General features: G+C 68.2%; 206 protein-coding genes, 2 tRNA genes, 1 other RNA gene and 11 pseudogenes (2 of these 220 running past the window's edge). 114 read left to right on the forward strand and 106 right to left on the reverse strand.

From position 1 onward, the window contains the following. Positions 1-579, forward strand: partial view of a VIT1/CCC1 transporter family protein gene (locus I7X18_RS10760; protein WP_193047251.1) — the 3' portion only. 156 nt of this gene lie to the left of the window's left edge; only the last 579 of its 735 coding nucleotides appear in the window; its start codon lies beyond the left edge, outside the window; its stop codon occupies positions 577-579. Positions 580-833: 254 nt separating this feature from the next. On the opposite strand, the gene I7X18_RS10765 is transcribed toward I7X18_RS10760, so the two are convergent. Continuing rightward, positions 834-1,397 carry a TetR/AcrR family transcriptional regulator gene (locus tag I7X18_RS10765; protein WP_193047252.1) on the reverse strand — a complete coding sequence of 188 codons (564 nt, stop codon included), beginning with the start codon at positions 1,395-1,397 and terminating at the stop codon, positions 834-836. Between the two features lie 119 nt (positions 1,398-1,516). On the opposite strand from I7X18_RS10765, the gene I7X18_RS10770 reads away from it, so the two are divergent. Further along, positions 1,517-2,467 (forward strand): oxygenase MpaB family protein, encoded by a 951-nt coding sequence (locus tag I7X18_RS10770; protein ID WP_226863900.1) that lies wholly within the window; start codon positions 1,517-1,519, stop codon positions 2,465-2,467. Positions 2,468-2,642: 175 nt separating this feature from the next. Here the strand turns inward: I7X18_RS10770 and I7X18_RS10775 are convergent, their stop codons facing one another. Next, positions 2,643-3,110 (reverse strand): MarR family winged helix-turn-helix transcriptional regulator, encoded by a 468-nt coding sequence (locus tag I7X18_RS10775; RefSeq protein ID WP_193047253.1) that lies wholly within the window; start codon positions 3,108-3,110, stop codon positions 2,643-2,645. Positions 3,111-3,959: 849 nt separating this feature from the next. On the opposite strand from I7X18_RS10775, the pseudogene I7X18_RS30095 reads away from it, so the two are divergent. From I7X18_RS30095 to I7X18_RS10810, 8 genes and pseudogenes are all read left to right on the forward strand, one after another. Further along, positions 3,960-4,286 (forward strand): annotated as a pseudogene (locus tag I7X18_RS30095) (ATP-binding cassette domain-containing protein); the annotation flags it as partial. Positions 4,287-4,289: 3 nt separating this feature from the next. Beyond that, positions 4,290-5,240 carry an ATP-binding cassette domain-containing protein gene (locus tag I7X18_RS30100; protein ID WP_404822835.1) on the forward strand — a complete coding sequence of 317 codons (951 nt, stop codon included), beginning with the start codon at positions 4,290-4,292 and terminating at the stop codon, positions 5,238-5,240. Beyond that, positions 5,237-6,079, forward strand: a complete 843-nt coding sequence (locus I7X18_RS10785; protein WP_193047255.1) for a CbiQ family ECF transporter T component — start codon at positions 5,237-5,239, stop codon at positions 6,077-6,079. The genes I7X18_RS30100 and I7X18_RS10785 overlap by 4 nt, the downstream gene beginning before the upstream one ends. A gap of 37 nt (positions 6,080-6,116) precedes the next feature. Next, positions 6,117-7,634: a TldD/PmbA family protein gene (locus I7X18_RS10790; protein ID WP_193047256.1), complete on the forward strand. Its 1,518-nt coding sequence runs from the start codon at positions 6,117-6,119 to the stop codon at positions 7,632-7,634. Next, positions 7,631-9,000, forward strand: a pseudogene (locus I7X18_RS10795) (metallopeptidase TldD-related protein). Before I7X18_RS10790 ends, I7X18_RS10795 begins: the two are co-directional and overlap by 4 nt. Positions 9,001-9,031: 31 nt before the next feature. Further along, positions 9,032-9,865, forward strand: coding sequence for a carboxymuconolactone decarboxylase family protein (locus I7X18_RS10800; protein WP_193047299.1), 834 nt, complete (start codon positions 9,032-9,034; stop codon positions 9,863-9,865). After that, positions 9,862-10,569: a YwaF family protein gene (locus I7X18_RS10805; RefSeq protein WP_193047257.1), complete on the forward strand. Its 708-nt coding sequence runs from the start codon at positions 9,862-9,864 to the stop codon at positions 10,567-10,569. Before I7X18_RS10800 ends, I7X18_RS10805 begins: the two co-directional genes overlap by 4 nt. 56 nt (positions 10,570-10,625) lie before the next feature. Then, positions 10,626-10,699, forward strand: a tRNA-Ile gene (locus I7X18_RS10810). 47 nt (positions 10,700-10,746) lie between these two features. On the opposite strand, the gene I7X18_RS10815 is transcribed toward I7X18_RS10810, so the two are convergent. Both I7X18_RS10815 and I7X18_RS10820 read right to left on the reverse strand, forming a co-directional pair. Further along, entirely contained in the window at positions 10,747-11,520 is a 774-nt protein-coding gene (locus tag I7X18_RS10815) for a nucleotidyl transferase AbiEii/AbiGii toxin family protein (RefSeq protein WP_226863902.1), read from the reverse strand. Further along, on the reverse strand, positions 11,510-12,163 hold the full coding sequence (locus I7X18_RS10820) for a type IV toxin-antitoxin system AbiEi family antitoxin domain-containing protein (RefSeq protein ID WP_193047258.1): 654 nt from the start codon (positions 12,161-12,163) through the stop codon (positions 11,510-11,512). Before I7X18_RS10820 ends, I7X18_RS10815 begins: the two co-directional genes overlap by 11 nt. 373 nt (positions 12,164-12,536) lie before the next feature. On the opposite strand from I7X18_RS10820, the gene I7X18_RS10825 reads away from it, so the two are divergent. Further along, the gene (locus I7X18_RS10825) at positions 12,537-12,731 is read left to right on the forward strand and encodes a hypothetical protein (RefSeq protein WP_193047259.1); all 195 of its coding nucleotides are present in this window, start codon (positions 12,537-12,539) and stop codon (positions 12,729-12,731) included. A 50-nt stretch (positions 12,732-12,781) separates the two neighbouring features. Then, complete coding sequence (locus tag I7X18_RS10830) at positions 12,782-13,348, forward strand: GNAT family N-acetyltransferase (RefSeq protein WP_332522614.1); 567 nt, start codon at positions 12,782-12,784, stop codon at positions 13,346-13,348. 107 nt (positions 13,349-13,455) lie between these two features. Here the strand turns inward: I7X18_RS10830 and I7X18_RS10835 are convergent, their stop codons facing one another. From I7X18_RS10835 to I7X18_RS10845, 3 genes are all read right to left on the reverse strand, one after another. Beyond that, the gene (locus I7X18_RS10835) at positions 13,456-14,871 is read right to left on the reverse strand and encodes a cation:dicarboxylate symporter family transporter (protein ID WP_193047261.1); all 1,416 of its coding nucleotides are present in this window, start codon (positions 14,869-14,871) and stop codon (positions 13,456-13,458) included. Between the two features lie 466 nt (positions 14,872-15,337). Beyond that, complete coding sequence (locus I7X18_RS10840) at positions 15,338-16,006, reverse strand: HAD-IA family hydrolase (RefSeq protein WP_198730540.1); 669 nt, start codon at positions 16,004-16,006, stop codon at positions 15,338-15,340. 140 nt (positions 16,007-16,146) lie between these two features. Continuing rightward, positions 16,147-17,274, reverse strand: a complete 1,128-nt coding sequence (locus I7X18_RS10845) for an alanine racemase (protein WP_198730541.1) — start codon at positions 17,272-17,274, stop codon at positions 16,147-16,149. A gap of 264 nt (positions 17,275-17,538) precedes the next feature. Between I7X18_RS10845 and I7X18_RS10850 the strand changes: the two genes are divergently transcribed. Further along, entirely contained in the window at positions 17,539-18,195 is a 657-nt protein-coding gene (locus I7X18_RS10850) for a helix-turn-helix transcriptional regulator (RefSeq protein ID WP_193047264.1), read from the forward strand. Further along, the gene (locus tag I7X18_RS10855; protein WP_193047265.1) at positions 18,192-18,566 is read left to right on the forward strand and encodes a RidA family protein; all 375 of its coding nucleotides are present in this window, start codon (positions 18,192-18,194) and stop codon (positions 18,564-18,566) included. Before I7X18_RS10850 ends, I7X18_RS10855 begins: the two co-directional genes overlap by 4 nt. A 1,294-nt stretch (positions 18,567-19,860) precedes the next feature. Here the strand turns inward: I7X18_RS10855 and I7X18_RS29555 are convergent. The 3 genes from I7X18_RS29555 to I7X18_RS10865 are packed head-to-tail and all read right to left on the reverse strand — an operon-like array spanning position 19,861 to position 21,332. Continuing rightward, a complete protein-coding gene (locus tag I7X18_RS29555; RefSeq protein WP_226864048.1) occupies positions 19,861-20,382 on the reverse strand; it encodes a site-specific integrase in 522 nt (173 codons plus the stop codon). Beyond that, positions 20,264-21,088, reverse strand: coding sequence for a hypothetical protein (locus I7X18_RS29560; protein WP_226864050.1), 825 nt, complete (start codon positions 21,086-21,088; stop codon positions 20,264-20,266). The genes I7X18_RS29555 and I7X18_RS29560 overlap by 119 nt, the downstream gene beginning before the upstream one ends. Before the next feature lie 40 nt (positions 21,089-21,128). Beyond that, positions 21,129-21,332, reverse strand: a complete 204-nt coding sequence (locus I7X18_RS10865) for a helix-turn-helix transcriptional regulator (RefSeq protein ID WP_193047266.1) — start codon at positions 21,330-21,332, stop codon at positions 21,129-21,131. Between the two features lie 333 nt (positions 21,333-21,665). Between I7X18_RS10865 and mobF the strand changes: the two are divergent. Both mobF and I7X18_RS10875 read left to right on the forward strand, forming a co-directional pair. Next, positions 21,666-24,136, forward strand: a pseudogene (gene mobF / locus I7X18_RS10870) (MobF family relaxase); the annotation flags it as partial. A gap of 986 nt (positions 24,137-25,122) precedes the next feature. Further along, complete coding sequence (locus I7X18_RS10875) at positions 25,123-25,818, forward strand: hypothetical protein (protein WP_193047267.1); 696 nt, start codon at positions 25,123-25,125, stop codon at positions 25,816-25,818. A gap of 393 nt (positions 25,819-26,211) precedes the next feature. On the opposite strand, the gene I7X18_RS10880 is transcribed toward I7X18_RS10875, so the two are convergent. The 10 genes and pseudogenes from I7X18_RS10880 to I7X18_RS10925 form a co-directional block, all read right to left on the reverse strand. Beyond that, on the reverse strand, positions 26,212-27,183 hold the full coding sequence (locus I7X18_RS10880) for an IS481 family transposase (RefSeq protein ID WP_193048679.1): 972 nt from the start codon (positions 27,181-27,183) through the stop codon (positions 26,212-26,214). Positions 27,184-27,283: 100 nt separating this feature from the next. Beyond that, positions 27,284-28,945: a UvrD-helicase domain-containing protein gene (locus I7X18_RS10885; protein WP_193048448.1), complete on the reverse strand. Its 1,662-nt coding sequence runs from the start codon at positions 28,943-28,945 to the stop codon at positions 27,284-27,286. Further along, on the reverse strand, positions 28,942-30,822 hold the full coding sequence (locus tag I7X18_RS10890; RefSeq protein WP_193048449.1) for a hypothetical protein: 1,881 nt from the start codon (positions 30,820-30,822) through the stop codon (positions 28,942-28,944). The genes I7X18_RS10885 and I7X18_RS10890 overlap by 4 nt, the downstream gene beginning before the upstream one ends. 977 nt (positions 30,823-31,799) lie before the next feature. Then, positions 31,800-32,171 (reverse strand): annotated as a pseudogene (locus tag I7X18_RS30105) (hypothetical protein); the annotation flags it as partial. 3 nt (positions 32,172-32,174) lie between these two features. Beyond that, positions 32,175-32,990 carry a TIGR02391 family protein gene (locus tag I7X18_RS10905; RefSeq protein ID WP_193048450.1) on the reverse strand — a complete coding sequence of 272 codons (816 nt, stop codon included), beginning with the start codon at positions 32,988-32,990 and terminating at the stop codon, positions 32,175-32,177. Between the two features lie 1,234 nt (positions 32,991-34,224). After that, positions 34,225-34,590 carry a nucleotidyl transferase AbiEii/AbiGii toxin family protein gene (locus I7X18_RS29830; protein WP_264296022.1) on the reverse strand — a complete coding sequence of 122 codons (366 nt, stop codon included), beginning with the start codon at positions 34,588-34,590 and terminating at the stop codon, positions 34,225-34,227. Further along, positions 34,574-34,816 carry a hypothetical protein gene (locus tag I7X18_RS29835; RefSeq protein ID WP_319018006.1) on the reverse strand — a complete coding sequence of 81 codons (243 nt, stop codon included), beginning with the start codon at positions 34,814-34,816 and terminating at the stop codon, positions 34,574-34,576. The genes I7X18_RS29830 and I7X18_RS29835 overlap by 17 nt, the downstream gene beginning before the upstream one ends. Positions 34,817-34,879: 63 nt before the next feature. Next, positions 34,880-35,533 carry a type IV toxin-antitoxin system AbiEi family antitoxin domain-containing protein gene (locus I7X18_RS10915; RefSeq protein WP_193048451.1) on the reverse strand — a complete coding sequence of 218 codons (654 nt, stop codon included), beginning with the start codon at positions 35,531-35,533 and terminating at the stop codon, positions 34,880-34,882. Positions 35,534-35,934: 401 nt separating this feature from the next. Next, positions 35,935-37,473 carry an MFS transporter gene (locus I7X18_RS10920; RefSeq protein ID WP_232375453.1) on the reverse strand — a complete coding sequence of 513 codons (1,539 nt, stop codon included), beginning with the start codon at positions 37,471-37,473 and terminating at the stop codon, positions 35,935-35,937. Between the two features lie 180 nt (positions 37,474-37,653). Further along, complete coding sequence (locus tag I7X18_RS10925) at positions 37,654-38,142, reverse strand: DUF4188 domain-containing protein (protein ID WP_193048452.1); 489 nt, start codon at positions 38,140-38,142, stop codon at positions 37,654-37,656. 19 nt (positions 38,143-38,161) lie between these two features. Here I7X18_RS10925 and I7X18_RS10930 point away from each other — a divergent pair, with 19 nt between their 5' ends. Continuing rightward, positions 38,162-38,902 carry a TetR/AcrR family transcriptional regulator gene (locus tag I7X18_RS10930; RefSeq protein ID WP_193048453.1) on the forward strand — a complete coding sequence of 247 codons (741 nt, stop codon included), beginning with the start codon at positions 38,162-38,164 and terminating at the stop codon, positions 38,900-38,902. A 306-nt stretch (positions 38,903-39,208) separates the two neighbouring features. Here the strand turns inward: I7X18_RS10930 and I7X18_RS29575 are convergent, their stop codons facing one another. Next, positions 39,209-39,505: an ANTAR domain-containing protein gene (locus I7X18_RS29575; protein ID WP_232375495.1), complete on the reverse strand. Its 297-nt coding sequence runs from the start codon at positions 39,503-39,505 to the stop codon at positions 39,209-39,211. Beyond that, positions 39,485-40,330, reverse strand: a pseudogene (locus tag I7X18_RS10935) (alpha/beta fold hydrolase); the annotation flags it as partial. The gene I7X18_RS29575 and the pseudogene I7X18_RS10935, both read right to left, overlap by 21 nt. A 623-nt stretch (positions 40,331-40,953) precedes the next feature. Between I7X18_RS10935 and I7X18_RS10940 the strand changes: the two are divergent. Together I7X18_RS10940 and I7X18_RS10945 are read left to right on the forward strand one after the other, a co-directional pair. Continuing rightward, positions 40,954-41,664, forward strand: coding sequence for a GAF domain-containing protein (locus tag I7X18_RS10940; protein ID WP_193048455.1), 711 nt, complete (start codon positions 40,954-40,956; stop codon positions 41,662-41,664). Between the two features lie 64 nt (positions 41,665-41,728). Further along, complete coding sequence (locus tag I7X18_RS10945; RefSeq protein WP_193048518.1) at positions 41,729-42,481, forward strand: GAF and ANTAR domain-containing protein; 753 nt, start codon at positions 41,729-41,731, stop codon at positions 42,479-42,481. Between the two features lie 57 nt (positions 42,482-42,538). On the opposite strand, the gene I7X18_RS10950 is transcribed toward I7X18_RS10945, so the two are convergent. The 3 genes from I7X18_RS10950 to I7X18_RS10960 form a co-directional block, all read right to left on the reverse strand. After that, on the reverse strand, positions 42,539-43,237 hold the full coding sequence (locus I7X18_RS10950; protein WP_193048456.1) for a GAF and ANTAR domain-containing protein: 699 nt from the start codon (positions 43,235-43,237) through the stop codon (positions 42,539-42,541). A 276-nt stretch (positions 43,238-43,513) separates the two neighbouring features. Then, positions 43,514-44,560, reverse strand: coding sequence for a cation diffusion facilitator family transporter (locus tag I7X18_RS10955; RefSeq protein WP_193048457.1), 1,047 nt, complete (start codon positions 44,558-44,560; stop codon positions 43,514-43,516). Then, positions 44,557-44,970: an ArsR/SmtB family transcription factor gene (locus I7X18_RS10960; protein ID WP_193048458.1), complete on the reverse strand. Its 414-nt coding sequence runs from the start codon at positions 44,968-44,970 to the stop codon at positions 44,557-44,559. The genes I7X18_RS10955 and I7X18_RS10960 overlap by 4 nt, the downstream gene beginning before the upstream one ends. 253 nt (positions 44,971-45,223) lie before the next feature. Between I7X18_RS10960 and I7X18_RS10965 the strand changes: the two genes are divergently transcribed. The 4 genes from I7X18_RS10965 to I7X18_RS10980 all read left to right on the forward strand — a co-directional run bounded on the left by I7X18_RS10965 (position 45,224) and on the right by I7X18_RS10980 (position 49,757). Beyond that, entirely contained in the window at positions 45,224-46,438 is a 1,215-nt protein-coding gene (locus tag I7X18_RS10965) for a hypothetical protein (RefSeq protein WP_193048459.1), read from the forward strand. Next, positions 46,431-47,246, forward strand: a complete 816-nt coding sequence (locus I7X18_RS10970) for an inositol monophosphatase family protein (RefSeq protein ID WP_193048460.1) — start codon at positions 46,431-46,433, stop codon at positions 47,244-47,246. The genes I7X18_RS10965 and I7X18_RS10970 overlap by 8 nt, the downstream gene beginning before the upstream one ends. 167 nt (positions 47,247-47,413) lie before the next feature. Continuing rightward, positions 47,414-48,886: a mannitol dehydrogenase family protein gene (locus tag I7X18_RS10975; RefSeq protein ID WP_193048519.1), complete on the forward strand. Its 1,473-nt coding sequence runs from the start codon at positions 47,414-47,416 to the stop codon at positions 48,884-48,886. A gap of 10 nt (positions 48,887-48,896) precedes the next feature. Then, a complete protein-coding gene (locus I7X18_RS10980; protein ID WP_193048461.1) occupies positions 48,897-49,757 on the forward strand; it encodes an HAD family hydrolase in 861 nt (286 codons plus the stop codon). A 67-nt stretch (positions 49,758-49,824) separates the two neighbouring features. Here the strand turns inward: I7X18_RS10980 and I7X18_RS10985 are convergent, their stop codons facing one another. From I7X18_RS10985 to I7X18_RS29585, 3 genes and pseudogenes are all read right to left on the reverse strand, one after another. Then, entirely contained in the window at positions 49,825-50,208 is a 384-nt protein-coding gene (locus I7X18_RS10985; protein WP_232375454.1) for a VOC family protein, read from the reverse strand. Positions 50,209-50,426: 218 nt separating this feature from the next. Continuing rightward, positions 50,427-51,140 carry a DUF1460 domain-containing protein gene (locus I7X18_RS29580; RefSeq protein ID WP_226864457.1) on the reverse strand — a complete coding sequence of 238 codons (714 nt, stop codon included), beginning with the start codon at positions 51,138-51,140 and terminating at the stop codon, positions 50,427-50,429. A gap of 18 nt (positions 51,141-51,158) precedes the next feature. Then, a pseudogene (locus tag I7X18_RS29585) lies at positions 51,159-52,067 on the reverse strand (transglycosylase SLT domain-containing protein); the annotation flags it as partial. A gap of 494 nt (positions 52,068-52,561) precedes the next feature. Here I7X18_RS29585 and I7X18_RS10995 point away from each other — a divergent pair. Both I7X18_RS10995 and I7X18_RS11000 read left to right on the forward strand, forming a co-directional pair. Continuing rightward, positions 52,562-53,182 carry an Rv1733c family protein gene (locus I7X18_RS10995; protein WP_193048463.1) on the forward strand — a complete coding sequence of 207 codons (621 nt, stop codon included), beginning with the start codon at positions 52,562-52,564 and terminating at the stop codon, positions 53,180-53,182. Positions 53,183-53,242: 60 nt separating this feature from the next. After that, a complete protein-coding gene (locus tag I7X18_RS11000; protein ID WP_193048464.1) occupies positions 53,243-55,576 on the forward strand; it encodes a Tex family protein in 2,334 nt (777 codons plus the stop codon). A gap of 70 nt (positions 55,577-55,646) precedes the next feature. Here the strand turns inward: I7X18_RS11000 and I7X18_RS11005 are convergent, their stop codons facing one another. Next, entirely contained in the window at positions 55,647-58,526 is a 2,880-nt protein-coding gene (locus tag I7X18_RS11005) for an MMPL/RND family transporter (protein WP_226864458.1), read from the reverse strand. 198 nt (positions 58,527-58,724) lie between these two features. Here I7X18_RS11005 and I7X18_RS11010 point away from each other — a divergent pair, with 198 nt between their 5' ends. After that, the gene (locus I7X18_RS11010; protein WP_193048466.1) at positions 58,725-60,287 is read left to right on the forward strand and encodes a serine/threonine-protein kinase; all 1,563 of its coding nucleotides are present in this window, start codon (positions 58,725-58,727) and stop codon (positions 60,285-60,287) included. On the opposite strand, the gene I7X18_RS11015 is transcribed toward I7X18_RS11010, so the two are convergent. Together I7X18_RS11015 and I7X18_RS11020 are read right to left on the reverse strand one after the other, a co-directional pair. Continuing rightward, positions 60,284-60,961, reverse strand: coding sequence for an IF2 family translation initiation factor (locus tag I7X18_RS11015; RefSeq protein WP_193048467.1), 678 nt, complete (start codon positions 60,959-60,961; stop codon positions 60,284-60,286). The two genes, I7X18_RS11010 and I7X18_RS11015, sit on opposite strands and share 4 nt — an antisense overlap. An 18-nt stretch (positions 60,962-60,979) precedes the next feature. After that, positions 60,980-61,546 (reverse strand): CsbD family protein, encoded by a 567-nt coding sequence (locus I7X18_RS11020; RefSeq protein WP_193048468.1) that lies wholly within the window; start codon positions 61,544-61,546, stop codon positions 60,980-60,982. Between the two features lie 185 nt (positions 61,547-61,731). Between I7X18_RS11020 and I7X18_RS11025 the strand changes: the two genes are divergently transcribed. Together I7X18_RS11025 and I7X18_RS11030 are read left to right on the forward strand one after the other, a co-directional pair. After that, positions 61,732-62,043, forward strand: a complete 312-nt coding sequence (locus I7X18_RS11025) for a hypothetical protein (protein WP_232375455.1) — start codon at positions 61,732-61,734, stop codon at positions 62,041-62,043. Between the two features lie 202 nt (positions 62,044-62,245). Beyond that, on the forward strand, positions 62,246-63,562 hold the full coding sequence (locus I7X18_RS11030; protein WP_193048469.1) for a glycoside hydrolase family 183 protein: 1,317 nt from the start codon (positions 62,246-62,248) through the stop codon (positions 63,560-63,562). Here the strand turns inward: I7X18_RS11030 and I7X18_RS11035 are convergent. From I7X18_RS11035 to I7X18_RS11060, 6 genes are read right to left on the reverse strand one after another with little or no spacing between them, the layout of a single operon-like run. Then, complete coding sequence (locus I7X18_RS11035) at positions 63,559-63,912, reverse strand: hypothetical protein (protein WP_198730542.1); 354 nt, start codon at positions 63,910-63,912, stop codon at positions 63,559-63,561. The genes I7X18_RS11030 and I7X18_RS11035 overlap by 4 nt on opposite strands. After that, a complete protein-coding gene (locus I7X18_RS11040; protein ID WP_193048470.1) occupies positions 63,909-64,649 on the reverse strand; it encodes an SDR family NAD(P)-dependent oxidoreductase in 741 nt (246 codons plus the stop codon). The genes I7X18_RS11035 and I7X18_RS11040 overlap by 4 nt, the downstream gene beginning before the upstream one ends. 13 nt (positions 64,650-64,662) lie before the next feature. After that, entirely contained in the window at positions 64,663-66,276 is a 1,614-nt protein-coding gene (locus tag I7X18_RS11045; protein ID WP_193048471.1) for a dipeptide ABC transporter ATP-binding protein, read from the reverse strand. Next, positions 66,273-67,163: an ABC transporter permease gene (locus tag I7X18_RS11050; protein WP_193048472.1), complete on the reverse strand. Its 891-nt coding sequence runs from the start codon at positions 67,161-67,163 to the stop codon at positions 66,273-66,275. The genes I7X18_RS11045 and I7X18_RS11050 overlap by 4 nt, the downstream gene beginning before the upstream one ends. Next, positions 67,160-68,128: an ABC transporter permease gene (locus tag I7X18_RS11055; RefSeq protein ID WP_193048473.1), complete on the reverse strand. Its 969-nt coding sequence runs from the start codon at positions 68,126-68,128 to the stop codon at positions 67,160-67,162. The genes I7X18_RS11050 and I7X18_RS11055 overlap by 4 nt, the downstream gene beginning before the upstream one ends. Then, the gene (locus I7X18_RS11060; protein WP_193048522.1) at positions 68,125-69,663 is read right to left on the reverse strand and encodes an ABC transporter substrate-binding protein; all 1,539 of its coding nucleotides are present in this window, start codon (positions 69,661-69,663) and stop codon (positions 68,125-68,127) included. Before I7X18_RS11060 ends, I7X18_RS11055 begins: the two co-directional genes overlap by 4 nt. 119 nt (positions 69,664-69,782) lie before the next feature. On the opposite strand from I7X18_RS11060, the gene I7X18_RS11065 reads away from it, so the two are divergent. Next, the gene (locus tag I7X18_RS11065) at positions 69,783-70,316 is read left to right on the forward strand and encodes a hypothetical protein (protein ID WP_193048474.1); all 534 of its coding nucleotides are present in this window, start codon (positions 69,783-69,785) and stop codon (positions 70,314-70,316) included. 13 nt (positions 70,317-70,329) lie between these two features. After that, positions 70,330-71,055 carry a potassium channel family protein gene (locus tag I7X18_RS11070; RefSeq protein ID WP_193048475.1) on the forward strand — a complete coding sequence of 242 codons (726 nt, stop codon included), beginning with the start codon at positions 70,330-70,332 and terminating at the stop codon, positions 71,053-71,055. On the opposite strand, the gene I7X18_RS11075 is transcribed toward I7X18_RS11070, so the two are convergent. Continuing rightward, positions 71,052-71,807: a 3-oxoacyl-ACP reductase family protein gene (locus tag I7X18_RS11075; RefSeq protein WP_193048476.1), complete on the reverse strand. Its 756-nt coding sequence runs from the start codon at positions 71,805-71,807 to the stop codon at positions 71,052-71,054. The genes I7X18_RS11070 and I7X18_RS11075 overlap by 4 nt on opposite strands. A 68-nt stretch (positions 71,808-71,875) precedes the next feature. On the opposite strand from I7X18_RS11075, the gene I7X18_RS11080 reads away from it, so the two are divergent. Together I7X18_RS11080 and I7X18_RS11085 are read left to right on the forward strand one after the other, a co-directional pair. Next, entirely contained in the window at positions 71,876-72,949 is a 1,074-nt protein-coding gene (locus I7X18_RS11080) for an NAD(P)H-dependent amine dehydrogenase family protein (RefSeq protein ID WP_193048477.1), read from the forward strand. Then, complete coding sequence (locus tag I7X18_RS11085; protein WP_193048478.1) at positions 72,949-74,676, forward strand: Hsp70 family protein; 1,728 nt, start codon at positions 72,949-72,951, stop codon at positions 74,674-74,676. The genes I7X18_RS11080 and I7X18_RS11085 overlap by 1 nt, the downstream gene beginning before the upstream one ends. Here the strand turns inward: I7X18_RS11085 and I7X18_RS11090 are convergent, their stop codons facing one another. Together I7X18_RS11090 and I7X18_RS11095 are read right to left on the reverse strand one after the other, a co-directional pair. After that, positions 74,677-74,988 (reverse strand): hypothetical protein, encoded by a 312-nt coding sequence (locus I7X18_RS11090; RefSeq protein ID WP_193048523.1) that lies wholly within the window; start codon positions 74,986-74,988, stop codon positions 74,677-74,679. Further along, positions 74,988-75,644 (reverse strand): DJ-1/PfpI family protein, encoded by a 657-nt coding sequence (locus I7X18_RS11095; protein WP_193048479.1) that lies wholly within the window; start codon positions 75,642-75,644, stop codon positions 74,988-74,990. Before I7X18_RS11095 ends, I7X18_RS11090 begins: the two co-directional genes overlap by 1 nt. 93 nt (positions 75,645-75,737) lie before the next feature. Here I7X18_RS11095 and I7X18_RS11100 point away from each other — a divergent pair, with 93 nt between their 5' ends. Then, positions 75,738-76,700, forward strand: a complete 963-nt coding sequence (locus tag I7X18_RS11100) for a GlxA family transcriptional regulator (protein ID WP_193048480.1) — start codon at positions 75,738-75,740, stop codon at positions 76,698-76,700. On the opposite strand, the gene I7X18_RS11105 is transcribed toward I7X18_RS11100, so the two are convergent. The 4 genes and pseudogenes from I7X18_RS11105 to I7X18_RS11120 form a co-directional block, all read right to left on the reverse strand. After that, positions 76,701-77,789, reverse strand: a complete 1,089-nt coding sequence (locus I7X18_RS11105) for a class I SAM-dependent methyltransferase (RefSeq protein ID WP_193048481.1) — start codon at positions 77,787-77,789, stop codon at positions 76,701-76,703. It abuts the gene before it with no gap. Between the two features lie 104 nt (positions 77,790-77,893). Then, positions 77,894-78,535 (reverse strand): annotated as a pseudogene (locus tag I7X18_RS11110) (amidohydrolase family protein); the annotation flags it as partial. A 32-nt stretch (positions 78,536-78,567) separates the two neighbouring features. Beyond that, on the reverse strand, positions 78,568-79,197 hold the full coding sequence (locus I7X18_RS11115; protein ID WP_193048482.1) for an MBL fold metallo-hydrolase: 630 nt from the start codon (positions 79,195-79,197) through the stop codon (positions 78,568-78,570). Further along, complete coding sequence (locus I7X18_RS11120; RefSeq protein WP_193048483.1) at positions 79,194-80,279, reverse strand: S-(hydroxymethyl)mycothiol dehydrogenase; 1,086 nt, start codon at positions 80,277-80,279, stop codon at positions 79,194-79,196. Before I7X18_RS11120 ends, I7X18_RS11115 begins: the two co-directional genes overlap by 4 nt. Positions 80,280-80,417: 138 nt before the next feature. Here I7X18_RS11120 and I7X18_RS11125 point away from each other — a divergent pair, with 138 nt between their 5' ends. The 3 genes from I7X18_RS11125 to I7X18_RS11135 all read left to right on the forward strand — a co-directional run bounded on the left by I7X18_RS11125 (position 80,418) and on the right by I7X18_RS11135 (position 82,928). After that, complete coding sequence (locus tag I7X18_RS11125; protein ID WP_193048484.1) at positions 80,418-81,473, forward strand: class I SAM-dependent methyltransferase; 1,056 nt, start codon at positions 80,418-80,420, stop codon at positions 81,471-81,473. A gap of 10 nt (positions 81,474-81,483) precedes the next feature. Then, a complete protein-coding gene (locus I7X18_RS11130; RefSeq protein WP_193048485.1) occupies positions 81,484-82,308 on the forward strand; it encodes a serine hydrolase domain-containing protein in 825 nt (274 codons plus the stop codon). 107 nt (positions 82,309-82,415) lie between these two features. Continuing rightward, on the forward strand, positions 82,416-82,928 hold the full coding sequence (locus tag I7X18_RS11135) for a DUF3145 domain-containing protein (protein ID WP_193048486.1): 513 nt from the start codon (positions 82,416-82,418) through the stop codon (positions 82,926-82,928). Between the two features lie 13 nt (positions 82,929-82,941). Here the strand turns inward: I7X18_RS11135 and I7X18_RS11140 are convergent, their stop codons facing one another. Next, complete coding sequence (locus I7X18_RS11140) at positions 82,942-83,850, reverse strand: diacylglycerol kinase (RefSeq protein WP_193048487.1); 909 nt, start codon at positions 83,848-83,850, stop codon at positions 82,942-82,944. Next, entirely contained in the window at positions 83,847-85,463 is a 1,617-nt protein-coding gene (locus I7X18_RS11145) for an FAD-binding oxidoreductase (protein ID WP_193048524.1), read from the reverse strand. Before I7X18_RS11145 ends, I7X18_RS11140 begins: the two co-directional genes overlap by 4 nt. Before the next feature lie 59 nt (positions 85,464-85,522). Here I7X18_RS11145 and I7X18_RS11150 point away from each other — a divergent pair, with 59 nt between their 5' ends. From I7X18_RS11150 to I7X18_RS11165, 4 genes are read left to right on the forward strand one after another with little or no spacing between them, the layout of a single operon-like run. Continuing rightward, positions 85,523-86,104 carry a TetR/AcrR family transcriptional regulator gene (locus I7X18_RS11150; protein WP_193048488.1) on the forward strand — a complete coding sequence of 194 codons (582 nt, stop codon included), beginning with the start codon at positions 85,523-85,525 and terminating at the stop codon, positions 86,102-86,104. Then, the gene (locus I7X18_RS11155; RefSeq protein WP_193048489.1) at positions 86,101-87,642 is read left to right on the forward strand and encodes a glycerol-3-phosphate dehydrogenase/oxidase; all 1,542 of its coding nucleotides are present in this window, start codon (positions 86,101-86,103) and stop codon (positions 87,640-87,642) included. Before I7X18_RS11150 ends, I7X18_RS11155 begins: the two co-directional genes overlap by 4 nt. A gap of 29 nt (positions 87,643-87,671) precedes the next feature. Further along, positions 87,672-89,492 (forward strand): amino acid permease, encoded by a 1,821-nt coding sequence (locus I7X18_RS11160; RefSeq protein WP_193048490.1) that lies wholly within the window; start codon positions 87,672-87,674, stop codon positions 89,490-89,492. Beyond that, a complete protein-coding gene (locus tag I7X18_RS11165; RefSeq protein WP_193048491.1) occupies positions 89,489-90,367 on the forward strand; it encodes a universal stress protein in 879 nt (292 codons plus the stop codon). The genes I7X18_RS11160 and I7X18_RS11165 overlap by 4 nt, the downstream gene beginning before the upstream one ends. A gap of 9 nt (positions 90,368-90,376) precedes the next feature. On the opposite strand, the gene I7X18_RS11170 is transcribed toward I7X18_RS11165, so the two are convergent. The 8 genes from I7X18_RS11170 to aceE all read right to left on the reverse strand — a co-directional run bounded on the left by I7X18_RS11170 (position 90,377) and on the right by aceE (position 100,865). Continuing rightward, positions 90,377-91,201 carry an EamA family transporter gene (locus I7X18_RS11170; RefSeq protein WP_193048492.1) on the reverse strand — a complete coding sequence of 275 codons (825 nt, stop codon included), beginning with the start codon at positions 91,199-91,201 and terminating at the stop codon, positions 90,377-90,379. A 34-nt stretch (positions 91,202-91,235) separates the two neighbouring features. Beyond that, complete coding sequence (locus tag I7X18_RS11175) at positions 91,236-92,657, reverse strand: acyl-CoA carboxylase subunit beta (protein ID WP_193048493.1); 1,422 nt, start codon at positions 92,655-92,657, stop codon at positions 91,236-91,238. A gap of 56 nt (positions 92,658-92,713) precedes the next feature. Beyond that, positions 92,714-93,967 carry a 3-oxoacyl-ACP synthase KasB gene (kasB, locus tag I7X18_RS11180; protein ID WP_193048494.1) on the reverse strand — a complete coding sequence of 418 codons (1,254 nt, stop codon included), beginning with the start codon at positions 93,965-93,967 and terminating at the stop codon, positions 92,714-92,716. Positions 93,968-94,005: 38 nt separating this feature from the next. Continuing rightward, positions 94,006-95,256 carry a 3-oxoacyl-ACP synthase KasA gene (kasA, locus tag I7X18_RS11185; RefSeq protein ID WP_193048495.1) on the reverse strand — a complete coding sequence of 417 codons (1,251 nt, stop codon included), beginning with the start codon at positions 95,254-95,256 and terminating at the stop codon, positions 94,006-94,008. After that, positions 95,253-95,546, reverse strand: a complete 294-nt coding sequence (acpM, locus tag I7X18_RS11190) for a meromycolate extension acyl carrier protein AcpM (RefSeq protein ID WP_193048496.1) — start codon at positions 95,544-95,546, stop codon at positions 95,253-95,255. Before acpM ends, kasA begins: the two co-directional genes overlap by 4 nt. A 91-nt stretch (positions 95,547-95,637) precedes the next feature. Further along, positions 95,638-96,588: an ACP S-malonyltransferase gene (locus tag I7X18_RS11195; protein WP_193048497.1), complete on the reverse strand. Its 951-nt coding sequence runs from the start codon at positions 96,586-96,588 to the stop codon at positions 95,638-95,640. A gap of 128 nt (positions 96,589-96,716) precedes the next feature. Then, a complete protein-coding gene (locus tag I7X18_RS11200; protein ID WP_193048498.1) occupies positions 96,717-98,003 on the reverse strand; it encodes a PucR family transcriptional regulator in 1,287 nt (428 codons plus the stop codon). A 72-nt stretch (positions 98,004-98,075) separates the two neighbouring features. Continuing rightward, a complete protein-coding gene (gene aceE, locus I7X18_RS11205; RefSeq protein ID WP_193048499.1) occupies positions 98,076-100,865 on the reverse strand; it encodes a pyruvate dehydrogenase (acetyl-transferring), homodimeric type in 2,790 nt (929 codons plus the stop codon). 223 nt (positions 100,866-101,088) lie between these two features. Here aceE and I7X18_RS11210 point away from each other — a divergent pair, with 223 nt between their 5' ends. The 6 genes from I7X18_RS11210 (at position 101,089) to I7X18_RS11235 (ending at position 106,034) form a co-directional block, all read left to right on the forward strand. After that, positions 101,089-101,616: an Rv2240c family protein gene (locus I7X18_RS11210; RefSeq protein WP_193048500.1), complete on the forward strand. Its 528-nt coding sequence runs from the start codon at positions 101,089-101,091 to the stop codon at positions 101,614-101,616. A 113-nt stretch (positions 101,617-101,729) separates the two neighbouring features. Continuing rightward, positions 101,730-102,155: a DUF3052 domain-containing protein gene (locus I7X18_RS11215; protein ID WP_232375456.1), complete on the forward strand. Its 426-nt coding sequence runs from the start codon at positions 101,730-101,732 to the stop codon at positions 102,153-102,155. A 2-nt stretch (positions 102,156-102,157) separates the two neighbouring features. Further along, positions 102,158-102,622, forward strand: a complete 465-nt coding sequence (locus I7X18_RS11220; RefSeq protein WP_193048501.1) for a peroxiredoxin — start codon at positions 102,158-102,160, stop codon at positions 102,620-102,622. 46 nt (positions 102,623-102,668) lie between these two features. Further along, positions 102,669-102,743 (forward strand) — tRNA-Val (locus I7X18_RS11225). Between the two features lie 278 nt (positions 102,744-103,021). After that, on the forward strand, positions 103,022-105,142 hold the full coding sequence (locus I7X18_RS11230; protein WP_193048502.1) for a DNA/RNA non-specific endonuclease: 2,121 nt from the start codon (positions 103,022-103,024) through the stop codon (positions 105,140-105,142). A gap of 274 nt (positions 105,143-105,416) precedes the next feature. Next, positions 105,417-106,034, forward strand: coding sequence for a sigma-70 family RNA polymerase sigma factor (locus I7X18_RS11235; RefSeq protein WP_193048503.1), 618 nt, complete (start codon positions 105,417-105,419; stop codon positions 106,032-106,034). A gap of 31 nt (positions 106,035-106,065) precedes the next feature. Here I7X18_RS11235 and I7X18_RS11240 read toward each other — a convergent pair whose 3' ends face one another. The 5 genes from I7X18_RS11240 to I7X18_RS11260 form a co-directional block, all read right to left on the reverse strand. Next, positions 106,066-107,067 carry an aldo/keto reductase gene (locus I7X18_RS11240; protein ID WP_193048504.1) on the reverse strand — a complete coding sequence of 334 codons (1,002 nt, stop codon included), beginning with the start codon at positions 107,065-107,067 and terminating at the stop codon, positions 106,066-106,068. Next, positions 107,067-107,861 (reverse strand): type 1 glutamine amidotransferase domain-containing protein, encoded by a 795-nt coding sequence (locus I7X18_RS11245; RefSeq protein WP_232375457.1) that lies wholly within the window; start codon positions 107,859-107,861, stop codon positions 107,067-107,069. Before I7X18_RS11245 ends, I7X18_RS11240 begins: the two co-directional genes overlap by 1 nt. Before the next feature lie 93 nt (positions 107,862-107,954). After that, positions 107,955-110,684: an ATP-binding protein gene (locus tag I7X18_RS11250; RefSeq protein ID WP_193048506.1), complete on the reverse strand. Its 2,730-nt coding sequence runs from the start codon at positions 110,682-110,684 to the stop codon at positions 107,955-107,957. 271 nt (positions 110,685-110,955) lie between these two features. Continuing rightward, entirely contained in the window at positions 110,956-111,351 is a 396-nt protein-coding gene (locus tag I7X18_RS11255; RefSeq protein ID WP_193048507.1) for a nuclear transport factor 2 family protein, read from the reverse strand. A 175-nt stretch (positions 111,352-111,526) separates the two neighbouring features. After that, the gene (locus I7X18_RS11260) at positions 111,527-111,925 is read right to left on the reverse strand and encodes a VOC family protein (protein WP_193048508.1); all 399 of its coding nucleotides are present in this window, start codon (positions 111,923-111,925) and stop codon (positions 111,527-111,529) included. Between the two features lie 64 nt (positions 111,926-111,989). On the opposite strand from I7X18_RS11260, the gene I7X18_RS11265 reads away from it, so the two are divergent. Continuing rightward, on the forward strand, positions 111,990-113,027 hold the full coding sequence (locus tag I7X18_RS11265; protein ID WP_193048509.1) for a cobalamin biosynthesis protein: 1,038 nt from the start codon (positions 111,990-111,992) through the stop codon (positions 113,025-113,027). Here the strand turns inward: I7X18_RS11265 and I7X18_RS11270 are convergent. Genes I7X18_RS11270 through I7X18_RS11280 form a run of 3 tightly spaced genes read right to left on the reverse strand, consistent with a single transcriptional unit; the run spans position 112,918 to position 114,900 of the window. Then, positions 112,918-113,730, reverse strand: coding sequence for an SURF1 family cytochrome oxidase biogenesis protein (locus tag I7X18_RS11270; protein WP_193048510.1), 813 nt, complete (start codon positions 113,728-113,730; stop codon positions 112,918-112,920). The two genes, I7X18_RS11265 and I7X18_RS11270, sit on opposite strands and share 110 nt — an antisense overlap. Then, positions 113,730-114,230: a low molecular weight protein-tyrosine-phosphatase gene (locus tag I7X18_RS11275; protein ID WP_193048511.1), complete on the reverse strand. Its 501-nt coding sequence runs from the start codon at positions 114,228-114,230 to the stop codon at positions 113,730-113,732. The genes I7X18_RS11270 and I7X18_RS11275 overlap by 1 nt, the downstream gene beginning before the upstream one ends. Then, a complete protein-coding gene (locus I7X18_RS11280) occupies positions 114,223-114,900 on the reverse strand; it encodes an HAD-IA family hydrolase (protein ID WP_193048512.1) in 678 nt (225 codons plus the stop codon). Before I7X18_RS11280 ends, I7X18_RS11275 begins: the two co-directional genes overlap by 8 nt. A gap of 69 nt (positions 114,901-114,969) precedes the next feature. Here I7X18_RS11280 and I7X18_RS29840 point away from each other — a divergent pair, with 69 nt between their 5' ends. The 5 genes and pseudogenes from I7X18_RS29840 (at position 114,970) to I7X18_RS11300 (ending at position 119,281) form a co-directional block, all read left to right on the forward strand. Then, positions 114,970-115,092, forward strand: a complete 123-nt coding sequence (locus I7X18_RS29840; protein WP_264296023.1) for a hypothetical protein — start codon at positions 114,970-114,972, stop codon at positions 115,090-115,092. Next, positions 115,089-116,228 carry a Nif3-like dinuclear metal center hexameric protein gene (locus I7X18_RS11285; RefSeq protein WP_193048513.1) on the forward strand — a complete coding sequence of 380 codons (1,140 nt, stop codon included), beginning with the start codon at positions 115,089-115,091 and terminating at the stop codon, positions 116,226-116,228. Before I7X18_RS29840 ends, I7X18_RS11285 begins: the two co-directional genes overlap by 4 nt. Beyond that, positions 116,218-116,955 carry a zinc ribbon domain-containing protein gene (locus I7X18_RS11290; RefSeq protein WP_193048514.1) on the forward strand — a complete coding sequence of 246 codons (738 nt, stop codon included), beginning with the start codon at positions 116,218-116,220 and terminating at the stop codon, positions 116,953-116,955. The genes I7X18_RS11285 and I7X18_RS11290 overlap by 11 nt, the downstream gene beginning before the upstream one ends. Positions 116,956-116,965: 10 nt before the next feature. Further along, positions 116,966-118,063 carry a bifunctional RNase H/acid phosphatase gene (locus I7X18_RS11295; protein WP_193048515.1) on the forward strand — a complete coding sequence of 366 codons (1,098 nt, stop codon included), beginning with the start codon at positions 116,966-116,968 and terminating at the stop codon, positions 118,061-118,063. A 124-nt stretch (positions 118,064-118,187) separates the two neighbouring features. Further along, positions 118,188-119,281 (forward strand): annotated as a pseudogene (locus I7X18_RS11300) (IS110 family RNA-guided transposase). Positions 119,282-119,564: 283 nt separating this feature from the next. On the opposite strand, the gene I7X18_RS11305 reads toward I7X18_RS11300, so the two are convergent. Further along, positions 119,565-120,146, reverse strand: coding sequence for a type II toxin-antitoxin system RelB family anti-toxin (locus I7X18_RS11305; protein ID WP_193047300.1), 582 nt, complete (start codon positions 120,144-120,146; stop codon positions 119,565-119,567). Positions 120,147-120,193: 47 nt separating this feature from the next. On the opposite strand from I7X18_RS11305, the gene I7X18_RS11310 reads away from it, so the two are divergent. Together I7X18_RS11310 and I7X18_RS11315 are read left to right on the forward strand one after the other, a co-directional pair. Further along, positions 120,194-121,135 carry an NAD(P)/FAD-dependent oxidoreductase gene (locus I7X18_RS11310; RefSeq protein WP_193047301.1) on the forward strand — a complete coding sequence of 314 codons (942 nt, stop codon included), beginning with the start codon at positions 120,194-120,196 and terminating at the stop codon, positions 121,133-121,135. After that, complete coding sequence (locus I7X18_RS11315; protein ID WP_193047302.1) at positions 121,128-121,745, forward strand: class I SAM-dependent methyltransferase; 618 nt, start codon at positions 121,128-121,130, stop codon at positions 121,743-121,745. Before I7X18_RS11310 ends, I7X18_RS11315 begins: the two co-directional genes overlap by 8 nt. Positions 121,746-121,756: 11 nt before the next feature. On the opposite strand, the gene I7X18_RS11320 is transcribed toward I7X18_RS11315, so the two are convergent. The 5 genes and pseudogenes from I7X18_RS11320 to I7X18_RS11340 form a co-directional block, all read right to left on the reverse strand. Next, on the reverse strand, positions 121,757-123,751 hold the full coding sequence (locus I7X18_RS11320) for an MFS transporter (RefSeq protein ID WP_193047303.1): 1,995 nt from the start codon (positions 123,749-123,751) through the stop codon (positions 121,757-121,759). A gap of 49 nt (positions 123,752-123,800) precedes the next feature. Then, positions 123,801-124,559 (reverse strand): CPBP family glutamic-type intramembrane protease, encoded by a 759-nt coding sequence (locus I7X18_RS11325; protein ID WP_232375458.1) that lies wholly within the window; start codon positions 124,557-124,559, stop codon positions 123,801-123,803. 136 nt (positions 124,560-124,695) lie between these two features. Next, positions 124,696-125,337: a dihydrofolate reductase family protein gene (locus I7X18_RS11330; RefSeq protein ID WP_193047305.1), complete on the reverse strand. Its 642-nt coding sequence runs from the start codon at positions 125,335-125,337 to the stop codon at positions 124,696-124,698. Positions 125,338-125,658: 321 nt separating this feature from the next. Further along, positions 125,659-126,087 (reverse strand): VOC family protein, encoded by a 429-nt coding sequence (locus I7X18_RS11335; RefSeq protein WP_193047306.1) that lies wholly within the window; start codon positions 126,085-126,087, stop codon positions 125,659-125,661. Between the two features lie 10 nt (positions 126,088-126,097). Then, positions 126,098-126,420: pseudogene (locus tag I7X18_RS11340) on the reverse strand (AraC family transcriptional regulator). A 29-nt stretch (positions 126,421-126,449) separates the two neighbouring features. On the opposite strand from I7X18_RS11340, the gene rnpB reads away from it, so the two are divergent. Continuing rightward, positions 126,450-126,853: RNase P RNA component class A (gene rnpB / locus I7X18_RS11345), an RNA gene on the forward strand. 4 nt (positions 126,854-126,857) lie between these two features. Here the strand turns inward: rnpB and I7X18_RS11350 are convergent. Beyond that, positions 126,858-128,375, reverse strand: a complete 1,518-nt coding sequence (locus I7X18_RS11350; protein ID WP_193047307.1) for a CYTH and CHAD domain-containing protein — start codon at positions 128,373-128,375, stop codon at positions 126,858-126,860. A gap of 88 nt (positions 128,376-128,463) precedes the next feature. Here I7X18_RS11350 and I7X18_RS11355 point away from each other — a divergent pair, with 88 nt between their 5' ends. After that, positions 128,464-129,243: an enoyl-CoA hydratase/isomerase family protein gene (locus tag I7X18_RS11355; protein WP_193047308.1), complete on the forward strand. Its 780-nt coding sequence runs from the start codon at positions 128,464-128,466 to the stop codon at positions 129,241-129,243. Between the two features lie 9 nt (positions 129,244-129,252). Here the strand turns inward: I7X18_RS11355 and panB are convergent, their stop codons facing one another. Further along, the gene (gene panB / locus I7X18_RS11360) at positions 129,253-130,101 is read right to left on the reverse strand and encodes a 3-methyl-2-oxobutanoate hydroxymethyltransferase (RefSeq protein WP_193047309.1); all 849 of its coding nucleotides are present in this window, start codon (positions 130,099-130,101) and stop codon (positions 129,253-129,255) included. 155 nt (positions 130,102-130,256) lie between these two features. Between panB and I7X18_RS11365 the strand changes: the two genes are divergently transcribed. From I7X18_RS11365 to I7X18_RS11395, 7 genes are all read left to right on the forward strand, one after another. Further along, positions 130,257-131,648, forward strand: coding sequence for a WS/DGAT/MGAT family O-acyltransferase (locus tag I7X18_RS11365; protein WP_193047310.1), 1,392 nt, complete (start codon positions 130,257-130,259; stop codon positions 131,646-131,648). Positions 131,649-131,694: 46 nt separating this feature from the next. Further along, complete coding sequence (locus I7X18_RS11370; protein WP_193047311.1) at positions 131,695-133,212, forward strand: alpha/beta hydrolase; 1,518 nt, start codon at positions 131,695-131,697, stop codon at positions 133,210-133,212. A gap of 82 nt (positions 133,213-133,294) precedes the next feature. Next, positions 133,295-134,842, forward strand: a complete 1,548-nt coding sequence (locus I7X18_RS11375) for an alpha/beta hydrolase (RefSeq protein ID WP_193047594.1) — start codon at positions 133,295-133,297, stop codon at positions 134,840-134,842. A 52-nt stretch (positions 134,843-134,894) separates the two neighbouring features. Continuing rightward, positions 134,895-136,235 carry a glutamine synthetase family protein gene (locus I7X18_RS11380; RefSeq protein WP_193047312.1) on the forward strand — a complete coding sequence of 447 codons (1,341 nt, stop codon included), beginning with the start codon at positions 134,895-134,897 and terminating at the stop codon, positions 136,233-136,235. Positions 136,236-136,259: 24 nt separating this feature from the next. Beyond that, a complete protein-coding gene (locus I7X18_RS11385) occupies positions 136,260-139,223 on the forward strand; it encodes a bifunctional [glutamine synthetase] adenylyltransferase/[glutamine synthetase]-adenylyl-L-tyrosine phosphorylase (protein WP_193047313.1) in 2,964 nt (987 codons plus the stop codon). After that, positions 139,216-139,866 carry a PaaI family thioesterase gene (locus I7X18_RS11390; RefSeq protein WP_232375459.1) on the forward strand — a complete coding sequence of 217 codons (651 nt, stop codon included), beginning with the start codon at positions 139,216-139,218 and terminating at the stop codon, positions 139,864-139,866. The genes I7X18_RS11385 and I7X18_RS11390 overlap by 8 nt, the downstream gene beginning before the upstream one ends. Beyond that, positions 139,863-140,723 carry a TIGR03619 family F420-dependent LLM class oxidoreductase gene (locus I7X18_RS11395; protein ID WP_193047314.1) on the forward strand — a complete coding sequence of 287 codons (861 nt, stop codon included), beginning with the start codon at positions 139,863-139,865 and terminating at the stop codon, positions 140,721-140,723. The genes I7X18_RS11390 and I7X18_RS11395 overlap by 4 nt, the downstream gene beginning before the upstream one ends. On the opposite strand, the gene I7X18_RS11400 is transcribed toward I7X18_RS11395, so the two are convergent. Genes I7X18_RS11400 through I7X18_RS11415 form a run of 4 tightly spaced genes read right to left on the reverse strand, consistent with a single transcriptional unit; the run spans position 140,717 to position 143,335 of the window. After that, a complete protein-coding gene (locus tag I7X18_RS11400; protein ID WP_193047315.1) occupies positions 140,717-141,259 on the reverse strand; it encodes a DoxX family protein in 543 nt (180 codons plus the stop codon). The genes I7X18_RS11395 and I7X18_RS11400 overlap by 7 nt on opposite strands. Positions 141,260-141,291: 32 nt before the next feature. Then, positions 141,292-141,723, reverse strand: coding sequence for a D-aminoacyl-tRNA deacylase (gene dtd / locus I7X18_RS11405; protein WP_193047316.1), 432 nt, complete (start codon positions 141,721-141,723; stop codon positions 141,292-141,294). Positions 141,724-141,767: 44 nt separating this feature from the next. Beyond that, positions 141,768-142,517 (reverse strand): SDR family NAD(P)-dependent oxidoreductase, encoded by a 750-nt coding sequence (locus I7X18_RS11410; protein WP_193047596.1) that lies wholly within the window; start codon positions 142,515-142,517, stop codon positions 141,768-141,770. A 2-nt stretch (positions 142,518-142,519) separates the two neighbouring features. Beyond that, positions 142,520-143,335, reverse strand: coding sequence for an LLM class F420-dependent oxidoreductase (locus I7X18_RS11415; RefSeq protein ID WP_193047317.1), 816 nt, complete (start codon positions 143,333-143,335; stop codon positions 142,520-142,522). A gap of 143 nt (positions 143,336-143,478) precedes the next feature. On the opposite strand from I7X18_RS11415, the gene I7X18_RS11420 reads away from it, so the two are divergent. Further along, positions 143,479-144,387 carry a LysR family transcriptional regulator gene (locus I7X18_RS11420; RefSeq protein ID WP_193047318.1) on the forward strand — a complete coding sequence of 303 codons (909 nt, stop codon included), beginning with the start codon at positions 143,479-143,481 and terminating at the stop codon, positions 144,385-144,387. Positions 144,388-144,454: 67 nt separating this feature from the next. On the opposite strand, the gene glnA is transcribed toward I7X18_RS11420, so the two are convergent. Continuing rightward, entirely contained in the window at positions 144,455-145,891 is a 1,437-nt protein-coding gene (gene glnA, locus I7X18_RS11425; protein WP_193047319.1) for a type I glutamate--ammonia ligase, read from the reverse strand. A 146-nt stretch (positions 145,892-146,037) separates the two neighbouring features. Between glnA and I7X18_RS11430 the strand changes: the two genes are divergently transcribed. Beyond that, the gene (locus I7X18_RS11430) at positions 146,038-146,517 is read left to right on the forward strand and encodes an RDD family protein (protein ID WP_193047320.1); all 480 of its coding nucleotides are present in this window, start codon (positions 146,038-146,040) and stop codon (positions 146,515-146,517) included. 55 nt (positions 146,518-146,572) lie between these two features. Here the strand turns inward: I7X18_RS11430 and I7X18_RS11435 are convergent, their stop codons facing one another. The 7 genes and pseudogenes from I7X18_RS11435 to sucB all read right to left on the reverse strand — a co-directional run bounded on the left by I7X18_RS11435 (position 146,573) and on the right by sucB (position 154,289). Beyond that, positions 146,573-147,436 (reverse strand): endonuclease domain-containing protein, encoded by an 864-nt coding sequence (locus I7X18_RS11435; protein WP_193047321.1) that lies wholly within the window; start codon positions 147,434-147,436, stop codon positions 146,573-146,575. A 103-nt stretch (positions 147,437-147,539) separates the two neighbouring features. Further along, positions 147,540-149,094 (reverse strand): annotated as a pseudogene (locus tag I7X18_RS11440) (amidohydrolase). A gap of 48 nt (positions 149,095-149,142) precedes the next feature. Beyond that, the gene (locus I7X18_RS11445; RefSeq protein ID WP_193047322.1) at positions 149,143-149,895 is read right to left on the reverse strand and encodes a DUF4191 domain-containing protein; all 753 of its coding nucleotides are present in this window, start codon (positions 149,893-149,895) and stop codon (positions 149,143-149,145) included. A gap of 5 nt (positions 149,896-149,900) precedes the next feature. Continuing rightward, a complete protein-coding gene (gene lipA / locus I7X18_RS11450; RefSeq protein ID WP_193047323.1) occupies positions 149,901-150,848 on the reverse strand; it encodes a lipoyl synthase in 948 nt (315 codons plus the stop codon). Next, the gene (lipB, locus tag I7X18_RS11455; RefSeq protein WP_193047324.1) at positions 150,845-151,543 is read right to left on the reverse strand and encodes a lipoyl(octanoyl) transferase LipB; all 699 of its coding nucleotides are present in this window, start codon (positions 151,541-151,543) and stop codon (positions 150,845-150,847) included. Before lipB ends, lipA begins: the two co-directional genes overlap by 4 nt. A gap of 17 nt (positions 151,544-151,560) precedes the next feature. Continuing rightward, positions 151,561-152,469 (reverse strand): TIGR01777 family oxidoreductase, encoded by a 909-nt coding sequence (locus I7X18_RS11460; protein WP_193047325.1) that lies wholly within the window; start codon positions 152,467-152,469, stop codon positions 151,561-151,563. 5 nt (positions 152,470-152,474) lie between these two features. Next, complete coding sequence (gene sucB / locus I7X18_RS11465) at positions 152,475-154,289, reverse strand: 2-oxoglutarate dehydrogenase, E2 component, dihydrolipoamide succinyltransferase (protein ID WP_193047326.1); 1,815 nt, start codon at positions 154,287-154,289, stop codon at positions 152,475-152,477. A 149-nt stretch (positions 154,290-154,438) separates the two neighbouring features. Here sucB and I7X18_RS11470 point away from each other — a divergent pair, with 149 nt between their 5' ends. Together I7X18_RS11470 and I7X18_RS11475 are read left to right on the forward strand one after the other, a co-directional pair. After that, positions 154,439-154,789: an oxidoreductase gene (locus tag I7X18_RS11470; protein ID WP_193047327.1), complete on the forward strand. Its 351-nt coding sequence runs from the start codon at positions 154,439-154,441 to the stop codon at positions 154,787-154,789. A 5-nt stretch (positions 154,790-154,794) separates the two neighbouring features. Further along, the gene (locus I7X18_RS11475; protein WP_193047328.1) at positions 154,795-156,561 is read left to right on the forward strand and encodes an SDR family oxidoreductase; all 1,767 of its coding nucleotides are present in this window, start codon (positions 154,795-154,797) and stop codon (positions 156,559-156,561) included. On the opposite strand, the gene I7X18_RS11480 is transcribed toward I7X18_RS11475, so the two are convergent. Further along, the gene (locus I7X18_RS11480) at positions 156,558-158,084 is read right to left on the reverse strand and encodes a leucyl aminopeptidase (RefSeq protein ID WP_193047329.1); all 1,527 of its coding nucleotides are present in this window, start codon (positions 158,082-158,084) and stop codon (positions 156,558-156,560) included. The genes I7X18_RS11475 and I7X18_RS11480 overlap by 4 nt on opposite strands. 25 nt (positions 158,085-158,109) lie before the next feature. Between I7X18_RS11480 and gcvT the strand changes: the two genes are divergently transcribed. Beyond that, positions 158,110-159,204 carry a glycine cleavage system aminomethyltransferase GcvT gene (gcvT, locus tag I7X18_RS11485; protein ID WP_193047330.1) on the forward strand — a complete coding sequence of 365 codons (1,095 nt, stop codon included), beginning with the start codon at positions 158,110-158,112 and terminating at the stop codon, positions 159,202-159,204. Between the two features lie 23 nt (positions 159,205-159,227). Next, positions 159,228-160,334 carry a branched-chain amino acid aminotransferase gene (locus tag I7X18_RS11490; protein ID WP_193047331.1) on the forward strand — a complete coding sequence of 369 codons (1,107 nt, stop codon included), beginning with the start codon at positions 159,228-159,230 and terminating at the stop codon, positions 160,332-160,334. Between the two features lie 26 nt (positions 160,335-160,360). Here I7X18_RS11490 and I7X18_RS11495 read toward each other — a convergent pair whose 3' ends face one another. Genes I7X18_RS11495 through I7X18_RS11510 form a run of 4 tightly spaced genes read right to left on the reverse strand, consistent with a single transcriptional unit; the run spans position 160,361 to position 163,384 of the window. Continuing rightward, positions 160,361-161,107, reverse strand: a complete 747-nt coding sequence (locus I7X18_RS11495; protein WP_193047332.1) for an adenosylcobinamide-GDP ribazoletransferase — start codon at positions 161,105-161,107, stop codon at positions 160,361-160,363. After that, complete coding sequence (cobT, locus tag I7X18_RS11500) at positions 161,104-162,171, reverse strand: nicotinate-nucleotide--dimethylbenzimidazole phosphoribosyltransferase (RefSeq protein ID WP_404822836.1); 1,068 nt, start codon at positions 162,169-162,171, stop codon at positions 161,104-161,106. Before cobT ends, I7X18_RS11495 begins: the two co-directional genes overlap by 4 nt. Continuing rightward, complete coding sequence (locus tag I7X18_RS11505) at positions 162,168-162,692, reverse strand: bifunctional adenosylcobinamide kinase/adenosylcobinamide-phosphate guanylyltransferase (protein WP_193047333.1); 525 nt, start codon at positions 162,690-162,692, stop codon at positions 162,168-162,170. Before I7X18_RS11505 ends, cobT begins: the two co-directional genes overlap by 4 nt. Positions 162,693-162,706: 14 nt before the next feature. Then, positions 162,707-163,384: a DUF3043 domain-containing protein gene (locus tag I7X18_RS11510; protein ID WP_193047334.1), complete on the reverse strand. Its 678-nt coding sequence runs from the start codon at positions 163,382-163,384 to the stop codon at positions 162,707-162,709. A 155-nt stretch (positions 163,385-163,539) separates the two neighbouring features. Between I7X18_RS11510 and I7X18_RS11515 the strand changes: the two genes are divergently transcribed. After that, on the forward strand, positions 163,540-163,902 hold the full coding sequence (locus I7X18_RS11515; RefSeq protein WP_193047335.1) for a HesB/IscA family protein: 363 nt from the start codon (positions 163,540-163,542) through the stop codon (positions 163,900-163,902). Positions 163,903-163,918: 16 nt separating this feature from the next. On the opposite strand, the gene I7X18_RS11520 is transcribed toward I7X18_RS11515, so the two are convergent. Continuing rightward, positions 163,919-164,557 carry an Rv0361 family membrane protein gene (locus tag I7X18_RS11520; RefSeq protein ID WP_193047336.1) on the reverse strand — a complete coding sequence of 213 codons (639 nt, stop codon included), beginning with the start codon at positions 164,555-164,557 and terminating at the stop codon, positions 163,919-163,921. A gap of 172 nt (positions 164,558-164,729) precedes the next feature. Here I7X18_RS11520 and I7X18_RS11525 point away from each other — a divergent pair, with 172 nt between their 5' ends. Continuing rightward, complete coding sequence (locus I7X18_RS11525; RefSeq protein ID WP_193047337.1) at positions 164,730-165,701, forward strand: carbohydrate kinase family protein; 972 nt, start codon at positions 164,730-164,732, stop codon at positions 165,699-165,701. Here I7X18_RS11525 and asnB read toward each other — a convergent pair. Continuing rightward, a complete protein-coding gene (gene asnB / locus I7X18_RS11530) occupies positions 165,696-167,639 on the reverse strand; it encodes an asparagine synthase (glutamine-hydrolyzing) (RefSeq protein WP_193047338.1) in 1,944 nt (647 codons plus the stop codon). The two genes, I7X18_RS11525 and asnB, sit on opposite strands and share 6 nt — an antisense overlap. Positions 167,640-167,766: 127 nt before the next feature. Here asnB and ctaC point away from each other — a divergent pair, with 127 nt between their 5' ends. The 4 genes from ctaC (at position 167,767) to I7X18_RS11550 (ending at position 170,935) form a co-directional block, all read left to right on the forward strand. Beyond that, positions 167,767-168,825 (forward strand): aa3-type cytochrome oxidase subunit II, encoded by a 1,059-nt coding sequence (gene ctaC, locus I7X18_RS11535; RefSeq protein WP_193047339.1) that lies wholly within the window; start codon positions 167,767-167,769, stop codon positions 168,823-168,825. Between the two features lie 9 nt (positions 168,826-168,834). Beyond that, the gene (locus tag I7X18_RS11540) at positions 168,835-169,254 is read left to right on the forward strand and encodes a cytochrome c oxidase subunit 4 (protein ID WP_193047340.1); all 420 of its coding nucleotides are present in this window, start codon (positions 168,835-168,837) and stop codon (positions 169,252-169,254) included. Between the two features lie 167 nt (positions 169,255-169,421). Further along, complete coding sequence (locus I7X18_RS11545; RefSeq protein WP_193047341.1) at positions 169,422-170,312, forward strand: MmpS family transport accessory protein; 891 nt, start codon at positions 169,422-169,424, stop codon at positions 170,310-170,312. Beyond that, on the forward strand, positions 170,312-170,935 hold the full coding sequence (locus I7X18_RS11550; protein WP_193047342.1) for a DUF2561 family protein: 624 nt from the start codon (positions 170,312-170,314) through the stop codon (positions 170,933-170,935). Before I7X18_RS11545 ends, I7X18_RS11550 begins: the two co-directional genes overlap by 1 nt. Before the next feature lie 411 nt (positions 170,936-171,346). Here I7X18_RS11550 and qcrB read toward each other — a convergent pair whose 3' ends face one another. From qcrB to ctaE, 4 genes are read right to left on the reverse strand one after another with little or no spacing between them, the layout of a single operon-like run. Beyond that, entirely contained in the window at positions 171,347-173,017 is a 1,671-nt protein-coding gene (gene qcrB, locus I7X18_RS11555; protein ID WP_193047343.1) for a cytochrome bc1 complex cytochrome b subunit, read from the reverse strand. Beyond that, positions 173,014-174,246, reverse strand: coding sequence for a cytochrome bc1 complex Rieske iron-sulfur subunit (gene qcrA, locus I7X18_RS11560; protein ID WP_193047344.1), 1,233 nt, complete (start codon positions 174,244-174,246; stop codon positions 173,014-173,016). The genes qcrB and qcrA overlap by 4 nt, the downstream gene beginning before the upstream one ends. Further along, positions 174,243-175,046 carry a cytochrome bc1 complex diheme cytochrome c subunit gene (gene qcrC, locus I7X18_RS11565; protein ID WP_193047345.1) on the reverse strand — a complete coding sequence of 268 codons (804 nt, stop codon included), beginning with the start codon at positions 175,044-175,046 and terminating at the stop codon, positions 174,243-174,245. The genes qcrA and qcrC overlap by 4 nt, the downstream gene beginning before the upstream one ends. A gap of 47 nt (positions 175,047-175,093) precedes the next feature. Next, the gene (gene ctaE, locus I7X18_RS11570) at positions 175,094-175,705 is read right to left on the reverse strand and encodes an aa3-type cytochrome oxidase subunit III (RefSeq protein WP_193047346.1); all 612 of its coding nucleotides are present in this window, start codon (positions 175,703-175,705) and stop codon (positions 175,094-175,096) included. An 87-nt stretch (positions 175,706-175,792) separates the two neighbouring features. Between ctaE and trpD the strand changes: the two genes are divergently transcribed. Then, on the forward strand, positions 175,793-176,881 hold the full coding sequence (gene trpD, locus I7X18_RS11575) for an anthranilate phosphoribosyltransferase (RefSeq protein WP_226864058.1): 1,089 nt from the start codon (positions 175,793-175,795) through the stop codon (positions 176,879-176,881). Here the strand turns inward: trpD and I7X18_RS11580 are convergent. Then, a pseudogene (locus I7X18_RS11580) lies at positions 176,819-178,621 on the reverse strand (DEDD exonuclease domain-containing protein); the annotation flags it as partial. The gene trpD and the pseudogene I7X18_RS11580 overlap by 63 nt on opposite strands. 258 nt (positions 178,622-178,879) lie before the next feature. Here I7X18_RS11580 and I7X18_RS11585 point away from each other — a divergent pair. From I7X18_RS11585 to I7X18_RS11600, 4 genes are all read left to right on the forward strand, one after another. Next, entirely contained in the window at positions 178,880-179,071 is a 192-nt protein-coding gene (locus I7X18_RS11585; protein ID WP_193047598.1) for a hypothetical protein, read from the forward strand. 163 nt (positions 179,072-179,234) lie between these two features. Further along, positions 179,235-180,356: a peptidoglycan hydrolase RipC gene (gene ripC, locus I7X18_RS11590; RefSeq protein ID WP_193047348.1), complete on the forward strand. Its 1,122-nt coding sequence runs from the start codon at positions 179,235-179,237 to the stop codon at positions 180,354-180,356. 130 nt (positions 180,357-180,486) lie between these two features. Next, positions 180,487-181,233 (forward strand): peptidase, encoded by a 747-nt coding sequence (locus I7X18_RS11595; RefSeq protein WP_226864124.1) that lies wholly within the window; start codon positions 180,487-180,489, stop codon positions 181,231-181,233. Between the two features lie 11 nt (positions 181,234-181,244). After that, positions 181,245-182,372 (forward strand): glycosyltransferase family 4 protein, encoded by a 1,128-nt coding sequence (locus I7X18_RS11600; RefSeq protein WP_193047349.1) that lies wholly within the window; start codon positions 181,245-181,247, stop codon positions 182,370-182,372. Positions 182,373-182,374: 2 nt separating this feature from the next. On the opposite strand, the gene I7X18_RS11605 is transcribed toward I7X18_RS11600, so the two are convergent. Further along, positions 182,375-183,898 (reverse strand): PucR family transcriptional regulator, encoded by a 1,524-nt coding sequence (locus tag I7X18_RS11605; RefSeq protein ID WP_193047350.1) that lies wholly within the window; start codon positions 183,896-183,898, stop codon positions 182,375-182,377. 94 nt (positions 183,899-183,992) lie between these two features. Between I7X18_RS11605 and I7X18_RS11610 the strand changes: the two genes are divergently transcribed. Continuing rightward, positions 183,993-185,348, forward strand: coding sequence for an MFS transporter (locus I7X18_RS11610; protein WP_193047351.1), 1,356 nt, complete (start codon positions 183,993-183,995; stop codon positions 185,346-185,348). Further along, on the forward strand, positions 185,345-186,310 hold the full coding sequence (gene speB, locus I7X18_RS11615; protein ID WP_193047352.1) for an agmatinase: 966 nt from the start codon (positions 185,345-185,347) through the stop codon (positions 186,308-186,310). Before I7X18_RS11610 ends, speB begins: the two co-directional genes overlap by 4 nt. Here speB and I7X18_RS11620 read toward each other — a convergent pair. Next, positions 186,298-188,124 (reverse strand): AMP-dependent synthetase/ligase, encoded by a 1,827-nt coding sequence (locus I7X18_RS11620; RefSeq protein ID WP_193047353.1) that lies wholly within the window; start codon positions 188,122-188,124, stop codon positions 186,298-186,300. The genes speB and I7X18_RS11620 overlap by 13 nt on opposite strands. Positions 188,125-188,186: 62 nt before the next feature. Between I7X18_RS11620 and I7X18_RS11625 the strand changes: the two genes are divergently transcribed. From I7X18_RS11625 to I7X18_RS11645, 5 genes are all read left to right on the forward strand, one after another. Then, positions 188,187-188,576, forward strand: coding sequence for a polyketide cyclase / dehydrase and lipid transport (locus tag I7X18_RS11625; protein WP_193047354.1), 390 nt, complete (start codon positions 188,187-188,189; stop codon positions 188,574-188,576). Positions 188,577-188,631: 55 nt separating this feature from the next. Continuing rightward, complete coding sequence (locus I7X18_RS11630) at positions 188,632-189,069, forward strand: SRPBCC family protein (RefSeq protein WP_193047355.1); 438 nt, start codon at positions 188,632-188,634, stop codon at positions 189,067-189,069. Beyond that, the gene (locus tag I7X18_RS11635) at positions 189,066-190,331 is read left to right on the forward strand and encodes an ArsA family ATPase (RefSeq protein WP_193047356.1); all 1,266 of its coding nucleotides are present in this window, start codon (positions 189,066-189,068) and stop codon (positions 190,329-190,331) included. Before I7X18_RS11630 ends, I7X18_RS11635 begins: the two co-directional genes overlap by 4 nt. Beyond that, complete coding sequence (locus tag I7X18_RS11640; protein ID WP_193047357.1) at positions 190,328-190,699, forward strand: hypothetical protein; 372 nt, start codon at positions 190,328-190,330, stop codon at positions 190,697-190,699. Before I7X18_RS11635 ends, I7X18_RS11640 begins: the two co-directional genes overlap by 4 nt. Before the next feature lie 81 nt (positions 190,700-190,780). Continuing rightward, positions 190,781-191,500 (forward strand): lysophospholipid acyltransferase family protein, encoded by a 720-nt coding sequence (locus I7X18_RS11645; protein WP_193047358.1) that lies wholly within the window; start codon positions 190,781-190,783, stop codon positions 191,498-191,500. Here the strand turns inward: I7X18_RS11645 and I7X18_RS11650 are convergent. Then, positions 191,461-192,717, reverse strand: coding sequence for a glycosyltransferase 87 family protein (locus I7X18_RS11650; RefSeq protein WP_193047359.1), 1,257 nt, complete (start codon positions 192,715-192,717; stop codon positions 191,461-191,463). The two genes, I7X18_RS11645 and I7X18_RS11650, sit on opposite strands and share 40 nt — an antisense overlap. 84 nt (positions 192,718-192,801) lie before the next feature. Between I7X18_RS11650 and I7X18_RS11655 the strand changes: the two genes are divergently transcribed. From I7X18_RS11655 to I7X18_RS11665, 3 genes are read left to right on the forward strand one after another with little or no spacing between them, the layout of a single operon-like run. Beyond that, positions 192,802-193,713 (forward strand): hypothetical protein, encoded by a 912-nt coding sequence (locus I7X18_RS11655; RefSeq protein ID WP_193047360.1) that lies wholly within the window; start codon positions 192,802-192,804, stop codon positions 193,711-193,713. Continuing rightward, entirely contained in the window at positions 193,713-194,216 is a 504-nt protein-coding gene (locus I7X18_RS11660) for a polyadenylate-specific 3'-exoribonuclease AS (RefSeq protein ID WP_193047361.1), read from the forward strand. The genes I7X18_RS11655 and I7X18_RS11660 overlap by 1 nt, the downstream gene beginning before the upstream one ends. Positions 194,217-194,267: 51 nt before the next feature. Next, positions 194,268-195,665, forward strand: coding sequence for a class II 3-deoxy-7-phosphoheptulonate synthase (locus I7X18_RS11665; RefSeq protein ID WP_193047362.1), 1,398 nt, complete (start codon positions 194,268-194,270; stop codon positions 195,663-195,665). Positions 195,666-195,742: 77 nt separating this feature from the next. Here I7X18_RS11665 and I7X18_RS11670 read toward each other — a convergent pair whose 3' ends face one another. Next, on the reverse strand, positions 195,743-196,939 hold the full coding sequence (locus I7X18_RS11670; protein WP_193047363.1) for a protein kinase domain-containing protein: 1,197 nt from the start codon (positions 196,937-196,939) through the stop codon (positions 195,743-195,745). Positions 196,940-196,975: 36 nt separating this feature from the next. Between I7X18_RS11670 and I7X18_RS11675 the strand changes: the two genes are divergently transcribed. Continuing rightward, positions 196,976-197,380 carry an Rv2175c family DNA-binding protein gene (locus I7X18_RS11675; RefSeq protein WP_193047364.1) on the forward strand — a complete coding sequence of 135 codons (405 nt, stop codon included), beginning with the start codon at positions 196,976-196,978 and terminating at the stop codon, positions 197,378-197,380. Here I7X18_RS11675 and I7X18_RS11680 read toward each other — a convergent pair. The 4 genes from I7X18_RS11680 to I7X18_RS11695 all read right to left on the reverse strand — a co-directional run bounded on the left by I7X18_RS11680 (position 197,374) and on the right by I7X18_RS11695 (position 201,357). Further along, positions 197,374-198,927 (reverse strand): alpha-(1->6)-mannopyranosyltransferase A, encoded by a 1,554-nt coding sequence (locus I7X18_RS11680; RefSeq protein ID WP_226864062.1) that lies wholly within the window; start codon positions 198,925-198,927, stop codon positions 197,374-197,376. The genes I7X18_RS11675 and I7X18_RS11680 overlap by 7 nt on opposite strands. A gap of 2 nt (positions 198,928-198,929) precedes the next feature. Further along, positions 198,930-200,009, reverse strand: coding sequence for a bifunctional (2E,6E)-farnesyl/geranyl diphosphate synthase (gene idsA2 / locus I7X18_RS11685; protein ID WP_193047365.1), 1,080 nt, complete (start codon positions 200,007-200,009; stop codon positions 198,930-198,932). A gap of 43 nt (positions 200,010-200,052) precedes the next feature. Beyond that, positions 200,053-200,685, reverse strand: coding sequence for an LppM family (lipo)protein (locus tag I7X18_RS11690; RefSeq protein ID WP_193047600.1), 633 nt, complete (start codon positions 200,683-200,685; stop codon positions 200,053-200,055). A gap of 78 nt (positions 200,686-200,763) precedes the next feature. Further along, complete coding sequence (locus I7X18_RS11695; protein ID WP_193047366.1) at positions 200,764-201,357, reverse strand: GNAT family N-acetyltransferase; 594 nt, start codon at positions 201,355-201,357, stop codon at positions 200,764-200,766. Between the two features lie 224 nt (positions 201,358-201,581). Between I7X18_RS11695 and I7X18_RS11700 the strand changes: the two genes are divergently transcribed. From I7X18_RS11700 to I7X18_RS11795, 20 genes are all read left to right on the forward strand, one after another. After that, on the forward strand, positions 201,582-201,986 hold the full coding sequence (locus I7X18_RS11700; protein WP_193047367.1) for an SCO2097 family morphological protein: 405 nt from the start codon (positions 201,582-201,584) through the stop codon (positions 201,984-201,986). Positions 201,987-202,284: 298 nt separating this feature from the next. After that, complete coding sequence (mraZ, locus tag I7X18_RS11705) at positions 202,285-202,716, forward strand: division/cell wall cluster transcriptional repressor MraZ (RefSeq protein WP_011560648.1); 432 nt, start codon at positions 202,285-202,287, stop codon at positions 202,714-202,716. Further along, complete coding sequence (gene rsmH / locus I7X18_RS11710) at positions 202,691-203,812, forward strand: 16S rRNA (cytosine(1402)-N(4))-methyltransferase RsmH (RefSeq protein ID WP_404822837.1); 1,122 nt, start codon at positions 202,691-202,693, stop codon at positions 203,810-203,812. The genes mraZ and rsmH overlap by 26 nt, the downstream gene beginning before the upstream one ends. Further along, positions 203,809-204,810: a cell division protein FtsL gene (locus tag I7X18_RS11715; protein WP_193047369.1), complete on the forward strand. Its 1,002-nt coding sequence runs from the start codon at positions 203,809-203,811 to the stop codon at positions 204,808-204,810. Before rsmH ends, I7X18_RS11715 begins: the two co-directional genes overlap by 4 nt. Beyond that, positions 204,807-206,735, forward strand: coding sequence for a peptidoglycan D,D-transpeptidase FtsI family protein (locus I7X18_RS11720; protein ID WP_193047370.1), 1,929 nt, complete (start codon positions 204,807-204,809; stop codon positions 206,733-206,735). The genes I7X18_RS11715 and I7X18_RS11720 overlap by 4 nt, the downstream gene beginning before the upstream one ends. A gap of 43 nt (positions 206,736-206,778) precedes the next feature. Then, positions 206,779-208,302 carry a UDP-N-acetylmuramoyl-L-alanyl-D-glutamate--2,6-diaminopimelate ligase gene (locus I7X18_RS11725; RefSeq protein WP_193047371.1) on the forward strand — a complete coding sequence of 508 codons (1,524 nt, stop codon included), beginning with the start codon at positions 206,779-206,781 and terminating at the stop codon, positions 208,300-208,302. Further along, positions 208,299-209,798: a UDP-N-acetylmuramoyl-tripeptide--D-alanyl-D-alanine ligase gene (locus I7X18_RS11730; protein WP_193047372.1), complete on the forward strand. Its 1,500-nt coding sequence runs from the start codon at positions 208,299-208,301 to the stop codon at positions 209,796-209,798. Before I7X18_RS11725 ends, I7X18_RS11730 begins: the two co-directional genes overlap by 4 nt. Beyond that, positions 209,795-210,874: a phospho-N-acetylmuramoyl-pentapeptide-transferase gene (mraY, locus tag I7X18_RS11735; RefSeq protein ID WP_193047373.1), complete on the forward strand. Its 1,080-nt coding sequence runs from the start codon at positions 209,795-209,797 to the stop codon at positions 210,872-210,874. The genes I7X18_RS11730 and mraY overlap by 4 nt, the downstream gene beginning before the upstream one ends. A gap of 1 nt (position 210,875) precedes the next feature. Next, complete coding sequence (murD, locus tag I7X18_RS11740; RefSeq protein WP_193047374.1) at positions 210,876-212,339, forward strand: UDP-N-acetylmuramoyl-L-alanine--D-glutamate ligase; 1,464 nt, start codon at positions 210,876-210,878, stop codon at positions 212,337-212,339. 5 nt (positions 212,340-212,344) lie between these two features. After that, on the forward strand, positions 212,345-213,925 hold the full coding sequence (ftsW, locus tag I7X18_RS11745; protein WP_193047375.1) for a putative lipid II flippase FtsW: 1,581 nt from the start codon (positions 212,345-212,347) through the stop codon (positions 213,923-213,925). After that, positions 213,922-215,034: an undecaprenyldiphospho-muramoylpentapeptide beta-N-acetylglucosaminyltransferase gene (gene murG, locus I7X18_RS11750; protein WP_193047376.1), complete on the forward strand. Its 1,113-nt coding sequence runs from the start codon at positions 213,922-213,924 to the stop codon at positions 215,032-215,034. The genes ftsW and murG overlap by 4 nt, the downstream gene beginning before the upstream one ends. Next, positions 215,031-216,482 (forward strand): UDP-N-acetylmuramate--L-alanine ligase, encoded by a 1,452-nt coding sequence (gene murC / locus I7X18_RS11755; RefSeq protein WP_193047377.1) that lies wholly within the window; start codon positions 215,031-215,033, stop codon positions 216,480-216,482. The genes murG and murC overlap by 4 nt, the downstream gene beginning before the upstream one ends. Beyond that, on the forward strand, positions 216,479-217,411 hold the full coding sequence (locus I7X18_RS11760) for a cell division protein FtsQ/DivIB (RefSeq protein ID WP_193047378.1): 933 nt from the start codon (positions 216,479-216,481) through the stop codon (positions 217,409-217,411). The genes murC and I7X18_RS11760 overlap by 4 nt, the downstream gene beginning before the upstream one ends. Positions 217,412-217,609: 198 nt before the next feature. Further along, positions 217,610-218,767: a cell division protein FtsZ gene (gene ftsZ / locus I7X18_RS11765; protein ID WP_193047379.1), complete on the forward strand. Its 1,158-nt coding sequence runs from the start codon at positions 217,610-217,612 to the stop codon at positions 218,765-218,767. A gap of 20 nt (positions 218,768-218,787) precedes the next feature. Further along, positions 218,788-219,492 (forward strand): peptidoglycan editing factor PgeF, encoded by a 705-nt coding sequence (gene pgeF, locus I7X18_RS11770; protein WP_193047380.1) that lies wholly within the window; start codon positions 218,788-218,790, stop codon positions 219,490-219,492. Continuing rightward, a complete protein-coding gene (locus tag I7X18_RS11775; RefSeq protein WP_193047601.1) occupies positions 219,489-220,238 on the forward strand; it encodes a YggS family pyridoxal phosphate-dependent enzyme in 750 nt (249 codons plus the stop codon). The genes pgeF and I7X18_RS11775 overlap by 4 nt, the downstream gene beginning before the upstream one ends. A gap of 65 nt (positions 220,239-220,303) precedes the next feature. After that, the gene (locus I7X18_RS11780; RefSeq protein ID WP_193047381.1) at positions 220,304-220,969 is read left to right on the forward strand and encodes a cell division protein SepF; all 666 of its coding nucleotides are present in this window, start codon (positions 220,304-220,306) and stop codon (positions 220,967-220,969) included. Between the two features lie 117 nt (positions 220,970-221,086). After that, entirely contained in the window at positions 221,087-221,377 is a 291-nt protein-coding gene (locus I7X18_RS11785) for a YggT family protein (RefSeq protein WP_193047382.1), read from the forward strand. A 204-nt stretch (positions 221,378-221,581) separates the two neighbouring features. Continuing rightward, positions 221,582-222,400: a DivIVA-like cell division protein Wag31 gene (gene wag31 / locus I7X18_RS11790; RefSeq protein WP_193047383.1), complete on the forward strand. Its 819-nt coding sequence runs from the start codon at positions 221,582-221,584 to the stop codon at positions 222,398-222,400. Between the two features lie 17 nt (positions 222,401-222,417). Beyond that, positions 222,418-222,804 carry a phage holin family protein gene (locus I7X18_RS11795; protein ID WP_193047384.1) on the forward strand — a complete coding sequence of 129 codons (387 nt, stop codon included), beginning with the start codon at positions 222,418-222,420 and terminating at the stop codon, positions 222,802-222,804. On the opposite strand, the gene I7X18_RS11800 is transcribed toward I7X18_RS11795, so the two are convergent. Next, complete coding sequence (locus tag I7X18_RS11800; protein ID WP_193047385.1) at positions 222,801-223,478, reverse strand: phosphoribosyltransferase; 678 nt, start codon at positions 223,476-223,478, stop codon at positions 222,801-222,803. The genes I7X18_RS11795 and I7X18_RS11800 overlap by 4 nt on opposite strands. Before the next feature lie 90 nt (positions 223,479-223,568). On the opposite strand from I7X18_RS11800, the gene I7X18_RS11805 reads away from it, so the two are divergent. Further along, positions 223,569-224,936: a TIGR01777 family oxidoreductase gene (locus tag I7X18_RS11805; protein ID WP_193047386.1), complete on the forward strand. Its 1,368-nt coding sequence runs from the start codon at positions 223,569-223,571 to the stop codon at positions 224,934-224,936. Here I7X18_RS11805 and I7X18_RS11810 read toward each other — a convergent pair. Continuing rightward, positions 224,906-225,628: a type 1 glutamine amidotransferase gene (locus I7X18_RS11810; protein ID WP_193047387.1), complete on the reverse strand. Its 723-nt coding sequence runs from the start codon at positions 225,626-225,628 to the stop codon at positions 224,906-224,908. The two genes, I7X18_RS11805 and I7X18_RS11810, sit on opposite strands and share 31 nt — an antisense overlap. A gap of 256 nt (positions 225,629-225,884) precedes the next feature. On the opposite strand from I7X18_RS11810, the gene I7X18_RS11815 reads away from it, so the two are divergent. Beyond that, positions 225,885-227,471, forward strand: a complete 1,587-nt coding sequence (locus I7X18_RS11815; protein WP_193047388.1) for a phospholipase D family protein — start codon at positions 225,885-225,887, stop codon at positions 227,469-227,471. Between the two features lie 98 nt (positions 227,472-227,569). Then, the gene (locus tag I7X18_RS11820; RefSeq protein ID WP_198730543.1) at positions 227,570-229,141 is read left to right on the forward strand and encodes an HNH endonuclease signature motif containing protein; all 1,572 of its coding nucleotides are present in this window, start codon (positions 227,570-227,572) and stop codon (positions 229,139-229,141) included. Positions 229,142-229,148: 7 nt separating this feature from the next. Here the strand turns inward: I7X18_RS11820 and I7X18_RS11825 are convergent, their stop codons facing one another. Beyond that, a complete protein-coding gene (locus tag I7X18_RS11825) occupies positions 229,149-229,808 on the reverse strand; it encodes a response regulator (protein ID WP_193047389.1) in 660 nt (219 codons plus the stop codon). Further along, positions 229,801-230,686, reverse strand: the 3' portion of a protein-coding gene (locus tag I7X18_RS11830) for a sensor histidine kinase (protein WP_193047390.1). It continues 713 nt past the right edge of the window; the window shows 886 of its 1,599 coding nt (coding positions 714-1,599); its start codon lies off the right edge, out of view; its stop codon occupies positions 229,801-229,803. The genes I7X18_RS11825 and I7X18_RS11830 overlap by 8 nt, the downstream gene beginning before the upstream one ends.

Here is a 230,686-nt window from a genome sequence, read left to right on the forward strand (position 1 = left end):
GCGGCGGCGGACGCGCACGCGGTGATCGTCGGTGGATTCGCGGGATTGGTGGCCGGGGCGTTCTCGATGGCGCTCGGGGAGTACACCTCGGTGCGCACCGCGAACGAGCAGATCGAGTCCGAGGTGCTCGTCGAGCGGCGCGCGTTCCGGAGGCATCCGCAGGCCGAGAAGGCCGAACTGGTCGACATGCTGGTCGACATGGGCATGACGCGCCCGACCGCCACACAGGCCACCGAGGAGATCCACCGTGACGAGAACCGCGCGGTGAACTTCCACCTCGTACAGGAGATCGGCGTCGACCCCCGGGAGAAGCCGTCGCCCTACGTGGCGGCGATCTCGTCGTTCCTGATGTTCGCGCTCGGCGCCCTGACCCCGCTGATCCCGTTCCTCTTCGGGCTGGAATCGCTGTGGTTGGGTCTGGCGTGCGGGGGCCTCGGATTGATGGTGGCCGGTGGGGTCGCGTCGCGGTTCACCCGCAAACCGCTGTGGTTCGCCTCGGCGCGCCAGTTGGTGCTCGGTGCGGTGGCGATCGCCGCCACCTACCTGGTGGGAACGCTGGTCGGCACCGTCGTCACCTGAGGGCGGGCGCGTCGGCGGAGTATCTCTTTGGCCTGTCCGGCGTCACCGCATACTGCGATCGCCCAGAGCATTTCATCGGTGACATGATCGGCGATGATGCCGTCGGCTGCCGCGCCCGCCGTGCCGAGCAAGACTCGGTTGAACGCCCCGATCAGGATCGGCAAATCGAGCCCGCCCAGCCACGGTGGCCGACCTCGAGGTCGACAAGGCGGTCATGGCAGAGCTGTCATGAAGCGGCTGTCATGAAGTGGCTGTCATGACAGCGACGTTGCGGTGAAGGTGGTGATCAGCCGGGTCAGTGCGTCGATGAAGTCCTCACGGGCGATCGACGGCCGGTCGAGCACATAGCGAATCGTGATCTGCTGCAACGCCTGAACCGCCATCCAGACCATCGCCGGGCGGTGCGCGTTCCCGGCGTCCTGGGTGATCCCGGCGAGATAACCTGACGCCAGGTCGTTGGCGCGCCGCTCGATCGTCTTGATCTCGGTGGAGCCACCCAGTCGTGGCATCTGCTCGACGAGCACGCGCACCAGTTCGCGGTTGCGTTCGGTTGCGTCGAGGACCGCGGCTACCACATGCCGGACCTGATCGGTACCGTAACCGCGGTCGACATCCTCGAACGCCTCGACGAGTTCGGCGCCGATCTGCTCGATCATCCGCTCGACGGTGGCGGCCACGATCGTGTCCTTGTTCGCGAAGTACTGGTACAGGCTGCCCGGGCTGATGCCGGCTTCCGCCGCGATCCGATGGGTGGAGGCACCGTCATAGCCGGACACGACGAGAATACGAGCGGCTGCGTCCAGAATGCGCTCGACCATCTGCCGTGATCGCCTTTGCCGCGGGATCTTACGTGGTGGTTGCTGTGACACTGCGACCTCCGATGCCGGCGAGAAACACGACTATTAAGCGACTGAGTAGTCGCATTATCGTCCATTTCATGGTGACGATAGCCAATCGGGAGCAGCTCACGGTCTCGGACCGGGTGATGGACACGATGTTCGAGCCGATCCGCCGGCAGTTCTTCAAGAACGTGCAGTTCGCCGAACCCGCCGGCGACCCCGGCTGGTTCGGACCCGGCAGTGCGGTCTGGTACGTCCACTCCCACCTGCCGACGTTTCAGATCGGGCTGTCCGCGGCGGCGATGATGGAGACGCTGCATCCCACCATGGCCTGGATGGGTTACGAGCACACCCGCGCGATCGAGCGAAGGAACGGCGTGCCGACCGGCAACTTCGACGACAAGGGGATGTCATCGCGCACGGGGCATTCCGTCGCATTCTTCCTCGGGGTGACGATGGGCCCCACGGCGGTCGCCGAGCAGGTCTGCCGCACCGTCGTTGCCATGCACGACAAGATCGAGGGTGTCCGACCCGACGGCCACGCCTACCGCGCCAGCGATCCGGAACTGCTGACGTGGAACTACGCCACGCAGGCGTGGGGATTGGCCGCCGCGCACACCGCGTGGCATCCCCGCCCACTACGGGGTGAGCGGCTCGAACAGTTCTTCAGGGAGTACGCCACCATGGGGGAGGCGCTCGGCGCGGTCGACCCGCCGCGAACGCAGGCGGGCGTGATGCAACTGCTCGAGGATTGGGCGCCCTACATGGGCGTCACCATTCCCACCGTGCGGTACCTGAACCCGTTGGCGCCGTGGCGGTATCCGGTCTACCAGCGGCCGTTGTACGCGCTCGTGTCCTGGGCGGTGCAGGATCTGCACCCGCAGTGGGCCAAACAGCTGATGAACACCCCGCAGTACACACCGGCCGGCCGGGCGGCCCGCCGGAGGGCGATGAAGGCGCTGCTCAACAGCATGGGCACCGGCCAGATTCGTGAGGTTCGGCAGGCGTGGGCGCGGACGGCCGGAAAACCTGCCGCAGTAGCGGTCTGATACTGCTGCCGGACGGGCGAATCGTTCGCAGGGGGAAGTACCGGTAACCGCTTGCCGTTTCAACAGCATGGCGCCTGGCTGGCAAACTCTCACCGTGCTTTCGTATTTGCTGCTCGGCGGCGTGTGCTCCGGCAAAACGCCTCTTCGCGAGCGATATCTGCCTCTTTGGTCCGCGTCAGCTGTCGGGTTGAGCGAGCAACCGCTTGATGACGTCGACGGCGGCGGCGAGCGTCTCTCGGTCTTCGGGCGAGAGCTGCTCCAGCCGCGGGTTGATCGCGGCGGCGCGGTCGATTCGGGCCTGGGCCAGCACCGTTCTGCCCTTGTCGGTGATGCGGATGAGGACGGCCCGAGCATCGATCGGATCGGTGGTCCGCGTGACCAGTCCGGCGTCTTCGAGACGGCGCACCTGGGTGGTCATCGTGGGCTGTGAACAATGGTCGAGGGCGGCGAGGTCGGAGATGCGGGCCTCACCCTGGTCCTCGATCGTCGACAGCAGCCGGGCTTGCGCCCAGGGCAGCGGCAGCCGCGTGCGCTGGGTGGCCAACCGGTTGAGCCGGGCGACGACGGCGAGCAGGTCGCCGCCGAGATGCTCGTCGACGGCCGCAGTGGAGTCCTGAGGCGCGGGAGGGGACATGGGGTCCATAATACATAGGGACGCTATGTAGTCGAGCGCTTGCCGCAGCGGGCGCGTAAACCCCTCGGAGTCGACTGGCAGAATCGGGTGATGACCGCAACCCGGACGCCGAGCCAGCCTCGACGCGCCGGATCGCTGCAACCCGGGGAACTCGCGCAGGCCTCGGTGATGGCCGCTTTGTGCGCGGCCACCGCGATCATCGCCGTCGTCGTACCGTTCGCTGCCGCATTGTCGCTGCTGGGGACCGTCCCGATGGGGCTGCTGGCTTACCGCTACCGCCTGCGCGTGCTGGTCGCCGCCACGGTTGCCGGCGCGACGATCGCGTTCCTCATCGCCGGGATGGGCGGCATGATGTCGGTGATCGACTGCGCCTACATCGGCGGCCTCACCGGCATCGTCAAACGGCGCGGCCGCGGCACGCCCACCGTATTCGTCGCCGCGCTGATCGCCGGAACCGCGTTCGGCGCGGCGGCCGTCGTCGCGCTGACGGTGCTCTCGCGGCTGCGCAACCTGATCTTCGATTCGCTGACCGCCAACATCAACGGCGTCGCCGCGGTCCTGTCGCGCATCCCCGGCATGGAGCACATGGCCGGCCAGCTCAAACGCGATTTCGCGACGGCGCTGGAGTACTGGCCGCTGGTCATCGGCGGGTCCGGGATCCTCAGCATCACCATGGTGACGCTGATCGGGTGGTGGGCACTGTCGCGGGTGCTGGGCCGGCTGGTGAGCATTCCCGACGTGCACAAACTCGAGGCCTCCGCCGAGAATGGCCCGGTCGCGCCGGTCCCGACCGAACTGCGCGACGTGCGGTTCCGCTACCCCGGCACCGAGCAGGACGCGCTCGGCCCGGTCTCACTGTCCGTCGAACCGGGCGAACACGTCGCGATCACCGGCGCGAACGGTTCGGGCAAGACGACGTTGATGCTCGTGCTGGCCGGCCGTGAACCGACCGCGGGCACCGTCGAGCGGCCCGGCGCCGTGGGGCTGGGCCGGCTCGGTGGGACGGCAGTGGTCATGCAGCATCCGGAAAGCCAGGTGCTGGGCACCCGCGTCGCCGATGACGTCGTCTGGGGTCTGCCGCCGGGTACGCAGACCGATGTGCCCACGCTGCTGTCGGAGGTGGGCCTCGACGGGATGGCCGAGCGTGACACCGGCGGGCTCTCGGGCGGTGAGCTCCAGCGGCTCGCCGTGGCGGCCGCACTGGCCCGCGAACCGGCGCTGCTCATCGCCGACGAGGTCACCAGCATGGTCGACCAGCAGGGCCGCGAGGGCGTGATCCAGGTGCTGTCCGGGCTCACGGGCCACCACGACATGTCGCTGGTGCACATCACGCACTACAACGACGAGGCCAACGTCGCCGACCGCACCATCAACCTCACCGGAAACGGGGGGGCGGCCGACAACGCCGACATGGTCGAGACCGCCGAGGCGCCCACCGGCACCACGCCCGTCGCCGACACCAGCGGCGCACCGGTCCTCGAACTGGTCGGCGTCGGTCACGAATACGGCAGCGGCACGCCGTGGGCCAAGACCGCACTCCAGGACATCTCCTTCTCGGTGCCCGAAGGTGACGGCCTGCTGATCCACGGGCTCAACGGCTCAGGGAAGTCGACACTGGCCTGGATCATGGCGGGGCTGACCGTGCCCACGACCGGTAGCTGCCTGCTCGACGGTGAACCCGTCTCCGATCAGGTCGGCGCTGTCGCGATCTCATTCCAGGCAGCCCGCCTGCAGCTGATGCGCAGCCACATCGACCGGGAGATCGCCTCGGTGGCGGGCTTCTCGCACCACGACCACGACCGCGTCCTGCAGGCGCTCGCGACGGTCGGCCTGGACCCGACGATGGCCTCGCGGCGCATCGACCAGCTCAGCGGCGGCCAGATGCGCCGTGTCGTGCTGGCCGGTCTGCTGGCCCGGTCGCCGCGCGCGCTGATCCTCGACGAACCGCTGGCGGGGCTGGACGCGGCCAGTCAGCGCGGACTGCTGCGGCTGATCACCGATCTGCGGCGCAACGCCGGGCTCACGGTCGTCGTCATCTCCCACGACTTCTCCGGACTCGAAGAGCTGTGCCCGCGCACGCTGCATCTGCGCGACGGCGTGCTCGCCCCCGCCTCGGCCACCGCGGGCGGTGTGTCGTGACCACCCCGACGCGCAAGCCGCGCCGGCCGGTGGTGCTGTTGCGTCCGGTCCCAGGACGCTCGGTCATCCACGATCTGTGGGCGGGCACCAAACTGATCGCGGTCGCCGCGATCGGGGTGCTGCTCACGTTCTATCCGGGCTGGGTGCCGATTGCGGGGGTCGCCGTGCTGGTGCTGGTGGCGGCGCGGCTGGCGCACATCCCGCGCGGTGCGCTCCCGTCGATCCCGGCCTGGCTGTGGGGCCTGTTGTTCCTGGGCGGGCTGACGGCCACCTTCGGCGGCGGGGATCCCATCGTGACGTTGGGCTCGGTGCAGGTCGGGCTCGGCGGGCTGTTCAACTTCCTGCGTATCACCGCGCTGTCGGTCGTATTGCTCGGTCTCGGCGCGATGGTGTCGTGGACCACCAACGTCGCCGAGATCGCGCCCGCGGTCGCCAAGATGGGCCGCCCCCTGCGGGCGGTCCGGATCCCGATCGACGACTGGGCGGTGGCGATCGCGCTGGCGCTGCGGGCCTTCCCGATGCTCATCGACGAATTCGCGACGCTGTACGCGGCGCGCCGGCTGCGCCCCAAACAGCACCTGTCCCGACGCAGGGACCGGCGCAGGCGGTGGCTGATCGAGATCGTCGACCTGCTCGCCGCGGCCGTGACGGTGGCCTTGCGCCGCGCCGACGAGATGGGCGATGCGATCACCGCCCGCGGCGGCACCGGGCAGATCTCGGCGGCGCCGTCGGGCCCGAAGGCCCGGGACTGGATCACCCTGGCCGTCATCGTCGTGGTGTGCGGCGCGGCGCTCGCGGTGGAACTGACTGTGCTGCCCACCAGTTCGGCGCCCACCTGATCGGTGCACCCGCTCGACCGCCGCTACGGTGGATGCCGTGACAGCGCCCCGACCGGTTGACGCAGACTTCCTCGCCCTGCCACGAGAGCAACTGGCCGACGCCGCGTTGTCGGCTGCGCTGGCGGCCGGCGCCACCTATTCCGACCTGAGGATCCACGCGATCACCAGTGAACTGGTCCAATTGCGCGACGGTGAGCTCGAGACCGCGGTCATCGACCGGGAGATCGGTCTGGCGGTGCGGGTGATCGTCGACGGCACTTGGGGGTTCGCCTCACACGCCGAACTCGACCCGACGGTGGCCGCGGACACCGCGCGACGGGCGGTGCGGGTCGCCACCACGTTGGCCCCGTTGAACGCCGAGCGCATCGAGCTCGCGCCCGAACCGGTCTACCGCGATGTCACGTGGGTGTCGGACTACCGCGTGGATCCGTTCACGGTGCCCGCCGGGGAGAAGATCGCTGTGCTGGGCGAGTACTCCGGCCGGCTGCTGGCCGCCGACGGCGTCGACCACGTCTCGGCCGGACTGCACACCGCCAAAGAGCAGACGTTCTACGCCGACTCGTTCGGTTCGTCGATCACCCAGCAGCGGGTGCGCGTCCTGCCGACGCTCGAGGCGGTCTCCGTCGACACCGGCGCGGGCACCTTCGAGACCATGCGCACGCTGGCTCCACCCACGGGGCGCGGCTGGGAGGCTGTCGCCGGCGACGACGTGTGGGACTGGACCGGCGAATTGGCGGAGCTGCCGTCGTTACTCGCCGAGAAGACCAAGGCTCCCAGCGTGGTCGCCGGACCCACGGATCTGGTGATCGATCCCTCCAACCTGTGGTTGACGATCCACGAATCGATCGGTCACGCCACCGAATACGACCGGGCCATCGGTTACGAGGCCGCCTACGCCGGCACGTCGTTCGCCACTCCTGACAAACTCGGCACCATGCGGTACGGCTCACCGGTGATGAACGTGACCGCCGACCGGACCGTCGAACATGGTTTGGCGTCAATCGGTTTCGACGACGAAGGCGTGCGCGCGCAGAGTTGGGATCTGGTGCGTGACGGTGTCTTCGTGGGATACCAGCTCGACCGGGTGTTCGCCCCGCGGCTGGGGGTAGCCCGGTCCAATGGCTGTTCATACGCCGACTCCCCGCACCACGTGCCGATCCAGCGGATGGCCAACGTGTCGCTGCAGCCGGCGGCCGAGGAGGTCAGCACCGACGACCTCATCGCGCGCGTCGAGGACGGTCTCTACATCGTGGGTGACAAGAGTTGGTCGATTGACATGCAGCGCTACAACTTTCAGTTCACCGGCCAGCGGTTCTTCCGGATCCGCGACGGCCGCCTCGACGGCCAGGTCCGGGATGTGGCGTACCAGGCGACAACGACGGAGTTCTGGGGTGCACTCGAAGCGGTCGGCGGTCCGTCGACGTGGCGGCTCGGCGGGGCGTTCAACTGCGGCAAGGCGCAGCCCGGGCAGGTCGCGGCGGTGAGTCACGGCAGCCCGTCGGCGCTGTTCCGGGGCGTCAACGTGCTCAACACCCGTGAGGAGGCGCACCGGTGATCGGGCCCCAGGAGGTGGTCGACGCGGTGCTCGCAGAAGCCGCGCGCCGAGGCCGGGCCGACGAGACGATCGTGCTCGTCACCGACCGGGCCGATGCGTCGTTGCGGTGGGCCGGTAACTCGATGACCACCAACGGAGAGTCGGTCAGCCGCAGCACGACGGTGATTTCGATTGTGCGCAAGGGCGATAGCGCTCAGGTCGGTTCGGTGCGATCCAGTGAGGTGGAACCGGCCGCGATCGCCACGCTGGTCGCCGCGTCGCAGGACGCCGCCGTGGCCGCACCGGAGGCCCGCGACAGCGCACCGCCGCTGCCGGCGAGCGAGACGCCGGGGGACTGGGAGTTGCCGGTGCCGGCGACCGGTGCGGAGGTGTTCGCCTCGGTGGCAGGCAGTCTGGCGCGCGGGTTCCGTGGTGAGGACGCGCTCTACGGATTCGCCCGGCATGTCCTGGAGACGACGTTCGTCGCGACGTCGACGGGTCTGCGCCGGCGCTACACCGAGCCGACCGGGTCGGTGGAGATCAACGCCAAGCGCGGCGACGCGAGCGCATGGACGGGTATCAGCACACCCGACTTCGTGGACGTGCCAACGGATTCCATGCTCGCCGACCTGTCGATGCGGTTGGGGTGGCGCAACGCACCGTCGACCTTCCTGCGGGGCGCTACGAGACCATCATGCCGCCGTCGACCGTCGCGGACATGATGATCTACCTGACGTGGACGATGGACGGCCGCGGCGCACAGGAGGGTCGCACCGCGTTGTCGGCGCCCGGTGGCACACGGGTCGGGGAGAAGCTCAGCGACCTGCCGCTGACGCTGTACTCCGATCCGGCGGCGCCCGGGCTGGCGTGCACGCCGTTCGTGGCGGCCGCAACGTCCTCAGAGCGGGTGTCGGTGTTCGACAACGGTATGGACATCGGCCGGGTGGACTGGCTGCGCGACGGCGCGGTCAACGCGTTGGCGTATCCGCGGGCGGCCGCCGCGGAGTTCGGGCAACCGGTCGCGGTGCCAGCCGGAAATCTGTTGATGACGGGTGGGACGGCGGAACTCGCCGACATGATCGCGAGCACAGAGCGGGGGCTGTTGCTGACCACACTGTGGTACATCCGCGAAGTCGACCCGACGGTCCTGCTGCTGACCGGGTTGACGCGCGACGGGGTGTACCTCATCGAGGACGGTGAGGTGACCGCGGCGGTGAACAACTTCCGGTTCAACGAGAGTCCCCTGGATCTGCTGCGGCGCGCCACTGAAGCCGGAGTGAGTGAGGTGACCCTGCCGCGTGAGTGGGGTGACTGGGCGACGCGTGCGTCGATGCCGACACTGCGGATTCCCGACTTTCACATGTCCTCGGTGAGCCAGGCGCAATAATCCAGGAGTGTCCACAGATCCTGTCGATGACGTGTTCGGTCAGCTGTCTGCACTTGTCGCGATGTCGTCGGGGGATCAACGCCTCGACGCGGTGATCCGGTTGACGTGTGGACGGGCGTTGCAGCTGCCTCCGCTGCCCGTCGAGGTCGACCTGTTCGACGAGAAGGCGGACGAAGAATCGGTCGTGGCGGCGTTCGCCGAACAATTCGCCACGGATGTGTCGGAGGTCGGGGACAACCAGCGCGCACGGTTCACAACAGTGTTGGACGACAAGGCGTTTCGAGTGGCCGCCGCGGTGTTCGTCGCGGACTTCGTGCCGCGGGTGCGGGCGGGCTTCGAGGCCCTCGGCCTCGGTCACCCGGTCGGCGATGCGGTGGACTGGGATCACGAGACCGACCCGGCGCAGGTGTTGATTGCCGAGTTCGTGCCCGCGGTCGCCCGGTTGCACTCGCTCGATCCGCTGACGACCGAGGTGGTGCGGTTGCGCGGGGCGATCGCCCACAACTGCCGGCTGTGCAAGTCGCTGCGGGAGGGGCACGCCCTCGATGCCGGGGGTTCGGAACCGTTGTACGCCGAGATTCAGGATTACGAATACTCCGAGCAGTTGAGTGCAGCGCACAAGGTGGCGCTGCGATACGTGGACGCACTGGTGTGGACACCATCGGCGATTCCGGTCGAGGTGGCGCGGGGTGTGCGGAAGTGCTTCTCCGAGAATCAGTCCGTCGAGTTGACGCTCGACGTCATGCGCAACGCCACCAACAAGATCGCCGTCGCGCTCGGCGCCGACGCGCCCAGGGTGGCGTCGGGCACCGAGCGGTACATGGTGAACGAGGACGGGCAGACGGTGTTCGCCGAGACGGCGTGACGGTTGCCGTGCAGCGACAGTTCGCGGCGTACGGGCCGTCATACTGGGGCGCCATCGCAGTGTTCGTGCTCGGCGCGGCGTTCCTGGTGTGGTTGGGGCGCAGGCAAACTGAGGTGCAGTCCCGGTGGTTCGGGCGGATCCTCGGCGCCCTGACCGCAGCGATCTACGCGTCGGTGCTGATCTACTCGCTCGTCCCGCTGACGGTCGAGCGGTCGGTGCCGCTGAGGTTGACCGACCTCGCGACGGTGGCCGCGGCCTGTGCGCTGTGGTCGCAGCGCCACTGGGCGTTCGCGCTGACGTACTACTGGGGCCTGGTGCTCAGTGCGCAGGCGTTGATTTCGCCGGTGCTCGTCGGCCCGGACTTCCCGCACTACACATTCCTGGCGTTCTGGGCGATTCACCTGCTGGTGGTGTGGGCGGCGATCTACCTGACGTGGGGGCGTGGAATGCGGCCGAACTGGCGTAGCTTGCGCCTCGTCGTAGTCGTGACCGCCGGGTGGGCCGTTGTCACGTTCGTGTTCAACCGGATCGCCGGTACCAATTACGGGTTCCTCAACGGCAAGCCGGCGACCGCGAGTCTGCTGGATGCGCTGGGGCCATGGCCGCTGTACATCCTGTCGGCGACGGCATTGGTCATCGTGACGTGGGTGTTGATGACGCTGCCGTGGGTGCGTTCTCGTGGTCTGCGTACCGACGGGCGGTGAGGGCTGTTCGCCCGGGCCGCGGCCGCATGCGACGATGGTGCCGCGCTTGTCGCGCCGGGGCGGTAGCTCAGTCGGTTAGAGCCGTGGACTCATAATCCATTGGTCGCGGGTTCGAGCCCCGCCCGCCCCACGTCAGAGGGTGTTTTTCAAGATCGATTCTTGGAACTCATCGTTTATTCACCGTTTATGACGGTCTTCGCAGGTCGTACGGCCTGCCGCCATGCCTCGCGCACGGCGGCGAGCGCTTCGGCTGCCGTGACGGTGAGGCGGGTCTGTCCGGCCAGCTGGGCCTGCCACTCGGCATCCGTCGGAGCCCGGTCGAACATGCGCTGCGTCGGCACCTTGTTGGTCGGTCCGTATCGCCGAAACAGTGCGGCTGCGTCCGGGTCGATGGGCGCCGAGTCGGCTCAGCGCCCACAGGTCCCAGAGGTCGCGGGCGGCGTGCCGGTCCGTCCACGTGGCCGTCTTCGACGCCGCGAATGCGGGGAGAATCGGTACAAGCAGTTCAGCAGCGGGTGCGTCCGCATAGCGCTGAAACAGGTCGCGCCGTTCCGTCGGCCAGACGACCCGGTCGCGCGCGGAGAGCAATTGGAGGCGAACCGGGCGTCCGTCCGACGGGCGCAACAGCACCGGCAGGGTGTCTGCAGTACCGCTGAGGGCGGGTTCGACGGTCAGCCAGCCGTGGGTGCGCGCGACAGCGCGGGGGAGGGTGGCGTCGAGCTCGGTGGCCACCTCTTTGCGGCTGCCGATGGCGATGAGGTCGATGTCTTCACTCAGCCGTCCGTCGGGGAGGTGGGTGCGGGCCAGGGCGGTGCCGCCGATGAAGTGGACGCGGTCACCGAACTCGCGGCTGAGGAACGCGAGGATGTGGGAGATGAGGTGGTCGCGCTCGACTTGTTCGGCGGACACGCTGAACTGCGTTGCGACCGAGTCGCGTTCGTCAGGATCCATGATCGACCCCCGCCCAGTCTTCCGCCCGGCGCAGGGAGGCCAAGCGGCGTTGTTCGGTGGCGAGCTGGCGCAAACGGTCTGGATCCGCTCGTGCGTGGAGGGCTTTGACGGCGGCGGGGACGTCGGTTGCGCTGTCGCCGAGGGTGGGGCGGTGCGCGAGGTCGAGGATGGTTTGTTCGGGTGTCGTCGCCAGTGTGGGGCCCAGGTCAGTGCGGACGCGTTCGGCGTCGAGTTCTGCGGTGTTGCGTTTGACGAACCGTACGACGGCCGGCCGGTCGGTGAGTGTGATGGGGCGGTGTTGGCGCGGTACCGCCACGATGGCGGTTGCCAGAGCGCGGGGGATTGCGCCGTGCAGGCGCGCGGCGCTGAGTCCCATGACGACGATGTCGTCATGGCCGAAGATCGTGGTGGCGATTCCGGCGGCGGCGGCTTCCAGATCGGGAATCCATCTGCGGCCCAGCATTTCTTGTGGGATGACGACGTAGTAACCGTGGGCGAGGCGATGGAGCAGGCCGTGTTCGTAGAGCCGTGCGATTTCGGGGCCCGGGTACGCGTAGGTGGCATCGGCCTGCCCGGTGCGAAAGGTGCGCAGTGGGCGCGCGGCGAGGCCGGCGGGGACCGCCGTGCTGTGTTGCCTTGCCATAATCCACCCTCCAGTATGCGAATCATAGGCTATTGACCTACAAAATGCATACTCATAAGTTTCATTGACCGTCGGGCTCTTTAACCGCGCGTGTGGCTTCTCAAAATTAATGTCCGTTTCTCAAACTGAATGTCCACACGATGTCCAATTGGACATCAAAGTGAGAATCCGCAGCCCGGCGAGACGTTCCGGAGGGTGCAGCTGGCTTGAGAAACTGGTTGATGCCGCGGTGAGTGCGCGCGGATGCTGTGGTGGTGGGGGATCGTCGAGCAGTGGCCGTCGCTGCGTGATCAGGTGGTCCTGGCGGAGCCGGTTGTTTGGCCCGTCTGGGCGGCGCAAGGTCGGCGAATGGGTCGCCGCACAGGATGGTTTCGTGGGAGACGGCGACTTCGCCAGGACATTCTCCGATCACGTTCACCTGCCCGGTATCGCGTCCTTGGACTACGCGCACCGACATATCCGTACGCCGCGCGGCGACCTGCTGGGTGGGATCAGGTTCTACTCGCGAAACGTCGCTCGCCCGTTCGTCGACGTCTTGGCCCATAGCTTCGACGACTCGACTCCCTAGCCGCGTGCGTACTGGCTGAATGGTCGCCGTTCAACGTGCGCTACTTGCGTGTGCAGACCCGGCCCCACCGGCTGGCCGATTGGACCGACGCTCTGCTCGACAAGAGCACTCACGCCGCCAGATGCCGCGACATGGCGCCCTGCGATGGCCGCGTCACTCTACAACGGCTCGATACCCCCGAAGTCGCCCTCGGCGTGGTCGCCGAACGCTATGCCCAGCTCGCCGCGACAGACCCCGCACTGTCGAACAACATGTCCCTGGCCGCACCCGACGATCTGCGGTACTGGCATGCGCACCAACAACTGTGGGCCATCACCCGGGGCGCAGACACCATCGGTGCCTTTGCAGTGGTGCCCGGAGCGCTCGGCTGGATCACCGGCCAAGAGATCAACGAGCAGGCTCGCCGTCAAGCCGGGCCAGGACTGGTCATCAGCGCGCCCCACACGGGACAGCGTTACGCCACCTCGACGCAGTGCGCGTGGGCGCACCGGTGGGCTGCTGACACCACCGACCTGCTCATCGGAACCATCGACCGCCACAACTACGCCTCACGCGCTACCGCGCTGCGCGCCGGGCGACCCCGCGTACTCGACAACGTCTTCATCAGCCTCGACTGACAAGCCCATGGCATCGTGATCTGGTCGCCGGCTGACACTCCGAACCGGCCGTCCTGGCTCAGACCTAGAGAATGTGAACGGCTCAGTCCTTTACCAGCGCAGAGTCGCTATGTCCGTTCCAGCGCAACAGATCGTGGCAGGGGTGAAGGTTGTGGCGTCGGGAGCATTTCCTGGGTGATGGCATCTCGCACGGTTGCGGGGTTGTCGAGGGCTCGCTGGAAGGCGTCGTCGTCACGTTCCCCTGCGAGCTTGGCGATGATCATGGTTCCGGCGGCGACGCCGACAACGCTGGTGAGTGCTTTGCCTTCGCTCATGACGCGGTCGATGCCGATGACAAGGGCGATTCCGACAGCGAGAGTGGACGGCGGGAAGAATTCGGTTCCGAATGCTTGCAGCGTTGCGGCGAGTGTCACGACGCTCGCGCCACTGACTCCTGCCGCGCCTTTACTGGTGATCAGCATCAGGCCGAGTAGGGCCAACTGCGCACCTAGCGAAAGGTCGGTTCCGCCTGCCTGCGCGATGAACAGGGCAGCCATGGCCATGTAGATGGCTGTTCCGTCGAGATTGAACGAGTATCCAGTAGGGACGGTCAACGACACCACGCGGCGTGAGGCTCCGGCTGCCTCGAGTTTGGCAAGGAAGCGGGGTAGTACGGTTTCCGAGGAGGAGGTGCCGAGGACGATCAGCAACTCGTCTTTGATCATGCGCACGAACTTGAAGATGTTGAACCCGCTCCAAGCTGCGATCGCGCCGAGGATGACAAACACGAACATGATGCATGTCAGCCAGAACGCCAGCATCAAGAGACCTAGAGAGCCCAGGCTCTGACTTCCGAATTGTCCTGTGGTGTAAGCGATGCCACCGAACGCGCCCAGTGGCGCGGTGAACATGACGATGCGGATGATACCGAAGACGACCTTGTTGACTGTCTCGAATGTGCGGACGACGCTCTCGCGCAGAGTGGGCGTAAGCACCGAGACCGCGCAGGCGACGACGATGGCCAGCACCACCACTTGGAGTATCGCGTTCTCGACGAAGGGTTGTACGAAGCTGCTGGGCAGGATGTCGTGTCGAATGAAGCCGACGATCCCCTCGCTGTCGCTAGCTTGAGCGAGGTCTTCTTGTGCTTTTTCGAGTGCAGTGGCCCCAGGGTCGCCTTCGAAGCCGGCTCCGGGTTTGACGAGGTTGGCGACCACCATTCCCAGTGCCAGGCACAGTGTGGTCATCGCGAAGAAGTAGCCCAACGCGATGCTGCCGAGCTTGCCCACTTTGCGCAGATCGCCGAGAGAGGCGATACCGACGACGATGGAACAGAAGATAATCGGTGGTGCGACCACGCGTATCAACTGAATGAAGGTGTCGGCCAGCCATTTCATCTGAACTGCCACAGTGGGCGCAGTCAGGCCGAGAACGATACCTGCGGCGATCGCAACGATGATCCAGAACCACAACTTGGTGATGATTCTCCATCGGCCGGCCGGCTGAGGCCGCGTCGATGCGGCGGTTGATCCATCGATGACCATGTTGCGCTCCTTGTTCTTTGGGTGACCACGGCGTCGAGTTGTTCTTTGGGTGACCACGGCGTCGAGCTAGTTGGGCCGGGGTCAGGTCTCCCCGCGACTGCGGGCGGTGACGGGGGGATGGGATGGAGGTAGTCGACCGGACTGGCTTCTCAGCTCGGTACGACATCGTCCGGTACGTCCTCAGCCTGTCCACGCGGCGAGCACGCCGGCAGACTGGCCCGGTGATCCGCCAGGGACGGTTCCGGTGATCAGGTGCATCACGGCAGGGCATCGAATCGGGTCATTGCCCGGCGGGGGCTCGGGAATGTACTTGATGCCTGAATTGCGGTTACGACAGAGGCAGATTGACAACTTGTCGCTGCGAGTTAGGAGGGGCTCTGGGTTTCCGCATGAGCGAGCCTCGCTACGGCTGTCCTGTTTGTCGACGGAGTACCGCCGGGATCAGCGCTCCGACCCGGTACTTGACCTACGGACCGCACGAGATTGGCCCGACTGTGTCGCGGAGGAGCGGCGCCAGGCTGTCGTGTTCGGCGAGCGGAGCTGGAAGGTCGCCCCGGTCCATGTTGATGCGGTTGTGCCACCACACGGGCATTCCGAGGCCGCCGGCGCCGGGTATGTCGTAGCGAGATCCCGCAACGAAAAGGATTCGATCCGCGGGAAGCGCGAGTCGCTCGATGGCAAGGGCGTACGGTTCCGGTCGCGGCTTGTATGCACCTGCGACCTCGGCGGTGACCATCACGTCCAGGGGAACACGCAGTTGATCCGCGGCAATTTTACCGAGTTTTTCGGAGCAGTTGGTGACGACACCTATCTTGAGTCCGTTCGATGAGAGTTCACGCAACACGCCCGGTGCTTCGTCCCAGGGTTGGATCGTGTTCCACCGGGCTGACAGGCGATCGGCATAGGAGCGGTCCAGTCCCTGGGCCTCAGCTGCTTCTGCTACGAGGGTTTCGTAAGGGCGGTACGCGCCTTCGCCATAGGTAATCTTCAAGTACTCATCGCGCCAGCGTCGGCCGACGGCAGGATCGCCCGCAACGTCGGCCCACACTGTCCACGAGTCCAGAAGTGCTGTGAGCAGGTCGAATAGAACGGCGTCATACTGTCGGGCCGATGCTTCGCAAGGGGGGGTATCCATGTGCATTCTCTTTCGTTCGTGGTGGCGGTGTTAACAGTTCTGTCGTGTGTTCCGGTGTGGGTGTGTGGGTAGACAAGCTGGGCGTCGACGTGGGTTCTCGTCTGCGTACGGTCGACCGGTGGGGTGCTGCAAAGCCGGGTTTACCAGCCCTGCGCCCGCTCCCAAGTATTGACAATGACGGGTGACGAGCCCTGCACGACGGAATACTTCGAATGTTGGATTCCCATGGCGCACGCATGGTTAGGCAAAATCCGCAATCTGGTTCCGATGGGGAGTGCCGGCAGTTCTGCGCCGCTGCCGGGCCGCACAGACAAGACGCCGTGCTCTTGGCTCGCGCCGCTCATCAGCACGTCGGGGAGTAGTTCGCCGTAAATGTCAGCGACCAGTCCGTACCCTTGGTCGACGGCTTGGACTGCGGTTCCTCGATCACGTGAGGTTGCTGTCCACCCGCCGTCAGTCAGAATCCAACCCCTGTCGGGTCGGTGTCCGATGACACTGACCACGGCTGAGAGGGCGAGATCGTCGAGCGCGCAGACGCCAATGCCCGCCATGACCAAGTCGAAGAAGACGAAGTTCCCAGCTCGTACCTCGGTGACACCGGTCAGGTCGCGGACGGCGTGCGCGGTAGGAGTGGACCCGACGCTGACGATGGGCGCGGGGTGGCCCGCCGCGCGCAAGGTTTCGGCAACAGCAACGGCTGTTCTTCGTTCGGTTTCTGCGGCGGCGGCGCGCTCGTGTGGTGAGTAACTGAAGTAGGACTCGCCGGCGTGCGTCAACACTCCCCTCAACTCTGCACCGCCGACATTCAGAATCTCCGCGATCGTGATCGCTGCGGGATCCCCGGGGAGTACGCCTCCGCGGTGACCGTCGCAGTCGACTTCGAGGAGAGCTGGTATAGGTACACCGTAGGTCGACGACGCGTCCGCGACGGCTTGCGCTTGTTCGATGCTGTCGAGAAGCACGGTGAGGTCGACGCCCGCACGTCGCAGGTCCACTACGCGCTGCAGCTTGTCTGGCGCAATCCCCACCGCATACAGGATGTCGGTGAAACCATCCGCGGCGAAGACTTCACCTTCGGCCAAGGTGGACACCGTGATCGGACCAGTTCGTCCGGCCCATATCTTTCGCGTGATAACCGTCGACTTCGATGTTTTCACATGGGGCCTGAGAGGGACATCGAAGCGTTCGAGGTGTGCCTGCAACCGGTCTATATTGCGGTCAATCTTCGTCTCGTCCGCCAGCAGGAACGGGGTCTGAGGGTCGAGCAAGGTCGTACGGTTCGGAGGTGTCGTCACTACGAGGCTCTCTCTATCGAGTGGTATCGGGATCCTGTCGTGGGAATGCGACCTGCGTTACATTCTGTCTAACCGACAACTGTTTGTAAAGAGCAGTGTGGACTTTGAGTAAAATCTTCGACAGAATGAAAGGTGCCGCCCCCGGGCGCAGCCTGCCGGACCCGTCGGGGGCCGATCCAGGCCCGGACGGGCCAGTAACGGCCCGGCGGTGCACCACACCACCGAGCTGGAGAATGAATGACACCGTCGGAAACCGAGCACCTCCTGTCTGAACTCGACAAGATCGCCACCGCTGTCGGACGAACATTTCCCGGCCTGTGTGAGGTCGTCCTCCATGACTTGAGAGACTCCCTGCACACGATTCGCACCATCGAAAACAACATGTCGGGGCGCCAGCCAGGAGACTCGGCAACAGAACTCGGACTCGCCCGCATCCAGGACCCGAGCTTCCCTGCCGTGCTTCAGAACTACGCGAACAACTTCCCCGACGGCCGGGCATCGAAAAGCACCTCGATCGGCATCAAGGACAGCGACGGCAACTACATCGCCGCGCTGTGCTTGAACGTGGACGTGTCATTGCTCAGTACTCTCAACCACCAGCTCGCTGCCCTGACCCGCATCGACGAACAGGGCACGCGAGTTCAGGAAAGCCTGCGGCCGAAGAGCCTCCAGGAGATACGCGACTTCATTGCCCGATACGCAGCCGAGCGAGGTCAGACCCCCCAGGCCTTGGATGCCGGAGCAACTCGGGCGCTCACACGCCAACTACGTGATGAGGGATACATGGACATCAAGAAGTCCGTCCCGACAGTCAGCGAGGCCATCGGCGTCTCTCGGGCGACCGTCTACAACTACCTCAAAGAGTCCACGCCCAACGAAAGCGCTACGACATGAAGCAGATCAACGCTGCCGGTCTCGTCCCCCCACTGGGCAGATACAGCCACGTCACGATTGTCGGCGGAATCGCCTACATCTCCGGCCAGCTACCCATCGACACTCACGGCGAGCCGCTCACCACCAGATCCTTCAGCGGACAGGTGAAACAAGTCCTTGCCAACGTCGATGCCTGCCTGGCCTCTGCAGGCCTGACCCGCGAAGATCTCGTGCAGGTCCGCGTGTATGTCACGAACATCGCTGACTGGGCAACCTTCGATGGCATCTACGGCGAATGGATCGGAAGCCATCGCCCCGCCCGAGCCGTTGCCGGCGTCAAAGAACTGCACTACGGGTCAGCAGTCGAAGTAGAAGCGGTCGCCCGGGCGTAACCGCCTGCAGCGCTTGAGCATCTATGCCGCCCAGCTGTCGCAGCGATGCCAGAGCCCTCAAGGCCTACCCAGGATCCGCCCGATCACCAGGGCATCCGGTCGCTTCATCTCCATCACCTGCCGCCGCATCAAAACGACCGGTTTGCCGCCGCCGGCTGGATCTCGGCCTTCGCCGCAGCAGCACACTGCGAGTCAGCCCGTGACCACTACAGGCGCCCGAGAGAGCTGGGTGATCGACCGCCCCCCAGCAGACCCAGGCCATTCCGCAGCGACCTTCGCCGACATCGCTGCCTCCGTCCCGGATGGGATTGCCGAGCGAAGGATCGCCTGGCGCACGTTACGGCGGCGTGATCGCCAAGTATGAGTTGCCGGGAGGGGTGCCGAAGGGATGGGATGTCGTGTGCCCGCACTGGGGCATGGAGATGCCGCTGTCAACCGACCAAGCAATCTGGCTGCGTGACGCCGTCAGCTACGTCCTAGACGAGAGCAGGATCAATCGGCCAATATCACAACCAAAGCCGCTCTCCGAGTAAGTTTTCCGACTGGCCCGCTGTCGGCGTCATCGCTGCCGCAAGCCTCCCCTTTAGTCAACACAGACCGTCGGAAACCGAACAGGCAACATGTTGGCCGCCCTGGCCACCATCAGAGTATGTCTCGCGGGTGTTGACGTTCTCTGCGCAGATGGTGTCGATCCAGCACAGTGACGAAAAGGCCACTTGCGAGGGTGTCGCACCATCCAGTTTGAAAGTGAGTATCCGCAGGGCGGACATTGCGTGAGAACGCTGCAGTCGTCGGTCGTCAGCGGAAGGGGCGGCCATGAAGTCTGAAAGCCACACGGGCGCGAGGCGCGGCGGGGGACTGACCTGGTGTCGGGCGCCAGTTGTGGTCCGCACAACGGTGACGCAGTTGGAGGAACTTCGTGCTCGGGCGGTCGCCCCTGCGCAGCCTGCCAACGTTTTGGACGTCCGTGCACAACCCCGGTCAAGTTGGGGGTGACGGCGTCCGCACGCTCGATTGCTTCCGGCACTGCCCGCACTTGAAGTAGTCCACGTCTCCTTCGATCACCTGCCGATAGACGCAGGCGCGGAAAACGTTGTTACAGGGCCCGTTTTCGGTGGGACGCGGCCAATCCTGATCGGAAGCGTTGTTGCGGTCACAGTGACGAGAAGGGGGCCAGTGCGCGGATGTCGTCGCATGCCGACTTGGCGCTCATCTCCGCATTCATTTCGAAGTGGACATGAAAGTGAGAATCCGAAAGGTGGACATCGACTGAGAATGCCGATGATGCCGCAGTTCAGGGAGCCGGGTGTGGACAAGAAGTTTTAGAAGCCACAGCGCGGTCGAGCAGATCGGCAACCTGTGTGTGGATCCGGCCGCGGCTCATGTAGCGGTCTTGAGTCATGCTCACGTGACTGTGCCCGAGGTGATCCGCGCCGATTCGGGCAGACAAACCTTCGTCGTCGATCAGTGTCGCGACAGTCTTGCGGAAACTGTGAGTGGTGGCGTCCCCGAGGCCGAGTTCGTCACGTGCCGTGCGCCATTCCTTGGCGAAATTGTTGGGGTCGCGCAGCGTGCCGGCGGTGGACGGGAAGATGACCTCTTGTTCTCCGAGGTACGGCAGATGTCTACGCTTCTGCAGCATCTCGATCGCGAACTTCGGTAGCGGAAGAGTCCGCCGTCCTGCGGTCGACTTGGTCTCATCGACGCGCATCAGCCCCTGTCCGGTCACGCGGATGACCTTCCCGGTGACGGCAAGCATGCCGGCCTTCTCGTCGAAGTCCGCCCACCTCAGGCCCAGGAGCTCGGAGCGGCGCAGCCCTGTGGCGACGAGCAGGGTGATCGGATCGATGAGGTCGTGCTTCTCGCAGTAGGAGGATGTCTGAATCTTGACCAGGAGGGTCCCGCAGCTGGTCCGCGGTGAGCGCGACCGCGCCCTTGGGCTGACTCTTCGATCCCAGAGGCTGGACGTCGCGCACAGGGTTGGCGCTGAGCACGCTCGACATGACGGCCAGTTGCAGTGCGCCGCGCAGCATCGTTTTGGACTGGCGGGCCATTGTGGCGCCGTGGGCGTTTCGCATGGAGCGCAGTGCGGCGTCGATGCGCGCAGGAGAGGATTCGCTGACGCGGAGGCCGCCGATGAACTTCTTGAGCTTCGTCGTGGTGAATCGGTACGTCGACATGGTGACCGGTGACCGGCCGTCCTCAGCAAGCCGTGCGAGGTGCCGCTCGACGAGATCGCTCACTTTCGTGTGCGGTCCGATCTCTCCGTATTCGGCGAATCGCTGGCGCTCCGCGAGTGCGGCGATCAGTGCGTCCTCGGCCAGCTTGCCGTGCTGGTCGTATTCGTCCACAGGGCCGAGCTTCTGCACAAGGCGCGTGACGCCGTCGGCATCTCGGTAGCGGCACCGTGCCAGCCACACGCCGCCGCCCTTGTAAACGCGTTGGATCTTTCCGTGCGTGCCGATCCGCAGTTGAGGCCTACCGGCCATGGGGCTTCCCCTCCCCGTGCCTGCCGCCGCCATTTTGGCCGGCGATGATCAGGCGCCTACCGGATCATGTTACTCAGGCGGAGTGACGCTTCGACGGGGCGAATTGATCCTCTTCCCAATCAATTACGTCGCTGAGTCGGTAACGCACGTGTCGTCCGAACTTCGCGTACCCGGGGCCAGTGCCCTTCGAGGCCCACTCGGCCGGTGTCTTCACCGGCAGTCCGTATCGGTCAGCGAGCTCGCGCCGGGTAAGCCATTTATCGCTGGTGTCATCCATGGTGGTCACTTCCTGTCGGCCGCCACTTCAGCGGCATTACACCACTGTAAGACCGCCCGATGACGTTCATATGCTCAAAATTTCGCGTGCACATCGACGACGTCTCCAATCCTCCAATCTTACCCCGCAACCCATCTCAATCTGTCCCATCACATCCCCTATCACCACTCCTCCCTTCCCGCACCTTCCCCAAAACCCCTACACCCCTTAATATTACGGATATCCGCACCACCCAAACCCTCAGAGAAACTGCATGGCACATTTGCACAGCGGTGCGAGAATGGTTGTGGCGCAGCAAGTGCCGCCGTCGCTGATCCCGGGTGGATGATTCTGATGTTGACGATCGCCAAGCTGAAGCGGTGGTCGATCAACTACTACATCGACACCGCCCAGGCCGCCGAGCGCGCCACCAAGGATCGCGCCCGCGCCGGAGGCGGACTGGGGGAGTACTACTGCGAGCACGAGACCCGGACACCGGTATGGCTACTGGCCGGTGACACCCATACGACCGCCAGACTCGTCGGGCTCACCGATCACCAGCGGGCGGGCGGTGAGGCCGACGCGGAGGTGGTGGCGCGCTGGCTCGATGACGGCGTCGGACCCAACGGTGCGCACGGGCGCACCTTCGGCGTGCGCGGTGTGCACGGTTTCGATCTGACGTTCTGCGCACCGAAGAGTGTGTCGTTGATACGCGCGCTGAAAACCGACGACGTGATCGCCAAAGCGATCGCCGACGCGCACACCACCGCACTCGCCGAGGCGATGGAGTATCTGAGCACGCACGCCGGCTACACCCGGGTACACAACCCGGTCACGGGAGAGAAGGATTTGGTGCGGCTGCCGGGATTGGTGGCGATCGCCTATCAGCACGAGACCTCCCGGTGCGGAGATCCGCACCTGCACACCCATGTCATCGTGCCCAACCGCCAGGCGCGCGGCGACGGGCAGTTCGTCTCCATCGATGGGACGTCGCTGTATCACGAGGCCCGCGCTGCCGGAGTGATCTATCAGGCCACGCTGCGTCGCGAACTACACCGCTCCCTGGCTTTCGAGTGGGAGCCCGTGGACCCGGCGACGGGAATGGCGGAGCTGGCCGGGGTCGACCGGGACTCCATTACCGCGTGGTCGCGGCGCTCGACCGCGCTGCGCGAGTGGGCCGCCGGAAACCTCACCGTGGTGGACGGGCAGGTGTCGGCGGCGCAGCTGGCGGCCGCGCAAAAAGCCACCCGCCCATCGAAGCCGGAAGAGTTGTCCTGGGGGCAACTGCAGGAGCAGTGGGCCGCGGATGCGCGGGGGCTGCGCCTGGACCGCGCATCCTTCGACGCGGCGCGTGCGGCGCGCACTGCGCGGCGCACATCGGGGCGCGCGCTGTTCGATCGGGAGGACCTGGCCGAGGCGGCGGCCAATATTGAGAAGGCGGCGTTCACTCGCGCCGACTTGGTGGAGATCGTGGGCGCACAGCTGCCGGTGGACACCGCACAGTCACCGCGCGCGCTGGTCGAGGACGCGGTCGACGCGGTCGCGGTGCGCCTCACCGGGGTGCGCGCCGCACATCAGCGGGAGGGCCATGAGCGATTCACCCTGGATCAGATCCTGAATGAAGAAAAGGCGGTGCTCGATCTGGTCGATGCGCAAGAGCCGCGCTCCATGCTGTGGATCAAGCCCGAAGACACCGCCGGCCTGTCGGAGGATCAGCGCCGCGCCGTCGAGAACATCGGGCGCTCCCCATGGTTGGTGCAGCCACTGTCCGCACCTGCCGGGGCGGGCAAGACCACCACCATGCGCGCCCTCATGCCCGCGGTGCACCGCCGCTTCAACGGTCACGTCCTGGTCCTGGCCCCGACGGGGAAGGCAGTCGATGTCGCGATGCGGGAGGGGGCCGGCGACACCGGCCACACCGTCGCCAAAGCCCTACAGATGCTGCGCGACAACCAACTCGACCTGAGTCCGGCAACGATGGTCGTCATCGACGAAGCCGCGATGGTGGGCACCGACGACCTGCGCCAACTCCTCACCGCCACCACCGCCGCCGGAGCGAAGACCGTTCTGGTGGGGGATGAGCACCAGCTCGCCCCGGTCAAAGCCCGCGGCGGCATGTTCGCCCAACTCTGCACCGACCTGCCCTGGACCCAGAAGCTCTCCGAGGTGTGGCGGATGCGCGACCCAGACGAACGCACCGCGTCACTTGCGTTGCGCGACGGCAATCCCGCCGACGTCGCCCGCGCCGTCACTTGGTATCGCACCCATGACCGTCTTCACTGCGGAGACGCCGTCACCATGGCACACGACGCCCCCGCCGCCTACCAGACCGATCTCACCAAAGGTCATGACGCACTACTCATTTGCGACACCACCGAAATGGCCCGCGCACTCAACCAACGACTCCACGAGCAACGCATAGGACGCGACCAACCCACCCTCACTGTCGCGAATGGAGAGCAGATCGGGTTGGGGGATCTGATCGTCAGCCGCCGCAACGACCCCAACGTCATCGTCATCGACAATCCACAAGCCACCGAGTCCGCCCCGATGGTCCGCAACGGAAACCGCTGGCGAGTCGCAGCGATCGATCCGGAGAATCACCGGATTGCTGCAGTCCGCCTCGACGATGGCGCTGGCGCAGTGTTCAGCGGCGACTATCTGCGCGAGCACATCAACCTCGGCTACGCCGTCACCGTGCACTCCGCCCAAGGCGTCACCGCCGACACCAGCCACGCCATCCCGGCGACAACGCCACCCGAAACCTGGTCTACGTCGCGATGACTCGCGGCCGCCACACCAACACTGCACGCTTTTATGAACGCTACATCGAGGACGACCAGCCCGCGCAAGGACAGATTTCGCTGGATCGTGGAAGCTCAACCCAGGCAGCACAAGTTGTGGGGATGCTACTTGCCCGCGACAACGCTCCGCAGACCGCGTACGGAGTCGCGTCCGAGGCGGACCCCGCCACAATCCCGCGGATTGTCGAGGGATTCCTCAAGCGCCGCGCAGACGCAGCCAGATCTAGGAGGCACGGCTTCTGTGCGTGGCAGGCTGCACCGCTCGACAAGCTCATGAACTCAGTGATTCTCGCGAGCGAAGCGTTAGCTTCCGGCGTGAGTCTGAGTACAGCTTGGACCTTTGACTCACCTGGAACAGATCAGTGCTCCACTTATTGCGCGGCCGCAATCCACTCACGACCAAGGAGAAGCTGGACGCACCCGTCCCCGTCGAGGATGGCTGGCACCATTTCACAACCGTAGGCCTGCGTGAACTGGCCAATCCGTACATCCTGCGCGGCAATAGCACCCGTCCGACGGAAGATCGCCAGTCGGTACCTGTCCACGCTATGCGCATCCAGATCGTCTGCCGCGCAATTCTGTGACTACCTTGTCGGTTCCGGAGCAGGCTGCTCAGGATTCGACCGGAGCTGACACTACCTCCCAAATTTCTCACTCCGGCGCACTCAAGGCCGTTCGGAAGTGCTGGGAGCGGCAGCTATATCAAGGCAGAGGATCGCAAACAAATATCCGGGGAGAAAGATCTACCGGGCCGCAAGAGCTGAAGGGGACTGCTAACGGGTGCAGCTGAGCGTCAACGTGATCGAAGCTGCTGCCCCCAGATCGCTGGCTAGCGCCATTGATGCTAAGAAGCGGGGGAACATCTTCGTTGTGGCGGTCCCCCGGGAAAGGTCCTGAGCCGGGATCGCTCGGCAGTGCGGGCAGGGCCTTTATGGAGGTCTCTATAGTTGCTCGCGCACCAGGCTGCCTGCAACAGTTTGTCCATCCGCTGGTGTATAGATATTGCCGTGAACTGGGGAGATCTATCGACGCGACCCTTCCTCGCAGAGGTGTGGGGGGATGTTGCGACGTGGGTCGGTGCTGTGATGACGGGTGCAGCCGCTCTCATTGCAGCGATTGCGTACGCAGTCGGTAGGCGGGCTGAGAAGTGGGCTCAAGCCTCGCTCATCTACTTCGAACCCGGGGCCGGTGGAAGGTACGAGGTTCATAACCGCTCGGATAAGCCAATCGTCGGAGTCCGCGTCTTACCGAAGCGTCGGTCTCTCTGGTCTGCGGTTCGCGCGGGCAACTACACCGAAGCGGTGATCTTCGGCGAGCCGTCGATCTTCGAGTCGCCTTCCTACGAGCTGTACCAATCGGTGAAGAGAGCTCACTCGAAGAAGGCTCCGAATCGAGATTGCGGAAGCCACATGTTCGCCGCCAAGATTGAACCCGATCACCAGGGTCACTTCGGGGCTGAGTGGATCCAGATTAACGGATACAAGGCCTACATTGAGTTCCGTGATGTCCATGGCCGCGACTGGCGTTACGACGTCGAGGAAGAGAAGCTGAAGTCAATTAAGCGCCGTCCGACACCTTTGAAGATGAAGACCAACAGCAGGTGGGCGATGCGTTGGATTGTGCAGAACGAGGCGATCTATCTGTGGCGGAATTATCTGTACCACCCAGAGGGCAAGCCGATCAGTCGCAAAAATTCTTCGTAGACAATTACTTCGAGGGATCTGGGCAGCTGGTCGCTTTTATCACGTCCTACGGCTCAATGTGGTAACGACGTACTCCCGCAAGTCCTTTCGGGCGGATTCAGGAAGCGATCAAGAAGGGCATCGCGCCAGGGAAGGCCGAGACGTCATGCGGGCATCCGCAACGAATCCAGTCTGTGCCGAGATGATCGCCCAGACGGAGAGTGTCAACGCGTATCGGTCGGGCTGTGAACTTCGGGCTGGGGAGGGCGTATCAACCGTTTGGCCAGTTTCAGAGATTTAGATCGATGTCAGAAGGTGACATCATTTCTTCGGGTGGTTGTTCGGACGGCTCGCGCGGGACTCGACCACCGTCGGCGACACCGGGTCTAGCTGTCGTGACCTGACACGTTGTTGTCAGGCGGCGAGCCGGCTGATGGGTGGTTTTCCGCCGAGGGCGGAGTGGCCTCGTTGAGTGTTGTAGCGGCGTAGGAATCGGTCAAGGCCTTGTGTGCGCAGACTGTTGGATGACCAGGGGCGCGCGTAGGCCCATTCGGTGAGCAGGGTCCGGTTGAATCGCTCAGCTTTGCCGTTGGTCCAGGGGCAACCTGGTCGGATGAATCGGCGTTTGAGTTGCCATGCCGAGCACACCCAGCCCCAGTTCGTGCCGCGCCGGTAGACCAGGGCGTTGTCGGTGAGTAGACGCCGCACACGCACACCGTGGTCGGCGAACCAGGCCAACGCCCGGTGCAGGAATCCGGCGCAGGTCAGGTCCTTCTCGTCGGGCAGCACTTCGCTGTAGGCCAGCCGGGTGTAGTCATCGATGGCGGTGTGGACGTAGTCGTAGCCGATCCTGGTCTTCTTGTGTCTGTGGGCAACTGAGACCGCAGCGTCGCGCCCGTGCAGCCGCCACCCGCCCCCTGCAGGGATGCGGCCGAGCTTTTTGACATCGACATGGACTAGTGATCCGGGTGTGCGGTGTTCGTAGCGGTTGGCGCTGCGCCGCGATGACCGCACCGCCTCTCCCGTGATCGGGTCGATCGCAGACAGATGGGGCACTTCGTGGCGTGCCAGGATCCGTCCGACCGTCGACGGATTGAGACCGAGTTCGGCGGCGAGCACCACCGCGCCCCGCTTGCGGCGTCGCCGAGCTGCCAGCACTTTCTGTTCGACCCGCCTACTGGTGCGCTGGGGCATCCGGATCGGCCGCGAGGACCGGTCGGCCAGCGCCGCGTCGCCGCCCTGGGCGTGCCGGCGTAGCCACTTGTACACCGTTGACCGCGAAACACCCAGCTGTTCAGCCACATGCGCGGGCGGCCAACCAGCAGCGACACGCTCAACGATCAGGCGACGAGCGAACAGGTTGGTACGGGCGTTAGCGTGAGACACGAGGACCTCCTACGGGTGAATGCCAGACACATCCACTCCGTCAGGAGGTCCTCCCAATTTCAAGCAGGCACGCCGTCAACAACCTCCCGGGTCACGACATCTAGCCGGCAGGCGTCATCACCTCGACCACCCGATCGTAGGTGTCGACGAGCGGCGACCACAGCGGGTGCACTCGGTCGGGAACCACGATGTATGCGCGTCGACGCGCCCGGGTAAGGACGACGTAAAGCAGCCGCGACAGCGTCGGGTACGGGGGACCCTCGTTACCATGGTATTCGTCGTCCTGCAGTAGCAGGATCGTCACGTCGGCCTCCCTCCCCTTGGTTTGGTGCAGGTTCATGACCTGCACCGGGTGCGGTCGCAGTCCTGCGTCGCCCACCAGCGCGGCGTGGCGTGACCGCTCCAGTTCCGCTTCGACCCTGCTAAAGGGCTCGCCACCGCGGAGGTGCCGCAGCGCCGATCGCATCCGACGGGCGGCAAGCGTCCATGTCTCCTGGCCGCGGTGCGTCCCTAGACGCGCGTAGGCGCCCGCGACGACATCGGCGAGCCCGTCGACGTCCAATGGGTTTGATGCCGCGAGAAGATCGCCGGTCACGTCCAACAGAGCGCGTTCGAATGCGGGATTCGTCCTCTGCACGATCTGCTGGACCAACGGGGTGTGCGCCCGGTAATTCGCAGCGACGTACACCGCGAAGGCCGATCGGCCGGGGACGCCGTGGAGTGCGTAGCGGAGCATGGCTGCCTGTGCGTTCAGTGCCTCTCCGTAGGCCTCGGACAGCCCGACCTGCTCGTGCCGCACGCCGTTCTCGGTCAACGCATCCGACAGTTCCGTCGTCGCGGCGTTGGTGTGGGTGAACACACTTACCGTGTGCCGCGCCGAACGTTCGGTCGCGATGATTTCCATCGCGGTCTCGTACCGGGACCCCGCCCCGATCCGGGTGACGACGAGCCGCCGGTCAGTCACGGCACCGATCAACGCCACGTCGTGGAACCGGCGTTCGCGCGCCGCGTCGGCTGCCGCCGGCAGCACGCCCGTCGGATCGCGATGGCTGGCGACCGGCAGGTCTATGCGGACCGCGTTGGGAAGCCGTAGGGCCTCCGTTACCCGCAGTTCCGGGTCAATCCGCTTCATCTCAGCGTAGATGCACTGGTTGACGTCGCCGAGCAGGATCCGGCGCGAGGTCGGCGCGACGGCTTGCGTGAACCGCCATTCCTCATCGCTGGTGTCCTGGAACTCATCGCAGATCACCAGGGCGTAGCGGCGCCGGTAGTACGCGGACACCGTGTCGTTACCGAGGATGTCGAGTGCGAGCGGAATGAGCTGCGCGTATCGCAGACTGTCGGTGACGGGGCCCCGCACCCGGTACTCCGCCTCGGACTGGATGCGCAGCGGCGGATGATAGCCGTACGCCGGGCCCCAGTCGGTGACGACGCGCCACGCGAATCCGTGGAAGGTGACGATGTCCATGCGGTTGAGCAGCGGCCCCACCACGGGCCCCGCCCGCTCGACGACCTGAGCCACCGCGGTCCGTGAAAAGGACAGGAGGAGCACCCTCGCCCGCGGCGGCAACGGTGACACCGTCTTCTCGATCAGCATCCTGCGACGCAGCACGTCGCGCGACGCGTCGTCGGCGCGGATGAGGGCCGCGGCCGCCGCAGCGGCCGTCGTCGTCTTACCCGTACCGGCTCCCCCGAGCACGACCGTCACCGCCGCCGTCGACTTGATCACGTCGATCTGCGTTCCGACCGGGGTGTAGGTCACGGCGACGCTCCCACATCCCTTGCTGCGGGCGGAAGCATGTCGACACGACGCGGCCCTCCGTACGCGGCGGACGCAACACGGCTCACGGTCGCGAGAGCCTCCTCGATGACCGGAGGCAGGGCGCCCAAACTCTCGACCAGGGCGTCGAGGAACTGCTCGTGCAGACCCTTCTTGTGAAGAACAGGGGACACGGCCTTCGACAGATTGTCGTCGGATGTGCCCACGGACGGATCGGGGATCCCGTACGCCGGCAGCACCCCCGCGGCGGCGCGGACGTGAACGGCGTCGACACCGGACTGCAGCGCCTCCTCGATCGCGGTCTTGGGAGGGAGTCGGACGACCACGTCGCACGCGGCCTCGATATCGGCCAGCACCGTCGCCGAGGTCTTTTCCGGATCGCGGTCAATGAGCGCGACGACGCGAAAACCCAGTGCCCGAGCGAGATCCGCCACTCTCGGGATCTGACCGGTTCCGCCGCCGGAACCGTTGTCTGCCGATACGAGGCGGACACCGACCGCTGCGAGAGTCGAGCGCGCGGTTCCGGGGTGCCGGTCGGCCGCGGTGAATGTCGTCAGGTCGTGCGGGCCCTCCACGATCGCGACTATCGGCGCCGTGAGGGCGGGCAGCAGCTGAGTGTGGACGAGGCGCCGCACCGCGATCTCCTTCCGGTCGCTCGGCGTCGAAAGACGGTGGTGGCTCCGGGCTCCCCCGAGGCGCGCGAGCCGCACCAGTTCGGCGGGAGCGAAGGCGCGTGCCACTTCCGGGCGCCGCGTGGATAGCCAAATCTGTGCGGCGGCGACGCGCAGCGACGCGGCCAGGTGTTCGGAGGTAGCAGCGTCCAGCCCATCGCCGAAGTCGTCGCCGAGTACGACCGCGCGATCGGTGGTGGTCGCGAGCAGCAGCGCCTCAGCCGCAGCGAGGACAGCCGATGTCGTCGATCCGTGGTTGGACAGGCCCAGCAATCCCGCATCGTCGAGTTCGAGCGCTGGCTGAACGGTGCGCAGCAGAGCTGACAGCGAGCCGTCCTCCGGCTGAAACCGCACCGCGTCGGCCATCATTGGATTCCCGGTCAGATGGTGAGAGAGATTCCCCACCTGCAGGACATCGCCGACGATCGCCGAGATCGTGGGATGCGCCGCGAGTGCATCCGTCGCGGTGGCCACCGATTGTTCGAGCGCGCGGAACGCCTCGGACGCGCCCTCGGCGTCCCGCTCATCGACCAACCTTCGCAGCGCACCCTCGGCTCTCAATTGCAGTGGGCGATGCGCCGAGAGGACGATAACGGGAAGCGCTCGCCGGGTCGCACCAGGGACCCGCGCGTACTGCGCCCCCGCGGGGTCGCTGCGAGCCGGGTAGTACACGACGTGCTCGAGAACGTCGGCGATCGGATCGTAGGTGACGCGATAGCAGATCCGCACCCCGAGTTTCGCGTCGAACGCCGCGTTGCCGCTGTCGTCGATCTGGTCGTCGACATCGAGTGGTTCGAGGAACCCGTCGCACGACTGTTCCAGCTCCGCGTCGAGGTCGACCAGGGTCGCCTCGACTTCGGCGTACGGCGCCAGGCCCGGTTCGTTCACGGCGGTTCCGCCGACTGGTCGGGCTGCCAGCGTGTCCTCGCGCGGCTTGGCTGGTGCACCGGAATCGTCACGTGTCGACGCGGCATCGTCGGGTGTCGAGGCGCCGCTCCGTTGCCGCCGTATGTCGGTGAGCGACGGCTGCACGCGGATGTACGCGGGATCTAGCAATCGCGCGAGCGCGGTGATCACGTCGCTGCGACCCGATCTGGGCACGCCCGCGAGCACCACGTGACCCTCGGGACGAAGATCCAGCTGCGACCAACCGCGGAAGTCCTTTAGCCGCAGGCGCGAGATGCGCACATCACCCTCCCTCGGCTGCGTCCGGGTGCAGCTGCAGCGACGCTAGCATCCCCGATGATTACGGGCCGATTGCCGAACGTGGGCACGGCGTCGGGCATCTCACGAGCTCTTGCGCTGCTCTGCGCGGCGAAGTGGTCGGCCCCGAAATCGCGTTCGTCGGCTTCACCGGGAATGGTCTTGCACTCGGACACGGGGTTCGCTCCCGGTTAGTTTCGGCGCCCCGTAAGTCGTCCTGGGGCTCCCGCCACACCCTGGAACTGCGCATCGTGAGGTACCTGACGATTTCGGAACACCCCGGTGTATTCGCCGCCGTCGGCGCGGGGTGTTCGGTTCCGCTGCGCTTCTCTGCGAGCCGAGAACTGGTTAACGCAGTTTCAGCGCGGGAGCGACTCCGTTGCTCTTCGGTGCATCGATTGGGGGAGCGCCTGTGACCGTCGACGACGGTCACAGGCGAACGAGCCGGCGCAGGATTCAGGCCGCCGACAGCAGCCGTGGGCGGGCTATGGCTCATGCGCGTCGTAGTCTTCGTACGCTTCTTCCATCTCAGATGCTGCCTGCGCCATCGCCGCATCGTCCCAAGGCAGGTCCACTAACTCACGTTCGGGGGCGGCAAACTGAGAAGTAACGGTCTCGGAGGACGCAATCATATCTGCGACAAACGACTCTGCCGCTCGCACGAGGCGGTCGTCGTCGCAGACGAATCCTGTCTCAAGGTGGTAGCTCGATGCCTGCGTCCAGTTCGCTGAACCGAACCAGACCCGCTGCGGTTCAAAGCGAAAATATTCTTCGGTACCGTAGGGGGTGTCGTACTGGCGCCAACCAATTTCCCCGAGCACAAGTAGCTTGGCATGCGGTAGTGGGGGCTGACTAGTGGGCCGGCCATCCTTCCGCCACCCGAGCACTCGAATCGGGTCGATAACGTACGCGAGGTCCTCACGAGATGTGTACGGACCGATAATCTTTGGGTAGTCCGAGCTGTCGGCAGGAACAACATCCTCCAGGCGAAGGATCGCCCTATTGGGAAGTCCCTTCCCGCTGTTGATCAGCTCTGGCCGCGCCATCGCGCGGTGCCCGACTGGCAGCTTGTCAACGACGATGCAGAAGGTGTCGAGTCTGAGCAGACGTGAAGCGACAGCGCGACTCGTCAACCAGGGAACGCAGCCAATGGCGGCCGGGTACAGCTCACGGCCGGAACGTGGGGCGGCGAGATGTTCGTCAAGGACGTCGCAGAGACCATCGACTACCCGACCGCCGAACCAGGCGCGCCAGCCGCTGTCCGCCGGACCCCATTCAAGCGGATTCCCTGACCATCGACGGAAATCCTCATAATCGCCAAGTGGCCTGTTCATGGTCTACTTCAACCTTCGTCGCCCGTAACTCGTCAAGCCAGGAGGGATCGGTGACTTCAAATCGCCGCGCATGAGTCGCTGTTCCTGTCCGGCTTTCCTTAACTCGGCACGATCCAACGAGCGCATCAACATGCTTGTCGTCGCCAGCATTTCCATTGCCTCGTGCTCGGTGATCTGCAAATTCGGGCCATGCCCACGCGGGTTACGCAGAACCTGCGCGACACCCATGAATAAGTACTTGAAACCCTCACGCTCGTCGGCCTTTTGGGCTTCGCTCGCGCCGTCGGAGGTTATGTCCAGCAGCGCCGCTTGCTCGTCAAAGATCTTTCCCATTAACCCCTTGCCGCTGAGTGCAACGCCTTTGGCGTTCTTCGGGTATCCCGTCAACGCCTGCGCCCTGTCCTCAACGGCCTTGCACGCGTTGAACACAGCGTCGCCGTAGTGCCGGCTCGCGATCTGCGACCCGCTTGCCGCCGAGATCAACGGATGCAAGCCGGGCAGACTGACGGGCATCGGCTGCCGCAGCACCGTGCTACCGGACACCACCTCATACTTCGCGCCGGTGTGGTCCAAGTTCTTGCTTGCTCCGGGAAATGGCATCTCACGTACCTGCACTTCCCGCAATTTCATCGTCTTGGTCTTGCCATTCGGCAACGTGTCAGTGACCTCGTCCCCATCCTCAACGTCAGCATCTACGGCAAACGTTATGCCGTGTTCGTGGCCGAGGTCTTGAGCCTGGATGTCGAACTCTGTCACCGTGCCGTCGCCCGCGACTCGGCGCAGCTTCATGGTCTTGCCGGGGATTCCGTGCGGAAGCATTCCCCGATTCTCCCAGGTCGGACCAACAGAACTCGGCGTGTCGAGGCGTGCGTGTCGCAGTATCCCCGGAGAGTCCGTACCTGGACCGAACCTACGCGTTCTGCGGGCGAGTCGGTCCGACGTTCGAGCGAGCGCCGCAGCACCTACCTGTCTTGCACAAGCATGCCGTGTGATAGATAACCGCTTTGATTCGCCACGCGCCTGGTCCGCACCGGAGCGACATATGCTGTGGCATCTGAACGCTCGTGATGTCCACGGGTTCGATCCTGAAGCCTTGAGTGGTCGAAAAGCCGCAGGCACCAGTAGAAGTGGAGCCAAGGGGATTCGAACCCCTTTCGCCCACTCGCTGCGTGGCGGCGGGGCCTAGCAAACGGCCGGTCATTCGTTTTGACGATAGGCGTCGATTCGTCGGGGGAGACGCTGGTGGTTATGGAAATGTGTAGAACTACCATCTGGGTTGAGCACGACCAGTTGCCATTTTCGGCAAGCGGCTCGTATGCACCATCGGTGGCCCAGTGACAGCCAAATGTGAACGAATTTGTGAATGAAACTTCGTGAAACGGGCGAGACGCGGCGTGACTCGAAGTTGGTAGCCAAACCGCAGATATGGCCTGAGCTGCGTATATGCAGCCAGAAGAATGGCGAGAAATCTCGATACTCTGTCGCATAACCCGGCGGTCATGTCAGCCGAAACGCAGTGGGCGACGGCTCTCGTCCCTTGAGGAGATCGGTCGATCGCAGCCCGCCTTGCCTGCTGGCGACGGCAGCCTCGAGGTCGTGGAGAAGACTCCCCGTGTGGTCGTGCCGCCAGGACCTCGCGTTCACCGTGCTTGGTCCTTCATTGACGCCGAGGCGAGGCAGATCGCACTAGGCCACCTCGACGCCCCGATCGCTCGGCGCCGAGAGGCTGTGGCGTCGCGACCGTCCGAGCGCAGAACACGGCTGGCGCACTGGCCGGAACCTAGCGACTTGGTCCCAATTTGCGGGTTATGTCCAGACACATTTCACCATCGAATATTCACCGATAATGATCGAGAATCGCCCCGAATCGGCCAGAATCGCTCGGTCTCGACGAAGTTCGTAGAAGCCGGAAAGCCTATGTGCCGCTGGGAGATAACCGGATTAGCCTGCGTGCTCCGAGAACGGCCAAAAACGAATCCATTGGTCGCGGGTTCGAGCCCCGCCCGCCCCACTTCAGTGGCATTTTTCAAGATCGAGATTATGAACTCAACGGTTATTCATCGTTTGTCAGGGTTGGTGCGGGTCGCGTGGCCTGTCGCCAGGCCTCGCGTACCACTTTGAGCGCTTCGGTCGCGGAGACGGTGAGACGGGTCTGGCCGGCCAGTTGCGCCTGCCACTGGGCGTTCGACGGTGCACGGTTGAACAGGTAGAGCCCTGGTGCTCTTCTAGTGGGTCCGTATCGCCGGTACAGCGCGGCCGCGTCCGCGCCGATGGCGCCGAGCTCGCCCAGCGCCCAGAGGTCCCAGAGATCGCGGGGCGCGAGCCGGTCCGCCCATGTCGCCGTCTTCGACGCCGCGAACGCAGGCAGCGTGGGCACGATCAGTTCGGCGGCGGGGGAGTCGCTATAGCGCTGGACCAAGGCGCGCCGCTCGGTCGGCCAGATCGTCCGATCCCGGGCTGACAGCAGCTGAAGCCGGACCGGCCGTCCGTCTGCAGGTCGCAATAAGGACGGGCAGGGTGTCCGGGGTGGCGCTCAGTGCGGGTTCGACAGTCAGCCTGCCGTGGGTGCGCGCCACGGCGCGAGGGAGCGCGGCGTCGAGGTCACCTGCGACGTCTTTCCGGCTGCCGACGGCGATGAGGTCGATGTCCTCGCTGAGCCGCCCGTCCGGGAGGTGGGTGCGGGCGAGGGCGGTGCCGCGTCGCGTTCGTCAGGATCCATCATCAATCCCGGCCCAGTCTTCGGCACGACGCAGGGACGCCAGCCGGCGCTGTTCGGCCGCGAGGCCCTGCAGGCGCTTCTTGTCGCTGCGCGCGTAGAGGGCCGCGACGGCAGCCGGGACGCCAGCTTCGTTGTCGCCGAGGCTCGGGCGGTGAGCCAGATCGAGGACGGTCTGTTCGGGTGTGGTCACCAATACCGGCCCGAGCTCGGTGCGAATGCGTTCGGCGTCCAGGTTGCCGGTGTCGCGCTTGACGAAACGCACGACCGCCGGCCGGTCGGTCAGCGCTATGGGGCGGTGCTGGCTCGGCACCGCGACGATTGCGGTTGTCAGGGCGCGGGGGATGACGCCGTGCAGGCGTGCGGCACTGAGCCCCATGACGACGATGTCGCCATGGTTGCAAATCGTTGTGGCGATTCCGGCGGCGGCCGCCTCCAGGTCTGGAATCCATCTGCGCCCCACCATGTCTTGGGGAACGACGACGTAGTAGCCGTCGGCGAGACGGTGAAGGAGTCCCCGTTCGGCCAGTCGGACCAGCTGGGTTCGGGGATGGGCGTAAACAGCTGCGGCATCGCGCGGCCGGATCGTCTTCAGCGGGGCCTGTGCCAGGGCGGCTGGGATCGGAGTGCTGTGCTTCAGTGCCACTTTCACTCCTTGAGTACGCAAATCGTACTTCTACAGAGTACGAAATGCATACTCAACAGCGCAACCTTCATTCCGAGCGCGGCTCGTCGCGCTCGCTGACGGCGCAGTCGAGCAGATCGACAACTTGGGTGTGGATGCGACCACGACTCATGTAGCGCCTTGCGTCATGCTGACGTGGCTGTGACCGAGGTGATCGGCGCCGATGCGGGCGGAGAGTCCTTCATCGTCGTGTGGCAACGAGGTTTCGGTGGTTCGGCCGCTGGGCTGGGTCGTCGACGTGCGGTCAAGCGCAACCGTGCCCAGGACACAATATGGAGCTGTAAGGGGGCTATTGAAATTAGGGTCGCTTCAGCATCTTTCGCACCGTCATTGACGTCATGACACCGTCGACGGTCTCCACGTCACCTCGTGTCCACCGTGGCGTCGCGGCGGTCCGATGCACCGTTCGACTCCAGGTCAGCCGAGTCGGGATGTGCTGGCAGGTAGATCAGCGTGAGGACGGCCGCGACCGCGGTCACCACGGCTGCCACGACGCAACCGGTGGTGAACCCGTCGACGAAACTGGTGCGGGCGAGATCCGTTAGTTGAGCGGCGGCGCGGGCGCCGGCGTCACCGAGGGACGCCGCGGCGTGTTGCGAGGCAGCGAGCGCAGCACCGACGGAGTCACGCGCGGGGTCCATCAATTGCTCGGGCAACGGTGCACCGTGAAGGCCGTCCCGATAGACCGACAGTGCGACCGACCCTATGACCGCGACGCCGAGGGTTCCGCCGATTTCTCGGGTCGCATCGTTGACGGCAGATCCCATGCCTGCCTTCTCCGGCGAGACGACCCCCATGATCGCCTCAGTCGCAGGGGTGTTCGTAAGACCGAGGCCCGCACCCAGGAACAGCATCTGGCCGACGATCTCGGGGTAGCTCGTGCCGACGTCCACGGTCGAGGCCCAGCCGAAGGCGACGCTCAGCGACACCAGCCCGAATGCGACTACGAGCTTCGAACCGATCACCACGGCGAGGCGAGTCCCGATCAGGGACGCGACAGCGATCGAACCCGCGACGGGAAGCATGCGTATGCCCGTCTCGAATGCGCCGTATCCGCGAACGGATTGGAAATACTGTGTGACGAGGAAGATGAAGCCGAACAGTGCGAAGAATGCGCTCGTCACAGCTCCGCTTGCGGCCGTGAAACGCAGGTTGGTGAACAGCCGGACGTCGAGCATCGGGTGCGCGACGCGTGCCTCCTGCACCACGAAGACGCCAAGAATCACTGCTGCTGAGACGAATCCGAGGATCGTCGGCTTGGATGACCACCCTCGATCGGGTGCCTCGATGATCGTGTATACCAAAGCGCCGAGAGCGAGGGTGGATAGAGCGAGACCGACGAAGTCCAGAGGAGGTGTGGCCGGGTCCTTGGAGTTCGGGACGAAGCGCAGTGTGAGAACCACTGTGAGTGCGGCTGCGGCACCGTTGAACACCAGGATTGAACCCCACCAGAAGGATTCGACGAGTGCTCCGCCGACGACCGGGCCTACAGCGACCGATATGCCGGTGGCCGCGCCCCAAATGCTGATCGCCTTGACCCGTTCGGACCGCTCAGTGAAGACGTTGGTCAGGATCGACAACGTCACCGGATACACCACCGCCGCCGCGGCGCCGGCCACTGCGCGCCAAGCGATCAGGACGCCGGAGCTCTGACTCCAGGCGCCGGCGAGTGAGGCGATCAGGAACACGACCAGGCCCAGCACAAGAAAGGGCTTGCGACCGAATCTGTCGCTGAGCGAACCGCCCGCCAAGACCAGAGCGGCGAATGCGAGGTTGAAGGCGTCGACGATCCACAACAGGTGGCGCGTAGTGGCCCCCAGTTCTCCGACAAGTGTTGGCAGGGCGATGTTCACGATCGTTGTCGAGACGTTCACCACGAACACCGCGAAGCACAGGGCCACCAGCGTGGCACCCTTATTCGGGCGGTCCCCACGCAGCCTTTTTCTCAGTGGCACAACGAGTCCGCTCCCGCTGCCGTCGGGGCCGTCTCGAGGGCTCCGCTCAGCTGCAGGCCGGCGAAGGGCGCGGGGGCGCGCATCGAGCGCGGGTTGACCGGACAGACCGTCGACGGTGGCAGCGAGTCAGTGAGCATCGGTGTCGCCGAGTCGGTCGCGCATCGTGGACGTGCTCCGCAAGGTGCGGTACTGGCCTGCCGCGGCCAAGCCCATCCGCGGCATGTTGGCGTAGATCGCCTCGAACTGGCCGGCCTGGACGCGGAAGGTCTCGTGCCAGACCCCCACGTGGCCGTTGTAGGCGGTTCGGCGGAAGAATTCCCGTTGAGCCGGGCGATGTCTGCGGTCCTCGTTATTGGCCCAAGTCTCGAGTTCCTCCATCGAGCGCCAGTACTGGATGAACATCGGTACCCGCCAGTCGGTGACCGTCAGCATCGTCCGCGATTCCAGCAGCGGCGAATCGGGGAGCTCTTTGAGCTCTCTGGTCATGGCGAACGCCGCGCGCATCACGGGCACCCATTCGTTCACCCGCCGAAGGTGATTGACGCGCATTCCGATGAAGAAGACGACGAAGTCGTCCGGGAAGTTGGCGGTGTATCGGCCCGCTTCGACATCCATTGATCTCCCCGCTTTATGGGTGGAGCGGCGGAAGCCGCCGCCCGCACAGCGTAAGACGGACACTGTGTACTTACAAGTTGTCTGTGACTATTCTTGGCGTGGCGCTAAGGTGGCGCGCGTGTCGGTCCTGGACAAGCGCAGTCGAGACGACCCGCGCCGCCAAGCCACGGAGCAGGCGTTCCTCGACGCGACGAAGTCGCTCCTCGACGACGGGGCGCCGTTCGCCGACCTCAATGTCAGTCGCATCGCCGAGCGCGCCGGCCGGACGCGCACCGCGTTCTATACGCACTTCTCGGATCGACGCGAGTTGCTTTTGGCACTTCTGCGCGACGCCGGTGGAGACGCAATTGCGGCACTCGGACCGTTCCTGGCTGGTGAAGGTCAGATCGCCCATAGCGAGATCACGACGGCGACCCGGGCGCTGCTCGAGAACTTCCATAAGCACGCGACGCTCGTGCGAGCGGTCATCGAAGCGGCAAGCTACGACGAGCAGATCGGTACCCAGTGGTCGACGATCGTGAGACGCATCATCGACGATGCCGGTCTCCGATTGCAGACCGCTGGACTGAGCAGAGACGCAGCCGCCCCCATCGCTACCGCGTTGGTCTGGATGACCGAGCGCACCTGCTACCAGCAAGCGGTCCGCAACGACACCGACCTCGATGACGAGCAGATGATCCTGGGCATCAGCAATGTCTGGTGGAACACGATTCGTGGCGCCGCTGAGTCCGGTCGGCCCAGTGCCGGGGAACATCGCTGATTCGGAGTCTTCTCTCCTCAGCCCTCCGAGTGCGGACGCCGCACCGTCCGTGACTGACCGAGGTAACGGCGCGAGGTCGAGGTGTTCGAGATGGTTGCGCGACGGTCCAGCGGGAGGTCGTGGCACGGCTCACGACGGTACTTCCCGCAGTTCCGCAGATTCAGAGGAACACCATGAGTCGGAAGCGACCGGATCGGGTGCCGCTCGTCTGTATCGGTTGAGTGCTGGAAACTATTGTGTGCCAAGAGCATCGAGCGGAATGTGGCAGCCTCGAGATCGGCCCGTCTCAAATCCACTGGTCGCTGATCAGCACCGTGTCGAGTTGCGGACGGCAGCAGTGATGTAGCGCTGCGCGGCTTCGTCTATCGTGATGTTTTCTTCCTGGCTCAGGAGTCGAAGCTGGGCGAAGGCATCCTGAGCGCTGAGGCCGGCGTGCCTGCCGACACCAATGGCTCGATCGATGAGCGTCCGGCGATCTAGCAGCTCCTTTAGTTGTGCGGCTGCGCCTTTCGCCGGATGGCGCTCGCTGCAACTGCCTGACAGCTCGGTTGCCGCCCTGTCGGGTACGGGCTTCGCGGTCTGGGCGACGAAATCGCTGATGATGCCGGCGACTTCAGCCGGCGCCTCGATCTGGGGAAAATGCCCAACGGCGGGAAGAATCTCGAGCCGACTTCCTGACCTTGCTGCCTGCGCCGCGTACCCGTGCTCGACTGGAATGATTTTGTCTGCACCGCCCCAGATCAGCAGCGTGGGCGCGTCAGCGCGGATATGCAACCGGTTGAGCGCGCTCACCGTTTGGCCGCGGTAGTCGACCACCGAGCGCAGGGTGCGTAAGAACGCTTGTCGGGTAGGAGGCTCGGCGAACGAGGAGTAGGTCTTCCATATTTCAGCGCCCAGCACCGAGTCCACTCCCATTGCTCCCAGCCACCTGCGCACCGTACGCCCGATGCCGAGCACGGGTCTCGGTGCAATGAAGGGAAGCACAAGCTCTGCGCCCGGCGCGGCCAGTAACCGCAAGATCAGGCCCACGTCTGGACCGAGGCCGCCGCTGCTGATCAAGATCAGCCGCTGGCAGTACTCGGGATGCTGGTATATGAACTGCATCGCTACGCCGCCGCCGAGCGAATGACCGACAACGGTCACCTCGTCGATACCCAATTCGTCGAGCAAATCTCGCAACCCTGCTGCGAAGGCACCCAGCGAATAGTCGCTCCGTGGTTTGGCGGACAGTCCGTGACCCAGCAGGTCCGGTGCCACAACACGATAACTGTCCGCCAACAAGGAAAACACCGGACTCCATGATTCCGAAGTGCCCCCCATCCCGTGAAGCAGTAGCAACACCTCGCCGCTACCCGCCTGTCGATAAGCGATGCGATCTCCATGCAGGTCCACGTAGCGAACCTCGCTTTGATTTGCGTCGTTGCCCATCGAACTCCTGTTTCCATTCACCGTGCTGTCGCCCCATCCATGCGTTCACCGGTATCTCCTGCGGGCCAATCGACTTCGCCGTCGGAGACATCGCAGGTGGCTATCGCGTCCGCTGTCTTAGCTGCGTTGGGGGTACGTCACCCGCGAACCCTGCCGCGATTCGTTTGTGTCTTCGGGGCCCTCGGGTGAGGATCGTGGTCTGGGGCCCTGCGTCGATCTATCGCGCTGCACGAGGTCGATGCGATGCGGCGTCGATTCCCTGCGGCTCAGGGACGACCGGCGACTGCTCCGAGATACCCGGCGCGGGGCCCTCCAAACGTCGGTCAGTCGTCGTGGGGGAGGCCCTATTCGTGCTTGGGCAACATCCGTTTGGGCCGTGTGACACCGGGTACGGGTCGCTGAGAGCACCAATGGAAGAGATCACCATGCGCGCAATGGATATCGGACACCCTATGAACTGCGGGCCGACGAGATGGTCATGCCGTCCCTAGCACACCCTGACGCCATTCTTCGTGTGCAGGCGGCGGTCTGCGGACCGCACCAGCACCTCTACCACCGCAAGAGCGCGTCGCCTTCGTTGAAAGTCTTCCTTCGTTCGCGATCTCACAGTCTGGGTCTCGCGAATGCAGGATTTTGAACGTCGTCTGCTCGAGGCGGTCGGCGACGCCCGCGGTCTCAAGGCGGCCGACCGGTTGTGCGAGGCATGCGTCGGTTTACTCGACGTCGACGCGGCAGCGGTATCCATCGTGTTCGACGGCGCCAACATGGGCACCTACGGCGCCAGCGGTCCACAAGCCCGCAAGTACGACGAGCTGCAGTTCATTGTCGGTGAAGGGCCGTGCCTCGATTCCGTGGCCAACCGCGCACCGGTGATGGTTGCCGACCTGGCCGACCCTGAAGAAAATCGCTGGCCCGCCTACGGGCCCGTGATGATCGACTACCGGATCCGCGGTGTGTACGCAATTCCCGTGGTAGTTGCCGGTGCCTACATGGGTGCCTTGGACTTCTTCCGCGCGATCCCAGACAGCCTGGCCACTGAGCAGATCGCGGGAATGGTGATCGCCGCTGAGCTGGCTCAACTGCCGCTGCTGGATCTGCTGAAGGGCGATTTGCAGACTGCGGTCGCCGATCCTGGCAGCGACGCCTGGGCAGAGCTGAACGAATTCTCGCGGACCGAAGTCAGTCAAGCCACCGGCATGCTGATGGCTCAGCTCAACATCGGCGCTGCCTCAGCCCTTGCGCGATTACGAGCCCGCGCCTACGCGAGTGGGCGCACCGCCAGCGCCGTTGCCCGCGACATCATCGACCGGCGACTCCAGATGGAGGCAGACTGATGTGTAGGACCTCATCTGTCCGGCTGCTAGGGAAGCCGTCTCCGGCGCCAAGCGGAAGTAGGCACTGATGGATACATCGCGGGAATCGCGCGTTCTGGGCGCAGTCGTGACCTTGGTCGACAGCCTTCTGGATGACTTCGACGTGGTCGAGCTGCTCACCGATCTGACCGAGCAATGCGCCCAGCTTCTCGACGTCGGAGCTGCCGGGCTGTTGCTGGCGGGTCCCCGCCAGGGCCTTCATCTGATGGCTGCAACCTCACAAAAGTCGCATGAGCTCGAGGTATTCCAACTCCAGGCCGACGAGGGCCCCTGCCTGGACTGCTTCGCCACGGGCAAACCGGTCACGGCACCGGACCTCAGCACTCAGCACTCTCGTTGGCCTCGATTCGCTGCCGCTGCCGCCGATGCAGGGTATGTCTCTGTGCACGCGGTGCCCCTGCGCGCCGCTGGCACCGTATTAGGAGCGCTCGGGCTTTTCGGTGCGCGCGTAGGGGTGCTGAACGAAGCCGACCTTCTGGTGGCACACACGTTGGCGCATGTGGCGAGCGTCGCACTCCTTCAAGAACATGCGCCGACATCCGACTCCATCGCAACGCCTCTTCGGGCGGCATTGACAGACCGTGTGGTCGTAGACCAGGCCACCGGGTTCGTCAGCCAACGCCTCGACGTCCCCATCGAGGACGCCTTCGATCTGCTGCGCCGTTACGCACGGACCCATGCTGAGCACTTGACCGACGCGGCACGGCTGCTGACAACCCCATCTGAGCAACGCCAGGGGATTCTTGAGGCGTTAACAGTCCTTGTGGTTCAGCCGTAGGCACAGGGTTTGGTCGTGGGCGGTGTTCAGAACCCTCTATCGCACCCAGCGCTCCGCTCAGGCGCGGTTGAGTCTCGCGGCGTGTTGGTCGATCAACCAGCGGGCGAGCTCGACAAGCTTGATGTTCGATCGCTGCGACGTCTGCACCATCAGGGCGAATGCCTCTACATCTGTGAGGTTTTCGCGGTGCATCAGAAGGCCTTTGGCTTGGCCGATGGCATCTCTGCTGGACAGCGCATCGCGGAATTGAGACTCAGCGGCGGCGCCTATGAGTGCGACGGAAGCGTGCTGGGCGAGCAGTTCGCCCACGAAAAGCGACTCCTCATCAAAGACGCCGGGTTGGCTTCCGTACAGGTTGAGCGCCCCCAGATTCTCTGAGTGAACGAAGAGCTGAAACGAAAGGAGGCTTCCGATGCCGCGCGCTGCAGCGGTTTTGGAGAAGCGCGGCCAGCGAGACTCCAGCGCCATGTCTTCGATGTGGACCGTCCGGTGCTCGCGCAGGGCGCTCACGCACGGCCCCTCATCGAGCGACGATTGAAGCTCGTCGAGTTCGACGACCAGTGGATCGCTGGGCACACGGGCCTTCACCCGACGCCCCTCGATCAAAGAGATTCCTGCCCACTGTGCGCCGGGCACTATCGCGATCGCGCCGTCAACGATCGAATGCAACGTCGATTCGGCGTCAGTTTGGTCCTGCATCTCAACAGCGAGATCGCCCAAGACTTGCGCCAAATCAACCCGTGACAGCCCGGTCATGCCAAAGGGTATATCCGATTTTGACGTCGACGACACACGTCGACCGGCGCACTGGTGGCCGGTCCTGCCTGCGGGCGCGCACCCAGCAACCCATTTGCTTGAGGCCACGGGAGCGGCGACGTAGGAGTTACGGGTGGAGTTGCGGATCATGACCAGCGGAAACGCCAGTGGGATGGGGGTCAGCGTCGAACTCGTCGAAAGCGGTCGCCTTGTCGCTGTATGCGTCGAGCGAACCGGAAGTCCATTGCTCACAGGTTCGAGCCTCTCCCGCCCCGCTCACTTCCCCGTGGCGGCAGGGTAGGCGTGGACGAGTGCGGTGGACAGCTTGGGCACCGCGTGGGTGAGGATGTGTTCGGCGTTGTGTGCGATGCGGTGGGCGTCCGCAAGTGTGATGGCGGGGTCGATGTCGAGTTCGGCTTCGGCGTGCAACCGGTGTCCGATCCAGCGCATCCGCACGCTGCGCACGTCGGCGACGCCGGGTTGGGCTGCCAGCGCGGCTTCGGCGGAATCGACGAAGGTGGGGTCGACGCCGTCCATGAGCCGGCGGAAGACATCACGAACAACGGTGCGCAAGACGGCGAGAATGGCCACGGTGATGAGCAGACCGATGATGGGATCGGCCATCGGAACGCCGAGCGCCACGCCACCTGCGCCGAACAGCACGGCCAGCGAGGTGAATCCGTCTGTGCGAGCGTGCAACCCATCGGCAACGAGTGCGGCAGATCCGATTCGGCGTCCCACGCGAATGCGGTAGACGGCGACCAGTTCGTTGCCGATGAAGCCGACGAGCCCGGCTGCGGCGACCCAGCCGACGTGCTCGATCGGGACAGGGTTGATGAGGCGGCGGATCGATTCCACGCCGGCGACGATGGCGGAGAGTGCGATCATCGCGACGACGAAGAGTCCGGCGATGTCCTCGGCGCGGCCGAATCCGTAGGTGTAGCGCCGCGTGGCGGCCTTGGTACCGAGCGCGAACGCGATCCACAACGGAACAGCCGTCAACGCGTCGGAGAAGTTGTGGATGGTGTCGGCGAGCAATGCCACGGAGCCGGAAAGCAGCACGATGACCAGCTGGGCCACCGTGGTGACGCCCAAAACCAACAGGCTGATCTTCACCGCCCGAATGCCGGCGACGCTGGACTCCAGCGCATCGTCGATGCTGTCGGAGGCGTCGTGGCTGTGCGGGGCGAACACCTCGCGCAGGGCTGCGCGGAATGTGCAGAAAAGGCCTGTGGCGCTGGGATGGTGGTGCCCATGGTGGTCGTGAGGGTGCCCATGGTCATGACCGTGTCGGTGCACCGCCTCCGCTGGGTCGTGGCTCATGCGCGACGTTCAGTCGCGGAGGTCCGCGCGGGGTCGTCGCTGTGCAACATCGCCAGCTCGGTGGCGTCGCGGTGATGACCGGGAATCCCCGGTCCCGCGTGTTCGGCGTTGAACACCGCGTCGGTCACCAGCTGCCTCACATGGTCGTTGTCGAGGCTGTAGAAAACGCTGGTGCCTTCCCGTCGGGTGCGTACCAATCGCGCCATTCGGAGTTTCGCCAGATGCTGCGACACCGACGGCGGCGCCTTGCTGACATGGGTAGCGAGGTCGTTGACCGACATCTCGCGGCTTGCCAGCGCCCACAGGATCTGCACGCGGGTGGCGTCGGCGAGCATCCGGAACACCTCCACGACCAGGTCGACCTGATCGGCGGGTAGCGGACGTCGACATTGTCGACTACCTGCATTCATAAGCAGATAATAGGAAAGGCAAGAACGCGTCGCAAGCTACTGGGGCGCGTCCGCCTCCCTTGCGCCGCCGACGAAGAATGTCATGCGCGGGGACGGCTCATGTGTAAGTCGACCGCGCTGATCTGCATCGTTTGTCCGACGCGGATTGGGGAACATGGCGGAGATGATTTCGCCCGAGCTGACGAGAGCTAGACAGGCGCCCGCGGTCGAAAAGTCGGACACTCGCGCGCGAAGTCTGGTGAGTTACCTGGTGATGCCGAGGCCGAAGGACCTCGTCAAAGGCCTTCTCATTCCCGTCACCTACGGGCTGGGACTACTCAGCGTCGGTGCCGCCACCGGCGAGTCGGTGCTGCGGGCAGTGGTGGTCCTGCTGGCTGTCGAGTTGCTGGTGTACCCGGCTCGATACCAGTGGAACGACGTCCGCGGATTCGTCGCCGACCAGCAGCACCCGTCGAGCAGCAGCCGCGGTCGGCTGCCCGGACCGCTGAGCTGCGCGCGTTCCCGCATCCTCACCAGCTGCAGCGTCGCGGCGGCGAAGTTGGTGGCCGCCGCTGCGTTGATCGTCCTCCTGCCCGGCCTGGATCTTGCCGGCATCCTGACATTCGCGATCGTCGGCGTGTTCGCCGTCGCGATCGTCTACGAGTTGCTGCGATCCGTCAGCACCGGTCGACGCAGTGAGATGCCTGCACCGGTCACGGCCGGCATCGTCGGGCTCTGGGTCACCGTCGGCGCCGGCTACGTCGTGCGCGGGATCACCGGGCTGGCGTTGGCCGTCAACCTGTCCGAGCGGCCGACTCTGGCGGCGGCGGCCGCGGTCACTCTGTGGGCGTACGGCATAGCGTTCGTCACCAGCCGATGGGCTTTGGAGGCAACGGCATTCGCATCCGTCGACGACGGTCGGGTGACATGGAGAGCGGCGGCAGGCCAGGCGCGAGAACATCTTCTCGCGCTTGCCCGGTGGTTACCCCTGAGGTTGGAACCTGCCTCGTCGCTTCGAGATTGGGCGCCTCTGGCGGGACGGACGCCGGCCACCGCGCCGTGGAATGTGGCGATGGTGCTGGCAGGCACTGCAGCCGGGCTCACCGGGCGGCTTCTCTGCGGCCCATGCTCGCCGATCGAGGGCGGTATCGCGGCGGTCGCCGGTGGGATTCTGACGAGTGTGGCGATCGCCGCGGCGCCATGGCGCAAGAGTGCTGTCGCCCTCGGGGCGGCGGTCCTTTTCGCGGCGATGGTGCTGATGGGCTCGCCCAAGCCGCTGCTGGGAATCTCTCCGTGGCTCTTGGTGCTGGGCGCCTATCTGTTCTTCAGTACCCGCACACTGCGCAAGCTGGGGCAACGCAGTCCGGCCGCCCACGCCGTGGGCGCCGCCGTGGCGCCGTTCGGACGCCTGGTCCTCGGGCGTGCGACCTGGGAGGCGATTCAGACCCACCACGACGTACTGCCTACCGCAGGTGCCAGGCGTGCATGAGAGCGCTGAGTCGGAGCAACTGTTGGAGGTTGCCCGGCTCGCGGCGGAGGCCGGCGCAGCGGTCGCGTTGGAGTGGCAGGGACGCGCTTCGTCGCTGGACATCGAACAGAAGACCGGGCCGCGTGATCTCGTCTCCCGGGCCGACCGGGAGGCGGAGGACTCGATCCGATCGGTGCTGGGGCGCCTGCGGCCCGACGACGGCGTGCTCGGCGAGGAAGGCGGGACCACTCCTGGCGTCAGCGACGTCCAGTGGGCCGTCGACCCGATCGACGGCACCACCAACTATCTCTACGGTCGATCGGACTGGGCGGTCAGCGTGGCCGCTGTGCGCCGGTCCGACCGCCGGATCCTGGCCGGTGCGGTCGCCGAACCGATGCTCGGCAGGCTCACCATGGCCCGCGCAGGGGGCGGGGTGTCCGGTACGCACATCCCGACGGCGGCGCAGGCCGAGTCGGCATCGCTTCACCAAGCGTTGATCGAGGTGAACTTCGGGCGGGAAGATCAGAAAGATCGCGCCGGACCGATGGTGAACGCCCTGGTGCCCAACGTGCGCGATGTGCGCCGCGGCGGCAGCGCCGCCTGTGCACTGGCCCAGGTCGCCACGGGACGAGTCGACGCCGTGTGGGCCCCCGGCCTGCAACCATGGGATTGCGCCGCGGGAGTTCTGCTCGTCCTGGAAGCCGGCGGGACGGTGGGTGACCTTTCCGGGCCGACGCCGGGCACCTGGCCCGAAAGTGGCGACGTCCTGGCCGCCGATCCGGCTCTCTGGGCGTCGCTACGTGAGATTTTGGCGGCGATTTACGAATAGACCGTTTGGCACGGGCCCGCGGTGGTATTACGCGCTGCGAGCGTTCAGAACAAGCGCCTTACTCGACGGGGCGCCGAGTCGCGCCCCCCGACAAGTTCATAGGGGGAAGCGCTGTGTCCAATGTATTTCGACTACGCCCGAATGTGGGGATCCCTCTCAACGAGGAGATGCTTCCGCTGCATGCGAAGGCGCTCACACTGCCCACCTACGACCGGTCCACCATCACTCCGGGAATCGTCCACATCGGTGTCGGCGGTTTCCACCGCGCTCACCAGGCCGTCTACCTCGACGATCTCGCAGCGAAAGGTGTGTCGAGCAGTTGGGGTGTGGTCGGTGTCGGGATGCACAATCGCCAGATGAAGGACGCGCTGCTCGCCCAGGACTGCCTCTACACCGTGGTCGAGCGCAGCGCCGATCGCGAGATCGGCCGCGTCATCGGCTCGATGTGCCATTACCTTTTCGCACCCGAAGAGAGTCGGCAGGTGGTCGCGGCTCTGGCCGATGAGCGCACCCGTATCGTCAGCCTGACCATCACCGGGGACGGGTATCACCTGCGCTCCGACACCAAAGAGTTCGATGATCAAGCTCCCGAGGTGACCGCGGACCTCGCCGGCAGCAACCAGAGCTTCTCGACCGTGTGGGCGTATCTGGCCGAGGCGCTCGATCAGCGCCGTCGAGAGGGCAGGCCACCGTTCTCGGTGATGTCCTGTGACAACGTCGCGGACAACGGGCGTGCCGCGCGTACGGCATTGGTGTCGTTCGCGGCGCTGCGGGACGCGTCACTGGCCCGGTGGATCGAACAGAACGTCGCCTTCCCTGCGACGATGGTCGACAGGATCACGCCGAAGACCACCGCGCACGACCGAAACGGCATCGAACAAGCCTTCGGAGTGGCCGACCGTTGGCCGGTGGTGACCGAGTCCTTCAGCCAATGGGTCATGGAGGACACGTTCTGCGCCGGGCGCCCCGCGTTGGAGGAGGTCGGCGTGGAACTCGTGTCCGACGTGGCTCCGCACAAACTCGTGAAGAGTCGACTGCTCAATGGAAGTCATTGCGCGCTAGGCTATCTCGGCCTTCTCGCCGGCTATCAGAAGTCGCAACAGGCGATGCGTGACCCGGTCATCTATCAATACGTCGAGCAACTCATGCGCGAGGAGGTGGCGGCGCTTCTCCCCGCGATCGCGGGGCTCGACGTCCAGCAGTACCAGGAAACGCTTCTCGAAAGACTGGCCAATCCGCATGTCAGCGACCAACTCTCGCGCTTGGCCGCCCGAGGATCGACGAAGATGCCGTCCTACCTGCTGCCGTCGCTCGTGGAGGCGCGTGCCCAAGGCCGTCCGCACGCGCTGCTGACCCTGGCGCTCGCCGCCTGGATGCGTTACCTACGCGGATACGACTTCACCGGTCGCCCCCTGCGCATCGAAGACCCGCGCGCGCAGCAGCTGACGACGATCGCGAAAGTGGCGCAGAACAATCCGCAACCGCTGCTGGACGGTTTTGACATATTCGCCGAGCTCCGCGGCGACCGTCAGTTCGCCGAAAGTCTCGGGAGGTCGATGCGCGACCTTGACCGTCTCGGGGTGAAGGGTGCACTGGGCCGCGCTCTCTCCGGCGCGGATACCACGACGGCAACCGGTTAAGGAGCCACTTTTGCAGCAGTTCAGCCATATCGATGCCGGCGCCGTCCGAGTCCTGCTGTGCGACGCGGACGGGAACCTGTTCCCGTCGGAGGAGCCGGCTTTCGACGCATCGGTGGGGGTGACGAACCGATTCCTGCAGCGCTTCGGCCTGCCCGGGAACCGCACCGCGGATCAACTCCGCAAGGAAACCACCGGCAAGAATTTCCGGACGACGGCGGTGGAACTCGCGGTGGCCGGCGGTGTGCCCCTGGAAGCGCCGCTGGCGGTGGGTCGTCCGGGTGCGGTCGTCGCATCACAGGACGAGGTCGACAGCGGCGCGGCGCTCACCGGCCGGGAGCTCGAGCAGTGGGTGCGGGAGGAGAAAGACGTCGTCACCGCCCACCTCGGTGCCACCCTGGTTCCCGACCCGGACGTGCTCGGCCCCCTCGAGAGCCTGAGCCGGCATTTCGCGCTGGCGGCCGTGAGTTCGAGCGCCTCGCCGCGGTTGGATGCGTCCTTCCGCGCCACGGGGCTGGCCTCGCTCATACCGGCGGATGTGCGGTTCAGCGCGGAAGATTCGCTGCCCGTTCCCACCAGCAAGCCCGACCCGGCCGTGTACCTGTTCGCCGCCGACGCGCTGGGCATCGGGAAGAGCCAAGGCCTGGCGATCGAGGATGCCGTCGCCGGAGCGCAGTCCGCGGTAGCGGCGGGTTTCGTCACCGTCGGCAACGTGATGTTCGTGCCGCCCGAGGAGCGAGTCGACCGATCGATCGAGTTGCGTCAGGCGGGGGTCTCTGCCGTCATCGATTCATGGCGTGACCTGTGCGACGTCCTCATTCCCGCCGCCCCTGTGACGGCCGGGAAGAGGGTCGCGGCCGAACCCTCCCGATAGGGACTCCGGGGCGTTACCGCTACCGCCCGCGCATTACCTGCGGGCACCCCGTGTGGGCTGACGGGCTTCAGTTCATCGCGATGAGTTCGAGCTGGATGTTGTCGGGGTCCCGGAACACCACGGTCGAGTAGGAGATCGGCTGAGTCTCATCGACGACGCCCGTGTGGGGAACGCCGAGTTCGTCGAGCCACTCGGTCCAGGCCAGCAGTGCCGCGCGGCCCGCCACTCCGAATGACACATGATCCAACCCCGTCCGCGCCTCGTCGAACGGCTCGCCGCCGTTGCCGATGTTGGTGTGCAGCCCGAAGATCAGGCCCGACCGAGGCTCCGGCAGCAGCACGGCGTAACCCGTCTCTTCCCGCCCGTAGTGCGGGATGGTGATGTCCAACCGCTCCGTTCGGAACACCCGCTGATACCACGCGATGCTCGCCTCGAGGTCGGTCACCGTCAACGAAACATGATGGACGCCACTGAAACTCGCGTCGATGAACTCGCTCAACGAAAATCCCCTCACCCGGTGGCGCGGATGCGTCATCGCGCCGAACCCGGCCAACCACCGGTGATACCGCCACGTCCAGCGCTTCCACAGTATGCGCCTCCACACCGGCGCGGGCTCTTCAATGCAGGCCGTGACCAACGCAGGCTCGCGCCGATGACGCAAACCCCACCTCACTGCGTCGGACGCAGCACCACGATCCCCGGAATGGTACGGACATAGTCGAACAACGGTTCATCGACCACCTTGTTGTTCGCCCGCAGCGACGAGGCGTTCCGGATGACCGGCCCGTCGGGGGTGTCGACGAAGATACCGACGTGGGTGACGTCGAGGCCGCCGTCGTCGGCATACGCCCCGATGTAGTCACCGGTGCGCAGGGCCTCCACGACGGTGTCGTCGACGTCCGCACCCGGAATGAAGGCGACCTGGCGTGACACCTCGGGAAGGCCGGGCAGGTACATCCCGCCGGAGTCCTTCCGGTTCAGATGTTTCGTCACCGCAACCGATTTCGCGCTGAGCTCGGCGGTCACGTCCGTTGCGATCGCCGGCGTCGCCGCGGACCAGTCGGTGAAGAAGTGCTTCCGGTTCCGGAATCCGACGACACCGTCCTTGTACCGGACCTCGATCAGGCTGTCGATGAACTGCTCACGATCATCGGAGCGTTTCAGCGCCTCGACGTAGTCGGCGTAGGTGAAACAGTCCACCCCCTCCAGTTCGACGACGAGCTCCTCGGGGTGTTCCGCGGACCCGATGAGGGTGTTCGCCCGGTACTGCACTCCGAGGAACTGCCGCGACACCGCTTCCGATCTCGTCGAAAGCTCTTCGCCCGCCGCGGAATTCCGAGCGCTCAGCAACTTCTGGAGAATCTCGTCGCTGCGCCCGGCCATCCGCACGACCGGCGGTATGCGCGGGTGGTCGGCCAGGTAGTCGGTGACCGAAATCGGTGCGGTCGCCGAGTACCCGATCGGCAGCACCACCTCACCGGCCGTCGTGTTGTAGTAGACGTCCCAGCGGTAGTACCCGTCGAACGCTGCGGGATCCCGCGCGAGCACCGCGGCGTAGTCACTGACCGCCCGCACGTACTCATTCGAGTTGTTGTACCGCCACAGCGCATGATCCGGGTTGCTCGCGAAGCCGTTGGCGGCCAGGTAGCGGCCCGCGGCCATGATGCTGTCGTGCGGCGAGCGGATGTCGCCGCCCCCGCCGTAGGCAGCGAACGTCGCAGGCATGAACTGCATGGGGCCCTGTGCGCCGGCGGTGCTCACTCCCGCGACGCGCCCGAACGCGGTCTCGACCAGATTGATCGCCGCAAGATAGTTCCACCCGACACCGGAGGCGGATTCCGCCTTGCGGTAGTAGCTCAGCAGCTCCTCGGCGGGCCGTGGTTCGACGATGCGCCATGCCGGCAGTGTCGCTTGCGCATCGCCCGTGCTCAGCGCGGTCAACTGTCGCCGCGCGCCCACATTGTGGTCGTAGATCTCGACAAGTGACTGCGGGATCCGTGGCCGTACCACCGCGTCCCACTCGGGATGGTGTCCGATGGCGCGGTAGGCCAGCTGCTGACGCCGCGCCGCCGCGCGCCTCATGTCCTCCGACGACGACGTGTCCCGCAGGGCCTGTTCGTCGGCGACCAGATCGTCGCCGATCTGCGCGGGGTGAGACGCCAGCCGCAGCTTCACCGGGTCCGCACGTGGTGGGGCAGGCGACGGCGCGGTCGCCGCGGGCGGAGCCGTCGAGGACGGCGGCTCGGTCGACGCCGAACAGCCGACGGCCAACGCGAAGGCGACGAGCAGCGGCGGCGCGGCTCGCCGGATCGCTCGGATGTGGTGGTGCTGTCTCACTTCGTTCACTTCCCGCGGTTCCCTGTTCGATAGGGCTCGTTTGGCCGAACCCACCCTCGACGGTCGCACACTCAACGCGACGCCCGCCGCTTCGGGCGCCGACGTCCTCGGTCCGATCAGAGGCGACGATAGGCAGATATCGGTCCGTGGAATCGCGATCAATGCCTCTCTGTCACTCATCTTTAACTCCAGTCACAAATTTCACGTTTATCACAGGAGTATCACGGCAAGTCGGCGCCGTGCGGCAACCCCTGCCGCGGTGCCCGCGCAACCGGTGGAACACCGCGAATCCGTCCGGCAGTGAGTTCTTCGGTGGTCCGCATTTCGCCGACACAGCGAATTGCGCCACCGGCCTGTGGGAACCGGACAAATCGCCGCCGTGACCTTGTCGAGTTGCGGCTAGCCGTGCGGTGAGCATCTCCTCCACGATGGAACCAACCGATCACATCGAGTGGAGGAGGTGGGGGATGACAGCTGCGCCTCCCACCGAGGAGACCTTCGAGATCCGCCTGCCCCGGTGGCCGCTTCTGCTACGCCTGTTCAACAGGGCGCCTCTGGTCCGCCCCACCGACCGGATCGAGGCCCTCGTGGTGGGGCTGGCCGTCGTGGTGGCGTTGCTCGCCCTGCCCGTCGCCGCCGCCATCGGCACCGCCGTGTACGACTCCCGCAGCCACCACTATGCGGAGCAGACGCTGACCAGCCACAGCGTGACCGCGACGATCACCGAGGTGCCCGACTCCCCACCGCTGTCCCGCACCGGGCTGATCGCGGTCCCGGTGCAGTGGTGGGACGCGGGCACGCGGCACACCGGTATCGCCCAGGCGCCGGCGTCCGTCGCCGTGGGCGACCCCGTGGACCTCTGGGTCGACGCCGACGGTGTGCGGGCCTTCGCGCCGACCCCGACCACCCGCGCGGCCGTCGAGGGGGTCGCGGCCGCCGTCGGCATCTGGGTCAGCGTGGCCGCCGGCGCAGCGATCGTGGCCACCATCGTCCAGCTGGCCTGTGACCGCATCCGGTTCACGGCGTGGCAGGACGACCTCGACAGCCTGGTCGGCAACGACGGGGGCCACACCACGCGCCGCTCCTGACCGGACGCGCCACGCTGACCGCTACCGCGACTTGTCAGCGGCCTTCGGTAGGGTCTCGGCGTGACTTCGAGCCCGACCGTCAGATCTGTAAACGCCCGTCTCGCTGAGGAACTCGCAGTCAGCGAGGGGCGGGTGGCTGCCGCCGTCCGTTTGCTCGACGAAGGCGCCACCGTGCCGTTCATCGCGCGCTACCGCAAGGAGGTCACCGGCAGCCTCGACGACGCCCAGCTGCGCACCCTCGAGGAACGCCTGACCTACCTGCGTGAACTCGACGATCGGCGCGCCGCGGTGCTGGCCTCCATCGACGAACAGGGCAAGCTCACCGACGACCTGCGTGCCGCGCTGCTGACCGCCGACACCAAGTCGCGGGTGGAGGACATCTACCTGCCGTTCAAACCCAAACGGCGCACCAAAGCGCAGATCGCCCGGGAAGCCGGGCTCGAACCCCTCGCGGACCGCCTGCTGGCCGATCCGACGCAGGTTCCCGAGCAGCTGGCGGCGCAGTTCCTCGCCGACGGGGTGCCCGACGCCGCCGCCGCGCTCGACGGGGCACGGCACATCCTCATCGAACGCGCGGCCGAGGACGCCGACCTCGTCGGCGCCGTTCGCGAGAAGTTCTGGACCGGCGGGGCGCTGCGCACCTCACCCCGGTCCGACGACGTCGCGAAGTCCCCGGCAGGGCAGAAGTTCCGCGACTACTTCGAGTTCTCCGAACCGCTGGAGAACATGCCGTCACACCGCGTGCTGGCCGTCATGCGTGGTGAGAAGGAAGAGGTGCTCTCGCTGAACTTCGACGGCGGGGACGACGACGCCTACCTCGCGATGGTGGCGCAGACGCTGGGCGTCGGCATGACATCGGCGGCCCCGGCCACACCGTGGCTGGCCACCACCGTGCGGTTGGCGTGGCGCGTCAAGCTGATGGTGTCCGCCGCCGTCGCCGCGCGCGTACGCCTGCGGCAGCGTGCCGAGGACGATGCCGTCGCGGTGTTCGCCCGCAACCTCAAAGACCTCCTCCTCGCCGCACCGGCGGGCACCCGCACCACCCTCGGGCTCGACCCCGGCTTCCGCACCGGTGTCAAGGTGGCGGTCGTCGACGGCACCGGCAAGGTCGTCGACACCTGTGCGATCTTCCCGCACCCACCGCAGAAGCAGTGGGATCAGGCCAAGGCGACGCTGGCCGCGCTGGTCGCACGCCACGGGGTCGAGCTGATCGCCGTCGGCAACGGCACTGCGTCGCGTGAAACCGACGCACTGGCGGGCGAACTGATCGCCGACATCCAGGCCGCCGGGGCCAAGGCGCCGGTGAAGGCGATGGTCAGCGAAGCGGGCGCGTCGGTGTACTCCGCCTCGGCCTACGCCGCGCACGAACTGCCGAGCCTCGACGTCACGTTGCGAGGTGCGGTGTCCATCGCCCGCCGGTTGCAGGATCCGCTCGCCGAGCTGGTGAAGATCGAGCCGAAGTCCATCGGTGTCGGCCAGTACCAGCACGACGTGACGCCGGGGACGCTTGCGCGCAGCCTCAACGCCGTGGTGGAGGACGCGGTCAACGCCGTCGGTGTCGACCTGAACACGGCCTCGGTGCCGCTGCTGTCGCGGGTGTCCGGGGTCACCGACACCCTCGCCGAGGCGATCGTCGCCCACCGCGAGAAGACGGGTCCGTTCCGCAACCGCACATCGCTGCTCGACGTTCCCAGGCTCGGCCCCAAGGCTTTCGAGCAGTGCGCCGGCTTCCTACGGATCACCGGCGGCGAAGATCCGCTCGACGCGTCCGGTGTACACCCCGAGGCCTACCCGGTGGTGCGGCGCATCCTGGACCGTTCGGGCGTCACGCTGGCCGAGATCATCGGCAACGAACGGCAACTGCGGTCGCTCAAACCGGCCGAGTTCGCCGACGACCGGTTCGGCATCCCGACGGTCAGCGACATCCTCGCCGAACTCGAGAAGCCGGGGCGCGATCCGCGGCCGGCGTTCTCGACGGCGACCTTCGCCGCCGGGGTGGAGAAGGTCGCCGATCTGAAGGCGGGCATGGTCCTCGAAGGGGTGGTCACCAACGTCGCCGCGTTTGGCGCGTTCGTGGACGTGGGGGTGCACCAGGACGGGCTCGTCCACGTCTCCGCGATGGCCGACCGCTTCGTGTCCGACCCGCACGAGGTGGTGCGGTCCGGGCAGGTGGTGCGGGTCAAGGTCGTCGACGTGGATGTGGACCGCCAGCGGATCGGGCTGAGTCTGCGCCTGAACGACGCACCGCAGCGAGACAAGGCCGCGCCGCGCCGCGATGCGGGCCCCCAGCGTCCACAGCCGAAGCGAAATCCCAAGCGCGACAACGACCGTCGCGAGAAGGCACCTTCGGGGGCGCTGGCGCAGGCCCTGCGCGACGCCGGCTTCGGGCGGTAGACGCCGAGACTGCGGTGAGATCGCCCCTGTCGCCCGGAGCGTGATCTCACCGCAGTCTCGGCGGGAGTGCCTAGCGCCGGACCAGCGATCCCGACGTCGCGGGCCGCTGGCGCACCCGTTGCGGCCACCAGAACCAGCTGCCCAGCAGCGCCGCGATCGACGGTGTCATGAACGCCCGGATCACCAGCGTGTCGAAGATCAGGCCGAGGCCGATGGTCGTGCCGATCTGCGCGGCCACGGTCAGCTCGCTGACCACCATCGACATCATCGTGAACGCGAACACCAGACCAGCGGCGGTCACCACCGAACCGGTGCCGCCCATCGCGCGGATGATCCCGGTGTTGATGCCCGCGCCGATCTCCTCCTTCAAGCGCGCCACCAGTAGCAGGTTGTAGTCCGCGCCGACCGCCAGCAGGATGATGACGGCCATCGCCATCACCATGAAGTGCAGTTCGATGCCGACGAGGTGCTGCCACACCAGCACCGACAATCCGAACGACGCGCCGAGCGAGAGCACCACGGTGCCCACGATCACCGCAGCCGCGACCAGGCTGCGGGTCAGGATCAGCATGATGATGAAAATCAGTGACAGCGCGGCGATTCCGGCGATCAGCAGATCCCAGTTGTTGCCTTCCTGCATGTCTTTGAACGCCGCGGCGGTGCCGCCGATGTAGATCCGCGACCCCTCCAGGGGCGTGCCCTTGACGGCCTCCTTGGCCGCCGTCTTGATGGCGTCGATGCGGTCGATGCCCTCCACCGTCAGCGGGTCGCCCTCATGGGAGACGATGAACCGGATCGCTCGGCCGTTGGGGGAGATGAAGCTCTCCATACCGCGCTTGAAGTCCTCGTTCTCGAAGATGTCCGGCGGCAGATAGAAGGTGTCGTCGTTCATCGCCTCGTTGAACGCGTCGGCCATCGCCGTCGAGTTCACGTCCATCGCGGCCTGCTGTTCCAACAGGCCCGACTGGGTGGAGTGCATCGACAGGATCATCGAGCGCGAGGTCTCCAAGGTCTGGACCGTCTGCGGCATGAGCTCGAGGAGCTGCGGCAGCAGCGCGTCGAGCCGTTCCAGATTCGGGATGATGGCCTGGAAATCGTCGGTCATGGTGTTGACGCCGTCCAGAGCGTCGAAGACCGATCGCATCGACCAGCACAGCGGGATGTTGTAGCAGTGCGGTTCCCAGTACAAGTAGTTGCGGACCGGGCGGAAGAAATCGTCGAAATTGGAGATGCTGTCCCGCAATTCGGCGATCTTGACGGACAGCTCCTTGGACTTGCCGACCAGGTCGTGCGTCGTCGCGCTCATCTCCTTCATCAACCCGATCATCTCGGTCATCGTGTCGATGGACTTCTGCGTCTCGCCGGCCTGCGTCAGCATGGTCTCCGCCATTCCCTGCAGGTACGGCCGGGTCATCGTCTGCATCACCCCGCCGAGGCTCATCTGTGCCGGAATGGTGGTGTTCTCCAGCGGTTTGCCCTGGGGGCGGGTGATCGCCTGGACGCTGCCGACCCCCTCCACGCGGAAGATCGCCTTCGCGATCTTGTCGATGACGAGGAAGTCGGCCGGGTTGCGCACGTCGTGGTCTGTCTCAACGAGCAACAGTTCCGGATTCATCGTGGCGACCGAGAAGTGCCGCTCGGCGGCCGCAAAACCCTCCATTGCGGGCAGGTCGCCGGGCAGGTAATTGCGGTCGTTGTAGTTGGTCTTGTAGCCGGGCAGGGTGAGCAGCCCGATCAGCGACAGCGCGATCGTCAGCAGCAGGATGGGGCCGGGCCAGCGGACCACCGCGGTGCCGAGGCGGCGCCAGCCGCGGATCCGCATCGCGCGCTTGGGTTCCAGCAACCCGAACCGGGTGGCCACCGTGACCATCGCCGGCCCGAGCGTGAGGGCGACCAACACCGCGACGGTCATGCCGACGGCCAGCGGGATGCCCAGCGACTGGAAGTAGGGCAGCCGGGTGAAGGTCAGGCAGAACGTCGCACCCGCGATCGTCATCCCGGAGCCGAGCACCACGTGGGCGGTGCCCCGGAACATCGTGTAGTACGCCGACTCTCGGTCCTCACCGTCGGTGCGCGCCTCCTGGTAGCGGCCGATCAGGAAGATCGCGTAGTCGGTGGCCGCCGCGATTGCCAGCGCGACCAGCAGGGTGGTCGCGAACGTCGACAGCCCGATCAGGTCGTGGTAGCCCAGGAATGCGACCACACCGCGCGCCGAGGTCAACCCGAGAAGCACCATGCCCAGTACGAGCAACACCGTGGCGATGGACCGGTAGACGATCAGCAGCACCACGATGATGACCGCGAACGTGACCATCTCGATGACGCGGACACTGCGGTCACCGGCGATCTGCTGATCGGCGGCCAGCGCCGACCCGCCGGTGACGTACACATCCACACCGGGCGGGGGAGACAGACCGGTGACCACGTTCTGTACGGCTTTCACCGATTCGTTCGCCAGCGCCTCACCCTGGTTCCCGGCGAGGTACAGCTGGACGTAGGCGGCCTTGCCGTCACTGCTCAGGGCGCCCGCTTCGGTCAGCGGGTCCCCCCAGAAGTCCTGGATGTGTTCGACGTGAACGGTGTCGGCCTCGAGCCGGTCGACCATGTCGTTGTAGAAGCGGTGCGCGTCGTCGCCGAGCCGTTGCTCGCCCTCCAGCACGATCATGACCGAGCTGTCGGACTCGAACTCCTCGAAGACCTCACCGGCCCGGGTCATCGCGATGACCGACGGCGCCTCCGCCGGCGACATCGACACCGACCGCATCTGGCTGACCACCTCGAGCTGCGGCACCGTGAACGACAACGCCGCAACCAGCAAAATCCAGCCGATGATGATCGGGACCGCGAGACGCCGGATCCACTTCGCGGGACCGGTGCGCGGGGCACGTTTCACCGTGGGTTCTGAAGGCGGACCGAGGCGGCGCCCAGCCTCAACGTGCGAGTTGGGCAACTTCTTGGAATCCTCCATGCGACGTGGTGTCGTCAGTAGTGATAGCAGATCGCTCGGCTTTTCAGTGGCCTCCCTTCCCGCCCGCCTGTGGGATGTCCCACGAATCCGGCCCGAGGTATCCGGGAACACTGGTGTCACCGGTCTTCTGATGTGTGCGTGGGCCGGTACGGTCGGGACGGACTGAAAGGATCTCTTCTGATGGCCAGCCCGCACGGCGGCTCGCGTCTCGGTACCCGGTTCGGCCCGTACGAACTTCGGTCCCTGATCGGAGTCGGGGGGATGGGCGAGGTGTACCGCGCCTACGACACGGTCAAGGGCCGGACGGTCGCGCTGAAACTGCTGCGCGCCGAGATGGCGGCCGACCCGAGTTTCCAGGAACGCTTCCGCCGCGAGTCACGGATGGCGGCGCGCCTGCAGGAACCGCACGTCATCCCCGTCCACGACTTCGGCGACATCGGCGGCGTCCTCTACATCGACATGCGTCTGGTCGAGGGCGCAAGCCTCAAGGACGTCCTTTCCGCCAACGGCCCACTCGATGCGAAACGGGCGGCGTCGATCATCGCCCAGGTCGGGGCGGCGCTCGACGCCGCGCACGCCGACGGGCTGGTGCACCGCGACGTCAAACCCGAGAACGTCCTGCTCAACCCTGACGACTTCGCCTACCTCGTCGACTTCGGGATCGCCCACACCGGCGGGGACCCCGGCGTCACGTCGACCGGGATGATCGTCGGATCGTCGGCGTACATGGCACCGGAGAGGTTCAGCGGCGTACCGGTCGGCCCGCCGGCCGACGTCTACTCGCTGACCTGCCTGCTCTACGAATGCCTCACCGCTAGACCGCCCTTCGAAGCCACCGACCTGGGCCAGCTCATGAGCGCCCACATGTTCGCCCCGCCGCCACGGCCGAGCATCATGCGACGCGGGATCAGCCGCGCGTTCGACGACGTCATCGCCCGCGGGATGGCCAAGCAGCCGGGGGACAGGTTTCCCACGGCTGGTGAGCTGGCCAAGGCGGCGACCGCGGCGGCGATGGTGCCCGCCGCACCCGCCGGCGCGGTGAGCGCGCCGCAGCCGGGCGGCACCCGGCAGTTCTCGTCGGTGTATCCGAACCCGGCGGCCACCGGTTTCACGCCGTACCCGCCGCCCGCGCCGCGGCCCGCGGCCCGGCCCGTGGCCAAAGCGCCGGCCAAGAAGAACACCGCGCAGGTGGTGCTGATCGCCTCGATCATCGTGCTGTTCGGGGTGGCCGCCGTACTGGCCGCCATCCTGGCCTTCGGCAACCAGGACACCGCGCCGACCGCCCGCACGACGTTGACGCCCACCACCGCGCCGTATGACGAGAGCGTCCCGACCACGACACGCTCGACCACGCCGTCCACCACGACGACGCCTTCGACCACGACGACCACACCCTCTACCTCGTCGACCGCCCCGGTGGGTGTGTCCGGCGCCGACGGGCAGGGTTTCGTCGGCCATTACGCCCGCTGCGATTCGGGCGGCTCTCCGGCGGCGATGGTGCGCACCGCGCATTCGCTGGCGATCGTGTGCCGTAACGACGACGACGGCTACTACTACCGCGGTGAGCGGCTCAGCGACGGCGCCACGATCCAGCTGGAGGACGCGACTCCGGCCGGCGGTGGCTACGACGTGGTGGATCCGTCCGGGGGATCCCGTTACGAAGTTCGGCCCGACCGGCTCACCATCGTGAGCAACGGCCGGGCCGATACTTCAGAACGCGTTCTGGAGTACTACGCGGGCTAGTTCTTCGCCGCGCGCTCCTGCTGACGCTTTTCCTTCTCCGTCTGCGCGAGATCTTCGATGCGATCGGCCTGCGACCGCTTGGCGGCAGCCGCACCGGCCTTGTCGGCGGCGTCGTCGAGTTTGGTCTGGGCGATCTTCTCGACGCTCTTCTCGGTCGCCTTGATCACGGCCTCTTCCTGACGCCGCGCGGTCTCGGCGGCCTTGACGCGCTGCGCAGCGACCTGATCGGCATGCTCCTTGGCGTCGGCGGCCCGCTTCTGCGCGTTCTGCGCGGCGTTCTGCTTACGCTCGGAGGCCGTCTGACGCGCCTCCTTGATCTCTCGCTGCCGGTCCTGCTCGGCCTGCTGCTGGTCGCGCGCGGCCTGCTCACGGGTGGACTCGAGATCCGCGTCGGCCGCCTCGCGGACCGTCTCCGCGGTTGCGTCGAGCTGAGCCGCTCGGCGCAGAGCCTCACTGCGCTCGATCAGCGCGGCGCCGCGCTGCTCGACCTCGGGCGCGCAGAGCGCGTTGCCCACTGCGAGGTCGAGCATGCCGAGCGAGCGCTCGTACATCAGCCGGGCCGGGGCCTCGTCATCGAGACGGGCGACAACCCGCTCCTCGATCACCTGCAACGGGAACCGGGCGATCTGGTACTGGAATCGCAGTACCGCGAATGGGACGTCGGTGATCTTCATCGATTACTCCTGGATCTTCTATCGCTGGTCGGGGATGTCGGCGTCGGCGGCCAGTTCATCGGCCTCCCGACGGATGCGCTCGGCTTCCGCCTTCGCACTCGCGGCGGTCTGGATGGCGTCACTACGCTCGGAGACGGCCTCGGCGACCTCCGCGGCAGCGTCCACCTTCTCCGCGCTCGCCTCGGCTTCGGCCTGCTCGACGCGGCGCTGGGCTTCGACCTCCGCCTGCGAGGCGTCGCGAGCCGCGCGTTGCGCCGCGGCCTGCTCGGCCTGGCGCTTCTGCGCGGCCTGATCCGCGCGTGCCTCGCTCTCGGCGGCCGCGGTCTCGGCGTTCACGGCGATGCGCTCCTGTGCACCCTCGCGCCTCGCCTCGGCGACCTCCTGGCGCGCCTGCTCGGCCTCGGCGTCGGCGACTGCCTCTACCGCGTTGGCTTCTTTGCGCTCCTTGGCCTGTGTCTGGTCCAGCTGGCCCTCGGCAGTCAGCGAATCGTTGCCGGTCACGGCGCCGACGACTTCTTTCGCCTTGCCCTTGACCGAGTCGATGAGACCCTTGCGAGCCTGGTCGGCCTTGTTGTTCTCAGTCATCTAGTCCCCTCAGTAGGTATCGGGGGCAGCATTCCCGGCTCAAGGCCGATCAACACGTCAGTGTGGCCTGGACCACTTTCCGAATCCGAGCGACTGCGCGGCGCGTGAACAGAACAGCGCGATTGAGAAATTGCAAAGCGGGGTAAGATGGGGGACGAAGCTGTGAACAGCCTAAACAGCTTGGCGTGCGGAGGACAGCGAACATGTATACCAATGAATTTCCTGAGGAAACCCTTCGAAACAACTTTGAATTCTGGTTGTGTGAAGCGATCCGCACCGGTGCTCGCAGCGCGCATCTGCAGCCCCTCACGCCGCTGACCGCACAGACCTGGCAGGCGATCGACGAGGTGGCCGACGCCGCTGCCGCGGTGGGAGGCCAGTCCGCGCACGTCGCGCGCCTGCAGAATGTGGTGCTCGCCGCCCGCGATCAGTTCGCTCATCAGCTCGACGGCACCCACCGTGCACCCCAGCCGCTCCTCGGCCGGGTGGCCAGCTAGCCCGCGCCCTGCGCTAAACAACGGGTGACGGCGACGATGAGCCGTCCCCTTTGTAGACGCCTGCGTCAGCACCTTCCGGCAAACCGTCTCGGGTCGATCACGAAGCCGTTGCGGTTCCCTCGCTGATACGGCTGGCATTACCCATGGGTCACTACTGTCACAGTGGTATCTCGCCGCGTGCGACGGGCCCGAAAGGTGTGACATGCCGGCCATTCGACGACTGGCGGCGCTGACCGTGGCGTCGACGACCGCGGTGTCGCTGGTCCTGTCGATCGTGACCAGCCCTCCCGCCGCCGCAGATCCGTGTTCTGCTCCGGTCGCGGCGCCGTCGGCGCGTGGCGCGAATCCCGGCATCGCGTCGCCGAAGTTCCCCGTCCTGCACGTGCCGATCGGCCGCAAACCGGCGCCGCAGACCACCGCTGCGGAGGCCGCGCAGTCCGACGCCGCCGTCGCACCCGAAACCGCGGCGAGGGCGGCGGCCGCTCCCGCAGCGTCCGGCGCGAGCGTCGTCGACACGATCGTCGGCCCGGACTCCGACTCGTACAAGCGGTTCGGCATCTCCGGTGCCGACCTCGGCATCCTCTGGGACAACGGGCATTCCGGCGCGCAGCGCCAGGTCCTGATCGCGTTCGGCGACACGTTCGGCAACTGCACCCTGCCCGACCAGGAATGGCGGAAGAACACCCTGTTCCGCAGTTCGACCAAGGCACCGTCGAACGGGCTCGACGTCGCGAGCCCCGTACCCGGCGACCGGTTCGGCGGTTCGCCGGCCACCGCCGACCGGCCGAACTTCTCACGCCAGGTGATCCAGAGCCTCAAACTGGCGGCCACGGAGGTCACCGTCATCCCCACCGCCGGAATCTCCGTCGGCACAAGGCAGTACGTCAACTTCATGTCGGTCAGCCAGTGGGGCGCGCCGGGGCAGTGGTCCACGAACTTCTCGGCCGTGGCGGTGTCCGACGACAACGGCGAGACGTGGACCGTGCCGCGCACCAGCATCCGCCCCAGTTGGTTCAACACCGTACCGGGCGTGCAGTTCGTGTGGGGTGACCAGAACTTCCAGATGGGCGCCTACCTACGCCACAACGGTTACGTCTACGCCTACGGGACCGGCGCCGGGCGCGGCGGCATGCCGTTCCTGTCCCGCGTCAGCGAGAGCGCGGTCGCCGACAAATCCGCCTACGAGTACTACACGCCGTTCGGCTGGCTGAAGGGCTTCCCATTCCTCGCCATCCAGGTGGTGTGGGCCCCGGGCAGTGAGATGTCGGTGGCGTGGAACGACTACGTGAAGAAATTCGTGATGCTGTACACCAACACGGCGAGCAACGTCGTGATGCGGACCGCCGACAAGCCCGAGGGCCCGTGGAGTTCAGCCAAGACGATCGCGACCTCGGCTGCGGTGCCCGGCGGCATCTACGCCCCCTATATCCACCCGTGGTCGACGGGCAGTGACTTGTACTTCACGCTGTCGCGCTGGTCGGACTACAGCACGCTGCTCATGCACACCTCGCTGGGTTAGACGTGCACGTCCCGCACACCGACCGCGTTGCGCAGCCCTGAGCAGTTGTAACAGCCAACGCAGCCAACACAATTCGAGCAGTTCGCGCAGCCGATACATGCCAGGCACCTGGTGCACGCGAAGCAGCCCACACATGCCAGGCACGCGCTCATCGCGAACGACAATGCGACGAGGGCACTTCCGGCGATCGCTGCACTGTTGACGGTGGCCATCGAGCCGGTCACCCCGGCACTGTTCACGGTGCCCATCGAGCCCGACACGCCGGCGCTGGTCACCGTGGCCAACGAACCGGCCACTCCCGCGCTGGACCGCGTCGCCTTCGACCTGACCACACCCCGCGACCGCTTCATCCCGCCGTCTTCCCGTTGTCCACCACGTACACCGCGCCGTGCACCGCCGCGGCGTCATCGCTGGCCAGGAACGCGATGGTCTTGGCGACGTCGGCGACATCCATCATGCCCCGGGGTGCGGCGATGCGCATGATGAGGTTCCAGTCCGCCTCCTCCGGCGCGGCGAACTCCGTCGTCTGCGGGGTGACCATCCCGCCGGGGCAGACGGCGTTGACCCGCAACCGATCCGCGGTGAACTCGATGGCCAGCGCGCGGGTCAGCCCGACCAGGCCGTGCTTGGCGGCGCAGTAGCCCGCCGAGTACACCTCACCCTCGATACCCGCGATGGATGCCACGTTGACGATGCTGCCGCCGGAGGAGAGCAGATGCGGCAGCGCCGCGCGGCACAGGTAGAACGGGCCGTTGAGGTTGACCGCGAGATCCTGGTCCCAGTCCGTGTCGGACATCGTCGGCGTATGCCGCATCTGGTGGTAACCGGCCACATTGGCCAGCACGTCGAGGCGGCCGAACTTCTCGACACAGTCGTCGACCGCCTGGCGGCAGGCCTGCGGTGAGATGATGTCGACGGAGGAGTACGCGCCGCCGGGCACATCGGCGAACACCGACGCCATCCGCTCGGCATCGCGCGAGATGCCGAATACGGTGGCGCCGCGCTCGGCGAACAGCTTCGCCGTCGCCGCACCCAGTCCGGACGACGCGCCGGTCACCAAAGCCACCTTGCCGCTGAGCTGTGTCATGGCAACGACTGTCTCACGCGGAGGTTCGGGGCCGGGCGGGCGGCACGGCCGCGAGCAGGTCCCTGGTGTAGGGCTGTTCGGGTGCGGCGAACAACTCGGCCGCCGGACGGTACTCGACCGCCACACCGTCGCGCATCACCAGCACGTCGTGACTCATCCGCTGGATGACCGCGAGGTCGTGACCGATGAACAGATAGGTCAGCCCGAGATCACGCTGCAGGCGGGTGAGCAGGTCGAGCACCTTCGACTGCACCGAGACATCAAGCGAGGCAGTCGATTCGTCGAGGATCAGCAAATCCGGTTCGGTGGCCAGGGCGCGGGCGATGCTCACTCGCTGGCGCTGACCGCCGGAGAGTTCGTGCGGATAGCGCGAGGCGAATTCCGCGGGCAGGCCGACGAGGTCGAGCAGTTCGGCGACCCGCGCCCCCCGGCCGGCCCGACCGTCTGCCAGCTTGTGCACCGCCAGCGGTTCGCCGATCGCGGCGCCCACGCGCATCCGGGAGTTCAGCGAGGAGAACGGATCCTGGAACACCAGGCTGATCCGCCGCCGCAACTTCTTCTCGTCGGCGCCGCGAACCCCGAACACGTCGACGCCGTCGAGGGTCGCCGACCCGGCGTCCGGGCTCACCAGGCCGGTGAGCGCCGCGGCGACCGTCGACTTCCCGGAGCCGGACTCGCCGACCAGTCCGAGCGTGCTGCCGCGGCGAAGGCTGAATGAAAGATCCTGCACCGCATGCACGGTCGACCGGCCGGTGGGGCCGGACACGTCGAATCGGACGTCGAGGCCCTCGACCTGCAGCAGTACCGGGGCGGCCGGATCGGCCGGCGGGGGACCGTCGCCGCCGACGAGTGGACGCGCCGCCAGCAGTTCCCGGGTGTACGCGTGCTGCGGACGGTCGAACACGTCGAGCACCGCCGCCTGCTCCACCGCGGCGCCGTTCTGGAGGACGGTGACATCATCGGCGACCTGCCCGATCACCCCGAGATCGTGGCTGATCCACACGACCGCGGTACCGAAGTCGCGCTGCAGATCCCGCACCAACTCGATGATCTGCGCCTGCGTGGTGACGTCGAGCGCAGTGGTCGGTTCGTCGGCGATCACCAGTTCCGGATCGCACGCCAGCGCGATCGCGATCATCACGCGCTGGCGCTGACCGCCCGACAACTGGTGCGGATAGGAGTCCAGCCGGCGCTGCGCCTCGGGCAGGCCGACCGCGGTGAGCAGTTCCAGGGCCCGTTCGCGCGCCTGTCGGCGCGTCATGTTCCTGTGCGCCTCGAGGGATTCGGTGATCTGGCGTTCCAGCGTCAGCAGCGGATTGAGCGACGTGCCGGGATCCTGGAACACGAAACCGATGCGCCCGCCGTGCACGGCGCGAAGGGTGCGGGCCGACGCGCCGACCAACTGTGTCGTCGACTGCCCACCGAGCAGGCTGGACCCACTGACCGTCGCCCCCGGTGCGTCCAGCAGGCCCGTCGCGGCCAGCACGGTCATCGACTTCCCCGAGCCGGATTCACCGACGATGCCCAGCGTCTTCTCCCGTTCGACGGAGAACGAGATGCCGCGCACGATGTCGCGCCGGCCGATCCGCACCGCGAGATCGGCGACGTCGAGGACAGGTCCGCTCATTGCTTTCTCCGCGCCTCGATCATGGTGCGCTGCTTGGGGTCCAGCACGTCGCGCAATCCGTCGCCGAGCAGGTTGAACGCCAGCACGATGACGAAGATCGCCGCCCCGGGGAACACCGCCATCCACCACGCGAGGGTGACGAAACCCTGGGAATCGAAGATCATCCGTCCCAGCGAGGGCTGCGGCGGCTGGATGCCGAGACCCAGGAACGACAGCGCGGCCTCCGACAGGATCGCGAACGCCAGCGAGATCGAGGTCTGCACGATCAGCGGCCCCGAGATGTTGGGCAGCACATGGCGGGTGAGGATGTAGAAGTGGCCGGTGCCCATCGTGCGCGACACCGCCACATACGGTTCCACGCGCACCGACAGCGTGCTCGCCCGCGACACCCGGGCGAAGATCGGCGTGTAGACGATGCCGATCGCCAGGATCGTCGTCGTCACCCCGGGCCCGAGGATCGCCACCACCGCCAGCGCGAGCAGCAGCACCGGGAACGCGAACATCACGTCGACGATCCGCATGAACACGGTGTCGAGCCACCCGCCGCGGTACCCCGCGAGCACCCCGATCGTCACGCCGACCACGACCGCGAACGCCACACTGACGACGGCCACCCGCATGGACGCCTGGATCGCGACGAGCACGCGGGAGAACACGTCACGGCCGAGTTCGTCGGTGCCGAACCAGTGTGCGCCGCTGGGGGACTGCAGGGCGTTCGGCACATCGATGTCGTTGATGCCGTACGGGATCAACCAGTGGGCGAACAACGCGATCACGACGACCACGGTGAGGATCACCGCGCTGACGACCGTGACGGGGTTGCCGAGCAGCAGCCGCCACCCCGCAATTCGAGTCGCGGTTCCCGTCCCTTCGGCCGGGGCGGTCATGACAGCCGGATCCGCGGGTCGACGACCGCGTACAGCACGTCCACGATCAGGTTGATGAGCAGGAACAGCGCGGCCATCAACAGCACCGCGCCCTGGATGACGGGATAGTCACGGGCGGCGACGGCGTTGTAGACCAGTCTGCCCAGCCCCGGCCAGGCGAAGACGACCTCGACCACGATGACGCCGCCCAGGATCGTGGCGAGTTGGATGCCGGTGATGGTGAGCACCGGGATCAGCGCGTTGCGCACCGTGTGGCGCAGGGTGACCACCTTCGGCGGCAGCCCCTTGGACCGGGCGGTGCGCACGTATCCCATCGACGCCACCTCGAGCACCGCCGACCGGATATAGCGGGTCATGATCGCCGCCGCCACCAACCCCACGGTCAACCCGGGCAGGATGACGTGGCGCACCCATCCGGTCGGATCGTCGAACAGCGGCCGGTACCCCGACGTCGGCAGCCATCCGAGTGTCGACGAGAAGAGCGCGATCAGCAGGATGCCCAGCCAGAAGTCCGGGACCGAGACGCCGAATTGACTGGTGATCCGCACGATCGCATCGCTGGCGCGGCCCTCGCGCAGCGCCGCCCAGATCCCGGCGGGTACCGCGATGATCATGGCGAACACGATGCCGACCAGACCGAGCGACACCGTCGCCGGCAATCGGTCGAGCAGGGTGGCGGTGACCGGGTCACCGTTGCGGAAGCTCACGCCGAGGTTCCCGGTCAGCGCGTTGCCCAGGTAACTGAAGAACTGCACGATCAGCGGGCGGTCCAGACCGCTGGCCGACCGCAGGGCCTCGTAGGCCTCCGGGGTGTAGCGGGTGCCCAGCGCGATACGGACCGGGTCGCCGGGCACCAATTGCACGAGCGCGAAGACCACGATCACCACACCGATCAGCACCACCAGCGAGTAGGCGACGCGGCGGGCGAGGAAGCGCGCGACGGGGTGGGACACCAGGGTGCTCACGAGGACTCGTCCTCACCGAGCACCGCGTCGCGGAATCGGACCGCACCGTCGCGGCGCGCCTCGTACCCGGACAGCGCGGGCGTCCACGCCTGGATGACCGACGGGTTGTAGAGATAGATGTAGCTGACCTCGTCGGCGATCCGCGTGGCGGCCTTCGCGTAGACGTCGTGGCGCGCGTCGCGGTCGGTCTCGACCCGCCCGGCGTCGAGCAACCGGTCGACCTCGGGATCGGAGAACTTCTGCGCATTGCTGGTGCCGTTGGTGTGGTGCTGGGCGTAGTAGAAGTCGTCGGGGTCGATGTTGCCGAGCCAGCCCATCATCAGCATGTCGAAGTTGCCGTTGTTCTGTTCGTCGAGCCAGGTGGCGAAGTCGACGGTGCGGATGTCGACGTCGACGCCCAGCGGGGCGAGGTTGTCGGCGATGATCTGTGCGGCGGTGACGGTCTCCGGGTACTCGCTGGTGACCAGCATGTCGAGCTTGTCGGGTGTCGCATTCGCCTCGGCCAGCAGGCTTCTGGACTTGTCGAGGTCATAGGAGTAGGTCCCGTACGGGGTGAACCAGGGATTGCCGTCGGGGATGGCGAGTTGGTTCTCGGCGGCGGTGCCGTAGCTCGTCGCGGCGACGATCGCGTCCCGGTCGATCCCGTAGGCGATCGCCTGGCGGACGCGCACGTCGTTCCACGGCGGGCGGGCCTCGTTGAGCGCCAGATACCAGTAGTCGTTGCTCGGCGTGACCGCCAGACGCAGAGACTCATCGCCGCGCAACTGGGAAACACGCTGCGGGGGAATCGAATCCGTCCAGTCGACCTCGCCGGCCTGCAGTGCCGACAGCGACGTCGACGGTTCGGAGATGAACCGGAACGTCACCCCTGAGATGCGGGGCGGTCCGCCCCAGTACGACGGGTTGGCGCGCAACGTGATCGAGTCACCGCTGGTGGCGCCCGCGAACGAGAACGGACCGGTGCCGACGGGATGCGTGGTGATCTGCCCGCTTTCGACGTTGGCCCGCGACACGATCGCCATACCCTTGAAGCCACCGAGGTTCGTGAGCAGATTCGGGGTGGGTTTGTCGACGGTGATGCGCACGGTGGCCGGGTCGACCGCGGTGATGTCGGTGACCGCGCTGAACTTGTCGACGTTGGTCAGCTGCTCGTCGATGATGCGGCGGTAGGAGTACACGACGTCCTCGGCGGCGAACGGCGTGCCGTCGTGGAACGTGACCCCGCGCCGCAGGTGGAATGTCCACACCCGCTGATCGGGGCTGACCTCCCACGATTCGGCCAGTGCCGGACGCATCTCGAGGTCGGCGTCGGGTTCGACGAGGGTGTCGAAGACGTTCTCGAGCACCTCGAACGAGAAATACGCCGAGGTCTTGTGCGGGTCGAGCTGGTCGGGTTCCCCGGCGATCGCGGCGACCAGATTGTCCGATGCGGCGTCACCGAGATCGACCCGTTCACCGGTGGAGCAGCCCGCCACCGCCAGCAGCAGGGCCACAGTGAGCGCCAGGCCGGCAGCCCGTACCGCTCCACGCCGCATCACGACCACCTCAAGATCACCGGGCACCTGCAGGCTTCTTACCCCCTGCGGTCGGGATCGCAAACGCCGGAGCCCTGAACCGGTGACGATCCGGCAGGCGGACTGCCATACTGACCCCGATGACGATCCTCACTCGAGTGATAGCCGCCGTGGTCCTGGCACTCGGCGCGGCGGTGGGCGCGGCCGGCCCGGCGCAGGCCGAGCAGAAGGTGCTGGAGGGCGTCTACACCTATACCCAAGCCGACGGCCTGAGCGGGGATCTGACGATCTACCCGTCCTGCGTGCCCACCGTGGGCGATCTGCGCGAATCGCTGTACCTTCCGGTCGCCTGCCGTCTCTGGGTGCAGGCCTTCACCGGGGTTCAGGGCGGCCAGGCCCGGCTCGCCAACGGCGTGTGGGCGTACACGACGCCAGTCAACGAAGGCTTCAAATGCGCGGACGGCAGCTTCGCGCCGATCGCCGAGACCTACGAGTTCAACACCGACACCATGAGCGGGACCCGCACCACCACCAACGTCCCGGCGTGCAACGGAACCGTGCCGGCCAACATGGTGAAGACACCCTTCACGCTGGCGTTCAAACAACCGCTCCCGATCCCCGTCGACCAGTACCCGTTGATCTGCGAGCCGGGCGGATTGCGGCGCTGCTTCTAGGGCGCTTCGCCGGATGGTAGATGGCACGCGCTTGGAGCGCTATGAGCTGCGGTCCGAATGGCCGCTGGCAGGCGTTGCGCTGCTCTTCCTTGCGGTGTTCTCGGTCGACGTGTTGCTACAGCCTCGCGGGACGGCCGACACCGTCGTCGAAATCGCTCTGAAAGTCACCTATTTCGTTTTTGTGCTCGATTATCTGACCCGGCTGTACCTCGCCCGACCCCGCGGCCGTTGGTTCGTTCGTCACCTGTTCGATCTGGCGATCGTGGCGCTGCCGTTCCTGCGTCCCCTGCGGTTGCTCAGCTTGGCGGTCGTGGTCAAGGTGCTTCAGCGAGCCGTCGGCCAGAGCATCCGCGGTCGCGTGATCGTCTACACCGTCTGCGGCGCCACGGTGATCATCTATGCCGCAGCGCTGGCGATCCTCGAAGTCGAGCGCGGGCAGCCGGAAGCGAAGATCGGGAACTTCGGCGACGCGGTGTGGTGGGCGATCACCACGGTCACGACTGTCGGTTACGGCGACTTCTCTCCGGTGACGTTCCAGGGACGCATGGTGGCGGTGGCGCTCATGATCGGAGGCATCAGCCTCGTCGGTGTGGTGACCGCGACCCTGGCGTCCTGGATCATCCAGCGCGTCGCCGAAGAGGATACCGCCAGTCAGGCCGCGACCGTCGCGCATGTGGAACAGCTGCGAGACGAGGTCCGCCAACTCCGAGAAGCGCTCGAAGGGCGCCTCCGACGCTAGGCGATGAACCCGCCGTCGACGTTCCAGTTGGCCCCGGTGACGTAGCCGGCGTTTGGTCCCGCGAGATAGCTCACCACGCCTGCCACGTCGGCGGTGTGCCCGTAGTGCCCGACGGCGATGAGTTGCCTTGCCGCGTCGGCGAATTCGCCGTCCGCAGGGTTCATATCCGTCGCGATCGGGCCCGGCTGGACGTTGTTGACCGTGATCCCGCGTGGCCCCAGTTCGCGGGCCAGGCCGCGGGTCAGACCCGCCACCGCGGCCTTCGTCATCGCATACACCGACAGGCCGGCCGAGGGGACCCGGTCGGCGTTGATGCTGCCGATGTTGATGATGCGCCCGCCGTCACCGAGATGCGGGACCGCGGACTGGATCGCCACGAACACCCCGCGCACGTTGACCGCGACCAGACGGTCGAACTCGGCGAGCGGGAACGAGTCGACCGGCGCGAGGTGCGCCACCCCTGCGTTGTTCACCAGGATGTCGAGCCCGCCCAGGCGGGTGACCGTCTCGTCGACCGCCGAGGCGATCTGCCCGGCATCCGAACTGTCCGCGCGGATCGGCAGCACCCGTCCACCGCCGCGGGACACGTCGACCACCACCTTGTCCGCCTCGGTCACCGACGAGCCGTACGTGAAGGCCACCGCGGCCCCGTCGAAGGCAAGTCGCCGCACGATCTCCGCACCGATCCCGCGCGACCCGCCGGTCACCAGCGCCCGTCTCCCCGCCAGCGGGCCGCCCTCCGCAGCCGTCATGACGCCTGAATCTAGCCGCCGCGGCCGTCGCGCACCCTATGGTTGACGCAGTCGACGGAAGGCAGCGCATGTCCAAACGGATCGTCGTGTGGGGCACCGGTTTCGTCGGCAAGATGGTGGTCGCCGAAATCGACCGGCACCCGCTGTTCGAACTGGTCGGCGTCGGGGTGAGCGACCCGGGCAAGGTGGGCCGTGACGCGGGGGAGATCTGCGGGCTCGGCCACTCGCTCGGCGTGACCGCCACCGACGACGTCGACGCGCTCATCGCGCTCCGGCCAGATGCCCTGGTGCACTTCGGGCCCACTGCCGCACACGCCGACGCCAACGTCGCGCTCATCACCCGATTCCTGCGCGCGGGCATCGACGTGTGCTCGACGGCGATGACGCCGTGGGTATGGCCGACCATGCACCTCAACCCGCCCGAGTGGATCATCCCGGTGACCGAGGCCTGCGAACTGGGCGAGTCGTCGTGTTTCACCACCGGCATCGACCCCGGCTTCGCCAACGACCTGTTCCCGATGACGCTCATGGGCGTCTGCGCGGAGGTCAAGCGTGTCCGCGCCGCCGAACTGCTCGACTACACCAACTACACCGGCGACTACGAGAACGAGATGGGCATCGGCAGGCCGCCGGAGCACAAGGCACTGCTCGAAACATCCGATATCCTCGTCTTTGCCTGGGGCGCAACGGTTCCCATGATCGCCCACGCGGCGGGCATCATGCTCGACGAGATCACCACCACCTACGACAAGTGGGTGACGCCGACGGATCGCAAGAGCGCCAAGGGCGTCATCGAAGCGGGCAACGTCGCCGCCGTCCGGTTCACCATCAACGGTGTGTACCGCGGTGAGACCCGCATCCAGCTCGAACACGTCAACCGGATCGGCAACGACGCCGCGCCGGACTGGCCCTGCGGCACCGAGAGCGACGTCTACCGCGTCGAGATCGACGGCACGCCCAGCATCGTGCAGGAGACGGCGTTCCGGTTCACCGACGGGTCCGGACGTGACGCCGCCGCGGCGGGTTGTCTGGCCACCGGGATGCGGGCGCTCAACGCGGTGCCCGCGGTCAACGACCTGCGGCCGGGCTGGGTCACGGCCCTGGACTTACCGCTGATCGCCGGAGCAGGCACAATTCGCTGATGCCAGACGGGATAGGACTGTCGCTCGGCGCGACCACGCTGTCGGCCGTGGTCGTCGGCCGCGCCGCGGTGCGCCGCACACCGGTACTGACGCTGTTCGCCCACCGGCCGCCCGAGGTCGGCGTCCCCAGCGAGAACCCGCGGCTCGACGAGCGCGGCCTGGTCATCACCGATTTCGTCGATCGGGTCGGCGACCCGGTCGCCATCCTCGCCTCAGACGGCACCAGCCACCGCGGAGAAGCGCTGACGGCAGACGCGCTGCGGGCCCTGCTCTACGCGCTGACCCGCGGCCGCACCCCGGTCGACCCGATCGCGGTGACCCATCCCGCCCACTGGCACCCCGGCGCCGTCGACGCGCTTCGCGCCGCGCTCGCCGAGGTACCCGAGTTCGGGCCGTCGGCGCAGGTCCTGCCCGATGCGACCGCGGCACTGACCGCATTGCAGGCCGATCCGGGGTTGCCCGCCAACGGCGTCGTCGCGCTGTGCGACTTCGGCGGCTCCGGCACCAGCATCACGTTGGTCGACGCGGACGGACTGCGGCCGATCGCCCCCACGGTCCGCCATCTCGACCTGTCCGGAGATGTGCTCGACCAGGCGCTGCTCAGCCACGTCGTCGGTGGCCTGAACGCCGCCGGGGCGGTGGACCTTTCGGGCACCTCGGCCATCGGTTCGCTGGCCCGGTTGCGGAGTGCCTGCCGCGGCGCCAAGGAACGGCTGTCCACCGAGACCGTGACGGCGCTGACCGCCGAACTGCCCGGACACAGCGGCGAGGTCCGGCTGACGCGTGCCGAACTCGACGACGTGGTGCGCCGACCGCTCGGCGACTTCGTGGCCGTCCTGCACAGCACCCTGGAGCGCGCCGGGGTGCAACCGGCCGACCTGGTCGCGGTCGCCACCGCGGGGGGCGGCGCGCGTATCCCGATCATCACCACGACTCTCTCGGAGAACTTCCGCGTCCCGGTCGTCACGACCCCGCGGCCCGAACTGTCGGCAGCGGTAGGCGCCGGGCTGGCGGCGATCCGCGGTCCCGGTGATGACGACCGGACGGCGCTCGCCGCGGTCGCGCCGGCGACGGCCGCCGCGCCGGTCGTCGACGACACCGCCGAGTCCAGTACGTTCCGCGCGCTGGCGTGGTCGGATGCCGACGACATCCCCGATATCGCGCCCGCCGCGTACGGCGCCGACCCGGCCGGCGAGCCGGATGTGCGGCCGCAGCTGCAGTTCGGCGCCGCCGACTCCGACTCCGGCGGCGGCCGGCCCGCCGCGGTGCCGTGGTACCGGCGGCCGCCGGTGGCGTTGGCGATCGGGGCGGCCGCCGTCCTCGCGGCCCTCGCGGCGGCGGTGTTCCTCGTCAACCGCGATGACGGTGCCAATGGCGTCGACGACGTCCCGGCGTCCCCGGCCACCACCACCGCGACGACGGAGACGCCCGCTCCCGCGCCCGCGGCGCCACCGCCCGTCGACACGCCGGCACCCCAGATCCCGGCGCCCGAGACGCAGACCGTCACCCAGACCGCCCCGCCGCCTGCGCCGTCCGAGGCGCCGCCCCCGCCCCCGCCGCCGACGTCGGAGGCGCCGCCCCCACCGCCGCCGACCACGACACCACCGCCGGCCACCACCCAGCCGCCCCCCACGACCACGCAGCCGCCGCGGCTGATCCCGACGCTGCCCTACACGACGATTCCGGGGTTGCCGTTCGTCCCCGCGCCGCCCGGATTCGGCGGTTAGCTATCCGCGGCGCACGCCGGTCACCGCCGAGCGCGGCAGCCGGCCGGCCCGCGAGTGGCCGCTCATCCGGTCGCCGTCGATCACGACGTCGAAGTCGAGGTGCAACCGCATCGGTTTGGTGACCGACTGTCGCCACGTCACGCGGTGTTCGCCCGGCGCCTCGGCGGCGACGATGTCCTGGAGGGGAACCGTTTCGCTTTTCGAGCTGGCGCTCCCACGCAGGGAACCGCCGTCGTCGGCGAATTCATATGTGACGTCGAGAGATCCGATCGGGGTCTTGATCCGCACCTCCCACGTGCCGACGACGCCCATCACACCGCCACCGGGACGCGCCCGCGGTTGCTCCACACGGTTCCGCGGCGCTCGTAGGCGAACAGTGACTCGACCGCGGTCGCGATCTTGGGTCCGTAGCTGCGGTCGAGCAGATGCAGTGCCAGATCCAGCCCCGAGGTCACCCCCGCCGCGGTGACCAGGTCGCCGTCGTCGACCACCCGGGCCGGCACGGCGTGCACACCGGTCGCCTCGAGCACGGCCATGCCGAGGTGGTGGGTGACCGCATACCGGCCCTCGAGCAGGCCAGCCATGGCCAGGGCGAGGGAGCCGCCGCATACCGTGGCGACCGTGATCTGCGGATTGGCGAATGCGCGGCGCATGAGCGGGATCGCCGCGGTCTCGCCGAAGCGGGCCAGCAGGACCGGGATGGTCACGTCGCCGTCGTCCGGATCGCCTTCGACCGGCCCGGCGGCGCCGGGGACGATCACGAAACCGGGACGCTCCGGGTCCAGACCGGAGGTGGCCTGCAACACCAGGCCGCGGCTGCCGCTGACCACCGGGCGCGGCCCCTCCGCGGAGACCAGCTCCACCGTCAGTTCACCACCGAGGGCGTCGCTTCCGGCGACCAGGACTTCGAACGGCGCGATGACGTCGAGCGGGTCGAACCCGTCGAACAACACGAACTGGGCATTCATATCGGCCAGCGTGCCCGGTACGGCGGGCCGACAGCAGTGGCCAGATCGTCAATCTGCGCTGACATCTTGCCAGTCGCCTGCTACCGTGCGGCCATGCACACCGTCGCGGTCCTGGCAATGCCGGACACCATCGTCTTCGACCTCGCCACCGCCGTCGAGGTGTTCGGGCGGGCCCGAAAAGCCGACGGCACAACGGCGTACGAGGTGCGCGTGTGCGCCACCGCTCCCGAGGTGGATGCGGGGCCGTTGCGCATCGGCACCGATCACGGCATCGACGCCATGGCTCACGCGGACACGATCGTGGTACCCGGCGGCAACGACATCACCGCCGCGGTGCCGGAGGTGGTGCTCGACGCATTGCGCACGGCGTATTCGGCGGGCATCCGGATCGCCTCGATCTGCACCGGTGCGTTCACCGTGGCCGCCGCGGGTCTACTCGACGGCCGGCGGGCCACCACCCACTGGCTTGCCGCCGACCCGTTCCGCGCGGCGTTCCCCGCGGTGCGTCTCGACCCCGACGTGCTCTACGTCGACGAAGGGCAGGTGCTCACCTCGGCGGGTGCGTCGGCGGGCCTGGATCTCTGTCTGCACATGGTGGCGCGCGACCACGGCGCCGCTGTCGCCGCGGACTCCGCCCGGATGGCCGTCGCGCCGCTGCACCGCAGCGGGGGTCAGGCGCAGTTCATCCTGCGCAACCGCGCGGCCACCGCACCGCTCGCCGAGCGCACTGAACTCGACGCCGTGCTGGCCTGGCTCGAACAGCAGGCCCACCGCGACCTGACGCTGGCCGACATCGCGCAGTACGCGTCGATGAGTGTGCGCACCCTGAACCGGCGTTTCCAGGCCGAGACCGGCCAGACCCCCATGCAGTGGGTGACCGGGGTGCGCGTCCGTCACGCCCAACAGCTGCTGGAGACCACCGGTTACGGCGTCGAACGCGTCGGCCGCGAAGTCGGATTCAGCTCGCCGGCCAACTTCCGCGAACAGTTCCGCCGGCTCACAGGCGTGGCACCCCTGAGCTACCGCAACACCTTTCGCGAGCAAATCGCCGGCTGATCATCGGATCTTCGGCCGCTTGTGCAGCACCAGATGCGCCAGCGGGATCTGCGTCTGCTCGGGGGTGGCGGCCATCCGGGCGGCGATACCCGCCTCGAGTCGTTCGACGAACTGCCCCGCGCGGGGATCGTCGCGGCCACCGTCGAGTGCACCGAGCAACGTCGCGAACACCGACGCACGCGCGAACTGGCCCCAGTTGCGGCCAAAAGCCTTGGCGTCCTTGTCTGCCCGATACTGGCCGAAGAACCGGTCCTCGCCGTCGAACACCTCGAGATGCTCGATCTCCAGGCGCTCGAAGCGGCCCGAAGGGGCGAACGGCGCCATGAAGTCCGCCGCGCGCCTGCCGACCGTCGGGATCGTCATACGCCGCAGTTCGTCCTCGCGGACCAGCCCCGCCCCGGCGAGTTCGGCCAGCGCATCGGTCATCGCCGCCAGCAGGGGACGGTAGCCGTACTCGCCGTCGTCGCCGATGGCCATTGTCATGACCACCAGGCGGCCGCCCGGGCAGAGTTCCCGCCCCCGGAACGCGATGAACTCGTGCCAGTCGTGGGCCGCTTGACGGGCGTAGGCGGCGCGCACGGGCTCCTCGGCGGTGTGGGCCACCTGGAGGTGGTCGGGCACCAGGGTCGGCACCCGGCTCAGCCACTGGATCGCATACGAACTCCAGCCCAGAGTGACGCTGTTGGACGGCAGGATCTGCGAGTAGAACGACCGGCCGACCGCGGAGGCGAACGCGGCGGCGTCCTTGCGCAGGTACGAATCCGGATCGTCGGTCAGCGTGCGGAACATCGCGGTGAAGTCGTTGTCGGGAACGTCGGTGTGGGCCACCAGAACCGAATGCTCACGCGTGGTCCTGGTACGCAGAACGGCGATCGCCGCGCAGATCGGCAGCAGGGAGTTGTGCGCTGTCGCGGCGCCGTAGTCGGCGATCGCGATCGGCTGCGGCGCCTGCGGCAGGGGGACCACTTTGGCGGCCTGCTCGAACAGGGCGATCGCCGGGCGCAGCCCCGCGGCCTGCAGGCGCGATCCGGCGGTGTAGTAGCCGCTGTCCATCGGCTGCGGGCGGACCACCACACTGGACTCAGGCACGAGCGGACTTCCTTCGAAAGCGGACAGAGATATGCACCGAGTGTGCGCTCACTGCGAGATTTCCGCTCGCGGGTCGCAGTGGGCGCACATTCGGCGAAGCAGCATCAGTGCCCGCAGCCGGGTTCGATGACCCACGATCCTCGCCGCAGCACCCCCGCGACGGCCAGGTCGGAATCCAACACCACCAGGTCGGCGGCGGCGCCGGGCACGAGCGCCGGGGACGGCAGCCCCAAGGCGCGGGCGGGGTTGATCGACGCCTGGCGCACCGCCAGCGCAAGTGCCTCGTCCCGAGGTAGTCCACTGTGGGCGACGGCGAACCTGAATGCGCGGTCCATCGTCGCGGTGCTGCCGGCGATCGTGTCGGTTCCCGCCACGCGCGCCACCCCCTCGACGACCTCCACCGCCAACGGACCAAGGTGATAGACGCCGTCGGCCATGCCGGTAGCGGACATCGCGTCGGTCACCAAGGACACCCGGTCGGCGCCGACGGCCCGGGTGACGTGGCGGTAGATCGCCGGGTCGACATGGACGCCGTCGGTGATCAGTTCGACGGTCACCCGGTCGATTTCCAGGAGCGCGACGATGGGCCCCGGCTCACGACGGTCGATGGGCCGCATCGCATTGAACAGGTGTGTTCCCACGGTCGCACCGGCATCGATCGCCGCCCGCGTCTGGGCATAGGTTGCCTCGGTGTGCCCGACCGCAGCCACCACCCCGGCACCGACCATCGAGGCGATCGCCGGCAGCGTCCTCGTGACCTCTGGCCACCACAGTCGTCCTAGTGGCCGCGGGTGACCCAGTCGTCGTAGTGGATGATTTCGTCGCCGATGGTGGTGGTGTCGCCGTGGCCGGTGTAGACGATGGTGTCGGCGGGCAGGGTGCCCAGGCGGCCGGAGATGGAGTCCAGGATGGTGGGGAAGTCGGAGTAGGAGCGTCCCGTCGCGCCGGGTCCGCCGTGGAACAGGGTGTCTCCGGAGAACACCGCACCCAACTCGGGGGCGTACCAGCACACCGAGCCCGGGGAGTGTCCTGGGGTGTGCAGGGCGCGTAGTTCGATGCCACCGGCGCGCAGGGTGGCGCCGTCCTCGACGGTGCGGAACTCCTTGTCGGGGTGGGTCATCTGCCACAACATGTCGTCGCCCGCGTGCAGCAGCACCGGGGCGTCGAGGGCGGCGCCGAGTTCGGGGGCCACGGTGATGTGGTCGTTGTGGCCGTGGGTGCAGATCACCGCGGCGACGTGGCGGCCCCCGACGGCCATCACGATCGGGGCGGCGTCGTGGGCGGCGTCGAACACGATGACCTCGTCGTCGTCGCCGACGATCCAGATGTTGTTGTCGACCTCCCAGGAGCCGCCGTCGAGGGCGAACACCCCATGGGTGACGACCCGCTCGATATTGCTGCCGGTCACAGGATCACCACCGAGCGCAGGACCTCACCGGCGTGCATCTTGTGGAAAGCGTCCTCGATCCCGTCCAGGCCGATGCGTTCGGAGACGAAGCGCTCCAACGGCAGCCGGCCCTGCCGGTAGAGGCTGATGAGGGTGGGGAAGTCGCGTTCGGGCAGACAATCGCCATACCACGACGATTTGAGGGAGCCGCCGCGGGAGAAGAAGTCCACCAACGGCATCTCCAAGCGCATGTCGGGGGTGGGGACACCGACGAGCACGACGGTGCCGGCCAGATCGCGCGCGTAGAACGCCTGGGTCCAGGTTTCCGGGCGCCCGACGGCGTCGATGACCACATCGGCGCCGAACCCGCCGGTCAGATCCTGGATGGTTTCGACGACGTCGAGGTCGCGGGCGTTGATGGTGTGGGTGGCGCCGAAGTCGCGCGCCCACTGCAGTTTCCGGTTATCGGTGTCCACGGCGATGATCGTCTTGGCCCCCACCAGCGCCGCGCCGGCGATCGCGGCGTCACCGACCCCACCACACCCGATCACCGCCACGGTGTCGTCCCGCGTGACCGCACCGGTGTTGATCGCCGCCCCGATCCCGGCCATCACCCCACACCCCAACAGCCCCGCCACCGCCGGATCGGCCTCGGCATCGACCTTGGTGCACTGCCCTTCATGGACCAGGGTTTTGTCGGCGAACGCCCCGATCCCCAACGCCGGGGTCAGTTCGGTGCCGTCGGTCAACGTCATCTTCTGGGTGGCGTTGTGGGTGTCGAAACACAGATGCGGCCGGCCCCGTTTACACGCCCGGCACTGCCCACACACCGCCCGCCAGTTCAGGACCACGAAATCCCCCGGCGCCACATTCGTGACACCGGCACCCACCGACTCCACCGTGCCCGCAGCCTCATGACCCAACAGGAACGGGTACTCGTCATTGATCCCACCCTCGCGGTAGGTCAGATCCGTATGACACACCCCACACGCAATGACATCGACCACCACCTCACCCGGCCCCGGATCCGGAATCACCACATCCACCACTTCCACCGGCTGACCCTTCGACCGGGAAATCACGCCGCGCACTGTCTGACTCATGGGTACAACCTAATGCCTCCCGATGCGCCCATCCGGCGCGCACACTCGACACATGGCCGCACCCGCGCGCTCTCTCAGCCACGGCGCGCCACCGCTCGTCCGGACTTCTGCGACCTCAATTCCACGGAACGGAGCGAGATGACCACCAGCGCAACCGAACAGTTCGCCGAGCGCATCGCCGGCGCCCTCGACAGTGCGAGCCTGACGATCCTGCTGTCCATCGGGCACCAGACCGGCCTGCTCGACGCCATGGCCGGACTCCCGTCGGCCACCAGCGCCCAGATCGCCGAGGCGGCAGGGCTCGACGAACGCTACGTGCGTGAGTGGCTCGGCGGAACCGCCGCCGCCGGCGTCGTGGACTACGACCCCACGACGCAGACGTTCTCACTGCCGCAGGCCCACGCCGCCGTGCTCACCCGGGCGGCCGGGCCGGACAACCTCGCGCGGGTCGCGCAATTCATCCCGCTGCTCGCCGAGGTCGAACAGAAGATCCTCGACTGCTTCCGGCACGGTGGGGGACTGCCCTACAGCGCCTATCCGCGTTTCCATACCCTCATGGCCGAGCAGAGCGGCGAGGTCTTCGATGCCGCACTCGTCGACCTGATCCTGCCGATGGTGGACGGTCTACCCGCCCGGTTGACCACCGGTGCCGACGTCGCCGACATCGGTTGCGGCAGCGGGCATGCGATCAACGTGATGGCGCAGGCGTTTCCGGCCAGCCGGTTCACCGGCATCGACTTCTCCGACGAGGGTCTGGGCACGGGCCGCGCCGAGGCGCAGCGCCTGGGACTGCAGAACGTGCAGTTCGTCGCCGAGGATGTGGCCACGCTCGACGTGGCCGACGCCTACGACGTGATCACTGTGTTCGACGCGATCCACGACCAGGCGCAGCCCGCCCGGGTTCTGGCCAACATCCACCGTGCATTGCGTCCCGGCGGGGTGTTCCTGATGGTCGACATCAAGGCCTCCAGCCGCGTCGAGGACAACGTCGGGGTGCCGATGGCGCCGTACCTCTACACGGTGTCGACGATGCACTGCATGAGCGTCTCGCTCGGGCTCGGCGGCGCCGGGCTCGGAACCTGCTGGGGCCGCGAGCTGGCCACGTCGATGCTGGCCGATGCGGGCTTCACCGATGTCGACGTGCGCGAGATCGACACGGATCCGCTGAACTTCTACTACGTCTGCCGCAAGTAACATCTGCCCGATGGGCGTGCTGGACGTGATCGCGGACTGGCCGGTCGGCACCGCAGCGGCGGCGGTCGTCGGGCCGGACGGGGTGCTGGCCGACCACGGGGACCTCCGGCACCGGTTCCGGCTCGCGTCGGTGACCAAGCCGCTGGTCGCCCGGGCCGCGCAGATCGCTGTCGAAGAGGGTGTCGTCGACCTCGACACCGAGGCCGGGCCGCCCGGCTCCACCGTGCGGCATCTGCTCGCGCACACGTCCGGGCTGTCCATGCACTCCGACGAGACGATGTGTGAACCGGGCAAGCGCCGTGTCTACTCGAACTATGGATTCGGGGTGCTCGCCGACACCATCGAGCGGGCCGCCGGCATCGAGTTCGGCCGGTACCTCGCCGAGGCGGTGTTCGAACCGCTCGGCATGTCCGACAGCACGCTCGAGGGAGGCGCGGAGGCCGCCGGCTACGGCGCGTACACCACCGTGGCCGACGTCGCGGCGTTCGCCGGAGACCTGCTGCGACCCGTGCTGGTCTCGCAGCAGATGCACGACGAGGCGACGAGCGTGCAGTTCCCGGGTGTCGACGGCGTGCTGCCCGGCTTCGGCGTCCAGCGCCCGAACGACTGGGGGCTGGGCTTCGAGATCCGCGACGACAAGTCGCCACACTGGACCGGTTCGACCAATTCGAAGCGCACGTTCGGCCATTTCGGCCAGTCAGGGACGTTTCTGTGGGTGGATCCGCAGAGCGATCTGGCGCTCCTGACCTTTGCTGATCGTGACTTCGGTGATTGGGCGTACGAGCGGTGGCCGACGATCTCTGATGGAGTCCTGAGAGAATTCGGGCCACACTAGCGCAACACCTGCCACACAAGGCACAATAGACACGCACGACACAGCTGTAATTCGGTTTCAAGAGGCCGCTTGGGGAAGACGTCCCTCGTGGAGCCGAAGGAGCAGCTATGCGTGCGTCGAACCAGTTCGCCGACGCGTCGACAGGTGTGGTGTACGTGCACGCCTCACCCGCGGCGGTGTGCCCACATGTCGAGTGGGCGTTGTCGTCGACCCTGTCGGCGCGCGCCAACCTGAAGTGGACCCCACAGCCGGCCATGCCCGGGCAGCTTCGTGCTGTCACCAACTGGGTGGGCCCGGTCGGTACCGGAGCGCAGTTGGCCAACGCCCTGCGCTCGTGGTCGGTACTGCGTTTCGAGGTGACCGAGGACCCGAGTCCCGGCGTGGACGGGCACCGCTGGTCGCACACCCCGCAGCTGGGCCTGTGGAGCGGTTCGATGAGCGCCAACGGGGACATCGTGGTCGGCGAGATGCGGCTGCGCGCGCTGATGGCCGCCGGCTCCGACGTGCTGGCCGCCGAACTGGACACCGTGCTCGGCACGGCGTGGGACGAGGCGCTGGAACCCTTCCGCGACGGCGGTGCGGGCGCCGAGGTCAGCTGGCTGAACCGCGGAGTGGGCTGAGTTTCCTCCCGCGCTAAGAGGCCGGCACCAGGATCTCCAGGGCGCCCGGCACCGCGGACACCGTGACCGGCAGCCGGCACGCGAAATCCCCGTCGGCATACGCGTTGATGCCGGGGCAGTCCACTTCGATGACGCGGGCCCGCGCCGTGGTCACGTCGTCGAGCTCGATGTGGGTGCCTTTGAACACGGTGGGGAACAGCCGGACCAGCCGGGTGCGCGACGCCGAGTGCACCATCGTGACGTCGAGCAGACCGTCGGCGTGGTCGGCGTCCGGGCAGATCTGCATGCCGCCGCCGTAGCTGCGGGTGTTGCCGAATGCGGCGAGCGTGAGGCGGACGTCCTGCGGTGGTCCGTCGTCGAAACGCAACCGGAACGGGAGCAGCCGCAGCTTCGACAGTTCGGCCACCATCGCGACGTTGTAGCGCATGCGTCCGTGCGGCCAGCGCATCCGATTGGTTCGATCGCTCACCAGCGAGTCGAACCCGGCCGCCATCACCGTGCCGAACCATTTGTGCCCACCGGCCGCGTCGTCGATCCGGCCGAGGTCGACGGTCCGGGTGTGTCCGTCGGCGATCACATCGGCCGCGGCCTCCGGATCACCTGTGGGCAAACGGTATTCGCGTGCATGGTCGTTGCCGGTGCCCGCTGGCACGATGCCCAGCGGCACATCGCCGTGGGCCAGGGCCTGCAGCGCCAGCGAGATGACCCCGTCACCTCCGACGACGGCGAGTGCATCGGTCCCGCCGGCCAGCGCCTCGTCCACCAGGCGTCGCGCGTGCGCCGCATCGGTGCCGACGATCGCACACACGTCGACACCGCGCTGCTGGAACCGGGCGACCGCGCGCTCGGCAGCGTGCGGCGCGTTGCCATGGCCCGACAGCGGATTCGTCAGCACCGTGACGTGCCGGATCGCCCGGATCATGGAATCAGCTTGGCCGGGTTGAGGATTCCGGCCGGATCAAGGGTCGCCTTGACCGCGCGCAGGATGTCGGCGCCGAGGTCGCCGACCTCGTCGCGCATCCAGGGTCGGTGGTCGGCGCCTACGGCGTGGTGGTGGGTGATGGTGCCGCCTGCGCGCACAATGGCGTCCGACGCGGCGGCCTTGGCGGTGCGCCACTGCTCGATCGGATTCCCCCGCTGTGCGGCCACGACGGTGAAGTACAGCGACGCACCGGTCGGATACACGTGCGAGATGTGGCAGAGCACGAGTGCGGAGGTGCCCGATACTTCATCGATTCCCCGGTCGCGTCGCTCCTGCCCTCCGGCGAGCGCGTTCGTCAGCGCTTCGGTCACAGCGGCTTTCAGCGCCGCGATGTTGGACCACGTGGTGGCGGTCTCGAGCGTTTCGCACAGAGCGCCCGCGGACAGGAGCGAGTCGCGCAGATACGGCGCCCCGAACCGGCCGTGCTCCCACGCCTTGGCGGGTTCCTCGCCCAGCGATGTGCCGCCGTGCGCCTCGAGCAGGGCCCGGGTCTCGGCGTGCCGGCTCTCGGCATGTGCCGCCGTGCCCTCGAACACCGTCACCGCCAGGCATCCGCCGGTGATGGTCTGTTCGCCGATGGCCTCGGTGGTGGCCAGGTTCACGCCGGTCTCCGCTTCATCGGAGAGCCGAATCACCGTCGGTCCGCTGCCGGTCTGCGTCACCGCACGCAAAGCGGTTGCGCCGGTGGCGAAGTCGGGGAACGACCACGCCTCGTACCGCGTCGCCTCGGGGACGGGGTGCACACGCAGCCGGACCCGGGTGATGACACCGAACACCCCTTCGGAGCCGACGAGCAGCTGACGCAGGTCGGGCCCGGCGGCCGAGGCCGGGGCGCGACCCACGTCGAGGACGCCGGCGGGAGTGACGGCCCGCAGTCCGCGCACCATGTCGTCGAAGCGTCCGTAGCCCGCCGAGTCCTGGCCGGACGACCGCGTCGCGGCGAACCCGCCGATGGTGGCGAAGCAGAAGCTCTGCGGGAAGTGGCCGAGGGAGAACCCTCGTTCGCCGAGCAGCCGTTCGGCCTCTGGCCCGGTGACCCCCGCACCCAGTTCGGCCTCGCCGGAGACCTCGTCGAGCCAGTGCAGCGCGTCGAGGCGGCGCAGGTCGAGCGACACCGCCGCGGTGAAGTCGCCGCGGATCGGGTCGAGTCCGCCCACCACGCTGGTCCCACCGCCGAACGGCACGACGGCGATGCGGTGCTCGCTGCAGTGTCGGAGGATCGCGGCGATCTGGCCCTCGTCGGCGGGCAGCAGTACCGCGTCGGGGGCGTCCTGCGGACCGCGGTCACGCCGACGTAGCAGGTCGAGAGTGGACTTGCCGCCGGCGTGCAGGAGCCGGCCGACGTCGTCGACCAGGCAGAACTCGTCGCCGACGATGCCGGCCAGCGCGGCGCGGTCGTCGTTGGACAGGGCCGACGGGCTCACGGTCACCTCGTCGAGGGCCAGGGCGGGTGCCGTCGTCGGTGTGACGCCGAGTGCCTGTTCGAGAAGGGACCGGACGCCGTCGGACAGCGGCTTGGCGGCGGCCGGATCACCCCAGGCGTCCCACTTCATCGGAGGAAGGAGGTCGGTGGAATGGTCATGTCGGCCGCGCATGCGTTACAGTATTACACATGGTGTCAATCCGTAAGGACAGCCCGCGGTCGGTCGAGGAACGCATCCTCGACGCCGCCGCGGCGTGCGTACTGGCCTACGGGGTCAACCGGGTGACGCTCGCGGAGATCGCGCGCCGGGCCCGGGTGAGCCGGCCCACCATCTACCGCCGGTGGCGGGACACCGACGCCATCCTCGCGACGCTGCTCACCGCCCGGATCGCGGGTGTGCTCGACGACGTACCCGGGGACGGGGTCGGGCGCGACCAGCTGGTCGAACGGATCGTGCGGGTGGGGGACAAGCTGCGCAGCGATGACATCGTGATGGCGGTGCTCCACAGCGCGCCGGAATTGGCGATGGTCTACATCACCGAACGGCTCGGCACCAGCCAGCAGATCCTCATCGACGCGCTGGCGGGCGAGCTCAAACTCGCCCAGGGCGAGGGCAGCGTCCGCGCCGGTGAACCGCGCCAGCTCGCCGCCATGTGCCTGCTGATCACCCAGTCGACGATCCAGTCCGCGCAGATGGTCGCCCCGCTGCTCGACGCCGACGCCCTCTCCGCGGAGCTGGCCCACTCGCTGAACGGGTACTTGCGGCCATGACTTCTCCAGACAGTCCCGCACTCAACGCCGTTCGCCGCGCCACCGAACTGGCCGCCCTCGCCGACGGTGCACCCGTCGACATCGTGGTGATCGGCGGCGGGATCACCGGCGCCGGTATCGCGCTGGACGCCGCCAGCCGCGGCCTGGCGGTGGTGCTGGTGGAGAAACACGATCTGGCGTTCGGCACCAGCCGCTGGAGCTCCAAACTCGTCCACGGCGGGTTGCGCTACCTCGCCAGCGGCAACGTCGGCATCGCCCGGCGCAGCGCCGTCGAACGCGGAATCCTGATGACCCGCACCGCTCCTCACCTCGTCAGCGCCATGCCGCAGCTGGTGCCGCTGCTGCCCGAGATGGGCAATGGGACGCGCGCGCTCGTGCGGGCGGGGTTCCTCGCGGGCGACGGTCTGCGGCGGTTCGCGGGCACCCCGGCCTCGACGCTGCCCCGCTCCCGCCGGGTCAGCGCGCAGCGCGCCGCCGAACTGGTGCCTGCCGTCCGCCACGACGGACTGGACGGAGCATTCCTCGCGTACGACGGTCAGCTGATCGACGACGCCCGGCTGGTGACCGCGGTGGCGCGCACCGCGGCCCAGTACGGCGCGCGCATCCTCACCCGGGTCGGCGCCTCGCACGCCACGGCCACCTCCGTTCGGCTGACCGATCAGCGCACCGGCGAGTCGTTCGACGTGTCGGCCGGCGCTGTGGTCAACGCCGCGGGCGTGTGGGCCACCGACGTCGACAGGACGCTGCGCCTGCGGCCCTCGCGCGGAACGCATCTGGTGTTCGACGCCGCCGCCTTCGGCAACCCGGCCGCCGCGCTGACGATCCCGATCCCCGGTGAACTCAACCGGTTCGTGTTCGCCATGCCCGAACAGCTCGGCCGGGTCTACCTCGGCCTGACCGACGAAGCGGCGCCGGGGCCCATACCCGATGTGCCGCAACCGAGTCCCCAGGAGGTCACCTTCCTGCTCGACACCGTCAACACCGCGCTGGCGACCACGCTGACCGAAGCCGACGTCGTCGGCGCCTACGCCGGGCTGCGGCCGCTCATCGACACCGGCGAAGGCTGTACCGCCGACCTCTCCCGCGACCACGCGGTCACCGAATCGCCGTCGGGGGTGATCAGCGTGATCGGCGGCAAGCTGACCGAGTACCGGTTCATGGCCGAGGACGTGCTCGACCGCGCGATCGCGCTGCGCGCGCTGTCTGCCCGACCGTGCCGCACTCGGAACCTGCCGTTGGTGGGCGCACCGGCCAACCCGGTGTCGGCGCCGCACTCGCCGGTCGACCTGCCGGGATCGCTGGTCGCCCGCTACGGCGCCGAGGCGCCCCACGTGGTCACCCGCGCCCGCTGCGACCGGCCCACCGCACCGGTGGCCGACGGGATCGACGTCACCCGGGCCGAGTTCGAATACGCGGTCACCCATGAGGGTGCGTTGAGCGTCGACGACATCCTCGACCGGCGCACGCGCATCGGGCTCGTCGAGGCCGACCGCGAGCGCGCCGTCTCCGCGGCGCAGGAGTTCGTCTCGTGTGAGTGATTGAGGTCACAACCGGGTATCCGACGCGGATGACTGCAGCACCCACCCTGAAAAAGGCGCTCAACCAGCGCCAACTGCGGATGATCGCGATCGGCGGCGTCATCGGCGCCGGTCTGTTCGTCGGGTCCGGAGTGGTGATCTCCGATACCGGTCCCGGCTCGTTCATCACCTACGCGATGAGCGGCGTGCTCATCATCATGGTGATGCGGATGCTCGCCGAGATGGCGGTGGCCAACCCGTCCACCGGATCGTTCGCCGACTACTCGCGCAACGCGCTGGGCAACTGGGCGGGCTTCTCCGTCGGGTGGCTCTACTGGTACTTCTGGGTCATCGTCGTCGGATTCGAGGCCATCGCCGGCGCCAAGATCATCCAGTACTGGATCGATGTCCCGCTATGGGCGTCCTCGCTCGTGTTCATGGTCCTGATGACGGCGACCAACCTCTTCTCGGTGAAGTCCTACGGCGAGTTCGAATTCTGGTTCGCCGGCATCAAGGTCGCCGCGATCGTGGCGTTCATCGCGCTCGGTGCCGCGTTCGTGGTCGGCCTGTGGCCGGGTAAGGACGCCGACTTCTCGAACCTGACCGCCCACGGCGGGTTCATGCCGATGGGCTTCGGGGTGATCACCGTCGGAATCGTGACGGTGATCTTCTCGATGGTGGGCGCCGAGATCGCGACGATCGCGGCCGCGGAGTCGGCGGATCCCGAACGAGCGGTCGCCAAGGCCGCGAACTCGGTGATCGTGCGCATCCTGCTCTTTTATGTGGGCTCGGCGCTGCTGCTGGTGACCATCCTGCCGTGGAACGACGAGGGCATCGCCGCATCGCCGTTCGTCGCCGCGTTCACCGAGATGGGCATCCCGTACGCCGACCACGTGATGAACGCGGTGGTGCTGACGGCGGTCCTGAGTTGCCTGAACTCCGGTATGTACACCGCGTCGCGGATGCTCTTCGTCCTGGCCGCGCGGCGGGAGGCGCCGGCGCAACTGGTCCGCGTGACCCGCAACGGGGTACCGGCAATCGCGATCCTGGCGTCGTCGGTGGTCGGCTTCCTGTGCGTGATCGCCGCGGCGGTGTCGCCGGACACCATCTTCGCGTTCCTGCTCAACTCCAGCGGCGCCATCATCCTGTTCGTCTACCTGCTGATTTCGGTCTCGGAGATCATATTGCGCCGCCGCACACCGGATTCCGAGCTGAAGGTGAAGATGTGGCTGTTCCCGGCGCTGTCGGTCCTCACCGCACTGGGCATCGTGGCGATCCTCGTGCAGATGTTCATCGACGACGCCCTGCGGTCACAGCTGGTGCTGAGCCTGCTGTCCTGGGCGGTGGTGCTGATGCTCTACTTCGCCAACAAGATGTTCCTCAAGCGGCGGCCTGCCGCCGCGGGTGTGGAGGGCACCGGAACCCCGCACCGGGTCGTGGTGCTGGCCAACCAGACCGTCGACTCCGACGAACTGCTCGAGGAATTGCACCGGATAGGCGCCGACCAGGAGACACGGTACTTCGTGGTGGTGCCGGTCAGCCCGATCGAGACGGGCACCGCCGCCACCCACGGCCCGCTCGACGTGTGGGAAGCCACTCAGAAAGCCGCGTCCGAACGCCTCGAGCACACGTTGAAGACGTTGCGTGGGCACGACTTCAGCGCCGAGGGCAAGCTCGGCGACCAGCGGCCCCTGCGGGCGCTGTCCGAAGCCGTCGACGAGTTCGAACCCGACCAGATCGTCATCTCGACCCTGCCGCCCGAACAGTCGGTGTGGCAGCGCTTCGACGTTGTCGACCGTGCCCGCGCGCAGCACAAGGTACCGGTGACCCACGTGGTCGCCGCCTACATCGAAACCGCCTCCGCGCCATGACGATCGTCGCCGGGTTCAGCGCCGGCCGGCACGGGAGTGCACCACTGCACCTCGCCGCCGAACTCGCCCGGTGCACGTTCGACCGCATCATCGCCGCCGCAATCGTGGAGCGGCCATGGCCGCCTCGCGGCGACCCGGTCGAGAAGGAGTACCTGGGCTACATCACCTCTCAGGCGCGCACGTCGCTGGAGCGGGTGGTCGGCGAGATGTCCGGTGACGTCGAGATCTCGGTGGTCGTGCACAAGGCGACGTCGGTCCCGGCGGGCCTGACCGAGCTGGCGACGCACCACCGCGCGGAAGCGGTCGTCGTCGGGTCCTCGTCGTCGGGCCTGCTCGGCCGCGTGGCGCTCGGCAGTGTGACCGACCGCCTGGTCCACACCGCCGCGGTACCGGTGGCGATCGCACCGCGCAGCTATCCGTCGAGTAGCGAACCGGTCCGCCGCCTGACCGTCGCCTACGGCGGACACGCCGACGCCGTCCGGCTGATCGAGACCGCCGTCGAACTCGCCATGCGGTGGTCGGTGCGGCTGCGCATCGCCTCCTTCTCGGTGCGGCCGGTCGCGGTGTTCGGCGGATCGATCGAACCGTCCGCGGAGGGCCTCGTCGTCGAGCAGTGGTCGAAACGCACCGCGCAAGAGGTCACCGCTCAGCTCGACGAGATTCGCGCCCGCATCACCACCCCGGACGTCGAGGTCGTCGTCGGCGTCTCGCACGATTGGCGGGAAGCCGTCGAGGACGTCGCCTGGGAAGCCGGCGATCTGCTGCTGCTCGGTTCCGGTGCGGCAGGGCCGACCGCCCAGGTGTTCCTCGGATCGGCCGCGGCGAAGATCCTGCGGCACAGCCCCGTTCCGGTGATGATCGTCCCGAAACGGTGACTGCCACGTTCAGCTCGCGGGCAGAGCCGGCTCCCGCGCGTGGTCGCTGACCACCAGGGCCACCACGACCAGCGCGATACCGGCCAGCTCCGTGCCCGACGGCACCTGGTCGAGCATCAGGAAGCCGGCGAACACCGCCGCCACCGGAAGCAGGGCGAGCAGCAGCGCGAAACGGCCTCGGCCGACCATCCGCAGCACGAGCTGATCCAACAGATAGGGCAGCACGCTGGAGAGCACGGCCAGGGCGAGGACCATCCACGCCACCCGGGCGATCGACTCCGGGGGACGCCCCTGCAGCACCACGACGACCAGCGGCGACGTGACCACCGCGGCGATCGCCCAGCCGACAGCGAGCGAGCTCAGCGAATCGCCGCGGGTCGCGACCGTCTTGCCGAGCACCACGTACCCGGCCCAGAAGGCGGCCGCAAGGAGGGCGAACACCACCCCGAGCGGTTGGGCGGCGAACTGCACGTCGGCGATCAGCGCCACGCCGGCGCCGGCCGCCAGCAGGGAGGCGACCCCGCGCACCGACCGCGATTCGTAGGCGACCACCGCGATCGGGCCGAGGAACTCGATCGCCACCGCGGTACCCAGCGGCAGCCGGGCCACCGATTCGTAGAAGCTGATGTTCATCAACGCCGTCACGACACCGAAACCGCCGGCCAGCAGCATCGGCCGCCCCGTCCAGGCCGCTCGGGTGGGTCGAACCAGCGCGACGAGGATCAGGGCGCTCACCGCGACTCGGAGCCACGCCACGCCGGCGGGTGCGATGGTGTCGAAGAGCAGCACCCCGAACGACGCCCCGACGTACATCGAGGTGCCGCTGAGGATCATCAGCAGCGGCGCGAAAGTGATGACGCGCAGGAGATTACAGCGGGATGTTCTTGTGCCGACCGCGGCGGGCGGGCGCCTCGGCCAGCGCCTGGGTCAGCTTGCTGCGGGTGTGCGCGGGGTCGATCTTCTCGTCCACCACACCGATCTCGATTGCGGAATCCACTCCGCCGGCGATGCGTTCGTGCTCGGCGGCGAGCTCCTCGTGCAGCGCCTCGCGCTCCTCGGGTGCGGCGGCGGCCAGCTTCTTCTTGTGCAGGATGCCGACCGCGGCCTTGGCGCCCATGACGGCGACCTCGGCGTCCGGCCAGGCGAACACCTTCGTCGCACCCAGCGAGCGCGAGTTCATCGCGATGTAGGCGCCGCCGTAGATCTTGCGGGTGACCAGCGTGACGCGCGGAACGGTGGCCTCACCGAAGGCGTGCAGCAGTTTGGCGCCGCGACGCACCACGCCGCCCCACTCCTGATCGACACCGGGCAGATAGCCGGGCACGTCGACCACGACGACCAGCGGGATGCCGAACGCATCGCACAGCCGCACGAAACGCGCTGCCTTCTCGGCGCTTTCGGAGTTCAGGCAGCCGCCGAGACGCAGCGGGTTGTTCGCGAGCACACCGACAGTGCGCCCGGACAGCCGGCCCAGGCCGACCACCATCGACGGCGCCCACTTGCCCTGGAACTCCTCGAACGGCACGCCCTCGTCGAGCAGCGCGGTGATCAGCGGGTGCACGTCGTAGGCGCGCCGCGCGGACTGCGGGAGCAGCGCGTTCAGATCGCTGTCCTGCGCCTCGGCCTTGGTGCGGTCGAAGTGGCCCTGCTGGCTGAACAGGCCGACCAGGCGGCGGCCACGCTCGTAGGCGTCGAGTTCGTCGCTGGCGACGATGTGGCAGACACCGGACTTCTTGTGGTGGGCCTCGGGTCCGCCGAGCGACACCATGTCGACGTCCTCGCCGGTCACGCTGCGCACCACGTCGGGTCCGGTCACGAAGACCTTGCTGTCGGGTGCCATCACGATGACGTCGGTCAGGGCCGGACCGTACGCGGCGCCGCCCGCGGCGAAGCCCACGACCACCGAGATCTGCGGGACGTACCCCGACGCCCGGATCATGGCCTCGAACACCAGGCCGACCGCGTGCAGCGCCTTGACGCCCTCGGCGAGGCGAGCACCACCCGAGTGCCAGATCCCGATGATCGGGCTCTGCTCCTCGATCGCGGTGTCGTAGGCGTTGACGATGTGGCGGCACCCGTCGGTGCCCATCGCGCCACCCATCACGGTGCCGTCCGTGCAGAACGCGATGCTGCGCACGCCGTTGACGGTGCCGGATGCGGCGAGCACGCCGGAGCGGTCCCGCTCGTGCAGCAACTCGACGGTGCCGTCATCGAAGAACGTGCTCAGGCGCAGCAGGGGATCGCGCGGGTCGAGCGATTCACCGACCGCCTCGGGGGCCATGGTCGTCATCTAAAACCTCCTAGTGCCCGTTCCGATGTCAGCTGACTGTCGAGAAGCTGTACGTGCTAGTACTTCCCGAAAGCGAGCGCGACGTTGTGCCCACCGAATCCGAACGAATTGTTGATGGCGTACTGGTAGTTACCGGGCCGCGGAGAGCCTGCGACGACGTCGAGGTCGATCTCCGGGTCCAGGTTCTTCAGGTTGAGGGTGGGCGGGATGACGCCGTTCTTGAGCGCCAGCACCGTGAGGATCGATTCGACCGCGCCGACGGCGCCGACCGAGTGGCCGAGCGCACCCTTGGGCGCGTAGACCGCGGGCTGGTGGCCGCCCATCGCGTTGTTGATCGCCTTGCCCTCGGCGATGTCACCGACACTGGTGCCGGTGGCGTGCGCATTGACGTGGTCGATGTCGGACGGTTGCAGACCGGCCTGCTGGATGGCGCGGGTCATCGCCCACCCGGCCTGTTCACCGTTGGGGTCGGGCGCGACGATGTGGTAGCCGTCCGAGGTGACGCTCGCACCCATGATGCGGGCGAGGATGTTCGCACCGCGTGCCTTGGCGTGCTCTTCGGTCTCGATGACCATCAGCGCGCCGCCCTCGCCGAAGACGAAGCCGTTGCGGTCCTTGTCGAACGGACGGCAGGCACCGGCCGGATCGTCGTTGGTGGTCGACAGCACGATGCGCATCTGCGCGAACCCGGCGATCGGCACGGCCTCGATCCGGGTCTCCACTCCACCGCAGATCGCCATGTCGGCTTCTCCCAGCACGATGTTGCGCCAAGCCTGGGCGATGCCTTCGGAACCGGAGGCACAGGCCGAGACCGGGGTGATGACCCCGGCCCGGGCCTTACGCTCCAGACCCACCGCGGCAGCCGCCGCGTTGGGCATGTACATCTGAACGGCCAGCGGGGAGACGGCTTTGAGGCCTTTGGCCCGCATACCGTCGTAGCTGAACACGAGCTCCTCGGTGGAACCCATGCCGGTGCCGATCGACACCATCAGCCGGCGCGGGTCCACTTCGGGAGAGCCCGCGTGCTCCCAGACCCGCCGGCCCAGCACGGTCGACATCTTCTGCAGATAGGACAGCCGGCGCAGCTCGACGCGCGTCAGCCCACTGTCGAAGTCCTCGAGCAGATGCCCGCCGATCTTGACCGGAAGGTCGTACTGCTCGACGAACGGATCGTCGAGAGTGCGGATACCGCTCTGCCCGTCGAGAAGACGCTGCCAGGTGGTTTCCGCATCGGTAGCCAGAGCGGTCGTCATGGCAACGCCGGTGACGACCACGTCGGGGAAGCCGTTCCCCGTAGCTAACCGTGCCATTACTGCTCCGTTGATCTTTCCGTCGGCCCCTGCGTTACTCAGTAACGCCCGAACGCCAGTGCCACATTGTGGCCGCCGAATCCGAACGAGTTGTTGATGGCGTACTGGTAGTCGCCATACCGTGGCTCGCCCGCAACGACATCGAGATCGATCTCGGGATCCGGGGTCTCGTAGTTCAGTGTCGGCGGGATGACGCCGTCACGCAGAGCGAGCACGGTCAGAATCGACTCGAGCGCGCCCACCGCACCGATGGAGTGGCCGAGCGCCGACTTCGGCGCGTAGACCGCGGCGTGCTCCACACCGGCGACGCGCAGCGCGTTGGCCTCAGCGGTGTCACCGATCGGCGTCGCGGTGGCGTGCGCGTTGACGTGGTTGATGTCCTTGGGGGACAACCCCGCGGTCTCCATCGCACGCTTCATGGCGTGTCCGGCCCGGGCACCGTCCGCCGCCGGAGCCACCATGTGGAACGCGTCGCTGGTGATGCCCGCGCCCATGAGGCGGGCCAACGGCTTGGCGCCGCGGGCCAAGGCGTGCTCCTCGGTCTCGATGATCATCATCGCCCCGGCCTCACCGAACACGAAGCCGTCGCGGTTCTTGTCGAACGGACGCGACGCCTTCTCCGGCTCGTCGTTGCGGGTCGACATGGCGCGCATCATCGAGAACGCCGCGATGGGCAGCGCCTCGATGCCGCCTTCCACACCGCCGACGACCGCGAAGTCCGCGTCACCCATGACGATCTGGCGCCAACCGTGGGCGATCGCCTCCGACCCGGACGAACACGCCGACACCGGGGTGATGACCCCGGCGCGGGCGCCCAGTTCGAGACCGGCGACGGCCGCCGCACCGTTGGGCATGATCATCTGCACCGCGAGCGGGGACACCTTGCGGGGCCCGCCCTCGTTCATCGCGTCATAGGTCTCGACGATCTTCTCGCCTCCGCCCAGACCGGTACCGATCACGACCGCGAACCGGTCTGGATCGACCTCGGGCCTGCCCGCGGTCTCCCACAGCCGGCCGGAGACCAACTTCGACATGCGCTGCACGTAGGACATGCGACGCATGTCGATACGGGTCATGTGCTCGTCGACGTTGTCGACCAGATGACCGCCGATGCGCACGGGCAGGTCCCACTTGGTGACGAAGTCGTCTTCGAGAACGCGGATGCCGCTCTCGCCAGCCAGCAGGCCCTTCCACGTGCTCTCGATGTCCGCGGCGAGCGACGTGGTGGCCTCGACGGCGGTCACCACGACGTTCGGGAAACCGCCGTTAGCAGTGGAAGGCCTGGTCACTGCGAGAACTTATCGCGCAGCGCGGCAGCAGCCTCGGGGTTCTCTTCCTCGAGCTTCTGGATGTAGGCGACCACGTCACCCACGGTGCGCAGACCGGCGAGGTCCTCGTCGGGGATCTTCACGCCGTACTTGTCCTCGGTCTGCACCGCGATCTCCACCATCGACAGCGAGTCGATGTCCAGGTCGTCGACGAACGACTTCTCCGGGGTGACCTCCGACGGCTCGATGCCGGTGACCTCTTCGATGATCTCGGCGAGGCCGGAGATGATTTCTTGCTGAGTGGCGGGCACGATGGCTCCTTCTATATGGGTGGTGAACACGCCTCCGCGGAGCGGAGACTTCTCGGATTCAGACGATCGATATGTGGTTGTCCCGGGTGGGCTACAGCGAGGCGAGCCCATCCAGGTCAGCGGGGGACTTGACGGCGTGCGTCGGAACCCCCCGAAGTTCGCGTTTGGCGATGCCCACGAGTGTGCCCGCGGGCGGGAATTCGACGATCGCGCCGTTCTCGGCGTTCTCGAAGTGCTGCCGCATCGTTGCGGTGCAGAGATCCCAGCGCACCGGCCGGGTCAGCTGAGCGACCAGTTTGTCGATCGCGTCCAATGCCGAGGCTACCGGTTGTCCGTCGGCGTTCGACAACAGCGTCACGGTCGGCTCCGCGGTGGCCACCGCGCGGGCGGCGGCCTCGTAGCCCTCGAGCGCGGACGCCATGTAGGCGGTATGGAAGGCGCCGGCGGTGGCCAGCTTGCGCACCCGCGCCTTGGCCGGGGGATCCTCGGCGAGCTTGTCCAGGGCGGACACCGCGCCGGCGGCCACGATCTGACCGGCGGCGTTGCGGTTGGCGGGCACCAGGTCGAGCGCCTCCAGGCGGGCGAGCACCTCGGCTTCGTCGCCACCGAGGACCGCCGCCATGCCGGTGGGCTCGAGCGCGCAGGCCTTGGCCATCTCGGCGCCGCGGGTCGCGGCCAGCTTGATCGCATCGTCGGCGGAGATGACCCCGGCGATGGCGTAGGCGGCGATCTCACCCACGGAGTGGCCGGCCACGACGGCGTCGGCGGCTGAAGAGCCGGCACCGAACAGGCCGCGCCGGGTGGATTCATCGTGCGCCAGAAGTGTCGCGGCGACGACGAGGGGCTGTGTCACCGCGGTGTCGGTGATCTCCTCGGCGTCGGCGGTGGTGCCCAGCCGGGCGAGGTCCAGGCCGCTGATCTCCGACCACGTCGCCAGGCGCTCCGCGGCGCCGGGCAACTGCAGCCACGGCTCGAGCATCCCGGGCGTCTGTGAACCCTGGCCGGGCGCGAGCAGCGCGATCTGGGTATGCGATTGGGGCATGTCTCTAAGAGAACACTGTGAAGCGGGCTTTGCGCCGTGTAAGAGATTATGAACCTCGTCTTATGTTTTTGTAGCTACTCCACAAAACGGCATCCGAAGCGACCCCACCGAGATCTCGCCGCGACGTGTCACACCGTGCGATAGAGGTTGGGGCTGGCCGGTCGTACCGCCGGGACCTGCACCGATGGCTTGCTTGCGCGGCTGGACTGGGCCGCATGGCGGTGAAGTCGGCCGATTGTCGAGGCCACCCGCAGCACGTACGCATCCCGGGGCAGCGTGGGGTCCCGGCCCGTGAAGTCGGCGATGCGTTTCAGCCGGTACCGGACCGTATTTGGATGAACGAACAATTGCCGTGCACACGCCTCGATCGCGCCGCCGGCATCCAGATAAGCGTCGAGGGTCTCGGTGAGCGCCGGACCCGCGTCACCCAGGGGGCGCATCACCTCCGTCTCCAGCGCGGCGACGGCGGTCGCATCCCCGAGGAGTGCCCGTTCGGGCAGCAGTTCGCGGGCCGAGACCGGGCGCGGCGCGCCGCTCCAGCCGGCCACCGCGTTCATGCCTGCGATGGCCTCGGTGGCGGACAGATGGGCCGATGACAACGTCGGCGCCGTCGGCCCGACGACCACCGGACCGTCGGCGAACACGCCCAGTAGCTCCTTGAGGAAGCGGTCGGTGGGGGACAGCGGGCCGCTGACGATCGCGACCAGCCAGGTGCCGTGCACGTCGGACAGCGCCGCCCGGGCGTGGCGGGTCACGACGTCGCGGACGTCGTCGGAGGCCAGGTCGATGCGGTCGGGGTGGGGCAGGCCGACGAGGACGGTGGCGGGCGCGGTGGCGTCCCAGTTGAGCGTGGCCGCCTGGGACTGCAGTTCCGGCCCGACGTCGCCGCGCACCACCGCGTCGACGACGTTGGCCTCCATCCGGGTGTCCCACGCGCCGCGCGCCTCTGCCGCATCGGCGTACGCGGAGGCCGCGGCGAACGCGAGATCGCGGCTGTACCGCAGGATGCCCGCGGTCAGCGCCGTGACCTGTTCGTCAGAGCGCGCCAGCAGCGGCACCGCCTCTTCGAAGAACTCCATCGTGGTGCGCACCATCTCCACCGTCTGGCGCAGCGCGATGCGGCGGGTGAGGTCCTGCGGGACGACCTCGAAGGCCTTCGCGGTGTAGCCGACGTTGCTCTGCGGGTTGCGCATCCACTCGACGAAGTTGACCACCGCCGTCTGCACCACCAGGTGCACGCTGGCACGCTGGCTGGCTTCCAGGCCGGCGAAGAACGGCAGCCGGTTCTGCATCGAACCCACGGCCTCGGTGGCCAACCGGCCCGAGTACTGCTTCAACCGGCGCAAGACGGAGTCCGGCACGGTCTGCAGGACCTCGACCGTTGAGGCCGGCGGCACATACCGCTTGTCGGTCATCCCTAAAACCTACGCCAAGATTCTGGCGGGTACCTCCAAGCCGCATCTGCTCGCGAAAGAGAACCGCGCCCGTCAGGCCACCCCGGGATCGGAAGTCTGCTCCGGCGCCGCCAGCACGTCGTCGATCTCGTAGCGGCGGGCGGCCTCGGCGGCCACCGACATGTCGATGTTGCCGTCGCGGGCCAGCCCTGCGAGCACCGCCACCACCACCGACTCGGCGTCGGTGTTGTAGTAGCGCCGCGCCGCGGGGCGGGTGTCGGAGAACCCGAAACCGTCCGTGCCGAGCGTGATGTACGTGCCGGGCACCCACGGCCGGATCTGCTCGGGCACCGCCCGCATCCAATCCGAGACCGCCACAACGGGTCCGGACGCATCGGCCAGCGCCGTGGTGATGTACGGCGTGCCGGCCGGGCGGTCCGGGTGGCGCAGCAGTTCCTTCTCGATCGCCACACCGTCGCGGTTGAGCTCACCCCAGCTGGTCACCGACCACACGTCGGCGGCCACGTCCCATTCCTCGGCCAGCATCGCGGCGGCCTTGAGCGCCGACGGCATCCCGACGCCCGAGACCAGGATCTGCGCGGCGTTGGACTTGTCCTCGGGTGCGGTCCGATACCGGTAGATCCCGCGCAGCAACCCCTCGACGTCGAGGTTCTCCGGTTCGGCCGGCTGCACGTACGGCTCGTTGTAGATCGTCATGTAGAAGTAGACGTTCTCGGGGTTTTCGCCGTACATCCGCTGCAGGCCGGACTCGATGATGTAGGCGATCTCGTAGGCGAACGCCGGGTCGTAGGCAACGACCGCCGGATTGGTCGAGGCCAACAGCAGCGAATGGCCATCGGCGTGCTGCAGACCCTCACCGACCAGGGTGGTGCGACCGGCGGTGGCGCCCAGTGCGAACCCCCGGGCCATCTGGTCGGCCGCGGCCCAGAAGCTGTCACCGGTGCGCTGGAACCCGAACATCGAATAGAAGATGTAGACCGGGATCATCGGCTCGTTGTGCGTGGCGTAGGACGTGCCCGCCGCGATGAACGTGCCGACCGAGCCGGCCTCGTTGATCCCCTCGTGCAGGATCTGACCGACTTCGCTCTCTCGGTAGGCCAGCATCAGCTCGGCGTCGACGGAGGTGTAGAGCTGCCCGTTGCGGTTGTAGATCTTGAGGCTCGGGAACCACGAGTCCATACCGAACGTGCGCGCCTCGTCGGGGATGATCGGCACGATCCGGTGCCCGATCTGCTTGTCGCGCAGGATCTCCTTGAACGTGCGGACCGTCGCCATCGTGGTGGCGATCTCCTGCTTGCCCGAACCCTTCTTCAGCGCCTTGTAGGCGTCGCCGGCGGGCAGGGTGAGCGCCTTGGACTTCGTGCGGCGTTCGGGCACGAAGCCGCCGAGTGCCCGCCTGCGGTCGAGCAGGTAGCGGATCTCGGGTGCCTCAGGCCCCGGGTGGTAGTACGGCGGGAGGTAGGGGTTCTCCTCGATCTGGGAATCGCTGAGCGGGATGCGCTGAGCGTCGCGGAAGTCCTTGAGGTCTTGTAGCGCAAGCTTTTTCATCTGATGGGTGGCGTTGCGGCCCTCGAAGTGCTTACCCAGTGTGTAGCCCTTGATGGTCTTGGCCAGGATCACCGTCGGCTGGCCCTTGTGCTCCGTCGCGGCGCGGTAGGCGGCGTAGACCTTGCGGTAGTCGTGGCCACCGCGCTTGAGGTTCCAGATCTCGGCGTCGGACATCGGCTCCACCAGCGCCTTGGTCCGCGGGTCACGGCCGAAGAAGTGGTCGCGCACGTAGCCGCCGTCGTTGGCCTTGTACGTCTGGTAGTCACCGTCGGGCGTGGTGTTCATCAGGTTCACCAGCGCACCGTCGCGGTCGGCGTGCAGTAGCGCATCCCACTCGCGGCCCCACACCACCTTGATGACGTTCCAGCCGGCGCCGCGGAAGAACGATTCCAGCTCCTGGATGATCTTGCCATTGCCGCGGACCGGACCGTCGAGACGCTGCAGGTTGCAGTTGACCACGAACGTCAGGTTGTCGAGCGCCTCGTTGGCGGCCACCTGGATCAGGCCGCGACTCTCCGGTTCGTCCATCTCACCGTCGCCGAGGAACGCCCAGACGTGCTGGTCGGAGGTGTCCTTGATGCCGCGGTCGCCCAGGTAGTGGTTGAACCGGGCCTGGTAGATCGCGTTCATCGGGCCCAGCCCCATCGACACCGTGGGGAACTCCCAGAACTCGGGCATCAGGCGCGGGTGCGGGTAGGACGGGATGCCGCCGCCGGGGTGGCTGTGCTCCTGCCGGAAGCCGTCGAGCTGATCGGCGGTCAGCCTGCCCTCGAGGTAGGCGCGGGCGTAGATGCCCGGCGATGCGTGACCCTGGATGAAGACCTGGTCGCCGCCGCCGGAATGGCTCTTACCGCGGAAGAAGTGGTTGAACCCCACCTCGTAGAGCGCCGCAGAGGACGCGTATGTCGAGATGTGGCCGCCCACACCGACTCCCGGTCGCTGCGCGCGGTGCACCATGATGGCGGCGTTCCACCGGATCCAGGCCCGGTAGCGGCGCTCGACGTCCTCGTCGCCGGGAAACCACGGCTCGAGTTCGGTCGGGATGGTGTTCACATAGTCGGTCGACGTGAGCGCGGGGATGGCCACCCGCTGCTCGCTGGAGCGCTCGAGCAGCCGCAACAGCAGGTAGCGGGCGCGGGCCGGACCGGAGCGCTCGAGCAGCTGGTCGAACGACTCCAGCCACTCGCCGGTCTCTTCCGGGTCGATATCGGGCAGATACGATGCAACACCCTCGCGAATCACCCGAACTCGATCGTGTTCGGCTGCGGCAGAGGAGTTTTGGGCCAGGTCTTGGCGCACGAACTCGGTGGTCAACTTCCGCTCCTTGTCAGGCGGTATCGGTATGCCACGAACGTGAGGGGTTTGTGGCTCCTCACGCGCGCGACACCTTCCATCCTTCCCCCATCGTGCCCCACTCGCACCGCTGGGGGCAGGTGGTCGCAATGAACCCGCGATCGGGCCGGTCAACCGGTAACGTCTGCAGACCGTGCTGATCGGTGGACGGCGCCGGGGGAGGCGACTGCAGGCGGTTGCCCGAATGCTCGGCAGCATCGCCGCGGCCGCCATGATCATCGTCGGCTGCACGTCGGTGACCTCGGGCAGCGGCCAGGTCGACCGTGAGGCGGCCCCGGTGTACCGCGCCTCGGTCTCCGCCTCGATCGAGGAGTCGATCGCCCAGTCGAGCGCCAAAGAGTCCAAGCGGCAGGAGTCGCTGACCACCGCGGCCATCCACACCTCGTGCGAGGACCTCAGCAGTTCGAGCGTGGACGCGATCAACGCCGTCAACGCCTACGTCGACGCGGTCAACGACAGCACCGCCGAGGTGGCGGTGCGCGCCGGGCCTGCGGTGGATTCGCTCAACATCAGCGCGAACCTGGTCAGCAGCGGTATCTCCGACGTGCTCTCCCCGGAACTGCGTGACGCGCTCAACGCCTGGGTGGGTTCCGCACGCGACGTCGCGGGCACGATCATCCGGGATGCGGGACCCGATGAGTTCAACGCCGCGGTGACCCGATTGAACGACTCGCGGGAGGTGGCGCTCGAACTGTGCGACGCATCATATTGACGAACCGGGGCAGCGGCCGCACGTAACCAGTGGGGCACGTGCAACGATAGGGCTCGACAAGAACTGTGCTCGAGAATGTCCGGACCGGACAGCGGGCAGAAGGAGGACCGACGGTGGTGGCGGCGGCGGACGCCCCGAACTACGCCCAGCGAATGGGCATCGAAAACGATCAGGTTGTGCAGGAACTGGGCTGGGACGAGGACGTCGACGACGACATCCGGGCCGATATCGAGGACGCGTGCGGCGGCGAGCTGCTCGACGAGGGGGCCGATGAGGTCGTCGACGTCGTGCTGCTGTGGTGGCGCGACGACGACGGTGACCTGGTGGACGCGCTGATGGACGCCATCACCCCACTCGCCGACGACGGTGTGATCTGGGTGGTCACCCCGAAGACCGGCAAGCCGGGGCACGTCCAACCGGCGGACATCGCCGAGTCGGCGCCGACGGCGGGGCTCATGCAGACCTCGTCGGCCAATCTCGGTGACTGGATCGCCAGCCGGCTGGTGCAGCCCAAGTCCAAGGCGGCGGGGCGGCACTAGGGATGCTCGACGTCGGCACCGAGGCGCCGGACTTCACGCTCAAGGATCAGAACGGCCAGGCCGTCACGCTCAGTGACTTCCGGGGCGCCAAGAACGTGTTGCTGGTGTTCTTCCCGCTCGCGTTCACCGGCATCTGCCAGGGTGAACTCGACGAGATCCGGGACAACCTGCCCACCTACGACAACGACGACACGGTGACGCTGGCGATCTCGGTCGGCCCACCGCCCACCCACAAGGTCTGGGCGACCCAAAGCGGGTTCACGTTCCCGGTGCTGTCGGACTTCTGGCCGCACGGTGCGGTCGCGCAGGCCTACGGGGTGTTCAACGCCGACGCCGGCATCGCCAACCGGGGCACCTTCGTGGTGGACCGGGCGGGCATCGTCCGGTTCTCGGAGATGAAGGGGCCTGGCGAGCCGCGCGATCAGGCGGTGTGGACCGACGCCCTGGCGGCGCTGCGCTCGACCTGAGGCGATTTCCGCCTGCGGCGAGCGGCCGGGTAGCCTGCCCGGCACGGGGCGTGTAGCTCAGTGGTAGAGCTCTGGTTTTACACACCAGCGGTCGGCGGTTCGATACCGTCCACGCCCACCATCGTGTCGGGCTGATGATTTTCGGAGAGTTCAAAATCCCTGTTGTGCCCGAGAGGGTATCGCCATGCTCCGCCGAGATCATTGTCAGCCGAGGGCGGAATTTGCGGACGCGCTTTTCGTAGCCGCGTCGGCCTGCTGCGTCATCAACGACGACACGAACTACCGACGGGCGTCGAAAACAATTCACCCGCTCCATTCCTGTTGTTTCAGTGCTGATTTATCGTCGCCACTTTATGGTGTTGCTGGGTGCTGTTCCCATCCGCGTGAGTGAGGACGAGCATGAGCCGACGAGACGAGATGGCCGAGCGTCGGGTAGACGTGCTCGAGGCCGCCGCCGAGCGCTGGCAGCAAAAGATTTCCCAGGTCGATGCCGCCGATTCGGTCTTGCGAACGCATGGGCGCCTGGCTGCGACGAGCGCGGTTCTAGGAAATGCGTTCCTGCAGCGCGAAGAGCGCAAGTCATATGCGATACCGGAGATGTTCATTGCCGAAGCAATTATCGGTGACACCATTGATTTCACAGATACCGCACCCGATGAGACCGCAGCGAATGCCGGGAGGCCGGTTGCGAGAATCGTCGATCGGCTCGACAGCGACCAGGACCGCGCGGGATTCGCCACCGGATTTCTGGTCGCGCCACAACTGTTCGTCACCAACTGGCATGTGTTCGCCGACCCCGGCAACGCCACCGACTGCGGCGCCCAATTCGGCTACGAGGTCCGCGGCGGCAGCGTCGCCGACCCCGGGGTGACGTTCGATCTCGACCCTGACAGCTTCTTCATCAGCAACCAAGAACTCGACATCGCGATCGTCGGGGTCAGCGCCGTCGCGCCCGGCGCCGCACTGCGCGATCAGGGCAACATCGGTTACTCACCGGCGCCGGGCAAATACCTCGTCGGGAACCCGATCAACATCATCCAGCACCCCGATGGCAAGCCCAAGCGATGGGCCGTCAGCAACAACGGCATCCGCGTCGAACCCGCCGACGACGACCTGTTCCTGCAGTACTTCACCGACACGCTGGCAGGCTCATCGGGATCGCCCGCCTTCAATCACGACTGGGAACTGGTCGCGGTGCATCACGGCGGAGTTCCACACAGCCGCAACGGCCGAATCCTCCGCAAGGACGGCACCCCGTGGTCCCCGCTGATGGCGGAGTCCGAGATCGACTGGGCGGCCAACGAGGGCGTCCGGATCAGCAAGGTGCACGCCTACCTTGCCGGTCTGCGTCTCACCGATCCCGGCCGTCGGGCGCTCCTCGATCAGCTGCTGGGCGTGGTTGGCACGCAACCCGTGCCCGAAGCCGCCGCCCGACCCCTGACACCGCGACCATCGGAGCAAATCATGGACCGCCCCACGGTGAACGTCGTCGTCAACGGAACCGCGAACTTCTACCTCGATGGGAAAGACCACAGCGAGACCAGCGATGTCCTGACGACCCCGCCGTCACCTCTGCCGGCCCCCATCGCCGACGTCACTCCCACGATCGTCGAGAAAAAGCTGCGCTTCGATCGCAAGTACGAGGCGCGGCCCGGTTACGACTCGGGGTTCCTCGAAGGTTTCACCGTGCCCGCCCCGAAGGCGCCCGAGGATGAGATCATCCTGCGCGGCGGCGTGCCGTTCGTCCTCAACTATCACCACTATTCGCTGACGATGAACATCGAGCGCCAGCTGGCCATGTGGACCGCGTGCAACGCGGACTACGACCAGCGGAAACGCAGGAAGGCGCGCGAGGAGTTCGGCATCGACACCTGGAAATCCGACCCCCGCATCCCTGACAGCAGGCAGCTCGAGGATACCGAGTTTTATGCTCCCGCAGTAAAATTCGATCGCGGTCACCTCGTCCGCCGCGACGATGTGGCGTGGGGAGAGACGGCACGGGAAGAGGAATTCGGCAACTCCGACAGCTTCCATTGGACCAACTGCACCCCACAGCACGAAGGGTTCAACCGCGACATGTTCGAGTACGACGGCCTGTGGGGGGCGTTGGAGAACCACATCACTCGTCAGGCACGGTCCGTGGGCAACAAGTGCATCATCTTCGCCGGGCCGGTTCTCGATCATGACGACCCGTTGCAGGACTTCGGCGACGAGATCGTGATCAAGGTACCCCGCAGGTTCTGGAAGGTGATCGTGGCCGCCGAGACGCTCGGTGACGAGACCCGCCTGGGCGCCTACGGTTTCGTACTCGACCAGACCGAGGCGATCGAGAAGTACGGGTGGGAAAGCCGATTCAATGTCGGTATGTTCAAGCAGCAGCAACGCAGTCTTGCCGATATCACCGGTTTGACGCGGGTGACGTTCGACGACCAGCTTTACGACGCCGATCCGCTGGGCCGCGTCGGCGAGGAGAGCGGGTCGCGTCAGTTACTCACACTCGACGACGTCCTGATCGGCTAGGTGTTCTGACCTGAAAGGTCAGGGACATTCGCAAGAGCTAGAAGCACTCGCGCAAGCGCCACCACTGGCCGACGCGGTCGATGGAGCCGCAAGCCTGGCGAGGACGCCTAGCCACCCGCAGACGCGAATGGACGCCGATTCGGTGCACGCTCGACGTGCGTGACCAAGCGCCCCTTGTCGATTCACCGCTCGACTGCAGAGAGATGCTGGGCGGCAACGGCATCCCGACAAGAGCAGTCAAGTGAGCACTAAAAGCTGTCCTGAGGAGTTCGCTGTGACCATTTCATCCACCCGTGCGGCGACTTATCGAAGCGATACGACCGATCGGGCCGGAACCGTGACATCGTCCATGACGCTCCATGCCCGGTTCGAGCGTGAAGCCATACCCCTGATGGATTCACTTCTGCGCGGCGCGATGCGGCTCACGGGCAGCAGGCAAGACGCCGAGGACCTGCTTCAGGAGACGATGCTCCTCGCGTACAGGGGGTTCGGCTCGTTTCAGGAAGGCACGAACCTGCCCGCCTGGTTGTTCCGCATCATGCGCAACGCATGGATCAACCGGTACCACAAGAAGCGCCGCCGACCCCCTGAGGTATTGATCGACTATGTCACGGAGCAGAAGATGGCCCCCCAGGCGTCGTCACAGGTTCGGCGCAGTGAGTGCTCAGCCGAAGTGGCAGCGCTGGAACGGATTCTGGACGACAGGCTGCGGAATGCGTTGATGGCACTGCGCGAGGAGTTCCGCGTGGCGGTCTACTACGCCGACGTTCGAGGCTATTGCTACAAGGACATCGCACAGGTCACGGGGACGCCCGCCGGAACGGTCATGTCGCGGGTGTCCCGCGGGCGACAGCTGCTGCGGAGGTCGCTCGCCGCGCCCGCGGGGGAGTGACGTCGTCGGTATCGTTGGTGCCGAACGCTATTCACGCGGACCGGAGATACCGCACGCCGAATCCTTCAACCGTATGTGGCACGTACGGCTCCTCGAGCCGGGCTCGCTCCTGCGGGCTCAGGCGCAGCGTGAGGGCTTTGACGGCATCCTCGAGGTGGTGGGGTTTCGTCGCGCCGACGATCGGTGCGGTGATCCCCGGCGCCGACGCAACCCACGCCAGGGCGACCTGTGCGCGTGGGACGCCCCGTTCGGCGGCTATCTCGGCGACCCTCTCGACCACTGTCCGGTCGGCGTCTTCGGTCTGGGGATAGAGGAACCGCGCGAACTCGTCGTCATCGGAGCGGCGAGTGTGCTCGTCCCAGTCGCGGGTGAGCCGACCACGGGCCAGCGGACTCCACGGCAGGATGCCCACGCCCTGATCGCGGCAGAGCGGGATCATCTCCCGCTCCTCCTCGCGGTGAATCAAGTTGTAGTGGGGCTGCATGCTGACGAAGCGTGTCCAGCCGTGCAGGTCGGCCGTCCAGAGCGCCTTGGCGAACTGCCAGGCGTACATCGACGACGCACCGAGGTAGCGGACCTTCCCCGCCTTGACCACGTCGTGGAGCGCTTCCAGCGTCTCCTCGATCGGTGTGCTGTCGTCCCAGCGATGAACCTGGTACAGGTCGACGTAATCGACCCCCATCCGCCGAAGGCTGTCGTCGATGGCGGTGTTGATCGCCTTGCGGGACAGCCCCGCACAATTCGGAGCCTGACGCCAGGATGCATACACCTTGGTGGCGATCACCACCTCGTCCCGTCGGGCGAAGTCTTTCAGCGCACGTCCGAGTATCTCCTCGCTGCTGCCCGACGAGTATTCGTTGGCGGTGTCGAAGAAGTTGATTCCGAGTTCCACAGCGCGGCGCAGGAACGGCCTGCTCGCCTCTTCGTCGAGCGTCCAGGCCTGCCTGCCGCGGTCCGGTTCGCCGTAGCTCATACATCCCACAGCCAGGCGGGAAACCTCGAGGCCGGAGCGTCCGAGTCGAACGTAGTCCATCATCTGCTCCTATCCAGCTCTGCAACGAACAGGTCAGCGAAGGGTCTGTCGGAGAACGGATTCTGGCCGGTGATGAGTTCTCGGTCATGCACTACATTGCATTCGAACGCGCCCCGCGATTCCACCGCACCGCCCGCGGCGGTCAGTGCGTCCGCCGGGTAGAACAGCACCTGTTCGCCTTTGAGGATGTTCTGTTCGGCCCACTTCTCCTCTTCGTTGGAGAACACGGTCATCCGATAGCCCCTGTACTGCCAGCCCTGCGCGGCTGTCTGCGCGGCGTCTGGATCACCCTTGACGAGTGCTCGCCTGAACTCCTTCGCCCGAGGCATCGCGGCGGTCAGGGCGATGGGGCCGTGACACAGCAGCGCGGTCGGCTTGGACTCGGTGTGAAAGTGACGGAGCGCCTCCCCGAGGTCAGGGTCGTGCATCAGGTCGATCATCGGGGGGTGGCCGCCGGGCAGGAACACTCCGGCGTATCCGTCGAGCCCCTCCTCGATCGTAGAACGGATTGAGCGCGGGGTCCGGAGACCGGGGCTCGTCGCGACGAATTCGATCGCCTCCTCCAATGCCGTTGCGCTGCCGTCGAAGTAGTCGGCGTTCACGGAGAACTGTTCGACAACCGGTGCGGTGCCCTTCGGAGTGGCGAGAACGGCCTCGTAGCCGGCGTCCACGATCGACCGCGCGGGGACGGCCAATTCATTGAGGTAGTAGCCGGTCGGCTCATGTCGACCGCTTCTCAGCTCGAAGGTGTGGCTGCTCGAGCCGACGATGAGGACTTTTCCCTTGGTGTTCACGATCATCTCCCGTTGTGAGCGAAGTGGATGGCGCCATCCTCGATCCAGAAGGTGACCGTTCACATCCGCCACCGGACAGTGCGATAGTGGGTCCTAGGTCGGCGGCAAGGCGCGGTCGAGTCGGCTCCGCGAATTGATGCCCAGCTTGGTGAACACCTTGCTCAGGTGATACTGGACCGTGCGAGCGCTGATGAAGAGTCGCGCGCCGATCTCGGGGTTCGACAAGCCATCACGGGCGAGCCGCGCGATCTGCGCCTCCTGCGCTGTCAGCTCCGTCGGGGCGGACGTCAGACTGCGCTTCCGAGCAGTCTGGCCGGTGGCTTTCAGTTCACGCCGAGCACGTTGGGCGAATGCGTCCATGCCCATCTCCTCGAGCATCGTGCACGCCTCGACCAACTGGACGCGGGCGTCGATTCGACGGTGCTGACGTCGCAACCACTCGCCGTACAGCAGGTGAGCGCGAGCGACTTCGGAGCGAAGGCTTGTGCGGCCGAGCCTTTCGATCGCTTCACGATAGAGCTGCTCGGCGGCTTCGCCCTCGTTCAACAATGCGCCTGAGCGCGCCGCGATCCCTCGCGCCCACTCGGTGTCGCTGGCGTCAGTCATGTCGGTGAGGCGCCGGAAGGCATCTTCCGCCGTTTGCGCCTTTCCGGCGCGCACCGATGCCTCGATGAGCTCGACCGTCGCCCAGGTGGACGACGTGATGTCCCCGACGTACTCGATCGCCCGCTCGGCTGCGGTCACCGCTCTCGCATAGTCGCCGTGGCCGTTGTTCAGCAGTGCGTTCGCCCACGCGGTGACCGTGATGCCGATACCTTCACCGCGCGACGTGACGTCACGCTCGGTCGTTTCCGTCAGCGCGGCAACTTCTTCGAGGCTTCCGCGCATTGCGGCCAGACCGAGCCGGCCGTAAGGAGCGAGGTTGTTCCCCGTCGCGTCCGTCGCCGCCTGTGACTCCTCGACGAGTGCCGCAGCGGCGGCGAGATCGCCGGAGAACAACTGCATGAACACTCGGGAGCTGAGCGCCAACGGAAGCTCGCTGAGTGCGCCGTTCGCACGGGCAAGGTGAACATGTCTGTCGGAGAGCGCATCCCAGCGCCGTTCGTCCCACACGTGGATGGCGGCGATGGACGCCAACCACAACCATCGAAGCTCGGCCTCGGCCGACATTCCGGTTCCGAAAGACGCCAATGCCCCGCGCAGGAGCGGCAGGCACGTCGGGTATCCCTGGTGGTAGTGCGCCACCAGGCCGTCCAGCAGAAGGTCTGGTGCGCGGGCGATTCCCGCGGAATGTGGCGCCGTGGCAGCGGCGCCGGCGACCTCCAGTACATCGGCGCCGACGGCCAAGCGCCCCGCGAACAAGGCCGCCGAGAACGCTTCGAGGTACGTTTCCCGCGAGAGATCCGGATCGACGGATTCCAGTCGGCCGGCCGCCTTGAGGAGCAGCGGCGGCGCATCGCTCCCGCGGCTGGTGACAAACGCGAGCTCTGCCCGCACGAGGTCGACGCGAGCCTGCTGGGCGTCACCGAGCGGGCCGACTTCCGCCGTCGAAAGAAGTTCCGCCGCTCCCTCTCCCTCGCCGGCTTGAACTTTCGCCCACGCCGCGGCGAGCGCCCGGTCCACTCGGCTGTCAGCGGCCGACGTCAGCATCGTCGCGCGCTCGAGGAACGCCGCAGCGGCGGCCATTCCGCCCCGCGCCTGCGCCCTGCCCGCCGAGCCCACCAGTTCCACGGCGACATCTTCGTCCGGTCCTCGCGCGGCATGGGCTCGGTGCCAGGCCCTCCGGTCCGGGTCCAGCCGGCCGTCAGTGGCCTCTGCGAGCGCACCGTGGGCTTGCCGCCGCTGCTCGGGGGACGCCGACTGATACGCCGCAGAACGCACGAGCGGATGCCTGAACCGCACGCGGGTCGCGTATTCACACAGTCCCGCCTCGCGGGCGGGTAAGGCCGCATCCTCGCCGATTCCGAGTCGCCGAGCGGCCCGCCAGACCAGGGCTGGATCGCCGGTCGGGTCCGCGGCCGCGATCACGAGCAGGTGCCTCGTCGGGCCGGGTAGGACCTCGAATTGGCGTTGGATGCTCTCCTCGGCGCTTCGCGGAAGTTGCACCGCACCGGCGAGCCCGAACCCCCCGGCCAGCTGCGGGGTGGTCAACGCCCGCGGTAACTCCACCAGTGCGAGGGGGTTGCCGCGGGCCTCCGCGACAATCTGATTCCTCACCATTGCGTCCAGGCGCCCGGCGAGCACGTCGTCGAGCAGGGCGCGTGCATCCTTTTCGGGAAGGGGCTGAAGTGCCAATTGAGGCAACCCCTGCAGGTCGCTGCTCGGAGTACGCGCCGCAAAGATCAGCGCGACCGACTCCGCCGCCAATCGGCGAGCGACGAAGGCCAGGATCTGCGCTGAGACGCGGTCGAGCCACTGCTCGTCGTCGATCAAGCAGAGGAGCGGTTGCTCGTCGGCCGTATCGGACAGAAGGCCCAGGACTGCCAGACCCACGAGGAAGCGGTCCGGGGGAGGACCGGCACTCATGCCGAACGCGGTACGCAGTGCGTCTCGCTGTGGCACGGGCAGCCGGCCGATGGTGTCCACCATGGATACGCACAATTGGTGCAGCCCGGCGTAAGCGAGTTCCATCTCTTGCTGAACGCCGACCGCACGCACGACGCGGCATCCGGACGCCCGTGCCGCGAGATACTCCATCAGAGCGGTCTTCCCGACACCTGGTTCGCCGTGCAACACCAGTGCTCGGCTCTCGCCCGCCGATACGGCATCGGCCAGCTGATCCAGAATGTCGCGTTCGGCGCGGCGGCCCCTCAACGTCGTCACACCTCACCGCCTGGGCGGGCTCGGCGTCACGCAGTCGTCGGGGTCGGGCCGCGACGTCCGGGGCAGGACTTCGCCCACTGCTCACCTCCCGACGCGCGGCTCGTGCACGACTCGAGCCGCCGACCGGAAGCGCCGCAACCAACCCGCGAACGGACCCCGACAGCGACCTCACAATGACCGCGCACCAAGTGTTACATCGCGATCCCGATCTGACGGGAGAACCGGCAACGTCTGCCCGAGGACGGCCACCGTGGGGACGGTCGGGCCTGGCCTACTGCTGGGTGGCGGCCTGCTTGGTGCCGTAAACCTTCTCCATTAACGCTGTGTCGGCATGGATCTCGACGCGGACGGTCTTGCCGTCACGCAGCGTGAACACATCGGCGTCCGTGGTGCGGTTGCCGTCCATGACCACATCGGTCAATGCCACCACCGTGTCACCGTCGGCGAGTAACCGGTTCACCCGGACCTCGAGCGGCTTCTCGGCCATCTTGGCCAGGAACGAGCCGAGTTCACCCTTGCCGTGATACGTGCCGCTGATCGTGCTGTTACCCGGCTGCATCCATTCGACGTTGTCGTCGAAGACGCTCATCACCGCTTCGATGTCACCTGCGCTGAAGGCGTCGTAACCCTTCTTGACGGTCTCGATGTTCTGTTCCTGTTCCGACATGATCCATACCCTTTCGTGCCCTCCGATGGGGTGGCTGTGCTGGCCGGGCCGGATCGCGAGTCGGTCAGACCAACTCCGCCACGTCGATTGTCGACCCGTCGCTGCACGTAAGGAAGGGCGCCGAACACAGGTAACCAGTGTTATGAACACATGCAATGAAGTTGCGCCGCAGGGGCTAACGCGAGGGCGGGGCGAAGAACTCGAGGGCCACCCCGTCGGGGTCGCGGAAGCTCAACCCCGATCCGTAGTCAGCGTCGACGATCCCGCCGTGGGTGACCCCGAGTTCGTCGAGTCGGCGCTCCCACTGCTCGAGTTCGCCGCGGTCGGCGCAAGCGAACCCGACGTGGTCGAGGCCGGGGTCGAACTCGCTGAACTGCCCGTCGCCCGCCGGACGGTCGTGCTGGTGGATGCCGAACAGGGTGCCGTCCGCGAACGCCCACACCAGGTGGCGGAATCCGGCGTCGGTGTGCTCGTCGAGTATCGGGTCGGCGTCGAAGAGCGTGCGGTACCACGGCCCGCTGGCCTCGACATCGCGCACCGTGACAGCGACGTGGTTGACTCCGTTGATCGCCATGGGTCTGTGCCTTTCCTCGACATGTGGTCGCATCGAGTCAAGCACCGTATGAGACGCTCCCGGGATGGTTTCGCCGATCATGCGTGCCCGCGCCGCAGGCATCGCCGCCGGTCTGCTCGCCGACGCGGTGTTGGGAGATCCGCAGCGCTGGCACCCGGTGGCCGGGTTCGGCGGTGCCGCAGCTCGATTCGAGCGCATCACCTACGCCGACTCCCGGTGGGCGGGTACCGTGCACACCGGTGGCCTGCTCACCGCGTTGGCGTTCGGGGGAGTCGCCGCTGAGCGGGCGGCGGCACGTCGTGGGCCACTGGCCACCGCCACCCTCACCGCGGCCACCACATTCGTGGCCGCCGGGGGCACGTCGCTGTCGCGGGTAGGCGCCCGGCTCTCCCACCTGCTCGACAGGGATGACGTCGACGGTGGCCGGCTACTACTGCCGTCGCTGTGCGGCCGTGACCCCTCGGTGCTCGATGCCGCGGGGCTGACCCGCGCGGCCACCGAGTCGATCGCCGAGAACACCTCCGACGCACAGGTGGCGCCGCTGCTCTGGGCGGCCGTCGCCGGCGTGCCCGGACTCCTGGTGTACCGGGGCGCGAACACCCTGGACGCGATGATCGGCAACCGCTCGCCGAGATACGCCCGGTTCGGTTGGGCCGCCGCGAGATTCGACGATGTGCTGAACTACGTTCCCGCCCGCGCGTCGGGTGTGTTGACGGCGGTCTGCGCGCCGGTGGTGGGAGGATCACCGACGGCCGCGCTGCGTGCGTGGCGGCATGACGCCCGCAGGCATCCCAGCCCGAACGCCGGGGTGGCCGAAGCGGCGTTCGCCGGTGCGCTGGGGGTGCGACTGGGCGGGCCGACGCAGTACGCCCACGAGTTGGAGATCAGACCCACGCTCGGCGACGGACGCAGCCCCGCGGTGGCGGATCTGCGCCGGGCGGTGCGGTTGTCGCGCGCGGTGCAGACGGCGGCCGGGGTACTGGCGGTCGTGGTCAGCGCCGCCGGCCGTAGCGGTCGGCGAGCTTGTCCTCGGGAGTTGCGGGTGCCTGTGACTGGGCGGCGGCCTTGTCGCGGCGACGCTGGCGGATCTCGGCGTAGATGAAGTAGCCGACGCCGATCGGCGCGATGACGCCGAAGGCGATCCACTGGATTCCGTACGACAGGAACGGGCCGGCGTCGAGGTGCGGCAATCCGATGACGCCGAGGCCGCCCGGCTGATCCTCGACCAACTGCAGGTACGAACCGGCCAGCGGCACACCGGTCAGCGCGGAGATCTGGCCGGGGTTGATCGCGTACACCTGCGGTATGCCGTTCTCCCGCAACGGTTCCTTACCGGGCGGAACCGGTTCGGCGTCACGCAGGCGTGCGGTGATGCTCACGGTTGCGGTGGGGGCCGGCTCGATCGGCGGCACCGCCGTGCCCTGTTCGGGTTTCACGTACCCGCGGTCCACCAGCACCGTCGGGCCGCCGTCGACGGCGAACGGCACCAGCACCTCGTAGGCCGGGTCGCCGTCGACGACCCGCAGCCGAGCCAGCACCTGCGCCTCGGGCAGGTACCGCCCGGTCGCGGTGACCCGCCGCCACTGTTCGTCCGGTGCGGCCGAATCCTGTTCGGGCAGCACCGAGGTGACCGGAACGGGTTCGGCGGTGACGGATCGGGAGATCTGGTCGTTCTCGCGCGAGGTCGTGGTGTTCTTGCCGAGCTGCCAGGGCGCCAGCACGGTGAAGCACAGGTAGGCGAAGGCGAGCACCACCACGTACAGCGCCAGCCATGCCGGCCGCAGCAGGAACGCCCAGCGCTTCATCAGCTCGCGATTCCCCGCGTCGCGAGTTGTTCGTCGACCCAGTCGTGCAGCCCCGGCAGGGCCGCCTCGATCACGGCGAAGACGTCCTCGAAATCGTCCTGCGTGCCGTAGTAGGGGTCCTCCACGTCGAGTGGGTGCGCCGCCGATCGCGGGTCGAACGAGCGCAGCATGCGCAGCCGCCCGGCCGGCACCCCGAGCTCGCTGAGCATCCGGACGTGGTTGCGGCCCAGCGCGACGACCAGGTCGGCGGACAGGTGGTCGTCGTCGACCTGGGCGGCCTCGTGAGCGGTGGGGTAGCCGTGGGCGCGCAGCACATGGACCGCCCGCACGTCGGCGGGGTCACCGGCGTGCCAGCCGCCGGTGCCCGCGCTGCTGACCCGCACCGCCCCGGACAGGCCGCGTTCGGCGATCTGGTGGGCGAACACCTTCTCGGCGATCGGCGAACGGCAGATGTTGCCCGAACAGACGAACGTGACGTGCAGCGGCGATGATTCAGACACCCAGCACCTCCCGCAGGTCGGCCACCGTCTCCACGTGCGCGAGCACGGGCACCTCGGTGGGCTCGCTGAAATCGGCGCGACCGTATCCCCAGCCGACCACCACGGTGTCGATACCGTGTGCCGCGGCACCCTCGACGTCGTGCCACCGGTCGCCGACCATCACCACCCGGTCGGGCAGCGGTTCGAGCCGGGCCAGCGCGGAGGCCACGACGTCGGCCTTCGCGGCCCGGGTGCCGTCCGGGCTGGCGCCCGCGATGACCTCGAAGAAGCCGTCCAGGCCGAAGTGGGCCAGGATGCGCTGCGCGGTCGGCTCGGCTTTCGACGTCGCCACGGCCAGGCGGACGCCCGCCGCCTGCAGATCCGCCAGCAGGGCCGGGATGCCGTCGAAGGTGCGGTTCATCGACCACCCCCGGGACGTGTAGTCGGCCCGGTAGGCGGCGATCGCCTCATCAACCCGCTCGCCGAGGCCCAGCGAGCGCAGGGTGTGGTGCATCGGGGGTCCGACGATGCGGCTGACCAGATCACCGTCCGGAACGGGCGCCCCGACCTCGCCCAGTGCATGCCGGAAGCTCGCCACGATGCCCTGCGCGGAATCGGTGAGCGTGCCGTCCAGATCGAACAGCACCAGCTGCGGGCGGGTGGCGGTGGAACGGTCCAGCGTGTCGGTCACACTTCCATTCTCCCCGATGTCACGGGGTCGTTCGGCTCGGCGTCCTGCACCGCCCACTACTGTCGTGCTGTGTCACGTCTCGCGCCGCAGGCGACCAGGTACAACGGCGGCCCCGCCGTGCCGCTGTCGTGGCTGGTCGAGCGCCTGCCGGTGCGGACGGGCGGCCGATTCCCGACGGAGGCGATGCGATGAGCGTGCGGCTGGCCGACGTGATCGCCGTGCTCGACGCGGCCTATCCACCGCGACTGGCGGCCGACTGGGATTCGGTCGGGCTGGTGTGCGGTGACCCGGACGAACCCGTCGACTCGGTGACCGTCGCGGTCGACCCCACCGAGGCCGTCATCGCCCGGGTACCGGAGCGCGGGCTGCTGCTGGCGCATCACCCGCTGCTGCTGCGCGGCGTGGACACCGTCGCGGCGAGCACCCCCAAGGGCGCGCTCGTGCACTCGCTGATCCGCACCGGCCGCGCCCTGTTCACCGCACACACCAACGCCGACTCCGCCTCGCCGGGGGTCTCCGACGCGCTGGCCGCCGCGGTGGGGCTCACCGTCGAAGAGGTGCTCTCGCCGGTCTCCGCCGACACCGAGCTGGACAAGTGGGTGGTCTACGTTCCGACCGAGGACGCCGATGCGGTGCGCGAGGCAGTGTTCGATGCGGGTGGCGGCCAGATCGGCGACTACTCACACTGCAGCTGGAGCGCATCGGGAACTGGACAGTTCCTCCCACACGACGGCGCCTCGCCGGCCATCGGCAACGTCGGCTCCCTGGAGCGCGTCGCCGAGGAGCGGGTGGAGGTGATCGCGCCTGCGGCCCGGCGCCGGGAGCTGCTCAGCGCCGTGCGCGCGGCGCATCCCTACGAGGAGCCCGCCTTCGACATCTTCAGCATCGCGCCGATCCCCGGGGACGTCGGAATCGGCCGCATCGGCTCGTTACCGGCACCGGAGCCGTTGGCCGACTTCGTCTCCCGTGTCAACGCCGCCCTGCCCGCCACGACGTGGGGTGTGCGTGCGGCCGGGGACCCGTCGAGCATGGTGTCGCGGGTGGCCGTGTGCGGGGGAGCGGGGGATTCACTGCTCGCCACGGTGGCCCGCGCCGACGTGCAGGTGTACCTGACGGCCGATCTTCGTCATCACCCCGCCGACGAGCACCGCCGGGCATCGCCGGTGGCGCTGGTGGACGTCGCCCACTGGGCCAGCGAGTTCCCCTGGTGCGAACAGGCTGCCGGGGTGCTGCGTGAGCACTTCTCCGATGCGTTACCGGTGCGGGTCTGCGACCTGCGCACCGATCCGTGGAACCTAGGGACTGGTAGGGGTACAAGTGAAAGCTGATGTGTGGCAGCAACATTCGTTGCTACAGCTGGCCGAGGTGGACGCCGGGCTGGCCCGGGTCGAGCATCGCGTGAAGAAGCTGCCCGAACAGGAGGAGCTCGACCGGGTGCGCGCCGAGCTCGTTGCGGCGCAGGACAGGTCGGCCGCGCTCGGGATCGCCATGGAAGACCTCGACGAGCAGGTGGCGAAGTTCGAGTCCGAGATCGACGCCGTCCGTCAGCGCGAAGACCGTGACCGCGCTCTGCTGAACGGGGACAGTGTCGCCGCCAAACAGGTCGGGGAGCTGCAGCACGAGCTCGAGACGCTCGAACGCCGCCAGGCGAGCCTGGAGGATTCGTTGCTGGAGGTGATGGAGCGCCGCGAGGAGCTCGCCGGCCGGCGGGTGGTGGAAGTGGCGGCCGTCGACGAGCTCGACACCGCGTTGAGGGCCGCCCAGCATGCGCTGGCCGAGGCGGTGGCCGACCTCGACCGGTCGCGGCAGGAGAGCCTCACCCGGCGCGAGGAGTTGCTGACGTCGCTGCAACCCGACCTGGTCGACCTCTATGAGCGCCAGCGCGCCCGGGGCGGTCAGGGCGCCGGACAGTTGCAGGGCCGCCGGTGCGGCGCCTGCCGGCTCGAGATCGACCGGGGTGAGATGTCGCGGATCTCCGCGGCCGCCGACGACGAGGTGCTGCGCTGTCCGGAGTGCAACGCAATCCTGGTGCGCGCCGAGGGTTTCAAGAAGTGAAGGTTGCCCCGTGAAAGTCATCGTCGAGGCGGACGGCGGTTCGCGCGGCAACCCCGGTCCCGCGGGTTACGGGTCGGTGGTGTTCTCCGCCGACCGGTCGGCGGTCCTCGCCGAGCGCAAACAGTCGATCGGCCGGGCCACCAACAACGTCGCCGAGTACCGCGGGCTGATCGCCGGCCTGGAGGAAGCCGCCGGTGTGGGCGCGACCGACGTGGCGGTGTCGATGGACTCCAAACTCGTGGTCGAGCAGATGGCGGGCCGCTGGCGGGTCAAGCATCCCGATCTGATCCCGTTGCACCGGCAGGCGCGGTCGCTGGCGGAGCGGTTCGACCGCGTCACCTACTCGTGGATTCCGCGCGCGCGCAACGCCCACGCCGACCGGTTGGCCAACGAGGCGATGGACGCCGCGGCGGGTATCGAACCGGAGCCGCGCGAGCCGGTGGTGGCTGCTTCGACGGAGACGCCGACGTCGCCGGCCGGCTGGACCGGCGCGCGGGGGGAGCCGACGCGGTTTCTGCTGCTGCGCCACGGCCAGACCGAACTGTCGGTCGAGCGGCGGTACTCGGGGCGTGGCAACCCCGCGCTGACCGAACTGGGCCGCAGGCAGGCCGACGCCGCGGCCGCCCACCTCGCGGATCGGGGCGGGATCGACGCCGTCGTGAGTTCACCGCTGCAGCGCGCCTACGACACCGCGACGGCAGCCGCCAAGGCGCTCAATCTCGACGTCGCGGTCGACGAGGATCTGATCGAGACAGACTTCGGTTCGTGGGAGGGGCTGACGTTCGGCGAGGCGGCCCAGCGTGATCCGGACATCCACAGCCGCTGGCTGCACGACACCAGCGTGGAACCACCCGGGGGCGAGAGCTTCGACGCCGTCGCGCACCGGGTCCGGCGAGCGCGCAACCGCATCATCGCTGAGCACGGCGCCTCGACGGTGCTGGTGGTTTCGCATGTCACACCGATCAAGACGATGCTGAGGCTGGCACTGAACGCCGGTGAGGGCATCCTCTACCGGCTGCACCTCGACCTCGCCTCCCTGAGCATCGCCGAGTTCTACCCCGACGGCGGGTCATCGGTGCGGCTGGTGAATCAGACCGCCTATCTCTAGACGGTATGGGTGACCGTCGGCTTTGAGTCGGGGGTTGCGGGCCGGGGCCCCACTCACCCATGTTCGTGGGTTACCGAGTAGGGAGTCGCCTGCCCGGTCTATCCGACAGTGGTGGGAGGCCCCGGTGTTTACAGAGCGTACGAGTGTGGGACTGGACGTGCATGCACGTTCGGTCGCAGCAGCGGCCATCGACGGCGTGACTGGTGAGGTTCAGCAGACTCGCCTGACCCCGTCCCACGAGCACATCCGGTCGTGGATATCGGGGCTGCCGGGGCCGGTGGCGGTGGCCTACGAGGCTGGTCCCACCGGTTTCGGCTTGCAGCGGTCGTTGACGGATGCCGGGATCCGCTGCGTCGTGGTGGCACCGTCGAAGCTGCAGAAGCCCGCTGGAGATCGAGTGAAGACCGATGCCCGCGATGCCCTGCATCTGTGCCGGTTGTTGCGTCTGGATGAGATCACGTCGGTGTCGATCCCGAGCGTGGCTCAGGAAGCGGCTCGTGACTTGGTGCGTGCCCGCGAGGACTGCCGCGGCGACCTGATGAGGGCTCGGCATCGCCTGTCCAAGCTGCTGTTGCGCCACGGCATCGTGTATTACGGCGGGGCGGCCTGGACCGGTGCCCATGATCAGTGGCTGCGCACCGTCGCCGCGCCGCAGCTCAGGGCGTCGGCGACGCGGATGGCCTTTGATGCCGACTATGACCACGTGTTGACAATGCAGGCCCGGCGGCGGCGTCTGGACGCAGCGATCGAGGAGAGGGCCGCCGATGGTGAGTTCACCGCGATTGTGCGGCGGGTGTCGTGTCTGCGGGGGGTGAACACGTTGACCGGGTTTGCGTTGGCAGTCGAAATTGGTGATTGGAACCGGTTCACCGGCAACACGATTGGCTCTTTTGTGGGGTTGGTTCCCTCGGAGTTTTCGTCGGGTTCCTCGCGGGCTCAGGGTCCGATCACCAAGACCGGCAACACCCATGTCCGGCGGCTGCTGGTCGAGGCGGCGTGGCATCACAAGCCGCGGTATCACGTGGGTGCGGTGATGCGTTCGCGGTGGGATCGGGCTTCTGCGGCGGCCCGCGCCCGCGGGGACGAAGGCAACCGCCGCCATGGCATGGCAGGTGGGTTGGCTTCCTGGAGCGACGTAAGCGACCCGTGACGGCCAATGTCGCGGTCGCGCGTGAACTGGCCGGCTGGTGCTGGTCGCTGGCAGTCATGGACGACTGACCGCCACCTGATCTGCTTCCTCGCGAGGTCCGTGGTGGCAGCGCGTGGATCGACCCGCGACACACCTATGAGCAGCCCATGCGGGTGACGCTCGACTCTAGACATGCGGATGCGATCCAGCCGAAACACCGTCCTGCGGTAGCCAATCCGCGTATATCAGTCTGACCGCGCGTCGCCAACGACACGCTCACCACACAGACTGGCCGAGGAAGCAACGAGGCGCCGTCGGGGGTAGCTCCCCGGCGGCGCCTCACCCTGCCCTCTTGACAAAAGTCTCTACATATCAGATGTGCAGGTGGAGGCGCTCACCATGGGGTCCGAAGATGACGATCGCCTCCACCGGGCCGTCGATCACCCCGAACCAGTGCGGCGTCCAGGTCGAGAACTCCACGGCCTCACCGGGTTCCACAATGAAGTCGCGCTCGCCGAGGATCAGTCGCAGCCGGCCGGACAGCACGTACATCCAGTCCTGACCCTCGTGCACAGGTAGCTCGGCGGGCGGTTTGCGCCGCCGCGCGCTGACGCGGACCTTGAATGCGTGCAACCCGCTCGGCGACCCCTGACGGGTCAACGGCCAGTACGTGACTCCGTGGCGGGTATGCGAATTCGAGCGCACCCGGGGGTCTTCGGCCTCCGGCGCCCGCAGCAGTTCGTCGGTGGTGACCGCCAGCGCGGCCGCCAGCCGGGGGAGATGGTCGAGCGCCAGCCGTCGCTTACCCGATTCCAGCCGGCTCAGCGTCGAGACGTCGATGGCCGACCTGGCGGCCACCTCCTCCAGGGTGAACCCGCGCTGCCGGCGGAGCTCCCGCAAGCGTTTGCGCACCCGTTGGTCGACACCGTCCTCGGGCGCCTCGTTTGCCTGCATGGCAAAACAGCTTGGCACTAGTCCCGTGCGCACGGCAACCTCGGGGCATGGATGAGATCTGGGACTGTGTGATCGTCGGCGGCGGTGCCGCGGGACTGAGCGCCGCGCTGGTGCTGGGACGGGCGCGCCGGCGCACTCTCGTGGTGGATGCCGGCGAGCCGAGTAACGCTGTGTCGCACGGAATCGGCGGGCTGTTGGGACACGACGGGCGCCCTCCCGCCGAGCTGTACGCCGACGGTCGTCGAGAACTGGCGAAGTATCCGCAGGTGGAGGTGCGCGACGGGGTGGTGACCGCGGTGCGGCGCGACGACGTGTTCACCGTCGAGCTGGGTGACGGCACCGTCGAAGCGGCGCGGCGCATTGTGCTCGCCACCGGTATGCAGTACCGGCTGCCGGAGCTTCCCGGGGTGGCGGAGCTCTGGGGCGCGTCGGTGTTCCACTGTCCGTTCTGCCACGGCTGGGAGGTGCGCGATGCGCCCGTCGCGCTGATGGCCACAGGTGCGCGAGCGGTGCACGCCGCACTGCTGCTGCGCGGATGGAGTGATGACATCGTGCTGCTCACCGAGGATCTCGGCGGTGACGACCGGGCGCTGATCGAAGCGGCCGGCGTCCGCATCGAGGAGCGCCCGGTCGCCGAGGTGCGTGGCGCTTCAGACGGTCTGGACGTCGTCTTCTCCGACGGGGCGGTGCTGGCGCGCCGCGGGTTGATGGTCACCCCGTCGGTGGGTCAACGCTCCGCGCTGGCCGAGCAGCTCGGCGTGCGGTTCGGGGAGGCGAATCCGATGTCGTCGGAGGCGGTGTGGGTCGATGAGTTCGCCCGCACGTCGGTGCCCGGCGTATTCGCAGCCGGGGACGTCACCGTGCAGATGCCGCAGGTGGCCGCCGCGATCGCGGCCGGCGCGAAAGCCGCGGCAGCAGTGGTGCAGAGCCTGCTCGCTGATGAGTTCGGATTGCCGGTTCCGGCATGGAAGGAGTACGAGAATGTCTGAGACAGTGGAGTTCTGGGAGCAGCACTACGGGGCGAAGGACCGGGTGTGGAGCGGTCGGGTCAACGTGCGGCTCGCCGAGATCGTCGAACCGCTCGCACCAGGACGTGCGCTCGACCTCGGCTGCGGGGAGGGCGCCGACGCCATCTGGCTGGCCCAGCGCGGATGGCAGGTGGTGGGCGTCGACGTCTCGACGACCGCGCTGAATCGGGCCGCCGAGGACGCCGCGGCGGCCGGTGTCGCCGAACGCATCCGGTTCGAACGACACGACCTCGCGGAGACCTTCCCCAAGGGGAGTTTCGACTTGGTGTCGGCGCAGTTCTTCCACTCGCCACTGGACGTCGACCGCAACGCCGCCCTGCATCGGGCGGCCGATGCCGTGGTGCCCGGGGGTCTCCTGCTGGTCGTGGACCACGGCGCCACGCCGGAGTGGACCTGGAAGGACGGTCACCCGCACAACCTGCCGTCGCTGCAGGAGGTGCTGACCGCGCTGGCACCCGATCCCGAGCGCTGGGAACAGCTACGGGCCGAGGAGGTCGAGCGGGCAGGGGAGAGCCCCGACGGCGAACCGGTGACGTGGCTGGACAACGTGATCCTGCTGCGGCGGCGTTGAGCCGACGCCGTTCACCTCCACCGATCGCGCGCGGTCGGGACCGGCATCCGTTGCGCGCGTAGCGGTTCGGTGTAGCTGTGCGGTGACACCGGAGGCGGTGGCGTGTTCGCCGTCTGCCGCCGGCGGTTCGCTTCGTCGATGCCGTCGGACAGCCGGCCGAGGTATCCGATGAGCACGGCGACGTCGCCGTCATCCCAGCGGCTCAGCACGGATTCGAGCCCGGCGATGTTCTCCGACCGCTGGCGCTCGAAGATCGCCCGACCCCGCGGGGTCAGCGTGAAACGCGGTGGCGCGGCGTGATCGGGGGTGGGGACCCGGCCGACGAGCCCGTCGCGGATCAGCGTCGTGAGGCGGTCTTCGACCGCGCGGCTGGGGCTGTCGAGGGCGCGGCCGAGTTCGTCCAGCGTCATGGGTCCGGAACCACCCAGGTAGGCGGCGATCACATAATCCCCGCGGTCCAGCCGCTTGGGCATCGACGGGATCTGCAGTCCCACCGCGGCCTGTCGGCCGAGCGCGGTCATCACGTTCTCGAGACGCTGCGCGCGCCGGTGGACCGGCGCCGGGGCCAGCACCGGTTCGATGGGCGACGGCGCCGGCACCGGAGCCGCGGTGGGGATCGCCGTCGCGATCAGGGCCGCGACCACCGCGGCGCCCGCCGCGATGAGTAGCGCTGTCCGGAACGCCGCGAGCGACGGGATGGCGTGGCCGGCGAACGTCACGGTCATCTGCACCAGCACCGCAGCCATGACCGCACTCGACACCGAGGTGCCCAGCGATCGCGCCAGCGAATTGATGCCGTTGGCGGCAGCGGTTTCCGAGACCGGGACCGCGCCGTTGATGAGCGTTGGTAGCGCGGCGAACGCGAAACCCACACCGATGCTGACGACGACGCTGAACGCCAGGACACCGCCGGGCGAACCGAGCAACTGGGTGCCACCGAGATAACCGGCAGCGATGACGACGGCGCCGACGATCAGCGCGAACCGGGGCCCGCGGGCGGCGATGATCCGGGCCGCGATGGGGGCCGCGGCCATCATCGCCAGACCGCCGGGCGCCATCCACAGGCCGGCGGCCACCATGGTCTGGCCCAGCCCGTAACCGGTGGCGCTGGGCATCTGGAGCAGCTGCGGCCCGATCAGCGACATCGCGAACATGCCGAACCCGATCGCGATCGAGGCGAGGTTGGTCAGGAGCACCGGTTTCTTGACCGTGGTGCGGATGTCGACCAGCGGGGTAGATGCCCGGGTCTGCCACCACCCGAATACCGCGAACACCACGAACGAACCGACCAGCAGACCGATCGTGCTCGGACTCGACCAGCCCCAGCTCGAACCCTTCGAGATCGGCAGGAGCAGCATGACGAGGCCCGCGGCCAGTCCGACCGCGCCGAACACGTCGAAACGGCCCATGTTCGCGGACGGGACGATGTCGGGAACCAGGGTGGCGAAGATCAGGCAGCAGCCGAGGCCAAGGGCGGCAGCGGACCAGAAGAGCGCATGCCAGCTGAGGTGTTCGGCGATGACGGCCGAGAGTGGAAGGCCCAGTGCGCCACCCACTCCCAGCGAGGCGCTCACCATACCCATTGCGCCGCCGACACGTTCGGCGGGCAGCGAGGCGCGCAGCACACTGATGCCCAGCGGGATGACCGGGGCGCCGAAGCCCTGTAGGGCGCGGCCGATGATCAGCGGCACCAGGCTACTTGTCAATGCGGCGACGACCGAGCCCACGGTGAGCAGCGCCGCGCAGACGACGAGGACGCGTTTGGCGCCGAACATGTCGCCCAGGCGTCCGAACATCGGCGTGGCGACGGCACCGGTCAACAGTGTCGCCGTGACCGCCCACGAGGCGTTGGATGCTGAGGTGTTCAGGAGGGTGGGGAGCTGCGGGACAAGGGGGATGACCAAGGTCTGCATCAAGGAGACGCTGGTGCCCCCGGCGGCCAGTGCCGCGATCAGCAGGCCGCCACCCGTTGGCGCCGCCGGACTCTCCGCCAGTTGGTTAGCCATTCAAACCATGGTAAATGGTTAGTTCAACTATGTGAAATCTCGAAAGTTGCTAGTCGCCGACCGCCGGCCGCTTACCGCCGGTGTGGCCGGTGAGAACCACCACGAGCACGTAGGGCAGCAGGGCCACACACAGCAGGACTGTCGTGCCGGTGATCCCGACGGCGTCGCCGAACACCATCGTCATCCCGAGCGCCGCCACCATGTTGCTGCCGGCGTGCAGCATCGCGCCTGGCCACACCGATGCCGTCTCGGACCACAACCACCCGATCAGGAACTCGAGCAAAATGCTGAGCGGCAGCCACCACAGCATTCCCCACACCGCGTCCGACACCGGCGCGTCGCCACCGAAGTAGCCGACCCAGGGCAGCGGCCAGTGCCACACACCCCAGACCAGACCTGTGAGGAACGTCGTCAGGATCGGACGACCCGGAACCAGGCGGTCCCGCAGATACGCCGTCCAGCCGTACTCCTCACCCCAGAAGATCGGGGACAGCGCGATGCAGACGACCGGGCCCGCGGCCAGGTACAGCCATGACGAGCCGCTCACCGAGTGCGGCGTCCACATTCCGGCCGCGGCCGCGATGAGGACGGCGAGGATCAGCACACCCCAGGGGATGGTCACGGCCGCCGCGTAGTGCCGCCACGAGCCCCTCAGGTTCAGGCGCAGCCCGGAATTGCGGAAGCCCTGCCTGGTGATCCACCGGCGCACCACGCAGGCGGCCAGCGCCGGAACGAAGGCGGCAGTGAGCAATTGGACCACCGGATCGTCCAGCGATCCGCCTGCCAGGTATACGGCGAACCAGGGCACCCAGGCGCATCCGAACGCCAGAATCAGAAACCATCGAACCCCGCGGCGTCGCAGGTCGGTAGGCTCCGCCCACGCGTGGACGGCAGGATGCTGTTCTCGGAAGTCGGCATCGGGAAGAGGGCACACCCTTACATCACTACCGCCAGAAGAGGTGGTGTGTCACCCCGCTCGAACTCGGCACGAAGTCGTGGTGGAACCGGTCCTCCAACTCCTCGGGGGACTCCCACAGTCGCGTTCCCCGCCCGATCTCCACGTCGGAGACCGCGACGTGAAGGGTGTCCACGAGGCCGGCGGCGAGGAACTGCCGGATGACGGTGGCCCCGCCGCCCAGCCGGACGTCCTTGCCGTGGGCGTCCTCGCGGGCCCGTGCGAGTACCGTGGCCGGGTCATCGTCGACGAAGTGGAACGTGGTGTCTGACAGGGTGAACGACGGACGCACGTGATGGGTCATGACGAACACCGGGGTGTGGAAAGGCGGTTCGTCGCCCCACCAGCCCTGCCATGCATGATCCCGCCAGGGGCCTCGCTGGGGGCCGAACTTGTTCCGGCCCATGATCTCGGCGCCGATGTTGTTCGAGAAGTCGCGCGTGAAGTAGTCGTCGAGTCCCCGGCTGCCGCCCGGCTCGGTGCGATTGGGCCAGCTGGCGGTGGCGCCGGCCCACGTGAACATGTCGGCCGGGTCGGCATGTCCGAAGGGCCGCTCCATGGTCTGGTTCTCGCCGGCGCCGAACCCGTCGCGCGAGACGGTGAAGTTCTGGACCTTGAGCAGTTGGGGCACGCTTTTCCTCCTCGGCAGACGACCGACGGCTATTGGACTTCCCGGGTCGGCGCAATTCATCGCGAGCTGTCTGGCGTCACGGGCGTGACACGAGTCCCTCGGCGGGACAGTATGCGGGTTGCCCGGCTCTTAGCGACAGGGTCGCTGGGTTGTCGCTGGTCGTGGACTCGGCGCTGGTCTCTCGCGACTTGTCAGCGACTCTGTCGCGCACAGGCGGGCAATTGCACGAGTGACTCCGGGCCGCCTCGCAGCCGGCCTGCCCAGTTCTACGCCAGGGTCGTGGAGGCAGCGGATCAACGACCCTCACGTCGATCTCGACGCTTATCCGGCAGGCACCTCTGCCAGCTGCGTCACGCGCACGCTGTTACCCGAGGGATCGCGGAATCCGGAGTCGATACCGTACGGCATCTCATGCGGCGCCTCGGTGAATTCCACTCCGCGCGCGGACAATTCCTCGTAACTGCCCCGGCAGTCCTCCGTGGTGAGGAAAACCGTGCCGGCGAAACCCTTCGCGGTCAGATCGAGCACCTGCCTGCGGGTGGCGTCGTCCATCATGGGCGGGCCCGGAACGGCCATGAGGACGATCGAGACGTCGTCCTGGCCGGGCGGGCCGACGGTCAGCCACCGGAAGACACCGTCGACGTCGGGAAGCGAAACATCCTGACGCACTTCCATTCCGACCTTCGAGGTCCAGAATTCGAGCGCGACTTGCTGGTCGTGAACCCACAGATGGGCACTGGCGATTCTCATAGGAGCGACGCTACGACCGGACAGGTGGCGCCGTCTTCTCCCTGTGTGCTGTCTTCACCCGGCTGTCGGCGGGTGGGCGGGTGTCACGCATGAGGATGCACGTCGGCACGCGGGCGTGAAGAGCCGCCGGCGGCAGGCTGGCCCGGTAGGCCGCCGACTCTGCAGATACTCGCGCGGCGACTCCCCGAAGGTGCGGGTGAACATGCGGCTGAAATGCGCCCGCGACAAGCCCGCAGCGGACGCCAGGTCGTCGACGGTGATCGGATCCGCGTAGCGGGCGTCCACGAGGTCGCGCGCCCGCTGCAGATATCGGGCCGGCGGCACCTGCGGCATGAGTATGAGGGTACGGTGATCTGCGCGGACGAGTTGGCCGGGCGGCCGCGGGCCGGAAACGGCTCGAGGAAAGTCCGGACTTCACAGAGCAGGGTGATTGCTAACGGCAATCCGAGGTGACTCGCGGGAAAGTGCCACAGAAAACAGACCGCCACCGCTGGGCCTCCGGGCACTGCGGCGGTAAGGGTGAAACGGTGCGGTAAGAGCGCACCAGCACCCCGGGTGACCGGGGTGGCTAGGCAAACCCCACCCGAAGCAAGGCCAAGTAGGCCGCACCCGGTGCGGCTGCGCAGGCGCCTGAGGGCTGCTCGCCCGAGCCTGCGGGTAGGCCGCTCGAGGCACCCGGCAACGGAGTGCCCAGATGGATGGTCGCCGCCGCGTCGTCAGCAATGACGGCGGGGAACAGAATCCGGCTTAGAGGCCAGCTCGTCCGCCCATCACGTGCCCTTCGTCCCGGCCTTGCGCACCGACTTGTCGAGGTTGCGCAGTGCGTCGTCCAACTGCTCACGCGCCCGGTCGGCGACCTCGGTCTCCAGCTGGTACAGCAGCCCGTAGGTGAACGTGTCCTCACCTGCGGCATGGGCGACGTCGGACTGCTGGGTCAGATGCGTGCGGCTGACCACGCTGTCCTGATGGTCGCCGAGCAGCGACTGGATCGTCTTCGCCCGCTCCGATACCTTGCCCGCCCCGGTGGCCGCCGCTGTGTAACGAAGGCGCTTGGCGCCCTTGCGGATTCGGTGCAGCGCCTCGTCGTGTTCGATGTCCTCGGCCGCCGCCGCCGCCCGTTTGGCTGCCTTGCGGACCCGCTTGTAGGCGGAGTCGATCGTGGTCGGCGCCGGTTCCTTGCCCTTCTGTGCGGCCGGCGGTTCGGCGGCCACCAGACCTTCGAGCGCATCGAGCAGGCGGAAGTACCGCTGCGAGCGCATCGCGATCAGCGACCGGCGCAACCCGGATTCATACCGCCGCTCGGCGCCGTCGACCAGCCGTGCGCGCACCGGCCCGCGCACCAGTTCCGGCGGCAGTGCGCCGAGCGCCTGCTCGTACCGTTCGGCCAGCACCTCGGCGTCGCGGGCCACCCCGAGCACCGCGGCGAGCTGCCGCAACTCGTCGAGCACCCAGGCGTCGTCGGAGATGCCGAACACGTCCTCGGCGGACTGCAACAGGCTGCGGATCTTGCGTGTGGTCACCCGCATCTGGTGCACCGAGTCGTAGACGTCGGCTCGCACCGCGCGGTCCCACGTCACCAACTCCTCGACCTGTTCGGCGACGGCGCGGTGCACCGGATCCTCCGCGCGGGTCTTCACCTCGTGGTCGGTCTGCCCGGTGTCGAGCACCCTGCCGAGCTTCGATCCGTGTCCGGCGGGTGACGCCCCGGCGTCCAGCACCCGGTTCGTCAGCCGGTCGAGCAACGCGGCGTCACCCGCGCCGACGAGTTCCAGTTCCCACTCCCGCCAGCGCTGCTCTGCGCCGCCCTCCGCGGACGCCGTCACCTCGTCATCGCAGAATTCGGCCACCGCCTCACCGTCGGGCCCGAACAGCATGTCGACGGTGCGGTGCGTACTGATCCGGGCGACGGGCGCCAGCGGGCGGTCGCGGACGATCGCCAGCACGACATCGCGCAGTTCGTCGGGCACGTCATCTCTGTCGGGGTCGCCCCCGAGTGGGACCCGCACTTCGGTGCGCGTATCGGCACCGGCGGGGAGTTTGAGATGCCAGCCGGCATCGGTCCCGCCGGTGCGGCGCCGCAACGTGATCCGGTGCGCGGCGAGGTCGCGCCCAGGGGTGTCGAAGTAGATCGCGTCGAGGTGCTGGACCGGCAACCGTTCCACGCGTGTGACCGCATTGAGCCCGTCGAAGGACGGCGACACGGTCGACTCGACGCCGTTGGATTCCGTGACCTCGAACTTCCGCTCCACCTCGGTGTGCCGAGAGGTCTTGGGCGTCTTACGTGCCATGTTCACCTTCGCTGATCCTGGAGGGAAAACACAGCCTGCCACACCGAGGTGAACGCGTTCGGGCGATGCGGATCGCTACAGTCCCCCTGTGAGCGATTACCAGGCAGTCACGTTCGAGCAGTCCGGTCCGGTGGCCAGGATCCTGTTGAACCGCCCGGAGGCGGCGAATGGGATGAACGACACCATGACCGCAGAACTCGCCGACGTCGCCGCACGCTGTGACACCCCGGCGACCAAGGCCGTGGTGCTCACCGGATCCGGTCGATTCTTCTGTGCCGGCGGCGATCTCAAATCGTTCGCGGCCGCACCGTCGCGGGGCCGGTTCATCAAGGGCGTCGCCGACGACCTGCACCGGGCGATCTCGACGTTCGCCCGGATGGACGCTGTACTGGTCACCGCCGTCAACGGCGCCGCGGCGGGTGCCGGATTCAGCCTCGCGGTGGCCGGAGACCTGGTGCTCGCCGCCGAGTCGGCGTCGTTCACGATGGCCTACACCAAGGTCGGGCTGAGCCCGGACGGCAGTTCGTCCTATCACCTACCGCGACTGGTCGGGATGCGTCGCGCACAGGAACTCATGCTGACCAACCGGACCCTGTCGGCCGCGCAGGCCCAGGAGTGGGGCCTGGTGACCGACGTTGTGCCCGACGCCGAACTCGGCGACCGCGCGACCGCACTGGCCGAGCAGTTGGCGGGCGGGTCGGCGCCGTCGCACGGTGCGGTGAAGACGCTGCTTCTCGCCTCGCTCAAGAACAGCCTCGAAGAGCAAATGGAACTCGAGGGCCGACTGATCGCGCAGCGCGCCGACTCCGCCGACGGACACGAAGGTGTCGACGCATTCCTGGGCAAGCGCAGGCCGGACTTCGCGTAAAAGGGGGGCCTAGAAGCTGTGCTCTTCGGCGGGGAAGGCCCCGGCCGCCACCTCGTCGGCGTATTGCGTTGCCGCGCGGCGCAACTCGGCGCCCACATCGCCGAAGCGCTTCACGAACTTCGCGGTCTTGCCCGAGGTGAGTCCGGCCATGTCCTGCCAGACCAGCACCTGCGCATCGCAGTTGGGCCCGGCCCCGATGCCGACGGTCGGAATGGTCAGCTTGCCGGTGATCTGGGTGGCCAGTTCGGCCGGCACCATCTCCATCACCACCGAGAACGCACCGGCCTCCTGGACAGCGATCGCGTCGGCGATGGTCTGGTCGGCGGCGTCGCCACGGCCCTGGACCTTGAAGCCGCCGAGGCCGTTGACGCTCTGCGGGGTGAAACCGATGTGCGCCATGACCGGAATGCCCGCCGCGGTCAGAACCGCGATCTGCTCGGCGACGCGTTCGCCGCCCTCGAGTTTGACCGCATGCGCCCCCGTCTCCTTGAGGAAGCGGGTGGCTGTCGCAAGAGCCTGTGCCGGGCCCGATTCGTAACTGCCGAACGGCAGGTCGGCCACGACCAGTGCGTGCGGTGCGCCGCGCACCACGCCGCGCACGAGCGGGATGAGTTCGTCGATCGTGATCGGCACCGTGGTGTCGTAGCCGTAGACCACGTTGGCCGCGGAGTCGCCGACGAGTAGCACCGGGATGCCGGCGTCGTCGAATGCGCGGGCGGTCGAGAAGTCGTAGGCGGTGAGCATGGCCCACTTGTGGCCTTCGGCCTTCCACTTCTGCAGGTGGGTGGTGCGAACCTTGATGCGCGGCTTGGCGGTGGACTGATCACACGCAGCGCCGTAGACAGTCTGCTCAGACATCGTTGTCCCTTGCGATGGTCGGGTCGATCCTCGTGGCCCATCCGGGTCCCCGGGTTCGTCTGACCCACCAAGTGTGCCACTCCGGCACACCGTGGTGAACACGGTGTTGAGTGGATTTCCTCACACCGGCGTCGTCGCCACTTACGCTGAGGCCCATGCAACGGCTCAGCGGGCTCGACGCCAGCTTCCTCTACCTCGAAACCGCTCAGCAGCTACTGCACGTGTGCTCGATCCTCGAGCTGGACACCTCCACGATGCCCGGCGGCTACACCTTCGGCAAACTTCGTGACGCGCTGTCCCGGCGGATCGAATCCATGCCGCAGTTCCGGGAAAAGCTGGCCGACAGCCGGTTCAACCCGGACCATCCGGTGTGGGTGGAGGACAAGGACTTCGACGTCGACCGGCATCTGCACCGGGCCGGGCTGCCCGCGCCCGGCGGCCGCGAGGAACTGGCGGACTTCATCGGCCACATCGCCTCGATGCCACTGGACCGGTCGCGCCCGCTGTGGGAGAAGTGGGTCATCGAGGGCATCGACGGTACCGACGCCCGCGACGGGGGACCGCTCGTGGTGGTGACCAAGGTGCACCACGCCGCGGTCGACGGCGTCACCGGAGCCAGCCTGATGTCGCAGTTGTGCAGCACCGAACCCGACGCACCCGACCCCGAACCGGTCGCCGGTGTCGGCGGCGGCAGCCAGGTGGAGATCGTCGTCAACGGCGCGATCAAGTTCGCCACCCGGCCGCTCAAACTGGTCAACGCGGTGCCGGCGACGGTGACCACGGTGCTCGACACCGTCAAGCGCGCGCGGGCCGGACTGTCGATGGCCGCGCCGTTCGCGGCGCCGCAGACCGTGTTCAACGCCAACGTCACCAGCCACCGCAACATCGCGTTCGCCCAACTCGACCTGGACGACGTCAAGACGGTCAAGAACCACTTCGGCGTCAAGCTCAACGACGTGGTCATGGCGCTGGTGTCGGGGGTGCTCCGGAAGTTCTTGGCCGACCGCGGCGAGCTGCCGGACAGCACGCTGATCGCGGCGGTACCGGTGTCGGTGCACGATCAGTCCGACCGACCCGGCCGCAATCAGGTGTCGGCGATGTTCTCCCGCCTCGAGACCCACATCGAGGATCCGGTCGAACGGATCAAGGCCATCTCCGAGGCCAACTCCGTTGCCAAACAACACAATACGGCGATCGGCGCGACCCTGCTCCAGGACTGGACGCAGTTCGCCGCGCCCGCGGTGTTCGGCACCGCGATGCGGGTGTATGCGGCCAGCCGGCTCTCCGGCGCCCGCCCGGTGCTCAACCTGGTGGTCTCCAACGTGCCCGGTCCCCAGGTGCCGCTGTACTACCTCGGTAGCGAGGTCAAGGCGATGTACCCGATCGGGCCGATCTTCCACGGCTCGGGACTCAACATCACGGTGATGTCGCTCAACGGCAAACTCGACGTCGGAATCGTCTCCTGTCCCGAACTGCTGCCCGACCTGTGGGACCTCGCCGACGACTTCGGTCACGCGCTCGAGGAGCTGCTCAGCGCGACCCGATAGCCGCGCCCGCCAGGGCCGGTGCCGGTCCATGGCAGCATGTGGTGCCATGAGGCTTCGGATCGGGGTCGCGGCGACCGTTATCGCACTGCCGCTCGTCGCAGGTTGTAGCAACCTGGTCGACGGTCGCGCGATGATCGCGGTGCCGCGTCCGGGAACTCCGATCCAATGGGCGCCGTGCCAGGCCGGCGCGCCCTCGGACGAATCACGCATCCCGGCCGGTGCGGAGTGCGGTCTGCTGTCGGTGCCCGTCGATTACGCGAAGCCCGACGGCGACGTCGCCCGCCTCGCGATGATCCGGTTCAGGGCCACCGGCGACAAGATCGGCTCGATGGTGATCAACCCCGGCGGCCCGGGGGAGTCCGGAGTCGAGGCGGCCGCGTCGATGGTCTCGACCGTGCCGCAGTCGGTCCGGGAACGGTTCGACGTCGTCGGATTCGACCCGCGCGGTGTGGCCTCGTCGACTCCGGCGGTCTGGTGCAACTCCGACGCCGACAACGACCGACTGCGCGCCGACCCCCAGGTCGATTACACGCCGGAGGGCGTCGAGCACATCGAGAGCGAGACCAAGGCGTTCATCGAGCGCTGTGTCGACAAGTCCGGCGAGGACTTCCTCGCCAACATCGGCACCGTCAACGTCGCCAAGGACCTCGACGCCATCCGGGCCGCGCTCGGGGACGAGAAGCTGACCTACCTCGGCTACTCGTACGGCACCCGTATCGGCGCCGCCTACGCCGAGAACTTCCCGCAGAACGTGCGCGCGATGATCCTCGACGGCGCCGTCGACCCCAACGCCGATCCGCTGCAGGCCGACATCCGTCAGGCCGCCGCCTTCCAGACCGCGTTCAACGACTACGCCGCCGACTGCGCCAAGCAGCCGGACTGCCCGCTGGGCACCGATCCGGCGAAGGCCGTCGAGGTCTACAAGAGCCTGGTCGACCCGCTCGTCGAGAAACCGGCGGAGACCGACGACCCCCGCGGGCTGAGCTACAGCGACGCCGTCGTCGGCACCATCCAGACGCTGTACTCACCCAACCTGTGGCGCTACCTCACCCAGGGCCTGACCGAACTCGAAGCCGGCCGCGGCGACACCATGCTGGCGTTGGCCGACCTCTACATGCGCCGAGATGCCCAGGGCCACTACAACAATTCGACAGACGCCCGCGTGGCGGTCAACTGTGTGGACCGGCCGCCAGTGACCGATCGCGACAAGATCGTCGACCAGGACCGCAAACTGCGCGAGGCCGCGCCGTTCATGAGCTACGGCGAGTTCACCGGTCACGCCCCGCTCAGCACGTGTGCCTTCTGGCCGGTCCCGCCGACCAGCAAGCCGCACGAGATCAAGGTCGGTGGACTGCCCCCGATTCTGGTCGTGTCCACCACCAACGACCCGGCCACGCCGTACCAGGCCGGCGTCGACCTCGCCCGTCAGCTCGGCGGCACCATGCTCACCTACGAGGGCACCCAGCACACCGTGGTGTTCCAGGGCAACGCCTGCGTCGACGACATCGCCGCCCGGTACCTGATCGACCTCGTCGTCCCACCGCCGGACACCCGGTGCCGCTGACGATCACGCCGGCTCGACCCGTGATCACAGCCCGGTCACCGTTTGCCTGCGGGCAGCGACTCACCCTGTGACCCGTGCGACCATGATCGCCATGTGGCGGGTAGGGCGGCGGTCGGTGCTGGCTGTGTTGGCACTTGTCGTGGTCTCAGGAGGCGCGGTCTCCGGCGGTGCCGCGGGCCCGGCGTCGGCCACCCCTGAGGGGGACGCCACTCAGCGCTACGGGCAGCCGCCGGTGTGGGCCGGCTGCGAGCAGGTCGTCACCGATCCGGGGCGAATCCCCACCGCCCAGTGCGGAACCGTGTCGGTCCCGGTGAACTACGACCAGCCTGGCGGCGCCCAGGCACAGCTCGCCGTCATCCGGGTACCGGCCACCGGCGACCGCATCGGGGCGCTCATGGTCAACCCGGGCGGGCCCGGCGCCTCCGCGGTCGACACCGTCGCCGGGATGGGCGCCGCGCTGGCCGGCACCGAGATCGGAAGGCGCTTCGACCTGGTGGGCTTCGACCCGCGCGGCGTCGGGCATTCCACCCCGCAACTGCGCTGCCGCACCGACGCCGAGTTCGACGCCTACCGACGCGAACCGATGGTCGACTACAGCCCCGCGGGCGTCGCGCACATAGAGGGGCTCTACCGCGGGCTCGCCCAGCAGTGCCTCGACCGGATGGGCGCCGACTTCCTGGCCAACGTGGGTACCGCGTCCGCGGTGCGCGATATGGACATCGTGCGCGCGGCGCTGGGGGAGAACCAGCTGAACTACCTCGGGTTCTCGTACGGCACCGAGTTGGGTGCGGCCTACGCCGAGCGTTATCCCGACCGCGTACGTGCAATGGTGCTCGACGGCGCCGTCGACCCCAGCTTGGACCCGATCACCGAATCGATCGCCCAACAGACCGGGTTCCAGCGGGCCTTCGACACCTACGCGGCGGACTGCGCCAAAGCGGCGGGCTGCCCGCTGGGGGCCGACCCCGCCCAGTTCGTCGCCCGCTACCACCAGCTTGTCGACCCGCTGGTGGCCCGGCCCGCCGTCACGTCCGATCCGCGCGGACTGAGCTATCAGGACGCGATCACCGGTACGGGAAATGCGCTGTACAGCCCGCGGTTCTGGCCTTACCTGACAAGCGGACTGCTCGGCCTCGCCCGCGGCACGGACCCCGGTGATCTGCTGACGCTGGCCGACGAGTACCAGCGCCGCGACGCAGGTGGCCACTACAGCAACCGCCAGGACGCGTTCACCGCGATCCGCTGCGTCGATGCGCCCGCGCCGACCGATCCCGCGGTGTGGGTGCAGGCCGATCAGCGCTCACGGGCGGCGGCGCCGTTCCTGTCCTACGGCCAGTTCACCGGCTACGCGCCGCGCGACGTGTGCGCGCTGTGGCCGGTGCCCGCGACGTCGGCGCCGCACCCCGCGACGAACCCCGGCCCCGGCAAGGTCGTGGTGGTGTCCACCACCGGCGATCCGGCCACACCGTACGAGGCCGGGGTGGAGCTGGCCCGGCAGATGGGTGCGGCGTTGATCACGTTCGAGGGCAAGCAGCACACCGTCGTGTTCAACGGCGACGCCTGCGTGGACACGGCCGTGGTGCGGTACCTGGTCGACGGCGTCCTGCCGCCCAGCGGATTGCGGTGCTAGTTCTAGCAGCGACGTAACACGGAATTAACAGCCGGAACCTACGCTCGCGGTCATGGATCGCCAGAAGGAATTCGTGCTGCGCACGCTGGAGGAACGCGACATCCGCTTCGTCCGGCTGTGGTTCACGGATGTCCTCGGTTACCTCAAGTCCGTGGCCATCGCGCCCGCTGAACTCGAGGGCGCCTTCGAAGAGGGGATCGGCTTCGACGGATCGTCGATCGAGGGCTTCGCTCGCGTCTCGGAAGCCGATATGGTCGCCCGCCCCGATCCGTCCACCTTCCAGGTGCTGCCGTGGGCCGACGGCTCGGGTAAGCACCATTCGGCCCGGATGTTCTGCGACATCACGATGCCCGACGGTTCGCCGTCGTGGGCGGATTCGCGCCACGTGCTGCGCCGCCAGCTGGCCAAGGCCAGCGATCTTGGGTTCTCCTGCTACGTCCACCCCGAGATCGAGTTCTTCCTCCTCAAGCCCGGCGCGGACGACGGCACCCCGCCCATCCCCGCCGACAATGGCGGATATTTCGACCAGGCCGTGCACGATTCGGCGCCGAACTTCCGCCGACACGCCATCGACGCGCTGGAACAGATGGGCATCTCGGTGGAGTTCAGCCACCACGAAGGCGCCCCCGGCCAGCAGGAGATCGACCTGCGCTACGCCGACGCGCTGTCGATGGCCGACAACGTGATGACGTTCCGCTACGTCGTCAAGGAGGTCGCGCTCGGTGACGGTGTGCGGGCCTCGTTCATGCCCAAGCCGTTCGCCGAGCACCCCGGTTCGGCCATGCACACCCACATGAGCCTCTTCGAGGGCGACACCAACGCCTTCCACAGCCCCGAGGACCCGCTGCAGCTCTCCGACGTCGCCAAGTCGTTCATCGCCGGCATCCTCGAACACGCCCAGGAGATCAGCGCCGTCACCAATCAGTGGGTGAACTCCTACAAGCGCCTGGTGCACGGCGGAGAGGCGCCGACCGCGGCGTCCTGGGGTGCGGCAAACCGTTCGGCGTTGGTGCGGGTGCCGATGTACACGCCGCGCAAGGCGTCGTCGCGCCGCGTCGAGGTGCGTAGTCCCGATTCGGCATGCAATCCGTACCTGACGTTCGCGGTGCTGCTGGCCGCCGGACTGCGCGGTGTCGAGAAGGGTTACGTGCTTGCGCCGCAGGCCGAGGACAACGTGTGGAGCCTGACGCCCGAGGAGCGTCGCGCGATGGGCTACAAGGAGCTCCCGGGCAGCCTGGGCGCCGCGCTGTCGGAGATGGAGAACTCCGAGCTCGTCGCCGAAGCGCTGGGGGAGCACGTCTTCGACTACTTCCTGCGCAACAAGCGCGCCGAGTGGGAGACCTACCGCAGCCACGTCACGCCGTACGAGCTGCAGGCCTACCTGTCCCTGTAGAGCGGGGGTTGTAACGTCAGCAGCGTGGCCAAACCTTCGACCGAACGCTCCAAGCTGCCCAGTGTCGGGCGCCTCGGGCTGGTGGAGGAGCAGGCCCCCGCACACCTCGACCGGCTGGGCTGGACCACCGAACGCCACGTCGAACTGCTGTGGTCGCTGTCGCGCGCACCGGACGCCGACAGCGCGCTGCACACGATGGTGCGACTCGCCGACGCACTCGGCGACGACTGGGACGAACTCAACCAGGCATTGCTGACCGACAAGCCCTTGCGCGGACGGCTGTTCGCGGTCCTGGGCTCGTCGCTGGCGCTCGGCGACCACCTCGTCGCGCACCCCGACACGTGGCGGCTGCTCGCGGGCAAGGTCGAGCTGCCGACTGCCGAGGCGCTGCGCGACGATTTCACCGGGTTGGCCGAATCCGCCTCCGACGCAGCGACGGCCATGCTCCCGATGCGCACCCTGTACCGCGACCGGCTGCTGGTGCTGGCCGCACTCGACACCGCGCCCACGGTGGAGAACGAACCGGTGCTGCCGTTCCCGACGGTCGGCCAGCACCTGTCGGACCTGGCCGACGCCGCACTCGCCGGCGCGCTCGAGGTGGCGATGCGCTCGGTGTGCGGTGACGGCGACAGACCGCGCCTCGCCGTCATCGCGATGGGCAAATGCGGTGCGCGCGAATTGAATTACGTCAGCGACGTCGACGTCATCTTCGTCGCGGACCCGGCCGACGCGACCACCACCCGGGTGGCGGGGGAGATGATGCGGTTCGCCGCCGACGCGTTCTTCGAAGTCGATGCGGCGCTGCGCCCGGAGGGTAAGCACGGCCAGCTGGTCCGCACGCTCGAATCGCACGTCGCGTACTACCAGCGCTGGGCCAAGACGTGGGAGTTCCAGGCCCTGATGAAGGCGCGGCCCGCGGCCGGCGACGCCGACCTGGGCCGCGAGTACATCGACGCGCTCACGCCGATGGTGTGGATCGCTTGTGAGCGTGAGGATTTCGTCCCCGAGGTGCAGGCGATGCGGCGTCGGGTGGAGGAACTGGTGCCCGCGGGGGTGCGGGCACGGGAGCTCAAGCTCGGCACCGGCGGCCTGCGCGACGTCGAGTTCGCCGTCCAGTTGTTACAGCTCGTGCACGGCCGCAACGACGAGTCGCTGCACGTGGCGTCGACCGTCGACGCGCTGGCCGCGCTCGGCGGGGGCGGTTACGTCGGCCGCGACGACGCCGCCAACCTGACCGCCTCCTACGAGTTCCTGAGGCTGCTCGAGCACCGGTTGCAGCTTCAGCGGCTCAAGCGGACCCACATGCTGCCCGAGGCCGACGACGACGAGGCGCTGCGCTGGCTCGCCCGCGCCGCACACGTGCGGCCCGACGGGCAGCGCGACGCGCTCGGAGTGCTGCGCGAGGAACTCAAGCGCCAGAGCCTGCGGGTGTCGCGGCTTCACGCCAAGCTCTTCTACCAGCCGCTGCTGGAATCGGTGGGGCAGCCGGCGCTGGGCATCGAACCGGGGATGAGCACCGCCGCGGCCGAACGTCAGCTCGCCGCACTGGGTTACGAGGGTCCGCAGAGCGCGCTCACGCACCTGGCCGCGTTGACCAGTGAGGGCGGACGGCGTGGCCGGGTCCAGCGGGTGCTCCTGCCGACGCTGCTGGACTGGCTCTCCGACACCCCTGACCCCGACGCCGGTCTGCTGGCCTACCGCCGCATCAGCGAGGCGCTGGCCGAACAGCGGTGGTATCTGGGCACCCTGCGCGACGAGGGTGCGGTCGCCAAGCGGTTGATGCGGGTGCTCGGCACCTCGGCCTATGTGCCGGAGCTGTTGATGCGCGCGCCCGAGGTCATCCAGCTCTACGCCGACGGCCCCAACGGTCCGAAGCTGCTCGACACCGAACCCGAGGCGATGGCACGGGGTTTGGTGGCCTCGGCGGGCAGGCACGCCGATCCGGTGCGCGCCATCGCCGCGGCGCGCACGCTTCGGCGCCACGAACTCGCGCGCATCGCCTCGGCCGACCTGCTGGGCATGCTCCAGGTCACCGAGGTGTGCCGCGCGCTGACCGCGCTGTGGGTGGCGGTCCTGCAGGCCGCACTGGATGCGGTGATGCGCGCCAACGCCCCCGCGGGCGGCCCGCCGGCACGCATCGCGGTGATCGGTATGGGCCGTCTCGGTGGCAGTGAACTGGGATACGGCTCCGACGCCGACGTGATGTTCGTGTGCGAACCGTGCAGCGGTGCCGACGAGTCCGCCGCGGTGCGGTGGGCGACCAGCATCGCCGAGCAGGTGCGGTCGCTGCTGGGCACGCCCAGTGCCGACCCGCCGCTCGAAGTCGACACCGGGCTGCGGCCCGAGGGACGCAACGGCCCGCTCGTGCGCACGCTGGCGTCCTACGAGGCGTATTACACCCAGTGGGCACAGACCTGGGAGGTGCAGGCGCTGCTGCGCGCACACCGGGTGGCGGGGGATCTCGAACTGGGCGAGCGGTTCCTGCTGATGATCGACAAGACGCGCTACCCGGCGGGCGGGGTGTCGGCCGAAGCGGTGCAGGAGATCCGGCGGATCAAGGCGCGCATCGACGCCGAGCGGCTGCCCCGGGGCGCCGATCCGAACACCCACACCAAACTGGGCCGTGGCGGCCTGGCCGACATCGAGTGGACCGTGCAGTTGATGCAGCTGCGGTTCGCGCACAAGATACCGGCTCTGCACTGCACGTCGACCCTGGAGGCGCTCAACGCGATCGGTGCCGCGGAACTCATCGCCGAAGGCGACATCGACCTGCTGCGGCAGGCCTGGCTCACGGCCACGCGGGCCCGCAACGCGCTGGTGCTGGTGCGGGGCAAACCCACCGACCAGCTGCCGGGCCCGGGCCGGATGCTGAACGCCGTCGCGGTGGCCGCCGGCTGGGGCAACGACGACGGCGGGGAATTCCTCGACAACTACCTGCGGGTGACGCGGCGCGCGAAGGCCGTGGTGCGCAAGGTCTTCGGTGGCTGAGGCGCACCCCGGGGCCGAATGGCCCTTCGACGTGGTCAGCGGTGACGAGTACGCCCGACTGGCCGCGCTCTACGAACCGCTGACACAGGCGATCCGCGATCTCGTCGACGCCGGATTGCGCACCGGCGTCGACGACGCGACCATCGCCGCGGCCCGGGCGTCGGTCGAATCGGTCACGCAGACCCTGAACAGCAGGCAGCACGAACGCACCCGCACCCTGCGCCACGCCGACACCGGCCGTCCGCTGGCATGGGCGAATCCCGCTGTTGGCCTTCGGAATGCGATCGCGCCGCCGATGCGCATCGAGCGCACCGACGACGACCGGTGGGTCAGCGACTTCACCCTCGGCGCCGCCTACGAGGGACCGCCGAACCTGGTGCACGGCGGGATCTGCGCGCTGGTCCTCGACCACCTCCTCGGTGAGGCCGCCAGCGACGGGCTGACCAAACCGCTGTTCACCGGCACCATCACGCTGCGCTATCTACGCGGCACACCGCTCGGACCCCTGCACGCCGAGGCGTGGATCGACCGCGCCGACGGTGTCAAGACCTTCGCCCGCGGTGAGCTCAGCGACGCAGACGGCGTGACCGTCGAGGCCGAGGGGATCTTCATCAGGCCGGCGTGGGCGAGGGACGCCGGATGAAGTACTACGTCAGCCCGGCGTTCGTGGACACCAGCGAGATCGTCGACATCGCCCGTGCCGCAGACGAACTCGGGTATGACGGCCTCGGTGTCCCGGACCACGTGGTGAATTTGGAGTCTCTCGATACGCCTTACCCCTACACCCGCGACGGACAACGGCGGTGGCAGCCGTTCACCCACTGGCCCGACCCGTGGGTTCTCGTCGGCGCCCTGGCGCAGGTCACTTCGCGGCTGCGGTTCGTCACCACGGTGTACGTCCCGGCGATGCGGGACCCGTACTCGGCCGCCAAGGCCATCGGCACCGCGGCGTACCTGGCCGGCGGGCGCGTCGAACTCGGCATCGGTGTGGGGTGGTGCGAAGACGAATTCCGGCTGATGGGGCAGCGATTCGACCGCCGCGGCCGACGCACCGACGAGATGCTCGACCTGTTCCGGGCGTTGTGGCAGCCGGGTTGGACCGAGTTCGACGGCGAGTTCTACCCGACACCGCGCCTGGAGATGGAGCCCACGCCGCCGCACATCCCGATCTTCGTGGGCGGCCTCAGCGATATCGCACTGCGTCGCGCGGCGCGCAACGACGGCTGGATCGGTGACCTGATCACCACCGACCGGGCCATCGCCGTAGCGGCCCGGCTGCGCGAATTACGCGCTGCGGCGGGGTCTCACGACGACTTCACGATCCTCACCCCGCTGACCGACGCGCTGGTGCGCGCCGACTACGACCGCGCGGAAGCCGCGGGGATCACGCACATCCTGACCATGCCGTGGATGTTCTACACCGGCGCGGACGCGACGCTGGCGGAGAAGATCGACGGTATGAAGCGGTTCCGCAAGGATCTCCGGCTCGACGCTCAGTAGCGCGGCCGGCGGAACCGGCTGAGCAGGCCACCCCGGCGGACCGGCTGACCGGTCGCGTACCCGGCGGGTGCATTGGTTCCGGTCACGACGCGGTTGGGCGCGACGCCACCGCCTCCGCCGACGTGGGTGCGGCGGCGAGCGTCGGCCGACCAGACGCCGGCGCCCAGTCCGGCGATCGCCAGGAATGCGAAGCAGTACAGCAGCGCAGGCTCACCGCCGTTACCGCCCATGCCCTGGTCGTACGGCCAGAACCCGTTCGGCAGGTGCTTCCACAGGTAGGCCACGGCCATCTCGCCGGAGGCGATGAACGCCGCGATGCGGGTGAAAAGCCCGATGGTGATCAGGATGCCGAGGACGAACTCGATGAGACCGGCCCACCAGGACGGCCAGGTGCCGACCGGAACCGACTCGCCGAGTGGCCAGCCGAACAGCTTCATCGAGCCGTGCAGGGTGTATGCCAGCCCGAAGACGATGCGGAAGATGCTCAGAACGGGGGACGAGTAGTTCGCCAGCCGAGTGTCGAAATTGGTCGCCATGGGTTGACCCTACGCGCAGGCGCGCTGGATTTTCAGAGCTCCAACAGCACTGTTACCGGACCGTCGTTCACCAGTTCCACTTTCATATCCGCACCGAAGACTCCCGTGTGCACATCGGCGCCCTGTGCGGTCAGCGCCTCGCAGAGCGCGACGACGAGAGGCTCCGCGACGGGCCGGGGCGCGGCGGCGTTCCACGAGGGGCGGCGGCCCTTCGCGGTGTTGGCGTACAGCGTGAACTGGCTGACCACCAGGATCGGCGCCGCTTCGTCGGAGGCGGACCGCTCTCCGTCGAGAATGCGCAACTGCCAGAGCTTTTCGGCCATCTTCTGCGCGGTGTCGGTGTCGTCGGTGTGGGTGACGCCCACCAGAGCCAGCAGCCCCTGGTGCGCGGGCGCGATGGCGCCCACCACCTCACCGTCGACGGTCACGCTGGCCGAGGACACCCGCTGCACCAGGACACGCATGGATCCATTGTCAGGCTTCGGTGCCGGGTTTCGGCTGAAGCGGGCTATACCTGAGCCATACCGCCGTCGATGCAAAGTTCTGCACCTGTCATGAAACTGCTCTCGTCCGAGGCGAGAAACAGTGCCCCGTTGGCGATCTCCTCGGGAAGGCCGAGGCGGCCCATCGGGACGAGGGTGCTCATGTGGGCTCGGAGAGCCGCCGGGTCTTGGCCGAAATACCCGGCCTGTCCGTCGATGATAGGTGTGTCGATCGGTCCCGGACTCAGCACGTTGACCCGAATACCCCGGTCGCCGAACTCCGCTGCCCAGGTGCGCGCGTAGGAGCGCACGGCGGCCTTCGCCGCGCTGTAGGCCCCCGCCCCGGGATGTCCCGTGAAGGCCGTGACCGAGCCCAGCAGAATGATCGATCCGCCCGTTCGTAAAAGCGGCAGCGCCTTCTGGACGGTGAACAGGGTGCCGCGAGCATTGAGGTCGAAGGTGCGGTCGAAATGTTCCTCGGTCACGTCCCCGAAGTTCATCCGCTCAATGCTCCCAGCGTTGGCGACGACGACGTCGAGGTGCCCGCTCTCCTGACGGACCACATCGATGAGATGGTCGAGATCACCCGACACCGTGGCGTCTGCCGAGACGGCCGTGACCCGTCCCTCGATCGACGCCTTTGCGGCGTCGAGCGCCTCCTTACGTCGCCCCGTGATGTAGACGTGGGCGCCTTCGCGGCCGAATTTCTGGGCGATCGCCAGACCGAGGCCCGCGCTCCCGCCGGTGACGAGAGCTACCTTGTTCGCGAGACGCATGGTCATTGCTGCGCCCTGCGCCAGGCGAGCATCTCGGTGAGGACAGAAAAGTCGTAGCCCCCATCGGTCGGGTGGATCTCGGTTGTGAACGTCGTCGCTCCGGCGTCACGGAAGGCGTTGGCGCTGGCGGCGTTCTCCCAACCCACGGACCGCTCGATGTCGGCGCCGGCGCGGCCTGCGGCGACGGCGAGATCGTCCAGGCGCGCGCTGGCATCGTGGAACTTGTCGAGACCGATGTAGGTGTGCCAGATGTCAGCGTGTCGGGCGACCGCAGGTAGCGTGCGCTTGACGCCGGAGCCGCCGATCAGGATGGGAATCTTGCGAACCGGGGCGGGCTTGAGGACCGCAAGACGCGCTGCGATGCGGTCCAAACCGGCGTCGAGTAGATCGAAGCGCGTCTTCCAGGTGCCGAAGTCGTATCCGTATACGGTGTAATCCTTTTCGTACCAGCCAGCACCGAGGCCGAGGATCAGTCGGCCGCCGCTGATGTGATCGACTGTGCGGGCCATGTCGGCCAGCAGGTCGGGATTGCGATATCCGATCCCGCTGACCTGGAGCCCGATCTCGGCGCGGTGAGTGATTTCGCCCCACGTCGCCAGCGCCGTCCACCCCTCGAAGTTGTTCACGTCGGGTTGGATGTCGTCCAGCACCGGCATCCCGTCGACGATCTCGGTGAAGTGCGGACGATGGAAGTGGTCGTAGCCGAGGATCATGTCGGTGCCGAGGTCTTCAGCGCGCAAGACCGCGTTGCGCCAGCTCTGGTAGTCCGGTGTCCCACCGGGCCACAGTTGGACTCCGATGCGTAGTGGTCGACTCATGTGCTGTCCCGTCGTTTTGGTTGGTGCGGTTGATGATTGGGGCGGGCCCGGGTGTGCACCACGGTAGGACCGTCGCAACATAGGCGCAAATAGTGGCAACGTATGATGTGCATTGACGTTGCCTATCTCGACGGAGGAGTCGAATGAATCTGCGCCAATACGAATATGCGTTGGCCGTCGCCGACGAGGGCTCGATGACAGCGGCGGCAGAACGGCTGCGGGTCACTCAACCCTCTCTGTCACAGCAGATCGGCAGCTTGGAGAAGCACCTCGGGGTTCAGCTGTTCACCCGCACCCCGAGCGGGGTGACGGTGACGGTGGCCGGGCGGGCTTTCCTGGTCGAGGCGAAGATCGCGACGACTGCATCCAGGCGTGCCATCACCGCCGCCCGCGCCGCCGAGGGGGACCTGGCGGGCGAACTGATCATCGCCGTTCACATGGGCCTGGGAGCGCGTCAGCTGCCCCAGGCATTGGGACAGCTGCGTCAGCGCCACCCGAAGCTGCAGGTGACTCTCTACGAGGAGCCCGATCCCGCCGATATGGAACGACTGGCCCGTCAGGGAACCCTCGACATGGTTCTCGTCCACCGCGTGCCCACCGGGTGCACCTTCGACGTTCATCGGCTGGGCGAGGAAGCCTACGTCGCCGTCCTACCGAAGGGGCACCCGCTTCTCTCGGGTGGCGTCGCCCTGCGGCTGGATGATCTGGCGTCGGAGGGGTGGATCCGGTTCCGGCGAACCAGCCTGCTCGACGAGTACCTCGCCCGCGTGCTGGCCGACGCGGACCTCAGCCCCCACACGGTTGCCCGAGCGTCGCAGATCTCCACTGCGGTTCGGCTTGTCGCGCAGGGCTTGGGCGTCACGGTGGTCCCGGCCTCGGCCGTCCCCGAGGGCTTCGAGGAGCTGGCTTGCCCGCTACTGCCCACCCTGACCGAGCCCGTCCTCGTCGGGGTGCGGCGCAATCCGGGTTCGGCAGAGGCGGCGATGCTCGACCAGCTCAACCAGCAGAACTGGTGCGGCACAGGCCTTCTCTGTCGTCCTGCGACTGCATGAGCAAAGGGCCGGGTGGATTGCTCCACCCGGCCCTGTGACGCGTCGACTGCTTACACGTCGTCGCTATTTACACGTCGTAGTACAGCGAGAATTCGTACGGGTGAGGACGGATCTGGATCGGCATGATCTCGTTCTCCCGCTTGTAGGAGATCCACGTCTCGATCAGGTCCTCGGTGAACACGCCGCCCTCGGTGAGGTACTCGTGATCGTCCTCGAGCCTGTCGATCACCGCGGCCAGCGAAGTCGGGGCCTGCGGGATGCTGGCGGCCTCGTCCGGCGGCAGCTCGTAGAGGTCCTTGTCGACCGGCGCCTGCGGCTCGATCTTGCGCTTGATGCCGTCGATGCCTGCCATCAGCATCGCCGCGAACGCGAGGTACGGGTTGCCCGAGCTGTCCGGGCAGCGGAACTCGAGGCGCTTGGCCTTCGGGTTGTTGCCGGTGATCGGGATGCGGACGCACGCCGAGCGGTTGCGCTGGCTGTACACCAGGTTGATTGGCGCCTCGTAGCCCGGCACCAGACGCTTGTAGGAGTTCACCGTCGGGTTGGTGAACGCCAGCAGCGACGGCGCGTGGTGCAGGATGCCGCCGATGTAGTGGCGGGCGAGATCCGACAGGCCCGCGTAACCCGACTCGTCGTGGAACAGCGGCTGGCCGTCCTTCCACAGCGACTGGTGGGCGTGCATACCCGAACCGTTGTCACCGAACAGCGGCTTGGGCATGAACGTGACGGTCTTGCCGTTCTTCCATGCCGTGTTCTTGATGATGTACTTGAACAGCAGCACGTCATCAGCCGCGTGCAGCAGCGTGTTGAACTTGTAGTTGATCTCCGCCTGGCCCGCGGTGCCGACCTCGTGATGGCCGCGCTCGAGGACGAACCCGGCGTTCTGCAGGTTGGTCGCCATCTCGTCGCGCAGGTCGACGTAGTGGTCGTACGGCGCCACCGGGAAGTAGCCGCCCTTGGGGCGGACCTTGTAACCCAGGTTGGGGCTGCCGTCGGCCTCGAATGGCTCACCGGTGTTCCACCAGCCCGACTCGGAATCCACCTCGTAGGACGTGCCGTTGATCTTGGAGTCGAACGTCACCGAGTCGAAGATGTAGAACTCGGCCTCGGCGCCGAAGAAGCAGGTGTCGGCGATTCCGGTGCTGGTGAGGTAGTTCTCCGCCTTGCGCGCCACGTTGCGGGGGTCACGGGAGTAGGCCTCACGCGTGAACGGATCGTGCACGAAGAAGTTCATGTTGAGCGTCTTGGCGTGCCGGAACGGGTCGATGCGCGCCGTCGCGGGGTCGGGCAGCAACATCATGTCCGACTCGTGGATCGACTGGAAGCCGCGGACAGACGAGCCGTCGAACGCCAACCCGTCTTCGAAGACGCTCTCGTCGAACGCCGAGGCCGGGATCGAGAAGTGCTGGACGACACCCGGAAGATCGCAGAACCGGATGTCGACGTACTCGACCGATTCGTCCTTGATCTGCTTGATGATGTCGTCGGCCGTCTTATCTGCCACTTAGTTATCTCCTTTACTGGTAACCCGCGCGTTGACGCTAAGGACACGATGTTGCACGGTCGTCAACCACATGTTGCGCCCAAGTTACGGCGGAGCGTCACACCCGGGTCTGCGGCAGGCTCCGAGGGCCCGCCTATCCTGACAGTATGGCCCGCGCGCTCGGGTCCTGGCTGTCCGGTCCGGAATCGAATCGCGGACCCGGCGGCCCGGGCCAACCACCGAATGAATATCCGGGTCACCGGCTCGGTCTGCCCGAGAACGGCCCCGGCTCGATGGCGCGGTTCGGTCGCCGGGTGGCCGCCATGCTGGTCGACTGGTTCATCGCCTACGGTCTCGCCGCGCTCGCGATGACGGTCGGGCTGGTCTCGGCGGGCGCGATGTCGACGGCGATCCTCGTCATCTGGTTCGTCATCGGGGTGGTGTCGGTGCGGCTGTTCGGCTTCACCCCGGGACAGCTCGCCCTCGGGGTGATGGTGGTGTCGATGGACGACCGCGAGCAGGTCGGCGTCGGCCGCGCCGTGGCCCGTGGGCTGCTCATCGCGTTGGTGATCCCGGCGTTGTTCACCGATTCTGATCTGCGCGGCCTGCACGATCTGGCCACCAAGACGGCGGTGGTGAAGCGGTAGCCGGTGCCGAACGTGAGCTCGTGTTCGACTTTCGGCCAGGAACTCGCGCACAAGTTCACGCTCGGCGAAGGTCAGCGCGGGCATCGGCCAGCGCGGCCTGCGTGCGACCGACGATGACCGCCGGCCGGTAGCGCAGCATCTCGGCGTTGACGTGGACGATGCGCCAGCCCAGTGCCGCCAGTCGGGCCCGCCGCTCGAGGTCGCGGTCACGGACGCGAGGGTCAGTCCAGTGTTGCGGCCCGTCGTATTCGACGCCGACCTGCCATCGGGGATAACCCATGTCGATGCGGGCCACGAAGTCGCCGTGGTCGTAGACCTCGATCTGCGTACGGGTCGGCCGCATCCCGGCGGCGGTGAGGACCAACCGCGTCCGGGTCTCCTGCGGCGACTCCGCTCCGGCATCCGATAGCACCAGGGCTTGGCGAAGCGCCACGATGCCGCGGGCACCTCGATGACGTTCGACGAGCGCCTGGACGTCGTCGACGCGCAGTCGAGTCGCCTGCCTGAGCGCATCAAGTCGCATCACTGCGGTCGTCATACCCTTGCGACGGCCCAGGTCGAACGCCGTCCGCGCAGGTGTCGTCGCGCAGATGCCCCGCACCAGGCAGATCTCGTCGTCGACCAGGGTGTCGCTGTGCAGCAGGATGTTCTCGGTCTTGTGCCGACTCGCCTGGTTGAGCTCGGCGGGCAGCGTCGCGTCGATCCACTTCGTCCCGTGCAGCGCCGCGGCCGACAGACCCGCGGCGGTGGCCCGCCTACCCGACCAGAGCCACGCGCCGACCGCCTTGTCGACCGGCGTCACCGCCTGCCCCTTCGGCACGTACACGTTGCGGAACAGCGCATCGTGGCGCGTCGCCAGCTGATACCGGTTGACGACTCCGGCCGTCAGGGCCTCGGTGCCGAGAAATGGCCACTGCACCCCGATAGGACGGCGTCACCGCCCGCGCCGGTTCCGCCCAGATCGAACGTGAGGTTGTGCTCGACAATCCGCGCAAGACTCGCGCACAAGCTCACGTTCGGCGTCAGGCCTCGTGGCGGATCCGGCCGTTCATCATCGTCAGCACCACGTTCGCGCGGTGGATGTCTTGCGGGTCGATCTCGAAGATGTTCTGGTCGAGCACGATCAGGTCGGCGAACTTCCCGACCTCGACGGACCCTACCTTGTCGTCGAGCCGGATCTGGTAGGCGGAGCCGATCGTGTTGGCGTGCACCGCCTCTGCGACCGACAGCTTCTGATCCACCGGCTCCAGCACCGGCGCGTCGAGTTCGCCGACCAGCTGGCGCGTCACCCCGACCTGGATCGAGTCGAGCGGTTTGTACGTCGAGTAGTAGCCCGCCGCAGGCCAGTCCGTGCCAAGGGAGATGCGGCCGCCGGATCTCAGCACCGCCTGCGGCCGGTAGAGCAACTCCTTGCGCGGCGATCCGTATCGCGCGCCCATGTTCTCGATGGTGTCGGGATCCGCCGACATCCAGTTCGCCGAGAACTGTGCGGTGACGCCGAGTTCACCGAAGCGGGGGTTGTCGCTGTCCTCGACGAACACCAGGTGGGCGACGGCGTGGCGCCGGTCGCGGGGAGGATTCGCGGCGATCGCGCGTTCGACGGCGTCGAGTGCGACGCGCGCGGTGCGCTCCCCGCAGGCATGGACGTGCACGTCGTAACCGGCCGCGTCGACCGCCCCGATGAGTTGATGCCACTGCTCCTCGGTGAACGGAGACCCGCCGGTGGAGTCCGGTTTGTCGGCGTAGGGCTCGACGAGCCAGGCGGTGTAACCGCCCTGGGTGCCGTCCCCCACGATCTTGACGACGTCCACCGACACCAGTTCCCCGGACACCTCACGGCGGATCGCGTTGAGCGCGTCGACCGCCCCCTCGACCGGAGCCGACCGGACCGAATACGACGCGACCACGCGGAACGGCAGCGCACCGCGTTGCTCGACGTCGGTGTACAGGCGCAGCAGCGCGGCCTGGTCGTCACCGATGGGCGGCACACCGGCGTCGAACACCGAGGTGATGCTGGCCGCGGAGGCCTTCGGTAGCCAGCCCTCCATCAGCGTGCCCATGGTGTCCGGCGAGATCGGCTCGACGGCGTCGACGAGGCCGAGTACCGCGTTGACCTCGAGGATGTAGCCGGTCGGGTCACCGTTCGCGTCGCGGGCGTAGTAGCTGAAACCCGGTATCGGATCAGGGGTGTCGCGTGTGACCCCGGCGATCTCGAGTGCCGTGCTGTTCGCCCACAGGCTGTGCCCGTCGATGGCGAAGAAGAACGCGGGCCGGTCGGGGAGGATGCGGTCCAGGTCGGCCCGGGTGGGGCCGTCGGGCCCGAACATGTCCACCCGCCAACCGAATCCGCGGATCGCACCGGTGGGATTGTCTTTGGCGTAACGCTCGATCGCGCCCAGCGCATCGGCGAGTGTGGACACCTGCAGCGCCGCCCGGCGAGGTGCCCGGCGACGGGGCGGCGCAGGCGCTCGCCGCGGTCACCGCGGTCACCGTCGCGGCGGCCCGCAACATGGTACGTCGGGTGGCCCGGCCACCAAACGACGCGAAATGTGGCGCCCACTCACACGCTGTGCACATCCGCGGAAGTATCGCGGGTGCGTGGGTGGTTCGCGCTGCGGCGCGCCGCTAACGCCTGCGCACGGTGCGCTGCACACCGCGCATCTTGGCCTGGGCCGGCATCGGGCCCTTCGGCATCGCGGCCGGTCCGATCTTGCTGCCGAGGGCGGCCAGTCGTGACTCGAGGGCGTCCATCTGCTTGACGGTGATGTTGGCCGGCAGCTTGTTGAGGTGGCGCTCGAGCTTGGCCAGCGGCACCTCACCCTCGCCGTTGCCGACGATGACGTCGTAGATCGGGGTGTCCCCGATGAGCCGCGCGGTGCGCTTCTTCTCCTGCGCGAGCAGCGGCTTGACCCGGCTGGGGGAGCCCTCGGCGACGAAAATCACCCCGGGACGGCCGATCACCCGGTGGACGGCGTCGAAGTTGCCGGTCGCGGCCACGCCGGGCGTCACCCGCCACCGTCCGCGCAGGTTGTCGAGCGCCCACGCCGCGGCACCGGTCTGGCCCTCGGCCTTGCGGTACACCGATTTCTGCGCCCGCCGGCCGAAGATGATGAACGCGACCAGCACACCGAGCACCACGCCCAGCGGGATCAGCGTGTACATCGCGAACCCGCCGACGAGGACGCCGATCGTCACCGACACCGCCACGATCACGACGAATGCGCCGATCATGTACGGCAGCAGCCGCTTGTCCTCTTTGCGCTGGATCTGGAACGCCTGCCACAGCTGGCTGCGCCGCTGCTTCGACGCGGCCTTGCGGGCGGCCTTCGCCTCGGCCTTGGCGGCCTTGGTGGCAGCGGGTTTGCGGGTCTTCGCCATGGCTCTCAGGATACGGGTGGGGCGGCGGCCGGTTTCAGCCGCGCGGCCTGGGCGTACAGCCGTCCCGCGCGGTACGACGATCGCACCAGCGGACCGGCCAGCACCCCGGCGAATCCGAGCTCCTCGGCGAACGCCGCGAACTCGACGAATTCCTCCGGTCTCACCCAGCGTTCCACCGGGTGGTGGCGCGGCGACGGCCGCAGGTACTGGGTGATGGTGATGATGTCGCAGCCCGCCTCGTGCAGGTCGACCAGCGCGGTGCGCACCTCGTCGGGCGTCTCACCCATGCCGAGGATCAGGTTGCTCTTGGTGACCAGACCGAAGTCGCGGGCGGCGGTCAGCACCCCGAGGCTGCGCTCGTAGCGGAACGCCGGACGGATCCGCTTGAAAATGCGCGGCACCGTTTCGACGTTGTGCGCCAACACTTCCGGACGCGCCTCGAAGACCTGCGCAAGCTGTGCGGGGTCACCGTTGAAGTCCGGGATCAGCAACTCCACACCGGTGTTGGGGTTGAGCCGTTTGATCTCGCGCACCGTCTCGGCGTAGAGCCAGGCGCCGCCGTCGGGCAGGTCGTCACGCGCAACACCGGTCACCGTCGAGTACCGCAGGCCCATGGCCTGAACGCTTTCGGCGACCCGGCGCGGTTCGTCGCGGTCGAGTTCGGCCGGCTTACCGGTGTCGATCTGGCAGAAGTCGCAGCGCCGGGTGCACTGTTCCCCGCCGATCAGGAACGTCGCCTCGCGGTCCTCCCAGCATTCGAAGATGTTGGGACAGCCGGCTTCCTCGCACACCGTGTGCAGGCCCTCACGCTTGACCAGCGCCTTGAGCTCTTTGTACTCCGGGCCCATCTTGGCGCGGGTCTTGATCCACGGGGGTTTGCGCTCGATGGGCGTCTGCGCGTTGCGTACCTCGAGACGCAGCAGCTTGCGACCCTCAGGCGGCGTGACTGTCACTTTGTCGATGCTACGCCCGCGACCGCGCCCGCAGCGACCGGCAGGCGGCCGTCGAGCGCGTCGCAGACCTGATGGGCGACGGCGTCGGCGACCTCGTCGACCGTGACGCGCCGGCCCAGCTCGCGGGTCAGCGACGTGACACCGGCGTCGGCGATACCGCACGGCACGATCGCCGAGAACGCCGACAGATCGCAGTCGCAGTTCAGCGAGAAACCGTGCAGCGTGGTGCCCCGCGACACCCGGATGCCGATCGCCCCGATCTTGCGGGCCGGGCGGCCGGCATCGGCGGGCAGCCACACCCCGGAGCGGCCATCGACCCGGCCGGCGTCGAGTCCCAGGTCGGCGCACACCGCGATCAGCGCCTCCTCGATGCGACGCACGAAGTTCACCACGTCGAGCGGTTCGGCGAGGCCGACGATCGGATAGCCAACCAGCTGGCCGGGGCCGTGCCAGGTGATCTTGCCGCCCCGGTCGGTGTCGACCACCGGCGTGCCGTCCACCGGACGCTCGTGGTCTTCGGTGCGCTTACCCGCGGTGTACACCGACGGATGCTCGAGCAGCAGCAGCGTGTCGGGGCCGCCGGCCACCCGGGCGTCGACGAGCCGACGCTGCCGGTCCCAGGCGTCGAGGTAGTCGACGGTGCCCAGGCGCTCTACTTCGACGGGACGGGCCGACGACCTGATGGAAATGGCCATGTGTTCGACGCTACCCGTCAGGCGTCGCGAGGGCCGGTGGCGTAGGCGAGCGCTTCGCCGACGGTGTTGTGGTGGAACGTGAAACCGGCGCGCTCGAGCGCAGCGGGTATCGCGCGCTGACCACCGAGCAACCCTTCCTCGGCGAACTCGCCGAGCAGTGTGCGCAGCGCGAACCCCGGCACCATCAGCGCGGTGGGCCGGTTGACCGCGTGGCCGAGCGCGGTGGTGAACTCCGCGTTGGTCACCGGTGCGGGCCCGGTCAGGTTGAGCGGCCCCGACAGTTCGTCGTGTCCGACGGCGAACAGCACGGCGCGCACCTGATCCTCGAGGCTGATCCACGGCATGTATTGCCTGCCGTTGCCCAACCGCGCACCCAGGCCCAGGTTGAACAGCGGTTTGAGCCGGGCCAGCATCCCGCCGGCGGGCGACAGCACCAGGCCGGTGCGCAACAGCACCACCCGGGCGCCGTCGTCGGTGGCGGCCGCCGTCGCGGCTTCCCAGTCGACGCACAGCTGGGCGAGGAAACCCTCACCCGCGGGCGCGGATTCGTCGGTGATCCGGCCCCGGGTGTCGCCGTAGTACCCGACGGCGCTGGCGTTGACCAGGACCGGCACCCCGGCGTCGGCGACGGCGTTGGCGAGCACCTCGGTGGGGGCGATGCGACTGTCGCGCAGGCTCTGCTTGAACGCCCCCGACCAACGCCGACGGCCGACGTTGACGCCGCACAGGTTGACCACGGCGTCCACCCCACGCAGCGCCGCGGCGTCGAACTCACCGGTGTCGGGGTTCCAGTACAGCTCGTCGGCGTTCGATGGTGCCCTGCGCACGATCCGCACCACCCGGCGGTCGGCGGAGCGCAACGCAGAGACCAGCGCCGATCCGATGAGCCCGGAGGACCCTGCTATCGCGACGACGGCATCACTCACTGCGGCTAGAGCCCCAGATCCGCCTCGAACGCACCCTCTTCGAGCCGCCGCTTGATCGTCGTCAGGAACCGACCGGCGTCCGCACCGTCGATGAGTCGGTGGTCGTAGGTCAGCGGCAGGTAGCAGATCGACCGCACACCGATCGACTCGTTACCGAACTCGTCGACAATCACCCGCGGCCGCTTGACGATCGCGCCGGTGCCCAGCATCGCCGCCTGCGGCGGGACCAGGATCGGCGTGTCGAACAGCGCGCCCTGGCTGCCGATGTTGGTGATCGTGAAGGTGCCGCCGGACAGTTCGTCGGGTTTGAGGTCACCCGAGCGGGCGCGCCCCGCGATGTCGGAGATCGCCCGGGCCAGCCCGCCGAGCGACAGGTCGCCCGCGTTCTTGACGACCGGAGAGAGCAGGCCCTGCTCGGTGTCGACCGCGAAACCGAGGTGCTCGGCGTCGTAGTAGGTGATCTCCTTGGAGTCCTCGCTGTAGCTCGCGTTGACGTTCGGGTGCATCTTCAGCGCGTCGATGGCGGCCTTCGCGATGAACGGCAGGTAGGTGAGGTTCACGCCTTCCCGCTCGGCGAAACCGGCCTTGGCCTTGGCGCGCAGGGCCACGATCTTGGTCATGTCGACTTCGTGAACCTGCGTCAATTGCGCTGTGGCCTGGAGGGATTCACGGGTCTTCTTCGCCGTCAGCTGACGGATGCGGGTGGCCTTCTGCTTGGTGCCACGCAGATGGGCCAGCGGGGCGTCCGCGGCGTTCGCGCCGGCCGTCGCCGCGGCAGGTGCCTTACCCGGTGCCTCGGCGGCGTCCTCAGTGGAGGCGGCCGGTGCCTTCTTCGCCTCGGCGGCGGCGAGCACATCCTGTTTGCGGACGCGGCCGCCTACCCCGGTGCCCTTGATGGCGCCCAGGTCGACGTCGTGTTCGGCGGCCAGCTTGCGCACCAGCGGGGTGACGTACGGGCCGCTGCCATCAGACGGCTCGGAGTCGTCCTGTTCGGGCTCGGGCTTGGCCTCTTGCTTCGGTTCGGGCTCGGGCTCGGGCTCCGGTTCCGGCTTGGGCTCTTCCTTCGGCTCGGCCTTGGCTTCCTTCTCAGGCTCGGGTTCGGGCTCGGGTTCGGGCTCGGGCTCGGGCTCGGGCTCAGGTTCGGGCTCGGGTTCGGGCTCGGGTTCCGGCTCTGGTTCAGACTCCGCCTGATCGGCGTCGCCGATCTTGGCGAGCTCGCCGCCGACCTCGACCGTGTCGTCCTCTTCGGCGATGATCTCCAGCAGCGTGCCGGCCACCGGCGACGGAATCTCGGTGTCGACCTTGTCGGTGGACACCTCGAGCAGCGGCTCGTCGACCTCGACGCTGTCGCCGACCTTCTTCAGCCAGCGGGTGACCGTGCCCTCGGTGACGGACTCACCGAGTTCGGGCATCTTCACCGGCGTCGACGACCCGGACGACTTCGGCTTCGACTCCTTCTTCGGCTCGGGCTCGGGTTCCGGCTCCGGCTCGGGCTCGCTTTCGGCCTCCTCGGCGGCCGGCTCCTCGGCGGGCGCGTCCTCGTCCTCGTCGGAGGAGGCGTCCGACTCACCCGAATCCTCGCCGCCCTCGCCGATCACGGCCAGCTCCCCGCCCACCTCGACCGTGTCGTCCTCCTGCGCCACGATCTTCTGCAGCACACCGGAGGCCGGCGACGGAATCTCGGTGTCGACCTTGTCGGTCGAGACCTCGAGTAGGGGCTCGTCCTGTTCGACGGTGTCACCCTCTTGCTTGAGCCACCGGGTGACGGTGCCTTCGGTGACGCTCTCACCGAGTGCGGGCATCTGGACAGAGACGGCCATGTGTGTTGGCTCCTTCGAACGATCAGTCGCAGGGGTGGGCGAACGTCACAAGCCATCCTTCCACGTCCGTCCCCGGGTTTCGTGGAGAGACTCGGCAACGGAGAGCTCTGGCACTATCGAAAGGAGTCTGAGGAGAGCCGAGGGAGACGGTGGGACTGTTCAACAAGTTGCGCGGCCGCCGCGCCGCGCGCGCCGACGGCCGCGATCCCGCGGCCGATCTGCGTTACCTGCAGCAATGGGTGTCCGAACATCGTGGCGTCGAGGCGTACGTCGAACCGAAGACGACGGTCACCGACGTCACGGTGGTGCTCGTCGCCGCCGACGGCGAGTGGACGCGGCGGCGCGCCGGGGGAGACGCCGGCGCCCGGCGGCTCTCCGATCGGCTCAAGATCCCGGTCTACGACGTGCAGAAGGTCGGCTATCCGCAGCGCATGCGCGACTATGACGCGCGGCAGCGCATCGAACGCAAACGCGCCGCGCGCCGCGAACTCGAAGGGTGACACGAATGCCGCGACCTGCCCCCCGATTCGTCGACAGCACCGACGGCGTGCGCGTCGCGGTCTACGAAGAGGGCAACGCCGACGGGCCCACGCTGATCCTCGTGCACGGCTGGCCCGACTCACACGTGGTCTGGGACAGCGTCGTCGCAGCGCTCCGCGATCGGTTCCACCTCGTGCGCTACGACAACCGCGGCGTCAGCCCGACCTCGGCGCCGAAACCCGCCTCGGCATACACCACGGCCCACTACGCCGACGATTTCGCCGCGGTCGCCGAAGCCGTCGCGCCGGGGCGGCGGGTGCACGTGCTGGCGCACGACTGGGGATCGACGGGCATGTGGGAGTACCTGACGCGGCCCGAAGCCGCCGAGCGGGTCGCGTCGTTCAGCTCGCTGTCGGGGCCGAGCGTCGACCACGTCTACCGGTATGTGCTGGACGGGCTGAAGCGCCCCTACCGTGTCCGCCGGCTGGGCCGTGCGCTGAACCAGTTCGCGCGGCTGAGCTACATGATCTTCCTGTCCATTCCGGTGATCGCCCCGATCTCGGTGCGCGCGTTCATCGCCGAGGGTCTGCGGCAGTTCCAGCGGGTCGCCGAGGGCATCCCCGCCGATCGGCTGTTGCACTCCGACACCTATCGGGCCGACGCCGCGCGCAGCGTGAAGGTGTACCGCGCCAACTACTTCCGCTCGCTGCTGACCAAGCGCACGGCTCGCGTCGTCGACGTGCCGGTCCAGCTCCTCGTCAACACCGGCGATGCATTCATCCGTCCGTATGTGTACGACGAGATCTCGCAGTGGGTTCCGACGTTGTGGCGCCGCGAGCTGCGTGCCGGCCACTGGTCGCCGATGTCGCACCCGGACGTCATCGCGGACGCCGTCGCGGAGCTCGTCGGGCACCTCGACGGCAGGCCCGCCTCTCGGGAGCTGCGCCGGGCCCGGTTCGGTGTGCCGCGCGAATACTTTTCGGACACATTGGTTTCGGTGACCGGCGCGGGCAGCGGCATCGGGCGCGAGACCGCGCTGGCATTCGCACGCGAAGGCGCCGAGCTGGTGGTCAGCGACATCGACGAGGCCGGCGCGAAGCAGACCGCGGCCGCGATCGAGGCGCGCGGCGGTATCGCCCACGCCTACGTCCTCGACGTCTCCGACGCCGATGCGGTCGAGCGGTTCGCCGACGAGGTGTGCACTGCGCACGGGGTGCCCGACATCGTCGTCAACAACGCCGGTGTCGGGCAGGCCGGCCGCTTCCTGGACACCCCGCGCGAGCAGTGGGACCGGGTCCTCGACGTGAACCTCGGCGGTGTGGTCAACGGCTGCCGGGCCTTCGCGAGCCGGCTCGTCGAACGGGGCAGCGGCGGGCACATCGTCAACGTCGCGTCGATGGCGTCATACGCGCCGCTGCAGTCGCTGAACGCCTACTGCACGTCGAAGGCCGCGGTGTACATGTTCTCCGACTGTCTGCGCGCCGAACTCGACGAGGCGGGGATCGGGCTGACGACGATCTGCCCGAGCACCGTCAACACCAACATCGTCCGCAACACGCGGATTCACGCCCCGGCCGACCGCAGCGGCGACGTGGCCGGCCGGCGGGGTCAGCTGCAGAAGATGTTCGCGATGCGCCGCTACGGCCCGGACAAGGCGGCCAAAGCGATCGTCGCGGCGGTCAAGGCGAACAAGGCGATCCGGCCGGTGATGCCGGAGGCCTACTTCGTCTACGGCGTCTCGCGGGTGCTGCCGCAGGCGCTGCGCAGCACGGCCCGCGGCCGCGTCCTCTAGCCAGCCCTGGCGATGTCTTCGAGGGCCGCGAACATGGTCCGCGTCGGAACCCCGGTGCCGCCCTTGGGGGTGTACCCCCACGGGCCGCCCGAGTTGTATGCCGGGGCCGCGACGTCGATGTGCGCCCACTCCACCCCGTCGGCGACGAACTCGCGCAGGTAGGTGCCCGCTACCAGCATCCCCGCGTAGCGCGAGCCGCTGACGTTGGCGAGGTCGGCGACCGTCGACTTGAGGTCGTCGCGCAGTTCCTCGGGCAATGGCATCGCCCACGCGTTCTCACCGACCTCCTGCGACAGCGTCGCCACCCGGTCGCGGAACGCGTCGCTGCCCATGACGCCGGGGGTGCGCGCGCCGAGCGCGACGGTCTGGGCGCCGGTCAGCGTGGATGTCTCGATCAGGTAGTCGGGGTTGTCCTCGCAGGCCCGCACGATCGCGTCGGCCAGGATCAACCGGCCCTCGGCGTCGGTGTTGAGCACCTCCACGGTGGTGCCGCCGTACTGCGTCAGCACGTCACCGGGCCGCTGCGCGGTCGCCGACGGCATGTTCTCGGCCATCGGCACGGTGGCGATCACGTCGAGCGGCAGGTTCTGCTTCGCGGCCAGGACGACGGTGGCGATCACCGCGGCGGCGCCGCCCATGTCGGAGGTCATGTGGTGCATGTTGGCGGCCGGTTTGATCGAGATGCCGCCGGTGTCGAAGGTGATGCCCTTGCCGATGAGCGCGACCGTCTTCGCTCGATTCTTCCCACGCATTTTGGCGCCCTTGTGGGTCAACCGCACCAGCCGCGGCGGCCGCGACGAACCCTTTCCGACCCCGACGATGCCGCCGTAACCGGCCTTCGCCAGCGCCTTGTCGTCGAGGATCTCAACGCTCAGGCCGGCCGCTTCACCCAAAGCCTTTGCGCGCTTGGCGAATTCGTCAGGGTAGAGGTGGCTGGGCGGGGTGTTGACGAAGTCGCGGGCCGTGGCGACGGCCGTCGCGATGTCGGTGGCGCGCTGTGCGGCGTCGCGGGCGCGGCCCTTGGGCTCCTGCGACAACGCGGTGATCGCGCGCAGACCGCCGTCCTTGGGCGCGGTCTTGTCGCTGCGGAACTCGGTGAAGCGGTAGGACCCCAGGATCAGGCCCTCGATCGCCGCCTCGAGATCCAGCGCGGACAACGTGGTCAGCACCGTGGCCACCTTGTCGAGCGACCGGGCCGCGGTGCCGGCCACCCGCCGCACGGTGTCGGCGGGCCACTGGTCGCGGTCCTTGCCCATGCCGATGGTCAGCACGCTGGCCACCGGGAGCGAGCCCACCACCAGGCGGTGGGTCTGACCTTCACCGCCGGTAGCGCCGAGCGCTTTGAGCGCCGACTCGATCTCGCTGACCGCGTCGCCGTCGAGGAAGGGTGCCGCGGCGAGCACCGTCGCCGCGTCGTCACGGGTGACGACGGGCACGATGAGGACGGCCTCACCCACACCGCGACGCGGGATGGAGGAACTGACGGTGACGATGGGGGCCTGGTAGCCGGGATCGGAGCTCACGAGAATCCACCCTAAGGTGTCAGGCGTGAGTGAACCTCTGCACGGCCCCCTGGAAGACCGGCACCGCGAGCACGGAGCCACCTTCGCCGAGTTCGGCGGCTGGCTGATGCCGGTGTCCTACGCGGGCACCGTCAGCGAGCACACCTCGACCCGCACCACGGTCGGGTTGTTCGACGTCAGTCACCTCGGTAAGGCGCTGGTGCGGGGTCCCGGCGCCGCGGCCTATGTCAACGCCGCGCTCACCAACGACCTCAACCGCATCGGTCCCGGTAAGGCGCAATACACCTTGTGCTGCAACGACTCCGGCGGCGTCATCGACGATCTGATCGCCTACTACGTCTCCGACGACGAGATCTTCCTGGTGCCCAACGCCGCGAACACGGCTGCCGTGGTGGCTGCGCTCGCCGAACGCGCGCCGGACGGGCTGACAGTCACCGACGAGCACCGCTCGTTCGCCGTGCTCGCGGTGCAGGGGCCGAAGTCCGCCGACGTGCTGAGCTCCCTGGGCCTGCCCGTCGACATGGACTACATGGGCTACGCGGATGCCGACTTCAACGGCGTCGTCGTGCGGGTGTGCCGCACCGGCTACACCGGCGAACAGGGCTATGAGCTGCTGCCTGCGTGGGATGACGCCCCCGCGGTGTTCGACGCGCTGCTCGCGGCGGTGCGCGAGGCCGGCGGTGAACTGGCCGGCCTGGGTGCGCGCGACACGCTGCGCACCGAGATGGGCTATCCGCTGCACGGCCACGAACTGTCCACGGAGATCTCGCCGCTGCAGGCGCGGTGCGGGTGGGCGGTCGGGTGGCGCAAGGACGCCTTCTGGGGCCGCGACGCGCTGCTGGCCGAGAAGGAGGCGGGTCCGAGGCGGCTGCTGCGGGGGCTGCGCGCGGTCGGACGCGGGGTGCTGCGGCCGGATCTGACGGTGTTCGACGGCGACACCGCGGTCGGGGTGACGACGTCGGGGACCTTCTCACCGAGCCTGAAGGCCGGCATCGCTCTTGCGTTGATCGACACCTCCCATGACGTCGCCGACGGCAGCCGGGTGGAGGTGGACGTGCGCGGCCGGCGCGTCGAGTGCGAGGTCGTCAAGCCTCCGTTCGTCACGGCGAAAACCCGCTAGCCACCGGAGATACAATTCCTTCCATGACTGACGGCCCCCTCGAGTTCACCGTTGACCGCAACGCGGAACCGGCGACCGACGAGGTACGTGCCGAAATCCTGGCCAACCCGGGCTTCGGGCGCTTCCACACCGACCACATGGTGTCGATCGACTACACCGCGGACGCCGGCTGGCACCACGCCAGGGTGATGCCCTACGGCCCGATCGAACTCGACCCGTCGGCGGTCGTGCTGCACTACGCGCAGGAGATCTTCGAGGGGCTCAAGGCCTATCGGTGGGCCGACGGTTCTGTGGTGTCGTTCCGTCCGGAGTCCAACGCCGCGCGGCTGCGGTCCTCGGCGCGCCGGCTGGCCATCCCGGAGCTGCCCGATGAGGTGTTCCTCGAATCGCTGCGCCGCCTCGTCGAGGTCGACGAACAGTGGGTGCCGCCGGCCGGCGGCGAGGAGTCGCTCTACCTGCGGCCCTTCGTCATCGCCACCGAACCGGGTCTCGGCGTCCGCCCCGCCAACGAGTACCGCTACCTGCTGATCGGCTCGCCGGCCGGCGCGTACTTCCCGCGCGGGATCAAACCGGTCAGCGTGTGGCTGTCGCACGAATACGTGCGGGCCAGCCCCGGCGGCACCGGTGCGGCGAAGTTCGGCGGGAACTATGCGGCGTCGCTGCTCGCGCAGGCGCAGGCCACCGAGCACGGCTGCGATCAGGTGGTGTGGCTGGACGCGATCGAACGCCGCTACGTCGAGGAGATGGGCGGTATGAACCTCTTCTTCGTGTTCGGCAGCGGTGGTTCGGCGCGATTGGTGACTCCTGAACTGAGCGGGTCGCTGCTGCCCGGTATCACGCGTGATTCGTTGCTGCAGTTGGCCACTGATGCCGGCTTCGCCGTCGAGGAGCGCAAGATCGACGTCGACGAGTGGCAGAAGAAGGCCGCCGCGGGGGAGATCAGCGAGGTGTTCGCGTGCGGCACGGCCGCGGTCATCACCCCGGTCAGCCACGTCAAGCACACCGACGGCGAGTTCACGATCGCCGACGGCGAGCCCGGCGAGGTCACGATGGCGTTGCGCGACACGCTCACCGGGATCCAGCGCGGGAAGTTCGCCGACACCCACGGTTGGATGACCAGGCTCAAGTAGCCGAGCCATAAAGGCACACTCGACCGCTACCGGATCACCAGACCGAGCGCGACCAGCGTCGTCGTCACCTCGATCGCGGCACCCAGCACGTCGCCGGTGATCCCGCCGAAGCGGCGCACGCAATGCCGCACCAGCAGCGCCGCCACGGCGACAGCGAGCAGCACCACCAGCGGGCCCTGCCAGATCCGTTCGGTGGCCGGGACCGCAAGCGCGGCAACAGCGATCACCCACAGCGTGATCGCCCCGACCGGTTGAGTGCCCGCCACGCTGCCCCCGAGCGCGCTGCCGTCGGCGGCGGGAATCCCGCGCCGGCAGGCCACCAGCGCCGCGACCCGGCCCGCCGCCACCGCCGTGACCACCCCCGCGGCACCGGCCCACCCGCCGGGCAGCAGCGAGAACGCCAACGCCTGCGCACCCACGGACACCACCACCGCCGCCACGCCAAACGGACCGGCGGTTCCGTCGCGCATCACCGTCAGCGCGCGCTCCGGCGGGCCGTAACACCCCAGCCCGTCGACGGTGTCGGACAGCCCGTCGATGTGCATACCGCGAGTAGCCAGCAGGAGTACGGCCACCGCCGACAGACCCGCCAGTGCGCTGTGCGGTCCGAACGCCCACGACCCCGCCCACCACACCGCGGCCGCCATGACACCGAGCGCGAGCCCGACGACCGGGAGCGCGGTCAGCACGCCGCGTCCCAACATCGCGGTGCGACCCGCAGGCACCGGCAGTACCGTCCCGAATGCGAACGCCCCTGCCAGTGAACGGATCACGACGAGACGCCGGCCTCGTCGAAGGTGGCCATCCCCGCCAGCGCGCCCACCGCGGCACGCACGATCGGCAGGGCGACCGCGGCGCCGGTGCCCTCGCCGAGCCGCATGCCCAGGTCGAGGATCGGTGTCAGCCCGAGGCTGTCGAGGGCCAGCGTGTGCCCGGGTTCGGGGGACCGGTGCCCGGCCTGCCACCACTGTCGCGCACCCGGTGCGAGCCGGTCGGCGACCAGCGCGGCGGCAGTCACGACGAGACCGTCGAGCAGCAGCGGGGTCCGGCGGACCGCGGCCTGCGCGCAGAAGCCGGCCATCGCGGCCAGATCGGCACCACCGCAGACCCGCAGCAGTGCCACCGGATCCGCCGCCACCGTCCGCGCGCGGTACATGGCGTCGCGCACGGCCGCGGTCTTGCGCGCCCAGCCGGCGTCGTCGATCCCGGTGCCGCGCCCGACCACGGCGACGGGTTCGGAATGCGTCAGGATCGCGATCAAAGCCGTTGCGGCCGTGGTGTTCCCGATACCCATATCTCCGGCGATCAGAAGGTCCGCACCGGAGTCGACCTCGTCGTCGGCGATCCGGCGGCCCGCTGCCAGCGCCGCCTCGGTCTCGTCGTCGCTCAGCGCGTCCTCGACCGCGATGTTGCCGCTGCCGCGGCGCACCTTCGCCGAGCCGATCGCCGGCGTCAGCGGTTCGTCGCAGTCCACCGCGATGTCGACCACGCGCACCCCGGCGCCGGCGACCTCGGCCAGCGCGTTGATGGCGGCGCCACCCGCGGCGATGTTGGCGACCATCTGCGCGGTGACCTCTGCCGGATACGCCGACACGCCCGCCGCGGCGACACCGTGGTCGCCGGCGAACACCACCACCCGCGGCCTGCTGAACTGACGGGGCGGGCAGACGCCCTGGCAGGCCGACACCCACACCGAGAGCTCCTCGAGCCGCCCGAGCGCCCCCGCCGGTTTGGTGAGCCGGCCCTGACGGGCCCGCGCCTCGGCCGCGGCACCCGGGTCCGGTGGCGCCACATCGGCGAACTCCACATCGCCAGAACCCCCGACGGCGAAGTTCACGACGGCTCCTTCACGGTGATCGGCTGGCCGGCGACGATCAGCACCACACGCTCACACGTCGCCGCCAGCCGCTGGTTGAGGGATCCGAGTTCGTCGGCGAAGCGCCGCCCGGCCGCGGTTGCGGGCACCACGGTCAACCCGACTTCGGGGCTGACCAGGGCCAGGGGAGCGGTGAACCCGACCACCGCGGCCACCAGCGCGTCGGCAGCCGACGTCACCGAACCGCCCGTCCACGCATCGCAGCGGTCCATCTCCGCGGCCAGCCAGCCGCCGATGTCGTCGACCAGGGTCGCGGTGGTGGGATCGGCAAGCAGCGCGCCCGGCACATCGGTGGTCTCCGCGGTCACCCAACCGCTCGGCCTGCGTTCGCGGTGCGCGGCGACCCGCTGAGCCCACTCGTCGTCGGAACCGGGTCGCGCTCCGGTGGCCACGTAGCGGACGGCGGCCGACCCCGCGGCGATATCGGCTTCAGCCCACTGCGATTTGCCCGAGCGGATTCCGCCGAGGACGAGTGTGCGCACCGTCGCCGGTCGCCTCAGGCGACTTTGGCGCCGCGCTCGACCTGCGGCCGCGGTGCCCGCATCCGGCGCAGCTGAGAGGCCCGGCTGGCTGCGTAAAAGCCGAGCTTCCAACCGGATTCGGTGTTGTCCGGGAACTTCTCGTCGACCAGGCGGTTGACCTTGCGGCCGACGACGAACCCGTCGATGATCATGATCAGCACCAGGACGAGCATGGCCGGTGACAGCAACCGCTGCACCTCGACCGACGGCACTGCGAGCATCACGAAGATCAGCGCCAGCGCGGCGGGCATGAAGAGGCCGAGCACGTTGCGCCGCGCATCGACCAGATCGCGCACGTAGCGCCGGACCGGGCCCTTGTCGCGGGGCAGCAGATAGCCGTCGTCGCCGGCCATCATCTTCTCGCGGCGCTCCGACATGGAGGCTCGGCGCTCGAGCTTCTCGGCCTTGCGCTCTTCCTTGCTGAGCTTGGGCCCGCGCAGTTCCTTGCGGCGGCGGCGGGCCTCGGCGGCGGTCAGCGGCGCGGGCGCCACCGGGCCACGCCGTTTGGCGGCGTCCCGCTTGGGGGTGGGCTTGCCCTTGGGTGCGGTTTTGCGCTCCCGGGCTTCGGCTTCGGACTCGTTAGGCGCCGGAGCCGCGGACACCGCAGTGTCCTCGGGTCCCTCGTCGTTGCTTTTCCGGCCCAGCAGTTTCACATCTGCCAGGTTACTTGCCGGTCGACGGGCTCCGGCCGGGCGGGAGTCACCTCGGGAATAGCGCCGAAGCAAGGTACCGTTGAGATAGTGGACCGCTAGCGGGTTTCGCCAGCGTGGTCCCCACAAACCAGCAGCAGGGATGCAAAGGGAGAGCAATGACTGTTCAGGACGAGTCGGCGACCGCCACCGCAACCCACGGTGTGGTTCTCAGCGACGCCGCGGCCACCAAGGCGAAGGCCCTGCTCGACCAGGAGGGCCGCGACGACCTGGCGCTGCGCATCGCCGTGCAGCCGGGCGGATGCGCCGGCCTGCGCTACAACCTGTTCTTCGACGACCGGGCACTCGACGGCGACCTGAACGCGGAGTTCGGCGGCGTCCGGCTGACCGTCGACCGGATGAGCGCCCCCTACGTGCAGGGCGCCACGATCGACTTCGTCGACACCATCGAGAAGCAGGGCTTCACGATCGACAACCCGAACGCGACGGGCTCCTGCGCTTGCGGCGACTCGTTCAACTGACCTTCGGTCACACCCGCTAGTACTGGCTGCCGGTCCGGAGCAGGTACGAGCACACCAGCACTTCGTTGTCCCGGATGAGCAGTTGGGCGACCGCTTGCTCTTCCTCATTGGGAGGTTCCTGTCCACGGGACGTACCGCGGGCAGGCGCCACCCGCATGGTGAACAGCACCTGGGCCTGGTTGGCCGACCACGGCACGACCGTGTCGATCGACGACACCTCGGCGCGGCTGAACTGTTTGCGGAACGCGTCACCGGCGAGTCCCGCCAGGGCGAGGTCCGACCGCTTCTCCTTCACCGCGTCGAACAACCCGCAGAGCGCATGCCGGGCGATCTGCTCGTCGTCGCCGTTGGACAGCGCGTCGAGATAACCCTGGATGGCCGTTCGGGCGGAGGCGTCGCTGAGGGGCCCTGACGTCTGCGCCGGGCCGCTGTCGCGGGTGGCGAAGACCACCGCGCCGACCAGCGCGGCCACCAGGACCGCGGCGGCCAACGCCCACAGCACCCGTTTGCGGCCCCGCTTCGGATACTGCACCGGTGGGGGCAGCATGCCCGGATATGCCGCCGGAACCGGACCCGGATAAGGTTGCGGTGCACCTTGCTGAGGCGGAAGCGGTTGCTGGGGATAGGGCTCCGGATACGGGTACGGACCAGCCATCGAGAATGTCGCTCCAAGGAATCGTGAGATCAGATCGCCTGTCTACAGCGACCGCGCGGGCACTTGTACGCAGGTTAGCGCACCATGGGTGTGCCGCCCCGGGGACGACGGGGTACCAGGCCGGGCCGCTAAGGTCGGTAAGTCGAGTTGACGAAATGAAGGGTGACACTTCGTGACCATTGCGGTGACCGGGTCCATTGCGACCGACCATCTGATGCGATTCCCGGGCCGCTTCGCCGACCAGCTGCTCGCTGAACACCTGCAGAAGGTGTCGCTGAGCTTCCTCGTCGACGATCTGGTCATCCACCGCGGCGGCGTGGCCGGCAACATGGCCTACGCGATGGGCATCCTGGGCGGACGCCCGACGCTGGTCGGCGCGGTCGGCAAGGATTTCGACGAGTACCGCGGCTGGCTGACCTCGCACGGCGTGGACTGCGACAGTGTGCTCGTCTCCGAAACGGCCTACACCGCCCGCTTCGTCTGCACCACCGACGACGACATGGCGCAGCTCGCGTCGTTCTATCCGGGTGCGATGTCCGAATCGCGCAACCTCAAACTCGCCGACGTGGTGGCGCGGACCGGCACGCCTGATCTGGTGATCATCGGCGCCAACGATCCCGACGCGATGTTCCTGCTCACCGAGGAATGCCGTGCGCTCGGTCTCACATTCGCCGCCGACCCCAGCCAGCAGCTGGCCCGGCTCTCGGGCGACGAGATCCGCAAGCTCATCGACGGCGCCACCTATCTCTTCACCAACGACTACGAGTGGGATCTGCTGCTGCAGAAGTCCGGCTGGTCGGAAGCCGAGGTCATGCAGCAGATCCAGCTGCGCGTCACCACGCTGGGCGAGAAGGGTGTCGACCTCGTCGGCCGCGACGGGACCTTCGTCCACGTCGACGTCGTACCCGAAACCCACAAGACCGACCCCACCGGCATCGGCGACGCGTTCCGCGCCGGTTTCCTCACCGGCCGCAGCGCAGGGCTGAGCCTGGAGCGTTCCGCGCAGCTCGCCTCGCTCGTCGCGACGCTCGTGCTCGAGGCGCCCGGCCCGCAGGAGTGGAGCTGGGACAAGGACGCCGGCCTGGCCCGGATCGGTGAGGCCTACGGCGCCGACGCTGCGAAGGAGATCGGCGAGGCGCTATAGCTGCACGGGGTAGTGCGGCTCGTCGATCTGCGGGGTGACACTGCCCTCGACGAAGATCGCATGCCACAGCATGAAGATCAGGACGGTCCACAACCGGCGGCTGTGATCGCTGACGCCGGTGCGGTGCTCGTCGAGCATCGTGCGCACCGCTTCGGCGTCGATCAGGTCGCCGGTCTGTGAGGCCGCGACCGTCGCATACGCCCACTCCAACAGCTCTCCCGAGCGCAGCCAGTGCCGGATCGGCACCGGGAAGCCCAGCTTCGGCCGGTTGAGCACATGGGCGGGGACCACCGGTTCCAGTGCGCGGCGCAACGCGAACTTGGTGGTGGCGCGGGTGATCTTCTGCTCCAGCGGCAACCGCGACGCGACCGCGAACACCTCGGGATCCAGGAACGGCACCCGCAACTCCAGCGAGTTGGCCATCGTCATCTTGTCGGCCTTGACCAGGATGTCGCCACGCAGCCAGGTGAACAGGTCGATGTGCTGCATGCGCGCCACCGGATCCCAGCCGTCGGACTCCCGGTACAGCGCGGCGGTGACGTCGGTGTGCGTCCACTCCGGCGAGAAGCGCCGCAGCACCGCACGCAGCTGCTCGTCGGAGAAACTGCGGGCGTTGCCGTAGTACCGCTCCTCGAGGGTCTGCGAGCCGCGGTGCAGCAGGCTCTTGCCGCGCATGCCCTCCGGCAGGGGAGCCGAGGCCCGGCGTAGCGACCGTCGCACCGGGCGCGGCAGATAGTCGAACGCCTTCAGCGACAACGGTTCGCGGTAGATGGTGTAGCCGCCGAACAGCTCATCGGCGCCCTCCCCGGACAGCACGACCTTGACGTGCTTACGCGCCTCGCGGGCGATGAAGTACAGCGGCACGAGCGCCGGATCGGCCACCGGCTCGTCGAGATACCAGACGATCGCCGGCAGCGCCTCGACGAACTCGGCCTGACTGACCACCTTGGTGACATGCCGGGCGCCGATCGCCTCCGCGGATGCGACGGCCACGTCGACCTCCGAGAAGCCTTCGCGCTCGAATCCGGTGGTGAACGTGATCAGCCGCGGGTTGTGCCGCATCGCGAGCGCGGCGATCGCGGTCGAGTCGATGCCGCCGGAGAGGAAGGCGCCCACGGTGACGTCGGCGCGCATGTGTTTGGCGACAGAGTCCTCGAGGACGGCGGTGATCTCGTCGTAGCGGGCCTGTTCCGCCCCGGCGCCGAAGGGCCGGGCGTCGAAACGGGGGGTGAAGTAGCGGGTCACCACCGGTGCCTGCCCCGGGCGCATCCGCAGGTAGCTGCCGGACTCCAGCCGGCGCACGCCGCAGTGCAGCGTTTCCGGCTCCGGGACGTACTGCAGGACGGTGTAGTGCTGCACAGCCCGCTCGTCGAGACCGGTGTCGAAGCCGAGCTGGTCGGCGACGGCCAGCAGACACTTCTTCTCGCTGCCGACCGCGGTACCGCCCGGGCCGCTCGCCAGGTAGAGCGGTTTGATGCCGAACGGATCGCGCGCGCAGAACAGTTCACCCTCGACGGTGTCCCACAGCGCGAACGCGAACATGCCCCGCAGCCGGGACAGGGCCGCCGGACCCCAGTGGTGGTAGGCGGCGACGATCGCCTCGCCGTCACCATCGGTGGCGAACTCGGCACCGTGCGCCTCGGTCAGCTCGCGGCGAAGTTCGAGGTAGTTGTAGATCTCGCCGTTGAACACCAGGACGTAGCGCTGCGGCGCCTCCGGAGGTCCCCAGCGCAGCGGCTGGTGACTGTGCGCGATGTCGATGATCGACAGCCGGTTGAAGCCGAGCACGATGCCCGGATCCGAGCCGTCGTCCGACCAGGTGCCCGGTTCGTCGGGCCCCCGGTGACGCATCAGTTCAGCAGCCCCCGAAACCGCGCCGATCAGCGCGGGGGAGGGCTGCGCGGACGGGTCTTTCAGGAACGCCAGCAGTCCGCACACCGCGCCAGTATGCCTAATGCCGAGGTGTGTCGAGACCGCCACCCAGGCGTGGTCTACGCTGCGTAGTATTCAACGGTGGCATGGACCGCACAGCGGTCGGCTTAGCGGAAATCTAGGAGGCGCCAACGTGACCCCTCGCGGGCTGAAGGCGGTGGCACGAAAAGCCGCATTGGTCGTGGTGCTGGGTGCCACTGCACTGGTGCTGAGTGGCTGCAGCTGGTCAGAGGTGCTCGGCCTGGGCTGGCCGAACGGCATCACCCCGGAAGCGCATCTCAACCGTGAATTGTGGATCGGTTCGATGATCGCCGCGCTGGTCGTGGGTGGCATCGTCTACGTGCTGATCTTCTGGACCAGCGCGTTCCACCGCAAGAAGGCTTCCGACACCGAGTTGCCGCGCCAGTTCGGCTACAACATGCCGCTGGAGCTGGCCCTGACGGTCATCCCGTTCCTCATCATCTCGGTGCTGTTCTATTTCACCGTCGTGGTGCAGGAGCAGATGCTGTCCAAGGAGGACAACCCCGAGGTCGTCGTCGACGTGACCGCCTTCCAGTGGAACTGGAAGTTCGGCTACAACAAGGTGAACTTCGCCGACGGAACCATCGCCTACGACGGGGCCGACGACGAGCGCAGCGCCGCTGTCGCCTCGCGCCCCGGTGGCGAAGGTGCGGGCGCGGTGGGCGAGGAAGAGTCGGCCCACACCGAGCAGGGTGCGATCGCCGGGCAGAGCCCCGAGGACCGCAGCTACCTGGCCTTCGACAAGGTCGAGACGCTCGGCACCAGCACGGAGATCCCCGTCCTGGTGCTTCCGGCCGGCAAGCGCATCGAGTTCCGCATCGCCTCGGCCGACGTCATCCACGGGTTCTGGGTTCCGGAATTCCTGTTCAAGCGCGATGTCATCCCGAATCCGCAGCAGAACAACTCCGACAACATCTTCCAGATCAGCGAGATCATGCAGACGGGGGCTTTCGTCGGGCGGTGCACCGAGATGTGCGGCACCTACCACGCGATGATGAACTTCGAGGTGCGCGTGGTCGAGCCCAACGACTTCAAGGCATACCTCGACCAGCGCATCGCGGGGAAGACCAACGCCGAGGCGCTGATCGACATCAACCAGTCACCCACCGCGGTCACGACGCGGCCGTTCGACACGCGGCGCGGCGAGATGGCCCCGCAAGCGAGCAGGTAGGACTTCGCAGTGCATATCGAAGCCAGGTTGTTCGAGTTCCTGACGGCGTTCTTCGCCCTGTCGGCTGTCGTGTACGCCACGCTGACCGCGATGTTCGGCGGTGGCGGCGTGGAGTGGGCCGGTACCACCGCGCTGGTGCTGACGACCGGACTGACACTCATCGTCGGCACCTTCTTCCGCTTCGTGGCCCGGCGCTTGGACACCCGACCCGAGGACTACGAGGACGCCGAGATCAGCGACGGCGCCGGGGAACTCGGGTTCTTCTCGCCGCACAGCTGGTGGCCGATCCTGATCGCGCTGTCCTTCTCCACCGCCGCGGTGGGCGCCGCGCTGTGGCTGCCGTGGCTGATCGTGACGGGCGTCGTGTTGGTGCTCACCGCGGCCGGCGGCCTGGTCTTCGAGTACTACTGGGGTCCGGAGAAGCACTGACCCAGGCGCGTCAGGGGCGGGAAGATCACGAATCGGGCAACACTTGGCCGGTGAACCGCGCCGTGTCGGTCGCCGGTCACCTGTCGTTGGGTAGTGTTGCCGGGGCGCGGTGAGCCGTTGAGGCCGCATGCCCGCGCCGGTGACGCAGTCGAGAAGGATAGGCGTAGATGAGCGGGCCGAACCCCCCAGGGCCGGACTCGCCGGGAGCGGACCAGCCCGATCGGGAGGGCGGCAGGCACTCGGCACCCGACGAACCGACCGAACAGGTCGGTGGCGTCAACGAACCGGTCCCCGTCACGGGCGAGACCGAGATCTATTCGCAGGCGTACTCCGCCCCCGAATCCGAACAGTTCAGCGCGGGACCGTACGTACCCGCGGATCCGGCGCTCTACGACTACGACAGCTACGAGCCGGTGTCCGACCCGGCCGACGGGCAGGACCCGCCGCGCTGGCCGTGGGTGGTCGGTGTCACTGCCATCGTCGCCGCCATCTCGCTGGTCGTGTCGGTGGCGCTGTTGGTCACCAAGACCGACTCCGACCAGTTGGCCACCCCCGCCACGAGTACGACCACACCTGCGCCGCCGGCCCAGGACGAGATCACGACGACGACGCCCCCGCCTCCTCCGCCGCCACCGCCCACGACCGAACCCCCGCCGCCTCCGCCGCCGGAGACGGTGACGGTCACCGAGCCACCGCCGCCTCCACCGGCCGAAGAGGCGCCGCCGCCGCCGCCTGAGCAGACGACGACACCGCCGCCGCCACCGCCGACCACCACCACACCGGCCGGCCCGCGGCAGGTCACGTATACGGTGACCGGGACGAAGGCGCCCGGGGACATCATCACGGTCACCTACGTCGACGCGTCGGGCCGCCGCAGGACCCAACGCAACGTTTACATTCCGTGGTCGTTGACCGTCACCCCGATCTCGCAGTCCGAGGTCGGATCGGTGCAGGCGTCGAGCCTGTTCCTGGTCAGCAGGCTGAACTGTTCCATCACGACGAGCGACGGGACGGTCTTGTCCTCCAACACCGGCAACGCCGCACAGACGAGCTGCTGATGGCCGCCAGCGATACAGCCTCCGCCCGTACCGGCGCGGAGACCGAGAACCTCAACCGCATCCTGCTCGGAGTCTGCGCGGCTGTCTGGCTGGCCGTGCTGGGCACTGCCGTCGCGGCGATCGTGGCCCTCGCCGACATGGGCCGTACCCGGCCTGTCGTGTCGGCCGACGGCGATACCCCGTGGCTGCTGTACACCGTCATCGGGGTATCGGCGGTGGTCATCATCGGTGCGGTGCCGCTGCTGCTGAGGGCGCGACGGACGGCGCAGCCCGAGCCGGTGCCCGTCGTGCTACCCCGTGAAAGGGTTACGGCGACAAGCGAACCGGCAACCGAGAAGCTGCGGGCGGTCAGCCCACAGGCGCGGCCGGTGCCCAGCAGGCTGGCTCCCGGCGATCCGGCGGGCGCGATCGACTGGCTGACACTGCAGTGCGCCCTGGTGCTCGGCATCGCGATCGGCGTCGCAAATGTCGCCATCGGCGCCGCGACCTATCTGATGGCCGTCGACAACGACACGATCTCGTGGGTGCTCTACGGGGTGGCCGGGGTCGTCACGCTGGCGATGCCGGTGGCGCCGTGGTGGTATCTGCGCCGCATGCGCGAAGAGTTCGAACCGGCTGCCTGACCGAGGTTCCGCGGTACCGCCTTTCGCGTGCGCGCGTGCCTCCGTGCGGGTGCCCCGTGCCCCGTGCCCCGTGCCCCGTGCCCCGTGCGCGAGATTGAAGCGACGCAGGGATCGTGCGAGAAGGGGCCTGCGGGAGTTCGATCTCGCGTCAAGCCTCGCGAGGGGCTGTTTGGCAAGCGGTCGAAGTGGCTGGGCGGGCCTGGTGCGCGCGTGCTCCCCGTGCGCGAGATTGAAGCCACGCAGGGAACGCCCGAGAAGGGGCCTGCGGGAGTTCAATCTCGCGTCAAAGGCTCGTGCGACACTCGCGACACCTCACGCGCAGCGCTGGTGGGGGAGCGGGGTCTCACAAAAACGAAACGGCCGCCGCGACCTCCGGTGGGAGGATCGCAGCGGCCGTATCGCTGTCGGGGACTAGTGGTGGCCGTTGGAGCCGTTGCCGTCGCCGTGCCCGTTGGCAGAACCGTTGCCGTCCTGCCGCTCACGCAGCGCGGTGAGTGCGCGGCGATGCGAGGCGTGCGCGGCCTCGGTCAACGCCTCGTGCTCGACCATCGGATCGGCGAACAGGAAGCTGCCACTGCCCGGGGCCCCGCTGGAGCCGAGCTTGTTCATCCGCTTCGGCAGGGGAGCGCCCTGGTACTCCAGCGGAATCGGATGCCCGTGCTCGTCGACCGGTCCGAGCGGCTGGTGCAGTTCGATGTAGGCACCGTGCGGCAACCGCTTGATGATGCCGGTCTCGATGCCGTGCTCGAGCACCTCGCGGTCGCTGCGCTGCAACGACACCGCCCAGCGGTAGGTGACGAAGTAGACGATCGCAGGCAGCACCACCATGCCGATACGCCCGATCCACGTCGTCGCGTTCAGCGAGATCTGGAACTTGAGCGCGATGATGTCGTTCATGCAGGCGAAGGTCAGCAGGATGTAGAACGCGATCGCCATCGCGCCGATCGCCGTGCGGACCGGAGCGTCACGCGGGCGTTGCAACAGGTTGTGGTGCGCGTTGTCCCCGGTCATCTTCTTCTCCAGGAACGGATACACCGTCAGCAACCCGAGGATCAGGCCCATCAGCACCGCGATCCACACGGGCTGGGGAATCGTGTAGTTGCCGATGTAGAACTCCCACGCCGGCCACAACCGGATCAGGCCGTCCGTCCACATCATGTAGAAGTCCGGCTGGCTACCCGCGGACACCTGAGAAGGCTTGTACGGGCCCAGCACCCAGATCGGGTTGATCTGCAGGAGACCGCCCATCAGGCCGAGGATGCCGACGGTCACCGCGAAGAACGCACCGGACTTCACCGCGAACACCGGCATGACGCGCACGCCGACGACGTTCTTCTCGGTGCGTCCCGGTCCGGGGAACTGGGTGTGCTTCTGGAACCACACCAGAGCCAGGTGGGCGCCGATGAGCGCGAGCATGATGCCGGGGATCAGCAGGATGTGCAGCGCGTAGAGCCGCGGGATGATGATCGTGCCCGGGAAGTCGCCGTTGAACAGTGCCCAGTGCATCCACGTGCCGACCACCGGGATGCCCATCGTGATGCCGGACAGGGCGGCCCGCAGGCCGGTGCCCGACAGCAGATCGTCGGGCAGCGAGTAGCCGAAGAAGCCCTCGAACATGGCCAGGATCAGCAGCAGTGAGCCGATCACCCAGTTGGCTTCACGCGGTCGCCGGAATGCGCCGGTGAAGAAGATGCGGGCGAGGTGGACCATGATCGACGCCGCGAACAGCAGCGCCGCCCAGTGGTGGATCTGGCGGACGAACAGCCCGCCACGGATCTCGAAGCTGATGTCGAGCGCCGAGGCGTAGGCCCGCGACATCTCCACACCGCGCAACGGCTGGTACACGCCGTCGTAGACGACCTCGGCCATCGACGGATCGAAGAACAGAGTCAGCCAGACGCCGGTGATCAGCAGGATGAGGAAGCTGTACAGGGCGATCTCACCGAGCAGGAACGACCAGTGGGTGGGGAAGACCTTGTTCAGCTGCCGGCGGACCGCTGCCGACGGGTGGTAACGCGAATCGATCGCGTCACCCTGTGCCGCAAGCCGGGCGGCGACTTTGGAACCACTCTGTGCACTCATGTTGTCTTCCGTTCCCAGAATGCCGGCCCGACGGGTTCGATGAAGTCGCCGTTGGCGACCAGGTACCCGTCCTGGTCAATGGTGATGGGCAACTGCGCGAGAGCGCGCGCAGCCGGACCGAATATGGGTTTCGCGAAATGCAGCGCGTCGAACTGCGACTGGTGGCACGGGCACAGGATGCGGTGGGTCTGCTGCTCGTACAGCGACGACGGGCAACCCAGGTGCGAGCAGATCTTCGTGTAAGCGAAGAACTCACCGAAGTTGAAGCTCTCCTGGCCCTTGCGCTTGACCACCTTCGGCATGTCCTCGGCCCGAAGGCGGATGAGCATCACGGGATTTCGCACACCCATGATGATCTCGGTGTTCTTGTGGCTCGACTCCACCGTGGTGCCGTCACCATCGGACTCACGCCACGGGTACACCGTCTCCATACCGCCGGCGTCGAGATCCTCCGGACGCATCTTCGCGAAAACCGATCCGTGACCGGTGTTTCCGGTCGCCCGGGCCAGGTAGATCGTCTCGCCCTGAAACCGTGGGGTCCACCCGGAGGTCCACAGCACGGCCTTGGGGCCGTCGGCGGTCGGCACCACCGGCTTCCACGGGTTCTTGATCAGACCGCCGATGAAGGCCACCGCCGTGCCGAGACCGAACGCGCCGAGCCCGACACCGAGCGACACGCCGATCATCTTGCGGCGCTTGATCGTCGAACCCTCGAGTGCATCGGTCAGATTCGCCGCGGCCGTCTTGCGCTGGAGCTCGGCGGAGCGGCCGTCGTGGCGGTCCTGGATCGAGATCTCTTCGGGGATGAACCGCTTCTGGAACAGCACTGCGCCGATGCCGATCGCGAGGATCGACAGCCCGAAGAGCAGGCCGTAGAGCGGCGTGGCCAGCGAGTACAGGAACTCGCCTTCAGAGCCGTAGGGCTGGTACTCCCAGGGCCAGAACAGGAACACCACCAGCAGTGCCAACCCGGCGACGCCGCCGATCAGCAACCACGCAGAGACCGAACGCTCCGCGCGCTTCTCGGCGCGCGTGCCGGGCACCGGCCACCGAGGCTCCTTGAAGACCGTTTCGACGCCGTCGAGCTTGCCGCCGAGTTCGACGAGTTCCTCACGCGACATCGCAGCCAGTTCGGCGTCGGTCGGCTGACCCGGCTCGCCGGCATGGCCGGGTGCGTCGGTGCCCTTCGGCGCGTCCTTGGCCAGATCGTCGTTGCGCTCGTCGCTCATGCCCGTGCCCCGATCCAGAGAGCCGCACCGATGACGGCGACCATTCCGATGATCCATGCGGCCATGCCCTCAGAGGTCGGGCCGAAGCCGCCGAGGCCGTATCCGCCGGGGGGCGGGGTCTCCCGCGACTCCTCGACGTAGGCCACGATGTCGCGCTTCTCCTCGGGGCTGAGCTGACGGTCGGAGAACTTCGGCATGTTCTGGGGACCGGTCTGCATCGCGGTGTAGATCTGCGCCGGATTCGCCTCGAGTTCGGGGGCGTACTTGCCGGACGACAATGCACCGCCGCGGCCGGTGAAGTTGTGGCATGAGGCGCAGTTGAGCCGGAACAGGTCGCCGCCGCGAGCGACGTTGTCGCCGATCAGCGACTGGCTCGCGATCTGGCCGTTCTCGTCGCGGGGGACGACGGGTCCGCCGCCGTTGGCCTGGATGTAGGCGCCGATTGCATCGGTCTGCGCCTCGTCGAAGTCGGCCGGCTTGTCCGGTGCCTGGGCCTCGTTGCGGCGTGCGGGCATGCGGCCGGTGGAGACCTGGAAGTACACCGCGGCCTCGCCGACGCCGACGAGGCTCGGGCCGCGATCGGCGACACCCTGCAGGTTGCTGCCGTGACAGCTGACGCATGACATGTCGTACAGCTCTTTGCCCGTGCGCAGCAGCGCCGACTGTGACTCGTCGGCCACGGCCACCTGCGGTGCGGGCGTCAGCGTGGCGGCGACGCCACCTGCGGCGCCAAGTCCGATCAGCAGCAGCGCCGCTGCCGACAGGCGCCGGCGAAACCGTCGGCGGGACTTGCTGGTCATCGAACCCCTTCTCGTCGGCTGCGAATCCTGGGAGCCCATCGTCGAGCTCATCGAACGAAGTAGATGACGGCGAACAGCGCGATCCACACGATGTCGACGAAGTGCCAGTAGTACGACACGACGATCGCCGCGGTGGCCTGTGCCGGGGTGAACTTGCTCATCTTGGTACGCGCGAGCAGGAACAGGAAGGCGACGAGGCCGCCGATCACGTGCAGGCCGTGGAATCCGGTCGCGAGGTAGAAGACCGAGCCGTAGGCGCTGCCGGGGATCGTGGTGCCGTGCTCGACGAGGTGCAGGTACTCGTAGCCCTGGCCGAGCACGAAGAACAGGCCCATCAGGAAGGTGACGACGTACCAGCGGCGGAGGCCGAACACGTCACCGCGTTCGGCGGCGAACACACCCATCTGGCAGGTGAACGACGACGCGATCAGCACGAGGGTGACGGGTACCGCCAGCCCCAGGTTCAGCTCGGTCGGCGGGGGCGGCCACTCGCCGCCTGCCTGGGCGCGTGCGGTGAAGTACATCGCGAACAATCCAGCAAAGAACATCAGTTCACTGGAAAGCCACACAATGGTGCCGACACTGACCATATTCGGCCTGTTCAGCGAATGCACGCGCGAGGTGATCGCGGTCCCCGAGGTCCCTACAGCACTCGTCACACAAGAAGTATGACGCTTTGTAGTTGTCGAACTCCAGCCGGGTCGCCTATTCGTCACAAGTGTCGTTCGGAAAGACCGGGTGGAGCTTTGGGAAGTTCCCAGCCGCCGTGGGAACATCGGCGCGTGACTGATACTCCCACGTGGCCGCTGATCCTGGGGCGGTTGACCACCGGACATAACCTGGCGAGCGGACAGGCCAGCTGGGCGATGGACCAGATCATGACCGGGACGGCCACGCCGGCTCAGATCGCCGGATTCGCGGTGGCGATGAAGCTCAAGCGGCCGACGTCGGCGGAGGTCACCGAACTGGCCGACGTGATGCTCAAGCATGCGCGCCGCATTCCCACCGAGACCATCGGGAACGAGACGGTCGACATCGTGGGGACCGGAGGCGACGGCGCCAACACCGTCAACCTGTCCACCATGGCGGCGATCGTGGTGGCCGCCGCGGGCGTGCCGGTGATGAAGCACGGCAACCGGGCCGCGTCCTCGCTGTCCGGCGGCGCCGACACCCTCGAGGCGCTCGGCGTCCGGATCGACCTCGGGCCCGACCAGGTGGCCGCCTCTGTCGCCGAGGTGGGTATCGGTTTCGCGTTCGCCAACCACTTTCACCCGTCGTACAAGCACGCGTCGGTGGTGCGCCGGGAGCTCGGGGTCCCGACGGTGTTCAACCTGCTCGGACCGCTGACCAACCCCGCCCGGCCCCGTGCCGGGCTGATCGGCTGCGCGTGGGCGGAGCTGGCCGAGGTGATGGCCGGGGTGTACGCCTCGCGCAACTCGAGTGTGCTGGTGGTGCACGGCGACGACGGCCTCGACGAGCTGACCACGACCACCACGAGCACGATCTGGCGGGTCCAGGCCGGCACGGTCGAGCGGTTGACGTTCGACCCCGCGGCGTTCGGCTTCCAGCGCGCTCAGCTGTCCGAGCTGGTCGGCGGCGACGCCGAACACAATGCCGCCGAGGTGCGCGCCGTGCTCGGCGGCGCCAAGGGTGCGGTGCGCGATGCGGTGGTTCTCAACGCCGCCGGCGCCATGGTTGCGCACGCCGGACTATCCAGCGACGCCAAATGGGTGCCGGCCTGGGAGGCGGGCCTGGCCCGGGCCGTCGAGACGATCGACTCTGGGGCGGCCGAACAGCTGCTCACGCGTTGGGTGCGGTTCACCCAGAAGCTCTGAGCGGTCGGTCTGTTCGGCGGCCAGCCGCGCCGAGCGGGCCGTCTCCGCCCACCCCTGCCAGCGGCCCGCGGCACCGATGGGCGTGGCGTACCCGGGGTCGCAGCGCACGATGCGCACTCCCGGATGGCCCAGCCAGCGCGCGATGAGCGCGGTCTCCTCGACCAGTGCTCCGCCCAGCGGTGCGGCATCGGGCAGCACGGTCTGCGCGCCGGCGGTCAGCGCATCGACGACCGGCATCGGTGGCACCCCCCGACGGGCGCAGCCGGCGGCGGCCAGGCGCCCGTACCGCACCACGGCCAGATGCCATCCGCCGCCGCCGTCCGGACGCGCCGCGACCAGTTCGGTCTGCTCGGCCAACGCGCGCAGCCGCTGTCCGCGCCAGAGCACCTCGATGCCCGTGGCGGCGTGGTCGCGCAGCCGCGCCGCCGTCTCGTAGCGGTTGACCGTGGCCAGCGCCGCGATCCCGTCGACCACCGCGGTCAGCGCGGAATCGTCACGGCCCTCGATCAGATCGGCCGCGCGGCGCGGGGCGGGCGCGTACGCAGCCGCGTCGATGTCGCGCGGCGCCGGGCACGGTGACAACTCCCGCTCCGGGCAGGCCGCGCCGTGCCGGGCCGCGCGGGCGAGCCGGGTGGCGCAGGTCCGCACACCGGTGAACCGGGCGAGCAGCTCGGCGGTTTGCACGGCGTCGGCGCGGGCGCGGAACGGCCCGACGGCCGAACCGTGGCGCGGGGCGCGGACCACCGAGAACCGCGGGAATGCCTCGTCGGTCAGCACCACCCACCACCAGCGCTGCGGGAATTTCGACCGTCGGTTGTAGGGCGGCGCGTGGGCGGCCAGTAGACGCAGCTCCCGCACACCCGCCTCGAGGTCATGGGCGCATTCGACATGGTCCACGCGGGTGGCCAGCGACGCCATCTCCTTCATCCGCGTCCGGGGATCGGCGCCGGTGAAGTACTGCCCGACGCGGCGGCGCAGGTCCACCGCGGTGCCGACGTAGAGCACCTCCTCACCCGGGCCGCGGAACAGGTAGACACCCGGCCGGTGCGGCAGCCCGTCGGCCAGCCGGCGGTTGCGGCGCTGCGCCGGTGTCACGTCGGGCAGGTAGGCGCGCAGGTCGGTGTAGCTGTGCACGCCCTGATTGCCGATCCGCTCGATCAGCCCGTGCAGCACGTCGACCGTGGCGCGGGCGTCGTCGAGGGCCCGGTGCGTCGGGGTCGTCTTCGCGCGGAACAGCTGCGCGAGTGCGGACAACCGCACGCTGGGCGCTTCCTCGCGGGTGAGCACCCGGCGGGCGAGTTTGACCGTGCACAGCACCGGTGGGCGCGGCCAGGTCAGCTGGCACTGTTCGGCGGCCGCCCGCAGGAAGCCGATGTCGAAGCCGGCGTTGTGGGCCACCAGCACTGTGCCGCGGGCGAATTCGAGGAAGGCGGGCAGCACCGATTCGATGCGGGGGGCGGCGCAGACCATCGCCGTGGTGATCCCGGTGAGCGCGACGATCTGCGGTGGGATGGCCCGCCCGGGGTCGATCAGGGTGGCGAGTTCGCCGATCACCTCACCGCCGCGGACCTTCACCGCGCCGATCTCGGTGATCGCATCGGGGTGGTCGCCGGTCGCACGGCCCCCGGTGGTCTCCAGGTCGACGACGACGAACGTCGTATCGCGCAGCGACAGCGACTCCATGTCGAACGCCAGCTGCTCCGCCGGCTGTCCGACGGCACCGACGCTGCGCTGGCCCATGCGAGAAACGTAGGGAACGGCACCGACAGCGCGGCGGTGCCACGCGGGTGTGGCCGGTCTGTCGGTGGCCGTCGTTAGCGTGCGGGCAACACCGATTGAGAGGACGGCCAGATGGCGAAGGGCAACCAACCGTGGGGTGACCGACCATGGGACGAGCAACTACGGAGCGAGCAACCGTGGGACGACCAACCGTGGGACAACCATCCGTGGGGCAACCAACCGCGCGAAGCGGATCCGGGCGCGGATGCGGAGACGGTCATCATCGATTGCGACGACTGCGCGGTGCGCGGCCCAGGGTGTCAGGATTGTGTCGTCAGTGTGCTGCTGGGGGTCCCCGAGACGTTGCTCGTCGACGAGCGTCGCGCACTGGAAGTGCTGGCCGAAGCCGGATTGGCACCGCGACTGCGGCTGGTTCCCATTCACAGGCAAAAGAATTCGGGCGTTGCCTAACGCTTGCCTCGAACCACGCGCCGGGAGGTAGGGGAAGAAAAACCCCCCTGACACCTGTTAAATTTGGCCCTTCTGTTGGACAAGCCCGATGCCGTTTCGTAACCTGTCTGAGACCTTAGAGCAGTTCGAGGCGGCTCGTTACGCCAGTTGAAGGACGCAAATCTTGAGGCTCGTTCGCGCGCAGTGGGGCATCCGTGTTCTTAAGCGACCCGCCGTCGGTGCGATTGCGGCTCTGGCCGTGTTCTCATCGGTCCTGGGCGGCAGTGCGCTGGCCGACCCGGCAGAAGATGCCTTGGCAAAGCTCAACGAACTGTCGCGGCAGGCTGAGCAGACCACCGAGGCCATGCACTCGGCGCAGCTCGATCTCGGCGACAAACTGGCCGCACAGCAGGCCGCCGAGGCCAGGCACGGCGCTGACCTCGCCGCCGCCGCCGAGGCCAAGTCTCGATTGGCGACCTTCCAGTCGGCCGTGAACAAGGTGGCCGCCACCCAGTACATGGGCGGACGCACCGACGGTATGAGCGCGATCCTCACGGCAAACTCGCCGCAGCAGTTCATCGACCAGCTATCCGTACAGCGCGTCATGGCGGGGGAGATGGCTGCCCGGATGGCGGGCTTCCGCGACGTCAGTGCCCGGGCCGCCGCGGCCGAACTGGCGTCGGCGAAGTCCGCGGCCGATGCGAAGACCGCCGCCGAACAGGCCGCCCAGGTCCGCGCCGACCTGCAGAACAAGCAGAGCCGGCTGCAGACCCAGATCGCCGTCGTCAAGTCGCAGTACGAGGCGCTGACGCCGAACCAGCGTGAGGCGCTCGCCGCCCTGCCGCCTGCGCCCGCAGTGCCGCCGCCGCCGGCCGCGGTGCCTCCCGCCAACGATCCCGGTGTGCTGGCCGCCCCGCCCGGGGCCATCCCGCCGGGTGACATCGCCCCTCCGTCGGGTGGGGCCAACCGCGCCGTCGCGGTACAGGCCGCGCTCAGCCGCATCGGGTCGCCTTACTCGTGGGGCGGGTCCGGCCCGAGCGCCTTCGATTGCTCCGGGCTGGTGATGTGGGCCTTCCAGCAGGAGGGCGTCTCGCTGCCGCACTCCAGCCAGGCGTTGGCCCGCGGCGGGCAACCGGTGTCGACGGACCAGATGCAGCCCGGTGACCTCGTCACCTACTACTCCGACGCCTCGCACGTCGGCATCTACATCGGTGACGGGATGATGGTGCACGCCTCCACCTACGGCACGCCGGTGCGTGTCGCGCCGGTGAACAACGCCCCGATCTACAACGTCCGTCGTTACTGAGCCCGTCGTTACTGAGCCCGTCGTTACTGAGCCCGTCGTTACCCGGCCCGTCGTCACCCAGTCAGTCGTCACCAGATCTCGGCGGCTGATCCTCGGCCTGCTACTGGCCGAGTTCCTCTCCGCCGTGCTGCTGCTCAACCGGTCCGAGCCGGCACCGGCGCCGCCGCTCGCGGTGGTCGCCGACCAGCCGACCCCAGCCGGTCCCGACCCCACCACGACGACACCGTTGCCCGACGGGCGCCACGCGCAGCTCATCGCACTCGGCGGGGCGCACAGCGCACCGCTGCTGTCCCGGATCGCCGCCGAACTCCCCGGCGCCGCCGATGCGGTGAGCCGGTTCTGGGGGCCGGACTGGCGGCAGGAGATCGTTATCGTCGCGACGGCGTCGGATCGGCAGTTCGCCGCGCTCGCGGGCGGGGGAGCCGACGTCGCGGCCGCCACCACCGCCGAGCGCATCGTGTTCGCCCCCGGCGCCGCGCGGATGACCGACGAGGCCCTGCGGCTCGTGGTGCGTCACGAACTGTTCCACCACGCCGCGCGACAGGCGACCGCCGCCGACGCCCCGCGCTGGCTGACCGAAGGCGTCGCCGACTACCTCGCCCGCCCGCCGGAATCGGCGCCCGCCTCCGATCCGGTGGCTGCCCTACCGGCCGACAGCGATCTCGACACCCCCGGCCAAACCCGGTCGCAGGCATACGACCGGGCGTGGCGGTTCGCCTCCTACGTCGCCGACCGGTACGGCCCGCAGCGCCTACGGGCGCTGTACGTGCACGCCTGCAGTCCCGGTCATCCCGACGTGGCCACCGCCGTGCGCGACACGCTCGGCAGCAGCCTCGACGAGGTGCTGGCCGGGTGGCGGCACTGGCCGCAGGGCTAGCCTGGGCTCCGATGTCCCGAGTCCTGCTGGTCACCAACGACTTTCCGCCGCGTGCCGGCGGCATCCAGAACTACCTCGAGGCCTTCGTCGACCAGGTCGTCGCGGCGGGCGCGCACGAGGTGACCGTCTACGCCCCGGCGTGGAAGAACGCCCCGGACTACGACCGCGCCGCCGCGTTCGAGGTGATACGCCACCCCGGCACCCTGATGCTCCCCGAACCGTCGGTGGCGGGGCGCATGCGCGGGCTCATCGCGAGCCACGACATCGACACGGTGTGGTTCGGTGCGGCGGCACCGCTGGCGCTGCTCACACCGATCGCCCGCCGCGCGGGCGCCGACCGGGTGATCGCCAGCACGCACGGCCACGAAGTGGGCTGGTCGATGCTGCCGGTCGCGCGCACGGCGCTGCGCCGCATCGGCGACGACACCGACGTGGTGACGTTCGTCAGCCGCTACACGCGGGGACGGTTCGCCGGGGCGTTCGGACCGCGCGCGGCGTTGGAGCATCTGCCGCCCGGTGTCGACACCGACCGGTTCACTCCCGACCCCGCCGCGCGAGCGGAGCTGCGGGCGCGCTACGGCCTGGGCGAGCGCCCCGTCGTGGTGTGCCTGTCTCGGCTGGTGCCCCGTAAAGGCCAGGACATGCTGATCCGGGCGATGCCCGCGATCCGGCGACGGGTGCCGGGTGCGGTGCTGGTGATCGTCGGCGGCGGCCCCTACCGTGACACGCTGCAGCGCCTGGCCCACCAGCACGGCGTCGACGAAGACGTGCGGTTCACCGGCGGCGTCCCCGGCGACGAGCTGCCCGCACACCATGCGATGGCCGACGTGTTCGCGATGCCCTGCCGCACCCGCGGCGCAGGCCTCGACGTCGAAGGGCTCGGGATCGTGTACCTCGAGGCGTCGGCGACCGGGGTGCCGGTGGTGGCGGGCCGCTCGGGCGGCGCGCCGGAGACCGTGCGGGACGGCGAGACCGGGCTCGTCGTCGAGGGCACCGACGTCAGCGCGGTGGCGATCGCGGTGAGCGGCCTGCTCGCCGACCCCGCCCGTGCCGCCGCCATGGGCGCCGACGGCAGGCGGTGGGCGCTCGAGAACTGGCAGTGGCCCACCCGCGCAGCGCGATTGGGTCAACTGCTGTAGGCCTACAGCGGCCGCAGATCGTCCTCGGCGTCGAGCAGCGCCGCGGCACGCAGCGCCAGCCACAGCGCGGCGAGCGCATCCGTGTCGGCGAGGTTGAGGCCGGTCAGTTCCGCGATGCGTTTGATCCGGTAGAGCACCGTCTGTCGGTGCACGCAGAGCGCCGTGGCGGTCAGCTGCAACGACCGCTGGTGGCGCAGATAGGCGTCCAGCGTCGCGACCAGATTGGACTGGTGCTGTTCGTCGTAGGTGCGCAGCGGTGCGAGCACCCGGTCGACGAGGGCCTGGGCGTCGCCGACGTTCGACAGGCCCAGCCACGGCTCCTCGCTGCCGTACCGCGACACCGGGATGTCGCGGCGGCTGGCCAGCGAGAACGCCCACGACCCCTCGCGGACTGCTTCCGGGAACCGGCTTATCGTGGAAAGTCGCGCGCTGATCCCGATGCGCGCCGACGGCCCCAGAGCCCGGGACAGCACACCCTCGAATCCCGACTGGTCGGGCACCAGCGCGTAGAGCAGACCCTCCCGTAGCGTGCAGAGATACGGAATACCGTTGCGCCACAGCGAATTATGAATGGTCAGCGCTCGCCCTTCGTCACTGCTCCGCGCCACGACCAGGACGGTCGACGGGGGATCGAGGCGCAATTCGCCGAGCCGGGCTTCGACCGCGTGCCGGTCGATGCGGTTCTCCAGCAGGCGCTCCATCAGCGCGGCCCGTTCGCGCCGTTCGTGTTCGAGCGCCAGTTGCATCTCGGACAGCGCGAGACTGATCACTGTGGCGGTGTGTTGCAACCGAATCGGATCCACCCGTTCGGTGATGCGCGGGATCACCACGAGCGCGGCTTCGGGATGGCGCTGGATGTCGGTGAGCATCGCTGCCCGCGTGCCGTCAACGGGCAGCCCGTAGACTCCCGCCGCCACGTTGGTCGAGGACTCGGACAACTCGACGACGGCCTCGCGCAGGGCGGGGGCCAGCGGTGAGGTGTCCGGAAACCACGGATCACCGGTCCGGCGATCGCAGACGTGCAATTCGCAACCGAGTTCCCGGGCAAGCGCGGCAACGAGATTGGCCGGCGGCGAGGCGCTCGCGATGTGCCGCCGCAGCAGGTCGTAGATCCGCATGGTCCGCGACAACCGGTCTGACTGGTCGAGCAGCGTCGCTTCGGCAACCGCGCGCGAGATCGCCACGAACGGTAGGGGATAGCGGATCCGCAGGACCGGGAAGCCCAGCTGTTCGCTTCGGCGGGTGAACCGCTGCGTCAACCGTGGGCAGTACATCTTCTCGCCTATCGCCAGTCCCGCGATACCCGACTCCTCGAGTTTGGTGAGCAGCGCCTCCTGATCGGCGGCGGCTTTCGGGAACGACAGCCCGTTGGTCATCAGCAGTTCGCCGCCGGTGATCCACCGCCAGGGTTCGGGCAGGTCCGAGGTATGGGTCCAGGACACCGACCGGCCCAGCCCGGCCCCGCCCGAGAGCACCTCCAACCCGAGGTGCGGCGTCTCGACGAGGTCACCGACGGTGACGGTCACGCCGGTTGTCGATTGTGCACATGCTCAAACTTCATCGGAGGATTGTGTCAAACGTCGACTCGACACGCATCGGCGCCGCCCGCACGCTGGGTCAATGCCCCACACCGGTCATGTGATCGACGATGCGCCGATCACCGCATTCCACAAGAAGCTCACGCTGTTCTCCTCAGGCGGGCCGTTCATCGACGGCTATGCGCTCTCGATCATCGGAGTGGCGCTGATAACGCTCGAGCCCGCGATGGATCTGAGTTCGGTGGAGCTCGGTCTGATCGGCGCGGCCAGCCTGATCGGGATCTTCGTGGGCGGCGGCCTTTTCGGCTACCTGACCGATCGCATCGGGCGACACCTCATGTACATCGTCGACTTGCTCGCGCTGGCCGTGTTCTCGGTTCTCTCCGCGTTCGCCGGCGAGCCCTGGCAGATCATCGCGCTGCGGTTCCTCCTGGGTGTGGCGATCGGCGCGGACTACCCGATCGCCACCTCACTGCTCGCGGAATTCCTGCCCAAGAAGCAGCGTGGCCGGTACCTCGGCGGCATGTTCGTCGTGTGGGCGCTGGGTGCCGCGGTCGCCTACGTCGTCGGATTCCTGTTGCGCGACTTCGGTCCCGACGCCTGGCGGATCCTGCTGGCGAGCCCGGCGATATTCGCGATCATCACGTTGCTGGCCCGCCTCGGCACGCCGGAGTCACCGCGGTGGCTGGTGTCCAAGGGCCGGCGCGAGGAGGCCGACGCGGCGATCAAGCAGGCTTTCGGGCCCCAGTACAGCGTCGACGATCTCACTGAGGAGAAGGTCGCCACAACGTCGTTCACTCGTGTGTTCACACGTCCCTACCTGCGGCGGACCGTATTCGTCGCGGTGTTCTGGACGGCGCAGGTCATCCCGCTGTTCGCGGTGTACACGTTCGCGCCGGATTTGATGGCGTCATTCGGCTTGGAAGGCGATTCCAACCTCTACGGCGGCTCGCTCATCATCGCGCTGCTGTTCGTCGTCGGTGGAATCCCGGGACTGTACCTGGTCGAACGGATCGGCAGGCGCGCCCTGCTCGTGGGGTCGTTCGCGATCATTGCTGCGGCCCTTGCCATTCCAGCGGTCATACCGGGCGTTCCGCCGCTGGTGTTCTTCCTGGCGCTGGCGGTGTTCGCCCTCGTGTCCGGCGCGTCGAGCTTCCTGGAGATCGTCTACCCCAACGAACTGTTCCCCACCGAGGTGCGCGCCACCGCCGTCGGGGTGGGAACGGCGATGAGCCGCATCGGTTCTGCGGGAGGCACCTACCTGATGCCGATGGCGCTGACCGGCCTGGGACCGGGCGGTGCGCTGGGCATCGGTGCCCTGGTGACGGTGGTCGGACTCGTCGCCGCCGTGTTCATGGCTCCCGAGACCCGCAACGTCGCGCTGACCGACTGCGCCACCTCCGATGACGAATCAACGACCGCGAAAGTGACCTCATGACCTCCTCCGACCTCGTCGGCGCCGTACCGCCCACCGAAGTCCCGCGTTACGCCGGAAAGGGCACATTCGCCCGCATCGCCGACATCGGCGAGGTCAGCGACTACGACATCGCGATCCTCGGCGTCCCGTTCGACGGCGGCACCTCCTATCGGCCCGGTGCGCGGTTCGGCCCGATGGGCGTGCGGCAGGCCGCCCGCACCCTGCGCCCCGGCTACCACGTCGAACTCGGCGTCGCACCGCTGGAACAGGTGCAGGTGGTCGATGCCGGTGACATCTCCGTCACGCCCTACGACATCGCCGAAGCGTGCCGGCAGATTCAGGATCACGCGTCGGAGATCCTCGGCGGAGACGGCCGCCGGATCGTCTCCATCGGCGGCGACCACACCATCGCGCTGCCGAATCTGCGTGCCCTGCACGCGATCCACGGTCCCGTCGCCCTGGTGCACTTCGACGCCCACCTCGACACCTGGGACACGTACTTCAACGCCCCCGTCACGCACGGCACCATCTTCCGGCGGGCTTTCGAAGAGGGGCTGCTGGTCGAGGACCACTCCATCCACGTCGGCATCCGCGGACCGATCTACGACCAGATGGACCTGCGGGACGACGCCGAGATGGGCTTCAAGATCATCCGGGCGGGTGACCTGGACGTCATCGGTATCGACGCCGCCGTGGACACGGTGCGCCGACGCGTCGGGGACGTGCCGGTCTATCTGTCCGTCGACATCGACGTGCTCGATCCGGCGTTCGCCCCCGGCACCGGCACCCCCGAATCCGGCGGGCTCACCTCCCGCGAGCTGCTGCGGATGCTGCGGCGGTTACACGGGCTCAACATCGTCGGCGCCGACGTCGTGGAGGTGGCACCCGCCTACGACCACGCCGAGATCACCTGTGTGGCAGCGGCTACCGTCGTCTTCGACCTGGTGTCACTGATGGTCTCCGGCGGCGGTCAGGTCCTGTAGAGCGCTTCGATGTCGGCGGCGAACTTCTCGACGACGACCTTGCGCTTGACCTTCAACGTCGGTGTGAGCTCCCCGGTGTCCTCGGTGAAATCCACCGCCAGGACCCGGAACTTGCGGATCGCCTCGGCCTTCGACACCGCCTGATTGGCGCCCTTGACGGCGGTGTCGATGTCGGCGAGCAGGTCGGGGTCGGTGGCGAGGGAGCCGACGGAGGCGCCACTGTCCTTGCCGTTGCGCTGTTTCCAACCCTCGAACGCCTCGGCGTCGATCGTGATCAGCGCGCCGACGAACGGCCGGGCGTCTCCGACGGCCATCGCCTGACTGATCAGCGGATGGGCCCGCAGTTGATCCTCCATGATCGCCGGCGCGACGTTCTTGCCGCCGGCGGTCACGATGATCTCCTTCTTGCGGCCGATGATCGTGAGGAAGCCGTCGCTGTCGATCGCGCCCAGATCGCCGGTGTGGAACCAGCCGTCGGTGAAGGCCTTCGCGGTCTCCTCCTCGTTTCGCCAGTAGCCGCCGAACACCACGCCGCCCTTGACCAGCAGCTCGTCGTCGTCACCCAGGCGCATACTGTTGCCCGGCACCAGCTTTCCGACCGAGCCGATCTTGATGTCACCCACCCGGTTGACGGTGATCGCGGCGCTGGTCTCGGTCAGCCCGTAGCCCTCGTAGATGGTCAGCCCGACACCGCGGTAAAAGTGGCCGAGGCGGGCGCCCAGCGGCGCCCCGCCGGAGATCGCGGCGCGGCATTCCCCGCCGAGGGCCGCACGCAGCTTGCCGTAGACCAGCCGGTCGAACACCGCGTGTCTGGCCCGCAGCAGCAGCCCGGGCCCACCCGTCCTCTTCCCCGAGTCGCTTCGCTCCTGCCCGCCGGAGTCCAGCGCCCGGCTGTACTCGATCGCCGTCGCGGCGGCGATGTCGAAGATGCGGCCCTTACCGTCGCTGCGGGCGTTCTGTTCGGCGGTGTTGTACACCTTTTCGAACACCCGCGGCACCGAGACCACCAGCGTCGGCTTGAACACCCCGAACAGCGGGACGAGGTTCTTGATGTCACTGGTGAAACCGAGGGTCACCTTGTTGGCGAACGCCGCGATGGTGATGGCACGGGCCAGCACGTGCGCCAGCGGCAGGAACACCAGCATCCGCTCACCCTTGGCCAGCTCGGCGGGGAAGCAGCTCTTGTCGCCGCGGGTCTCGTACACCAGATTGGCGTGGGTGAGTTGGCAGCCCTTGGGCCTGCCGGTGGTCCCCGAGGTGTAGATCATCGTGGCCGGCTGGGCGGAGCGGATACCGGCCAGCCGGTGGTCGAGTTCGTCGGACGCGAGGTCGCGGCCCGCCTCGGCCAGCGCGTCGGGACCCGAACCCTCGATCCGCAGCACCGTGCGCAGCTCCGGCAGATCGGCCCGGAGCTCCTCGATCCTGTTCGCGTGGGCGTCGTTCTCGACGATCACCAGCACCGCGCCCGAGTCGGAGAGCACCCAGCGGACCTGTTCGGCCGAGGAGGTCTCGTAGATCGGGACGGTCAGCGCCCCGACGGCCAGGATCGCGAAGTCGAGGATCGGCCACTCGTAGCGGGTCGCCGACAACAGCGCGACCCGATCGCCCGGCTGCACCCCAGAGGCGATCAAACCCAGTGCGGCCGAACGGATCTGGGCGGCGGCCTGGGCACAGGTGACGTCTGTCCACGCGCCGTCGACCAACCGGCGGAAGATGACGTGGTCGGGATCGTCGCGCTCGTGATCGAACACAGCGCTCACGACGGTGTCGCACTCTCCCACGGTGAACGGCGCGGGCACACTGAACTCAGGCACGATGGCCAGCGTAGTCGGCCGCTGCGCTCCCCTCGGGGGTCGTGTGTGAAGCTTGGAGGACGATGAACAGCATCCAGATCGCCGACGAGACCTTCGTTGCCGCCGATCCGGCTGAGGTGGGCAGGGCCGTCGCCCAACCGGCGAACTGGCGGCGCTGGTGGCCGGACCTGCACCTGACCGTCGTGGAGGACCGGGGACCCGTCGGCCACCGCTGGACGGTCACCGGAGCACTGATCGGAACCATGGAGGTGTGGCTGGAACCGTCCCTGGACGGGGTCATCCTGCACTACTTCCTGCACGCCGAACCGGCGGGCGTCTCGGCACGGCAGCTGGCGAGGATGAAACTCGCGAAGCTCAACCACGACCGGCGCGTGGCGGGTAAGAAGATGGCGTTCGAGCTCAAGCGGACCCTGGAGGCATCGCGGCCGGTAGGGGTGTCGCGGCTGACCTGACGGTGGGTTGAGCCGCGGACGTGAGGGTACATTTCGGCTTGAGGAGGACGGGCACGTGGCGGACAAGACGGCGCAGACGATCTACATCGATGCAGACCCTGCGACGGTGATGGACGTCATCGCAGACATCGGCTCCTATCCCGACTGGGTCAAGGAGTACCGGGAGACCGAGGTGCTCGACACCGACGCCGACGGAAATCCGAAGACGGCTCGCCTGGTACTCGATGCGGCCGTCCTCAAGGACACCATGGTGCTGTCCTACGAATGGCCCGCCGGCCGGGATTCGGTGACCTGGTCGCTGGTGTCGAGTTCTTTGCTGAAATCCCTCGAGGGGGCGTACCGGTTGACGCCGAACGGCTCCGGCACCGACGTCACCTACGAGCTCGCCGTCGACCTGATGATCCCCATGATCGGTCTGCTCAAGCGCAAGGCGGAGCGCCGGCTGACCGAGACGGCGCTCAAGGATCTGAAGAAACGGGTCGAGGCTGAGTGACTCCGAGTGGCGCCGCGGCCCGCATCAGCCTCTTCGTCGGTAAGGGCGGGGTAGGGAAGTCCACGCTCGCGACGGCGACCGCCGTACGCGAGGCGCGGGCTGGTCGTCGGGTGCTGGTCGTGTCAACCGACCAGGCGCATTCGACCGGTGACGTGCTGGGCGTGACCGTCACCCCGACCGGGCGGCGCGAACCGACCCGCATCCTCGCCGACCTCGACGCGGGAATTCCGGACGCGGGTGGCTCGCTTGACGCGCTCGCGCTGGACACTCTGGCACTGTTCACCGAGCGGTGGTGCGAGGTCGCCGGACCCATCACCGCGCGGTTCCCTGACTCGGATCTGGGCGACGTTGCGCCAGAAGAGCTCTCGGCCCTCCCCGGCGTGCAGGAGGTGCTCGGGCTGCACGAGGTCGCGGAATTGGCGGCGAGCGGTTCGTGGGAGCACGTCGTGGTCGACTGCGCGTCCACCGCGGATGCGCTGCGCATGCTGACCCTGCCCGGCACACTCGCGCTCTACCTCGAGCGGGCGTGGCCCCGGCACCGCCGGCTGTCCCGGGGCGCCGACGACGCGGCGTCAGCCGCAATGGTGGATCTCGTCGAGCGCATCGATGCGGCGACCCGGCGGTTGACCGCCCTGCTCGCCGACGGGTCACAGGTCAGCGCGCACCTGGTGCTCACCGCCGAACGGGTGGTGGCCGCCGAGGCGTCCCGCACGCTGGGCTCGCTGGCACTGATGGGTGTGCGGGTCGCGGAGCTCATCGTCAATCAGGTCCTGTTGCAGGACAATTCCTTCGAGTACCGCAATCTTCCCGAACATCCGGCGTTCGACTGGTACGCCGAGCGCATCTCCGAGCAGAAGGCGGTGCTCGACGACCTCGACACCGTGATCGGCGACGTGGCGCTCGTGTTGGTGCCGCACCTGGCGGGCGAGCCGATCGGACCCAAGGCGCTGGGCGAACTGCTGGACGCCGCGCGCCGACGCGACGGGTCGGCGCCGCCCGCGCCGGTCCGGCCGATAGTCGACCGGGAGTCGGGAACCGGCCTCGATGCGGTCTACCGCCTGCGGCTAGAGTTGCCGCAGGTCGACTCCGCCGAACTGACGTTGGGCAGGGTCGACGACGACCTGATCATCGGCGCGGGCGGTATGCGGCGCCGGGTCCGACTCGCGTCCGTGCTGCGCAGGTGCATCGTCACCGATGCGGCACTGCGGGGAAGCGAGCTGACGGTGCGATTCCGACCGAATCCGGAGGTGTGGCCGGCGTGAGTGCTGAACATCCAGACCTCGGTCCCGAGCTGAAGGCGCTCGCCCAGGCCATCCTCGACCGCGTCGACCCGTTGATCCGGTTCGCCGCCGCCCGTGCGGCGGGAGCCGGCGACCGGGCGAGCAGCTGCCGGCAGGTGTGGTGCCCGGTGTGCGCGCTGGGCGCACTGATCCAGGGTGAGCAGCACCCTCTCCTCGACATCGTCGCCGAGCACAGCGTCGCGTTGCTGAGCGTGGTCCGTGCGCTCGTCGACGACATCGAGGCGGCCGGCCCGCCGGACACGCCCCCCACACCGCCGCCGTCCGACGAGCCGCCGCCGCCCCCCGGCCCTGGCCGCTATCAGCGCATTCCGGTGACCGTGCAGGACTGAGGTCCGTGCTGTGGTCGTGTCCACAGCACCTGGGTAAAGTTGTCGCAGAGCACCGTCCGGTGCGCCCGATGCGGAGGGTCCATGTGGTATTGGCTGTTCAAGTACGTCTTCATGGGCCCGTTGCTGTCCTTGCTCGGCCGGCCGAAAGTTCAAGGGTCGGAATACCTTCCCCGGTCCGGCGCCGCCATTCTCGCCAGTAACCACCTGGCCGTGGCCGACAGCTTCTACCTGCCGCTGGTGGTGAGCCGGCGCATCACGTTCCTGGCCAAGGCGGAGTACTTCACCGGTACGGGTCTCAAGGGCTGGTTCAAACGGTGGTTCTTCACTGCGGCCGGGCAGGTGCCGATCGACCGCGCGGATGCGGATGCGGCGCTCAGTGCGTTGAGAACCGCTGAGCGCATTCTCGGCGGAGGCAAGCTGCTCGGCATGTACCCCGAGGGCACCCGCTCACCCGACGGACGTCTGTACAAGGGCAAGACCGGCCTGGCCCGGCTCGCGCTCGAGACCGGTGTGCCCGTGATCCCGGTCGCGATGGTCGCCACCGACGTCGTCAACCCGCCGGGCAGCAAGATGTGGCGCTTCGGCAAGGTCGAGGTCAAATTCGGCAAGCCGATGGACTTCAGCCGGTTCGAGGGGCTCGCCGGCAATCGCTTCATCGAGCGCGCCGTGATCGACGAGGTCATGTACGAGTTGATGCGCCTGTCCGGCCAGGAGTACGTCGACCTTTATGCCGCCGACGTCAAAGAGGGCACCGCAGTCGCTCAGCCCGCCGCGCGACTGCCCGAAGCCGCCGCCGGCTGAGCCGCGGTCACCGGTTCGGTGCGATGGGTGGACCGTGCCGACAGGGTGCCCGCTGCGACGATGACGACCAGCGCCCACCACACATAGGATCCGCCGGCCAACTGGCGCCACAGCGACGCCGAGGTCTCGCGGTGCTCGGGCAGCAGGGTGATCGGCGACCACACCATCAGCGCGAAACCCGTCGCCGCGGCGACGGCCAGCGGCCAGTGCCGGTTGCGGTAGGCCACCACAGCGGTCACCAGCACCGTCGGCAGCGACCACACCCAGTGGTGCGACCACGACACCGGTGAGACCACCAGCCCGAACATCGCCACGCAGACCAGTGCCAGTACCGGTTCGCCGGCCCGCAGCGCCCGGCGCGCCGCCCAGACCGTCAGGCCCAGCACGGCGAAGCACGCCAGTACCCAGAGCACGAACCGGAGGTCTTCACCGAGGCCCAGCCGCGCCAGCGCGCCGGCGATGTTTTGGTTGGTGTTCAACGTCGCGGTGCCGATCCGGTCGGTGTTGCGCACCGTCTGGGTCCAGTACTCCCACGAGTCGCGCCAGGTCAGCGCGAACCCGAGCAGCGTGAGCGCGACCACCGAGACGGCGCTCACCAGCAGCGCGCGGGTGTCGCGGCGCAGCAGGAAGTACAGCAGGAACACCGCGGGGGTGAGTTTGAGCGCGATCGCCAACCCGAGCAGGACGCCGCGCGGCCACGGGGTTCGGCGCGGTACGCAGTCGGCGATCACCAGCGTCATCAGCACGACGTTGATCTGCCCGAAGTCGAAGTTGGCCTCGATCGGCTCGAAGTGCACCACCGCGACCGCCACGATCGCTGCGGCCAGCCAGATGCGCCTGCCCGGCGTCCAGACGTCGAGCCGGGTCAGCACGATCACCACCGCGACGATCATCAGCAGCAGCGTGATCGCGGTGATCACCACGCCGGCCGCAGGCAGCGACATCATGGCGAACGGGGAGAAGACGATCGCGGCCAGCGGGGGATAGGTGAACGGCAGGTCGAGGCCCCCCTGGGTGGCGAACGTCGCCCCGTCCGCGTAGAGCGGGCTGCCGTCGAGCCAGGCCCGGCCACCCATCCGGTAGACGTCGACGTCGATCCGGTACGGCGTGTGCCCGAGGAATCGCCACCCGGCCCAGCCGAGCGCGACGAGGGTGAGGAGGCAGAACGTCCGCCACGCGAGGGTTGGCGCCCAAGCAGGCGACCGCCGAGTACTCATGTCGTCGTCCAGACTATCGGTGGCCTCCGGCGCGTCGGCCGGTATCCCGGTCGCGCCAAGCGCAGGTCGGCGTAAGTTTCGAGCGTGCACCTGACCCTGCAGCTGGACTTCCTCACCCTCGATCGCCTGCCGCTGCTGTGCTGCCTGGTCGCCTTCATCCTCACCTTCTTCGTGACGCGCACGATCGTGCGCTACATCCGACGCCACGCCGGCAGCGACGCCCCCCGCAGGTGGTGGCAGCCCCGCAACATCGCGGGCGCGGGTGGCACGCACATCCACCACGTGGTCATCGGGGTGATCCTGGTGATGGTGTCCGGACTCACCATGGTGACGCTGGCCGTCAACGGGGGAGTACCCGAATTCACGGCGGCGGCAATCCTTTTCGGCATCGGCGCCGCGCTGGTGCTCGACGAGTTCGCACTGATCCTGCATTTGTCGGACGTGTACTGGTCCGAGGACGGGCGCACCTCGGTGGATGCGGTGTTCGCCGCGGTGGCGGTGGCCGGTCTGCTGATCCTCGGGTTCAACCCGCTGTCGTTCTTCGACATCGGCATCTGGCGGGACGACCACAGCCTGGCGGCGCGGGCGGCTGTGGTCGCGTTGGCGGTCGCGACGCTGATGCTTGCGGTGGTGGTGCTGTTCAAGGGCAAGGTGTGGACCGGGCTGGTGGGCATGTTCATCACGCCGCTGCTGATCGTCGGTGCGGTGCGGCTGTCACGCCCGCACGCCCCGTGGGCGCGTTGGCGTTATACGAACCGGCCGCGCAAGATGCACAGGGCGCTCGAACGGGAGCGCTGGCTGCGCAGACCGGTGGTGCAGGCGAAACTGTGGTTGCAGGACGCCGTCGCCGGGATGCCCAGGTTCCCCGACGACGCGAAGGTCGATGAGCAGTTGGACCGTGAGATCCACGCCGCCCCGGCGCCGCAGAAGCTGCCCGTGGTCGACAAGGCCGGCGCAGATGAGAAGGCCGGCGCAGATGAGAAGGCCGGGGTCTAGTGCGCTTCTTCTACGACACCGAATTCATCGACAACGGCCACACCATCGAGCTGATCTCGATCGGCGTGGCGGCCGAGGACGGCCGCGAGTACTACGCGGTGTCCACCGAGTTCGACCCGGACCGGGCCGGCAGCTGGGTGCGCAAACACGTCCTGCCGAAGCTCCCGTCGCCGGCATCGAAATCCTGGCGGTCCCGTCGCGAGATCCGCACCGAACTCGAGGACTTCTTCGGCATCGACGGCGACGAGCCGATCGAGCTGTGGGCGTGGGTCGGCGCCTACGACCACGTGGTGCTCTGCCAGCTGTGGGGTCCGATGACCGCCCTGCCACCGGCGATACCCCGGTTCACCCGTGAGCTGCGCCAGTTCTGGGAGGACCGCGGTTCGCCCCGCATGCCGCCGCGCCCGCGTGACGCCCACGATGCGCTGGTCGACGCCCGCCACAACCTGCTGCGCTTCCAGACGATGACCGGCAGGGGAATGGACGCTCGCGCGCGGTTCTGACCTGCACCTGTGCTGGTAAGAGCGGATGCGCGCGACAGTTACCATGAATGGGTGAACTGGACCGTCGACATCCCCATCGACCAGCTCCCTGATCTGCCGCCCCTGCCGGATGAGCTGCGTCAGCGACTGGACTCGGCACTGGCCAAGCCGGCGGTACAGCAGCCGAGTTGGGACGCCGACGCCGCCAAGGCGATGCGCACGGTGCTCGAGAGCGTTCCGCCGGTCACCGTGCCGTCGGAGATCGAGAAGCTCAAGGGTCTGCTCGCCGACGTCGCTCGCGGCGAGGCGTTCCTGCTGCAGGGCGGCGACTGCGCCGAAACATTCGTCGACAACACCGAACCGCACATCCGGGCCAACATCCGCACGCTGCTCCAGATGGCCGTCGTGCTCACCTACGGCGCCAGCATGCCGGTGGTCAAGGTGGCCCGCATCGCCGGGCAGTACGCCAAACCGCGTTCGTCGGACATCGACGCTCTGGGCCTGAAGTCCTACCGCGGCGACATGATCAACGGGTTCGCCCCCGACGCCGCGGCACGCCAGCACGACCCGTCGCGCCTGGTGCGTGCCTACGCGAACGCCAGCGCCGCGATGAACCTGGTGCGGGCGCTCACCTCGTCGGGGATGGCGTCGCTGCAGGGTGTGCACGACTGGAACCGCGAATTCGTCCGCACCTCGCCGGCCGGCGCCCGCTACGAGGCGCTCGCCGGGGAGATCGACCGCGGCCTGAGCTTCATGAGCGCGTGCGGCGTCAACGACCGCAACCTGCAGACCGCCGAGATCTTCGCCAGCCACGAAGCGCTGGTCCTCGACTACGAGCGGGCCATGCTGCGGCTGTCCGACGAGTTCCCTCTCCACCGGCCGGAGCCGCAGCTCTACGACCTGTCGGCCCACTACGTGTGGATCGGCGAGCGCACCCGTCAGCTCGACGGGGCACACATCGCGTTCGTGGAGACCATCGCCAACCCGATCGGCATCAAGCTCGGGCCGACCACCACACCCGAACTCGCCGTCGAGTACGTCGAACGGCTCGATCCGCACAACCAGCCGGGCCGTCTGACGCTGGTGACCCGGATGGGGAACAGCAAGGTGCGCGACCTGCTGCCGCCGATCATCGAGAAGGTGCAGGCCAGCGGCCATCAGGTGATCTGGCAGTGCGATCCGATGCACGGCAACACCCACGAGTCCTCGACCGGTTACAAGACCCGCCATTTCGACCGCATCGTCGACGAGGTGCAGGGCTTCTTCGAGGTGCACCGCGCCCTGGGCACCCACCCGGGCGGTATCCACGTCGAGATCACCGGTGAGAACGTCACCGAATGCCTCGGCGGTGCGCAGGACATCTCCGACAGCGACCTCGCCGGCCGCTACGAGACGGCCTGTGATCCGCGGATGAACACTCAGCAGAGCCTCGAGCTGGCGTTCCTCGTCGCGGAGATGCTGCGCGACTAGTTGCGGCGGGCAGGAGCGCAGCGACCCGGGGAGTCTGGGTTGCGGCGGGCAGGAGCGCAGCGACCCGGGGAGTCGGTTCAGATCAGGTTGTTGAGGTTGCTGCCCAGCGTCCACGCGCCGGCGGCGAGCAACCCGGCCAGCGTGACGACGGCGATGACCCAGAACAGCAGCGCCCGTTTGGCGCGCTGGCGCGCCCAGTAGAACTCGTCGATGTCGACCCCGGCGAATTGCCTTGCGGGATAGGCGATTTCGCTGGAGTCGCGGGTGAACGCCCGGGTGTGCTGATGTGGTGCCGGTGCGGGCGGGTGAACGGTGGCATCCGTCGTGGCGTGATGATCGGGCAACTGGCTGTGATACAGCGCCGCCGAGGCGTGCTGGGCGGAGTTGCGCGGTGCGGGCACCCGGAACGGCGGAAGCCGCAGTTCCTCGGCGATCTCCTCGAGGTCTGCGGCCATGTCCTGGGCGTCTGCGTAGCGGCTCGCCGGGTCGCGGGCGGTGGCGCGCAGCACGAGGTCGTCGAATTGCGCTGGCACACCGGCGATCACCGACCCCGGCGGCGGGACGTCGTTGTCCATTCGCTGATACGCCACCGCCAGCGCGCTGTCCCCGGTGAACGGGGTGACGCCGGTGAGCAGTTCGAAGGCCATCACGCCGACGGAGTACACGTCGCTGCGCGGGCCGGCGTTGCCGGTGCCGACCTGTTCGGGGGACAGGTACGCCGCCGTGCCGAGAATCACGCTCGTCGAGGTGATCTTCGCCTCGGCGACCGCGCGCACCAGTCCGAAGTCGGCGATCTTGACCTCACCGTCATCGGAGATCAGCACGTTCTCCGGTTTGACGTCGCGGTGCACCAGCCCGGCCTTGTGCGCGGCGGCCAGCCCCGACAGCACGGGCGCCAACACGGCGGCCGCGGCATGAGGTGGCATCGGGCCGCGTTCGCGCAACAGCTCGCGCAGAGTGCCGCCCTCGACGAGTTCCATGACCAGGAAAGGAAACTGGCCGTCGATGCCCTGGTCGTAGACGGCGACGAGGCCGGAATCCTTCAGGCGCGCCACCGCCCGGGCCTCGCGCTGGAACCGGGTGAGGAACTGCTCGTCACCCGAGTAGCGCGGGTCCATGACCTTCAGCGCGACCGGCCGGTCCAGTCGTACGTCGAGGCCGCGGTACACCGTGGACATGCCGCCGGTGGCGATCCGGGCGTCGACGCGGTAGCGGCCGTCGAGTACGGCGCCGACGAGCGGGTCCGACTGCGGGTAGGCCTCCACCGAAGACATGTTACGAGTCGCGCCGGAGCCCCTAGACTCAGTGCGGTGAGCAGTATTCCGGCCGCCGAAGACGTCCTTGATCCCGATGAGCCCGTCTACGACCTGCCGACGGTTGCCGACATGCTCGGCATGGCCGTCACGCGGGTCCACCACCTGTTGCGTCAGGGCCAGTTGATGGCCGTGCGGCGCGACGGGAAATTCGTAGTGCCCACGATATTCTTCGACGACAAGGGGAACGTGCTCAAACCGTTGCCCGGCCTGCTGGTGGTGATGCGCGACGGCGGCTACCGCGACAGCGAGATCGTGCGCTGGCTGTTCACCCCGGATCCGTCGCTGACGATCAGCCGAGACGGGGCCACCGAACGGCAGGAGAACGCCAGGCCGGTCGACGCGCTGCACAGCCATCAGGCGCGTGAGGTGGTCCGCCGGGCCCAGGCTATGGCTTACTGACCGCTCGGCGGTAGTGGCGTATTGACCGTCTGATCGGTCTGATCGGTCGTCGCCAGCGAATACTTCGCCAGCGAATACCAGGCCACCACAGCGCACCCCGTGGCGAGCAACACGTGCACCCACGAGTACATGCCGTGCGCTCCGTCGGGTTTGAAGATCACCATGATCCACGTGGAGAACCCCGCGATCAGCGCGATCGACCGCCGCGACCGCGCCAGCACCGAGACCACCGCGAGCGGCCAGGTGTAGTACCACGGCAGCGCCGCGGGCACGAACAGCACGACCACGCCCATCACCGCGGCGATACCGATCAGTGCCTCGCGGTCGTCATGGCGGAAGCGCCACCACAGCAGCGGAAGTGACACCGCGATGATCGTGAGGCCGATGATGCGGGTGACGTCGATGACGGCGTAGAAGTTCACCGGCAGGAACAGCCCGCCGATCGCGTTGGTGAGGTTGGCCACGGCCGTCGGCACCGTGAGCCAGTTGATGATCTTCACGTTCCCGGCCGCGAGCGCGGACAGCCAGCCCAACCCGACGCCGGCGACCCACGACAGCACCGCGAACACGGCGACGGAGATCAGGACCGCTGCGGCGGTCGCTGCCGCGAACGCCGGAAGGGGACGGTAGCCGCGGCCGTCGCGCAGCTGGCGCATCCAGATCCACACCGTGAACGGCAGCGCCAGACCGGCGGTCGCTTTCACCGCCACGGCGACGACGATGACCGCGACGCCGGTCGCCGGACGGTTGTTCAGCATCAGCGCCAGGCCCGCCATCATCAGCCCGACCATCAGCATCTCGTTGTGGACGCCGCCCATCAGGTGGATGATCACCAGCGGGTTGAGCACGCAGATCCACAGTGCGGCCGCACCGCTGGCGCCGACGTGCCGGGCCACCCGCGGCGCCGCCCAGATGAGCAGGATCAGGCCGGGCAGCATGCACAGCCGCAGCAGCATCGTGCCCGCCACGACGTCCTCGCCGACCACCATGGTGACGAACTTCGCGACCATGATGAATGCCGGACCATACGGAGCCGTGGTCGTGGTCCAGATCGGGCTGACGTCGTCGAGCAACGGGTTGGGGTTCGCGATCGGGCCGACGACGTAGGGGTCCAGCCCGTCGCGCAGCAGCGCGCCCTGCGCCAGATACGAATAGGTGTCGCGGCTGAACACCGGGACGCTGAGCAGCAGCGGCGCCAGCCAGAACCCGGTGGTGGCGACCATCGTGTATTCGTCGGCGGTCCCGTCGACCACCCGGCGGCCCAGCCACAACCAGGCCAGCAACATGATCGCCACACCGCCCCACAACAGCACCGAGGACAGCACCACGCCGTGGCCGAACCGCAGCCAGGACAAGTGCAGTGACTCGAGTAGCGGGTCGTGCACGCGGGTGCTGCCCGCGCCGAGGCCGCCGGCGGTGATCAGCGCCGCGCCGAGGCAGCCCAGCAGCGCCGGTTTGGCGGAGGTCGATGAGGCGAAGGCGAGCAGGCGCGAGACATGCTGGGCCAAACCGGATTTCGGGGCCTCGGTCGGGGTGGGGGTGACCATGCTCAGGCGGACCGGTTGGCGGCCAATCTGGCGAGCTCGGTCAGCCCGGTCTTGGCCTGCGGTTCGATCGGTGCGGCGGCCAGCAGCTCCAGCGAGCGGCGGGTCATCACCTCGATGCGCTTTTCGACCGCGGCGAGTGCGCCGACAGACTCGATCGCCGAACACAATTCGCGCACCTGCGACTCGCTTAGATCCGTGCCGATCGACGACCGCAGCAGCGCGGCGGTGTCCGGATCGGTCTTGTCGGCGAGTTCGACGGCTTCGGCCAGCAGCACGGTGCGCTTACCGGAGCGCAGGTCGTCCCCGGAGGGTTTACCCGTGACGGCCGGGTCACCGAAGACGCCGAGAACGTCGTCGCGCAGCTGGAAGGCCACCCCGATGTCGGTGCCCAGCTGGTGGAAGATCTCCTGCACGTCCGGGCGGTCCGCGGCCGCGGCGGCGCCCAGCTGCAGCGGCCGCGACACGGTGTAGGAGGCGGTCTTGTAGGTGTTGACGGTCAACGCGGAGGCGACCGAGACCGCGCCGCTGGCTTCGGCGACGATGTCGAGGAACTGCCCGCCGAGCACCTCGGTGCGGATGTCGGCCCACACCCGCTGCACCCGGCGGTGGGCGTCGACGGGCAGGTCGGCGGAGGCGACGATGTCGTCCGCCCACACCAGCGACAGGTCGCCGAGCAGGATCGCCGCCGACAGGCCGAACTGCTCCGGGGAACCGTGCCACCGCCGGTCGGCGTGGCGGTCGGCGAACAACCGGTGCACGGTCGGCAACCCGCGGCGGGTCGCCGAGGCGTCGATGACGTCGTCGTGCACGAGGGCGCAGGCGTGCAGCAGTTCCAGGGCGGCGAACAGGAGCAGGGCGCCGCTGTCGGCGGGCCGGTCGGCCACCGCGCGCCAGCCCCAGTAGGCGAATGCCGGACGAAGGCGTTTACCGCCCCGCAGCACGAACTCGTCGAGCGCCGCGGTCAGCTCCGCGTAGTCGGAGCCGATGTAGGCGGCGTCGCGGCGGCGGGCGGACAGATACTCCCGCAGCTGCTCGGTGACGGCTTCGGCCAACTCGGCGGCTGAGGGAGCCGCGGCATCCACGATCAGCGGGTGCCCCTTTCGTTCCGTAGTGCGTGCGGCGTGCTCACGTGTCGGTCGTGGACGGGGGATCGGCGAGCGTGGGGGAGCGGTCCCGGCTCGTCCACGCCAGTCCGCCGATGACACCGGCCACCACGAGCGTGGCGACCGTGAGCCAGATGGCCGCGGTGGTGAACGACCGGGCGCTGGGGTCGGTGTAGCGCGCCTGGGCGTTGAGGGTGGACACCACGCCGGGGTTGAGCTTCCACTCCACGACCTCGGCGCTGACCTGGTCGCCGTTGGTGGAGGTCACCTCGCCGGGAAATGCCACCGACAGTGAGACATCGGCCTCGGAGTCGCTCAGCGAGGTCAGGTCGACGCGGCCTTCGAGGATCACCAGGTCACCGGCGCGGCGCAGCGAGATGTCGACGCCCGCGGAGTCCCGGTTCATGTTGGCCAGCTGCGGCAGTTCGGCGAAGGTGAGGTCGGAGAACACCGCCTGGGAGCCGACATAGTCGTCGCGGTTGTAGTCCGAGACCGCGACCTTGGTGGCGAAGGGCAGGTTGTTCAGCAGCTGCGGACCCTTGTCGTCGGGCCCGCGGGGTTTGGCCGCGGCGACGATCTGGCCCGACACCCGATCGTCGGGGGACACCGTGATCGAGGCCCGGACCCGCACACAGCCGATCACCATCGGCAGCATCAGCAGCAGCAACACCCAGGCCACGAGGCGGGTGCGTTGTCGGCGGGGTTGCACGGGGTCATCGTGCCAGATGCCGGTTCACAGCGGCAGTGCGCGGCCCAGGATCGCGAACGCGCGCGGATCCCCGGCGAAGTGGTAGCCGCGGATGACGTCGGCGAACCCGAGGCGGCGGTAGAGCCGCCACGCCCGGTTGCCCTCGCCGTTGATCTCGGGCGTCGAGAGCAGGACGTGTCTCTCGGCCCGGCCGGTCAGCAGTCGGCGGGCGAGCGCTTCGCCGATACCGCGGCCCTGGGCGTGCGGGGCGATGTGCAGTTCGGTCAGCTCGAAGTAGCTGTTCATCAGCTCGTCGATGCGCTCCTGGCCGGCGCCCACCTGTTTGAGCCCCGCCACCACCTGCTGCTGCCACCACTGATCGGGAGACCCGCAGTACCCGTAGGCGACGCCGAGCAGCGGCGCGTCGCTCGGATCCGCCGGCGTGTCGGGCTGTTCGGTCGGCGTGTCGACCGCCGCGACCGCCTTCCAGCCGTGCCGGCGGGTGTGCTCGATCCACATCGAAGCGCGTTGGTCCTCGGTGCCGCGCGGGTAGCGCATGGCGTCGACATAGATACCGAGTGCCTCGCCGAGCCGGCGCTCCATATCGGTCGGCGACAGATCGATGAGATAAGGCGCCAATGTCGTTGCCCTTCGGTCCGTCGCGCGGGAGTGTGCACAGAAGTCGTCGGTCCCATTATCTCCGCGGACGGGCACTGTCTTTGCGGGGGCGGCGGAGGTCATACAATCGTGGGGCGAAGTAGGTGGTACCGCTCAGATCGACCTCGTATCATGACTGTTAGAGGTCCGTGAATGCGGGCACACACGAGTTTGAACGAATGGCCGCAGGCGGCGAGGAGGGACGAATGCCACTCTCCGATCATGAGCAGCGCATGCTCGATCAGATCGAGAGCGCGCTCTATGCCGAGGATCCCAAATTCGCGTCGAGTGTGCGCGGTGGGACTCTGCGTGCGCCGTCGGCCCGCCGTCGCCTCCAGGGCGTTGCCCTGTTCGTGGTCGGGCTGGCGATGCTGGTCTCCGGTGTCGCGTTCAAGGCCACCATGATCGGAAGCTTCCCGATCCTCTCGGTGATCGGGTTCATCGTGATGTTCGGCGGCGTTGTCTACGCGATCACCGGACCGCGGGTGGCGGGTGGCCGGGACCGCTCGGCGCCGCCGGCCAGTGGCCCGCGGCAGAAGCGGACTCGCGGTTCGGGTGGTTCGTTCACCAGCCGCATGGAGGATCGGTTCCGCCGACGCTTCGACGAGTGACCCGCTGACACGCTGAAAGGGGTAGCCCCGCCCGGGGCTGCCCCTTTTTTCATGCCGCAGGTCGACGGCGGTTCCCCCACAACGCCCCACCTACCTCGTCCCACCGCTGAGCTGGGCTTATCTGCGTCCTGGTGCGGTCGACGAGCTGATCTCGGGTATCCCTGATGGCTCTGAATGCGCCCTGAGTGGGGCACCGTGGCAATCTGGGTGCACGCAATGGCGCAAAGTGGGGGATTGTGGGGTAAAGTGGCGTTCATCGGAGCGACCGGGGCTCCGAGTGGCGCGGGAGGTGGCCAGGATGTTTCTGGGCACCTACACGCCGAAGCTCGACGACAAAGGGCGGCTCACGCTGCCCGCCAAGTTCCGCGACGCGCTGGCAGGAGGGTTGATGGTCACCAAGAGCCAGGACCACAGCCTCGCCGTCTATCCGCGTGCGGAATTCGAGAAACTGGCCCGCCGGGCCTCGCAGGCATCGCGGAGCAATCCGGAAGCACGCGCCTTCCTGCGGAACCTGGCGGCCGCGACCGACGAGCAACATCCCGACGCCCAGGGACGGATCACGCTGTCGGCCGACCACCGTCGCTACGCGAGCCTGTCCAAGGAATGCGTGGTCATCGGCTCGGTCGACTACCTCGAGATCTGGGACGCCGCGGCGTGGCAGGAGTACCAGCAGGCCCACGAAGAGAACTTCTCCGCGGCGACTGATGAAACTCTGCGCGACATCATCTGAACCGGCCCGTGCAGCGTGGCCTCTGTCCGAACCGGCCCTGGCGTACTTCCCCGACGCCAGGTCCGCACCCTCGGACAGGGACCTCGCTGCAGGGGCACACAGCCCGGGGGTGGCGATGGAGCACATTCCGGTCCTGCTGGATCGTTGCGTCGACCTGCTCACCCCCGCGCTGGCGCGCCACGACTCCGACGGCCGCGGAGCGGTCCTGGTCGACGCCACTCTCGGTGCCGGCGGACACGCTCACCGATTCCTGACCGCGCTGCCCGGGCTGCGCCTCATCGGGTTGGACCGCGACCCCCAGGCGCTGCAGATCGCCGGGGAGCGGCTCGCGCCGTTCGGTGACCGCGTGCTGCTGGTCCGCACCCGCTACGACGGCATCGACGACGCCTTGGCCCGGTCGGGTGCGTGGGCAGGTGACGTCAGCGGATTCCTCTTCGACCTCGGTGTGTCCTCGATGCAACTCGACCGCGCCGAGCGCGGGTTCTCCTACAGCATCGACGCCCCGCTCGACATGCGGATGGACTCCGACGCACCGCTCACCGCCGCCGAGGTCGTCAACACCTTTCCCGAGAGGGAGATCGCCCGCATTCTTCGCGAATACGGCGAGGAGCGGTTCGCCGGGCGTATCGCCAAGTACATCGTGCGCGCCCGGCCGCTGACCACCACCGGACAACTGGTCGAACTGCTCTACGACGCGATCCCCGCGCCCGCCCGCCGCACCGGCGGGCATCCGGGCAAGCGGACCTTCCAGGCGCTGCGCATCGCGGTCAACGGTGAACTCGACTCGCTGCGGGCCGCGATCCCCGCCGCCCTGGGAGCGCTCGACACCGGCGGCCGGATCGTCGTGATGGCCTACCAGTCACTGGAGGACCGCATCGTCAAGACGGAGTTCGCCGCGGCCACCGCGTCGCGCACCCCGCCCGGTCTGCCCGTTGAACTACCCGGCCACGAGCCCGAGTTCGTCGCACTCACCCGCGGCGCGGAACGGGCCACCCCGGAGGAGATCGAACGCAATCCACGTAGTGCACCGGTCCGGTTGCGCGCGCTGGAGAAGGTTGCCAGCAGGCTGGACACGGCCAGGAGGGACGCGCCATGAAGGCCAAGCGATCTGCACCGGTGCGCGGTGACGAGCGACGGCGGGCACCCCGCCAACCCGTCCGCAAGGCGGCACGCCGCGGCGTCGAGGCGGCGCCCCGCTCTCCCAGAACTCCGACCGGCAGGCCGACCCGCGACTCGCGGTCGGCGCCCCAGACCGCCCCGATCCCGCGGCCCGCGGAGCTGCCGGCTCGGCCGAAGAACGCCAGCCAGGCCAAGGCCCGCGCAAAGGCCCGGAAAGCCAAGGCGCCGAAGGTCGTTCGCCCTCCGCTACGGGAACGGCTGCTGGTCAGGCTGGCGTCGGTAGAACTGAGCCCGAGGGCGCTGATCGCCCGGGTGCCGTTCGTGGTGCTGGTCATCGGCTCGCTCGGCTTCGGGCTCGCCATCACGCTGTGGCTGTCGACCGGTGCGGCCGAACGCTCCTACCAGCTCGGTGCGGCCCGTCAGACCAATCAGGCTCTGGCCCAACAGAAAGAGGCCCTCGAGCGAGACGTCCTGGAGGCCCAGGCCGCACCGGCACTCGCCGAAGCGGCCCGCAACCTCGGCATGATCCCGTCCCGCGACACCGCTCACCTGGTACAGGATCCGGCGGGCAACTGGGTGGTGGTCGGTACGCCGAAACCGGCTGAAGGCGTGCCCCCGCCCCCGCTGAACACCCCGATACCGGATGCGACGGCGGCGCCTCCGCCGCCACCGTCGCCCGCCGCTGCGGCGCCCCGCGTCATCGATCCGCGCGAGGTCCCCGTCCGGGTCACCAGCCGCCCCGAGGTTCCCCTTTCGCCGACCGCCGTCCCGCTCGGTGAGGTGCCGCACCTCGCGCCCGGCGCGCAGCCGCCGGCACCGGGGCCGGTCGCCGTGGCGCCCGCCCCCGTCGCTCCGGTCGACCCCCTCGCCGCGGCCGTCGCTCCCGTCGACCCCGCCGCTGCGCCCCCGGTTCCGCTCGCCCCCGATCACCTCGCCGCACCGCAGGCGCCCGTGCAGGCGGGACCGCCCGCATGAGCCCCCGCCGCGATCAGCAGGGCGGTGCGCCGCGGCGCACCCGCGCCGCCAAGGCGAACCCCCCGCAGGGGCGCTCGGCCAAGGCGCGCCGCACCCGCAAGGCGGTGACCGGTGAATCCGGTTTGAGCAGTTCGTCATTCGTGTTCCGGCACCGGGCCGGCAATGCGGTGATGTTCGTCCTGCTGCTCGTCGCCGGCGCTCAGCTGTTCAACCTGCAGGTGCCGCGCGCGGAGGGGTTGCGCGCCGAGGCTGCCGGACAGCTCAAGGTGACCGACGTGCAGAAGGCGGTGCGCGGCAGCATCGTCGACCGCAACGAGGACAAGCTGGCGTTCACCATCGAGGCGCGGGCGCTGACGTTCCAGCCGGTCAGGGTCCGCAAGCAACTCGAGGAAGCGCGGGCGAAGTCGGAGGAGGCTCCCGAGCCGAAGCGCCGCCTCGCCGAGATCGCCGACGAGGTCGCGTCGCGACTGAACAACAAACCCGACGCGAAGACCGTTCTGCGCAAACTCAACAGCAACGAGACGTTCGTCTATCTCGCGCGCGCGGTCGACCCGGTGATCTCCGATGCGATCATCGACAAGTTCCCCGAGGTGGGGTTCGAACGCCAGGACATCCGGCAGTACCCGGGCGGTGCGCTGGCCGCCAACGTCATCGGCGGTATCGACTGGGACGGCCACGGCCTGCTCGGTCTGGAGGATTCGCTCGACGCGGTGCTCGCGGGCACCGACGGTTCGGTCACCTACGACCGTGGATCCGACGGCGTGGTCATCCCCGGGAGCTACCGCAACCGCCACGACGCGGTCAACGGGTCGACGGTGCAGCTGACCATCGACGACGACATCCAGTTCTACGTCCAGCAGCAGGTGCAGATGGCCAAGGACGCCTCAGGCGCCAAGAACGTCTCGGCGGTCGTGCTCGACGCGAAATCCGCTGAGGTGCTGGCGATGTCGAACGACAGCACCTTCGACCCCAGCCAGGACATCGGACGCCAGGACAACCGCCAGATCGGCAATCTGCCGGTGTCCTCGCCGTTCGAGCCGGGCTCGGTCAACAAGATCATCACCGCCGCCGCGGCGATCGAATACGGCCTGACCAACCCCGACGAGGTGCTGCAGGTCCCCGGGTCCATCAACATGGGCGGCGTCACGGTGGGCGACGCCTGGAACCACGGTGTGATGCCCTACACGACCACCGGAGTGTTCGGGAAGTCGTCGAACGTCGGCACCCTGATGCTCGCCCAGCGGGTCGGGCCGGAGCGGTATGCCGACATGCTCAAGAAGTTCGGCCTCGGCCAGCGCACCGGGGTGGGCCTGCCCGGTGAGAGCGCCGGGCTGGTGCCGCCGATTCATCAGTGGTCGGGCAGCTCGTTCTCCAACCTGCCGATCGGACAGGGCCTTTCGATGACCCTGCTGCAGATGGCCGGCATGTACCAGGCGATGGCCAACGACGGGGTGCGCGTCCCGCCGCGCATTCTCGAGGCCACCGTCGCGCCGGACGGCACGCGCACCGAGGAGCCGCGGCCCGAGGGTGTGCGGGTGGTGTCGCCGGAGACGGCGCGCACGGTCCGCAACATGTTCCGGTCGGTCGTCCAGCGCGACCCGATGGGGGAGCAGCAGGGCACCGGACCGGCGGCCGCCGTCGAGGGCTACCAGATCGCCGGCAAAACCGGCACCGCCCAGCAGATCAACCCGGCCTGTGGGTGCTACTACAGCGACGTCTACTGGATCACCTTCGCGGGTATGGCGACCGTCGACGACCCGCGCTACGTGATCGGGATCATGATGGATGCCCCGCACCGCGCCGCCGACGGTTCGCCGGGCTCCTCGGCCGCCCCGCTGTTCCACAACATCGCCTCGTGGCTGCTGCAGCGGGAGAACGTGCCGCTCTCGCCGCCGACTCAGCCGCTGACGCTGCAGGCGACCTGACCGAGGAGGCGGGCCGACAGGGGCTCGGTACTGTGTCATGGCCATGAAGCTGCGCCCCAGCCATCCCCCCGGACACCCCCTCGGTGCCCTCGCCGAGCAGGTCCAGGCGGTTCCCGTGACCGGATTTCCGGTACCCGACATCCGGGTCACCGGGGTGACGCTGCGCGGTCAGGAAGCGCTGCCCGGCGATCTGTTCGCCGCGCTGCCCGGGACGTCGTCGCACGGCGCCCGCTTCGTCGCCGATGCGGTGGCCGGCGGGGCCGTGGCCGTGCTCACCGACGCCGCGGGGGCGGGCACGCTCGGGGCGGCCGCGGCGGTACCGGTGCTTGTCCACCCCGCGCCGCGTGCGGTGCTCGGCGAACTCGCGTCCACCGTCTACGGCCACCCGTCGCGTCAGCTGCGCGTCATCGGCGTGACCGGTACCTCCGGCAAGACCACCACCACCTACCTCGTCGAGGCGGGGCTGCGGGCCGCCGACCGGGTAGCGGGCCTGATCGGCACCGTCGGGATCCGGATCGACGGCCACGACGAGCCCAGCGCGCTCACCACCCCGGAGGCGCCGGACCTGCAGGCGCTGCTCGCCGTGATGGTCGAACAGGGCGCCGACACCGTGGTGATGGAGGTCTCCAGCCACGCGCTGACCCTCGGCCGGGTCGACGGCGTGCACTTCGCGGCAGGCGGTTTCACCAACCTCTCACGCGACCATCTCGACTTCCATCCGACGATGGAGGACTACTTCGAAGCCAAGGCGCGGCTGTTCGATCCGCAGTCCACCGCGCACGCCGAGCTGTCGGTGGTGTGCGTCGACGACGATGCCGGCCGGGCGATGGCCACCCGCGCCCACCACGCCGTGACGGTCAGCACGACCGGCAGACCGGCGGACTGGCGCGCCGAGGACATCCGCGCGGTCGAGCCCGGTGTGCAGGAGTTCGTCGCCGTCGACCCGGCCGGAGTGCACCACGGACTGCGCATCGGGTTACCCGGGCACTACAACGTCGCCAACTGCCTGTTGGCGACCGCGCTGCTCGACGCCGTCGACGTGTCGCCCGAACAGGCCGCGCCGGGGCTGCGCACGGCAACGGTGCCCGGCCGGCTGGAGGCGGTCGACCGCGGTCAGGGCTTCCTGGCGCTGGTGGATTACGCGCACAAACCGGGCGCGCTGCGTGCAGTGCTCGACACGCTGCGGCAGCAGAACCCGGCCGGCCGGCTGGCCGTGGTGTTCGGCGCGGGCGGCAACCGCGACGCGGGTAAACGCGAACCGATGGGCCGGGCCGCCGCGGAACTGGCCGACCTGGTCGTCGTCACCGACGACAACCCGCGCGACGAGGATCCGGCCGCGATCCGGTCGGCGATCGTGGCCGGCGCCCGTGCCGTCGGTGGTGGCGCGGACATCGTCGAGATAGGTGACCGGCGCGGGGCGATCGGCCACGCGGTGAGCTGGGCGCGTCCCGGCGACGTGGTGCTGGTCGCAGGCAAGGGCCACGAGGCCGGTCAGACCGCGGGTGGGGTGACCCGCCCGTTCGACGACCGCGTCGAACTCGCCGAAATACTGGAGAAGCGCGGGTGATCGAACTGACCCTGGCCCGGGTGGCCGAGATCGTCGGCGGTCGGCTCGCCGACATCACCCCCGAGGACGCCGCCGCCACCCGGATCACCGGCACCGTGGAGTTCGATTCGCGCGCCGTCACCGCCGGAGGGCTTTTCCTGGCGCTGCCGGGCGCCCGCTCCGACGGCCACGACTTCGCGGCCGCCGCCGTCGCCGCGGGAGCCGCGGCGGTGCTGGCCGCCCGACCCGTCGGGGTGCCTGCCGTGATCGCACCGCCTGCGGCGGGACCCGAGGGCTCGGGGGTTCTCGAACACGACACCGACGGCGCCGGTGCCGCCGTGCTGGCTGCGCTGGCCAGGCTGGCTGACGCGGTCGCGGCCGAACTGGTCGAGGGCGGGTTGCGGATCGTCGGGATCACCGGATCGTCGGGGAAGACCTCGACCAAGGATCTGGTGGCCGCCGTGCTGGCCCCGCTGGGGAACGTGGTGGCCCCGCCCGGTTCCTTCAACAACGAACTCGGCCACCCGTGGACGGTGCTGCGCGCCGACCGCTCGACCGACTTCCTCGTCCTCGAGATGTCGGCGCGGCATCCGGGCAACATCGCCGCGCTGGCTGCGATCGCGCCGCCGTCGATCGCGGTGGTGCTCAACGTGGGCACCGCGCACCTCGGCGAGTTCGGCTCACGCGAAGCCATCGCCGAGACCAAATCCGAACTGCCGCAAGCTGTTCCGGCCTCCGGCGTGGTGATCCTCAACGCCGACGACAGCGCGGTCGCCGCGATGGCCGCCAAGACCGCGGCCCGGGTGGTTCGGGTGTCACGCGACCCCGGCGCCGACCTGTGGGCGGATGCGGTGACGCTCGACGAGCTGGCCCGGCCGCGCTTCACCCTGCACGCGGGCGACGGCACGGTGCCGGTGGCGCTGGCCGTGCACGGCGACCACCAGGTGTCCAACGCGCTGTGCGCGGCGGCCGTCGCCGTCGAGTGCGGGGCCACCCTCGACCAGGTCGCCGCGGCACTCGCGGGCGCGGGCCCGGTGTCGCGGCACCGCATGCAGGTGTCGACCCGCGCCGACGGGGTCACCGTGGTCAACGACGCCTACAACGCCAACCCGGACTCGATGCGCGCGGGCCTCAAGGCGCTGGCGTGGATGGCCCGGTCCGGTGATGCACGGCGACGCAGCTGGGCGGTGCTGGGGGAAATGGCCGAACTGGGCGAGGACTCGATATCCGAGCACGACCACATCGGGCGGCTCGCGGTGCGCTTAGATGTGTCACGACTCATCGTCGTCGGAACCGGGAGGTCAGCGAGCGCCATGCATCAGGGGGCGGTCATGGAGGGATCGTGGGGGGCGGAGGCCACCCGGGTCGATGACGCCGACGCTGCGCTGAGCCTGTTGAGCGAGGAACTGCGGCCCGGGGATGTGGTGCTGGTGAAGGCGTCGAAGTCGGCGGGCCTCGCCCCGCTGGCCGACGCGCTGGCCGCCGACTCCGAGCGCGACGGGACCGCCACCCGATGAGACAGATCCTCATCGCCGTCGGTCTCGCGCTGGCGGTGTCGATCCTGCTGACGCCGGTGCTCATCCGGCTGTTCACCCGGCAGGGCTTCGGCCACGAGATCCGCGAGGACGGTCCGCCCAGCCACCACAAGAAACGCGGCACGCCGTCGATGGGCGGCGTGGCGATCCTCGCGGGCATCTGGGCGAGCTACCTCGGCACCCACCTGGTCGGCATGGCGCTGGGCGGGGAGGGGCCGTCGGCCTCGGGCCTGCTGGTCCTCGGCCTGGCCACCGCGCTGGGCGTCGTGGGCTTCACCGACGATCTGATCAAGATCCGCCGCGCCCGCAACCTGGGCCTGAACAAGACCGCCAAGTCCGTCGGCATCCTCGCGGCCGCCCTCCTTTTCGGCGTGCTTGCGCTGCAGTTCCGCAACGCCGACGGGCTCACACCCGGCAGCCCCGAACTGTCCTACGTCCGCGAGATCGCGACGGTGACGCTGGCTCCGCTGGTCTTCGTGCTGTTCTGCGTCGTGCTCGTCAGTGCCTGGTCCAATGCGGTGAACATCACCGATGGACTCGACGGCCTGGCGGCGGGCGCGATGGCGATGGTCTCGGCGGCATACGTGCTGATCACGTTCTGGCAGTACCGCAACGCCTGCGCGACCAGTCCGGGGCTGGGCTGCTACAACGTGCGCGATCCGCTCGATCTCGCGCTGGTCGCCGCGGCCACCGCGGGCGCCTGCATCGGATTCCTGTGGTGGAACGCCGCGCCGGCGAAGATCTTCATGGGCGACACCGGATCGCTGGCGCTGGGCGGCATCATCGCCGGGCTGTCGGTGACCAGCCGCACCGAGATCCTCGCCGTGGTGCTCGGCGCGCTGTTCGTCGCCGAGGTGACATCGGTGGTCGTGCAGATCCTGGCGTTCCGCACCACCGGCCGGCGGGTGTTCCGGATGGCGCCGTTCCACCACCACTTCGAACTCGTTGGCTGGGCCGAGACGACCGTGATCATCCGGTTCTGGCTGCTCACCGCGATCGCCTGCGGACTGGGCGTGGCGCTGTTCTACGGCGAGTGGCTCACCGTCGTCGGGGCCTGACGTGGCCCGCACCGCCGTCGAACCGCTGACCCCGGGCGCCCGGATCCTGATCACCGGCGCCGGGCTCACCGGACGGTCGGTCAGCGCGGTGCTGGAACCCACCGGTGTGCGGCTGACGATCTGTGACGACGATCCACTGGCGCTGCAGCGGCTGGTGACCCCGGCATCGGTGGTGACGACCGCCGAGGCGGTCGCCGCCATCGCGGACTACGCGCTGGTGGTGACGAGCCCGGGGTTCGCGCCGACCACACCGGTGCTGGCCGCGGCCGCGGCGGCCGGGGTGCCGATCTGGGGTGACGTCGAGCTCGCGTGGCGGCTCGACCAGGCGGGCTGGTTCGGGCCGCCCCGGCGCTGGCTCGTGGTCACCGGCACCAACGGCAAGACGACGACGACGTCGATGCTGTACGCGATGCTGCGCAGCGGGGGCCGCCGGGCGGTGCTGTGCGGCAACATCGGCAACCCGGTTCTCGACGTGCTCGCCGAACCCGCGGAACTCCTGGCCGTCGAGCTGTCGAGTTTCCAGCTGCACTGGGCGCCGTCGCTGCGACCCGACGCCGGGGTCGTGCTCAACGTGGCCGAAGACCATCTGGACTGGCACGGGTCGATGACGGCCTACGCCCGCGACAAGGCCAGGGTGCTCGATGGCCGGGTGGCCGTGGTGGGCCTCGACGATCCGATGGCGGCCGGACTGCTGACGACGGCGGCCGCCCCGGTGCGGGCGGGTTTCCGGATGGGCCCGCCGGCCGCGGGCGAGCTGGGCGTGCAGGACGGCTGGCTGGTCGACAACGCGTTCGCCACCGACCTGCCCCTCACGCGTGCGGCCGACATCCCCGTCGCCGGCCCCGTCGGCGTGCTCAACGCGCTGGCGGCGGCCGCGCTGGCCCGCGCGGTCGACGTCCCCGCCGAGGCGGTCGCGGCGGCCCTGGCGTCCTTCGAGATCGGGCGGCACCGGGCGGAAGTGGTGGCGGTGGTCGACGGTGTGACGTTCGTCGACGATTCCAAGGCCACCAACCCGCACGCCACCCGCGCCTCGATCGCGGCGTACCCGCGGGTGGTGTGGATCGCCGGTGGTCTGCTCAAGGGTGTGTCGGTCGACGCGCTCGTCGCCGAGGTCGCCGACCGGCTCGCCGGTGCGGTCCTGATCGGCCGCGACCGCGCGCTGGTCGCCGAGGCGTTATCGCGACACGCACCGGATGTCCCCGTCGTCGAGCTTGTGACGGGGGAGGATTCTGGGGTGCATGGGACAACTGAGTCAGCTGGGAATCGTGTGACTCGTGTGATCGACACAGCGGGCCGATCGCTACCCGATGCGGTGATGAGGACGGTGGTCGACGCCGCGCGTCGGCTCGCCCGCCCCGGTGACACTGTTCTGCTGGCGCCCGCGGGTGCCTCATTCGACCAGTTCAGCGGCTACTCCGAGCGCGGTGACGCCTTCGCCGCCGCGGTGCTCGCCGACCTCAGGTAAGCGCCATGGCGACGATCCTGGCCCGGTTGCGCGGCAGGGCCGCCGGCACTGCGGGCACCGAGAGCGCTCCCAGCGCCGACGGGGAAGACGCCCCGACCGCACAGACAGCCGTCAAGGCCCCCGTGGTCTCCCGCACCCGCGTCACGGCCTGGCTGAGCCGGCCCATGACGTCGTTCCATCTGGTGATCGCCGTCGCCGCGCTGCTCGTCACGCTCGGGCTGATCATGGTGCTCTCGGCGTCCGGGGTGTACTCCTACGACTCCGACGGTTCGCCCTGGTCGGTCTTCGCCAAGCAGGTGCTGTGGACGGTGGTGGGGCTCTTCGCGTTCTACGTGGCGCTGCGGATACCGGTGAACACCATTCGCCGGTTGGCCTTCCCCGGTTTCGCGCTCACGATCGTGCTGCTGATCCTGGTGCTCATCCCGGGCATCGGCAAGGTCGCCAACGGCTCGCGCGGCTGGTTCGTGGTCGCCGGCTTCTCGATGCAACCCTCCGAGCTGGCGAAGATCGCCTTCGCGATCTGGGGTGCGCACCTGCTGGCGGCCCGCCGACTCGAGCGCGCCACCCTGCGCGAGATGCTCATCCCGCTGGTGCCCGCCGCCGTCATCGCGCTCGCGCTGATCGTCGCCCAGCCCGACCTCGGGCAGACGGTCTCGCTGGGCATCATCCTGCTGGCGCTGCTGTGGTACGCCGGTCTTCCGCTGCGTGTGTTCCTCAGCTCGCTGCTCGCGGTGATGGTGTCCGCGGCCATCCTCGCCATGGCCGAGGGCTACCGCTCCGCGCGCGTCCAGTCGTGGCTCGATCCCAGCGCCGACGCCCAGGGTTCGGGATATCAAGCCAGACAGGCGAAGTTCGCACTGGCCAACGGCGGCGTGTTCGGCGACGGTCTGGGCCAGGGCACCGCGAAATGGAACTACCTGCCCAACGCGCACAACGACTTCATCTTCGCGATCATCGGCGAGGAGCTCGGTTTCGTGGGCGCCGCCGGACTGCTCGGCCTCTTCGGGCTGTTCGCCTACACCGGTATGCGCATCGCGCGCCGGTCGGCCGATCCGTTCCTGCGGCTGCTCACCGCCACCGCCACCACGTGGGTGCTGGGCCAGGTGTTCATCAACGTCGGCTACGTGGTCGGCCTGTTGCCCGTGACCGGCCTGCAGCTGCCGCTCATCTCGGCGGGTGGGACATCGACCGCGACGACGCTGCTGATGATGGGGTTGATCACCAACGCCGCGCGCCACGAACCGGAGGCGGTGGCCGCGCTGAGGGCAGGCCGCGACGACCGGGTGAACCGGTTGCTGCGGCTCCCGCCGCCCGAACCGTATGTCCCGACCCGGCTCGAGGCGGTGCGCGACAGGCTGCGCTCGCGTCCGGGGAAGCCGGCACAGCAGCCCAAGCCCGGGAAGCCGGCCAAACCGGGCCCCGCGCCGAGGCGCAACCCCCCCGCGGCTGATCGCCGGGCGCAGGGCTCAAGGCATCATGTAGGCGGTCAGCGGTCGGCATCGAGCCGGACCGGTCAGGATCGACAGGGACGACGGGGCCAGCAGGGCCGACGGGCTCGCCCCAGGGAAGGTCAGCGTTACGGGTGAACGGCACCATCTCGGTCGTCCTCGCCGGCGGCGGAACCGCGGGGCACGTCGAACCGGCGATGGCCGTCGCGGACGCGCTGGCCATGCTGGAACCCGGGGTCCGGATCACCGCACTCGGCACCGAACGGGGCCTGGAGACGCGGCTCGTTCCCGAGCGCGGCTATGACCTCGAACTGATCACGCCCGTCCCGCTGCCCCGCAAGCTCTCCGGCGATCTGCTGCGGCTACCGCTACGGGTCCGCCGGGCGGTGCACGAGACCCGCGCCGTGCTGGACGCCGTCCACGCCGACGTCGTCATCGGATTCGGCGGGTACGTGGCGTTGCCCGCCTACCTCGCGGCCCGGCGCAACAAGGTCCCCATCGTCGTCCACGAGGCCAATGCCAGCGCCGGCCTCGCCAACAAGGTCGGCGCCCGGTTCGCGCGCCGGGTGCTCTCCGCCGTGGCCGATCCCGGCCTGGGTCCGGTGGAGGTGGTCGGGACACCCGTGCGGTCGACCATCACCGAACTGGATCGAGGCGCGTTGCGCGCCGAGGCCCGCGCGCACTTCGGCTTCGCCGACGACGCCCGCGTCCTGCTGGTCTTCGGCGGCTCGCAGGGCGCCCGCTCGCTGAACAACGCGGTCGCCGACGCGGCGAAAGCACTTGCCGCGGCAGGTATTTCAGTGCTGCACGCATACGGGGCGAAGAACACCCTCGAGCTGCCGGAGCCGGCGCCGGGTGATCCGCCGTACGTCGCGGTGCCGTATCTGACCCGGATGGACCTGGCCTACTCGGCTGCCGACCTGGCGGTGTGCCGGTCGGGGGCGATGACGGTGGCCGAGGTGACGGCGGTCGGGTTGCCCGCGGTCTATGTCCCGCTGCCGATCGGCAACGGTGAACAGCGGCTCAATGCCCAGCCCGTGCTCGACACCGGTGGCGGTCTGGTCGTCGACGATGCCGACCTGTCGCCGCGGTTCGTCGCCGAGACGGTGATCCCGCTGCTCACCGACGCCGGCCGGCTGCAGACGATGACCGCGGGTGCGGCGCTGTCCGGTCACCGGGACGCGGCCAGGCACGTCGCACACGTCGCTCTGGACGAGGCGGCCGGCGCGCGGAAGCGGGTGCGGTGAGCACCCCGCCGCTGCCCGAAGAACTGCGCCGCGTCCACATGGTCGGCATCGGCGGCGCGGGCATGTCGGGTATCGCCCGCATCCTGCTCGACCGCGGTGCGCTGGTGTCGGGCTCGGACGCCAAGGAGTCCCGCGCCGTGGTGGCGCTGCGGGCACGTGGGGCGGCCATCCGCATCGGGCACGACGAATCGTCGCTCGACCTGCTGCCGGGCGGGCCGACGGCGGTGGTGACCACGCACGCGGCGATCCCGAAGACCAATCCCGAACTGGTGGAGGCACGCAGGCGCGCGATCCCGGTCATCCTGCGGCCGGTGGTGCTGGCGAAGCTGATGGCCGGGCACACCACGCTGATGGTGACCGGGACGGCGGGTAAGACGACGACGACATCGATGCTCATAGTGGCGTTGCAGCACAGCGGATTCGATCCGTCGTTCGCCGTCGGCGGTGATCTCGGCGAGCCCGGCACCAATGCGCATCACGGCAGCGGCGCCTACTTCGTCGCCGAGGCCGACGAGAGTGACGGATCACTGGTGCAGTACACCCCCGACGTCGCAGTCGTGACCAACATCGAGGCCGACCACCTCGACTTCTTCGGCAGTGCGCAGGCCTATGTGAACGTGTTCGACGCGTTCATGGAGCGCCTGCAACCGGGTGGTGCCCTGGTGGTGTGCGTCGACGATCCTGGGGCTGCTGCCTTAGCCGAACGCACTGCCGCACTGGGAATCCGGGTACTTCGTTACGGCAGCGGGGATCGCCCCGATCTCGCGGGCGCACTACTGGACTGGCAGCAGCGGGGCACCAGTGCGGCGGCCACGGTGCAGTTGGCGGGGGAGAGCAGGCCGCGCACCATGCGACTTGCGGTGCCCGGCCGGCACATGGCGCTCAACGCGCTGGCGGCGTTGTTGGCGGCGATCCAGGTCGGCGCGGCGCCGGATGACGTGCTCGACGCGCTGGCCGGATTCGAGGGCGTGCGCCGCCGATTCGAGTTGGTGGGTGTCGCGGCCGGAGTACGGGTTTTCGACGACTATGCCCATCACCCGACCAAGGTCACGGCCGCGTTGACCGCGACGAGCGCGCTGGCGAAGGAATCGGGCGGCCGGGCCGTCGTGGTGTTCCAGCCGCATCTGTACTCGCGCACCGAGACGTTCGCGCGTGAATTCGGGACCGCCCTGAGCGCGGCCGACCTGGTGTTCGTGCTCGACGTCTACGGCGCCCGCGAGCAGCCGATCGCCGGGGTGAGCGGGGCCAGCATCGTCGAGCACGTCGCCGCGCCGGTCACCTATCTGCCCGATTTCTCCGCGGTGGCCGACCGGGTGGCGGGATCGGTACGGCCCGGCGACGTCGTCGTCACGATGGGCGCGGGTGACGTGACGATGTTGGGCCCGGAGATCCTCGCGGCACTGCAGGCGCGGGCGAACCGCAGCGCACCGGGGGCCGGACCGCGATGACGTTGCCTCCGGAGAACCCCGAGCCGCCGGAGGAGCCCACCGAGCCGCCGACGGACGCACCGGCCACCGACGAACCCGAGCCACAGCCCGCACCGCCCCCCGCGGACGACGATCACGAGGGGCCCCGCCGGCGCGCGCGGCGGGAACGCGAACAGCGCCGCGCCGTCAAGGATCGGGCGATCGCCATCGAAGAGGCCCGCCGCGAGGCCAAGCGGCGCGTGATCAGCGGTCCGGTCCCGGAGGTGACACCGCTTGCGCGCGGAGCGGTTCGCGGGCTCAAGGTGCTGGTGTGGTCGGCCCTGCTGTCGGTGCTCGCGGTCAGCCTCGGGCTGCTGCTGTACTTCACGCCGATCATGTCGGCGCGCAACGTCGTGGTCGTCGGTCTGGAGGCGATACCCCAAGAAGAGGTGCTCACTGCCGCGGCGGTGGTTCCGGGCACGCCGCTGTTGCAGGTCGACACCGACACCGTCGCCGAACGCGTCGCGACCATCCGGCGGGTCGCCAGCGCGCGGGTGCAGCGCGAGTATCCGTCGTCGCTGCGGATCACCGTCGTCGAGCGCGTGCCGGTGGTGGTCAAGGACTATCCGGACGGCCCGCATCTGTTCGACCGCGACGGCGTGGATTTCGCGACCGCACCGCCGCCGCCGAACCTGCCCTATCTGGAGACCGCGACGCCGGGGCCGAGCGACCCGGCGACCGAGGCCGCCCTGCAGGTGATGCTCGCGCTTCCGCCCGACGTGGCGGGTCAGGTGGGGCGCATCGCCGCGCCGTCGGTCGCATCGATCACCCTGACGCTGCTCGACGGGCGGGTGGTGGTGTGGGGGACCACCGACCGCACCGACGAGAAGGCGCTGAAGCTGGCCGCACTGCTCACGCAACCGGGCCGCACATACGACGTGTCCAGCCCGGATTTGCCCACGGTCAAGTAGGAAATTCGTCTCGGCACCGTCGGCGCGCCTGCATGGTTCCCACGCACGGTCGCCCTACCGTTCTGGTTGCGCGGAACTACTTGACATAACTCTAAGCCTGTGGTTGAGGTTGAGGGTTTGCGGGAAGGTTTTGCACAAGTACTCGAAACCAGGCAGAAAGGCGACCGCCATGAGCGCTTGCGCGAAGAAGGTCGAGCGATGACCCCGCCGCACAACTATCTCGCCGTCATCAAGGTGGTCGGCATCGGTGGCGGCGGCGTCAACGCCGTCAACCGGATGATCGAACAGGGCCTCAAGGGTGTGGAGTTCATCGCGATCAACACCGACGCTCAGGCGTTGTTGATGAGCGATGCCGACGTCAAGCTCGACGTCGGCCGTGACTCGACCCGCGGGCTGGGCGCCGGTGCTGACCCCGAGGTGGGGCGCAAGGCCGCCGAGGACGCCAAGGACGACATCGAGGAGCTGCTGCGCGGCGCCGACATGGTGTTCGTCACCGCCGGTGAGGGCGGCGGCACCGGCACCGGCGGCGCGCCCGTGGTGGCGACCATCGCCCGCAAGCTCGGCGCGTTGACGGTCGGCGTCGTGACCAGGCCATTCTCGTTCGAAGGTAAGCGCAGGAGCAACCAGGCCGCGGACGGCATCGCCTCGCTGCGCGAGAGTTGCGACACGCTGATCGTCATCCCCAACGACCGGCTGCTGCAGATGGGCGACGCCGCGGTGTCGCTGATGGACGCGTTCCGCAGCGCCGACGAGGTGCTGCTCAACGGCGTGCAGGGCATCACCGACCTGATCACCACCCCCGGCCTGATCAACGTCGACTTCGCCGACGTCAAGGGCGTGATGAGCGGCGCGGGCACCGCGTTGATGGGCATCGGTTCGGCCCGCGGCGACGGACGGGCGCTCAAGGCCGCCGAGATCGCGATCAACTCGCCGCTGCTGGAAGCGTCGATGGAAGGCGCCCAGGGCGTGCTGCTTTCGGTAGCCGGCGGCAGTGACCTGGGTCTGTTCGAGATCAACGAGGCTGCCTCGCTGGTCCAGGAGGCCGCGCATCCCGAGGCCAACATCATCTTCGGCACCGTCATCGACGACTCGCTCGGCGACGAGGTGCGGGTCACCGTTATCGCGGCCGGCTTCGACGCGGCAGGTCCCGGACGTGACCCGGTGACCGGTCAGAACACCGCCGCGGCTGCCACGCCGATCGCGCCGGGCAAGGCCGGTCACGTGACGTCGTCGCTGTTCGAGCCATCGGACCCCACGAGCGTGCCGGTGCACACCAACGGCGCCACAGTGCGGATCGGCGGGGACGGCGGCATCGCGGATGACGACGTCGACGTGCCGCCGTTCATGCGGCACTGATCCGGTTCGATACTGACAACGTGACCGTTCGTGTGCGGCGGGTGACCACAACCCGCGCCGGTGGCGTCTCGGCGCCGCCGTACGACACCTTCAATCTCGGTGACCACGTCGGTGACGATCCGGCCGCCGTCGCCGCCAACCGCGACCGGCTCGCGAAGGCCGCCGGGCTCACTGGCCGCCTGGTCTGGATGAGCCAGGTGCACAGTGACCGGGTGGTGCGTGTCGACGGACCGGCGGACGGGCCGGTCGACGACGCCGACGGTCTGGTGACCACCACCCGGCGGCTCGGGCTGGTGGTCGTCACCGCCGACTGCGTACCGGTACTGCTGGCCGATGCGGGTGCCGGGGTGATCAGCGCCGTACACGCCGGGCGGGTGGGCGCGCGCGACGGTGTCGTGGTGCGCGCGGTGGAGATGATGCGTGAAGCGGGAGCGCGGGTACCGGACATCTCGGTGCTGCTCGGGCCCGCGGTCAGCGGTCGCAACTATGAGGTGCCCGAGGCGATGGCCGCCGAGGTCGAGGCCGCGCTGCCCGGCAGCCGGACCCGGACCGCCCGCGGCACCGCCGGTTTGGACCTGCGGGCCGGAATCGCCCGCCAGCTCACGGGTTTGGGCATCACGGCCATCGATGTCGACCCACGCTGCACGGTCGCCGACCGCAACCTGTTCAGCCACCGGCGCAGCGCCCCGACCGGCAGGCTGGCCTCGCTGGTATGGATGGAATGAGTGGCGTGGTCACCGACCGGGAAGCCCAGTTGGCCGCCTCGCTGTCGGCCGTCCGGGAGCGGCTCGCCCGCGCGGCGCAGGCGGCGGGCCGGGATGTCACCGAGATCCGGTTGCTTCCCGTGACCAAATTCTTCCCGGCCTCCGACGTGCGGATCCTGTACGGGCTGGGCTGCCGGGACTTCGCCGAATCCCGTGAACAGGAAGCGTCGAAGAAGGCTGCAGAGCTCGCCGAGGAGTTCGCGGACGACCCGGTTCGCTGGCACATGGTGGGCCGCATCCAGCGCAACAAGGCCAAGGCGATCGCGCGCTGGGCGTACGCGGCGCATTCGGTGGACAGCGCCAAGCTGATCGCCGCGCTGGATCGGGGCGCGGCCGACGCGATGGCCGAAGGGGTGCGCAGTGCACCGCTTCGGGTCTACCTGCAGCTCAGTCTCGACGGCGATGTCGAGCGGGGCGGCATCGACGTCGACCAGCCGGATCAGATCGACGAGCTCTGTGCTGCAGTCGATTCCGCCGAAGCGCTGCAGTTCGTCGGGCTGATGGGCATTCCGCCGCTGGGCGCCGACGCCGCTTGGGCGTTCGCGCGTTTGCAGTCGGAGTGGCAGCGGGTACAGGAGCGCTACCAGCAGCGGCTCGAGTTGTCCGCCGGGATGTCCGGGGATCTCGAGACGGCGGTCGAACACGGGTCGACGTGTGTGCGTGTCGGTACCGCGCTTATGGGGCCCCGTCCTCTAACGTCACCCTGAGTAGTCACTCCAGTCACATCTTCATCACAGACACCACAGCTTTTCGGTCTCAGAAGGGTCGCGCGATGAGCACATTGCACAAGGTCAAGGCCTACTTCGGTATGGCGCCCATGGATGACTACGACGACGAGTACTACGAGGACGACGAGCGCGGCGAGCGCGGCGAGCGCGGCGCGGCCCGTAGCTACGCCCGTCGCCCCCGCGAGGACCGGTTCGAGGAGGACGGTTACGGCCGTGACTACGACGACCGCCCGGCCCCGCGCGAATACGACGAACCTCCGATCTACCGCGGCGGATACGACGAGCCCCGGTTCGAGCCCCGCATGCGCGGCCCGCGCGAGTTCGACCGCGCCACCCCGCCGCCCCGGCTCGGCGCGCTGCGCGCCTCCACCCGCGGCTCACTCGCAATGGACCCCCGCCGGATGGCGATGCTCTTTGAGGAAGGCAGCCCACTGGCCAAGATCACGACCCTGCGTCCCAAGGACTACAGCGAGGCCCGCACCATCGGTGAGAAGTTCCGTGACGGCACTCCGGTGATCATGGACCTGGTGTCGATGGACAACGCCGACGCCAAGCGCCTCGTCGACTTCGCTGCCGGTCTCGCGTTCGCCCTGCGCGGTTCGTTCGACAAGGTCGCCACCAAGGTGTTCCTGCTGTCGCCGGCCGACGTCGACGTCACCGCCGACGAGCGCAGGCGTATCGCCGAGGCCGGGTTCTACGCGTATCAGTGACTGCTGGGGGCGACCGCCGGGCACGGCGGCGCCCCGGCCCGGCAGGTAGGCTGACGAGGTCGTTTTCCCACCTGTATCGAATGTCACACATCTGCCCGTAGTGAGGTCGAGCTTCCGTTGGCGCTGTTCTTCGAAATCCTTGGTTTTGCGCTGTTCGTTTTCTGGCTGTTGCTCATCGCACGGGTCGTGGTCGAGTTCATCCGCTCGTTCAGCAGAGACTGGCGCCCGCGCGGGCTGACGGTCGTGGTGCTCGAGGTGATCATGACGATGACCGATCCGCCGGTGAAGCTGCTGCGCCGCATCATTCCCCAGCTCACGATAGGGGCGGTGCGTTTCGACCTGTCGATCATGGTGTTGCTGCTGGTGGCGTTCATCGGTATGCAGCTGGCTTTCGGCGCCGCAGCCTGACCCTGGTCGCCGGACCGGCCCGCGCGCCTGCGCACCAGGTTTGCCAGGCACTGGAATTGACGTTGAGAAATTGAAATTCGCTCTTAAAATTTGACCTCCCCTGCAACCGCCGGGTCTGGTGTGACAGGATGGACGCCAGTTGCGTTCCAGCCAGGCTTTACACTTTGAGATCGGTTGACGGTCCAGACTCCAAGGGGGCAGACGATGCCGCTCACACCCGCTGACGTTCACAACGTCGCGTTCAGCAAGCCGCCGATCGGTAAACGCGGCTACAACGAGGACGAAGTCGACGCATTCCTCGACCTGGTCGAGAACGAACTGACCCGGCTCATCGAGGAGAACACCGACCTGCGTCAGCGGGTTGCCGAGATGGACCAGGAGCTGGCCTCTGCCCGTTCCGGTGGCGGCGCGGCCCAGTCGGCGCAGCCCGCCCCGGTCTACGAGCCCGAGCCGGAACCGACTCCGCCGCCCCAGCCGGTGTACGAGGCGCCCCCGGCACCGGCGCCCACCGCCCAGCAGAACGAGGACTCCGCGCTGCGCGCCGCCAAGGTGCTCAGCCTGGCGCAGGAGACCGCCGACCGGCTGACCGGCACCGCCAAGGCCGAATCGGACAAGCTGCTCTCCGACGCACGGGCCCAGGCCGACGCGATGGTCAGCGAGGCCCGGCATACCGCCGAGACCACGGTCACCGAGGCCCGCCAACGCGCCGACGCCATGCTGGCCGACGCGCAGACCCGGTCCGAAGCTCAGCTGCGGCAGGCCCAGGAGAAGGCGGACGCCCTTCAGGCCGACGCCGAGCGCAAGCACTCCGAGATCATGGGCACGATCAACCAGCAGCGGACCGTCCTCGAAGGCCGGCTCGAGCAGCTGCGGACCTTCGAGCGGGAGTACCGCACACGCCTGAAGACCTACCTCGAGTCGCAGCTCGAGGAGCTCGGCCAGCGCGGCTCGGCCGCGCCGGTCGACTCGAGCGCCAACAACGACGGCGGCGGCTTCAACCAGTTCAACCGCGGAAACAACTGACGCGGCTGCGCTGATCAATGCTGATCATCGCGCTCGTCCTTGCCGTCGTCGGGCTCGCTGCCCTGGTGGCCGCCGTGGTCACCGGCAATGCGCTGATCGCGTGGGTGTGCATCGCGGCCAGCGTGATCGGCGTGGTGCTGTTGATCGTCGATGCGGTCCGGGAACGCTCCCGCACCGCCGGCGGTACCCCTGCGGCCGATGACACCGGGACCGCCGACGACTTCGACGCCGATTATCCCGACGAAGCCGACTCTGCCGAGCACTTCGAGGCCGACGAGACCGCTGTCGAATCGGACCCCGCTGTCGAATCGGACCCCGACGCCGATACCCGCGCGGTGCCGTTCGACGAGCGCCACGAGGATCACGTCGGCGCCGACCACCCCGAAGAACCGACCACCCGCTAACGCGTCGGTGTCGCCAGCAGGTCACACACCTCCTCGTCGGTGACCTGGTGGAAGTCGGCGTACACCTGGCCGACGGCTCCGAATCCCGTGGGCATCGTCGCGCACACCACCTCATCGGCTTCCTCGCCGATCTCCCGGCACGCCGACTCCGGGCCCACCGGGACGGCCACCACCACCTGCGCAGGCTGCGATGCGCGCACCGCCCGTACCGCGGCCAGCATGCTGGCACCGGTGGCGATCCCGTCGTCGGTGAGCACGACCGTCGCCCCGGTGATCGCCGGTGGCGGCCGCCCCTGCCGGTAGGCGGCCTCCCGGCGGCGCAGTTCGGTGGTTTCGCGGTCGATCGCGCGCCGCAGGTCCTCCTCGCTCAGGTGCAGTCGGGCCACGAGTTCCTCGTTGACCACCACCCCGCCACCGGATGCGATGGCGCCCATCGCGAGCTCCTGCCATTGCGGCACACCGAGTTTGCGTACGAGAAAGACGTCCAGCGGTGCTCCCAGCCCGTGGGCCACCTCCCAGCCGACGGGAACACCGCCGCGGGCCAGGCCGAGCACCAGCAGGTTGTCGCGACCGCGATAGGACGACAGTTCTCCGGCCAGGACCAGGCCGGCGTCGCGGCGGTCCCGGAAGATGCGCCCGGCGGATCTGCCGCCGAGTCTGTCCCATCCGCTCATCGCGAAGAAGTCGTACCCGCCGTGCCCTGATGCAATCCACCGTCCGGGCGGCGCCGAATACTGCGAGCACACCGGTGACAGGGAGGGCCCATGGGCGGCATCGAGTACGCAAGCGTCGTCGACCACCCGCTCGACGAGGTGTTCGCCTGGCACACCCGCGCGGGCGCGATGCCCCGGCTGGTGCCGCCGTGGCAGCCGATGACCGTGGTCGCCGAAACCCCGTCGCTGGCGAACGGCCAGGCGGTGCTCGGGCTGCCCGCAGGTCTGCGTTGGATCGCCCAGCACGATCCGGCGGTCTACGACCCGCCGTACCGGTTCGCCGACGCGCTGTCATCCCGGGGTCTGCGGTCACTGCCGCCGCACGTGATCGGCCGGTGGCGTCACACCCATGACTTCGCCGACGCGGGGCAGGGCCGCACCCGTGTCCGCGACCGGGTCGACACCACGGTGCCGGGGGTGATGCTGCGCCCGACCTTCGTCTACCGGCACCGTCAGCTGGCCGACGACCTGGCTGCACACCGCGACGCCGCTCAGGCCGGTCGCGGTCCGATGGTCGTCGCCGTGACGGGTGCCTCGGGGCTGGTCGGGGCTGCGCTGACCGCGATGCTGACCAGCGGTGGGCACCGGGTGGTCAAGCTGGTGCGACGCAATGCGATCCGGGCTGATGAACGGCAGTGGGATCCGCGGCGGCCCGCTGCCGACCTGCTGTCCGGTGTGGACGCCGTGGTGCACCTCGCCGGCGCGTCCATCGCGGGCCGGTTCACCGCATCGCACCGGGCGGCGATCCGCGAGAGCCGCATCGAACCCACCCGTCGGCTCGCGGAGCTCGCCGCGGCCGGAGGCGACGGGCCGCGTGCCTTCGTCAGCGCATCGGCGATCGGGTTCTACGGCTGCGACCGCGGCGATGCGGTGCTGTGCGAGGACAGTTCGCGTGGCGACGGTTTCCTCGCCGACGTCGTCGCCCAATGGGAGGCCGCGACCGCACCGGCGGCCGAGGCGGGGCTGCGGGTGGTCACCGTTCGCACCGGAATCGTCCAGGCCGCGGCGGGCGGCACGCTGCGGCTCATGCGGCCCCTGTTCACCGCGGGGCTCGGCGGCCGGCTGGGCACCGGCAGGCAGTGGGTGTCGTGGATCGGGCTCGATGATCTGCTCGACGTGTACTACCGGGCGCTGTGGGACGACCGCACCAGTGGGCCCGTCAACGCCGTCGCCCCCGATTCGGTGCGCAATGCCGACTACACCGCGACGCTCGCCGCGGTGCTACACCGGCCCGCCGTGCTGCCGGTCCCGTCAGTCGGCCCGCGGTTGCTGCTCGGCGCCCAGGGCGCCCGCGAACTCGCCGAGGCCGATCAGCGGGTGCTGCCGACGAGATTGGCCGCGGTGGGCCACCGCTTCCGCCACCCCCAACTCGCTGACGCACTCGCACATCAGCTCGGGCACGGTGCGGCCGCGACGTAGGACAGGAACGCGTTCACCAGGGCGCGGTTCCGCCGTGCGGCATCGTCTTTGAGTTGCCTTGTGCGGGTGAGCAGTTCGTCGTGGTCGAGTCCGAATCGGAGCGCGTCGCCGTCACGGTCGTCGGCAAGCCACCCCGTGAGAAGAGTGTGGTCGAGTTCGGGGTGGAACTGCAGCGCCAGCGCGCGGCCGAGTACGAACGCCTGCGAGGCGTCGGCGGTTCTGGCGATCTCGACCGCACCCGGAGGCAGCGTCCACCGGTCGAAATGCCACTGGAACCAGGGCCCGGTGGAGACCAGGTCGGGCCGGTCGGTCGGGATGTCGTACCACCCGATCTCGGCTGCCGGTGCGCGGCCGACCGTGCCGCCGAACGCCTGGGCGATGATCTGCCCGCCGAAGCACACGCCGAGCAGCGCCACCCCGGCAGCGGCGGCGTCGCGCAGCAGCGCCATCTCGGTGCCGACCCAGGTGCGGCGCAGCGCGTCGTCGTACACATGCCATCGGGCGCCGAGAGGCACGATGACGTCGTATCCGGTGGGGTCGGGGAAGACCACGTCGAATGCGGGGTCGCCCTCCCGCTCCTCGGGCACCACCGTGAAGGTGTCGATGTCGAAGCCGGCGTCGGAGAACGCCTCTCCCAGCAGTCCTTCGGTCGCCGTGGTGTCGTTGTGGAGGAACAGGACGCGTCGTGTCACCCGGCCATTATCACCGGGGCACCGGCGGTGCGTCGCCCGGTGCGAGCTCGGCGGCGAGCGCGCGAACAGCGTCGTCGCGGAATCGGTGTAGCCGTTCGGCGTCGGACGCCTCGGGGGCGAAGGTGACCGCGACGGCGATCTCCAGTTTCCGCGCGGGTGCCGGTCAGGCCGAGCGGTCCGATCCGCATGATGCCTCGGCGCGTGGATCGGGGCCTGCTGCGGGGACGGGTATTACACTGCGGGTCTGGGGGGTGGCATGGCGGACCTGTCCGATTGGTTCCTCAACGTCGATGAACGCGGCAACCCGTCGTCGCAGTTGCCTGCGTTCTGCGATGGCAACCTCGTCGAACCGCTGATCCACGGCGCGACGTACTTCGCCGCGCTGGCCACCGAGGTGGAAGCGCTCGGGCCGGGGGACCACCTGTTCTTCACCGACTGGCGCGGTGACCCCGATCAGAAGATGCGGGACGACGGACCGACGGTGCGCGAGTTGTTCTCCCGGGCTGCCGAACGCGGCGTCGTGGTCAAGGGGCTGGTGTGGCGCTCACACCTGGACCAGTTCTCCTACAGCGAGAAGGAGAACCAGCACCTCGGTGAGGCGATCGAACGTGCGGGCGGTGAGGTGCTGCTGGATCAGCGGGTGCGGATCGGCGGGTCCCATCATCAGAAGTTCGTGGTGATCCGCCATCCTGGCGCGCCCGAGCGTGACGTGGCGTTCGCCGGCGGTATCGACCTGTGCCATTCGCGCCGCGACGACGCGTCGCACCGCGGCGATCGACAGGCGGTGCAGATGTCAAAGCGGTACGGCGACCATCCACCTTGGCACGACGCACAATTGCGGCTGCAGGGCCCGGTGGTCGGCGTGCTGGACACCACGTTCCGCGAACGCTGGAACGACCCGGCCCCGCTGGACACGCTGAACCCCGTCGCCTGGGTGGTGGATCGCCTGCGCGGTGCCGATCTGACGGCGGACCCGCTGCCCGAGCAACCGCCTGATCCACCGTCCTGCGGGCCGCATGCGGTGCAGGTGCTGCGCACTTATCCCGACGCGCACTTCACCTACGACTTCGCCCCGCACGGCGAGCGCAGTGTGGCGCGCGGCTATACCAAGGCGGTGCAACGCGCCCGGCGGCTGATCTACCTCGAGGATCAATACCTGTGGTCCAAGCAGGTGGCCGACCTGTTCGCCAAGGCGCTGGCCGACAACCCCGATCTGCACCTGATCGCGGTGATCCCGCGGTATCCCGATGTCGACGGGCGGTTGGCGCTTCCCCCGAACCAGGTCGGGCGCGGACAAGCCATCGAGACATGCGAGGCCGCCGGGCCGGGCCGGGTGCACGTCTTCGACGTCGAAAACCACGAGGGCACACCGGTGTACGTGCACGCCAAGGTCTGTGTGGTCGACGACGTGTGGGCGTGTGTGGGCAGCGACAACTTCAATCGGCGGTCGTGGACGCACGACAGTGAGTTGTCGTGTGCGGTACTGGATGACACCCGCGACGAGCGGTTGCCGCGGGATCCGGCGGGGCTCGGAGACGGCTCGCGGGTGTTCGCCCGTGATCTGAGGCTGCGCCTGATGCGTGAGCACCTCGACCGCGCGGACGATGATGGGCAGGGTCTGGTCGACCCGACGGATGTGGTGCACGAGATGGTCTCGGCGGCACAGGCTTTGGACGACTGGTATGCGGGTGGACAGGTCGGTCCGCGGCCGCCGGGACGGCTGCGGCCGCACCGCACCGAACAACTGGGCAGATTCACCCGGCTGTGGGCGGTCCCGGTGTACCGGATGATGTACGACCCCGACGGCCGCTCCTACCGGGCGCGCTTGCGCGGGGAGTGGTGATCACGGTCAGCGCCTCCACGAGTAGAACCGACGTGTCGGTGTGATGTCTTGGGAGATGACAGCTACTCCTGTCGGTGGGTCGGATTACACTCGCACACATGTTCGATGAATCCTCGTCAGACGAGTTGGTGGCGGTTATCGCTGACTCGTACCGTGAGGAGTCGACGCTGGTGGGGCGCCGGGTGGCGGCGGTGGCGGAGTTGTTGGGTCGGCGCACGTGGGAGGCTGAGGCCGAGGACCCGGACTGCGGCTACATGATCGTGACGGGCTTGCAGCGCACCAGCGTCGAAGTGGCCGCGGCGATGAATCTGCCCCCGGGCGCGGCCAGCACGCTGGTGGCCAACGCCGAAGCCTTGGACAGTCGCTTCCCGACAGTCATGGCGGTGCTGTGCGCGGGGGACACTGATTGGCGCACGGTGCAGATCATTCTCAAGCGCACCGAACTGGTTCGGGATTTGTCGGTGCTCGCCGCCCTCGACAGCAGGTTGTCGTCCGGGGTGGCGCGCTGGCAGTCGTGGTCGCGTAAACGGGTCAACAACACCGTCGACGCCGCGGTGCGCGCGTTGGATCCCGACGCCATCCGGGAACGCGAAACCGCTGAAGACAATCGGCATTTCGACGTCATCCCGGTGGGGAACGGCACCGCCAAAGTCGACGGGGTCCTCGACGCGGAATCGGCGGTGATCGTGGATGAGAAGATCGCCGCCCTGGCCAACGGGGTGTGCCCGCAGGATCCGCGCACCCTGGACCAGCGGCGCGCCGATGCGGTGGCGGCGATGGCCCAGGCCATCACGCTGGCGTGCCGATGCCCCGCCTGCTCGAACGCCGACACACCCGCGCCGACCGTGGACGAGGGCCGCGGCGTGCGGACGGTGATCAATGTGATCGCCGACCAATCCACCGTGCTGGGTATCGGGAACAAGCCCGGGTATCTGGCCGGGTTCGGGGTGATCGACGCCGAGGTGGTGCGGCGCATGGTCGAGCGGGCCACCTTGCGGGTGCTCACCGCGCCGGTGGTGACCGCCGAGGAGATGAGGCGCTATCAGCCGACGGCGGCGGTGGAACGGTTTGTGCGGATGCGGGATCTGACGTGCCGGTTCCCGGGGTGTGACCGCCCCGCTGAGCGCTGCGATCTGGACCATACGATTCCGTTCAACCATGTCGACCCGTCCAAGGGTGGTTTCACCACCCCGAACAATCTGAAATGCCTGTGCCGCCAACATCATCGGCTCAAAACGTTCGACAACGGGTGGCATGATGTGCAATTGCCCGACGGCACCATTGTGTGGACATCACCGACCGGGCGAATGTACTGCACCGCCCCCGGCGGCATCGAATTGTTCCCCCGGATGGGACCACCGGCGTGTGTGGAGCCGAAAGCACGCCGACGCAACCTGTCTCGGGAACGCGCAAAACGTATCGCCCGTACCCGGGAGCGCAACCGCACCCTGAGGCCGGTCAACACCGCGCGCCGCAGGCTCGACGCCGCGCGCAAGCATGAGATCGAGAACCGCAAGGACCGCAACCGTCGACGTCGCCCCGCGCTGTTGATGCTCGAGCACCGAAGAAAAGCCAACCCGTACCTGCGCTGGATCAACGAGCCCGACCAACCCGAAACCCTCCCACCGGACTGGCAACCACCCCCCGAACCCGACAAACCACCCTTCTGAGGTGGCGCTACGCGCTGGTCCGGTAACGCCGCTCGGGTCGCCCCACGCCGTACTGCAGCCGCAACTCCAGGGCGCCGGTGCTCAGGTAGTGCTCGAGATAGCGCCGTGCGCTGACCCGCGAAATTCCCACCAGCGCAGCACATTCGGTCGAAGATACTTCCCCGGCCTCCTGCACCGCATCGAGGACGAGCCGCCCGGTCTCGATGCCGAGTCCCTTGGGCAGCACCTCACCGCCGCTCTGACGGCCGAACAGCGAGTCGATCAGCGACTGATCGGCGCCCCGCGCGGATTCCAGCGCGTCCGCGCGAGTGGCGAACGCCTCGAGTTTGGCGCGCAGCTGCGCGAACTCGAACGGTTTGATCAGGTAGTCCGCCGCGCCACCGTCGAGAGCCGCGCTGACGGTGTCGAGTTCGCGCGCCGCGGTGATCATGATGACGCCGACCCGGTCCCCATCCGACCGCAACCGCTGCAGCACCTCGAGCCCGGTCATGTCCGGCAGGTAGACGTCGAGCAGGATCAGGTGCGGCGCGAGCTCACGTGCGGCGGTCAGCGCTTCGCCGCCGGTGCGCGCCACGCCCACCGCCCGGAATCCGTCCACCCGCTCGACGAACCGGCGGTGGATGTCGGCGACCATGAAATCGTCGTCGACCACCAGCACGTCACGCATGCGCGGCCACCCGCGTCATCGGCAGCCGCACCGCGAACACCGCGCCGCCGTCCTGGCGGTCGGAGACCTCGACGACGCCGCCGTGCTGCGCGGTGACCAGCCGCACGAGCGCCAGCCCGATGCCCCGGCCGCCCGGCGCCTCGGGCTTCGACGTCACGCCGCGGGCGAAGATCGTCTCCCGAAGATGCTCGGGCACACCGGGTCCGGTATCGGTCACGCTGATCGACAACCCCTCGGCGTCGTCGATCAGCACGGTCACCCGGGCCGCACCCGAACCCACCGACACGTCGACCGCATTGTCGATCAGATTGCCCAGCACCGTGATGACGTCGGTGGCCAGCGCCGGATCGAGCGCGCCGAGATGCGAATCGGGATCGAGGCTCAGCCTCACACCGCTTTCGGCGGCCAGCGTGGTCTTCGCGATCAACAGCGCCGCGACGGCGGGGTCGGCGATCCGCCGGGTGACCGCATCGCTGATCTCCGCGCGTCGCCGGGTCAGCTCGCCGATCAGGTCCCGCACCGCGTCGTATTCGCCGAGCTGCACCAACCCCGAGATCGTGTGCAGCTGGTTGGCGAACTCGTGGGTCTGCGCGCGCAACGTATCGGTGACGCTCTTGTGCGACGACAACTGTGCCTGAAGGGCGGCCAATTCGGTGCTGTCGCGCATCGTCGTCACCGTACCGATCCATTGCCCGCCGCTCGACGCGGTGCGCCGGTTGAGCGCCAGGACGCTGGCGCGGGTGGCGATGACGACGTCGCGGCCGTCCTCCCCGGACAGCAGGAAGTCGACCACCGCCGGATCGAGCCCGACGGCGTCGGCCCGTTGACCCACTGCCGCACCCGAGAGGCCGAGCAACTCCTGGGCGCTGTCGTTGAGC

The sequence above is a fragment of the Mycolicibacterium baixiangningiae genome, assembly GCF_016313185.1.
GTDB classification, from domain to species: Bacteria; Actinomycetota; Actinomycetes; order Mycobacteriales; family Mycobacteriaceae; genus Mycobacterium; species Mycobacterium baixiangningiae.

Bases quoted from the DNA above. Each gene is read 5' to 3' on its own strand.
- I7X18_RS11645 (WP_193047358.1), top strand. From the start codon at position 190,781: ATGTGGTATTGGCTGTTCAAGTACGTCTTCATGGGCCCGTTGCTGTCC.
- I7X18_RS11040 (WP_193048470.1), bottom strand. From the start codon at position 64,649: ATGACACAGCTCAGCGGCAAGGTGGCTTTGGTGACCGGCGCGTCGTCC.
- I7X18_RS10995 (WP_193048463.1), top strand. From the start codon at position 52,562: ATGACAGCTGCGCCTCCCACCGAGGAGACCTTCGAGATCCGCCTGCCC.
- I7X18_RS11625 (WP_193047354.1), top strand. From the start codon at position 188,187: ATGAACAGCATCCAGATCGCCGACGAGACCTTCGTTGCCGCCGATCCG.
- qcrC (WP_193047345.1), bottom strand. From the start codon at position 175,046: ATGACCAGCAAGTCCCGCCGACGGTTTCGCCGGCGCCTGTCGGCAGCG.
- I7X18_RS11145 (WP_193048524.1), bottom strand. From the start codon at position 85,463: ATGAAGTGGGACGCCTGGGGTGATCCGGCCGCCGCCAAGCCGCTGTCC.
- I7X18_RS11395 (WP_193047314.1), top strand. From the start codon at position 139,863: ATGAAGTACTACGTCAGCCCGGCGTTCGTGGACACCAGCGAGATCGTC.
- I7X18_RS11265 (WP_193048509.1), top strand. From the start codon at position 111,990: ATGGTTTCGCCGATCATGCGTGCCCGCGCCGCAGGCATCGCCGCCGGT.
- I7X18_RS11350 (WP_193047307.1), bottom strand. From the start codon at position 128,375: ATGGCACGTAAGACGCCCAAGACCTCTCGGCACACCGAGGTGGAGCGG.
- speB (WP_193047352.1), top strand. From the start codon at position 185,345: ATGACCTCCTCCGACCTCGTCGGCGCCGTACCGCCCACCGAAGTCCCG.
- I7X18_RS11490 (WP_193047331.1), top strand. From the start codon at position 159,228: ATGACTGACGGCCCCCTCGAGTTCACCGTTGACCGCAACGCGGAACCG.
- I7X18_RS10775 (WP_193047253.1), bottom strand. From the start codon at position 3,110: ATGGACCCCATGTCCCCTCCCGCGCCTCAGGACTCCACTGCGGCCGTC.
- I7X18_RS11035 (WP_198730542.1), bottom strand. From the start codon at position 63,912: ATGAAGCGGTCGCGGGGTGTGGTCAGGTCGAAGGCGACGCGGTCCAGC.
- I7X18_RS11520 (WP_193047336.1), bottom strand. From the start codon at position 164,557: ATGGCTGGTCCGTACCCGTATCCGGAGCCCTATCCCCAGCAACCGCTT.
- I7X18_RS10770 (WP_226863900.1), top strand. From the start codon at position 1,517: ATGGTGACGATAGCCAATCGGGAGCAGCTCACGGTCTCGGACCGGGTG.
- I7X18_RS10865 (WP_193047266.1), bottom strand. From the start codon at position 21,332: ATGGATGACACCAGCGATAAATGGCTTACCCGGCGCGAGCTCGCTGAC.
- I7X18_RS10975 (WP_193048519.1), top strand. From the start codon at position 47,414: ATGCTTCCGCTGCATGCGAAGGCGCTCACACTGCCCACCTACGACCGG.
- I7X18_RS11075 (WP_193048476.1), bottom strand. From the start codon at position 71,807: ATGACGGCTGCGGAGGGCGGCCCGCTGGCGGGGAGACGGGCGCTGGTG.
- I7X18_RS11690 (WP_193047600.1), bottom strand. From the start codon at position 200,685: ATGCTGCCGATGGTGATCGGCTGTGTGCGGGTCCGGGCCTCGATCACG.
- qcrA (WP_193047344.1), bottom strand. From the start codon at position 174,246: ATGAGCGACGAGCGCAACGACGATCTGGCCAAGGACGCGCCGAAGGGC.
- panB (WP_193047309.1), bottom strand. From the start codon at position 130,101: ATGTCTGAGCAGACTGTCTACGGCGCTGCGTGTGATCAGTCCACCGCC.
- sucB (WP_193047326.1), bottom strand. From the start codon at position 154,289: ATGGCCGTCTCTGTCCAGATGCCCGCACTCGGTGAGAGCGTCACCGAA.
- I7X18_RS11255 (WP_193048507.1), bottom strand. From the start codon at position 111,351: ATGTCGGAACAGGAACAGAACATCGAGACCGTCAAGAAGGGTTACGAC.
- I7X18_RS11230 (WP_193048502.1), top strand. From the start codon at position 103,022: ATGAGCCGACGAGACGAGATGGCCGAGCGTCGGGTAGACGTGCTCGAG.
- I7X18_RS11430 (WP_193047320.1), top strand. From the start codon at position 146,038: ATGGCCCGCGCGCTCGGGTCCTGGCTGTCCGGTCCGGAATCGAATCGC.
- I7X18_RS11800 (WP_193047385.1), bottom strand. From the start codon at position 223,478: ATGAGCGGATGGGACAGACTCGGCGGCAGATCCGCCGGGCGCATCTTC.
- I7X18_RS11165 (WP_193048491.1), top strand. From the start codon at position 89,489: ATGACGATCGTCGCCGGGTTCAGCGCCGGCCGGCACGGGAGTGCACCA.
- I7X18_RS11775 (WP_193047601.1), top strand. From the start codon at position 219,489: ATGAGTGGCGTGGTCACCGACCGGGAAGCCCAGTTGGCCGCCTCGCTG.
- I7X18_RS11375 (WP_193047594.1), top strand. From the start codon at position 133,295: ATGATCGCCATGTGGCGGGTAGGGCGGCGGTCGGTGCTGGCTGTGTTG.
- I7X18_RS11240 (WP_193048504.1), bottom strand. From the start codon at position 107,067: ATGGACTACGTTCGACTCGGACGCTCCGGCCTCGAGGTTTCCCGCCTG.
- I7X18_RS10965 (WP_193048459.1), top strand. From the start codon at position 45,224: ATGCCGAGGCCGAAGGACCTCGTCAAAGGCCTTCTCATTCCCGTCACC.
- mraY (WP_193047373.1), top strand. From the start codon at position 209,795: ATGAGACAGATCCTCATCGCCGTCGGTCTCGCGCTGGCGGTGTCGATC.
- kasB (WP_193048494.1), bottom strand. From the start codon at position 93,967: ATGGCACGGTTAGCTACGGGGAACGGCTTCCCCGACGTGGTCGTCACC.
- I7X18_RS11420 (WP_193047318.1), top strand. From the start codon at position 143,479: ATGAATCTGCGCCAATACGAATATGCGTTGGCCGTCGCCGACGAGGGC.
- I7X18_RS10955 (WP_193048457.1), bottom strand. From the start codon at position 44,560: ATGAGCCACGACCCAGCGGAGGCGGTGCACCGACACGGTCATGACCAT.
- I7X18_RS11160 (WP_193048490.1), top strand. From the start codon at position 87,672: ATGACTGCAGCACCCACCCTGAAAAAGGCGCTCAACCAGCGCCAACTG.
- I7X18_RS11090 (WP_193048523.1), bottom strand. From the start codon at position 74,988: ATGGGCGTCGTCGGCACGTGGGAGGTGCGGATCAAGACCCCGATCGGA.
- I7X18_RS11020 (WP_193048468.1), bottom strand. From the start codon at position 61,546: ATGACTGAGAACAACAAGGCCGACCAGGCTCGCAAGGGTCTCATCGAC.
- lipB (WP_193047324.1), bottom strand. From the start codon at position 151,543: ATGGCCATTTCCATCAGGTCGTCGGCCCGTCCCGTCGAAGTAGAGCGC.
- I7X18_RS11125 (WP_193048484.1), top strand. From the start codon at position 80,418: ATGACCACCAGCGCAACCGAACAGTTCGCCGAGCGCATCGCCGGCGCC.
- I7X18_RS10815 (WP_226863902.1), bottom strand. From the start codon at position 11,520: ATGGATCCTGACGAACGCGACTCGGTCGCAACGCAGTTCAGCGTGTCC.
- I7X18_RS10835 (WP_193047261.1), bottom strand. From the start codon at position 14,871: ATGGTCATCGATGGATCAACCGCCGCATCGACGCGGCCTCAGCCGGCC.
- I7X18_RS10840 (WP_198730540.1), bottom strand. From the start codon at position 16,006: ATGGATACCCCCCCTTGCGAAGCATCGGCCCGACAGTATGACGCCGTT.
- I7X18_RS11260 (WP_193048508.1), bottom strand. From the start codon at position 111,925: ATGGCGATCAACGGAGTCAACCACGTCGCTGTCACGGTGCGCGATGTC.
- I7X18_RS11155 (WP_193048489.1), top strand. From the start codon at position 86,101: ATGACTTCTCCAGACAGTCCCGCACTCAACGCCGTTCGCCGCGCCACC.
- I7X18_RS10905 (WP_193048450.1), bottom strand. From the start codon at position 32,990: ATGCTTCCGCACGGAATCCCCGGCAAGACCATGAAGCTGCGCCGAGTC.
- I7X18_RS11550 (WP_193047342.1), top strand. From the start codon at position 170,312: ATGGCCGCCAGCGATACAGCCTCCGCCCGTACCGGCGCGGAGACCGAG.
- I7X18_RS11400 (WP_193047315.1), bottom strand. From the start codon at position 141,259: ATGGCGACCAATTTCGACACTCGGCTGGCGAACTACTCGTCCCCCGTT.
- I7X18_RS11095 (WP_193048479.1), bottom strand. From the start codon at position 75,644: ATGAATGCCCAGTTCGTGTTGTTCGACGGGTTCGACCCGCTCGACGTC.
- I7X18_RS11010 (WP_193048466.1), top strand. From the start codon at position 58,725: ATGGCCAGCCCGCACGGCGGCTCGCGTCTCGGTACCCGGTTCGGCCCG.
- I7X18_RS11135 (WP_193048486.1), top strand. From the start codon at position 82,416: ATGCGTGCGTCGAACCAGTTCGCCGACGCGTCGACAGGTGTGGTGTAC.
- I7X18_RS10950 (WP_193048456.1), bottom strand. From the start codon at position 43,237: ATGACCGGGCTGTCACGGGTTGATTTGGCGCAAGTCTTGGGCGATCTC.
- I7X18_RS11600 (WP_193047349.1), top strand. From the start codon at position 181,245: ATGTCCCGAGTCCTGCTGGTCACCAACGACTTTCCGCCGCGTGCCGGC.
- I7X18_RS11140 (WP_193048487.1), bottom strand. From the start codon at position 83,850: ATGATCCGGGCGATCCGGCACGTCACGGTGCTGACGAATCCGCTGTCG.
- I7X18_RS11195 (WP_193048497.1), bottom strand. From the start codon at position 96,588: ATGCCCCAATCGCATACCCAGATCGCGCTGCTCGCGCCCGGCCAGGGT.
- I7X18_RS10850 (WP_193047264.1), top strand. From the start codon at position 17,539: ATGACACCGTCGGAAACCGAGCACCTCCTGTCTGAACTCGACAAGATC.
- I7X18_RS11310 (WP_193047301.1), top strand. From the start codon at position 120,194: ATGGATGAGATCTGGGACTGTGTGATCGTCGGCGGCGGTGCCGCGGGA.
- I7X18_RS11380 (WP_193047312.1), top strand. From the start codon at position 134,895: ATGGATCGCCAGAAGGAATTCGTGCTGCGCACGCTGGAGGAACGCGAC.
- I7X18_RS10820 (WP_193047258.1), bottom strand. From the start codon at position 12,163: ATGGCAAGGCAACACAGCACGGCGGTCCCCGCCGGCCTCGCCGCGCGC.
- I7X18_RS10960 (WP_193048458.1), bottom strand. From the start codon at position 44,970: ATGAATGCAGGTAGTCGACAATGTCGACGTCCGCTACCCGCCGATCAG.
- I7X18_RS11015 (WP_193048467.1), bottom strand. From the start codon at position 60,961: ATGAAGATCACCGACGTCCCATTCGCGGTACTGCGATTCCAGTACCAG.
- I7X18_RS10940 (WP_193048455.1), top strand. From the start codon at position 40,954: ATGCAGGATTTTGAACGTCGTCTGCTCGAGGCGGTCGGCGACGCCCGC.
- I7X18_RS11210 (WP_193048500.1), top strand. From the start codon at position 101,089: ATGCTCGGCAGCATCGCCGCGGCCGCCATGATCATCGTCGGCTGCACG.
- I7X18_RS11720 (WP_193047370.1), top strand. From the start codon at position 204,807: ATGAGCCCCCGCCGCGATCAGCAGGGCGGTGCGCCGCGGCGCACCCGC.
- I7X18_RS10765 (WP_193047252.1), bottom strand. From the start codon at position 1,397: ATGGTCGAGCGCATTCTGGACGCAGCCGCTCGTATTCTCGTCGTGTCC.
- I7X18_RS11610 (WP_193047351.1), top strand. From the start codon at position 183,993: ATGCCCCACACCGGTCATGTGATCGACGATGCGCCGATCACCGCATTC.
- I7X18_RS11365 (WP_193047310.1), top strand. From the start codon at position 130,257: ATGCAACGGCTCAGCGGGCTCGACGCCAGCTTCCTCTACCTCGAAACC.
- I7X18_RS11320 (WP_193047303.1), bottom strand. From the start codon at position 123,751: ATGGCTAACCAACTGGCGGAGAGTCCGGCGGCGCCAACGGGTGGCGGC.
- I7X18_RS11445 (WP_193047322.1), bottom strand. From the start codon at position 149,895: ATGGCGAAGACCCGCAAACCCGCTGCCACCAAGGCCGCCAAGGCCGAG.
- I7X18_RS11410 (WP_193047596.1), bottom strand. From the start codon at position 142,517: ATGCGTCTCGCGAACAAGGTAGCTCTCGTCACCGGCGGGAGCGCGGGC.
- I7X18_RS11795 (WP_193047384.1), top strand. From the start codon at position 222,418: ATGCTGATCATCGCGCTCGTCCTTGCCGTCGTCGGGCTCGCTGCCCTG.
- I7X18_RS11150 (WP_193048488.1), top strand. From the start codon at position 85,523: ATGGTGTCAATCCGTAAGGACAGCCCGCGGTCGGTCGAGGAACGCATC.
- I7X18_RS11715 (WP_193047369.1), top strand. From the start codon at position 203,809: ATGAAGGCCAAGCGATCTGCACCGGTGCGCGGTGACGAGCGACGGCGG.
- I7X18_RS11030 (WP_193048469.1), top strand. From the start codon at position 62,246: ATGCCGGCCATTCGACGACTGGCGGCGCTGACCGTGGCGTCGACGACC.
- I7X18_RS11100 (WP_193048480.1), top strand. From the start codon at position 75,738: ATGCACACCGTCGCGGTCCTGGCAATGCCGGACACCATCGTCTTCGAC.
- I7X18_RS11200 (WP_193048498.1), bottom strand. From the start codon at position 98,003: ATGACCGACAAGCGGTATGTGCCGCCGGCCTCAACGGTCGAGGTCCTG.
- I7X18_RS29580 (WP_226864457.1), bottom strand. From the start codon at position 51,140: ATGGCCGGGCGCAGCGACGAGATTCTCCAGAAGTTGCTGAGCGCTCGG.
- I7X18_RS11175 (WP_193048493.1), bottom strand. From the start codon at position 92,657: ATGACGACCATGGCCCCCGAGGCGGTCGGTGAATCGCTCGACCCGCGC.
- qcrB (WP_193047343.1), bottom strand. From the start codon at position 173,017: ATGAGTGCACAGAGTGGTTCCAAAGTCGCCGCCCGGCTTGCGGCACAG.
- I7X18_RS11515 (WP_193047335.1), top strand. From the start codon at position 163,540: ATGACTGTTCAGGACGAGTCGGCGACCGCCACCGCAACCCACGGTGTG.
- I7X18_RS11050 (WP_193048472.1), bottom strand. From the start codon at position 67,163: ATGACCGCCCCGGCCGAAGGGACGGGAACCGCGACTCGAATTGCGGGG.
- I7X18_RS11475 (WP_193047328.1), top strand. From the start codon at position 154,795: ATGCCGCGACCTGCCCCCCGATTCGTCGACAGCACCGACGGCGTGCGC.
- I7X18_RS11545 (WP_193047341.1), top strand. From the start codon at position 169,422: ATGAGCGGGCCGAACCCCCCAGGGCCGGACTCGCCGGGAGCGGACCAG.
- wag31 (WP_193047383.1), top strand. From the start codon at position 221,582: ATGCCGCTCACACCCGCTGACGTTCACAACGTCGCGTTCAGCAAGCCG.
- I7X18_RS11080 (WP_193048477.1), top strand. From the start codon at position 71,876: ATGTCCAAACGGATCGTCGTGTGGGGCACCGGTTTCGTCGGCAAGATG.
- I7X18_RS11170 (WP_193048492.1), bottom strand. From the start codon at position 91,201: ATGATCCTCAGCGGCACCTCGATGTACGTCGGGGCGTCGTTCGGGGTG.
- I7X18_RS11120 (WP_193048483.1), bottom strand. From the start codon at position 80,279: ATGAGTCAGACAGTGCGCGGCGTGATTTCCCGGTCGAAGGGTCAGCCG.
- I7X18_RS10925 (WP_193048452.1), bottom strand. From the start codon at position 38,142: ATGGATGTCGAAGCGGGCCGATACACCGCCAACTTCCCGGACGACTTC.
- I7X18_RS11815 (WP_193047388.1), top strand. From the start codon at position 225,885: ATGGCGGACCTGTCCGATTGGTTCCTCAACGTCGATGAACGCGGCAAC.
- I7X18_RS11315 (WP_193047302.1), top strand. From the start codon at position 121,128: ATGTCTGAGACAGTGGAGTTCTGGGAGCAGCACTACGGGGCGAAGGAC.
- I7X18_RS11650 (WP_193047359.1), bottom strand. From the start codon at position 192,717: ATGAGTACTCGGCGGTCGCCTGCTTGGGCGCCAACCCTCGCGTGGCGG.
- I7X18_RS11820 (WP_198730543.1), top strand. From the start codon at position 227,570: ATGTTCGATGAATCCTCGTCAGACGAGTTGGTGGCGGTTATCGCTGAC.
- I7X18_RS11085 (WP_193048478.1), top strand. From the start codon at position 72,949: ATGCCAGACGGGATAGGACTGTCGCTCGGCGCGACCACGCTGTCGGCC.
- I7X18_RS11370 (WP_193047311.1), top strand. From the start codon at position 131,695: ATGAGGCTTCGGATCGGGGTCGCGGCGACCGTTATCGCACTGCCGCTC.
- I7X18_RS11700 (WP_193047367.1), top strand. From the start codon at position 201,582: ATGCCACTCTCCGATCATGAGCAGCGCATGCTCGATCAGATCGAGAGC.
- I7X18_RS11725 (WP_193047371.1), top strand. From the start codon at position 206,779: ATGAAGCTGCGCCCCAGCCATCCCCCCGGACACCCCCTCGGTGCCCTC.
- I7X18_RS11065 (WP_193048474.1), top strand. From the start codon at position 69,783: ATGACGATCCTCACTCGAGTGATAGCCGCCGTGGTCCTGGCACTCGGC.
- I7X18_RS11805 (WP_193047386.1), top strand. From the start codon at position 223,569: ATGGGCGGCATCGAGTACGCAAGCGTCGTCGACCACCCGCTCGACGAG.
- I7X18_RS11270 (WP_193048510.1), bottom strand. From the start codon at position 113,730: ATGAAGCGCTGGGCGTTCCTGCTGCGGCCGGCATGGCTGGCGCTGTAC.
- I7X18_RS11220 (WP_193048501.1), top strand. From the start codon at position 102,158: ATGCTCGACGTCGGCACCGAGGCGCCGGACTTCACGCTCAAGGATCAG.
- I7X18_RS11825 (WP_193047389.1), bottom strand. From the start codon at position 229,808: ATGCGTGACGTGCTGGTGGTCGACGACGATTTCATGGTCGCCGACATC.
- I7X18_RS11760 (WP_193047378.1), top strand. From the start codon at position 216,479: ATGACGTTGCCTCCGGAGAACCCCGAGCCGCCGGAGGAGCCCACCGAG.
- dtd (WP_193047316.1), bottom strand. From the start codon at position 141,723: ATGCGTGTCCTGGTGCAGCGGGTGTCCTCGGCCAGCGTGACCGTCGAC.
- ftsZ (WP_193047379.1), top strand. From the start codon at position 217,610: ATGACCCCGCCGCACAACTATCTCGCCGTCATCAAGGTGGTCGGCATC.
- I7X18_RS10855 (WP_193047265.1), top strand. From the start codon at position 18,192: ATGAAGCAGATCAACGCTGCCGGTCTCGTCCCCCCACTGGGCAGATAC.
- mraZ (WP_011560648.1), top strand. From the start codon at position 202,285: ATGTTTCTGGGCACCTACACGCCGAAGCTCGACGACAAAGGGCGGCTC.
- I7X18_RS11680 (WP_226864062.1), bottom strand. From the start codon at position 198,927: ATGGTCACCCCCACCCCGACCGAGGCCCCGAAATCCGGTTTGGCCCAG.
- I7X18_RS11060 (WP_193048522.1), bottom strand. From the start codon at position 69,663: ATGCGGCGTGGAGCGGTACGGGCTGCCGGCCTGGCGCTCACTGTGGCC.
- I7X18_RS11670 (WP_193047363.1), bottom strand. From the start codon at position 196,939: ATGTCTTCGGTGGAGGCCTACCCGCAGTCGGACCCGCTCGTCGGCGCC.
- I7X18_RS11335 (WP_193047306.1), bottom strand. From the start codon at position 126,087: ATGAGAATCGCCAGTGCCCATCTGTGGGTTCACGACCAGCAAGTCGCG.
- I7X18_RS11285 (WP_193048513.1), top strand. From the start codon at position 115,089: ATGAGCGTGCGGCTGGCCGACGTGATCGCCGTGCTCGACGCGGCCTAT.
- rsmH (WP_404822837.1), top strand. From the start codon at position 202,691: ATGAAACTCTGCGCGACATCATCTGAACCGGCCCGTGCAGCGTGGCCT.
- I7X18_RS11780 (WP_193047381.1), top strand. From the start codon at position 220,304: ATGAGCACATTGCACAAGGTCAAGGCCTACTTCGGTATGGCGCCCATG.
- I7X18_RS11415 (WP_193047317.1), bottom strand. From the start codon at position 143,335: ATGAGTCGACCACTACGCATCGGAGTCCAACTGTGGCCCGGTGGGACA.
- ftsW (WP_193047375.1), top strand. From the start codon at position 212,345: ATGGCGACGATCCTGGCCCGGTTGCGCGGCAGGGCCGCCGGCACTGCG.
- I7X18_RS11305 (WP_193047300.1), bottom strand. From the start codon at position 120,146: ATGCAGGCAAACGAGGCGCCCGAGGACGGTGTCGACCAACGGGTGCGC.
- I7X18_RS29560 (WP_226864050.1), bottom strand. From the start codon at position 21,088: ATGGCGGCGGCAGGCACGGGGAGGGGAAGCCCCATGGCCGGTAGGCCT.
- I7X18_RS11130 (WP_193048485.1), top strand. From the start codon at position 81,484: ATGGGCGTGCTGGACGTGATCGCGGACTGGCCGGTCGGCACCGCAGCG.
- I7X18_RS11070 (WP_193048475.1), top strand. From the start codon at position 70,330: ATGGTAGATGGCACGCGCTTGGAGCGCTATGAGCTGCGGTCCGAATGG.
- I7X18_RS11045 (WP_193048471.1), bottom strand. From the start codon at position 66,276: ATGAGCGGACCTGTCCTCGACGTCGCCGATCTCGCGGTGCGGATCGGC.